Source organism: Paenibacillus sp. P32E (genome assembly GCF_001909085.1).
Classification (GTDB): Bacteria; Bacillota; Bacilli; order Paenibacillales; family Paenibacillaceae; genus Paenibacillus_AQ; species Paenibacillus_AQ helianthi.
Genome location: NZ_LVYY01000001.1, coordinates 403,700 through 585,451 on the forward strand (window position 1 = coordinate 403,700; position 181,752 = coordinate 585,451).

Consider the following 181,752-nt stretch of genomic DNA (forward strand, 5'->3'; position numbering starts at 1 on the left):
CGAAATGGCTGTGAACGGAGCTTTTGTCTGAAGATATTGGCAAAGCCGGTTGCCTGGAGGTTTGTGGGATGAAAAGAACTACGAATCCGGATTACCGGCAGCCATTATCTGGTTTTGACCACCAGCGCATTGCTGATCAGCCGTCCTGGGGTAGTCAAATATTTGCCGCCATAATATAGGCCGCTGGAGGCGCCGCCATCCAGATTCATCGCCTGGTATGCCCCAGCCTGCTTCATGATATGGGCCAGCTGGGGGATGGTTGCCCCGCCGGAGGTCAGCAGAATCAGCTTATGGTCTTTGGTCAGTCCCAGTGCGCTGCGGGAGCCGCCGCCCGTTAATATTTTTGGATCCCGGAAGCCTTCCCCGGCCACATTCAGGGCCACTTTGCCATCTATAAGCAACCTTGGACCGGCCTGGATCGCACCTGTAACAGCTCCGGAATTAAAGTGATCCATGAATTCGCTGCCCGGGATCAGCTCTGCCAGAAGGTTGTTGTCATAAGCGAATACGGTCCGCTTGTCTGCCGGGCTGTTCTTGAGCATTTTCCCGCCGCTGATAATATATCCATAAGGAACTTTGTAGGCCCCGTCTGTATAGGCATTAAAATACGTGCCGTTAATAGCGGCAACTGCTCCGCTGCGCTTGGCAATGCTGCCTAGCGCTTCTGTTCTGCCTATGGTGTTGCCCGCAAGGACAACATCGAGTTTGAGAGCAGGATGCAGCAGGGACACGGTTACCATTTGTACGGTAAAGGATCTCCCGCCTACCTTGTAAGTGTGTTTAGAACTTACAACTGCCGGAGAGCCTGCTGAAATCAGCGCGCCGGATAATACAGGCAGCGTGGCAGTGTCATCGCCTGCAGCTAATGTAAGGGAAGCGGCGGTTTTGCTCCACGCCAGCTGAATACCCAGGGTTTGGCTGATGAGGGACAAAGGCACATAGGTTGTCCCATTACTGCTGAAAGGCCGCTCACTCAGCGTAACGGACTTGCCATTAACAGAGGCTGCTGTCTGGCCGGATGCCAGAACTACGGAGTTCCCGTCTCTAGAAACGGTAATTTGCTTCCCGGTTTGGCCGCCGACTCCTGCCTGAATACCGGCAAAACCGTTCAGGAACCGTAGCGGGATGTAGGAGTGGTTATCCTTGTCGACATAGATGGTGGTTTTGGGCGCCGCAGCAGCGGCAGCGCTGGCGGGTACAGAGGTTAGTGCAGAGAGCATGAAGATGAGAGCGAGCGATAGAACGGACAACTTTTTCATTGTAAACAGTAATCTCCTTTTGAATTATAGGGTACGGATGCTGGAATGTGGTAAACAGACCCATAATATCATATATCCGGGTAGCGGTTCCGTCAATTATTTCCACTCGCTATATTCAATGTTACCTACCATATTCTGGGGGCGCCAATATGCATCTGCCGGAGCGATGGTTTATAATCTACAGATGGCATTCGACCATTCATATTGAATAAAGGCGGTAAGTATAATGACAACTATTGGCTTGATTCGGCATGGCAGCACACTGTGGAATAAAGAAGGCCGGATTCAGGGTCATACCGATAATCCGCTCGATGAGGAAGGACTGCGCCAGGCAGCGGCCATAGCTGAGCGTCTTCGCGGAGAAGAGTGGGATTACCTCTATTCAAGCGACCTGCTCAGAGCGGTGCAGACAGCAGAGGTGATCTCGGAGCGGCTCGGTATTCCGGTCACAGGGCTGGTCCCGGGCATTCGGGAGATGAACGGCGGTCTGATTGAGGGCACTACAGAGGACGAACGAGTGGAGCGGTGGGGCAGCGGATGGAAGAGCATCGATATGGAGCTGGAGAGCGACGAGTCCGGCCAGGAGAGAGGCAGCAGGGCCATCGAAGACATTGCGGCACGGCATCCCGGCAACAAGATCCTCGTGGTCAGCCACGGTGCTATTTTGCGCAGCACGCTGAGAAGACTGGTTCCCGGACTTGATGTAACCGTATTGCTAAAGAACACCTCAATCACTCATGTCGTCAAGGACGGCAACGGTTGGACTTGTGCCTTGTACAACTGTGTTTCGCATATTGATGCTGAGCGGTCATAGTAGTTGATCCTGCGGGGGCACCCGTCCTGTCGATCCGTCCTGTCGGGGACGGATTTTTTAATGCGCCAGTCTGCAGCACAGGCTTCCAAATGATCCCATGCAGGAAGAAGTTCTTCCTGCCGATAATAAATATATCATGCATATCGCCTGCTTTATTTCAGAATGATTCATGGTGGTGTTCCGTTCATCTTCAGTGTATTATTGTACTGTAAAGCTTCAAAGTGCGAAATTATTCACATGCAAAAGGAGTGCAATTGGACCATGGAAGCCCGAAATTATATGCTGGCCGTATCCTCGGTGCTCATAGCAGCATTGTCTGTCTATAGCATGTTCTATCTGTCCCGGAAATTCAGCGGCAGAAATCAAAAAAACCGCGCAGTCCGCGCGGTCTTAATAATCTTTATTGCGGGTGCCGGAATGAGCGCCATGCACCTGCTGGGCTTGAAGTCCCTCCAGGGCGCTGGATTCGCTTCCGGTAAAGACGGATTCGTTCTTCCGCTTACACTGTATGTTCTGACGCTGACGGGAATGCTCTACCTGTTCTCCCGGCTGCGTATGCTGCTTGCTGAGCGGGAACAGCTGAAGGAACTGGCTTACCGCGATTCATTGACCAGTCTCCTGAACAAGAACGGCATGGATCACTTCTGGGATCATTGCAAACCTAATGAACAGCTCGCGGTACTGTTTCTGGATCTCAACCGTTTCAAATCCATCAACGATACGCTGGGGCATCATGTGGGCGATTTACTGCTTCAGGCGGTCGGTACCACACTGAGCCAATTCTCAAGCAAAGGCAAACGGCATATTTTCCGCATCGGCGGGGATGAATTTGTGATTATCGCCAAGCGCTGCGGCCGCAAAGAAGCGGAGCAGCTGGCGTTACGGATTCTGGAGAAGACGACCCGGAATTATAGACTGGAGAAACATGAGCTGTTTGTTTCAGCCAGCATCGGCATCACCATGAGCCATGGGAAGATCGACCGCCAGAAGCTGCTAAAAGAGGCCGATTCGGCCATGTATAATGCCAAGCAGCTCGGGAGTGGCCGCTACTCCGTGTATAAGGAAGAGAATACCAATCCTGCCAAACCGGCTGGCCAATCGGTGAGCCTGCTCCACAGCGGTGTAACCAGTCCCAATGGGCTTGATCATAAGCGAAGCTCCATGCGGGCGTAAGCTGGTGTTACCTGCCGGGTTTGTTTTCTGATTACGCTTGATTAGAGCGAACAGCGTTCACTGCTTTTACACGCCCCTTCATCATCAGCAGGCACACCAGGGCGAATGCCATACTAACGGTGGCAGCATAGAACAGGATGGAGTAATCCGTAAGATCAATCAGCAGCCCCAGCAGGGGCGGAGATGTAATGGCGGCGAGTGATGAGACCAAATAGTAGATTCCCGTCCGCGTGCCGATACTTTCTTCGTCTCCTGTAGCGACCACATAGGGGTAGGAATTGATATTGATACAAGCCCAGAACATCCCGCCTAGCAGCAGCAGACCACGCAGCAGCAGCACATTTTCCGCAAACCCCACGAGAGCAAATACCGCCATCAGTCCGCATACACCCAGAATAATGATGTTTTTCTTCCCGAACCGTCCGCCCAGCCAGCCGCTGGGAATCGCAAAGATCACAAAAGCAAGCGAAAAGAACGTGAGCGAGAACGAAGCGGCTTGCTCACTAAGCCCCAGATGATGTTTGCCATACAAGGTAAACAACGTCTCGACCCCCTGATAAGCCACGAACCAGAAAAAAATCGCCGCCAGCAGCCAGAACGTTGTCCGGTCCAGCTGTTTGGTGAGGGAGATGCGTGCTGGCCTGTCCATAGGGCCGCTTCTGCCTGTCACTTGGGAATTACGCTCAGCGCCTGGATTGGCCGCGGCATTCACTGCGGGTCCAATGACCCCATCCCGATCCTCCCGAATAAACCTCGACACGATGTACAGACACATCAGCGTGATCAGACCGGCCACCACAAATGGCAGCACAGGGCTTACATCATAGAGAAAGGACCCTGCGCCAAAAGCCAGAATGGACCCTACTCCGCCCATGAAGTTGATCAGCCCGTTGGCCTTGGTGCGCTGAGGCTCCGGCGTAATATCCGGCATCAGCGCGACGGTCGGCGAACGATACAGGCTCATGGCCAGATTCATCATCATCATGAACAGCAGGAGAGTGAACAGTCCGGTGTGGAACGGAATCAGCATGGTCAGCACGGCAGCCAGCGGCATGCCGAACATCAAATAGGGCATTCTCCGCCCGAAACGGGACGTCGTCCGGTCACTGCGGTTACCGATCCACGGCTGCAGAAACAGCGCAAAATAGTTATCGATGGTCATCATGAAGCTGATCAGGGCGACGCTATGCACATATTTCTCCAGGAAAAAAGGGACAAACGCGTTGTATAAGCTCCATGTGATGCTGATGCTGAAGAAACCGAAGCCAAGCAGCCAGACTTTTTTCACGGTCACACTCCCTTGGACGCCATCAGTCCTGCGAGGACATCGGGAACATCGGTAATAATCCCCGCGACACCGGCATCGATCAGGTACTTCATCCGCTCCGGATCATTTACAGTCCATGGATGATAGACAATTCCATGCTCCGACGCCTCCGCAACAAACTCAGGCAGTACAGCAAAGTGATAGGCATGCAGCGCATCCGCCTGCAGGGAAGCCGCATAATCCCAAGGCCGGTATAAGCCTTCTCCATACAAAATACCCGTGCGGATATCGGGTGCCAGCGACTTGCAGTACGCAAGAGAATAGTGGTTGAAGCTGGACAGCACCACGCGCTCACTCACGCCGTATTCCCGCACGGCGGCAATGACCTTTTCCTCCATGCCGGGGTAGAGGAACATGCCGTTTTTCAGCTCAATATTGAGGATTGTGTCACGTCCGTGCACCAAATCCAGCAGCTCTTCAAGAGCGGGAATACGTTCTCCTGCGAATGCAGCTCCAAACCATGAACCAGCGTCCGCCTCAAGTACTTCACTCAAAGTTTTATCCTTCACCAATCCGCTGCGGTTCGTAGTACGGCTTAGATCCTCGTCATGAATGAGGACCAGGCCTCCGTCCAAGGTCATCTGAACATCGGTTTCGATGCCGGTTGCACCCAGCTCCAGTCCCTTGCGGAAAGCCGCCATCGTATTCTCCGGGCAGACCGCGGATGCACCACGGTGTGCAAAATTAATCGTCTTGTTCATGTCGTTCAGTTCCTCCGTCTCATTAGTGTTAGTGTACTTCTGCCGCAGCAGGTGCGGGCTTCCTTATTTCATATTCCACATTACAGCATGAAACCCTGTCCCCGGGTAGCGAAAGGGCGCTGATTTGGAAATTTTAACATTGGGATGACGTTAATGGAACAGAAACAAGTAGTAAGGCTAAATTTATGAAGCTGATTTTTTGGAAAATATCATGAGAATGGAGCACTTGAACCATGCCCGAGTATCATCAGCATGCCTGCTGCCCGCGTTGTTACGGGTCAAAGGACATTTTTTGCATGGTGTGTTCTATTGGAATGGCTTAAAATAAACTTTATGTTCAATAAGCGGGAAGGGGCGGTCTCGGGATGGACAGAGAGAGATTCCACAATGAGCAGTCTGACGCGTTGTCCTAAGGAATGAAGTGGAAAAAGGTACACTAATTCAGCAACCTAGGTGTGAAAATCGGAAATAGGTGGAAAAAGTGAACCTAAATCAAGAAAAAGCGGTGGATTTGGGCAGTTTTCATCAATGTAAGTGGATACATTCCACTTAAGGGTTCTGGGTAGCTGGTTGCTAAGGGTTAAAGTGGAGAAATTCCACCTGGTTCCGCCTGTAATCATTATTCTGTGTGACGAATCTTAAGTTCGATTATGTAATCATAACAATCATAGAAAGAAGAGATGGCTGTGAAATATTGTGTGGAATGCGGAACAGAGCTGGTGATGCAGGAATGCAACGGGGAGGGAGAGGTTCCTTTTTGCGAGGCTTGCGGGGTGTTTCGGTTCCCGGTCTTTAGTACAGCAATGAGTACGGCAGTTCTAAACCGGGGGCTGGACAAAATACTGCTGATTCAGCAGTATAACCGTCCCGTCTTCATCCTGCTGGCAGGTTATGTGAACAAAGGCGAGAACGCGGAAGAAACGCTGATCCGTGAGGTGAAAGAGGAGGCAGGGTTGGACATCATCGCATATGAATATATGCGCAGCGAATATTTTGCCCCTTCCAGTACATTGATGCTCAATTTCATTAGCATTGCGGATACGGAGGATTTGAGCAGAATGAGCGCGGAGCTGGACCACGCCCAGTGGTTCCCGCTGGAGGAGGCCGCCGATGCCATATTGAAGGGCAGCCTCGCGGAGCGTTTTTTGCTGAATATCTTGGATAAGCTGACCAAGGGCCGGACCCTGGAGAGCTTCACACCGGCAGCCCGGTAGTCAAGCCGACAGAATGCCGCGGAGCATTTCATGAACCTGTTGAGCCTCAGAGAAGGCTTGGGAGTATGCGGAATCGGATTTTTTGGCCGGGGACGGTCCCGGAAGGAACGGAATGGAAAGCACCGGAGTATCCGCGCTGTCGAGATAGATTTTTAGAGTGAGTTCATTGATTTCTTCGGCAGTTTCAGTACCAGGATTGGTTTCGATTGTGCTTGAATGGGCGACTATGCCCGGAGTCCGTCTGACCGCACTGGTCGTAATGCGGCTGGTTTTGCTGACTTTGGCGAGTGTTAGTGCATTTTCTACAATTTCCGATCCCAGAATATGTTCATACAGGAACATCGCTGGTGCTGTGCCTTCTGGGCTGAAGGGATCATAGATGCCGACCGCCATATGTCTACCTTCTTCATCCAGAGCGATGATATGGGATTTATCCGGGGTGATATATTGCTCGTGAAATTTGGAATTGAAGGATGCTAAGCCATAGGCCGACATGTTCCGGGTGGACGACGGGTGAGATCGTTTGATTTGCAGCACTGCTGCTGTGAGCAGCAATGAAATACCCAATACGGCGAACATGTACATCAGGAAATAGAGCATTAGGCCGCCTCCTAAAAGTTTTGTGAGCGTTACTCCTGTGAATTCTCTTCGTGCAAAACTTACTTCGGAAGCATATGCCAAGTTTTGTGAGCGTTACTCCCGTGAATCCTCTTCGTGCAAAACTTACTTTGGAAGCGTATGCCTCCAATAGTAATAGATATGCTCAAGGGCCGTGAACAAATACATAGACTGTGCTTCTGCGGATACTATATTATTTTTCTATTCGGCAAGGTGGAACAAACTAGAGATTACAGGGGGATATCGGCGATGATTGTGGATACATTGGGACATTTGCTGGAGAATGAGGCGGCTTACGGAGAGAAGATTCAGAGAGGGCTGCAGTTCCTGCGCGATACCAACTTTGCCGGACAGGCGGCTGGACGCCATGATGTGGACGATGAAATGTTTTATTTCATTAATGAATATGAAACCAAGGATGCCGGGGAGTGCTTCTGGGAAGCGCACAGAGTGAACCTGGACCTGCATTATATTCTGGAAGGCACGGAGCGGATCGGCTACGCCGCTATCGAACACCTTGAGGTGCGGGACGATTACAGCGCAGAAAAGGATGCGATTTTCTTCACAGGTGAAGTGAAATCCACAGTAACCGCAGGACCGGGAGCGCTAGTGGTCTGCTATCCGCAGGACGGGCATATGACGGGGATTGAGGCGGGGAAACGCGAAGCGGTGCGGAAAGTGGTTTTGAAGATTAAGCTTTGATTGCTGGTACTGCACGTATAATTATTAATAGCACAATCTGAGGAGCCGGTAGGCCGATGTCATTAAGATAAGCTCAAAGATAAGACTCGCCATAAAATGGAATCCAAAACGGCATGGGGAAAAGCCCTGTGCCGTTTGTTTTTTGTGCAAACAAGGAAAAAAGCGTACAACAAACAAAGCGATAAAATATCCGCTTATGTTTTTTCGAATCAGTGCTTCGACATCGGGCGGGGGTTCATCGTCCCGTGAGCGCAGGAAATGTCTACAAACATGAACGGCAACCGTGAAGTTGACTTGGTAAGGGTGGCGTTTATCCGTTTGGGAAATGACTACGTGCGAGGTCGTCATTTCAGCGAAATTGTACAGGATCATTTTTGCGAATATCTCTTGGGTGAGAAATCAGGAGGTGCATAACCGTTTCAAAGGGCAGCTTTTTCTTTCGGGTAAAATCGTTTTCTGGGTTTTTAACAAAAGGTGCGGGTTCGGTTGACATTTCTCGTATGAGGGATGTCAGCGTTTCTTTTAGCGCATTCGCGTACTCATTCATTGGCGTACCTTCTCGTTGTTTCAAGGGGCTTCGCCACACATTTTTATTTGCTTTTCAAGTCTTATTCTTCTTTTTTGTGCAAAAAAAGAGCGGGCTATCTTTTCGATAACCTGCTCTTTTTCATGATTTTTGGCTCTACGCTTTAACTTTTAATGACATTGAGCAGGAGGCTCCTTCTTTTTTGCACGGAATTAGAACCATACGTGCAAAAGCACTATCTCAGCCTATACACCCTGGCCTCGTAAGGGCGCAGCGTTAGAGAACGGATATCCTCCTCCGGCTGTACTCCGTAGTTGGCGATAACCAGTGTCTTCTCCTCAAAGATCACACAGGCAGGAAGCTCGAAGGCGGCAGGCCGGCCGAAGAAGTTCAGCATGACGAGCAGCCGCTCTTCTCCAAGTGTCCGGAGATAGGCATATACCTGCTCATGCTCCTCGGCCAGGATCGCATAATCCCCGTACACAAATATGTCATGGCTTTTCCGCAGCTCAATCAGCTTTTTATAGTAATGGAAAATCGAATCGGGGTCAGCCAGAGCCTGCTCGGCGTTAATTTCCGTATAGTTTGGATTCACGGCCAGCCAAGGTGTGCCGGTGGTGAATCCGGCCTGCGGTTCAGCGCTCCACTGCATCGGGGTACGCCCATTGTCGCGGCCTTTGACATAAATGGAGTTCATAATTTCTTCCTCCGCATGCCCCGCAGCCCGGTATTCCTTATACATATTCAGGATTTCAATATCCTTATAGTCGCTGATAGAGTCGAATTTGACGTTGGTCATGCCGATTTCTTCGCCCTGGTAGATGTAAGGCGTGCCTTGGAGTGTGTGCAGCAGCGTAGCCAGCATTTTGGCCGACTCCTTCGGATAGTGCTTATCATCTCCGAAGCGGGACAGCATGCGCGGCTGGTCATGATTGTTCAGGTAAAGGCTATTCCAGCCCTTGCCATGCAGCGCGGTTTGCCATTTGGAGAAGATAGACTTGATGTCCGCCAGCTTCCATGGCTGCACATCCCATTTGCCACCCGGCCCGGAATCAACCTCCATCAGTTCGAAGTGGAACAGCATATGAAGCTCATTCCGGTCTTCGCCGACATATAGCGCCGCTTCCTCGGGGGTGACGCCGATGGCTTCACCGACAGTCATGATGTCGTATTTGGATAGGACCTCCCGGTTCATTTCCTGGATGTATTCATGCACGCTCGGACCGTTTACGAAATATTCACCGCCAAAATGATAGGTCCGTTCGCCGTCCTCCTGGTCTTTCACCACATTGGGAAGCTCTGGAACCTTGGAGATCAGGTTGATTACGTCCATACGGAACCCGTCGATGCCTTTATCGAGCCACCAGGTCATCATATCGTAGATTTCCTGCCGCAGCTTCGGATTGTCCCAATTCAGGTCTGGCTGCTTCCGGGAGAACAGGTGCAGGAAATATTCGCCGGTCTGCGCATCATATTCCCAGGCCGGGCCGCTGAAGAAGGAGCCCCAATTGTTAGGCTCATGCCCGTCCTTGCCCGCGCGCCAGATGTAATAGTCCCGGTAAGGGCTGTCCGGGGATTGGCGTGATTCAGCGAACCAGGCATGCTCATCCGAGGAATGGTTGACCACCAGATCCATAATCAGCTTCATACCGCGGGCATGAAGCCCGGCAAGCAGCTCCTCCCAGTCAGCGAGTGTGCCGAATTCATTCATAATACTCTGATAATTGCTGATATCATAGCCGTTATCGTCATTGGGTGACTGGTATACCGGACACAGCCAGACCACGTTGATGCCTAGTAGCTCCAAATAATCAAGCCGGGATATTATCCCTTGAAGATCACCGATGCCGTCTCCATTGCTGTCTTGAAAGCTGCGGGGGTAAATTTGGTAGACTACACTTTCTTTCCACCATTGCTTGTTCATGGTTCTGCACTCCTGTCTCTATATGAACTTGCGGTACGTAAATTTACTTAATGGAGCCTTGGGTAAGGCCGCCGATAATCCATTTCTGTGCGAACAGATAAATAACTATCATAGGGGATAAAGCCAGCAGATACGAGGCGAAAGCCAGGTTGAAATCGGTGCTGAATTGGCCCTGGAAGACATACTGCACAAGCGGCAGCGTATAGGAATCCTGGTTGCCCAAGAGAATCAGCGGCAGCATGAAGTCATTCCAGGTGGATAGGCAGGCCAAGATGCCGATGGTCGCATTGACAGGAGCCAGCAGCGGGAAAATAATCCGCCAGAAGGTTCCCCAGGTCGAGGCCCCGTCCACTGTAGCCGCTTCCTCCAGCTCATACGGAATGGAGCGGATATAACCGACATACACAAAGACATTAAAAGCAAGGCCATAGACGATGTACAAAATAATCAGCCCGGGAATATTGTTCATATGCAGGTCGGTAGTGACTTTGACCACCGGCAGCATAATGATCTGAAACGGAATGAACATAGCGCTGATGAAATAGAAGTAGAGCGTTTTGAAGAAGCGCTTATTCATATTTCGGGCAATGGCGTAGGCGACCATAGAATTCGTGAGCAGAATAAATACAACCGCTGTCACAGTAATTTTGGCACTGTTGCCCAGGGCGTTGAAAAAATTCGTCGCCTTGATGGCGTTCGCGAAATTCTCGAAATGCAGCCCGGTTGGCAGGGAGAAAATGGAGCGGGCCATTTCCTCGGGATTTTTGAGTGCGATGGCGACCGTCATGTACAGCGGAAAGAGGATCAGCAGGGAACACAGCGCGATAATTACCGTAACCGGCCAATTCGTCGATTTTTTGATCATAGGTCCATCTCCCGTTTCTGCAGGAATTTAAGCTGAAGGGCGGAGATGACGACGATGACGATAAAATAAATCACGGCGTTCGCCGACTGGTATGCGAATTCTCCGCCCTGGAAGCCGCCGGTGTAAATCAAAAGGGCGATGGATTGCGTAGAACGGCCGGGACCCCCGCCTGTTAGGGCGATGATCTGGTCGAAAACCATCAATCCGCCTTTCATCGCCAGCACCATATTGATCGTGAAAAAGGAAGCAAGCAGCGGAAAGGTAATGCTCCAGAATTCCCGCCAGCGGCTGGCGCCGTCCAGATTGGAAGCTTCATAAAGATCGTGGGGAATCGTCTGCAATCCGGCCAGATACAGAATGGTGTTATAAGCGATGCCCTGCCAGACCGCAACAATGACGATTCCAATCCAGGCCCAATCGGAGTTGCCGAGGATGTTCTGCGAGAGAAAATCACTTCCCAGCTTCTGGCCCCACACCGGAAACACATTGGAGAACAGGTAGTTGAAGATAAAGCCGACAATCAGCACGCTGAGGATATTGGGAAGGAAATATACGCCGCGGAAAAAGTTTTTGGCCTTTATCTTGGCATTCAGTCCCAGTGCGATCAGCAGGCTGATAATATTGATGAGAACAGTTGTAGCGATGGCGTATTTGAAGGTGAAAAGATAAGAGTTCAGTACATTCTCGTCTTTGAAAATATTAATGAAATTCTTGAACCCCACATAATCAAAGCTGTTGCTGAAACCATCCCAGTTCGTGAACGCATAATAAATGCCCTGCAGCGCCGGAAACGTATGAAAGGCGAAGAACAGCAGCAGTGCTGGTATAGTCATCAGGTAAAAAGCGACTTGCCGTTTGGCCATCAGTTAATCCTCCTTAGAAAAAAGCGCAGAAGCAGGGGCTTGCCGCCCCTGTTCTCCTGATGCTTGTAGTTCATGCTATGGATTGGCAATCTTATTTCCGGTTAGCTACCTTATCCCATTCTGTATCGAGCTGCTTCAGGTATGCGTCGATGTCTTTTTTGTTAAGGAAGCTTTGAATAATCGTATCGACCTTCATCGCCCCAGGGATGTAATGGTCGGCAAAATCGGCCAGCTTGCCGGAGGTGAATGCTTCCTTGAAGCCGTCCATGGCAGGGTCATCCTGAGTCACACCCTTCACCGCCGGGAATGCTTTTTGCTCGGTGATGTATGCCGTTACGTTCTGTGGCTGAAGGAGGAATTCGACGAATTTCTTCGCTTCTTCCTTATGCTTGCTGTCCTTGGAGATCGTCAGCAGGGTATCCACACCGGAAATGACCTTGTTTTTTGTGGGATCATTGGTGGCCGGGAATGGGAATACGCCCAACTCAAGAGATGGATTAGCCTTCATGATTTCAGGGATTGCCCATACCCCTTGCAGATACATCGCAGATTCACCCTTGGCGAACGCCGTATTGCCGTCATTGTAGCCCTTGCCGAAAATGTCCTTCTGGGCAAATTCTGTCAGCTTCAGCTGCTTCTCGGCGATTTCCCGGAAGCTGTCCGTGAAGGTCACGCTGCCTTCGGTGCGCTTCTTGAAGTAATCAGTGCCGAGAATGCTTGGCTCCAGGGAGTTGAAGGGGGTAAGTGAGGTCCAGGAATCCTTCAGCGTCAGGTAGAAGGCATACTTGCCGCTGTCTTTGAACTTCTGGGCTGCAGCGATGAATTCATCCCAAGTCGTTGGCACGGCAACGCCAGCTTCCTTGAACATCGCTTTGTTATAGATGACACCGCTGGCATTGGCAGAGAACGGAATACCGTTCAGTTCGCTTGACCCCGTAAGGTCATTGAGCATTTTGACATAAGCGGGCTGGATAGAGGAGACCAGCGGATCACCGGTAAAGTCCTCGAATAGTCCGCTGGCGGAGAGGGTCTTGTAAGTGTCGGTGGCGCCAAGGCCGATGACATCGGGAAGATCCTGTTTAGCAGCGCGGGTCTTCAGCACCGTTTCGGCATCCGGCGGGTTGATCTGCGAGACAACGATGTTAGGGTTCGCGGCGTTGAATTGGGCGACCAGCTTGTCGAAGGTGGCTTTGGCTTCCGTCTTGTTCTGGAAGAACTCAATCTTGACCTTGTCACCGGAAGCGGCGTTCCCTCCATCAGCGGTAGCAGCGTTGCTTCCGCTATTATTGCCGCAGGCGCTGAGCAGTGACATAGCCAGCAGGCTTACTGTTACGGGTTTCATTGTTTTTTTCATGGATGGAATCCCCCTGAGTACTAAATTTAGCAGTCTACTGCCATTGGAGTAAACGTTTACTCTACGTCCCAACCAAACTATCCCAAGATTAACTACCTGTGATTACTGGATTTTCCAGTTGTGAATACGGGTGCTTCCGGAAAAATAGTCAATAATCGGGACCTTTAGGGTAAACGTTTACGTTTTATTGATAAAAGACTTAGGTAAGTGTTCTTACCGTTTGTCTTTCCACAATCGAATGAGCAATGATCTTGTTTGTGGCAATGTCCCCGGTTTCGATCATCCGGATCAGCTTCTCGGAGGCGATCTTTCCCATTTCGTACAGCGGCTGCCGGACTGTCGTTAGCGGAGGTGTAACCATCTGCGCCAGTTTGAGATCATCATATCCCATGATCGAGATATCCTCGGGAACGTTCAGACCGTGTTTCAGGGCTGCGGAGAGAGCGCCAATGGCCATCTCATCACTGGCTGCAAAGACTGCGGTAGCCTCTCCCGCTTTGCGTAATATGGATTCCATTGCCCTGCCACCGCTCTCGAATGAAAAGTCTCCATACACAAGACGGCTGCTGTCAAAAGCAATTCCGCTCGCTTCCAGCGCTTTGCGGTAGCCCTGCACTCTGGGAGTCCCGGCGATGGGATCGCTTTTGGTTCCGCTGATCATGGCGATTTTACGGTGGCCTTTGGAGATCAGATATTGAATCGCGTCATAGACCGCCTGGTAATCATCTACCTTCACATAGGGCACCTTGGCAAAATCCGTCTTCGAGGAGACAAGAACAACCGGTATCTTCATGCTCTCCAGCACCTCATAGTACTCTTTATTCAGCACCTCACTGGAAAAAATGATGCCATCTACCTGTTTTTCGCGCAGCAGCTGCAAATACTTCATTGTCCGCTTGCCATCATTATCTGTGTTGCAGACGACTACACTGTAATTGCTGTCATGGGCGAATTCGTCAATCCCGTGGAGCAGATCTGAAGAGAAGGCGCTGGAAACATTAGGAAACATCACACCGATAGTCTGTGTCCGCTTGTTGATGAGACCGCGGGCGATAGCATTGGGCTGGTACCCAAGCTCTTTGATCGCCTGATTCACCTTCTGCTTTGTTTTGTCCGAGTAGCCAGTCAGGTTATTCAGCACACGGGACACTGTGGCAATGGATACATTTGCTTTCTGGGCGACATCTTTGATCGTAGGATTCATAAGGCAGTTCCTCAGTTTTCTGTTTCATTCGGATTTAAGGTATAACGTAAACGCTTACGATTACCTGAAATATAAAGGCAAGATATATTTTTGTCAACGGGAAGATTCTACAAAAAATTTAAAGCAGTCTGGCAGACCCCGGAATCTTTATAGAGAATAGAACAGCGATTGACAAAGAAATAAGAGGAGTCTACGATAAAGTAAACGTTTACTCTAATGTCTGTGAATCATGAATTTTCTTTGGAGGACGATATTAATAATGAACCCTATCCAACTATATAACTATAGATGGTATAAGTATAGATATCATATGTTACCTTCAGTGGATCATACGGACAAGGAGCCGCACTCATGAGTATATATCTGGAACTTCCGGATGTGGATAAGCATTTTCCCTTTCGTAGTCTGATTTGTGGAGGGGATGAACTCTGTTATCCGCATTGGCATAAGGAAATCGAAATCATCTATGTTACTAAAGGAAGACTAAATCTGGGAATTAATGATACCCCAATCCGTATGGAACAGGGCGAAATTCAGTTCATTAACGGCGGGGACGTGCATTATTTTCTCGCTTCGCCCGAAAGTGAGCGGGTGGTGATCCAGTTCGACCTGAATTTGTTTCAGGAAGTTGCTGCCCTGGGAGGCAGCGGCTATTCCCTGCGGGATTTGTTTACGGAGATGGAGCACTCAAGCCAGTCATGGCCGGAGGGGGCGGCTGCCCGGATCATTCCCCTGATTGAGAGCATCTACGAGGAAGATACCCAGCGGCGGGAAGGCTATGCCTATATGATCAAAGCGAGGATGTTCGAGCTGTTGACCGTTATTTTGCGGGAGATTCCGAAAAGCAGAGTCAAGCGGGAGCCTAAGTTCTCCGAGGATACGCTGACACAGTCCCGGGAAACGCTTGAGCGCCTGGAGCGGATTTTTGCCTATGTGGAGCAGCATTATCAAAAGGCGATTTCCCTGAACGAGGTGGCCCGTTACATGGGCTTCAGCCCGTATTATTTCACCAAGCTGTTCAAGCGTAATACAGGGATGACCTTTGTTGCTTTCCTGAATGAATACCGGCTGAACAAAGCGAAGTGGATTCTGTTAAACGAGGACTTGCCCATGTCTGCTGTGGCCGAAGCCGCGGGGTTTGGAAGCGTGAAGACCTTTCATCATTTTTTCAAGGATGCAACCGGAATATCTCCGTTGAAATACCATAAGACAATATTCAGGAATAATTCAGCAAGAATGCAGGAAGAAAGCGCCGGGGTGGATTTGTATGATAGAGATATTAAAACCAGTGGAGGTTAGGCCTGAATGACATTGAAAATAGGAATTATCGGCTGCGGCGGAATCGCGAACGGCAAACATATGCCCGCATTGCAAAAAGTGGAGGGAGCCATGATGGTAGCCTTCTGCGATATCGTGCCTGAACGAGCCGAGAAGGCAAAAGCGGAGTTCGGTAATGAAAGCGCTGCGGTCTACACCGATTATAAAGAGCTGCTTAAGGATGCAAGTATAAATGTGATTCATGTGTGCACACCGAACATTTCCCATGCGGAAATTTCCATCGCTGCCATGGAAGCCGGCAAACATGTGATGTGCGAGAAGCCTATGGCCAAGACAACTGCGGAAGCGCAGGCGATGATTGATGCTTCTAAGCGGACTGGCCAAAAGCTGACGATCGGGTACCAGAACCGCTTTAGACCGGATTCGGCTTACCTGCATACCGTATGTGAGAATAACGGACTTGGAGAAATCTATTATGCCAAAGCCAAGGCGATCCGCCGGCGCGCGGTGCCGACTTGGGGAGTATTTCTGGATGAGGAGGCGCAAGGCGGCGGACCGCTGATCGACATCGGGACCCATGCCCTCGACCTTACCCTGTGGATGATGGACAATTACAAGCCTAAATATGCCGTGGGCAATGCTTATCACAAGCTGTCCGGCCGTAAGAACGCCGCGAATGCCTGGGGGCCATGGGACCCGGAGAAATTCACTGTTGAAGACTCTGCTATCGGGTTCATTACCATGGAGAACGGAGCGACCATTGTCCTTGAAGCCAGTTGGGCGCTGAATACCCTAGATGTGGGTGAAGCCAAAACCGTGCTCTGCGGTACAGAAGGCGGAGCCGATATGGAGAAGGGGCTGCGCATCAACGGAGAAGAATACGGCAAAACATATGAGAAGCATATTGGCCTGGATGCGGCCGGTGTGGATTTCTACGACGGCGCTGGGGATGATCCTGCGGTAGCTGAAGCCAAGCAGTGGATCGACAGCATTGTGAATGACACGGAGCCGGTCGTGAAGCCGGAGCAGGCGCTGGTGGTTACCCGCATTTTGGAGGCCATTTACAAATCGTCGGAGACGGGAATGCCCGTATTTTTCGACTAAACAGAGAAAATCCCGAATACTATCAACGACATGAGAGCCAGGAGTGTGTTCATAGTGACCAGAGTAACCGTATGGAATGAATATCGTCATGAACGTGAGGAAGAGCGCATCCGGCAGGTCTACCCGCAGGGCATTCATGCCCAGTTAGCTTCCTTCCTCAGCGGAGCCGGACTAGATACAGCGACGGCAACGCTGGATGAGCCGGAGCACGGCTTGACAGAGGAAGTGCTGAATAACACCGATGTGCTGGTATGGTGGGGGCATGTGGCCCATCAGGAAGTGAGCGATGAGGTCGTGAACCGTGTTCATCAGCGTGTGCTTCAGGGAATGGGGCTGGTAGTGCTGCATTCAGGGCATATGTCCAAAATCTTCATGAAGCTGATGGGAACTAGCTGTGATCTGAAATGGCGCGAAGCCGGGGAAAAGGAACGCCTGTGGGTCATGGACCCGAGCCATCCGATTGCCGAAGGTATAGGTGAGTATATTGATCTGGAGCAGGAAGAGATGTATGGAGCGCACTTTGATGTTCCGGCACCGGAGTCGCTGATTTTTGTCGGCTGGTTCGAAGGCGGAAACGTATTTCCGAGCGGATCGACGTACCGGCGCGGCAACGGGAAGATTTTTTATTTTCAGCCCGGACATGAATCGTATCCGACCTATTACAACAAAGAGATTCAACAGGTCATTATCAACGGCGTGAACTGGTGTGCGCCAACCAAGCGCGGCTATCCTGTGTACGGACATTCCGAGGCGCTGGAGCCAATCAAAGAAAAGGTGGGAATCTAGATGAAATTAGGAGTATTTGATCCCGTATTTGGAAGTCTGAGCCTGGATGAGATGCTGGATAAAATCGCTGCCGCCGGCCTGAATGCCGTCGAGATCGGTTCCGGGGGCAATCCCGGCAATCCGCATTGTCCTACGGATGAGCTGCTGGCGAGCGAAGCGGCCCGTAAGGCTTATTTGGAAAAGTTCACGAAACGCGGCATTATGATCAGCGCCTTCAGCTGCCATAACAACCCGATCTCACCGGATAAAGAAGAAGCGCGCCAAGGCGATGAAATCCTGCGCAAGTCGATCAAGCTCGCTTCACTGATGGGCGTTGCCGTGGTCAATACCTTCTCGGGCACAGCCGGGGACAGCGACGAGGCCAAAGCACCGAACTGGCCGGTCACCCCTTGGCCTACGGTGTACAGCGATATTCTAACCTGGCAATGGGAGCACAAGCTAATTCCTTACTGGAAAGAGATCGCCCAGCTTGCGGAAGAACATGGTGTAAAGATTGGCATCGAGCTGCACGGCGGCTTCCTGTGCCATACTCCGTATACGATTCTCAAGCTGAGAGAAGCAACGGGACCGGCGATTGGTGCGAATCTGGACCCGAGTCATTTGTGGTGGCAGGGCATTGAGCCAGTGGGTGCGATCAAAATTCTCGGCAAGGCCGGAGCGATTCACCATTTCCATGCCAAGGACACATACCTGGATCAGGACAATATTAATATGTATGGTCTGACAGATATGCAGCCATACGGCGATGTGCAAACCCGGGCATGGACCTTCCGTTCAGTCGGCTGTGGGCACAGCCTGTCCGAATGGTCCGATATCATGAGCGCGCTGCGCACCTATGGCTATGATTATGTGGTAAGCATTGAGCATGAAGATCCGCTGATGTCTGTGGATGAAGGCTTTCACCGCGCAGTGACCAACCTGCAGTCCATCCTGATCCGCGAGCAACCGCTCGATATGTGGTGGGCGTAGGGGAATAAGAGCTGTATAAGTAAAATGTTCAAAAGCCATCACCGGCCTGCTTATTGTGCAGGCAGTGATGGCTTTTTCTTCGCTTGCCCACCCTTGCCCTACTGATGCTTATAATAAATCACCGTGGCGGACATTTCTCCATCACCGGAAATTACATAATCCGGGATTTTGCCTGCTTCCACAAATCCGCGTGATTGGTAGAGCAGGTTGGAAGGATCACCCTCACGTGTGTCCAGCACCAACAATGTCCGGCCATTTGCCGCAGCTGCCTGCTCTGCGGAATCCATCAGCAGGCGGGCAATGCCTTTGCGGCGGTGCTCCGGATGCACCATCAGCTTGGCGATCTCCGCCCGGTGCGGGGCGTTCGGCTTGATGACTGGGTGCAGCTGCACCGTGCCAACAATACTTTCACCCTCCATCGCGACCCAGATCAGAATGCCAGGGGCCAGGACCCCCTGCCAATAGGTTCCTGCCTCCTCTGCCCCAAGCGGAGGCAGGAATCCGATAGAAGCACCATCTTCTACGACATCTATAATCAGTTTGTTCAGTTGCTGCAGGGTCTCCGGTTGTAACTCTTCAAGCTGTGTGATGGTAATTTCATGGTTCATCCGTTGTTCATTCCCTCCGCCTAAAAAATATCGTATGAAATTCATTATAACGATAAGATGGAAGTATTCAATTTTAACTGCTGCTGCAAGGAGAGGATATATAACATGCTACTGGAAGTTATTGCAACGACGGTGAGTGATGCGGTTATAGCTGAAAAGAACGGGGCGGACCGGATAGAGCTGATTACCGGCATCCGGGAGGGCGGGCTGACTCCAAGTCTGGGATTGATTGAAGGTGTGCGGGAAGCCGTCAATCTCCCGGTAAGGGTGATGGTGCGCCCGCATGCACGTTCTTTCCGGTATGATGAGCCCGATGCGCAGACGATGCTGCGGGATATCCGTCACATTGCAGCTATAGGCGGATTATCCCTTGTCATGGGAATGCTCCGTCCTGACCGGACAGTTGACGAAGAACTGCTTAAGCGGCTGCTGCAGGCTGCGGACGGGATGGAAGTTACGTTTCACCGGGCTTTTGACGAGGCAGAGAATCAGCTTGCAGCATTGGAGATATTGTCGCGCTACCCTCAGATTACGGATATTCTGACTTCCGGAGGACGGAATACGGCGCCCGAGGGGAAAGGGCAGATTGCACTTCTTGAGCAGCTATCTTCTGTTTCTTCCGTCTCCATCCTTGCGGGTTGTGGCTTAACCGCCGATGGTCTCAGTGAGTTCATCACACAGACAGGAGTAAGCCGGGTGCATTTTGGCTCTGCAGTAAGGGAAGACGGAGATCCGCTGAAGCCGGTAGACCCGGTGCGGGTTCAGTCGGTACGCAGGATTCTGAATTCACTGAAGGGAGACCGGCCGCTATAATTATGATATTAACAACTTGATAATATCAACTACCTGTGCTAAAATGTTGTTAATAACAAAATGTTAATAACAAAATGTTAATAACAAAAAAGTTAACAGGAGGTAATCCCTATGTTCGGATTCAGATTCGTGAAATTCCAGCCCAGTGACTATGTGCTTAAGGTGAAGAACGGCAAGGTAGTGCGTGAGGGAGTGGGGCTTTCTTTTCATTATTATGCGCCTACGACCTCGGTTGTTGTGGTTCCGGTATCCTCGATTGATGTTCCGTTCATGTTCGAGGAAATTACGAATGATTACCAGACAGTGACCGTACAGGGGCAGCTGACCTACCGGATTGTCGACTACCGCAAGACTACACAGATTCTTAATTACACCTACAATTTGCGTAAAAATACGTATCTCTCGGACGATCCGAGCAAGCTCGCGCAGCGTGTGATCCATATCGCCAAGGTGCTGACGAAGAAGCAGCTGGAGCAGCTGCCGCTGCGCGAAGCGATTAAGTCCAGTGAACGTCTGGCAAAGACCATTACCCAGGAGATTGGACGGAATGAGGAGATTGAGAAGCTGGGCATCGAGCTGATGGGTCTGTCGATTCTGGCCATTGTCCCGAATAAGGAAACGCTGCGCGCTCTGGAAGCACAAGCCCGGGAAGAGATTCTCCGGAGTGCGGACAATGCGCTCTATGAGCGCCGCAATGCTTCCATTGAGCAGGAGCGCCGCGTGAAGGAGAATGAGCTGAATACGGAAATTGCTGTCGAGACGAAGAAAAAACAGATCCGTGAAACCCAGCTGGACGCCGAGCGGTCGGTGAAGCAGAAGCAGAATGCGATGAAGGAGGAGCAGCTCAGCTTCGATACCGCGCTTGAAGAGAAGAAGCAGGAGCTGATCGGGCTGACCGTAGCCAACCAGCGGGCTGAAGCAGATGCCAAAGCCTATGAGCTGTCGGCGGTGATGAATTCGCTGCAGGGCGTAGCGCCTGGTGTACTGCAGGCCCTGACCAATGTAGGCATGAAGCCGGATAAGCTGATTGCAATTGCCTTCCAGGAGCTGGCGGAGAATGCAGGCAAGATTGGGCAGCTGAACATTTCGCCGGATCTGCTTCAGGGACTGATGGGCGGTTCGGCCGGAAACGGCGGGAATGTTGCAAGAGGAGGCGGGGGACGATGAGCGGGACCCGAAGCTCGGAGAACAAGATCATCCTGATCCAGCGAAAAACCCGGCTCGAAGAACTGGTGGTCCGCTACAATACGATTCAGCAGGCGCAGTTCTATATTGAACGCTTGGGAGCGGATTTCAGCGATTATATCAGCGAGGACTTTTATTATCGCAAGGCGGTGGAGACCGCAGTGATCGAGCTGGGCGCGGTGGGCCGGGTGCAGCTGCTGGAACGCCAGCATGTACCGAACTTCATTTTTGGGGAGCAAGATACCGTAGTGGTGCTGGGACAGGATGGACTTGTGGCCAACACGCTAAAATACCTTCACGAGCAGCCGCTGATCGGGGTCAATCCCGATCCGCAGCGCTGGGACGGTGTGTTGCTGCCGTTCACCGTCAAGGATCTCCGGCATTTGGTGCCGGAGGTGTTCCGGGGGCAGCGGCAGGTGCGTGAGGTCACGCTTGCCAAAGCGCAGCTCAACGACGGACAGAGCCTGTACGGCGTCAATGATCTGTTCATTGGCCGCAAGACCCATGTGTCCGCCCGCTATCAGCTGGAGCTGAACGGTGTCACCGAGCAGCAGTCCTCCAGCGGGATTATCGTCTCCACCGGCATGGGCTCCACCGGCTGGCTCAAAAGCGTGCTCGCCGGAGCAGCGGGGATTGTTCACAGCGCGGCGCAGCTGCAAAAGGCAAGCGGAGCACGCACAGCCCCGGCTGCAGGAAGAGGCGGACATCCGGTAACCGGAGCGGATGAGGTATACACCGCGATGGGAGAGCGGCTGCCTTGGGATTACCCGAACCTGTACTTTACGGTTCGGGAGCCTTTTCCCAGCCGAACGACTTCCGCTGACCTGGTCTTCGGAGAGATCGGCAGCCAGGCCCCGCTGAAGATTACCTCACAGATGCCGGAGGACGGGGTCATCTTCAGCGATGGGGTCGAAAATGACTTTCTGGCGTTCAACTCCGGCGTGGAAGCGACGATTACGCTCGCCGAGAAGCGGGGACGGCTGGTGGTATGAATGCAACATTCAGCAGTAACGGGTTCGGTCTGCTTGCCAGCCGGACAACAGAAAGGGTTCCCCGTCAGCCACAGAGAGGCTGCTGAGGAACCCTTTTGAAATTGAAGTGCTGTTGATTACTGGAAGCTGCGGCCCTGATTCATGGATGAACCAAAGGATTGATTTGGAGACATTGGCGAATGCATTTGCTGCGAATTGAAGGAAGGCATCATTGGGATATGTGGCACCTGTGATGGCTGTTGGTTCATGGAAGAATGGAAGACCGGGCTATAAGATGGGTTGAATCCTTGAGCCCCTGTGCCGATTCCAGTGCTGAAGCTGGAAATCTGGGAGTTCTGTTCCATCTGTCTAACCAGTTGGGATACATGCTGCAGCTGTTGTACAGCCGTTTGGTGACCCTGCAGGGCCTGCTGAATCATTTGACTGGCTTTACGTTCACGGTCTGCCAATTCTTCCAGCTTGGCAGCATTTTGCTGTTCCTGTTGAAGAAGCTGTTGATAGTTTTGGCTGGCTTGTTGTGTTTGGGAGACCAGCTGCTGAATAATTTGCTCACATTGGTTGATCTGGCTGGAAATGTTGGAATTCAAAATATTTTGCCTCCTTGGCATTTCGGTTTGGTCATGCGTTCTTATTATCTCTGAGAAAAGTACTGAATATTCATGTGCTTGATTTGCTTGAGCGGACGGCTACAATTCCCTCAATTACTCCTTCGCTGCCGGAAGGACGGGCTCAAAAGAAAGGTACAGGCTGCATAGCAACTTTTGTGGCCTCCTTTCGTCTATCTAGAAAACAGTATCCATAATCACCCATAACCTGGAGGAGGGGCAGCATGAATCTGCATGGTTTATTTGCTAGACCAAAGGCTTTTTGGAAATTTAAGAATTTAGATGCTTCACGTTACAAATTATCCTTCTATTTCTCACTGAAACGGAGTATTACATTACCGCTTGTATTTGTGCTTTTGTTAACATTAAGCTTCCCGGGAGCGTCAACGGCATCGGCTGCATTGTCCTCAGAGCTGATTATTGTGAACAAAAAGACGAATACGCTAGGCTATTTCAGTGGCGGCAAGCTGGTCCGGACGTTTCCGGTTGCCACAGGCAAAAGCAAAAGCCTCACTCCAGAGGGCAGCTTCAAAATTGTCGTCAAGATCAAAAACAGGCCTTATTATAAGGAGCACATTCCCGGAGGAGATCCTGCGAATCCGCTTGGGGACCGCTGGCTGGGACTCGAAGTGAACGGCACAAAGGGAACAACGTACGCCATTCATGGCAATAATAACGAGTCGTCCATCGGCAAATATGTCAGTGCCGGGTGCATCCGTATGCATAATGAAGACATCCACTGGCTGTTTCCGCAAATTGCCAAGAATACAAAAGTGGTGATCATTTCATCATCACTCAGCCTGGACAGCATTGCTGCCAATAACGGCTATTCCCTCGGGGTTACCGCCTTTGCAGGAACCTTCATCATTAATGGTAAACCGCTGAAGCTTAAGGATGACCTTATCCTGGAGAATTCGCGTGTTTTTGTTCCGTTGAGAGAAACAGTGGCCTTGCTGGGAGGTACGCTGAAGCCGCAAGCTGGAACCGGTGCGCTGGAGATCACCATAGGAAAACGTACGGTGACACATAAACCGCTGACCACACAAGCCGTGGTACAGGGCCAAACCCTATCTATGATAGCGTCCAAAAATGTGAATAACCGTCTCTATCTGCCGCTTGGCAGCCTGACAGAGTTGTTCGGTCTTTCGTTCAAGTGGAGCAAGCAGGAAGCCACAGTCACTTTCTAGGACGGATCAGCTTCATAGTATCCCCGGACCGCAGCGGGCAGAGGCCTGCTGTGTTTTTTTGTAACCCACTCTATGTACAGCAGCTTCGAACGGGCAGGAGTTTCAGGATATATATTGAAGTTATAGAGAGAAGAACCTGTATGAGATGCTGTTTGAATGGAACAGGAAATATGAACGGGTGGATATGCCCAGAATGATGGAACGGACCGAAGAATATGCCCACAAGCGGATAATTGTCCAAAATAATCAGGAGATCCTGCGCTGGAGCAGCTCTAATATCCATTTGGCCGAAGCCGCAGGAGGAGTTCCTACTCAAGTGGAGAGGTGATGTATGATGAGTAAGCTGGCAACCTTTGTGCTGGAAATATTGCGGATGTGTCTGTTGCTGCTATTGACTCTAGGGTTACTGGGCGGCTTGGAATATGGCCTCTTTAAGCTGATGTACGGCTGGACGATCTACCCCGGGAGCGCTGCTGCGGGGAATCTCATTTTGTTTTTTGTGCTCTACCGCAATTATTGGCAGTTCAAAGGCTGGTTCAAATCAGACAAAAATCAGAGGCTGGGACGCAATCTGACGTTTAGCCTAACTAGTCTCTCACTGCTGCTGATCCTGCTGCCGTTTGCTGTCCCGCTAATGATGTAATAACAGAATGGGAAACTTTAAATATAAAGGTTCTTGACCTTGTTTATGCTTGTGGAGTTGCATATGCTGTAAGAAGTATCACATTTCGGACAATTACGGAGGTTCACCGAAGCGATGAATAACTAACACGTTTCCTTCTCAAAAGACCATGAACTAGGGATGTGCTTATGCACAAGCCACGGGACACCCTTTGGAATAAAGCAGGTAAGGACGGCGCAGCCGTTGCTGCTCGGGGTGTACGGTCAGGGGATACGTGTGTCGATCGGGGACCTTATGATGCTTGCTACAGATGAACGCAGCTGATAAATATACGGTTCGCCTTGCGATGAAACAAGGGAGCAATATATCTGCAGCGTTGTTTCATGGCATCCTCCTCCTTCATACATGCTCTGCCGCAGGCCGCTGGCTGCGGTTTTTTTGTATTTTTACGGAAGCGGAGGAATGGATATGACCATAATCAAGGTTAAACATATACGTAAAGAATGGAACGGGATTCCCCTGTTCGCAGATGTCTCTTTTGAAATTGCCGAGAGAGAACGTGTGCTGCTCTTCGGACGCAACGGGATCGGCAAGACGACGCTGCTGCAGGGTCTCCTCGGACGTTACACCTTCGAGGAGGGCAACGTTTATCACGGTCTGCCCCCTGAGGAACGGGGAGTACTAGATCAAGAGCTGGAGATTGGGCCAGATGTCAGCGCGCTGGAGTATGTTCTGTCCGGTTCGCCGGAAGTGGATGACCTTAAGCGCAGGCTGGAGCAGATGGGCCGTATGCTCCAAGAGACTGGCGGCAGCGATGAAGCGCTTGTGGCCGAATACGGTGAAGTATATGAACGTTATCTGCAATTGGACGGGTATGGCTGGGAGGCCAAGGCAGAACAAAGCCTTAGCCAGCTGATGCTGAATCATGAGGTGTGGACCCTGCCATACCGCCAGCTCAGCGGGGGGCAGAAGACCAGGGTTCAACTAGCCGCGCTGCTGGCCCGTCAGCCGAAGCTGCTGATCCTGGATGAGCCGACGAACCATCTGGATGAGGAGACCATGGTCTGGCTGGAGGAGTGGGTACGGAATTATCCTGGGACGGTATTCTACGTTTCCCATGACCGCAGATTCATTGACCGGACGGCAACGACAGTGCTGGAGCTGAGCCCGCAGGACTGCCGGCGATATCCGGGAGGATATACGAAGTACCGGGAGCAGAAGGAGATAGAGTCACGAACGCTGGCGGTGCAGTACAAAAAGCAGGAGCTGGAGAGGGAAAAGCTGCTGGCGAGCATCCGCCGTTATGCAGAATGGTTCCAGCAGGCCCACCTTGCCGCCGGCCAGAACGATTTCCGGCGCGCCCAAGCGAAGAAGAACGTCTCCCGGCTCCATGCCAAGGAAGCGAGTCTGGAACGCCTGGAGCAGAACCGGGTGGAACTGCCGCGTGCCATATCCCAGCTAAGCATGAAGCTGGAAGGTGAAGTTTTCCGGGGAGATTCGCTACTTGAGATGAGCGGTATTCATTATGCTTACGGCGGCGTTCCTGCGCTGCTGGAAAATTTCAATCTAACTTTACGGCGCGGGGACCGTCTTGCTGTTCTTGGACCGAACGGTGCCGGCAAATCCACGCTGCTGAAGCTGATTGCTGGTCTGCTGGAGCCTGACGGTGGCGAATTGCGTATGCATCCCCGCACGCGGGTGGGTTATTTTGCCCAGGAACTGGATGATCTGCCCCTGTCATCCACCCTACTGGACAGCTTGCTGGAGCTTCCCGGCATGACGCAGACGGAGGCGCGGACCATTCTGGGCTGCTTCTTGTTCCCCCGGGAGGATGTATTTAAGCGGATCGGTGATCTAAGCCTTGGTGAGAAATGCCGTGTTGCCTTCCTGCGGCTGTATTTTGGCCGTGCCAATCTGCTTGTGCTGGATGAGCCGACCAACTATTTGGATATCGATACCCGGGAGCGGGTGGAAGAAGCACTGGCTTCTTATCCCGGCGGGCTGGTTATCGTCTCGCATGACCGGTATTTGCATGCTAAAGTGGCCAACCGGCTGCTTGTACTGGAGCGTGGAGGGAACCCCCGTCAGTTCACGGGTACCTATGAGGAATATTCGTCCAAGGACCGGAGCCGGGTGCTTACACCGGAAGAGCAATCACAAGAAGGAGAACTGCAACTGATGAAGCTGCGCCTGGCCCAACTGATGCACAGTGAAACCAGAGAGACGGTGGAAGAGGACCGCGAGCTGATGACCGAGATTGTGCAGCTGCGACGGACCATCCATGAGCGGCAATAACTGCCCGTTCCACCCTGCGGTGACGAGATAGCAGAAAAACCAAAAAAATACAGATGCGTTGGAGGGTTATGGCATATTTTGGCGAAATGTATAAATCATACAGCTAAAATATGAGGGAGGCACTCTCAAATGCGTAATAAGGGAATCAGAATCATGGTACTGCTGCTGCTCCTGTTCAGTATGGCCATACCGGTACAGTCCACTTCGGCGGCATCCAAAAGCATCAAGGTTAAAGTAACCTTAGTCAGTGCGGAACTGACTGAAAACAATCATGTGGGTAATGAGTGGTATACCACGGCATATATTAACGATAAAGAGATTAGTGAGGGCTCATCCGTGGTTCTGGACCTGAAATCCACAGAAAGTGTTCAACTGAAGGCGTATGCGGAAGAGCAGGATAAAATTCCGGAATCCGCCACGGCTACCGCTTCTGTCAAAGCCTCAGCAATAACCAAAACCATCAGCAAAGCCATAGAGGTGACCGTTGTCGAAAACCGGGGGCGCTATTCCGGCAACACGGCCACATGGACGTTCACATTTAAAGTTCAGAAGCAATAGACCAGAATAGCAAGCTAGGGGGAACAATGAATAAAAAAGTATGGTTAAGAATGGGGCTGACGCTAATTATACTTGCGCTGCTCTATCTTTGGATGAGGCCGCAGCAGGTGGAGCGGGAATACGGAAGTGTTATTTATTCGAATGAAGCCGGCATGATCAAAAGCACGACTATCCACTTTAAAGGAAAGGTTGCCCGGGGTGTCTTTCTGTTCTCCAAAAGTACATTGAACGGAACTCTTACTGTAGACCAGGACTTGACCTATAAGATAAAGCTGAAGGATAACGGAGGTTATTATCTGGGAGTTATGACGGCATGGGATACCGATCACTCTACACGTACAACCGGGGTGATTTCTGCAGCGAAGAAGCTGGACCGGTTCTGGATTACGCTGACCGATCTCGATAAGCGCTATAACCTTAAGAACGGTGAGGGGAGTATTTCAGGTCCGGCAAGTACACTGGAAGAAGCGAAGCAGGTAGGAAAGGATATTTTGGCTGCGTACAGATCTTAACACTGGAGGTACAACATGGATCGAAGGGTGGAAGAAGAGCTGGTTCCAGGGGACTTCACAGGATTTTGGAAAAGAGTGCTGATCAGTATTGTAGATGTTCTGGTGCTTCTTCTTCCGGCCTATGTTGTGAATAAGTTCTTCGTCTGGGCGACAGAACATTATCATTCGGGGATACCATTGTTTATCCAGTTTGCGCTGCTGTGCGCATTTAATATTTATATGGTGGTCAAATATGGCGGGACGCCCGGAAAGCTGCTCCTGAAGGTCCGAATTATAAATGCGGACGGACAGCTGCCCTCGGTGAAGCAGGCATTGATCCGGGATAGCTTCTATATTCTGAACTCATTTTTGGCGGTCATTGCAAGTTTGAGTGCGTACAAAACCCTGTCGATTTCCACTCATGCCGGGGAATGGCTTCCGCTTGTGATTGGTTTGAATGCATTTTTTGGCTTTGTGATTATAGTGGACTGCCTATGCGTCGCATTCATCAAGAATAACCGGGCCATACATGATCTGATGGCGGGAACGTACGTGGTTGATAAGTCGGCGATGGATAGTCTTAAGCCAGACAAGATAAGTTGATATGTTGCAAAAGGGATAGAACCGGCAGTCCGCTGCTGAGTTCTATCCCTTTACTGTTTTAATCCAATTGCAGCTAGTGTTGCGGAAGAATTCAACAAAATAAAATAAATATTCGTTATTATCATTTTTCAATATAAAAATTAAAGGATTTGTACCACTTGCTGTCGAATTATGGAACCCATAAAGCCTATATGCCCATTCATCTTAGAACGATTAAATTATTGGAGGCAGCGATTATGAAAATAAGGACCAAAAGGTCGAGTTATTCACTATTTGGTGTGCTTTTGCTTGGAATGGCAGTGTTCTTCTGCTTACGCCCGGTACATCTGTATGCTGCGGGTCCGGCGCCAGACAGTTTTACAACCTCCAGCTATACCAGCTTGCCTTCAAATGCAATGACTGGTATGGCCTACGGCAACAATGTGTATATCGCAGTCGGCTACTACGGGGCCATTATCAAATCGACAGATGCGGAAACCTGGGTGAATGTGAAAACCAAAGCTGACATTAACTATGCAGGAGTGGCGGCTCCCGATTCTTTTACTTTTAACGGGGCAGCTTATGGAAACGGATTATTTGTTGTTACGGGAAGTGAAGGGGTTATTCTGACCTCGCCGGACGGCAACAACTGGACCCAGCGCACCTCCAATGTCACATTTGGCATTTCGGGTGTTGAATTTCTCACTTTTAATGGGAACAGTGCTTTCTACGCGACAACACAAGGGAAGCTGCTTACCTCAGCGGACGGGATCAGTTGGACTTCTCTCGTTCCTACAGGGATTGACCCCACGGCATACGTAACCAGAGTGACTGTAGGGAATAGCGGCACCAAATTGGCCGTAGGGGTATCAAACGGAAAAATCTACTCTACGATTAACGGCTCCACCTGGACCTGGACGCAGCCGTCTACCGCGGCAGGAGCATCCTCTGGTACCAACATGCTGTCCTGGATGAACGGCCGTTACTATATTTCAGATCCTAATGCCTATCTCTGGACCTCTACGGATCTCTCCACGTATACGCTGATGGGACTTCCTTTTAAGCAGAATGCCTCACAATACAACAATCAGATGTTTAACGGGTTTTATGATGGTACGAAGGTCTACTTGTTCGGTTATGAATCTCCAAACTATGGAGCAGTGTACACATCGACGAACGGAACCACATGGACCATGCAGCCGTTCAAAAATTATTTTGTTACGCAGAACCCGCGTTTTCTGAACGGGAAATATTTTCGCTTGGGCAATGAAGGAATGATGGTTTCCTCAGATGGGGTGGATTGGCGCTATAAATGGGGAGGCGCTTTTACTGAGATTGTTCATGGCAGCGGATCACAGTATATTGCTGTTGGGAAAATGGGCAGCGACGGGGCGATCTGGAACTCGGCTGACCTTGCGAACTGGAACCAGGTAACACTGTCCTCAAGGGTGGCCGGATTCTCGGCGGCGGCATACGGTAATAACACCTATGTGGCGATTGGCGAGGCCAATCAGACAAGCACTACGCTGGCTACCTCGACGGACGGATCTGCCTGGACGCTGCAAAGCAGCTTGAATGATTCGACAGCTATAACGGACATTGCTTTTGGGAATGGGAAATTCGTTGCGGTCGGTTCAAGTGCGGGAGCTCCCAAAATAAAAACGTCGGCGGACGGTATCACCTGGCATGAGCCTACCCTGCCTGCGCAATCGATAGATGCGGTGTATTCCATTGCATATACGAATAATCAATTTATTGCTTTGGGGTACGGCTATGATAACCAAGGTAATATAGATGCATCCAGCATTTGGACTTCGGCGGATGGGGAGACTTGGACGAATCGTTCAGGAGCTTATCCTAACCAGACGGATGTCCTGAGTAATGTTCTGTATGACGGAAGCAAATATGTTCTGACTGGTTATAACTCTAGCACGTATGAGGTGTTCTCACGTACCAGTGATGATCTCACCTCTTGGAGCTCACCAACAATGACGGGTTTGTCCACCTTTTACTCAACCTCAGCTATGATGGGGCAAAAGGGCAACAACCTCTACATGCTGGCTTATGGCAGTAACAATGTTCCGGTGGTATATTTCACGGATGATCACGGTTCGACCTGGCAGGATGCCGGTGTGGACTTGTCCTCCATTGATCCGAATGCAATCTATTCGCTGATGGAGGCGAATGGCAGAGTGGTTCTCTCCGGGAACTCACAGTTGGTTATGACGACAACGGGAACCATGGCGCAGGTAGGTGCTCCGGCAGCAAGCCCAGTCGGAGGCGCAGTAGCGTCAGGCACGACAGTGGCGCTGAGCACCGCCACCAGCGGAGCAGCGATCCACTACACGCTGGACGGCAGTACGCCGACCAGTGCCAGCGCGGTATATAGCGGCGCGATCCCGGTGACGGGCGCGGTGACGATTAAGGCCATCGCCGTGAAAGCGGGGATGACGGACAGCGCGGTAATGAGCGAAGCTTATACGATTATGGCGCAAGCGGCTGCACCATCCGCCAATCCGGCGGGAGGCGCAGTAGCGTCAGGAACGACAGTGGCGTTGAGCACTGCCACTAGCGGAGCAGCAATCCACTACACGCTGGACGGCAGCACGCCGACCAGTGCCAGCGCGGTATATAGCGGCGCGATCCCGGTGACGGGTGCGGTGACGATTAAGGCCATCGCCGTGAAAGCGGGGATGACAGACAGTGCGGTAATGAGCGAAGCTTACACGATTATGGCGCAAGCGGCTGCACCATCCGCCAATCCGGCGGGAGGCGCAGTAGCGTCAGGAACGACAGTGGCGCTGAGCACCACCACTAGCGGAGCAGCGATCCACTACACGCTGGACGGCAGCACGCCGACCAGTGCCAGTGCGGTATATAGCGGCGCGATCCCGGTGACGGGCGCGGTGACGATTAAGGCCATCGCCGTGAAAGCGGGGATGACAGACAGTGCGGTAATGAGCGAAGCTTACACGATTATGGCGCAAGCGGCTGCACCATCCGCCAATCCGGCGGGAGGCGCAGTAGCGTCAGGAACGACAGTGGCGCTGAGCACCGCCACCAGCGGAGCAGCGATTTACTATACGCTGGATGGCAGCACGCCGACCAGTGCCAGCGCGGTGTATAGCGGCGCGATCCCGGTGACGGGCGCGGTGACGATTAAGGCCATCGCCGTGAAGGCGGGGATGACAGACAGTGCGGTAATGAGCGAAGCTTACACGATTATGGCACAAGCGGCTGCACCATCCGCCAATCCGGCGGGAGGCGCAGTAGCGTCAGGCACGACAGTGGCGCTGAGCACCACAACTAGCGGAGCAGCGATCCACTACACGCTGGACGGCAGCACGCCAACCAGTGCTAGCGCGGTATATAGCGGCGCGATCCCGGTGACGGGCGCGGTGACAATTAAGGCCATCGCCGTGAAGGCGGGGATGACGGACAGCGCGGTAATGAGCGAAGCTTACACGATTATGGCACAAGCGGCTGCACCATCCGCCAATCCGGCGGGAGGCGCAGTAGCGTCAGGCACGACAGTGGCGCTGAGCACCACAACGAGTGGAGCGGCGATCCACTATACGCTGGACGGCAGCACGCCGACCAGTGCCAGCGCGGTATATAGCGGGGCGATCCCGGTGACGGGCGCGGTGACGATTAAGGCCATCGCCGTGAAGGCGGGGATGACGGACAGCGCGGTAATGAGCGAAGCTTACACGATCATGGCGCAAGCGGCTGCACCATCCGCCAGTCCGGCGGGAGGCGCAGTAGCGTCAGGCACGACAGTGGCGTTGAGCACTGCCACTAGCGGAGCAGCAATCCACTACACGCTGGACGGCAGTACGCCGACTAGTGCAAGTGCGGTGTATAGCGGGGCGATCCCGGTGACGGGCGCGGTGACGATTAAGGCCATCGCCGTGAAAGCGGGGATGACGGACAGTGCGGTAATGAGCGAAGCTTACACGATTATGGCACAAGCGGCTGCACCATCCGCCAATCCGGCGGGAGGCGCAGTAGCGTCAGGCACGACAGTGGCGCTGAGCACCACAACTAGCGGAGCAGCGATCCACTACACGCTGGATGGCAGCACGCCGACCAGTGCAAGTGCCGTATATAGCGGCGCGATCCCGGTGACGGGCGCGGTGACGATTAAGGCCATCGCCGTGAAAGCGGGGATGACGGACAGCGCGGTAATGAGCGAAGCGTACACGATCATGGCGCAAGCGGCTGCACCATCCGCCAATCCGGCGGGAGGCGCAGTAGCGTCAGGCACGACAGTGGCGCTGAGCACCGCCACCAGCGGAGCAGCGATCCACTACACGCTGGACGGCAGCACGCCAACCAGTGCCAGCGCGGTATATAGCGGCGCGATCCCGGTGACGGGCGCGGTGACGATTAAGGCCATCGCCGTGAAGGCGGGGATGACGGACAGTGCGGTAATGGGCGAAGCTTACACGATCATGGCGCAAGCGGCTGCACCATCCGCCAATCCGGCGGGAGGCGCAGTAGCGTCAGGCACGACAGTGGCGCTGAGCACCGCCACCAGCGGAGCAGCGATTTACTATACGCTGGATGGCAGCACGCCGACCAGTGCCAGCGCGGTGTATAGCGGCGCGATCCCGGTGACGGGCGCGGTGACGATTAAGGCCATCGCCGTGAAGGCGGGGATGACAGACAGTGCGGTAATGAGCGAAGCTTATACGATCATGGCAGCACCGAACAGCATAATTAGTCCGGTCAGTGCCGCTTTTGACAAAAAACAGACCCAACAGGCCGATCTGGCCGTTGAACTGACTCTGAATGGCAATACGTTCACCGGAATCTCCAACGGGATAGCCAACCTTACTTTGGGAACGGATTACACGCTGTCCGGTAGTACGGTAACGATTGCCAAGGAATACCTTGCTGCTATGGCTACAGGTACAACGAACTTAACCTTCAGATTTAGCGCAGGCGCAGTTCAGAATTTAGAAATTACAGTAACCGATACAACGGTTCCTGTTCCCGGTGTACCTTTACTGCAATCCGCAGTTTTCGGTAATGCTCAGGTGCAGTTGATCTGGACGCCGGTAGAGGGTGCATCAGGGTACAAGATTTTCCAAAGACTGGCTGATTCGGCATATGGCAGTGAAGTCGATACCGTCAGCGGTTCAGTCTACGGCTATAATGCGGTGAATCTATTAAATGGAACGACCTATTATTTTGTGGTCAAAGCAACCAATGCGGAAGGTGATAGTGCGGCCTCCAACGAACGGAGCGCCACTCCAAAAACAGTTCCAGGGGCTCCGGCCAATGTAACAGCAGTATCCGGTAATGGGCAAGCGATCATTTCCTTCACGGCGCCTGAGACAAACGGAGGCAGCCCGATTACAGGGTATGAGATTACCTCCTCGCCGGGGAATATTGTAGCTAATGGAACTGCAAGTCCCATTACAGTCACGGGACTTACCAATGGAACGACTTATACTTTTACGGTAAAAGCGGTCAACAGCGCAGGCAGCAGCACGGCCTCAGCCTTATCGAATGCCGTAATGCCAATCGCTCCATCCAGCGGAGGGGGAGACCCTTCGCCTGCTGTACCAACACCAACACCAACGCCAACACCAACACCAACATCAATGTCAATACCAACAGCGGCACCAGCCCCCACCGGTTTTGACATTCTTGTAAATGGCAAGGTGGAGAGCGCCGGAACAGTATCCACTGCCACAGTAAATGGACAGACGGCCTTGACCGTAGCCATTGATCAGGTCAAGCTGGAAGAGAAACTCGCGGTGGAAGGGCAGGGTGCTGTAATTACAATTCCGGTAAACCTGAAATCGGATATTGTTATTGGCGAGTTGAATGGTCAAATGATTAAGAATATGGAGAATAAGCAAGCGGTATTAGAGTTGAAGAGTGGAACGGCAACCTATACCCTGCCTGCTGGGCAAATCAATATTGATGCAATCTCAAGTCAGCTCGGAACTACAGTTGCTCTTGAGGATATTAAAATCAAAATTGAAATTGCTACTCCTGCAGCGGATACATTAAGAATAGTAGGGAATTCGGCTGTTCAAGGCGGATTCACGTTAGTTGCACCTCCGCTCAATTTTGTGGTGCGGGCAGAGTATGATGGTAAAACCATTGAAATCTCCAAATTTAACGCCTATGTAGAACGGGAAATGGCTCTTCCGGAGGGTGTGGATCCGAAGAAGATTACAACAGCCATCGTGGTTGAGCCGGATGGATCGGTGAGACACGTACCTACTAAGGTCACAACGATTGACCAAAAGTATTTTGCCAAGGTGAACAGCTTAACCAACAGTACCTATTCCATTATCTGGAATCCACTGGAATTCAAGGATATGGCCGGACACTGGGCTAAAGATATCGTCAATAACATGGGTTCACGGAAGATCATTGACGGTACAGAAGAGGGGATATTTACTCCCGATGCGGATATCACACGCGCTGAATTCGCTGCAATCATCGTACGCGGACTTGGACTGAAGCTGGAAAACAGCACAGCTCCATTTACGGATGTGAAGGCAGGGGCTTGGTACAGTAGTGTGGTCCAAACCGCCTATGCATACAATCTAATCACTGGATTCGAAGACGGCAGCTTCCGTCCGGCAGACAAGATTACCCGGGAGCAAGCGATGACCATCATAGCTAAGGCGATGAAGATCACCGCATTGAAAGACAAACTTCCGGCTCAAACCGCAACTGAGCTGTTAAGCCCGTTCAAGGATGCCGGCATTGTCTCGCAGTGGGCAGTGAACAGTGCTGCGGATAGTATTCAGGCAGGTATCGTCTCCGGACGCAGTGCCTCCCAGTTGTCTCCTCAAGCTTATGTTACAAGAGCCGAGGTTGCTGCTATGATCCAAAGATTGCTGCAAAAGTCCAATTTGATCTAGATAAAATCACCTTGCGCCTCCCGAGCTGCCCAGCAGCCGGGAGGCGCTTTTTTTTCCTGAATATATGTTTCTTGCTATAAATCAAGGACGGCAAAGCCGTTTCCACTGGGTCATCCGGCAATACCCACCGCTGCAACCTTTACGGATTGTCACCCGTCAGAATGAACAGATTGATCTCAGAGAGAACAGACAACCCAAGGAGATGATACTGCATGAACACTTCATTCAAAGCAACAGCCGGAATCCTAATACTAACTGGTATATTGGGGCTTTCCGCCTGCAGCTCCTCCAATAATGACGCAGCTAACGCCACCCCGGAAGCTACGGCAATTTCACAACCGGAGGCAAGCAGCTCGCCTGCGCCTTCCACAGAACCGTCGAAAGTACCGTCTGCGGCTTCGCCAAATGCTGCAGGCGGAGGCAGCGAATCAGCCTCTTCACCAGAGGACAGCAGCAAGCTGCTTGAAGAGCTTTTACAGCTGGCACAGCAAGGCAAAGTACCAGGTGTGGAATATGCTGCACACACCGGGTTAATTGACGAGGTGGAAGCGGCCTGGGGCGAGCCCGATACGAAGGAGTCGGCGGGTAAAGGCATCTATTCAACATACAGTAAGAAGCATGTGGTCTTCGGCTTCAATAAGGGCAGCAAGATCTTTGACGTCCGTTCCAGTGCTGCCGATCTGCAGAAGCTGACACTGAAGCAGATTGAAGCAGTGCTCGGCACACCGGATCATACCACGGTCAATGGCAGCGATAAAATCTACATTTACCAGGCAGGCAAGCAATACGATCTCAAGTTCATCATTCCAGACGCTTCCAGCACGGTGGATCATATTTCTGTATTTTCTGAACAGGATTCGATTAACAATATGGCCGGATAAGCTATAATACCTCCATGGACTTATCCTTGGAAAAGAGGTTCGGCTATGCAACTTGAATTAGACGGGAGCGAATACACCGTCACAGCAGGCGGGATTACGATCACGCTGCTGCCCAAGGAATTCGCTCTTCTGCAATTTCTGTACCGCAACCGTGGGCGTACGTTCAGCCGGGAGCAGCTGCTGGATCATGTATGGCCATTGGAGTACCCGGTAGAACGGACAGTGGATGACCATATCTACCGGCTGCGCAAAAAGCTGGCCGTCCTGAGCGGCCTGGGCATTCGGACTGTCCGGGGGTTCGGGTACAGTCTGACTCTGCCGGGAACTCCAGCCGGCGTAATGATCAATCCCACAACGAATGATTTGGAGCTGCGCGAAACCATGCGCGGTGTATTCTCCAAGTTTCATGTATACGGCCAAGGCAAATCCATGCTGACATTGGCGCGCCAGCAGGACATTCTTGGGTTTGAGCTGGACCCGGAATATTCGATGGTCATTCACTTTGTACAGGGAGATTTGGATTGGCTGTTGCACACGGAAGAAGTTCCGCTCAAGGACCGGCTGTTTTATTTGCTGCTGTACCACTTTTTCTCTGGTGATCCCAAGGAGAGACTTGCGTATTGCGAGCAGATCATTGAACGGCAGCTGCTGTACCCTGAATATCAGCTGGAGCTGGAAATCCTCACGATTCTGGACTTGTTCACTCTTGCGGGACAACCGGAGCGGGCCGTGGAGCGTTTGGAACATTCATATCAGGTCATTGCTGAGCTTGGTTATGAAAATTTCATTCCCGTGACCTTGATTACGGAACTTTTTGTGCATCTCGTGGCGGGAACCGGGGATGACAAGCTTAACCGGGTGGACGAAGCGATTGCAGCTGTCCTTCAGGAGAAGCCCTTTCTACGGGAGATTGGTAGCTATAAAGTGGTAAAGGGACTTTGGAGCTTACGGCTGGAACATTGGCAGGAATCTGAGAATCTGCTGGATGAGGGCTTGCAGGTACTGGAGATGTCAGAATTCGTTCCGCTGAGGCTCTACGCATTATACCGGATTGTCCATTTCTGCCGTATGTTCCCGCCCTCCAAAAAACTGCAGCGTAAATATGAAGACTTGTTCGCGCTGGAGCTGGAGCAATCCGGGTTAAACCGGATGGAGAAGCCTTTGGAGCACCTGATGCAGCAATTGCTCAAATCCCTCTGATTATTCTCTGACAATTCCCCGTTACAGTTAGATCATGAATGATCCTGTTCCATGATTCTAAATGTAACCTGGAGGAATGACAGATGGAAACTTCTCTGAAGCAGGGGAACAGCCTGCTGCACAACAAAGTATACATGCGCGTGTACAGCGCTTTCGCCACAGCAACTTTTGGTGACTGGTTCGATACACTGGCGATTCAGGTTCTCGTCGGCTACCGCTGGCAGGCCAGTCCGCTAATGCTGGCACTGATTCCGGTAGCCATGGCGCTGCCAAGCGTTCTGCTCGGCTCTGTGGCCGGGGTCGCTGCCGACCGCCTGAACAAGCTGAAGCTGATGCGCATGTGCGATCTGCTTACCGCGATCCTGACCGTACTGGTGTTGTTCGCACCCGGTATGGTGTGGCTGCTGCCGCTGCTGGTGCTGCGATCTTCGATTTCCACGCTGAACGTTCCGGCTCAGCAGTCCATGACCCGCAGTATTGTCAGAGAGGATCAGCTGCTTCAGGCCACCTCTCTGAACGGTATCGTGAACCAGGGCTCCAAAATCGCCGGTCCCCTGCTTGGCGGTGTTGCGCTTACGCTGCTCAGTCCGCATTGGTGTATTTTGCTGAATGCCGTATTTCGGGTAGGCTCCTATTTGCTTCTCCTCTCGGTCAAAAACATCCCTACAGAAGGTGAACTCCCGGCTGCACAGACGCAGGCGGAGAGAGTTCCAATGGGTATGATGTGGAAAGAGGGCTGGAGCTTTATGCTGCGCAGCCGCCTGCTGCTGCATACGATGTTATTTGGACTTGCCGGCGCTCTGGCGATTCAGATCATTGATTTCCAGTTCACCAGCCTGTTCCGGGTGATCTCACCGGTGAATGAATCCCTGCTGGGCTGGATGGTGGCCGCCTCCGGCGTAGGTGCCGTAGCTGTCATTCTGCTTCTGGGTAAGTTGAAACCGGGAACACGTTATGGTCTGAGACTGGGTACGGGTTATGTGCTGATCGGCGGATCGGTTGGGGGTCTCGGACTACTACAGCCGGGCGCTTCTGCGCTTTGGGTGTTGTTGTTCGGCTTCGTACTGGGGATTGGGAATGGAACCTTTTTCGTGACCTTCAATTACTGCCTGCAAAAAGAAACCCCGCCCCACATGACCGGCCGTATCTTCGGCATTCAGAGCACCATCCTCGGGGTGGTGATGATTGCGGCGCCTCTGCTGGGAGGGCTACTGGTCCAAATGGCCGGGCCTGGCCGTATCTTCTTGGATTTTGGCGTCGTTCAAGTGCTGCTCGGGCTCGCCGGTATCCTCTTTGGCCGGTTACTTTGGCCTGAGGCCAAGCCGGAGCGGGGACAGACAGCAGTGGAGCATAGTTCTTAACATATCTCATTTACAGGAGGGTCCAATGACAACTTACATTTATATGGTTCGGCATGGAGATTCGCTCAAAACCTCGGGCAATGAAAGATCTCGCGTATTGTCCCCTCAGGGTGAGAAGGATGCGCGTAGAGTAACGGAACGGTTGCTGAACGAAGGCATACATACGCTATACAGCAGTCCCTATGTCAGAGCAGTGGATACAATTGCCGGACTGGCTAAGGTACTAGGCCAAGAAGTCCATAGGATTGAGGATTTAAAAGAAAAATGCTGGACGGTTGACGACCGTACGCTGCAGGACCCGGAACTATATCCATATCTGGAGCGGATGTTCGAGGAGCCGGATTTTGTATTGGAGGGTGGCGGAGAGTCCAATCGGGTCTGTAAAGACCGGGCCGTAAAGGCGCTGAAGGCGATTCTGCGGAATCACCCGGACGAGCGGATTGTTATCGGTACTCACGGCATGGTGATGACGCTGATGATGAATGAGTTTGCCGGAGAATATGGGTTGGATTTTTTGATGCAGACCACCAAGCCGGATATTTACTGTATGGAAATTATAGACGGACTACTGACTCATGTGGAGAGACTGCCCCTTAACGACTGAAGTGCAGTTCCCTGAATTTGTGAAGCCGTTCAACGAATATCAGCAGCAACCACTACCTTGCCCCGGACGCTGGTTTATGTCTAAATGAAGCGGGAGCAGCGGCTGCTGAATGAAGACTTTATTTTGTCATGAATCTTGTTGACGGTTTGATGAGAACGTCGAAGGGGGGCCATTGAGCCGCCAAGGCTACAGCTGATAAAAGCGTGCCGTATTGGCGGTCAGCATCGCCTTCGCCTGATCGGCGGAATATCCATGGAGCGTTGCCCAGGCTGCTGCAACGTCATGAACCATTGCCGGATGGGTAGGATGTCCGGCAAAAGGGCCTTCGAACAACCAAGGACCATCCGTCTCGGCCATGACCAGCCCCGGCGGATAGCGCCGTGCGAGTGCCTGAATCTCCGGCTCATATACAATATCCGGTGTGAAGGAGATGTGGTAACCCCGTTCAATCATGCGAAGAACCGCTTCTTCCGGACCCTTGAACCAATGAAAATGAGCTCTCGTGATGCCGTGCTTCTCCAGCAAATCACAGGCGGTCACGGCATCCTCATAGACGGCATGCAGGATTACCGGCTTGTCCAGCCGGGCAGCCAGAGCAAGCTGCTCATCCAGAAGCCGCATATAAGGCTCCACTTCGAAAGCTTCACCGCGCTCCAGCGCTTCCGCTCTTGAATAGTAGGGAAGCCCGATCTCGCCTATAGCCACCATATTTTCCGCGTGCTGACTGATCCACAGTATTAGCGCGGCTAGCTCTTCTTCCGCCGGTACCGGCTGCTCGGGATGGAAACCGTAGGCCGGTTTCACCCGGCCCGGATACCGCGTAGCGATATCCTGTGTGCGGATGCAGGAGTCCAGATTCATTGAGACGGCAACCAGCGAGTGGAGGTTATGCTCCGGAAGCCCATGCAGCATGGTTTCCAGTTCTGAATCTGTATATTGCTCAAGGTGAATATGGGCATCAATCATTGGTTCACTGCTCCTTTTCCACATACTGCTTCGTAGTATCGTAGGGTTCAAAACGGATCGAGTCCAGGTTCAATCCTCCACTGCCTGCTTTGTAATCCAGCATCAATGTCCCCATACTCTCCTCAATTCCAGCATTTACACTGGTTTCTGCCTTCAGCTTACCATTTGCCACTTGATAATGAGTAACTGCCCCGATCCCAACCTGTGTGCCAAAATGGTTCAGACCGCCATCCCCGGCACGGCCGGGAAGCCTCAAGGTCACCTTCGATGGAGCAGGGCCGGCAAGCTCAAGCCGGACCACAACATCGCCATTGTCGAGCAAGATCTTGGAGGTGACAGCTGCCGAAGCAACCTTTTCTGCTGCCGGTACCGCAAGCTCCTTCCACTCTTCCGGCTTGACCACATGGACCCCCTCCAGGGAAATTCCGGTTCCTGTGCCAAGGCTGAATACCACTGTAGCTTCCGGTTTTCCGTCGTTATCCACATCGGCATAGTAAAGCACCGGAGGGTAAGACCCAAGTCTGGGAGCTTCCCATTTGAAACTGTGCTTTCTGCCATTCACCTCGAGGATAAACCCTTTATAGGTACTGCCATCCTTCCGGGCCGCATACAGCTTGACCTTGCCGGAAGTGCCAGCTGCGACCGCCAATGGTTCAGCGGGAACCCGCACGGATGTACTGACATCTCCAGACGTAATGGATACTGCACTACCAGAGGCTGTTAGCTTGGCTTCGGCCCCAGTTAATGAAGACACCGCACCAGCAGAAATATACACATGCCCCTCCTTCAGAAGGACAGGCCCTTCAAGGCTGTCTTCATAACCGCCGTCAGTCTGCGTATATTGAACCTGCATGGCTGAACGGCCGGGTGAAAGAATCGTACGGGAGCTGTTATCGGTTAGGGTGAGCTTTTTACGTGTATTATCCCATTTCAATTCAACCGGATAATATTCCAGCAGCACTCTTGCGGGAACATACAGGATCTCCCCGGAATGAAACGGATGAAGCTTGGGCAGAACAGGTTGGCCGTCTACAGACAGGGTGAGTGGTGCGGCGGCGGATATTGAATCTATAGTTGGAGCTGCCGCACATCCGGCAATTAGCAGGGCGAGGGCGGAAGCGGTCAGTATTTTTTTCACAGAATAACCTCCAGAGTCTAAAAGTTCCAATCTATTCAATTATACTGTAAATGATCCGCCCGGGGGCCACGATCCGTTAACAATAAGAAGTCAGGACTGTTACGTTTGGGCGGTGGGCAGCAAAGGATACGATGGATTCGCGCTTGGGTGTGCCGGATACAGGAGGGGCTTGACACTTTTTTTGTATAAACTTACCATGGGAGAATGAATGAGAATAATATCTTGGCGGCCATCGGCCGAATTCACCGGCGCGGGAACAAGTTCATTGAACGGGAGCTCAAAAAACATAATATTCATGGAATTGCCCCTTCACACGGGGATATTTTGTTTCAGCTGTTTGCCCGGGAAAACATTACGATGAACCAGTTATCCTGCTCAATCGACAAGGACAAGTCTACGATAACGGCATTGGTTGACAAATTAGTACGGTTTGATTATGTGAAACGGGAACAAGACCCGTTGGATGGACGGATACATCGCCTGTCGCTTACACCTAAAGGCCGGGAGCTCCAGCCCATCTTCGAAGAAATATCAGTAACGCTTCTTGATGCAGTCTATACGGAGTTTGTACCGGAGGAGAAACAGCAGCTGCTTGCTTTACTGGAGAAGATTAAGCTGTGATAACTTCCGAATGGATCACCTGAAAATAGGCATACACGAGAGCAGTCGGGCCTTCCATTTATGGAGGGTCCTATTTGTTTTCAGTTGTGGTCCCGTATAATGAATCCTAAAAATAAATCGAACGATCTGAGCGTTTCCTTCCAATACATAGTGTAAGCCTGAAGGAGGGGAAGACAGATGGAAGAGCAAACCGAATACTCGCAGCTCATAGCGCGCACGCTGGCCGGCAGCCGTGAAGCCTATGGGGAGTTGTATGAAGCGACTGTTCGCGATGTCTACCGGACTGTGCGTTTCCTCGTTTCCGAGCCTTCCGATGCGGACGATGTGGTGCAGGATATCTATCTCGAGCTGCACCGCTCGCTGGAGCAGTATGATGGGACCCGGGCGTTTAAGCCTTGGCTGATGGGACTGGTGATGCGGCAGGTTCAAGCTTATCGGAGGAAAGGCTGGAGACAGCTCCGGATCACAAAGAAAGCGGAGCACACTGCCTCAATCCCGGATGCTGATTTTGCCGGTGAAGTCATAGACAGGCTGTCCAGCCATATGCTCATGGATAAGGTGAACAGTCTGCCATACAAGCTGAGGCAGGTCATTGTTCTGCACTATTTGCAGGAATATTCCCAGGAAGAGGCCGCAGCAATCCTCGGCATTCCGCTGGGGACTGTCAAATCCCGCATTCATGCTGCATTGCAGAAGCTGCGCCGGAAACAAAAGGCTGACACCATTAGAATAGGGAAGGTGGAGGAGATGCATGAGTCTTGAAGAGAACCTGCGGCGGACGCTGCAAGCAGAAACCGAAGGCTGGAGCGCCCCACCGGAACTGAAGGGGAAGATTCTGAATGGGATTTCACCCGGACAAGGGGGCAGACGCATGAAGAAATGGCTCGTAGCTACGATAATAGCGGCATCGCTGATCATCCCGACCGGAGTCTATGCCGGATACAATTACTTGGCTGATTCCGTATATGGTTCACAGGACAACTATATTCAAAACGGCGGCACCCTTGAGCAGTATGACCAGCTTGAAGCCAAGCTCCAGCAGGCGAAGCAGAGCCTGAGTAAGGAGGATTTCCAAAGTCTGACCCGTTTGCTGCATGAGATTGGCGGCTTCAATCTGCAGATTACCGATGCGGCAGGAGTACTTCATCCCGAGAAGCTGAGTGCTGCGGATCAGGAGCGGTATCACAAGCTGGCGGCAGAGCTTGAGCCCTATTTCAGCAAATTGGTAAATACCGGGGCACCGCAGCAACCGCTGAAGCAGATGGACTCCGATACGTTCTGGGAACAGCAGCTTGCCAAGGCGAAGCAGACCTTCAGCGGTAAAGAGCTGGCCAAGTTCCAGCAATTAATCAGTGAATTTAACCTCCTTAATGCCAAAGCAACGGACCCGGATGGCAGTACTCATCCGGAACGGTTTACCAAGGCTGACCTGAACAATCAGTCCCGGTTGACCGAGGAGCTGAACCCTTATCTGAAGAAGCTGGGTATCATGCTCAAGCCAATCCAGTAATAGGCTTAAGGCTGCCCGGCTAGAGGCGGCACCCTCGCCGTAAATCCATAGCACAGCAAAAACCGCCGGAAGGTATAACCTTGCATTCCGGCGGTTTTTCATTCAATGCTGCATTTTGCCTTACATCCTATAATTTCACATAACCCTCTAAAATACCTAAGGGAGGTTATGTATATGAAGAAGCTGGAAGCCATTCAGCAGCGCATCGAAGCGGAGCGCAGGAAGCTGAATGAGATCGAAACAACCTATGGACTGCTGCATCCGAAAGTAATTAAGCAATCCATGAAGCTGGATGAATTAATTAATGAATATACAAGAGAAGACAAAGAATCACTACGCGCGAATCCCCTCGAAGGCTAACGCCAGCAGCTTTTCTACAAATTCCCCATTCAGCATGTCCCCTGTAATCAGCAGACGGTAGAATATCGGTCCATACATAAGATCAATACTGTAATTCACATCCAAATCCTTTTTAAGTTCACCCCGGGCTACTCCACGCTCCAGCAGCTCCCTGGCTTCCTGGCGGCGTGGTGCAAAGAATCTGGTTCGGTTAGCCTCAGCCAGGCCTGCATCGAATTGCGCCTCTCCAATCAACTCGGTAATAACCCTTCCCTCACGGCTGCATAGAAAAACAGCCAGATTCGTCGCATGAATTCGAATATCCTCCTGTACGGAGCCCGTGTCCGGCACGGGAAGCCTGGCAGATGCCGCGGACAGATATCCATCAAGCACCACGGCCGCTTTATTGGGCCACCATTTATAGATTGTCGCTTTGCTGACTTTCGCCCGTTCCGCAATTTTCTCAACAGTTACCGCGCCAAACCCCGCCTCCAGCAGCAAATCATAGGATGCGGCAAGAATGGAAGCCTCAGCCTCGTTGTTGCGCGGCCGTCCTCTTTTTTTATCCATAATCCAATCCTCCTGATTTCAATATACCCTAGCCATATTCCGGTTCACTTGGGGAAACTATACGTTCATTATACAAAAGGATACATGAAGTTAGCCAGCCCGACTAAGGATGAATCAAATGAATAAGTTTACAGACAAAACTTTTAATTGCCTATTTACAAAACTATACGTTCAGTATATTATAAAAACATAATTAATGAACTATACGTTTAGTATTTAAATGGAGGGTGGTATTCACATGAACCAGGTAAAGCAGGCAACTCGAGCGTTGAACGTGAAACATGCACAAGAAGGACAGGGAAGTAAGGCAGTCCCCGGTTGGATCACTTTTCTGCTGGCGGCATCCTGCGGGCTGATTGTAGCCAATCTGTATTATGCCCAAACGCTGGTCGGACCGATCAGCGAAGCTACTCATCTCTCATCAGGAGCTGCTGGTCTGATTGTGACACTAACCCAGATTGGTTATGTTATTGGTCTGCTGTTCGTAGTGCCTCTTAGCGATATTATTGAAAACCGCCGTCTAACCGTGATCTCCCTTACCGTAGTGGTGGTTGCTCTGGTTGCGGCCGCCTTCGCTTCGAATGCATCTTTGTTTCTGGGCGCCTCACTATTTATTGGCCTCGGCTCTGTAGCTGCTCAAATTCTGGTACCGTATGCTTCCTATCTGGCAACTGAAGAACACCGCGGCCGGGTCGTGGGAAATGTGATGAGCGGGCTGCTGCTGGGGATTATGTTTGCCCGTCCGCTGGCCAGCTTCATCTCCGGCCTCTGGGGCTGGCATGCGATCTTTGCCATATCTGCTGTAGTGATCACTCTATTGACGATTCTGTTATCCCGTGTTCTTCCAGAGCGCCAGCCTGTACCTTCAATGAACTACGGCGGACTGATCCGTTCCCTGGGTACGCTTTTGAAGAATACACCTGTGCTGCGGCGCCGGGCGATGTATCAAGCCAGTCTTTTCGGAACCTTCAGCCTCTTCTGGACGACCGTTTCATTGCGGCTGGCTGATACCTATCACCTGACTCAACAAGGGATCGCTTTGTTTGCTCTGGCGGGTGTGGCGGGTGCGGTTGCTGCTCCAATTGCAGGAAGATGGGCTGACAGGGGATGGACAAGGCCGTTGACTGGTCTTGCTTTTGGACTTGCGGCCGCTGCCTTTCTGCTGGCTTACCTGTTTCAGGGTGATTCCAAAGTAACGCTGGGACTGCTGGTGGTTGGAGCGATTATATTGGATATGGGGGTATCGGGGAATCTGGTGCTTGGGCAGCGGGCGATATATTCCCTTGGCAGCGAAGCGAGAGGACGCTTGAACGGATTGTTTATGGCGATTTTCTTCATAGGCGGAGCTATTGGCTCCTCGCTCGGGGGCTGGTCCTATGCCTATGGCGGCTGGGGATTAACCACACTGATCGGGCTGGCGCTGCCGGTCCTGGCCTTCTTGTACTACTTGACGGAAAAAAAACAAGCATAAGTTAACAAGGACAATACAGGTGTTGTTATAAAGGACTGCTCTCTAAGCTGGATCAAGCCAGTGCTAGAGATCAGTCTCTTTTTTATGGAGAGCGCCAAATAGACAGCTATCTCGTCAATGGAGACGAGAATAACGTCTATGTGGTTGATGTATCGACGGTCATAAGTACCTTAGGCGAAAGCTCCAAAGAAATCGGAGAAAATCAACGAACAGATCAAGAGTGTCTCGGCTTCTGCTGGGGAACAATTAGCCAGCGTGGAAGAAATTACAGCGGCTTCCAGACTACGTCCTTCCAACAAAAGACCCACAAGAAGATCACCTTGTTCAAAGGGGCCTTCTTGTGGGTCTCTGATTTAGAGAAGCTCTGCTTGCCCGGGTTTACTCTACCCGGAATTTAGAGGCTGCTTCTGCCAGGTTCTTTGTGAGCTGGTCAATCGTTCCCACCATCTCTGCCAGCTGTTCAACGGTATGGGATTGTTCCATCATAGTAGCTGTAACTTCCTGTACCGATGCCGAGACTTCTTCTCCGGTAGCTGAGAGACTTTGAGCCGAATCGAGAACGTCATCCTTGTCCTTTTGCATTTGAGTCATTTCATCAGCCATGGTTTTAATTTGAACCGTTATGTCTGTGACTTTCTCCAGAATGGTCTGGAATGCTTTTTGGGTTTGCCCTACAAGCTCATCCTGCTCAGAGGAAATATTGTTGATTTCAATCACGCTATGATTGTTTTCTGCTACGAAGGCAAGGTTTTGTTGGATGATCTCATAGATATCGTTCGATTGCTTCGAGCTCTGCTCAGCGAGCTTGCGGATCTCGGAAGCCACTACTGCAAAGCCTCTGCCATGCTCTCCGGCTCTTGCGGCTTCAATCGATGCATTTAGCGCGAGCAGATTGGTTTGAGTGGCAATCTGGTTGATGGCTCCTGTGATATTGCTGATGCTGTTGGAGCTGTCCTGAAGCTTAACGGTGATGGCAGAGATTTTCTGGACCTCCTGCTCATTCTTGTCACTGATCTGGATCAGACCCTCGACAACCTGATTGCTAATATGGAAGACTTCGACGATTTCTTCAGCTCTCTGTCTGACCGATTGCGCATTATCGTTCATCACAGCCACTTTCTTGCTGAATCCAGAGAACTTATCGACGATATGTTCAGTGTCATTGGACTGAAGCTCCATCGCCTGGGCAATTCCCATTGAGGTTACGGAGGTTTCATTAATCGAACGAGCAGTCTGCTTGGAGGTCTCCTCAAGCTCATTGGTGCTTGTATTGAGTACTGCAATCGAATGGTTCATATTGGTGATGAGCTCTTTATTTTGCCGGACCATGCCATTGAAGCTATCTGCCAAGTCCTTGAACTCACTGTCATACCGGCCGTTAGCTGCCACGGTTAAGTCGCCTGTAGCCAACTGTTTGAACAGTCTGGACAATGTGATAATGGGTTTGGTTATCCAGCGGGATAATATTAATCCGAAACCAATGGCTATGATCAGGGCTAAAACAGTTACGATCAACATTTTGAGGAACATATCGCGTATAGGCTGTTGAATGTCGTCGAGGGGATCGGATACAGTAATCATCAGATCCGCCCCCGGAATTTTGCTCAATCGGATATAACTATCTTCCGTTTCGGTAGAACTAGCCTTTATCTCTCCGGCTGCCCGATCCTCCAGGAAGGCTTTGGTCCCGGGGTTATCGCCAATGCTTTGCCCGGTTTGGGAGGGATTCTTTGAGTTGTACAGGATAATTCCGCTCCGGCTCGAAATAACTATAGTCCCTTGGTCATTAATTCTGATTTTACCCAATTTATCGGTGAAGAAGCTGCTGTCCTCGGTCATGGCGAACACACCTAATACCTTGCCGTCCAAGTCTTTGATAGGCTGGGCAAAAGCTATGATTAGCTTTTTACTGCTTTTAGACGTAATCGCATCACTGATGAATGGGGCTCCTTTTAGCGCTTCAGTAAAGTATTCCCGGTCGGATCTGGACTGGCTAATCGTGTCAGGTTTTGTGCCGGCAACAATAGTTCCATTAGTATCCAGAACCAGCATGGCATCTGTTCCCCGTGTTCCTTTTATACTATCCATCAGTATTGTATTAGCTTTGTCAAAATACGGGTTTTTCGATGAAAAGAACTCTTTGTCTGGAATAGAGCCTTCTGCTCTAAGCTTCAATAGTTCTTTAAAAGTATTATGAACAGAAATGACATAAGAAGTCTGCTCCTGCAACTGCATGGCCGTCCACAATCCCTCCCCTATACGATCGCCGTTTGCGTTGATTTCATCCTTACTTTTCCGGAGCAGCAAATCCGATGAGAATAGATATACTGTTACCGAAGTCGCCAAGAGAACGACCGCCACCAGCAGGCTTAATAAGAAGGGAAGCTTTACCTTTAAAGAAATGTTCCCTATTTTTTTGGTTGCTTTGTTTACGTTCCCCATATGTTCATTCTCCTCTGTTTTTAAAGTAATCTGTAAATGGCTACGTTACATTATCGGTAATAAAATCGCGTTAATTGAATGAGAAAATCTTACATTCTCCCTTTCTGCTTTTCTGGATAAATCGTTGGTTACTGTAACCTAGTTGTAGCAAGTATTTGTGTAAAAAAAATGATAGAAATATAAGAATATTTGGTTCTCCGCATAGAGGATAATATGAAACCAGCTCTGTGGTCTTCAGGGTAAGATATCTAATATTGCTATAGTTTTTCATGTGCTATAATAATCAAAAATGTTATCGTAGGAGCTGTTACAGGCATGGAAAACCAAAGTGAAACAGACATCGGGCAATTGCTAGAATCTTTGAAAATATCATTACCGCTGGTGCAGCAACTATTTCCACTTGATGTAATGTTCGCGTTGGCGGATGTGGAAAAGTTCATCTATTATCTTCCAGGGAAGGAGCTGGATATCCGGATACAAGAAGGCACTCCGGTTCCGCAAAGCGGAGGATTACGGTTAGCGCTGGAAACAGGGGAAGCCGCCAGTGCAAACATACCGAAGGAAATCTACGGATGGCCTTTCAAATCCTCCTCCATCCCGATTAAGGACAAGAACGGGGCGGTTGCGGGCGTGTTCACGATAGGAATCAGCCTCAGCAATCAGGAGACCCTGAGCTATGCGGCGAACTCACTGGCGGTGACTTCGGAAGAGATCAGTTCCACTTCGGAGGAGATTGCCGGGACAGCCTCTGAATTAGCCAACACCGTAAGCGATCTGAAGGTGCTGGGCCAGAGGGTTGTAGAGGAGCTTCACAAGACAGATGAGATTCTGGATTTCATCCGGAAAGTGGCGGATAACTCCAACCTGCTGGGCCTTAATGCCGCTATCGAGGCTGCACATGCGGCTGAGCATGGGCGTGGATTCGGCATTGTCGCGCAGGAGATCCGGAAGATGTCCGTATCCAGCGCATCGTCTGCGAAGGATATCGCCGGCATCCTGCAGATGATCAAGAAGAACATTAACGAGATGGATGCAACGCTGATGGATTGTATGGCTCAAAGCGAACGTCAGGCGGCAGCGACGGAGGAAATTACCGCCTCCATGCAGCAAATGGCCGCATCTGCCGTAGAGATTGAGAAGATCGCGCGGCTGATCTGAGGAGAGTAGTTATGAAAAGGATTCCAAGTCTACTAATTATGCTGATGTCTGTACTTGTATTGCTGAGTCCTATGCCTGCTGCTGCAGAAGCAGTGAATCCCGGTACCGGTACGGAGCCGCAACTAGAGCAGCAAGACCCGATTAACTTCCCTGTTTCTACTTATGGATATAAGTACTTGGGAACGGCGAACGGACTCTTGTACTTCAAGGAGCCGCTTTTGAGCAAGAATCCGCGTAATACCAAGGGGCAGATGCTTCAGGAGTATGTCGTGACAATCAATCCCAAGACGAATAAGGTGGAGTGGGAGCTTCCGATTTATGGGGGATTCAAGTTCGGTGATCGTGCTTTTTTTGACAAGGCAGGTAATTTGTATAGTCTAGTTGGCGCGGGGCTGAAGCAATTCTCTAATGAAACATTTCTCTATTCCATTAGTCCCAAGGGGACAATGAATTGGGAGGTTATCTTTCCCAGACCGCTTGAGATTGACAGTCTGATCAACAATAAATTGTTTGTGCATGACAACTCCTCGGTCTACGCAGTGAATCTGAACGGTACAGTGGCCTGGAGTAAAAGTTTCGAAAGGGAAAAAATGCAGCCTTCCCATTTTCTTAGCGGGGTCGCCTTGAATGAAATATTGACGCTCAAATATAATTCGCAGCATATCGAGGCATCTTTTGACGTCCTGGACTGGAATCTCAAGAAAAAAATAAGCTATCCGCTAAACGCGAACAGTACAGTAGAGCAAGCGCTCAAGCTTAACAATGATATATATATCCTCAAAATAAAGAAATCCGAGAGCTTGACGCTGCTGGCTGCTATAGGAACAGACGGAAAAGTGAAATGGACAAAGGGAATTGATCCGACAACAAACAGACTATATGTCGTGGACGGCAAACTCTTATTCGCCAATAATAAAGGGTTCTATGTACTGAATGGCAGCGGCGAACAGCTGAATCATACCCCGCTTGCTCCCATACCTGTCAAAGGAATAGCCTACAGATTACGGCTGGATGACAAGTACATCTCTATTACGTCCGATAGCAGAATTGAGACGAAAACTGCGCTTACCGTGCTGGACCGGAAAAGCTACAAAACGCTGTATTCATTCGCTTACCCGCTCAAAGTTGGAGAACAGCCGGCAATCTATTGTGATGATATTTTCTTCAGCCAGGGCAGGTTTTTCACCGTCTATAACGATCAGCTCATTCCGTTCAAATGACACATCAGTTCAGCAAGTCCGTGCACCTGCACGGGCTTTTTGGTGCGGCCGGGCGGCCACCCGTGAATATCCTTCCTGCTTGTCATGCCCGTCTGCATATTGCAGGCAAGTCCCTCATAGACATGTACTAATCAATGCTTTTCAAAACAGGTTAAGGGGATGATGTCATGCGCCGGATAACATGGGTACTCGCTATCATTATGAGCGTGACCCTGGTGCTTGCGGGGTGCGGGAAGAAGGATGCCGCTTCCGTGGTCAAGGATTTGAACAATGTGTCTGATAAATTGGAGAGCAAGCAGGGGGCTTACCAGGGTTCAGGCACAATGACGCTGTACACCGGCGAGCAGCCACAGGAGTATAAGGTGGAGGTCTGGTACAAGAATCCTTCCTACTACCGGATCAGCCTGTCGAACGTCCAGAAGGATGTGACGCAAATCGTGCTGCGCAATGATGAGGGCGTATTCGTACTGACACCTAGCCTTGGCAAAAGCTTCCGCTTCCAGAGCGACTGGCCGGACAATCAAGGTCAGGTCTATCTGTATCAAACACTGGTCCGGGGAATTGTCTCCGATAACAACCGCCAGTTTGTGGAGGACGGAGACAACTACGTGTTCGAGGTAGCGGCCAATTATCAGAGCAGCGCACTGGTCCGCCAGAAGATCTGGCTAGCCAAGAAGACCTATGAGCCTAAGCAGGTGCAGGTCTCTGACTCCGAAGCCAAGGTTGTGGTGAATGTGAAGTTCGACAGCTTCAAGTTCGATCCGGAATTCACGAAGGATTCTTTTGATATGCAAAAGAATATGGCCACCGGCAAAGCATCCGAAAGCACGCTGGCGGAAGTTGACGAGAACGGCAACCCGGTGACTGCACCGGAGAACAGTAAACCGTCAGAGAAGCCGGTAACCGCTGAGCTCGGTGATTTCGGAATCATTGAACCAGGCTATATTCCTGCCGGTGTGAAGCTTAAGGACTCCAACAAAATTGAGGACAGTAAAGATCATTCTGTACTGATCCGTTATGACGGGACCTACCAGTATACGATTATGGAATCGCGTCCGCTGGACCGTGCCGTCTCGCTCGCTCCGGGTAGTGTGATTGATTTGGGCTTCACGGTAGGTCTCCTCAGCGGTGACGAACAGCAGACACTTACCTGGATGAGTGATGGTGTGGAGTACCGGATTACCAGCGCAAATCTCCCGGTTAACGAAATGATGCAAATCGCCGCTTCTATGGAGGAACAAACGGGTAAGTAAATATCAGTAGGCGGATACTGCGTATTGTGGGAGTCATTCCTCTACATGCAGTGTCCGTTTTTTTTATCTTCTTGACGAGGACAGGCCCGGTGGTAGTTCTGCAAAAAGATAGTTCCCGCTTACATTGACAGCCGCCTTCCATTAGCATTACCATTGACAGTAAGACTTAAATCAATGAGATGCTGCAGGAGATGTTTTACTACAATGTTAGAAGGTGACCCTGAAGTGCAAGCAAGCTATCGACCTACAGTAGCCGAGATTAATCTCGATGATCTGCGTACCAATTATGAGGCCTTCCGTAAGGTTCTTCCAGTGGAGACCAAATTCATGGGATGCGTCAAAGGTAATGCGTACGGCCATGGGGCTGTGGAAGTGACCCGGGAGCTGGAACGGCTCGGAGCGGACTATGTAAGTGTAGCTTTTCTGGATGAGGCATTGGAGCTGCGTGAAGCGGGAATACTACTTCCTATTCTCGTACTCGGCTACACCTCACCGGAAGGAATAGCCGTTGCCTGGAAGAACCATGTAACCGTAACACTGTTCACACCGGAGGTGCTTGAGGCGGTAAGACAGCTTCCTGACCTACCGGAGCACCGGCTGAAGGTGCACATCAAGATTGACAGCGGGATGGGAAGGCTGGGGCTTTTACCGGCTGACGCGCCTGAGTTCATCGCTGAAGTGCATTCTGTAGCGCAGGCGGAGCTGGAGGGAATGTTCACACATTTTGCCAAAGCAGACGAAGAAGACAAAAGCTATACACTGTTGCAGCACCGACGGTTCATGAGCGTGGCCGAAACGCTTCGGGACAGAAACATTCACATCCCGATCATACATACGGGCAATAGCGCTACGGCCATTGATACACCTCTTCTATCCCGAAACATGGTGCGTGTAGGCATAAGCTTGTACGGTCTCTATCCCTCCACAGAGGTGAACCACGAGCTTGTGGCTTTACACCCGGTAATGACGCTGAAAACGCAGGCGGTATATGTAAAGACCTTGCCGCCGGATTGGGGAATCAGCTACGGCACCCGGTATTTCACAGACAGCGAAGAGATCATTGCAACGCTTCCTGTGGGGTACGCTGACGGATATTCCCGCATGCTAACAGGCAAAGCGGAGGTGCTAATACGAGGACGCCGCGTTCCTGTCGTCGGAACGATCTGCATGGACCAGTGTATGGTAACGCTCAAATCTTTCGCTGAAGAAGCGGAACAAATCAAAGCTGGCGAAGAGGTTGTTCTCATCGGCCGCCAGGGCGCCGTGTCCATTACGGCGGATGAACTGGCACTCCATCTTGGAACGATTCACTACGAGGTAATCTGTATGCTGGCCCACCGGGTGCCGCGTGTGTATGTACGCGAAGGCACTGCTCCGAACCTGGTCAACCCCTTGCTGCAGACCTAATGTCATTGCCGTGCTACTCATGCAGGAACTGAATAGAAGGATTATGCCGTGTAGACTAGTATGACTTATGGTCTATACGAACCGCCAATTGTAGTTTATAATGGAATGCAGCATACTTGATATACTGGCGGCATATATTCCTTGTATAAAATTCCTTGTATATTGTAACACTGGAACACAAGGGCAGAAGGTTTGTGGGGGTGGAAGAGAAGGTGGCCAATTTGCAGAACACCAAAAGAATCATGATCAGCTTGCCCGATCATCTCTTGCAGGAAGTGGATGGGATCGTCCAATTGGAGAACTCCAACCGGAGTGAATTGATCAGGCAGGCCATGAAGCTGTATCTAAGCGAACGGAGGAAACGGACCATACGCGATTCGATGCAGCGTGGCTATATGGAAATGGCTAAAATCAATTTGACCATGGCGTGCGAGGCGTTTCTCGCGGAGGAAGATGCAGACAGTACTCTTGGCCGCTTAGTAAGCGGGGTGTAGATATTGATCGTTAAACGCGGCGACGTTTTTTTTGCCGACCTTTCGCCGGTGGTGGGTTCAGAACAAGGCGGAGTACGGCCGGTACTGGTCATTCAGAACGATATTGGCAATCGCTTCAGCCCGACAGTCATAGTGGCAGCCATCACTGCCCAGATTCAGAAGGCTAAACTGCCGACGCATGTAGAAATTGATGCGGCTGCTCACGGCTTTGACCGGGATTCCGTCATATTGCTGGAGCAGGTTCGGACAATTGACAAACAACGCTTAACCGATAAGATCACCCACCTGGATGATGAAACGATGAAACTGGTGGACGATTCGCTGCAAATCAGCCTGGGACTGATTGATTTTTGAATCAGGCAGACTATAGATCGCACGATAATGTATGGAAAGGCGCACTCGGGATAACCCGGTGCGTCTTTTTTAACTCTATATGAACGCTATGCCGGGCAGACGGTGTCTATTTCACTTTGAGAAAACCCTGTGCTATAATTAGACCGTACGGTCGGTCTAGAAGGAGGTGGTCAGGATTAAAGGACGTTCTGACGGAGAAGAGACAAAGAAACGCATAGTGCAGAAGGCAGCACAGCTGTTTGTGCAAAAAGGATACGGAGCGGTAACCATGAACGAGGTGTGTTCAGCGGCCAAGGTCAGCAAAGGGAGCCTGTATCATCATTTTCCCAGCAAGGATGAGCTGTTCCTGTACATTGTGGAAGATGATACAGAGCAATGGCTGCTCCAGTGGACACAGAAGAAGAGCAGCATCAGCGGTTTCGAAGAGCGGTTCTATGCACTTGGTGAGCATTATGCGAACGATTACCAGAACCCGCTGATCCGGGCACTTGAGGAATATGCCAGATCCCGTGCCCTTTCCAATGAGGTTCAAGAGCGTCTTGCACGGCTCTACGAGTCCGGCTCAGAAGCCTGCCGCAATCTTCTGCAAGAGGGGATGGACTCTGGATATCTGGTCAAAGGCGATCTGGACAATTATGTAATCGTTGTGAGCGGACTGCTGGAGGGTGTCGGCAGAGTTAGCGAGATCATGGCCGTTGTCCATGCGCCGAATGATATCATGAAATTTTACCGGGAAGCGATAGCGCTGCTGCTGCAGGGTATACGTGCGCGGTAAGGGAACGTGGCAAATTTCCAATATGGCAAGATTAGAGGTACATGTACCTTTGAAATCGCCGCGAACGGGCAATATGGCGGAAAGAGTTAAATTACCACGCGGTATGTACCCGTTGGGTGATTTTCTTATCATGTGTAATTAGACCGGGTGGTCGGTCTTGTGCGGAATATATTAATAACTAACGGGAACACCGAAGATATGAACATTGTGTTCTGGGAATACGGAGGTTACTTCAAATGAAATTATTACTTAGAAACCGGGGCGCGATGCTGCTCCTGATGCTGAATATATTCCTGGCCTTTACAGGGATTGGTCTGGTTGTTCCAATTATGCCTACTTACATGAATGAGCTGCACATTGGAGGCAGTGTAGTTGGATTGCTGGTGGCCGCCTTCTCACTGACCCAGCTGATTCTCTCCCCTTGGGCCGGCGGACTGTCCGATAGAGTGGGGCGCAAAAAAATCATTGTCTGCGGATTGGTTGTCTTTGCAGTGTCGGAGCTGTTGTTTGGTCTTGCCGAATCAAGCTGGCTGCTGTTTGTGTCGAGAATGCTGGGAGGTGCCGGAGCAGCCCTGATTATGCCTGCGGTCATGGCCTATGTAGCGGATACGACCTCTATGGAGGAACGGGCTAAAGGCATGGGACTGATTAATGCTGCCATTACTACCGGGTTTATCATTGGACCGGGTCTGGGGGGCTATCTGGCTGAGCTTGGCATTCGTGTGCCTTTCTTCGCGGCTGCGGGTGCTGCAGCATTCGTTGGCGTGGTGACCTTCTTTGTACTGCCGGAGTCCCGTTCCCGGGAGCAGCTTGCCGCAGCCGGGTCCAAGGAGGGGAGTAAAGACCGCCTTATCTCCCAACTGGTGCGTTCCTACCGGGAACCCTACTTTTTCGGCTTGCTGATCGTTTTCGTGCTTTCCTTCGGGCTTGCTAATTATGAGACGGTATTCGGATTGTTTGTGGATCACAAATTTGGGTTCACGCCCAAGGATATCGCCTTTGTCCTGACCTTTGGCTCGATTTCGGGAGCTGTGATTCAGGTTACGGCATTCAGCTGGATTTTGAACCGTTTTGGCGAAAATAAGGTCATTTCGGCCTCTCTGCTTGCTGCTGGATTATTTATCCTTTTGACCTTATTTGTAAAGGGCTATTGGGCGATCGTCGCTGTGACCTTCATTGTGTTTCTTGCCATGGATATTCTGCGTCCTGCTGTCGGCACACAGCTCTCCAAAATGGCCGTGGAATCACAGCAGGGCTTCGTGATGGGCATGAATTCTGCCTATACAAGTCTCGGGAATATTGCCGGACCTATTGTCGCAGGCGTCCTGTTTGACCTGGATATTAACTTTCCATACGCTGTGGCTGCGCTTGTACTCGTGCTCTGTTTTGTGCTGTCGCTCGGTTCACGAAAACGGATGAGCCGCCCCGGCCGGCAAGTGAAGTAATGGTCTGCTGCTGCTCCCGGATTTTGGCGCGGAGCTAATCTGTGATACTATTTCAGGTAGAGATCATATGAACACAGACCGTGTACGGAAAGAGGGATTTCATTGACAGTGGATACAAATCAAGGGGGTCTGGCGGCTGAAGAAGCGCTGGCCCGCCAGGAGCAGGAAACGATCACACAGGCGATTGCCAAGGAGCTTGGCATCAGTGTGAAGCAGGTGCGGACGACGGTAGGGCTGCTGGATGAGGGGAATACGATTCCTTTTATCGCCCGCTACCGTAAGGAAATGACCGGCGAGCTGGACGAGAACGTGCTGCGTGATATTGAAGAGCGGCTGGGCTATCTGCGCAATCTGGGGGACCGCAAGAAGGATGTACTCCGCAGCATCGAGGAGCAGGGTAAGCTGACACCAGAGCTGCATCAGCAGATTATGAAGGCGGTCAAGCTGCAGGAAGTGGAGGATTTGTACCGTCCGTTCAAGCAGAAGCGTAAGACAAGAGCAAGTGTGGCTAAGGAAAAAGGGCTGGAACCGCTGGCAGACTGGGTCATGGAGCAGCACCGTCAGGGCAACCCGCTGGAGGAAGCCGCGAAATATATAGATGTGGACAAAGGTGTGGAAAGCGCCGAGCTGGCGCTTCAAGGTGCGATGGACATCATCGCGGAGAACATTGCCGACGATCCCGCGATCCGTTCCTGGGTCCGCCAGTATACAGCCAGCCAAGGTGTGCTGGTCTCGGAAGCGAAGGATGCAGAGCAGGAGAGTGTCTACGAGAATTACTATAATTACCGTGAACCGGTACATAAAATGCCGCCGCACCGCATTCTCGCCATCAACCGCGGCGAGCGGGAGAACGTGCTGAAAGTCGGCATCGAGGTGACTGCCGACAAGATTCATGCTTTTATCCAGCGGAAGCTGATTAAGGGGCCGTCCCCGGTCAAAGACCTGCTGGAAGCCGTGACCGAGGACGCCTACAAGCGGCTGATTGCACCTTCCGTGGAGCGCGAGGTGCGCGGGGAGATGACGGAAAAAGGTGAAACGCAAGCGATTTCCATCTTCTCCGGAAATCTGCGCAGCCTGCTGCTGCAGCCGCCGGTGAAGGGTCGAAGCGTTCTTGGCGTCGACCCGGCCTACCGCACCGGCTGCAAGCTGGCCGTGGTGGACGACACCGGCAAGCTGCTGGAGGTGGCGGTCACCTATCCAACGCCGCCGAACAACAAGAAGAAAGAGGCGGCGGCGAAGTTCAAAGAGCTGATTGCCAAATATGGCATACAGCTTATAGTGATCGGCAACGGCACCGGCTCGCGGGAGACGGAGCAGTTCACCGCCGAGGTCATCGCAGAGATCGGCGATCCTGGGCTGGCGTACCTCATTGTCAATGAGGCCGGAGCCAGTGTGTATTCTGCCTCCAAGCTGGCGCAGGAGGAGTTCCCTGATCTGGATGTGGCGGAGCGCAGCGCCGCCTCCATCGCCCGCCGCGTGCAGGACCCGCTCGCGGAACTGGTGAAGATCGATCCGAAGGCGATCGGTGTTGGGCAGTACCAGCATGACGTTTCCCAGAAGCATCTGGAGGAGAGTCTTAAAGGTGTTGTAGAATCGGCGGTTAACCATGTCGGTGTTGACGTGAACACGGCCTCCGCTTCCCTGCTGTCCTATGTCGCCGGGGTCAATGCGACCATTGCCAAGAATATTGTGAAGTTCCGCGAGGAGAACGGCAAGTTCACCACGCGCAAGCAGCTGCAGAAGGTCCCGCGCCTGGGGGCCAAATCCTACGAGCAGTGCATCGGTTTCCTGCGCATTCCCGGCGGCGACAACACGCTGGACCGGACGCCTATCCACCCGGAATCCTATCCGGTGGTGGACCGTCTGTTCCGGGAGCTGGGGCTGGATGTATCCTCGCTCGGCAGCAAGGAAGTCGCCTCACAGCTTGAGGCACAGGATGCCGCTGAGCTGGCCGTGAAGCTGGAAGTCGGCGTGCCTACACTGCGTGACATCCTGGAAAGCCTGCAGCGTCCGGGCCGCGATCCGCGTGAGGAGCTGCCGCTGCCGATCTTCCGCACGGATGTGCTGAAGATCGAGGACCTGGTTCCCGGTATGGAGATGCAGGGAACGGTACGCAACGTAATTGATTTCGGCGCCTTTGTCGATATCGGCATCAAGAACGACGGGCTGGTGCATATTTCCCAGCTAAGCGGGAGCTTTGTGAAGCATCCGATGGACGTGGTCTCCGTGGGAGACAACGTTACCGTATGGGTGATGGGTGTCGACCTGAAGAAAGGCCGTGTCAGCCTGACTATGCGCCCGCCGCGTGATAATGCCGGAGGCGCGAAGTAAAATATTAAGCCAGCCATCTGCATCGGAAGTCGAAGCAGATGGCTTTTTTGTTGTAGAGGAAATTATACTGTGAAAAAAATGGTGGATCACTCCGATTGAAAAGTGAGAGGGATAAACGTGAAGAAACAGACCGGAGGAAACGAAATAGAATAAACAACCAAGTCGATAAAGTGATTCAATATTATTTTTGATGGCCTAAGAGGAAATACCTCTGATCCCGCCGTAAACGGGCTAGCCGGCAAAATGAGAGGTAGGAATACCCTTGATTGGGGAGCAATGCCGTTACCTGCGGCAATGAGATGCTGGATTCACCCGTTAGGGGAGTGGATTCCTTGTCAAAACGGAAGCGTTCCTTCGGGAACTACTACAATAATATAAGCTGCACATTGTAACTCTTATTGGCTTAAGGTACTGAATAGTACTGAATAGATATATTCATTTATTAGCTAGCCGCACTATTTTCCATCATGATATTATTTGGAATAATATAGGAAAAGGTGGAGACATTATTGAATGAACTCGTGATTCGGAATTTTAAGCAGGAGGACATGCCGGGACTGGGTGAATTTTATCAGGCGGTGACCGCAGGTGATCCTGTGATTTTTTGGTGGGTAGGCGAAGAAGAGAACTATTCGAATGTGTTTTGCGCTTTTGAAGGACAACAGATGGTCGCCAAAGGGCAGGTTGCCGTATTCAATATCATTGCACCTGAATGTGAGACGGAGAGCAAGCACAAGATTTTCCTTAATCTGAAGGCTTTCCCGGGTAGGGAAGAGGATGTGGAACTGCTGAATTCTGTGTATAAGCGCCTGCTGGCTCGGGCCCGTGAGATCAAAGCGACGCTGCCGGACAGTCATGGAACTATACTGTGTGTGGGGAACTACTTGGCGGAAGAGAGCTACCACCGTTATTTTCAGCAGCAGCAGGGGTATCAGTATTTACACAGCTTATATAGTCTGAAACGTGACTTGAATGAGCCTGTTGCGGAGCTGCCGCTCCCTGAAAGTGTGGACTTCATACAATGGCATATGGAGACCCCTGAGGAGCAGGAACAGTATATGCAGCTGGAAGCTGAAGTGTGGCCGGATGCTCCAATTGGAGCAAAACGGCTTGGCGAATATCGCAGTCATCCGCTGTGGACCGCCATCATTGCACGCGAAGCAGGAACGATTGTTGGCAGTGTAATGGTCTGGCAAGAAGACGAGGGTGGCGTTGTTGAGGATGTGTTTGTCAGGGAGACCTGGAGAAGACGCGGTATAGCCCGATTTTTATTGAGCGAAGCCTTGATATATTTGCAGGGGCATGGGCTTGAAACCGCCTCACTAGTTACCGGAACGGACAACCATTCCGCCCAGGCTCTTTATCATTCTGTTGGTTTTCATACGGAGAGCGAAGAAACCAGATATTACATAGAGCTATAAGGATCACCGGCTGGCAGCAGTATATAGCGCGATATATTTCACTATGGATCAGAACCTCCTGTAATCACAGCTATTGACTGTGACTTACTAGAGGTTTTCTTTTGGTCAACTGCACAATACATTTGTCCGATCATCAATATTTTTTTATATAGGGCAGCCTGTACTTGTAAGCGGTATACAAAGTGCGATGGGTACAATACTTCGCGTGCTTGCTGGTGGGGTGCTGGCAGGGGGGATGATGGAATCTGGGGCGGCAGAGATGATAGCGCAGGCCATCGTGAAAAAATTTGGCGGCAGCAAGGCCATTCTTGCTCTTGCCTTGGCGACGATGATCATTACAGCGGCGGGTGTATTTATACCTGTAGCTGAACTGATAGTGGCACCGATTGCTTTGTCGGTAGGGAACATCCTCTCGCCCAATCCCAATACGATTGCCGCTGCACGGGGGTTCGGCCTGGATCTGAGCCATGTGCTGCTGGCTGGCTTCATTCCGGCAGTCTGCGGCCTGATCGTAACCGTTATTGTAGCATCGCTTCTGAAAAATAAAGGTGTAAAGGTGCTGGATGAGGAAGCAGTGTACAACGAAGCAGACAACTCCAAATATCCGCCTCTTCGTAAGGCTGTCGTGGCACCGCTCGTTGCGGTCATCCTGCTGATGATCTCCTATCGGTTCGATTACGGGTATTGACGTGCTGTCCAGCATTAAGGTTGCTGCGCTGTACATTCTGCCGATTGCCGGAATCATTGGTCTGCTGGCCATGGGTCAGGGGACCGAATTCTGGTGTACACCTCCTCCGGTCTGAATAAAATGACAGCGACGGTGCTGATCCTGATCGGTGCCGGCGGGATTGCCGGACTGATTGCCGCTTCCGACTTGTCCGTCCAGATCGTCAGCCTGATTCAGACGGCGGGTATGTGGCAACGTTATTATCCGTTTCTTTTTAAAAGGCACAGATTTTAATATATGGCATGAGGTGAGGATATGGGAGAGAAAGAGAAAACATTTGTACTGGCACCGGACTCCTTCAAAGAGAGCATGAGCGCCAAGGAAGTATGTGTCGCAATGGAAAAGGGGCTCCGGAAGATCTATCCGGCTGCTCATTACATTCATGTGCCGATGGCTGACGGCGGGGAAGGTACCGTACAGTCACTGGTCGATGCTTCGGGCGGGGAAATCCATTATAAAGAGGTCACTGGACCTCTCGGCCAGAAGGTTATCGCCCAATATGGAATTCTTGGCGGAGGACAGACTGCGGCGATTGAAATGGCCTCCGCGAGTGGTATACATCTGGTGTCGCAGGAAACCCGGAATCCTATGATCACCACTACTTACGGTACCGGGGAGTTGATCCGGGAGTGTCTGGACCGGGGCATCCGCAAAATCATTATCGGTATCGGAGGCAGTGCGACGAATGACGGCGGTACAGGCATGGCTGAGGCGCTCGGGGCCAGATTCCTGGATGAGTCGGGAGCAGAGCTTCCCCGCGGGGGTGGCAGTCTGGGAAGACTGGCAAGTATAGATATTACAGCGCTGGACGAACGCCTGCAGCACGTACAATTGATTGTAGCGTGTGATGTGACGAATCCGCTCTGCGGGGAGCAGGGCGCTTCCCGGGTATTTGGCCCGCAAAAGGGAGCTGACCCGGAGAGGGTACAGAAGCTGGACGCGAATCTGGCCCATTATGCTGCGATTGTGAAGCGACAGCTTCACAAGGATGTATGTGATCTGCCGGGAGCAGGTGCTGCCGGAGGATTGGGGGCGGGGCTGATGATCTTTACCCAAGCGGTACTCCAAAAGGGGATCGAAATTGTTATAGAATATACCGGTTTGAAGGACAAGCTGGCGGGTGCCGATATTGTGTTCACAGGGGAAGGGGGCATTGACTTCCAGACGAAGTTTGGAAAGACACCCTACGGTGTCGCCCGCACTGCCAAAGCCAGAGGCATACAAGTCATTGCTATTGCCGGTTACATTGGCGAGGGCATTGAGTCCCTGTATGAGGAGGGTTTTACCGCGATCTTCGGCATTGTTCCCGGGGCCAGCGGGCTGGAGAAGCTGCTGGCCGCGGGGCCGCAGAACGTAGAGCGGACCTGTGAGAATATTGCGAGAATTCTGAAACTAAGCGAATAGCATAAGCAGAGGCTCTGGAGAATTTATTTTCTTCAGGGAAAGTATAGCTGACTTTTTCTGCATTTGTCAGGGGCACTTGATCATACGGACAGACCTGCCACTTGCAACATAATCCATCTGCGTACGTCTTAATAAAAAGAAGGGGAATAACATTAGGAGGGATTTCATGAATACTATGAAAATAGTTGGGCGTTCAGCGCTGGCCGCTGTTCTGCTGGTTCTAGCAGGGTGCAATGCAGCGCCTGAAGCCGAGCCGAAAGCTACACTGGCACCGGAGCAGACTCAGGTATCCCCATCGCCGACTGCATCACCGACTGCATCACCGACCGTATCGCCGACCGCATCACCGCTCCCTTCGGAACCGGCAGAAAGTCAGCAGCCACAGGCTTCGGCTGCTCCGGAGGAAGGAATGCCGCCAACCGCTGAGGAAGCAGCCACTACGGTACTAAGAGCATTAAAGGCAGGCGATATGGAGACCCTTGCGTCCTGGGCACACCCGGACAAAGGTGTCCGTTTCTCACCTTACGCTTATGTCGATACAGCAACTGATCTGGTATTTACCCGGGATAAGCTGAAGGGTCTGATGAAGGACCCCAAGCCGTATGTATGGCGTGAATTCGCCGGGTCCGGGGAGATTATGAAGCTGACCTTCGCGGAATACTTCAAGCGGTTTGTATATGACGCCGACTTCCTGAATGATGCCAAAACCGCGCTCAACAAAGGGTTGGGGCAGGGAACGACACTGAATAATATTAACGAAGTTTATCCTAAGGATAAATACGACTTCGTCGAATATTACATTGCCGGCGTTGATCCGGCAAATGAAGGGATGGACTGGCGCAGCCTGCGCCTGGTCTTCGAGAAGATCGGACAGGATCACGCGCTGGTAGGCATTGTCCATGATCAATGGACACCCTGAAGGGAAGAAGGCAGAATACGTCTGTGAAAATGGAGGGAATTATACCAGCTCATCGGAAGTAAGCCCGCAGGAATAATTCCCCACGAGTGTAATATAAAAAGTCCGCATTTCCCTGATGAAGGGAATGCGGACTTTTGAAGCTTATTCAGCCTACTGCTGTCGAGCCAGCGAACCGGGCATATGTTCTGAGTAACAGCTTACCTTGCGCTGGAGCCGGAGGAGAAAGGATTAGCGGTCAGCGACTGGGCAGTTGCAGTATAGCCTTCCGGCAGATAGGTTACTGCAGTGCCCTTCGAGATAACCATCGGGTACATTCTGCCTGGTGCCGGTTTGGTGATGCTGAAATAGATGACAGCCGTTTTGTCCTTGCCGAATTCAATCCGGTTAATGGTCAGCCCATACCCAGGGTTGGGCAGATCGCTCACGGTTATCGTGGCCTTGTTCACGCCATCACCGGCTTTTTCCAGGGTTACCGAGCCTTCATACATCATCTGGGAAGGAGCCGCAGTACCGTCATCCGGAGCAATTACCGTTCGGGCAAACTCAGCAGCGTCATAGATCCAGACAGCGGCTTCCGAACGGGTCACGGCATCGTTGGGACGGAAAGTATTGTTCTTATCTAATGTCACCAGATGGGTATTCACCAGAATCTGCAGGCTATTCATTTCTGCATTAGACAGCTTGCCGCCATCTGAGATATCGGCATACATCATTGTGACCGGAAAATTCCCTTTGCTCTGCAAAGCCTGAGTCAGCAAATGGGCGAACTGGACGCGGGTCATCGCGGCGTTCGGATCAACCGTGGGGTCCAGGGTTAGGCCGTTTTGCTTCGCAATCAGAAAAGCTGAGGCATACCAAGCCTTATCTTTTACTTTGTCAAAGTAAGTACTAGCCGTAACTGTACTGCTGCCGGTTTGCGGGGACAACTGCAGGCCATTTACGATAAACTGGATGCCTTGGGCAAAGGTAACCTTCGATTTTGGCGCAAATCTGTCCGTTGTCACTCCATTCACAACTCCTTTGTGATGCAGTGCGTTGATTTTGGATTCAGCGGGATCTCCTTTTAAATCGGAAAAAGCAAAAGCAGATGCTCCAAAAGACACGCTTGCCGCCAGGATGCCGCACGCAATAGTCATTTTTTTCGCGCTCATCTGGAAAGTTTGTTTGTTCATTATGCCTCACCTCTTATCCTCTTAGATGGCAGAAATGCGAGAAATGTTGCAGGCACACTCCAAATAAATGAAATTCATCCTCCTGATCTGCCGTAGCGTGGATCTTACTTTCTCCCAATCAATCACTTTTACCGATATGATCTCCAGGTATTGCATCTTCAATGATTGCTAGCATGCTTCAGTAACTAATACCCTATGCCTCCGGTATGAACCAGCCTGTTGAATCGAAAGTGGACCCGCCGGTTCAGGATTGAACAAAAGCGCCACTTCGCTGTACACTTAGGGATGATAGCGTTATATCAGAGGAACTTGAGAATGGAGAACATAGATGATTCAGCAGCAGGGGATCGAACGGATTAATGTGGGGGTTTTTGCCCATGTCGATGCGGGGAAGACAACAACTACCGAGCATATGCTCTATGAGAGCGGCCGCATTAAGGCGGTGGGGAGTGTAGATAGCGGAACAGCTGTAACCGATTCCATGGAGGTAGAGCGCCAGCGGGGGATTTCCGTGCGTGCAGCCTTGGCGTCGTTCGAATGGCGGGGTGTGCAGGTGAATCTGGTCGACACACCGGGGCATGTCGATTTCCTGTCCGAGGTGGAGCGAAGCCTGCGGGTGATGGACTGTGCAGTGCTTATTCTGTCTGCGGTTGAAGGCGTACAGGCCCAGAGCGAGATGATCTGGAATGCGCTGCGCAAGCTGGGGATTCCGACGCTGATTTTCATGAACAAAATGGACCGGGTCGGCGCAGATCCCGAAGCTGTGCTGGCCCAGGCGCGAACGTATCTATCCGGTGATATCCTTCCGGTTCAGCAGGCTCTCGGTCAAGAGCAGGATTATGCCGGAGCTGTGGACTTATGGGCAGATGGGGCCGGCCCTGCGGCGCGGACGGAGCTGCTGGAAGCACTGGCTGAGCGGGACGAGGCGTTGCTGGAGGTATATATGTCGGGTGCTCCGCTTGCTATGGAAGACTGGAAAAAACAGCTGATCGCCAAAACAGCTTCGGGTACGATGTTCCCGCTCGTCTACGGTGTAGCTGCCAAAGGTCTTGGCATTACGCAGCTGCTGGACGCGATGACCGATTATTTTCCCCGTGCCGGGGGAAATCCGGAATTGCCGGTGTCCGGCATTGTGTACAACATTCAGCGTGACAAAAGCATGGGCCGTATGGCCTTCGTCCGTCTCTACCAAGGCACCATCCGCAACCGGGACACAGTGATGAATTACTCGCAGGAGGTTCAGGGCAAGGTGACGCAGATCCGTAAGGTGGAGGGCGGACGGACGGAGGATGTCGGCACGCTGGAGGCCGGGGATATCGCCGTAGTCTACGGGCTGACCGGGGTCAGAATCGGCGATGTGCTGGGTCTCCCGGATGCTATTCCGCAGGAAGCGAAGCTGGCGGTACCGCTGCTGACGGTGCGGGTGCACTGGGAGGCCGATATAGATGAGCATCAAGTCATCGGGGCATTTCAGGAGCTGGCTGATGAAGATCCGCTGCTCGATACCCAGTGGCTGCAGGATGAGCGGGAGCTGCACATCAAGGTTATGGGTCCGATTCAACTGGAAATTCTGGACAGTGTGCTGGAAAGCCGTTACGGCCTGAAGGTCACCTTCGGCCAGCCGTCCGTCATCTACAAGGAAACTCCAAGCCAGGCGGGTGAAGGTTATGTCGCCTACCTGATGCCGAAGCCGTGCTGGGCTATCCTGCGGTTCAAGATTGAACCGGGGCTGCCGGGCAGCGGTCTTCAATATGAATCGCTTGTCCGCAGCTCCGATCTGCTGCCGCAGTATCAGAATGAAACGGCCCGCCGTGTCCCGGAGGCGCTGATGCAGGGACTCTACGGCTGGGAGGTTACCGACCTGAAGGTGACGCTGACCGAGGGGCAGCATCATGTGTGGCATACCCATCCGCTGGATTTTGCGGTGGCAACGCCCATGGCTATTATGGATGGGCTGAACCGGACCGGCACCAGGCTGCTGGAACCGGTTCTCCAGGTCCGCATCGTCGTTCCCGAAGAGAACGGTGGCCGCGTCATGAACGATCTCGTGCAGATGCGCGGCACGTTTGAGCCTCCGGTTCTCCAGGGTGAACGGATGATTATCGAAGGACGGCTGCCGCTGGCAACGTCGCTCGAATATCCCGTCAGCCTAAGCTCCTACACGAAGGGGCGGAGTACGTTCACTTCTTTTTTTGCCGGCTACGAGGAATGCCCCCCGGATGTTAGGGCCGAGCGCATCCGCCGGGGCGTGAACCCGCTTGACCAGGCCAGATATATTCTGAGCGTGCGCAAAGCACTGCAAGGGTAGGTGTTAGTGGGAAAGAGATTGTTTGCATGTGGCAGGATGGCGTAGAATGAAATGTATACCAGCATATGATCGTGATGTGGGATTTTTCTAGCCTGGGTATAGTAGATGAGCCTATGTTTTTGGTGCGAGTGTATAGCGCCCATGAAATCCCCGGGTTCTTCGCACCAAGTTTATTTGCATTATTTGTGTGGATTTTGAATGCATTAGCCTTATCATTTAAGTAGTTTTCTGACTTGTAAAAAGGGATCTCATCCTTCTTTTGGTCGAAAATCGCTATCGCTCCCTATTTTGTAGCGTGAATTGAAATTTCTTATATTAGTGTTATGCATTAATTTCATGTCGCTCCCCGTGCGGAGCGTGAATTAAAATCACAAAGTCTTAAATCTTTACATAGGTTAATGTAATGCCTTGGTTTCTTTATACCGAAGCTGAATTTATGGTTTGGGATAAAACGGTTATGCTACTCATGGGGGAAGTAATAAGAACAATATCATCTCTCAATAAAGCCTCGCGAACTTTTTGTTTTTGAAGGAATGCCTTGGATTTGCTTTCACTATGAATTTGAGACGGAGAATACGATCCAGATGAGCCCTTCGACAATCCGCCTTGTCCATGAAATAGGATACATACCCAACATGATTTTTATAATTGAAGGCGAACATAGCCATCTTATAAAGCAACACAACCAATTTTTAGGGTTCACATACAAAGAGATTGTACAGGTTTATAGTCAAAGCATTTCATTCAAAATTACTGTTAAATCTTTTGGTAATGTTGTGGTGAACTCTTCAGTTTGGTTGGATATGAAAAAATTTATGGATTTTCTTAGTGCTACAAGCAACTTGGAACAAGGAAATCAAGAAACAGTAAGTAAACTTGAGGCTATGTCACCCGGGGAGTTCGAATTATACGTACATAAAGACAAATTAGGACGATGTAAGGTTAAATATAAATTGCATAGAATCAATGGGAGTAGTGAGTACCGTGCTGAAATCGTTGCTAAACAAAGTATTGAATCGGAGGATATTAAAAGGCTTCTAAGGTATTTTAAAAAAAATGGCAAGTATGGACATCTAATAAGTGCGGTTAATGGGATACAAAAATTAAATAGGAAGGAACTTAGTGTAATTACCGTGACTACTCATCGAACAAAAGTTTATTGAGATGAATACCATCTTTTAAACCTTGCTTATACATTAATGTTTCTGCAATACCTTGAAGCAATGTGGTGCTTGTATCATAATTTTGGAGAAGCTGTTTATAATCTTGGGGGAGAAAAGAAATTAACTCATTAAATAGCTGGTTACATTCTACTATTAATTGCTTGTACTCATTTGAATTTGATAATATTGAATGAGCTGTATACTCCATTCGTATTGAAAGAAACTGTTCAAAGGCTTGCTCCAGATTTACCATGGATGTTCCCCCGATGAGAAAAATAAAATTAATGTATAAATCAAATTATATAGTGACATCACTTAGATGTCAATGTGAATCTATAAGCTTGTATTCCACAATGATACAATAATGACATCACTTTTAGGGAGTACAAAACATATGGCAACTGATAAAAGAGTGTTTACATTACGCTTGAAGGATGACAATTTCAACAAAATTAAATATATCGCAGATAAGAATAAGCGGTCTATTGCTATGCAGATCGAATATTTGATTGAACAACACATAGAACAATTTGAAAAGGAGAAGGGGATTATTGGGACGGGAGAATAGAATAACATTTTTATATAAAAGAATGATCTCTATAGCAACCTGAGGTCATTCTTTTTGTATTTAGCTTGTAAGTTTGATAATCTAGCGCGAACCGGAAGCTCACACGAAATCCTTAGGAGGTTCGCACCATTTACTGTAGAGGGGATTTGAAGACTTTTAGAGAATGTATCATTAAAATAATCTTTGGTTTTAAGAGGTTCGCACTTTTACCGCTTTGAGCCCTTACGAAATAAGGGATTGCGGGCTACCTGTCGCTGTCGCTCCCCGTGCGGGAGCGTGGATTGAAACTGTTCTTCCGTGGGCGTAGCTCTCTTGTAGCACCGTCGCTGTCGCTCCCCGTGCGGGAGCGTGGATTGAAACAGTTGTATCCGTTTCATTTTCAGTTGGTTTATCGTCGCTCCCCGTGCGGGAGCGTGGATTGAAACAAGCACTGTCCAAAGTTGTTGTACGTCCAGTGCTTGTCGCTCCCCGTGCGGGAGCGTGGATTGAAACTTACATGCCCGGCTTGTGGAGACAGCGGCAGCATAGTCGCTCCCCGTGCGGGAGCGTGGATTGAAACACGGTCAACTGGCTTGTCAGCGGCGATGTTTACCGTCGCTCCCCGTGCGGGAGCGTGGATTGAAACTCTTGTAACTGGCGGTCCAACCACTGCTGATGTCTCGTCGCTCCCCGTGCGGGAGCGTGGATTGAAACTCCGGAGAAAGCTGCGTATTTCGAGAGAACGCCAGTGTCGCTCCCCGTGCGGGAGCGTGGATTGAAACATCGCGTCCGCCACATCATGCGGAATTGTTACCGTCGCTCCCCGTGCGGGAGCGTGGATTGAAACATGCGCAAGTTAACGTCAATTAAGCGGCTGCCTGGTCGCTCCCCGTGCGGGAGCGTGGATTGAAACCATATACCCCTTATCTTCTCACCATGGTATGTTTTGTCGCTCCCCCTGCGGGAGCGTGGATTGAAACGCAAACGCAATCTCCGTTACCTCGCGCTTGCTCAGGTCGCTCCCCGTGCGGGAGCGTGGATTGAAACTATGTACTGTTCGTGCAGCTGCTTCTCCACAGATAGTCGCTCCCCGTGCGGGAGCGTGGATTGAAACTTATAACGACTTTAACTGAACTCCATAACGAGCTAGTCGCTCCCCGTGCGGGAGCGTGGATTGAAACTCTGCGTTATTGTAGATCGACGTTAAACTCGTATTTGTCGCTCCCCGTGCGGGAGCGTGGATTGAAACTTTCATCTCCTCGTCTGAAGGTAACGATGGTTTAGGGTCGCTCCCCGTGCGGGAGCGTGGATTGAAACGTGTATTTGCGGACGTTATCCGCGATCATCATCGCGTCGCTCCCCGTGCGGGAGCGTGGATTGAAACGAGCAATGCGCCAGTAACACCACCATCTAGTCCAGTCGCTCCCCGTGCGGGAGCGTGGATTGAAACTTACGAACTACGATACCTAAACCAAATTATAAAAGTCGCTCCCTGTGCGGGAGCGTGGATTGAAACAGACTTACAAAGATGGAAAAAGATATCGCTATGACGTCGCTCCCCGTGCGGGAGCGTGGATTGAAACTCTCGAAAACTGCTAGTGGTCGAATCAAGGGGCAGTCGCTCCCCGTGCGGGAGCGTGGATTGAAACACGTAAATTAATAGATATGATAGATCAGGAACTAACGTCGCTCCCCGTGCGGGAGCGTGGATTGAAACATTGTTCGCGTAATACTCATTGACTTTACGCCAAGTCGCTCCCCGTGCGGGAGCGTGGATTGAAACGACTGTAGTGGAGCTAATGCACCAGACAAATAGCGTCGCTCCCCGTGCGGGAGCGTGGATTGAAACGACTGTAGTGGAGCTAATGCACCAGACAAATAGCGTCGCTCCCCGTGCGGGAGCGTGGATTGAAACTATGAGTACGGGAGTAGCCATCAACCGCCGCGCCCGTCGCTCCCCGAGCGGGAGCGTGGATTGAAACAGCGTATTAACTGGTCAGTCAAAAGTACTTGTCGAAGTCGCTTCCCGTGCGGGAGCGTGGATTGAAACTATACCAAGGAATCAAAGAAAACTTACCTGACATCGTCACTCCCCGTGCGGGAGTGTGGATTGAAACAATGTTGCGATTTCCGCTCTGCGGTCCTCTATGGCGTCACTCCCCGTACGGGAGCGTGGATTGAAACTGATCTGCGATCTGACCGATCGTGTGCCGATGGTGTCACTCCCCGTACGGGAGTATAGATTGAAACCCTATTTAGCTGTTAAACTTGGCTGTTTTACGATGTCACTCCCCGTACAGGAGTGTGGATTGATACGTAGAGGCACAGCAGACCATAGCCCGGCAACGGTCACACCCTGTTCGGAGTGTGGATTACTACCGTAATAACTGAATCACATTTTCGTCATTATCCCTTAGCCCATCCTTCGACCACTGTAGAGCAGAAAGATTAAGCACTAGAAATAAAATAAGAAGCTGTCCTAAGGTTTAGTGCCAAAGGACAGCTTCTTCTTTTATGGCCAACATCAAATCACAAATTTCAATCCACGCGCCCATGCAAAGAGCGACGAACTTACTTCTCCAATAGAATATGCAGTGCTGGATGGTTGCAAGCTGAGTGAATCAATAAAAAAACTAGAAAAACCATAATTGTGATTTATTTTACATTTTTTTGAAGAGTAAAGCTTAAAGTGAGTTTATATTTATTTAACTTCAAATCACAAGAAATTAAATATAAGGGGGTTAGCCATTGAAAGATCCGAAAATTCTGCTAATCAAGGCCCAACTGATCAACTCAATTTGAAACTTTTGCATTGAACATCTTGATCAGCCGTATGAGAAAATAGCGATTGATATGACAGAAACACTCAGCCGAAAAAGGAGAGTCCCTTTTACAACAGGCAGATTAAAGAATTGGAGCGGTGCCATTGTTCATGCGTTAGCGACTATTAATAATCTATTTGATGAACAATGTTCTCCTTGTATTGACGTACATCAAATTTGCCATCACTTTAATGTCTTGCAAACAACAATCACTAAAAAATCCAAAGATATTTGTACTATGCTACAGTCTCAAATTCGTAGAGGTCAGTTCTCTAAACCTCCCCTCCTTAAATCAACCATACCTAGTTCATTAACGACCATACACCTCTCAGTTACAACCATAAAAATACACCCCCTTTTGATTAGCTTCGAACCGGTAAGCCTGCGATGTTTTGGACACCATTTTACAAAATATTCAGCAAAACGATTATAATTTTGGGAAATAAAGCAAGGATATTGGAGATTATTGGAGTATTTATAAAGAGAGTAGTTCCTCGTACTTAGAAAGGAGTGAAAAATGTACTACGCGCATAGCACAGAATCTGCGGATAAGAAGGATTGGCAGTTATTGTTGACGCACTTAAAAGAGGTCGCAGAATTAACAGCGGAGTTCTCCTTGCAATTCAGAATGGAAAAATGGGGCTATATCGCAGGGTTCATGCATGACCTTGGGAAATACGCAGAGGAATTTCAGCACCGGTTGGAAGGTTCAACGAAACGTGTAGATCATGCTACAGCGGGTGCCAGGGAACTCATGAAGGCATGGCCCAGACATCCAATGGCTACTATTTTGGCATATGTTATTGCCGGACATCACAGCGGATTGCCTGATTACGGAACGAAATCCGGGGCGGATTCGTGTCTCACACGCAGACTGAGTAAAGATCCCTTGGATTATAAGGCTGCTTTCAACGAAATGAAAATACCGGAAATTCCTACACAGTTCGCATTACAGCCTGGCATTTCTCCATCTTTTCAAATGTCTTTTCTTGCACGCATGCTCTTTTCATGCTTGGTCGATGCAGATTCGCTAAATACTGAGGTCTTTTCTAACCAGAGTCAAGCGAGTTTGAGAGGTGTGAAGGCTGACTTCGCTGTGCTGCTTCAACGTTTTCACGCTTATATGAAGGCACGCTTCTCTACACCCCGTGAACCAGTAGATTATAACCGCGCAGAAATATTTAGAGAGTGTATGGAAAGGGCAGGACTCACACAGGGTCTATTCTCGCTAACCCTCCCTACCGGCAGCGGTAAGACTTTGGTCTCTCTGGGTTTTGCTTTGAAACACGCGGTTCAGCATGCAACTCTGCGGCGCATTGTGTATGTAATTCCGTACACTTCAATAATCGAACAAAATGCTGCGATTTTTCGTGAGGTGTTGGGAGAAGAAGTTGTGCTTGAGCATCATTCTAACGTACAGCAGGAGGTAGAAGAGGCAGAGGAAGAGATAGACAAAGCGAAGAAACTGCGCAAGCTCCGTGATTTGAGAAGACTGTCTGAAGAAAATTGGGATATGCCGGTCATTGTGACGACCAATGTTCAATTTTTTGAATCGCTTTTTTCCAACAAACGCTCCAAGACCCGAAAGATACATAATTTGGCGAACAGCATTATCGTTTTGGACGAGGCGCAGATGATGAACGGTGGATTTTTCGGGCCTTGTATGTATGCGCTTGAGGAGCTAGTGCGAAATTATGGCTGCACGGTGGTCATGTGTACTGCAACACAACCCCCGGCCGCAACGATACTTAATACAGGACAAGCTACATCGAAAGTTGCTATTCGTGAAATTGTGACTCAACCGGAACTACGCTTTAAGCAGTTTGAGCGGGTAGAAGTATCTAACCGGGGGATCATGAGTCTCGAAATGCTGGCCGGAGAAATAAATGGCCTGTCTCAGGCATTATGTATTGTGAATACTCGAAAAACAGCTCGTAATCTGTTCGAGGTACTGCAGCAATCGAAAAACCATTCATCAGAGGATTCCACGGAAGGGCTGTACCATCTAAGCGCGAGAATGTGTCCAATGCATAGAATGGATATTTTGAGGGTGGTCCGTACACGTCTTGAATCAACAATGCCTTGTCTGCTTGTAAGCACGCAATTAATTGAAGCGGGAGTCGATGTGGATTTTCCTGAAATCTACCGCGAATTAGCAGGGCTCGATTCAATTGCTCAAGCTGCTGGGCGCTGTAATCGAAACGGAAGACTGCTGCGAGGGAAGGTACATGTGTTTGAGACGGAAAGAGGATTACCTGACGGTTGGATGAACTTAACAGGTACTCTGGCTAGAACCATCTTGACGAGCAGCATGGAAAAAGGAATTGATCCGTTATCCTTAACAGCAGTTGAGAATTACTTTGTTGAACTGTCATATTACCAGCATATCAGCAGCACAGATTCCACGGACAGCAAGGAGATTATAGCGAAGATTGAAAGTGAGGGCAGGAAGCTTGAATTTCCCTTTGCTGAGATTGGCCGGGAGTTTCGCATGATTGATGAGCAGATGGAGCCAGTCATAGTTCCTTATAAGACCGACGAAGAACAGGCGAAGGGAGTAGACGATGATAAAACAGCGTTCTCGCTCCTTCTAGAGCGTATACGTCATGCTCCCCAGTTGAGCAGAGAACTGCTGCGTCAGCTCCAGCCATACACGGTGCAGCTCTATATTTATGAGTACTCGGCTTATCAACGTGCCGGGGAACTGCGAGAGATTCGTGAAGGGATCAGAGTACTGGAACGATCTGGAACATGGTATAGTTCGCACACGGGGATCAAGCCTTATTCTGCGGAGTGTGCAGCAAAGGAGATTTATATTTTTTAATTAAACGCAAGGGGGTGTGGAGTATATGGGTTATGGTGTGAAGCTGCATGTCTGGGGAGATTATGCGTGTTTTACGCGTCCGGAAATGAAGGCGGAAAGGGTTAGTTATGATGTCATTACGCCTTCTGCGGCACGAGGTATTCTGGAATCGATCCACTGGAAACCGGCTATTCGCTGGGTGGTGGATCGAATCCATGTGCTGAAAGAAATTAAATTCGAATCCATCCGCCGGAATGAGACGGAGTCTAAATTATCTGCGGCAACTGTGAAATCAGCGATGGCTGGCAAGACCAGCACTATACGCCAGATTGTCACAGAGGAACGGCAGCAGCGTATGACTTTAATGCTGAAGAACGTCGGTTACATTATTGAAGCCCACTTTGAGATGACTTCGGAAGCAGGCGCTGCAGACTCACCGGAGAAGCACTACAATATTTTTCTTCGGCGGGCCCGTTTGGGACAGATGTTTCAGCAACCTTATTTCGGCTGTCGGGAGTTTCCGGCACATTTTAAGCTGGTTGAGAGCGTGGGAACGTTGCCGTCTTCTGACTATGTAATGACGGGGGAACGCGATCTGCAGTGGATGCTCTGGGATCTCGATTACAAGGCAAATATGGAGGCGAAGTTTTTCCGCGCCATTATGAACGATGGAGTTATTGAAGTGCCGGATTTAAGCAAGGGGGAACATTGAGATGATTACTCAATCACTTTACGGGCGTTATTTAAAGCTCTCCCAAGACCCCAATTCAGGAATTGCACCACCTGGCTATAGCACGGACAAGGTATCGTTCGTACTGGAGCTTTCAGAAGAGGGACAACCTCTCCGTATTCTGGATATCCGTGATGCTACAGGCAAACGTCCGGTGCCTGTACCGATGAACGTTCCTGAGCATGGTGCACGATCCAGTGGAGTGAAACCGTACTTTCTGTCCGATAAGGCTGAATATGTACTTGGCCTTATAGATAAGAGTGGTATACGTACATCATCGCTGAGGAAATTTGAAGCCAGTCGGGAGTTGCACCGAACACTGCTTCAGAACTGTGAAAGTCCAGACGGTAAGGCGGTACTCCGCTTTTTTGAACGCTGGAATCCCGAAGAACCTGAAGGAGATGAATCCTTCCAGGTCATGGTAAACAACGTACTGTCCGGTACAGATAATAATTTCGTATTCAAACTACAGGGAAGCTCATACAGTGTACACCAGTCCGAAGAGGTCATGCGTATCTGGGCTGATTCCCGGAGGGAAGACAAGGAGGGGGCGGTTTATGGAACCTGCCTGATCTCCGGTGAAGCCAATCGTCCGATTGCCCGTACACATGAGATCAAAATTAAGGGTGTAGCCGATGCACAGTCCGTCGGAGCCAATCTGGTCTCCTTTAATTTTCCGGCTCTCCTGTCTTACGGCAAAGAGCAAAGTTATAACGCGCCAGTGAGCGAGGAAGCTTCAGCGGGATATGCCAAGGCGCTCAACCACCTTCTTGCTTCCCGAGAGAACCGAATGCGGGGCGTAGGAGATATGACAGTTGTATTCTGGGCGGATCGCAAGCCGGGCCAGGATATGGATTGGGCAGTACAGGAGGGGATGTTCGGTGGATTCTTTGACGATGCTCCAGGGGATCAAATTAAAGAAGACTCTGGGGTGACTCGGCAAATTCAGGATTTACTTCTCCGTGTACGTAGTGGAATGACAGTTACGGAAGATATGCTGCCTGCAGCGCAAACACCGTTCACCGTACTAGGACTCTCGCCAAATGTGGCGAGACTGGCGGTCCGCTATTATTGGCAGGGGAGTTTCGGCTCGCTATTCATTCAATTGGCTCAACATACTGCAGACATGGCTATGAGCCGTCCGGGTGACAAGCTGCCGGCTTTGCCAAGTCTATTCAGAGTAATGCGGGAGACGGTTCATGCTAATATGGATTCTTCCAAAATGAAAACCGCCACTGCAGCAATGGCCGGAGCCTGGTTCCGTTCTGTGCTACAGGGCAATGCTTATCCGTATTCAGTTTATGCGGCAATTATCGGACGAGTCCGAGTAGACGGGAGAATATCTCCTTACGGCGAAAGTGCTGGCAGTGCTTGGATTCGGTCTTCAGTCATTAAAGCTTACTTACTGCGCTATGCGCGGATTAATAACAATGATGCTTTGAAAGGAGCATTGACGATGGAACTCAATGAGAATGAAGAGGCACAGCCTGTAGCCTATCGGCTTGGAAGACTATTTGCAGTACTCGAACGTGCGCAGATCGAAGCTTCAGGCGGCTATGGCAAATTAAATACGACTATAAAAGACCGTTACTTCTCTTCGGCATCCACTACACCGCTAGCGGTATTCCCTAATTTAATTCGTTTAGCTCAAGCGCATATTTCTAATCCTAAAGCTAAATTCGGAAAGTACAGAGATCGGGAGATCGGAGAGGTGCTTTCCGGGGTTCCAAAGTTTCCTACTCATTTAAATCTACAAGAACAAGGATTGTTTATTCTTGGTTATTACCATCAGGCACAGCATACCGTCACCTCTAGACAAGGAAGTTCTGAGGCGGATTCCGTAAGCACATCAGTTCAGGAAGAGAAAGGTGAGGATGAATAATGAGTAAGCCTATTAACCGCTGTGAATTTACGATCTTTTTTGATGTGAAGAATGGTAATCCCAATGGAGACCCAGATGCTGGGAATATGCCGAGAATTGATCCGGAGACAGGGCATGGTATTGTTACGGATGTATGCCTGAAGCGTAAGATCCGTAATTATGTAGAGGTCGTAAAAGGCGGCCAGGAAGGCCATCATATTTATGTATCTGAAGGAGCTGTACTGAACGAGCAGCATCGTCAGGCTTACCGCGCTTTGCGTGAAGAGGATACGGATAAGCTTAAAGAATTGAAACCTGCAGATAAAGCAGAAAGCTATAAATTGACCCGCTGGATGTGCGATAACTTTTTCGACGTACGAACATTTGGAGCTGTTATGACTACTAAAATCAATTGTGGACAAGTTCGTGGACCCGTTCAGTTTACGTTTGCACGTAGCATTGACCCTGTATTTTCCCAGGAGTTAACAATCACTCGTCAAGCCGTTACTCAAGAGGGGGCGGATAAGGATCGGGAAATGGGACGTAAGCATATTATCCCCTATGCACTTTATCGTATGGATGGATATGTGTCAGGTCATCTGGCTCAGCAAACGAATTTCACCTCAGAAGACCTGGAATTACTGTGGACTGCCATTGAGAATATGTTCGAGTATGATCGCTCCGCTTCTCGGGGACAGATGGCGCTCCGTAAACTGATTGTTTTTGAACACAACTCAGTGCTGGGAAATGCTCCTGCCCATAAACTCTTTGAACGTATTCATGTAGAGAGTGTGCCAGGTGTACCTGCGAGAGAATATACAGACTACCACATTACGATAGACGGAGGCCAGTTGCCCGAAGGTGTGACTTTGATTGAAAAATAATGGAGATAGCGCTGAGTCCTTATCATGAAGATGAGTATTTAATGTTGTCAGGTATTCAGCATTTTGCCTTTTGTCCGCGTCAGTGGGCACTTATCCATATGGAGCAGCAGTGGCTGGACAATGTGCGCACTTATGAGGGGGATCTTTTACATCGCAAAGCAGATAATCCGGCGCTTCGTGAAACTAGAGGGAAGATTCTAATCTCACGGGCAATGCCTCTGGTATCTCATCATCTTGGAATTAGCGGTATATCCGACGTTGTTGAATTTCATGCCGAAGAGGAAGTGGATCGTCCCGGTCTTGCCACTAATTTACCTGGAAGGAAAGGTCGCTGGAAACCTTATCCGGTGGAATATAAACGCGGTAAACCTAAGAGTGATGACTGGGATGAAGTGCAATTGTGTGCACAAGCGATGTGTCTTGAAGAGATGCTGGAGGTTGAAGTTGAAGAGGGCTCTCTTTTTTATGGTCAACAGGAAAGGAGACAGGAAGTTGTTTTTACCGGGCAGTTGAGGGAACGTGTGGGATTTTATCTCAGGGAAATGCGAGCCTGTTTTGCTAACGGCATCACTCCAGCACCTCAGTATTCCAAAGCTTGTTTATCCTGTTCACTCTACGACATCTGCTTGCCAAAGATGAAAAGAACCAATGTTGAACGTTACATGGATACATTTCTAGAGGAGTAGGTGATACAGTGAGAAAACTATTGAATACGCTATATATCACTTCTCCTGATAGTTACTTAGCCAGAGACGGAGAAAATGTGGTGGTTCAAACCAGTCAAAAAGAGAAGTTTCGTATTCCTGTTCATAATCTTGAAGGAATCGTGACTTTTGGTTATACCGGTGCAAGCCCAGGACTACTTCATTTATGCGCGGAGCGGGGAGTTGGATTATCCTTTTTAAATGAACATGGGGGATTCAAAGCTCGAATTCAGGGGAAAACTTCTGGAAATGTACTGCTCCGCCGCAAGCAGTATCGTTATGCTGACGGACAGGAAGCCGTTCATGTGGCCAAACGATTCATCCAGGCAAAAATCATAAATTCCAGAAGTGTTATCAATCGGGCGCTCAGGGATCACGGAGAAAAGGTAGATAACGAGTTGTTAATGAGTATCTCAGCTGCGCTGAAACGATTGGCAGCAAGTACATCAAGGGTTAGTAACGGTGATCAACTCCGAGGTGTGGAAGGGGAAGCGGCCAAGCTGTATTTTAGTGCGATGAATGAGTTGATTCTGATCGAAAAAAAAGCTTTTCATATGGCTACACGCAATCGTCGTCCTCCCCGGGACAGGATTAATGCGCTCCTCTCCTTCCTATACACATTGTTGCGTGTTGATGTGCAATCGGCACTGGAGACTGTGGGGCTAGATCCTGCTGTAGGATTCCTTCACCGTGACCGTCCCGGCCGCCCTGGACTGGCACTTGATTTGATGGAGGAATTGCGGGCATATATGGCGGACCGTCTAGCTTTGTCACTAATCAATCGTAAACAAATAACGTCGAAAGCATTCATAATCAAAGAGAATGGTGCAGTTCTGCTGTCAGAGGATGGGCGAAAGGAAGTGCTGACCGCCTGGCAGAAAAGAAAGCAGGATGAAATCAAACACCCCTATCTGAATGAAAATATATCATTGGGATTGCTTCCCTACGTTCAATCTTTGCTCCTGGCGAGGTATATCAGGGGGGATCTTAACGATTATCCACCATATTTATTTAAGTAGGAAGGGGAGCAGAATTGTATGATGGTATTAATCACTTATGATGTTGAAACTACGACTCCAGAGGGGCGCAGAAGGCTGCGCCGGATCGCCAAACACTGTCAAAATTACGGTCAGCGAGTGCAGAATTCTGTGTTTGAATGCGTTGTAGATCCGGTGCAATATAAACAGCTCAAGCAAAAATTAGAAACAGAAATGGATAAGAATAAAGACAGTATACGCTATTATGCCCTCGGAGCCAATTGGAAAAGAAAAGTAGAACACATCGGAGCCAAAGAGAGTTATGATCCGGAAGGGTTTCTCTTAATCTAGTGAACAAGCAAAAGTGCGAACCCCAAGTGCACATGAAAACCCTGGGAGGTTCGCGCTTCTTGCGGGATAAGTAGTTTACCTCATTGTATGTGATTTCAGAAAAGAAAAAATGATCTTTATTAAGAGGTTCGCACTTTTTGGGATCTTATCCCTTATGGGACAAGGGATTTTTGAGTACCTGTCGCTCCCCGTGCGGGAGCGTGGATTGAAACATACATCTTTATCCCACCTTTAGCCGATTGAATGTCGCTCCCCGTGCGGGAGCGTGGATTGAAACTGATCTATGCATTGAAGGATCTCAAGCTCTCTTCCTGTCGCTCCCCGTGCGGGAGCGTGGATTGAAACCATTATCTAGAGATACTATTAATTTCAAGGCCAGTCGCTCCCCGTGCGGGAGCGTGGATTGAAACATTTGTAGTGTTGCAGTAGTCAAGTAAATTCCAGTGTCGCTCCCCGTGCGGGAGCGTGGATTGAAACGCTGTTACTGATCTATATGGTACATCCTTCGGCCTGTCGCTCCCCGTGCGGGAGCGTGGATTGAAACCCTTGTGAGTGTCATTGGTTATCTCCTTTCTCAAACGTCGCTCCCCGTGCGGGAGCGTGGATTGAAACTTAGGAACGCTCACGGTGGCCTTGACCATCTGCAGGTCGCTCCCCGTGCGGGAGCGTGGATTGAAACGATTGATCCTTTTGTGACGCTGCTGACAAGCTCCTGGTCGCTCCCCGTGCGGGAGCGTGGATTGAAACGCTTAGTATTTCGGTCGTCTCGATGCAGAGATAAAACGTCGCTCCCCGTGCGGGAGCGTGGATTGAAACCTTTACTTGTGTCATGGCCGGTCACCTCCCCTGTTGTCGCTCCCCGTGCGGGAGCGTGGATTGAAACCACTGACTGACCAGGCACATAATATTGCACATTGGTCGCTCCCCGTGCGGGAGCGTGGATTGAAACAATAACGTTGTGGGTAGCCTGGGGCCGTACCAACGTCGCTCCCCGTGCGGGAGCGTGGATTGAAACACTCCGGCATTCTTTTGGACATGATCTTCTTTCAGTCGCTCCCCGTGCGGGAGCGTGGATTGAAACAGTTTTGCCGTCGATAGAATCCACCGATTCAAGGGGGTCGCTCCCCGTGCGGGAGCGTGGATTGAAACTCCGGCTGATTGCGGATCACTCGCAAATTATGTGTCGCTCCCCGTGCGGGAGCGTGGATTGAAACACCTCTCCGAAGAAAAAGGCATCATCTATGCAGGTCGCTCCCCGTGCGGGAGCGTGGATTGAAACTGCCATTTGTTCAAACTGTTTTTTATCTTCTGCTGGTCGCTCCCCGTGCGGGAGCGTGGATTGAAACTGAAGACGGGAACATTCAGCACGAACCGAATCGCGTCGCTCCCCGTGCGGGAGCGTGGATTGAAACGTATACGTTCACGGCGCGGATCGGCGGTGGCCGGTGTCGCTCCCCGTGCGGGAGCGTGGATTGAAACGTGCCATGAGACGTTTTAAATGACATAGCTCGTCCGTCGCTCCCCGTGCGGGAGCGTGGATTGAAACCGCTCCGTGCCGGACCACTTCACTACGCCGGGAAAGGTCGCTCCCCGTGCGGGAGCGTGGATTGAAACCCTGCGCGCAAGTCGCCCGGAGTTAAATTACCCAGTCGCTCCCCGTGCGGGAGCGTGGATTGAAACTCGCAACCGTTGAGAGTGTCGCTCCTTGGGAAGGTCGCTCCCCGTGCGGGAGCGTGGATTGAAACATACGTAAAACCTCCGTTATGATAAATTTACGATTGGTCGCTCCCCGTGCGGGAGCGTGGATTGAAACTGGCGAATGCGGGTATCTATATTGTTATAGCTTGTCGCTCCCCGTGCGGGAGCGTGGATTGAAACGTTACCCCGACTGCATCCGCGAGCACGGAGTTACCGTCGCTCCCCGTGCGGGAGCGTGGATTGAAACGCTACGGTCTGCTGTCCGCTGACAAGCGCTGGCGTCGCTCCCCGTGCGGGAGCGTGGATTGAAACGGTCTTACCGTGCAGAGCCGCGATCAGCGCGTTACCCGTCGCTCCCCGTGCGGGAGCGTGGATTGAAACGGTCTTACCGTGCAGAGCCGCGATCAGCGCGTTACCCGTCGCTCCCCGTGCGGGAGCGTGGATTGAAACCTTCAGAAGGCACGCCAATAGATATCAGTGATGAGTGTCGCTCCCCGTGCGGGAGCGTGGATTGAAACTCAATACTATCAACCTTACAAACCTCTACAATCAAGTCGCTCCCCGTGCGGGAGCGTGGATTGAAACACCGGCTCTGCGCCGTGTCTCCGCTTCGAGCACGTCGCTCCCCGTGCGGGAGCGTGGATTGAAACCTCCGTGAGCGTGCGCTGCTTATCGCATGTTGCGGTCGCTCCCCGTGCGGGAGCGTGGATTGAAACAGCGGTATGATCGCCATTACATCGTCACCCACTTAGTCGCTCCCCGTGCGGGAGCGTGGATTGAAACGGCGTTAAAGCCAAGTGAGAACGATACAAGGATGTCGCTCCCCGTGCGGGAGCGTGGATTGAAACCTTCTCCAAAGGAACGTAGGTACGAGTCAGATTTAGTCGCTCCCCGTGCGGGAGCGTGGATTGAAACCGATCTTAAGACAATCCAGGAACGGCTCCGCCAGGTCGCTCCCCGTGCGGGAGCGTGGATTGAAACACCCATGCAACGGCTGAACAGCGCTGTAAGGCTGCGTCGCTCCCCGTGCGGGAGCGTGGATTGAAACTTCGAGAAACACCTGATTCCATAGAACTGGCTGACTGTCGCTCCCCGTGCGGGAGCGTGGATTGAAACGCCAACCCGGAGCTACTCCCATGAACCACGTGAACGTCGCTCCCCGTGCGGGAGCGTGGATTGAAACTCTCCTTGCGTGCCTCCATACTGCGGCTGAAATACGTCGCTCCCCGTGCGGGAGCGTGGATTGAAACCCCATGTACATGACGCTCTCGAACTCCGTCAGAGTCGCTCCCCGTGCGGGAGCGTGGATTGAAACCAATCTATGATCTACATTGGGACGAAGACACCAAACGTCGCTCCCCGTGCGGGAGCGTGGATTGAAACCTCCTGTATTACGCTGTAACCATCGGAGCGTGGATTGAAACCCCATAGCGCTGGCCTGTCACCGGACTTTCTGAGGTCGCTCCCCGTGCGGGAGCGTGGATTGAAACCCGTTATCAACCGGCGAGTACACGTACTGCTTTGTGTCGCTCCCCGTGCGGGAGCGTGGATTGAAACTTTGTAGAGTCCTAAACGTTTTAGAGCCAAATCATGTCGCTCCCCGTGCGGGAGCGTGGATTGAAACGTCTTCTGCTGCAACATAATGCTTGATGCGGCCTATGTCGCTCCCCGTGCGGGAGCGTGGATTGAAACATCCACTACAGATCAATCAAAGGGTGCATGGCCTAGTCGCTCCCCGTGCGGGAGCGTGGATTGAAACGTATACCTCACTGATAAGGTTCCAATTGCAATATGTCGCTCCCCGTGCGGGAGCGTGGATTGAAACAGCAGTATGCTGCCGTCTGCTTAGGTAAACCCAGGTCGCTCCCCGTGCGGGAGCGTGGATTGAAACATATCCGGTTGGCCCCAATGAAATAAAAGAAGTTGTCGCTCCCCGTGCGGGAGCGTGGATTGAAACTCCTGGATATTGCTCTATTAAGTACTTAGCTAATGTCGCTCCCCGTGCGGGAGCGTGGATTGAAACGTCCGACATAACGTCCATTCCGTCAAGTATTTCGTTGCTCCCCGTGCGGGAGCGTGGATTGAAACATCTCGCCTTTGTAGTCAGTCTGGAATTTAAGCGTCGCTCCCCGTGCGGGAGCGTGGATTGAAACTCCATGTCCGTAGAGCGGGCGCCAAGTTCTTCGCGTCGCTCCCCGTGCGGGAGCGTGGATTGAAACTCGGTAAGCTTGTTTTTTTATCCGCAGTTAGATGTCACCCCTCATGCAGCAGGGTGTTTTAAAATTCCGATCGTTTCAGAAGGCAGATTCGTTTCTGTCTCCCTAAACCAGAGTATTAATGAAATCGTACGCTAGTCCCTTTTTCATACAGCCTCATAATTTCTTCTCAAACGAACAAGTATCAAAAGCATCGCACATCATGGTAAAATACTATGACTAGTACAGCAACAGTCCAATCTGAATTAGCAGGTGACCGTGTTGAGATTACGAGAATTCATGAACCCTTCCGATTCCTCGGCCTATCGGCAGGCGAAGTGGATCAAACGTTTTTTGCAGACTTATTGGCTTGTGATTTCCCTGCATTTTTTGGCCCAGCTAGGGGCATTTTGGTTTCTGCCGTATGAGAGAGGGGCGCATGAGTTTTATTTTGAGGTGCTTCTGTATCCGACTCTGCTGATGGCAGCGGTGGTGATCATAGCCCAATTGATTGATTACAGCGCCTCTAAGTATTCGTTCTACTCTCTTTTTATGGCTGGCACGATTATTGCCATGATCATCATCCATCTGAACATGGATATCCGTATAATTGGAGCACTTATGCTGCTGCCTATTTTTGCTTCGGCGATTTTTTACAGGCTTGACTTAACATTATTTACATCAGCACTTCAGGCCGTTGCCTTTTTTGTGCTCTATCGATGGGATTTTTGGTTTAAGTATTTTCTAAGTTCGTTTGATCTGATTGCGATCCCGATTTTTCTCATGGTGGGTACCCTGGTAGCTATTATCATGATTATTAACGGACGTGAGCTGGCTAGCGATCTGGAGGCAACGTTGACGGCGAAGCAGGATCTGTTAATCGAGAATGCGATCATGCGCAAGCTGTCGACAACGGATGCGTTAACGGATCTGTACAATCATATTTCTTTCCATGAGTTCTATGACAAGGCACTGGAGTACGGAGATCAGGGTGCACCCTTTCATCTGGCCCTGATTGATATCGATGATTTCAAAATGGTCAATGACAAATACGGACACCGTACAGGGGACATTATTCTGGCGAGAGTTGCCAAAGTCATCCGGGAGCTTATCTCACCGGCGGATATTGCCTCCCGTTATGGCGGAGAGGAGTTTGCCATACTTCTTTTTGAGAAGTCCTTTGAACAGGCAGCGGAGGTCGCGGAGAAGATTCGCCTGCGGCTCTCTGATACTCCGCATGAAGAGATGGACGGGGCGGTGGTCACCGTAAGTATCGGACTTGAGAGCTACATGCAAGGAACCACCAAGGAGAAGCTGTTTGAGGAAGTGGACACACTGCTCTATGCGGCGAAACACTCGGGCAAAAACAAAGTGATGACCCCAGGTTCATCCATGGTATTTACATAACGCCAATTCCCGGAGAAATGATCTGGGACGGCACAGTTTTAAGAGTTCAAATGATACGTCATTCGGTGTCCGCCTTCTTGCGCGCCCGGAAACGCCGGACCTTCATCAGATTGCCGCACATTTTATCGTCGCAATAACGTTTCGAGCGGTTGCGGGTATCATCGTAATAGACCCATAGGCAGTCCGGATTCTCGCATATGCGGAAGCGTGAGGTGTCCTTCTCCACAAGCGCAGCGGCAAAAGAAGACGCAATCTCCGCCATCACCTGTGTCCAATCAGCGCGCTGCGGCAAAAGGGAGATTTCCGCCAGGCCAGCGTCATTCCAGACGATCTGCCGAATGGCCGGCCCTTTGTCCATATATCTGTTCAGCTGTTCCAGCGTACCCCGGTTTACTGTATGTACCTGGACTAGCATCTGCACCTCTGCCCACATCAAGCTCCGGAGCTGCTGCAATTGATCCAGTTCTGCGGGCTTAAGCGGCAATTCTGCTTGAAGCGAATGACGCTCCAGCCAAGAGGCCAGCCATTCCGGATCCATCAGTTTGTCCTTGTCACCGCCACGGTTGCTTGTCCGCCAATCCCGCCAATAACTGTTCAAGAAATCGTCCCATAGCACCGTACATCCCTCCTTCCAGGCCCACATCTTTTCAATGATTGTAACAGTTAAAATATAAATTTGCTAGTTACTTGAACCGTGGCAGAGAATATGCTACATTTTCTAAAAAGATAAGAATTTATATGTTTCACGTTACAAATTATCTTTCTCTTTCTCGCTGAAACGGATGCCGCCCTCATAAGGACGGCGTAGCCGTTTCCACTTGGTAACTATTACCCATGTCTTTAAGTCGTTACCGATTTTCGGATGATGCTCAGGAAAGCCATGTTCTACAAAAACTATACGGATGCTCTAGGAGGTAAAACATGCAGAATAAGATCAGTGATGTTTTGCTGGAAAACTGGGATTATGTTATGGATATCGAGGATTGGGCACCGCCGCTTAGCGCAGCACTGGAAGGTGTAACCAGCGAGCAGGCAATCTGGAAGCCGCAAGGAGTAGCAGGTAATTCCATCTGGGAGACGGTCAACCATTTAACCTATTACAAGGAACGTCTGCTGAACAAGCTCAAAGGATTGCCGAAGCTGCCTGACGTGGAGAGCAATGATGCTACTTTTAGTGTAACAGGCAGCGGGGAAGAAGCTTGGGAGCAAGCGGTGGCCAAACTGAAGAACATCCATGCTTCGCTGCGGGAAGTAATTGAGGCGCTGGAGGAAGGCGCATATGACTGGGGGGGTTCCGGGCATGCTCCAGGTGAAGAAGTGATGAGTCTGATTCTGCATGATTCCTATCACACCGGTCAGATTGTGCTGGTCCGCAAGCTGCAGGGCTCCTGGCCTACGAACCGCAGTTTTAACTAAACCTGTCAGGTGCTTTTATGAGCCGCAACTCCGGCTCTCCGTTGCTATGGAGAGAGAACCGGGGGTGCGGCTGTTTGTTTCAAGCAGGAAAGGGGCGGGGTAATGGATGCTATCAACAAGAGATTCGAAAGGAGAGATTGATGATGGAGCCGAATACCAAGGACAGAAGTGTTGAAGTGGAGCGTATACGTCTTCCCGATGTTCCAGGTGATTTCAGTGAGCAGTCAAAAATGCAAAAACCCATCCTGGATTCCTCGGGATGGGTTTTGTTTGAAATATAAGAACTCATATGTTTTACGCTAGAAATGATCCTTATATTCCACGCTGAATGGAGTCACGGGATTCGGCGGAATTGCGGTAAAAAAACCAGCATTCGTTCAGCAGCTTAATCTGACGCCGGTCTTTTTTATAATAAGCCTTCATGAGCTGATGGCAGAGCCACTGCGGCAAGAGTACCCCTCCTCTGCATGCTAACGTAAGATAGCATATGGGAGAAGTCGCCCAAAGGTGCAGCGGCATGCCGGATTTCACCGGCTCCTAGTGTACGCCTTCTTCTTCCTCTTCGTACCACTGCTCAAGCTGGGCTTGAAGCGCGCGGATTTCGGTCAACAGCGAGATCAGCGGATAGTTGCTCTCCTGAATGGATGAAAAAGCGCTCTCCAGCCGGTTGATATAGGCCAGCCCGGATTCCAGTGAGTGCTCCTCGCGCAGCAGCTCCAGGGAATCACACTCCGCAATAGCAAGCGGCAGATCCGGGACATTAACCGCGGTCAGCTTGTCGATCTCTTTATTGAGGCGAAGATTGAGGGCGCTCAGCTGATACGCATACTCCTCCGGCATCTCCACGAACTGCAATTCCTGCTTCTGCTGCAACATTACATACCGCATTTTCGGCATAAGTCATTCTCCCTCCGAACTTGTCTTCCTTCTTGACAGTGTAGCCTATGGGCAAGTTACAATTCAAGTAGAGATCGTAATTTTCCTGTGGAGAGGACTTGTGAGAGAAACGATGACTAGAATGACCAATGAAGAGTTGCAGCAGTGGATCGAGCAGGTGTCACAGGACAGCTTTGGTGTCCCTTTCCGGCACTCGGCCAGCTTTAACAGCCGGCTGAGCACAACGGGAGGAAGATATTTTACCAAGAGCCATAATATTGAGATTAACCCGATGCAGCTGGAAATGTTCGGGCGTGAAGAGACCGAGCGCATTATCAAGCATGAGCTGTGCCATTATCATCTTCACCTGGCAAAACGGGGATATATGCACCGGGACGCCGATTTCAAAAAACTGCTCGCCATGGTCGGCGGAAGCCGGTTTTGCCAGACCCTGCCTGGAGCCAAGGGGCGTAAGGTGCTGCCTTACCGGTATAAGCTTGTCTGCACTGCCTGTTCGACTGAATACCCGCGCAAACGCAAGGCTGATCCGAAGCGCTACCGCTGCGGCAATTGTGCCGGCAAGCTCAAGCTGATTGCCCTGGAAGAAGGCCAAGGGAGAGCTAAATAGGGAAATTTTAGAGTTCGGGGTCGGTCTTGATGATCAGGCCCATAAGTCCAACAAAAGAAGCTGCCTGTTCTGCGGAAATGATACAGCCTGCAAGATCTTCAATGTCGACATTCAGACCGGAGAAGCTGCAATCGCTAAGATCGATTTCTTTTAATTTACAGCCCGCCAGGGTGGCCTGATCGATTTCGCATTCCGAGAATTCTACATGATTCAGGTTCGCCTGGTAATAATCGCTGCTGACCAACCGGCAGTTCGCAAAAGCCGTCCCCTTAAATTTACCGAAGCGAAAGCTGGCGAAATCCCCGATACAATCCGCCATCCGGACATTCTGAAACCGTCCCCTGCTGAAATCGGTTCCGGTCAGTTTACAATTCCGAAACTCTGTCCGGTGCACAAAAGCGTCACTGAAATTCACATTCGATAGATCACAATTTTCAAATATAACATCCGTCAGTTCAATGGCGTTCAGTGTAGATTCAGCAATCGTTACATTCCGGAAAATCACTTTATCGAACGAGACCCTGGCCGCTTCCTGATCTTCAATCAGACAGTCGCTGATGAGGCATTGGCTGATTTCTTCCTTTGATGTGAGAGTATGTATTTGCTGTGACTGTAGGGAATCTCGGTCGTTAATTTGGGGTGGATCAATCTTGTTTTTCATCTTTGCCTCCATGTAATTATTATATGATGTGCTACTTCAGCTTGCCCATTCCCAGATTAACCCGATAGTTGCCGAACTCCAGCAGCAGGTCCAGAAAAGTTGACAGTTCCTCTTGATCTTTGGCGTATACTCGCATCCAGTAGCAGCCTTCACCGCTAACCCGGTGCAGCTCGGCCACATTTCCATGTTCATGGGCGAATTTTTGAAAAGGCGGATGCGCTTTGTTGGAGCTGAGGAACACAGTTATAAAAGCATGGATGTTCTGTCCAAGCTTCTGCGGATTCCATCGCACCGTATAGCCCTCGATAATCTCCAGCTCCCGCATTCTGCGGATTCGGGCGCCAACAGCCTGCCCGGTCATGTGAATTTTCTCCCCAATTTCCTTCTGAGTTAACCGGGAATCTTCTATTATATACTGTAGGATTCTGTAGTCTATATCATCTATTGAGTAGTTATCCATTTATACGAGAATCCTTTCCGGGTGAAAGCAGATCTGGTGAATCTCTTTCGCCGCACAATGTATTCTGATCGAAGTCGCGTCTATACTTAGATTGTAGCAGAAGACAGGATGGATGAAAGAGGGTTTATGATGAAAATACAGCTTATCCGCAACGCAGCATTATGGTTGGAATACGGCGGGATTTCTTTTCTGGTTGATCCTATGCTTAGTGAAAAAGAGGCGAATCCGCCTATTCCGAATACCGCAAATCCACGCAATAATCCCTTGGTGCCTTTGCCGGGGCCGGTTCAGCAGTGGCTTACACCTGATGCTGTGCTGGTCACACATCTGCACCGGGATCATTGGGACGGAGCCGCAGTGTCTCTATTGCCACACGAGCTTCCGGTTCTGTGCCAGGATGGGGATGGAGAGACTTTCGCGGAGCAGGGTTTTGAACATGTATCTGTGATTGGGGACAATGAGGGGATGAACTTTCAGAACGTGACGCTGATGCGGACCGGAGGCCGGCATGGCATAGGAGAAATTGGTGAGCTTATGGGTAAGGTATCAGGTTTTGTGTTCCGAGCCGAAGGCGAGCCAGTCTTATATGTAGCCGGTGACACGATTTGGTGCGATGAAGTAAAACAGGCTCTGGATGAACATAAACCGGAGGTGATTGTCGTCAATGGGGGAGGGGCGCAATTTCTGACCGGAGGTCATATTACGATGAATGAGCAGGATATTGTGGAACTATGCAACTATTCGCCTGCAGCATCTGTGATTGCTGTACATATGGAGGCCATCAACCATTGCCTGGTTACCCGTGAACAACTTACAGCCCGGCTGGAGCAGGAGGGACTGCTGGATCGAGTCAAGATTCCGGGAGATGGAGAGTGGTGTTGATCCCGCTCCTGAAAACGATATCAAAATTGTGCGATAAGCTTGACTAGACTACAAAATCATGATAAATTATTTCTTGTTCATGTGAATGTTCCCTGATAGCTCAGTTGGTAGAGCACTCGACTGTTAATCGAGTTGTCACAGGTTCGAGTCCTGTTCGGGGAGCCATTTTCTTGGAGAGATACCCAAGTGGCTATAAGGGGACCCTCTGCTAAGGGGTTAGACTGCGTAAGCGGTGCGAGGGTTCGAATCCCTCTCTCTCCGTTCTGAATACATTTCATGCAAAAGAACTTCCCGGCGGAGGTTCTTTTTTTTGTCTTTAGCCTTCTGACAGAATTCTTCGCATTTTCCTCTCCTCCGATAAATAACCTGTTGATGCAATCCATCGGATATAACGATTGAACGGCTGGACTACAAGCCGCTGCGTGGCTTCCCGGACATTATGGAGAAAAAACAGTACACACATTACGCTGAACGAACCACATGATCCGGTAAAAGCAGCAGTTGTTCTGAAATTCGTTGACGGTAAGCAAACATTTGAAACGAAGGTTAATCCTTAAACTGACCTTGCGCATATGATAAAATAAACCTGACTGCTGAAAAGAAAGGCTCATAAGTGGGCCTTTCTTTTCGCATCCTAATACACTGTAGGCTTATACTCTCATAACATCTAAGGAGGCTATAAAATGATTGTCGGCGTACCCAAAGAAATCAAGAACAACGAGAATCGTGTTGCTATCACTCCGGCTGGAGTTGATGCTCTCCGCAGAGCAGGCCATGAGGTGTTCGTTGAGCAATGTGCGGGATCGGGCAGTGGCTTTGAAGACAGTGAGTATCTGGATAAGGGCGCAAGAATTGTGGAATCCGCGGCTGAAGTGTGGAGCAAGGCAGATATGATTATAAAAGTGAAGGAACCGCTCCCCGAAGAGTACGGTTATTTCCGTAAGGGGTTGATCCTGTTCACCTATCTGCATCTGGCTCCGGAAGCCGGATTGACTGCTGCCCTTGTGGAGAGTGGCATAACAGCGGTTGGGTATGAGACGGTCCAACTGGAGGATGGCTCCTTGCCGCTGCTCATTCCCATGAGCGAAGTAGCCGGACGGATGGCGGTTCAGATTGGAGCGGGGTTGCTGGAGAAGCCGCATGGCGGCAAAGGTGTGCTGCTTGGCGGCGTTCCAGGTGTTCAGCCTGGTGAGGTGGTGATTGTAGGTGGAGGCATTGTGGGTACCAATGCAGCCAAGGTTGCGCTCGGCTTGGGAGCAAGAGTTACCGTGCTGGATGTGAATGCGACCCGGCTCCGGGTTCTCGATGATATTTTTGGCGGTCGTCTGGTTACCCTCATGTCTGATTCTTATCACATTGAACAAGCTGTCCGCAAAGCGGACCTGCTTATTGGGGCTGTGCTCATTCCGGGTGCCCGGGCACCCAAGCTGGTGAAGGAGTACATGGTGCAGCGAATGGCGGAAGGTTCTGTCATTGTGGATGTTGCAGTCGATCAGGGCGGTTCAATAGAAACGATTGACCGGATCACAACCCATGAGAATCCGACCTATGTGAAGCACGGAGTTGTCCATTATGCTGTGGCTAATATGCCGGGTGCTGTGGCACGGACCTCGACACTGGCGCTTACGAATGTGACGATCCCCTATGCCTTGCAGATCGCTAATCTGGACGTTCATGTTGCTGCATTGAACAATGCTGCCTTGGCCCGTGGAATTAACGTGGCTGCCGGGTATGTGACCAATCTGGCCGTAGCGCAAAGTCTGGGCTATGAAGCCGCTAATGGCATAGAGGTGTTGGCCGCTGCCGGAGGTCAAAACTAAGTGCGAACGCTCAGGTCGATATCTTTTTGGCGGGAAGTGAAAGTAGCGGGGAGGACAGATTTCAGACGGATGCAGCTCCCCGCTATTTGATTCAAAAAAACTTCTTGTCAAAATCCGCAGTATTTGATATACTCATTTTTGTTGTGACAAACACATAAGTTATCAATCATGGCTCGTTGGTCAAGGGGTTAAGACACCTCCCTTTCACGGAGGTAACATGGGTTCGAATCCCATACGAGTCACCATATGCGGTAGTGGTGGAATGGCAGACACGCTATCTTGAGGGGGTAGTGGGTGTATACCCGTGGAGGTTCGAGTCCTCTCTACCGCATACAGTCACAATAGACCGCTCCTGAATCAGATATTACGTCTGATAGGAGCGGTCTTTTTTGTATAGAAACAGGCTGGTCCCACGGCAGGAAAAAGCTAAGATGGGGGTAAACCCAAAAGCTCCGAAATCTGGCGCCGGTAACGTTCCGCTCTGCGAGTGCCATGGATCAGGTTGGACAGGCGATAAGGTGGGATATCATAAATCTCACAGAATTTTTTCTGGTCCAGATGCAGCTCTGTTAGCCGCTGTTTGATTGCCCAGCCGTAGGGGGTTATGGGACGTTTGCTGTTCAAAAGGGGCTCACCTCTTATCGACTATCCAGCCGTATGATATAATGGGATAAGACATAATAATAGTTAATTATATACTTTTTTACGTCATTTTACAATAATAATTACGCAATTAAGTGTGTCTAAATATAGTGGAAGGCGGTTGGCATATGCAGTCCATATACGAACGAATTGAATACTTGATTAAGCAGAAGGGGATCACCAAGAAATCGTTCTGCGAACAGTTGAATATAAGTACAGGAAATATGGGAGACTGGAAGAGGGGCAAGTCAACGCCCGGGACGCATAAGCTGATCGAAATCGGGGCTTTTTTTCATGTGAGCCTGGATTGGCTAATCTTAGGCAAAAAATCACCTGAAATGGTGCGTGAAGGTTCGGAAGAATATTTTTTTGGACAAATTCGGCAATTGAATTGCCAAAGCAATGAACTGTTGCCTGAAGAGCAGAATTTCATTAAGGAATATATCGCCTTCACCCAATACCGCAAGCAAAAAGGAACGGAAGAAAATTCTTAATCACGGTAGCTTTACTTTTCGTAAGAATCAATTTATAATATTGAGTGTTGGCCTCAAACAATGCTTTAGTTAAAGTACACACCGCGCGGTAGTGGTGGAATGGCAGACACGCTATCTTGAGGGGGTAGTGGGTGTATACCCGTGGAGGTTCGAGTCCTCTCTACCGCATAACATTCAAAAAAGCAAAAAAACCTTGATGATTCAAGGTTTTTTTTGCTTTTTTTGTTTTCATTAAAGAAACTGATGTTAAAGATATTTTTTGACTTTGTTGACGATATGTTGACGAAATTTTTATTAAAATAACGAAGAAACGATAATCATTATTAATAATGTTACCGCTTTCACTGCCGGCTATAAATGAAATGCTTCCAACATTCGCATTATCTATCCTTGGGTTGCATCCATCATTTCATAACTGGAAGAATTCTAATTTTATACAAGTATTTTATGATATAAAGAATTTGCAACGGGATTACTTAAAAACTCTGAACATATATATTACTTTGATATAAAGAGTGTTTTGACACTCCTGAATAAAATTCAAATATTCGATTAATCTTATAGACAGCACCCCACGGTAAGACCTCCGGTTTTTCTTCAATTGATTCAATTAACACAATTTACATAAGACCGTAAGAACAGAGATTAAGAAGAAAGAAGCTATTTTTGTGGGTCTTTGGTCTTTTATTTGAAAAAGGAAATATAATCTGCTCTTAAATATCCACAGTGTTCAAAAGGAACTGTTACGTTTACTTAAAATGAATATTTGTGATTTTGTAATAGAGGCCATATACAATGATAGCTACATTTACGTGCTTATAAATAAGAGGTTTATACCTAATTACAAAACAATTGAAAACTTGATGCATGATTTGCTGATATTTGGATATGACAAGGAAGTTATTGCGCAACACAGGCTACTTTTGAAGAAGTAGAAAGAGCTGTAAGTGAAGAAATAGATTATACTCTTGATCTCTGGGTATTTGGCATTCAACTTATATCATTTAATAACTGGAAGTCCTATGCTTTTAATTTCGATTACTTTAGGAATACTCTAGGTTATTATATGAATTCGACAAATACAGCTAAGAGATACGAAGTGATTGAAGGAATACCTGCTGAAGAACAATGCTTGCATGGTAGTCGAGAACCTATCTTTGGTATGGGGATTTATAGGAAATTAATTGAATTAGCTGATTTAGACTTTCAATATTTGAGAGCTGCACATATGCTATATGAGCATAAGGTCTTAATGACAAAACGAATTAGATACTTGAGTGATTTAGGATATATAAATGGAATGTTATTTGAAGACCCTTTTAAAGAAATAGAATTGAAAGCTAATGTTATTAGAAATAGAAACTACATTCTTAAAAATATGATAAATCAAGGGGAGAACTTCAACACATTGAGACTTATATCCATGATTGACGATCTATCACAAACTGAAATGGAGCATCTTGAAAAATTCTTCCGTGCCATAAAGTAACTGTTACTGAAGTTGTTCATCCCTTTTGGTTCATGGGTTGTTCCGTCTTGAACTTGTTGTTTTTTGATATTAATGATAGGATAGTAATAATATGTTTCAAAATTACAAATATGCGATAATATATAAATCATTTGCAGGTTAATCGATGTTTCGACACGTTAGCTGACGAATGAGGATAAAGGTCGGTTCTGTAGTGTATTGTTTAAATACATGAAAGGGCGAAGCTATGCGTTCTAATCACTTGAATAAAGCATATTTTTTAGGAGGCATGAATAATGAGTTTCCCGGTATATTACGGATTAACCCATGCTCAAAAAAGAATATGGTATGAGGAGCAACTTTCCCCTTCCACATCAATATATAACATTGGTGGAGCAGTATTCCTCAGAGGAGAGATAGACTTAGTCGCGTTAGAAAAAGCCATACAATTGGCGGTTCGTATGAATGAAGGTTTAAGATTACGATTCGAGTTACATAATGGGGAAGTCAGGCAGTATGTTGAGGAGCACCGGGAAGAGGCATTGCCATACTTTCATTTTGAGAAGTTAGAAGATGACAAGAAAAGTATTGAGCAATTTATGGTTAATGAATCGGCAAAGCCGTTCTCTATTTTGGAGGATAGGCTTTTTTATTTTACCCTATTCACAATCGAAGGCGGTACGGGTGGTTACTTTATTAAAATGCATCATATAATTGCGGATGGTTGGTCATGTGAAATTCTAACCAATCAAATAGCGGAACTATATTTGGCGCTTCTTAATGGGCAACCTGCGCATGAGATGTTCGAAAACCGTTACACGGTTTACATTAATCAGGAACAGAATTATCTGCAATCAGACAGATTTCAACGGGATAAAAGGTTCTGGAATACTAAATATGCTGATCTACCGTCCAAACTTCCGTTTAGATCTATGGATGATCCTAAGGGCAGGCGTATGACCTTCTTTATGGATCAGCCCCAATTTATGAAAGTAAAAAAAATGGCTTCGGATACCAATTGTTCTATTAATTCTATATACATTGCACTTTTAATGATCTATTTATACAAAACGACGTTCGAAAGAGATGTAATAATCGGATCTCCTGCATTAAACAGGATGAGCCGGATTGAAAAGGGTATTTTCGGAATGTTTACGAATACTTTACCGATCCGAATTAGAAACATCGATGGCATTTTATCAGCCTATGAGTTTTTCAAACTCGTATACACTGAAGCGGTTAGTTGCTACAAACATCAAAAGTATCCATTCGACTTATTGATGAAGGATATTAACTTCGCACGTGAACACGGGGACAATCGGCTGTTTGACATATGCGTCAATTATTATAATACAAAGTTTAGGCGAGAGCTTGGACATTTGGAAGTCGACAACGTGGAGTTTTATAACGGCCGACAATCTTATTCTTTGCAAATGATCATCCGGGAATGGGGGGATGAGAATACTGCGACAATAGAATACGATTATAAAGAAAAGAACTATTCCGGATCGGATATTGCAGCCCTGCACGATCAACTGAACAGTCTTATCGATCAAATTACGGAAAATCCGTACGAATTAGTTGGTAAACTGACGCTATTGTCTAAAACTAAGATGGACAAGCTATTTGATTCCAGTCATCGTGCTCAAGATGCAAAGCTGCCCAATACGAACGTAATACAGTTGTTCGAGAAACAGGCAGCGGAGACACCTGACCGGATTGCTGTCATTTTAAATAACCGATGGTTAACTTACAAAGAGTTGAATGAAGAAGTAGACCGCTTGGCTGGGTATTTAATGAAATGTAATATCGCTCATGGTGATTTGGTTGGGTTAGTTACGGTCCATTCAATCGAATCAATAGTCGGTATATTAGGCGTAATGAAAGCAGGTGCAGCGTATGTCCCAATCGATACGGATTCACCAAGGGAAAGAATAGAATTGATTTTGGCTGATTCTGATATTTCGGTTGTGCTTGTTAATGAGGATCGATATAAGATAAATCCAATGAAGGTGGATATTACCGTCGATTTGCGTGAAGCAGATACGTGGTCCAAAGAAAATACGTGCGATCCGGACATTGCTGAACATATGTTAGACGGAACCGCCTATGTAATCTATACGTCGGGCTCTACGGGAAAGCCAAAAGGTGTAGTGATCGATCATAAAGCGCTGTTGAACTATATTCTATGGGCGAAAAATACTTATGTGAAGAGTGAGATTGAAGTTTTTTCACTATTCACTTCGCTGGCATTCGATCTGACAGTTACATCGATTTTCACGCCTCTTGTTAGCGGAGGGCAAATTATCGTATACCCTCCGGTCGCAGAAGAACATGTACTGTATAAGATATTGAGGGAGAATAAATCGACTGTAATCAAGCTTACCCCATCGCATCTCTCTTTGATTGCGCATCAAAATTATATTGCGGCAGGTGTGAAGAGATTTATTGTGGGTGGCGAGGACTTGAAAGTAAGTCTGGCACAAACCATCATGAGTTCATTCGGACATGACGTTGAGATTTATAACGAGTACGGTCCTACTGAAGCTACGGTGGGCTGCATGATTCATAAATTTGATCCTGCTTGTTCTGAAGAGGTTTCGGTTCCAATCGGTATGTCTATTGATAATATTCGAGTGTATGTATTAGACCCTGATCTGATGCCTGTTCCTCAAGGGGTTACAGGGGAGATCTATATTGCCGGGAGCGGACTTGCGAAGGAATACTTGAACCTGCCGGATGTAACATTTAAGTCTTTCATTCATCACCCTCACTTGAATGAAAGATTGTACAAGACAGGCGACTTGGCTCATACCTCACCAAACGGGATTCTCTTCTACGAGGGCAGAGCGGATCAGGTTGTGAAGATTAGGGGGAACCGGGTTGACCTTAATGAAATCGAATATCATCTCTTGAACCATCCCGCCATTCGGGAGGCGATCGTAACCGAGATTAAAAGCCCGACAGGAAATTCACACTTGTGTGCATATTTGGTTGCGGAAACATCCATTCAGGATAACGACCTGGCATCATACCTGGCAATGAAACTTCCTGCATATATGGTTCCGGACTATTTTATGCCTCTTCGACAGATTCCATTGACTATCAATGGAAAGGTAGATATTCGTGACTTGCCAAAGCCGGTAATGAAAGGTGATCAGCAGAATCACGTCGATGGACGCAATGAAATCGAAGTCGCTCTGGTTGAAACAATACAAGAGACGTTGAACCTTGTCCGCATCGGAATAAACGACAATTTCTTTCATCTGGGTGGAGACTCTATCAGTGCGATTCAGATATCATCACGGATGAAAAGTTTGGGGTTCACAATAACTGCGGCGGAAATATTGAAAAGTCCTATCATAGGAGAAATGAGCTTATCTGTCCGAAGAGCGTACAAGGTTATTGGATCGCGTGATGAAATAAGCGGAATACTGCCGCAAACGCCTCCAATTATGTGGTTTAAGTCCTTGCAGTTGAATCACGAGGAGCATTATCATCAGTCCATTATGATCTCGATCTCGCCGACCGTAACGCTACATGAACTGATACTATGCTGGAACGTAATTATAAGACACCACGATGCGCTTAGACTCAACTACGATTCAAACAACGGATTGTTTTTTAATAAAGATCATTTAATTCATCAGCAGAGTATTGAACGGTATGATTTATCTAGTCTTGCGCCGGACCGGCAAGCTGAATATGTGATCGAAATGGCAACGAAGATGAAGAGTGAAACGCAGCTTAACCGGGATCTGCTAGTGCAAGCATGTTTGTTTGAGCTTGGTGAGCAAGGCAACCATCTGCTACTGACCGCTCACCATCTGGTGATGGATTCAGTATCATGGCGGATTATTTTATCGCATTTGTATATGCTATTGAAGCAGCTTCGGGAAGGAAGAGAGTTGGAACTGCCATTTAAAACATCTTCGTACAAGGCATGGGCCGAGGATTTATATTTACAAAGTCAGGTAATGCCGGATAACGAGCTGGACTATTGGTTGGACTCGGCGGGACGTCTATTCAAGTATCCATACGCAATTGAGGCGGAGAGCTCGACAGATGAGGCTTATACCCTTTATACCGAAGTACCGGAGGGCATCACGAGCAATCTATTAACCAACGCGAACATCGCCTATAATACGCAGACAAAAGAGCTGCTGCTGTTGGCGTTAATGCGCACGATCAGAGAACTGACATCTATGCAGGCTATAACGCTAGAGCTTGAAGGGCATGGTAGGGAGGGTGTCCCGCAGTTGGATTTAACCGAGACCGTCGGATGGTTCACAAGCTTCTATCCTCTTCATGCTGATCTGACAAGCAATGAGCTTGACGAGCAGATCAAGGAGGTAAAGGAACTAGTCAGACGGATTCCTCATAATGGAAGAAATTACGGCATATATAAGTACATTTGCGGCATGGTACAGGAAAGCGAGTCTGATGTCATTCGTTTCAATTATTTAGGAGAGTTCTCTAAGGCAGTAGACAATGAATACTTCCAAATTGTATTTGAAGAGACCGGCGTTGAATCGAGTCGCGCGAATAAGCTTAGCAGTTTAATAGAATTGAACTGCCTGGTAGTTTCCGATAAGCTAAAAATACAAATTACTTACAATCAAAACAGATTAACTACTGAGCATATGGAACGGTTTATGGAAGCATTTCTAGAGCATATCAAGTCAATAGCCGAGCATTGTAGAACTACAGAAGAACTGGAGTTCACGTCCTCCGACTTCGAACTGGCCGGCTTATCGACAGAAGAGCTTAATCAGCTATTCCAACTATGATAAAAGGGTGAGAAGATGCTAATTCTCGGCATATCGGGTGGCATAGATAGTATTCATGACACAATCATTGAGTTTCCTTACGGCAAGGCCCATGATTCTGCAGCCGTATTAATTGAGGATGGTCATGTAGTTGCTGCTATAGAAGAAGAAAGATTGAATCGCATTAAGCATACAAATCGTTTACCTATAGCCGCAATTGAATTTTGTCTAACTGAGAGACAGGTCACCCTGCAGGATATTGATTATATAGCGGTATACGGTACAGAGCATTACATCGATCAACTGTTGAAATTACATACGTGGAATCACCCGGACAAGCCATTGATTCATTCGGTGAGAAATTATATGGCCTCGAAGTTACAAAAGTATTTGGGAAGTGAATTTTCTGCTGAGAAAATTATTTTCGTCCCTCATCACATTTGCCATACGATGAGCGCTTACTATGCATCGGGATACGACGAAAGTCTCATCATGTCGTTGGACGGTACTGGAGACGGCCTGTCAGGATTAATTCAATCTACTGTGGATGGCCAGACAATAAACACTTTGCATACTATTCCGGAGGACAACTCCTTAGGCCTATTTTATTTGGAAGTCATCAAGTTTCTTGGTTACCAGCTGTTCGATGAGTATAAGGTGATGGGGCTTGCTCCATATGGTGACGCTTCGGTATATCGCAGTGTATTCAGAAAATTTTATACATTACATCCAGATGGTACGTATACCCTGCATACGAAAAGAATAGGATTGCTCTATGAATACTTGACGCCTCGCCGGAAGGGGGAGACGTTCACTCAAGTGCATCAAAATATATCAGCGAGTCTGCAGGAAATGCTGGAGACAATCGTACTGCATATGTTGACTTTCTTCAAAAAAGAAACATCGATCCGGAAGCTCTGCATGGCAGGCGGGGTTGCGCACAATTGCTCAATGAACGGAAAAATCTACTATTCCGGCTTATTCGACGAGATATTTGTACAACCGGCAGCTCATGATGCGGGCTGCTCTCTCGGGGCTGCCCTTCATGTATATTATACGAATAAGCCTGAGCGGAAGCGGGAGCAAATAACCGATGTATACTGGGGTACTGATTTACCACCGGATGAATCTGTTGGAAGAGAGCTTGCTAAGTGGAATGGATTGGTAGAATTTGTGCAGGTAGACAATATTACCGAAGCAGCAGCGGAAATGCTGGCGGAGGGTAAAGTAATCGGATGGGTTCAGGGACGCTCTGAATTCGGTCCTAGAGCCCTTGGCAATCGCAGCATTATTGCCGATCCCCGCCCTAGCGAGAACAAGACAATTATAAATTCAATGGTAAAGAAACGTGAAGGTTACCGGCCATTCGCACCGGCTGTATTAGCATCGGAAGCACCTACCTATTTCGACGTCATAGATGGGTGCAGCTCACTTGATTATATGGTGTTCGTATTGAATGTGAAAGAGCAGTGGCGCTCCGAACTTGGCGCCATTACTCACGTCGATGGTACGGCTCGGGTACAGACGGTAAGGAAAGATACCAATCCATTATTCTATCAGTTAATAAGAAATTTTCAGCAGAGAACAGGTATCCCGATCGTTCTGAATACTTCTTTCAATAACAATGCGGAACCTATTGTAAATTCGGTTCACGATGCGTTGGCCTGCTATTTGACAACAGAGCTTAATGGATTATGCATCGGGAATTATGTTATCCGCAAGAAGGCCGCGGAATATCAAGATTGGGCTTCGTACGAGGCTGTGCTTATGCCATATGCTGAGATTGTTTGTAGTGGCACTCATCATACAGGGGGAATTGGCTATGGGATTCGACATCGTTATTCGGGAAGCGAATCTGCGATTACTGAGGAATTATATGAAGCCGTCGTAAAAAATACGGATTTAAGTGAATTGTCAGCACCAGTGATTGAGAGTCTAACAGAGCTGTGGACAAATCGACTTATATCGATCCAACCGAAGCGTTGATCCCATTTTGTAAACTATGAAAGTGAGGAGTTAGTATTGAATAAGGTTAACGTTCATTTAGAAGAAATTACAGAGCACAACTGGTATGAGGCGACGCAACTTCGCGTAAGTGAGGAGCAGCTTAGCCTGTATCCATGCCCGATCGTTTACTGGATTGCAGAATCCAAGTATGCCACTCATTTTTGTCTGAAGGCAATTTATGCCGACGAAGTTATGGTAGGTTTTCTAATCTACAATTTAGATCCGGATGATGGCGAGTATTGGATAACGACGTTCATGATTGATGAAAGGTTTCAAAGAAAAGGCTATGCCTTGCAAGCGCTTACTGAGTTCATCCATTATTTCAAGAATAAGTACGATACGGACAAAATAAAACTTGGACATCGGGCCAATAATGTTGCTGCGGCTAACTTATATGAGATGATGGGATTTCATATTAATGGAGAGATTATTGGTGATGAAATTGTCCGATGCTACTCACTAAAATAAATTGATGTATGGAAGAAAGTTTTTTTATACCAATATTATCTTGCGAACGCGAATATTATTCTCTAGTACATTAATATTTGGAGTGGTTAAATGAATCTTGACTTGTTAGGATGGAGGCAAGAATTCGATCCTTATTTTTATTCGTATCAACAACAAGGATTCCAGGTCGGAAGAGTAATCGAAGAACAGCGGAATCTATATACAATCATGATGGGCACAGATACAAAGGTTCATGTAAACGTATCCGGAAGGTTCCGTTATGAAGCTGCCAATAAACGTGATTTTCCCGTTGTGGGAGACTGGGTCATCTATCGGCAGGTTAATCAAGAGGAGAAAGGTGTTATTCATTCGATATTGCCTAGGTTCAGTAAGTTCTCTCGGAAATCGGCTGGTAACACCACTGAAGAACAAGTGCTGGCTGCGAATATCGATACGGTGTTTCTGGTCAATTCTTTAATCAATGACTTTAATCTACGCCGGCTGGAAAGGTATCTGGTTATGGCAAGAGAGAGCGGTGCAAATCCAGTCATAGTGCTGAGCAAAGCCGATCTATGCGATGATGTTGAACATAAAATTAGTCTCGTGCAGCAATTTGCACCCGCTATACCAACGCATGTCATTAGTGTGGTGAACCGACAAGGGATTGAAGCGCTAGACGTGTACTGTCAACCCGGTCAGACGATCGCAATGCTGGGTTCTTCAGGTGTTGGCAAGTCGACCTTAATGAACTGTTTAAGTGAGCAAGACATAATGGCTGTAGGCGCTGTGCGGGCACATGACGGGTTGGGCAAACATACAACGACGCATCGGCAATTAGTAATGCTCCCTAGAGGCGGAATGATTATCGATACGCCTGGTATGCGCGAATTGCAGTTGTGGACGAATAAGCAGGTAGATTATAACTTTCAAGATGTACAATCATTCGCTGTTAGGTGCAAGTATCGAGACTGTCTTCACCAAGGAGAAGCGGGGTGTGAGGTTGAAAGAGCGATTCAATCAGGCCAGCTTAGCGCCGAGCGATTCAAGAGCTACATGAAGCTCCAAAAAGAATCGCAGCATCTAGAGCGTAAAGAAAATGAGCGGGAACAATTGAAACAGAAGGTGAAAATGAAGAAGCTGTTTCAATCGATCGATCGAAAACGAAAAAGATTCTAGGATGAGGTCGATATGTCGAACGTATTACTTATAGGATTTCCTCTTTTTGGTCATATGAGGCCGTTACTCGGATTAAGCCGCCTTTTGGTTCAACACGGTGAGACCGTATATTTTTTTGGCAATGAAAACTTCCGGGAAGCCATTGAAAATAGCGGAGCGTTATTCCTGGAGTCAGAAGAAGAATATTCACCATCCGGGTCAGAAACAGCTGGAACAGATAAGCTTTCGGAATTCGCTGGCTTGCTTCTGGAGCTATTACAAGCCCGGGAACGGCTGGTACCGGGCTTGAATGCGTTGATTTCAAGCAGTAATATTGATTACATTATCCATGACTCTTTTTGCAGCTGGGGTAAAATGACGGCGCGTATCAATCGACTTCCGGCCGTATCATCAATCACGACATTCGGGTATAACCAGGATATTTATGATAAGTACCCGGAGCAGTTCATCCAGAACGTATTATTAATGCCGACTGACAGTCCGAATGCTTTGTTTCCGAAGCAGGGACGTGCGGTACAGAGAATGCTGAAGCTTATGTTTGCAGCAATGCGAGACTTAACAGAGGAAAGCGACGATTTGATCGATCTGCTTGTTAATAAACAGGAATTGAATTTTGTATATACGTCTTCATTGTTTCAGATTCATATGGATTCATTTGACTCCTCTTTTCGGTTTGTAGGACCGCTTATAAAGCAAACATCATTCTCGGATCATACAATAACGGAGCAAGCGGATGCCGATAAACGGCTTCCGCTTATTTATATTTCATTTGGTACCGTATTTAACCATAAACCGCAATTTTATGCAATGTGTATTGAAGCATTCAGGGACTTTAATGGACGTGTAGTGATTTCTACCGGTAACGTCGAACTGGATTTGCACACTGAACTGCCGGGTCATATTGAGCTTATGCCTTGGGTTTCACAACAAGAGCTACTGAGGCTGACAACTTTATTTATTACTCACGGCGGGTTCAATAGTATTAACGAGGCGTTATTTCATGCCGTGCCGGTCATCGTCATACCTAGAGCAGTAGATCAATTTCTAGTAGCCGAAAGAGTAGAACAATTAGGCGTGGGAATGAAACTCGAACTCGATACAATTACCCCTCATTCGCTGGCAAGTACAGTTAAGGAAGTGCTGGAGAGTGAAGAAATAAAGTCGAACTGTAGACTCGTCGGTGAATCCTTGCGTTTATCTGGCGGGCTTGATGAGGTGTGGGTACAAATGAAGCGCTTCAAGCAGATCCATGAGATTCGTTAAGCAATTAGGTAGGAGGAGAGAGAAATCGAGCGTTTAGCGTGTTTATTTCCAGGTCAAGGGTCGCAATATTCCGGGATGGGTCGGCGTTGGTATAAGGAGTATTCAATAGTGAGACGAGTATTCGAGGAAGCAAGCGAAGTATTGAAATATGACTTGAAGCGTATATGCTTCGAAGGGGAAACAGAACAACTCGCTGATACCCGCATTACACAGCCCGCCATTGTCACCCTAAGCGTAGCAGCGTATCAGATTTTCGTGAATGAGGTTGGTATAACGCCCGCTTATTATGCCGGTCACAGTCTGGGAGAATACAGCGCGCTATGCTGTGCCGGCGTCATTCGATTCGACGACATGCTTCGGTTGGTACAGGTACGTGGCCAACTGATGTATGAAGCGGTTGAAGCTGGAACGGGATTGATGCAGGCCATACGAGGCGTGGGCATTACCTCGATTTACGAGGCTTGCGAAGAGGTATCCGACGAGAGTGGTTTAGTCACAGTAGCGAACGTGAATAGCAATAATCAAGTCGTTATTTCAGGTCATCGTTCGGCTGTTATTAAAGTTTCCGAGCGGCTGCAGCAACAATTCGCTCGGGCGTCCGCGATCTCTCTTCAAGTAGGGGCGCCCTTTCATTCCCCCTTAATGGTGAGAGCGGCACAAACGTTCAGGAAAGAGTTTGATAAATACACGCTGTATTCAACGGATAAATTAGTTATTTCTAATTTAACCGGATTACCCTACAGAAGAAGTTCCGAGCTAAAGACTGCTCTTGCTTCACAAATATCGGCCACCGTTCAGTGGAAGGCATCGATGGATTTTTTTACTCGGCAAGGTATTGACCGGTTCGTTGAATTAGGGCCTGGCACCACACTGCGAAATTTATTAAAGAACACGGACAATGATTTGCGCTGTTATGCGTTCGATGATCCGGGCGATCTAGCTGAACTGAAACGTATGAAGTGGGCGCCGCTCATGCCTTCTCAGGTAATATCTTGGTGTCTTGCCACTGCGGTAGCGACTCCAAATCGGGGGCAACAGTCAGAGCAGAGCCTGACCGCAATTACAAATATGTATAAGCGTCTGCAGACGCTGAAAAAGCGTTCGGAGAAAATAGAGAATGCTCAGGAAGAAATGATAGAAGCCATTACAGTTATTAAACAAATGATGATGGAGAAGGGACTTGCTGCTTCCGTTCAATGTGATATATTCGACAAACTGATGCAAGAGACAACGGATCCCGGATGGGTGTAGGGTGCGTTAGATCTCAATTATTGTTGAGATGGAGGCTATGACGAATGAGCTCTGATGGGACATCGAATCGTAATGATGATATTGCAATAATAGGAATTTCCTGCCGATTTCCAAATGCGGATAATACGGATGAGCTATGGGATGTGTTGTATAATGGCTGGAATTGCATAAGGGAGCTTCCACTCCAGCGAAGACAAGACGTCAAGAGAATATTCCAGGATCCGCACAAAGCCTACTTCTTTCTCGGAGATTCATCAGCCGATGTGGATGAAGGCATTTTTTCGCTAGGTGGTTATTTGGAACGAATTGACCACTTTGATTACGCTTATTTCAACATATCTCCTAGAGAAGCGAAGTATATGGAGCCTGCTCAACGGCTCATGATGGAAGTGACATCCGAAGCGCTTGAAGATGCCGGATACGGTGGGAATAAATTAAAGGGAAGCAGAACAGGGGTTTTTATCGGTCGGGATCATTCGGATCTACCTATCTATAAAATGGTAATGGAGCCGGACCCATCGCATCTTACCGGATCGTATACAGGTATTTTATCCGGACGAATTTCACATCACTTTGATTTCAAGGGTCCGTCTGCTGTAATTGATACCGCATGCTCGTCGGGACTTGTTGCAGTGCATCAAGCGAAACAAAGCTTGCTAAATGGAGATTGCGACGTTGCCGTTGCAGGAGCGGTGAATATACAGCTTGTACCGCTTAAAGATAATGGTATGAATATTGTGTCGTCTGCAAGCAATCAAGTGTCTACCTTCGATCAGACAGCGGATGGAGCTGTATTAGGGGAAGGCGTCATTGCACTCATCTTGAAACCGCTACAACGAGCGAAGGCTGATGGAGACGATATTTATGCTCTTATAAAAGGCAGCTCGATCAACTGTGATGGAGCCTCCAAGGGATTAACTTCTCCGAATGCCGACGCTCAGGAACAGTTATATCTTGATGCATGGGAAGATGCTGGGATTAACCCGGCATCGCTATCTTATATAGAAGCGCATGGAACCGGGACTGTACTTGGAGATCCCGTAGAATTCAAAGGATTGACTAGAGCGTTCAGACGTTACACGGCAGGCAGACAATTTTGCGGAATAGGCTCAATCAAAACGAATATGGGACATACGGTCGCAGCTTCGGGCCTTGCCGGGATTGTTAAAGTTGTGTTATCCATGAAGTATCGGACGATGCCGGCCAGTTTACATTTCAATGAGCCCAATTCACTTATTAACTTTATAGATTCTCCATTCTATGTAGTTAAACAGCGTAAAGAGTGGGAGCAGCACGGAACGCAGCCGAGAAGGGCCGGCGTGAGTTCATTTGGGTTTAGTGGTACAAATTGCCATATTATGTTGGAGGAGGCACCAGCACCGCTGCAGGATACCGGCTGTCAGCAGCAACAGGAAGGGCTCGATATGTTCACGCTTTCGGCGAACTCGCAAGAGACGCTGCGTGAGCTGGCGGAAAAATACATTACACATATAGAGCATCATCGACCTCGCTTTCATGATATATGCTTCACAGTCAATACAGGACGGAAGCATGCCTTTCATCGGCTTGCCATCGTTGCTGCGAGTACCGGTGAATTAGTACACATGCTGAAGTGTTGGGTCCGCAGCGAGAGGGTAGCAGAAGGAGAACAGCGTGTATTATATGGTAGTCATAGAATAGTAGCTGATGATAAAAAGGTGCTGGACGCGGGAGAACTGACTTCATTCGATCTGCAACAGCTTAATCACGAACTCTCATTGCTGCTTATATCCGGCGATGTTCGGTCCAGTGAACAATCGTTACTGAACGCCTGCCAGCTATATATTCGCGGGGGCAGCCTGAATTGGCAGGCATTGTATGAAGGCGAACGGAGACGAATCCTGCATTTGCCGACCTATCCGTTTTCGAAAGTGAGATGTTGGGCAGACGCTTTGCGAGTGACTCCGATTACACAGCACCGACTATCCAACCATTCTCTGCTCGGAGAACTAGCGCTTGTATCCAATAATCAAACGATATATAGGAATGTTATGTCGCCTGATTTGCATTGGGAGCTGAGTGAGCACAAACTGGGGAGTCAGTCGATTTTACCCGGTACGGCTGTGATGGAGCTAATGAGTCAGGCAGGGCAACTGGCGATAAATGGTCCTAGTATAGAGTTTGAGCAGTTTCTGTTGATCAATCCATTAATATGTCGGGAAGGAGAGGCAAGAGAGGTTCATACCACCGTCTTGGAAGAGCGGGAGGGCTACAATATCACGGTAGCGAGCAAGCCTGCCTCGCAATCGACGGACTGGGAACTGCATGCGAAGGCTAGAGTAAAGAGCTGGACGGGGAGTCTGGGTGTAATCGATTTGGAGCAATTACGGTTGGCAGTCAAGCCGTATTTGCAGCGGCCTGATTCAGAGCAAACGGCAGGCCGTGTGTTCGAATTCGGTCCTCGTTGGTCTAATGTACAAGAAATTAGATTTGGTGACCGGGAGCTATTGGTGCACATTCGATTACCTGAGGCGTATCAATCGGATATGGTGCACTATAATTTACATCCTGCGCTACTGGATACAGCGTTAAATATAGCGAGCCAAGATGTTGGACGAGGTACCTACTTGCCCTTATCAGCCTCTTCGTTTTTATTTGATGGAGGAAAACGGTCACAATTCTACAGCTATATTAAAATACATGAAACACCGGATATGCAAGATCCTGAAGCGATATCATTTGATATCCAATTAATCGATATGAGCGGGCAAGTATTCGGAGTCCTGGATAATTATGTGATAAAACGGATTTCTGAGCCGTCACTCCAAGTGGAATCGAAGCCGGTTAGCTCTTCCTATTACAATGTGCAGTGGAAGCCTATGGAGGAAGTGGACCGAAGCGTCATAAGCCCTTCGCGCATTGCGGTTATTAAGGACCAGAAAGGAGTAAGCGAGAGTATCATCGATTCGTTGAAGCGTCAAGGCAATGAGGTCTTCGAGATTGAAATTGGCCTCGCAGGCGGTATCGATGGCAAACGATTGGATAGACAAAGCTATATTGTGGATCCCTCTATGCAAGGGATGAAATCGATCGCCGATATTTGTGCAGAAGCTCAAATTAGTAGATTGATTCATTGCAGCTCTCTTGATTTAACCGACCCGGTGGAGTCGTTCGGAGATCTTCAAGATCATGTGCAAAGAGGCGTTTACGATCTGTTCCATTTGATGAAGCAGTTGACTACCATTCAGCTTGATCATTCGTTAGAGGTTTCCTTAATTACGCGCAATGCATATGCTATCTCCGGAGACGATACGCGGCTGAATCCTCATCTTGCAGCAGCTATAGGGTTGCTGAGAGGGGCATCGCAGGAGCTGCGGAATTGGACGTTCCGCTGCATAGACATAGACGAACACACCACTGTAGAAGCGCTTATGAGAGAACTTGCCTTACGGAGCACCCGTTTCACAATGTCATTCAGGAAAGGAACTGCCTATGAGCCGGAGTTGGCACCGAGTCTTCCGTCTGTCGATGCCCAAAGTTTGGATATTACCGAGAATGGCGTCTACGTTATTACGGGCGGGTTGGGTGGTATTGGGCTGGCGATCGCCAAGCATTGGGCAGCGAAGAAGGCTGTGCATCTCATTTTAATCAATCGCAACATTGATATCGAACCCAAGTCAAACCGCCCGGATATCGATGAAAAAATCTCAGCTATCCGGTACATTGAGGATACAGGATCTACGGTTAAGTTATATCAGGGAGATACTGCCGACCCGATTCGAATGGAACAAATCGTTATCGATATTCTACAGCAATACGGGCAAATAAATGGCATTATTCATAATGCGGGAGTTGCCGGTAAAGGTCTGCTCTATACTAAAAAACATACCGATATGCAGAAAGTATTTGCAACCAAGGCGTATGGGGCGTGGCTGCTTGATAATCTTACTAGTCACTTGGAAATTGATTTTTTCCTCGTCAGCTCCTCAGCGATGTCATTCATAGGCGAAGCGGGGCAATCGGACTATACTGCGGCCAATTGCTATTTGGACACGTTCTGCGATAGCCGAAATCAGCGAGGTAAACCGACGATTGCAATCAATTGGCCACCGTGGTCCCAGACTGGTATGTCAGTTGCGAACCAATCTGATATTGAAAACTATTTCATCATACCGCTAGGAACAAGTGAAGCGTTGGAAGTGATGGATACGGCATTATTGGAGCAAAGGCGAAACGTTCTATATGGCCAATTGAATGACAAGCTGTTCGATGCAAAGATGAAGCACAACTATTACTTCGGGATACATACCAGCATCGCAGGTAAAGTGTCTACGGGTAGCAAAAGCAACAGAACGGATCAAACTTCTCAACCGGTAACTGCACGCAAACAGGTTCAGGTATCGGCAGGTAAGGGTGAAAAGGTTACTGAAACGATGCGGATTGTAGCTCATGCATGGGCGGAAGTGCTCGGACTTGAGTCTATTTATATCTATGACGACTTTTATGCTCTGGGCGGAGATTCCATACTTGCACTGCAAATATACGAGAAATTGTTCAAGCAATACGGTAGTGTTCTCGATGTGTCTACCATTTTCAACTATCCGAGCATAGGTGGATTGTCAGGTTTTATTGACAGCGTCGGCGAACGCAGACTTACGGATCACGTTCCTGATTCTGATTACAAAGGGAACCTTGGAGAGGAAAGTTATCCGGTTTCGTACGCTCAGCGGAGCATTTTATTGGCTGAGCGGGGAGGTCTGATTAATACAGCCTATAACTTGCCTTCCTTCTATATTTTCACCGGCGAAATTCGCTTGGACCGACTTGAATTTGCAGTTCAAAAATTAATAGAGCGCCATGATGTACTCCGTACCGGATTTAAACAGATAAATAACGAGTATATACAGTTTCTTGAATCGGATGATATACGGCTTAAAGTTGTCTACGGAAAAGTCGATGAAGAGAATGTTCAGGAGCATATTCGCGGATTTGTAAGGCCATTTGAGCTGGCCATTCCGCCATTAATGCGGATTGAATACGCCGAGCTTGCTACGGATAAACATTTGTTAATGTTTGATATGCATCATTTAATTGCTGATGGTACTTCGATCGAAATTATGATTCGGGATTTTCAATCGTTCTATAAAGGGCTGGAGCTTGAGCCTCTGCCATATCAGTATAAAGATTTCATTCATTGGCAGCGACAGTTCGAGCGAAGTCAATCGTTTGAGGAGCAGGAGCGTTTTTGGCTTGCCCTGTATGAGCAACAGGCACCAAGAAGCGAACTCCCAATTGATTACCCAAGAACGGTTCATCCTACCTGGGAAGGCCATTCTCTCACGTTTGAGCTGGACCCGACGATTTCCGTGCGAACGTTAGAACTGTGTAGGGAAACGGGAACGACGCTTTACATGGTGCTGCTGTCTGTCTACAGCATCTTGTTAACAAAAATAACCGGCGATCGTGAAGTTGTAATCGGGTTTCCTATTGAAGGACGAAGTGAGAGGAAATTCAAAGAGATTATCGGCTGCTTGATTAATACGCTTACGATCAAAACGACAGTGAAGGACGATGAGCGGTATGTAGACTTTTTGATGAGGGTTAAATCGGATCTTATTCAATCCTACAAGTATCAGCAATATCCGTTCAACGAACTTCTGAGCAAAATTCGTCTGAAAAATGAACCGGGAAGGCATCCTTTATTTGACACGATGTTTATTCTGCAAAACGCTGCGGTTTATGAATCCGGTTTGGAGCAGTTTGTAATACAAGAAATCAATACGGCGTACTCAAATGGAACGGCCAAATTCGATATGACATGGGAAGCAATGGAATCAAACGGAGTAATACGTTTCCGTATTGAGTATCGTACACAGCTGTTCAAAGCCAAGACGATTTCGAAGATGATGGAGCATTATCGCAAAATATTGCTGGCCATCCTGAATGACCGGCAAGTGAAGTATCAACAGATAAGGCTGGTAGGAAGTGATATAGCCGACGCGAATCACAAGGAGTCGATCGTATTTGATTTTTAGAGGGCAGCCATTGCTACTCTAGGGAGGTATCCTATGGAGACACTGGATTATGAGGCTAAAGTGCTCGAACTGGGTTTTTCTGCAGAGAAGAAATATTGGACGGAAAGATTGAGAGATCACGATCAACTGACCGGCTTACCGCCGGACAAGGTGGGCTATGAGAAGCAAGAATCATGCTACGCCTTATACCGGAGTGAATTATCGAATGAAGTCTCGCAGCTACTCCTCAAGATTGGGAATCGATCGGAGCAGGGGATATTCGCTATTTTTCTGGCTGCTTCCAGTTATTTGCTTTCTCGCTATAATAACATAGAAGATGCGATGATTATGATTCCGTCAGAGCATGGCGAAGCTGGCTTAACGGCACTGCTTCCGTTAAGTACAGTTATAACGGGCCCAGAGCAGACATTCAGGCAGTACTTATATGAGGTGCGAGAGCAGTATCAAGAAGCACATAAGTACAGTTCGTACCCATTTACTGGCTTCCAAGCGATGTTGAATTTACAGAAGCAACGTCCAAGTATGCCGTTTGTCATTACTTATAATGTATGGGCTGATACACCTTTAGATGAATTGGCTACTGTGGATTTGATCTTTTCGTTCAAACTGCATGAAGACCAGATAACAATTGAGAGCAGATATGATGAAACCTTGTATACGCTGGAGATGATCGAGCTTTGGCATGAACGTGTGAAGCAAGTATTGCCGAGCCTGCTGCTGCAGCCGGATAAACCGCTGGCGGAAGCAAATATTGTGACGGCACGTGAGAAACAGTTGCTGGCCAACATGAACAAGACTGACAAGATAGCTATCGAGCAACTTACACTTGTTGAACGTTTCGAAAGGCAAGTCGCGCAGGATCCGGACAGAATTGCCATATTGTTCGAGCAAAGCCGGGTAACCTTCGGGGAGCTTAATGCGAAGGCGAATCAAATGGCACGAAAGCTGCGGACAAAGAACATTGGACGGGATACAATTATTGGTCTATATATGCAGCGTTCCATGGAAATGATCGTCGGGATGCTAGCTGTTATGAAGGCAGGAGCGGCTTACGTCCCCATCGACCCATCTTATCCAATCAGCCGGGTATCTTATATGCTTCAAGATAGCAGCTGCAACATCGTTCTGACACAGTCGGCGATTAGGCATGATTTAGAGGAACAGCCTGTTGAATTAATCTTAATGGATGAGGAAGCAGGATATACGGGGGATTCAGATAATCTGCAGATAGCCTGCTGCTATGGAGATTTGGCTTATCTAATCTACACGTCTGGCTCTACAGGCACGCCGAAGGGTGTCATGATTGAACACGGATCGCTTGCAAATTTGTTCGAAGGCATTTGCGACCAAATTGAGTATTGCGAGAACAAGAGTATGATTTCATTAACGTCATACTCCTTTGATATTTTTATCCTGGAAAGCCTCATCCCGTTAGGATGCGGCATGCGAATCGTAATGGCTAACGATCGGCAGAGCAAAAATTCGAAAGAAATTGGCGCCTTGATAACGACTCATAATGTAGAGATGCTTCAATTGACACCATCTCTGCTAACATTCTTATTGTCTTTCGAGGAGAGCCCTGATTATTGGAGTAAGCTCACGTCGATAATGGTTGGCGGCGAAGTGTTCCCGGCGAAGCTCGCAGCGAAATTGAGAAGCAGGACGAATGCATCGATATATAATATGTACGGTCCGACTGAGACGTCGGTATGGTCATTAATTCACCCAATTACTGCTACCGATACCGTGCAATTGGGACGGCCGATCCATAATACGAAAATATATGTATTAAACCGACATTATCAACTCCAGCCTCTTGGAGCCTCGGGTGAATTGTATATCTCGGGTCTGGGAGTGGCTCGGGGTTATTGGCGTTTGCCAGAGTTGACCAGCAGCAAGTTTATTCCTAATCCGTTCGATGACGGTCAACTGCTATATCATACCGGGGACATGGTTAGCCTCATGCCGGACGGTATACTCCGCTATATCGGAAGAGCGGACGATATGGTGAAAATTCGAGGTGTCCGGATTGAGCTCAGTGAAGTAGAGATGAGCCTTAGACGCCATCCAAATGTTGAGAACGCTGCCGTTACGGTAAATAGCGATGGAAACGATCAGCTATCAATCACCGCTTATATTTTGCCGTCTGATTCGAGTGAGATGGAGAGCATTATACATGATCTGGTGAACGAAATGCCGTTCGCGATGGTACCCCGGACATGGATTACTGTCGATCATATTCCATTGACGCCCAATGGCAAGACGGACCGAAAAGCGCTACAGTCTCTACATGCTTGCAAGAAGGAGGAAGCAGCGGTACCGGAGCAAGCATTGACGGAGACAGAAATGTTTCTGATTGAGACTTGGGAGGAAATCCTTCAGACTAATTCGGTATCTGTTCTGGATAACTTTTTCGAATTAGGCGGGTACTCTTTACACGCGGTGCAGCTAGAGATAGCTGTAGAAAACAAGTTTACAATGCCGGTTGATGACATGGTCTCCATAAAAATAAAAACATTAAGCACGATTCGAGAGCTGGCGGCCTGGATTGACCAGGTTGCCGAACAATAAGAGAGGAAGGTTGCATTATGATGGATACAACAGCTGTTAAGCATACGGTACTACAAATCGCGCGTGAAATTTCCCAGGGCAAAGAACTGAACGACAGTATATGGGAGCAAAATTTGTTCGAGTTGGGTGTTACATCTATTCAATATTTGAAACTCATCGTCGCGGTAGAAGAGCATTACGACATTGAATTTAATGAAGATACATTCGATTTCAACGATTATCCAACATTGGAGTCGATCGCTAGCTTTATTCTACTGAAAGCCAGTCATGCATCACTCAATTAGTTCAATACAAATAATTCCGAGAGGATGATAGGTTGTGAAATTTGAATTGCTCGTTGGCAAAAAAGGCTTCGAGGAGTTTTCGGTCATTGTTGGGATGAGCGAAGCTGAAAAAGAAGAGAGACGCACACTGTTGGAACAATCTTATATGCCATTTAAAGTTACACTTTATTATGCCCAACTAATTGCTGAACAGACTGAGCCTTACCGCACTCAAATGATCAATATTGTGCTTCCTCCACCGGGCAGTAAGCCTTTTAAGGGTAGATTTGATCCGTATGGTAATCGGTCATATCGTCAGGATGATACTTCGTTTCTTCAGCATAAATATAAAAAGACGCTGCTTCTGCATATTGATGATTATTGTATCGCCAATTGCCAGTTCTGCTACAAAGTAAACGAAATTCGGCATGAAGAGCAAGAGCATAAAAAAATAAACGATAAACTGAATGCAGCACTTGAATATTTGGAGAAAAACCCATATGTCGATAATATCCTTCTGACTGGTGGCGACCCTGCTTCTTTCCGCAAGACAGCCGAGTTAACTGAACTCATTGGTTCGTTGCTTGCGGCACCGAATGTCCGTTTAGTTCGGTTTGCGACGAAGGGGTTAGCTTATTACCCAGAGAGATTCCTTGATGAGGAGTTATTGGAGTTTTTCAGACAAATCAGTCGTGTGGAAGGTAAGCAAGTTAGTGTCATATCACAATTCAATCATCCGGGTGAGTTCGGCCCACTGGCAATCAAAGCAACGCGGGCACTGCAAGAAGTCGGTGTGCAGGTTAGAGGACAGCCTGCAATCATTCGTGGAGTGAATGAATCGGTCAAAACTCTGATTGATTTGCAGCGCAAGTTTCTGGACAATCAAATCATTTCCTATTATATGACGGTATTTATGCCGGTTCGCGGCGTAGAGCAGTATGCATTGACCTTGGATGAAGCATTCCAAAACGTGGCAGAGTCTAAACGGAATCTTGGTGGATTAGAAAAGAAAGGTGTCCTGCTGACGTCCCACGATTTCGGCAAATTCGAGATTTGCGGATTCTATCCAAGTATTAAGCAACCGGAGAAGATCGTGTTGAAGTGGCATCAGGCGGTTGCTCCGCAGTACTTGCCTGAACGTCTGAAACAGCTTGTTCCGACCTTGCCGGAAGAAATTCTGCTGCTCGATTACAAACAAGGCGAAATGTATTGCCTTGACCATGTGCTTAAGTATAATGGGCTCCCTTACGTAAATGAGTCGGGAGAAGCGGTAGATGATGGAACAAATGAGTATCTTCTGTCGCTTTAATATAATAACCGATTGGGAGTGAATCTATGAAAAAGGCGGATGTAGCTGATATACTCCCGTTAAGTCCGACCCAAGAGAGCATGCTGTATCATTATCGCCTAGAGCCTGCTTCGACGAAATACCATGGACAGCATATTCTCTATCTTCGTGGGGAACTTGATCCCATCTGCTTTAACAAGGCAGTAGATATGGTCGTTGATACTAACGAAATGCTGCGTGCCGTGTTCCGTTGGGAGAATATTCAATCTCCGGTTCAGATTATTATGAAATACAAAGCTATGTGTATTCCGTATTATGATTGGTCGGCATGTCGGGAGGACAATCAGCGGGAACGATTGAACCAACTACTGAAGAAGGATCAAAAGGAACATTTTCAGCTGGAGTCTGGCGACACGATGCGAATTCGCACGATCAGGATGGGGCGAGATCAGTATGTTCTCGTGTGGTCGTTCCATCATATTATCATGGATGGATGGAGTTCCGGGGTGTTGTTAAACGAAATATTTACTAATTACGGCAGCCTGATAAAAGAACAACGAGTTGCACAGCGCCCGAAAATGAAATATAAGCAGTATCTGCGCCACCTAAAGGATACGAAGTCGAACACCCAAACAGCGTTCTATTGGAAGAGTTATCTTAAAGACTTTACCACACCGACAGAGCTTCCGTTTCATCGGCAGGAAGGATTCCCTCTAGGCCATCGCTCGCTGCGTATCTGTCTCGATGCAGAGTTGACGGAAGGCCTGGAACAATTGTCCAGAGATTATGAGGTGACACTGAGCACATTGTTGCAGGTAGGCTGGGCCGTGGTATTAGGCAGATATAGTGGAACGAAGGATGTACTGTTCGAGGTGGCGCATACGGGTAGAAGCATACCACTTGCCGGTATAGAAGAGATGGTGGGCTTATTCGTTTCTACCTGCCCTCAGCGAGTAAAATGGGATGCAACGAGTACGGTTGACAGTTTACTTGCTGTAATGAGCAGGGAGCAGCATGAAAGAGCCCCTTATCTTAACGTATCAGTTGCAGAGCTGAAGGGGTATTCGGGAATCGATGTACACAGCGTGCTTACATACAGCTTGTTTCTATTTCAGAATTATCCAATCAATAAGTCGCTGCGAAGTTTGAATCTTGGCATAGAAATCGAGGAAATACAATCGTTTGAGACGGCTAACTATGCGTTGGTAGTGGAAATAAAACATGATGATGGTTTGGAAATCCATTTCAACTACGATACCTCTTTATTACAGGAAGCAGTAGTGGAACGGATTGCAAAGCATTACAGCAATGTACTGAAAGGAATGATCTTTCAGCCGGATAGTCAGATCGTCAACACCCCTATATTTGATGTCGAGGAACAGTTGAGATTGCTTTCGGCCCCTATGGACGTTGTCAGTATTCCGGCTGACCAATGCGTTCATGAGTTGTTTGATCAAGTGGCGGATAAATTTCCAGATGCCACGGCACTGATAGACAGCGATAAGCAGATGTCGTATTCCCAGTTACAGCAAATAACGAACCAATTAGCACGGGCTATTTCATCGAAGGTCACAGGTAACCATCGGCCGGTCGCAGTATTATGCGGCCGCTCGACAGAAATGATTGTCACGCTACTAGGAATTTTAAAAAGTGGTTCATTCTATGTGCCGCTTGATCCGCTCATACCGACCGTAAGAATAAAGCAAATTATCGATCGGATTCAACCGGCGCTATTAATTACAGATAACTCGAACATGGAATTAGCTTGCGAATTGGAACTAGAGTTGCTTAATGTACAGGATTGTAGCAACTGGGAGGGACAATATGCATTAACAATCGAACAGACTGCCCTTGCGTCAACATCTCCTGCATATGCAATGTTCACCTCCGGATCTACGGGGAAGCCGAAAGGGGTTATAGTCAATCACTCCCAATTGATCAATTCGTTGTGGTGGCACAATGAATTTGTTGGCATCAATACCGAAACAAGAACATTACAAATCGCAACCTTAACGTTCGATGCTTCTGTTGTAGAAATTTTTTGTACGCTGCTAACAGGCGGAACACTTCATCTGCTTCAAGAAAACGATAATAAATCGCCGAAGAGGCTGATAGATCTGATTCAGCTTCATCAAATTAATTTCATTCTGGTAGTACCGACGATGTATCGCGCGCTGCTGGATTATGCGGAGCATGCACCGGAAGGGGCGCTCTCTTCTGTCAAGAGAGTGATTTGCACAGGTGAAATGATGACGGCTAGCTTGGCGAAGCATCATTATACCCTACTACCGCAATCGTCGCTGTATAACTTATACGGTCCTACAGAGAATAGTATTTCAGCTTCGGGATACCTTGTACCGGAGCAAGTGGTACATGATGGCCCTATACCGATAGGTAAGCCCAGTTATAACGTAAGCGTGTATATACTGGACGAGGACATGCAGCTGCTGCCGAAAGGCAGTACTGGAGAAATATATTTAGGTGGGATGGGGGTTACGGCAGGCTACATAGGAGATGAAGCCAGAACGGCAGCCTCCTATCTAGAGACTGTATACGGCCGTCTTTATCGTACGGGTGATTTAGCACGCTGGCTGGAGGACGGCAGCCTTCAGTACTTCGGGCGCAAAGACTTTCAAGTTAAAATACGCGGGAACCGCGTTGAAATTGAAGAGATAGAAGCTGTAGTAAGAAGTCATGCGGCTATTAAAGAAGCTGCCGTAGTAGCCGTGCGGGTTAGAGACGATCAAATGCTGGCTTTGTGCTATGTTGATGACTGCATGATCGACCGTGATGACCTGAGAAATTATATCTCGTCACAATTGCCGGAATATATGGTTCCATCATTGTATAAAAGGATGGATGCGCTACCGTATACGGCAAGCGGCAAACTGAATAAGTTAGCCCTGCAGCAGTTGGAGTATGTAGTCACGGAAACCGGTCGCACTGGATACTTCAATAATCAATTGGAGGTTGAATTATCGAGTATTTGGTGCAGGATTCTTAATGTGAAAAAGGTTGATATAGATGATCATTTTTATTCCATTGGTGGACATTCCCTGAAGGCTGCAGAACTTGCCACGCGAATACAGATTCAACTGTCGGTAGTTATTGCCCTGCAAGATGTTGCCCGATATCCGACTATTCGTCAAATGGCGGCTTATATTGCAGAACGAGGCGGACAACACCAAACGACACTAGCTCCAATACCGAAAGCTGAGCTTCAGCCGTATTATCGTGCTTCTTCCGCGCAGAAGAAAATATTTATACTGCGGCATCTAGAAGAAGAGAGTACTAGTTATAACATGTCCGGAATCTTGTCAATCACGGGCACTCTGAATCGTAGCAGAGCGTTCAATACTTTTCAACGAATTATTAACCGTCATGAAGTATTTCGTACTTCATTCTTTCTCCAGGATGGAGAAGTGTATCAACGCATTCTGAATGAGGTTGCGTTCGATATTGATAGCGAGGTTATGAATGGGAGGACGATTGAACAAGTCTTACAGGGTTATATTCGTCCGTTCGATCTGTCCCAGGCGCCTCTGCTGCGGGTAGCCCTTGTTGACACAGAAAATGAAGGACAGTATTTGCTGTTCGATTCTCATCATATTGTGTTGGACGGTACTTCACTTAACCTCCTGATGAATGAATTTATTCAGTTGTATCATGGGAGTATGCTGCCGGCAGCTAACTTGCAGTATAAGGATTACACATGCTGGTTCTGGGCTAAGGCTGATGGAGAAGGCTGGAACAATCAACGGTCGTTCTGGATAAATCAATTCAAGGATAAGCTGTCCGTCATGCATTTTCCTTCAGACTATACAAGGCCGCTAGTGAAGAAGTTTGAAGGTAGTCATCACCTCTTTACAATTGAGAGTGATTTATTCAATCGGCTAAATCATTTTGTAAGTGAAAGCGGCAGTACGGTGAATATAGTCTTATTGTCAGCTTATTATGTATTACTTCATAAATATACAACACAAGAGGATTTAGTCGTTGGTTCTCTGGTTAGTGGTAGAGACCATCCGGATCTGAACAATATAGTAGGAGTATTCGTAAATTTTTTACCGATCCGCTGTTATCCGAAAAGATCGGTCAAGTATGTTGATTTTCTCAAAGAAGTACAAGAGACGGTATGGCAAGCCTATGACAATCAGACCTTCCCGCTTGAAGAGATAGTTTCGCATTTCGGCAAAGCGATTCAACCGGGTAGAAATCCATTGTTTGATACGATGCTCATCTATCACAATCAGCGTGAGCAAGAACTTGAGAGTATGTCGGAAGAGTTACAGCTTAAACAAATTTCGTATGAGTCTAGTACATCTAAACTGGATTTCAAGATCGATGTTACACCTACACCGAGCTCATACCAGTGCGTTTTGGAGTATGACACGCAATTGTTCAGACAGGATACTATGAAGGTTTTCTCAGACAACTTCTTGCTGGTGCTCGACGCTCTGCTAACTGATCCCGGACAGCGGCTCGCTGACATATTGATCATGAAAGGAGCCTCGGGTCAAGCAGAACACCAGGAACCTCATGTGCGGCTGCACCATATCGGCGTTGCGGTAGCTGACATCGAAGCTTCACACCGTCAGTACGGCGAACTAGGGATTGGTATGGGGCCTGTTCTTCATGATCCTCTACAGAATGTATTGCTTTCGATTGGTAGGATTGAACCAGGCATACTCTTTGAGTTGGTTGCACCTGTCGATTCGGCGTCCCCTGTGTTCAGAATATTGAAAGAACGTGGATCCATTCCGTACCATCTTTGTTTCGCTGTTTCGGATATTGATCGTTTATTGCATAAACTGAATACACACGGTGCTCAATATGAAGCAGTTAGCGAGAAGAAAGCGGCTGTCTTGTTCGACAATGCTATGGTTATCTTCATTTATATGAAGGGGTTAGGTTTAGTAGAACTGGTTGAGACAGGAAGCACAATATCAGCAGAGATGAACGATACGGCAGGTCCCGTCCCGACGGTCCGTTTATTAACGGAATCGATCGAAAGTTCGGTGCACTGTTTACACCAGTTCGGCTATAAGTTAGCGGATCAATATGTATGTATGCAGACCCATCATTTCGTGGCTGTGCTGCATCAGGATGGGGGCTCAATCATAGAATTGACCGCACCCCGAAGCGGCGAATTAAAACAAATGCTTGCGCAGTATGGAAGCGGCATCACGGAAATCGTACATCCGGTTTCAGATATTGTCACATGCATCGACAGGTTTGCCACAGTTGGTATTGCTTATGACTTCGCAGACGTACAAGGTATCTACGTACGGCCTGCAATAGCCAATTATTTACTCTTGGCAGACGGGACAGATGAACACCAACGTCAGCAAGTGATAAACATTGAACAGGACAGCTTGTATTCAACAGAGAGGTCCTTCATTCAAACCCGATGGGTAATGCAGGAGCAAATGGAGGGAACTGCTGCGAACGTTGTTTTCGGTGTCGACTGTATTGAAGAGCTTGATGGTGTATTGCTTGAGAAATCGATTTATCATCTGCTGCGGTTCAATCCGCTGCTGTGGCCTTCAGATCGCATCGAAGAATACCATCTTAAGTTAGTAGATGTGCAGAAAATGAACGAGGAAGAGCGTAATGAATACTTGACTAAGCTGATGAAAGCTGAAATAAGCAGTACTTTAAACGTGGCGGAAGGCAAGATGGTCCGTTTCATGCTGGTTAGGATCGGTATAGGAAGACAGCGTATCATCGGATGTTTGCATGCTTCGGTTTGCGACGGGCACAGTATCAATTTTATTATCGAGCAAATGAAAGCTACTTACACTTCACTGTTGAACGATAGGGCCCCTGAAGTTGCTAATAATCATACTTACGCCTCTTTCGCATATAAGCAGCAGCGAATGGTGAAATATGGTTTATTGGAGCGAGAGCGTAAGAAATGGATTGAACGTACTAAGGCGTTCGAGTATCCATTTGGCGTTGGCGGCAAGGCTGGCGCCTCTGTAATGTATTCGCTGAGCGGAGATAGGTTTGCTATGTTTATGCAGTTCGTCGAGCATACGAAGCGCAGCGTCGAAAAGGTTCTCTTAACTTCGTACGTGCTTCTGCTTCAGCAGATGACGCAGGGTTCTGTTGTTTCCGCAGGAGTCGCTGTTAATGGAAGGCCAGAAGAAGGATACCAAGAGACAATTGGTAATTTCGTCAATTATGTACCATTTATTCTTGATACGCGTGGGGCAGCGTCTTTTGTTCAACTGCTCGATAGGACTAGCCAGGCCTTAGAAGAGGCGGCCGCACTAACTGCTTACCCTGCAACTTGCCTCGAAACTGATTCCATCTTGTCGTGGCCAACATTGTTTGTAGCACAAGCATTCCTTCCGGACCGGCAGTCGACTGTATGGAGCGGAACGTTGACCGACTATTGCGAACCAATGATGACAGGCTGCCCGTTAACTGTAAGCTGCTTCGTATATGGAGGCTCGATGCAATTCATATTCGGCTATGATCAGATCCGAGTAGAAAAGGATATGGTTGAATCGCTAGCCCGGCGATTCATGGTCATTGTAAATAAGCTTGCAGAAGTACCAAAATAATTGACTTGAGGGGAAATAAAAATATGTCAACGATCATTAGATCATCTATTAATTTCCATGACGAAAGATTTTTGATGTTTGTACTTGATCAAATGGCTAACGAATTGGAAAGTAAGGGTGGAAAAGCAATTCGGATGACACTGGGAAAGTCGGAACTCCCGCTACATCCGGATATCATCAGCTCCATGCAGGAGGCTCTTCAGACGTTTGAAAAGTATACGCTTGTTTATCCGGGTGGACTACCTGAGCTGAAAGAAAAATTAGCGGGTCATTATGAACGGAAGTACAATGTAACGATTAAACCAGACAACTTTATAATAAGCGTTGGAACCAGCTCTGTGTTCCGTAATCTGTTTTATTTGCTGTTGAAAGAAGGCGACGAGGTATTACTCCCTTTCCCGTATTATTCGCTGTATCACTTTAGTGCACTGCTAGTCGGAGCAAAAGTCCGGCATTACAAAATTAATCTGGATACTCTCGCGCTTGATGTCGAATCATTTGAGCAAAATTACACCGATAAGACGAAAGTTGTAGTTATTAACACGCCAGGTAACCCGCTGGGAAATATACTTACTCGGGATGAGCTAAATATGATCGACCGAATCGTTGATGGACGAGCTACAATTATTAACGATGAAATTTATGCCAACACATATTTCGACGATAAGTGTGAATCCGTTATGCAGCTGAAGAATACCAAATCTCAATTTGTGACAACGGATGCCTTCTCCAAAGGTTACCGTATGTACAGCAAACGTGTAGGGTATGCGATCGTGCCGGATGAACTTGTTCAGCCACTCACCGTCATTCAGCATCATACATTACTGACGGCAGACCCGATCGTTCAATTCGGTGCCATGGCGGCGCTTGATCATCAGCATGAGGTGGAACATCTGGTCAGCATCTATAAAATGCGCAGGGAGTATACGCTAGAAGCGTTCCGGGATGTTGAGGATGTAAGAACCTTGCCATCCCGAGGCGGATTTTATATCACAATCGATTGCCAGCGCTTTATGGGGCGACATAACATTGCAAATTCGCTAGAACTGGCGACGGAGCTGTTTCAAGCAACGCATGTTGCTACAGTCCCTGGATCAGATTTTGGTCTTCCAAGTATGCTGCGGTTATCTTACTCAACAGCTGACTATGAGGAAGGTATCGATCGGATGGTACAATTTTTTAAGTCGAAACGGTAGGAGACATGGATAAAGGATGGACGATAAGCTAGTATTTGATATCGGACTGAACGAATTCAACTTACAGTCCGATTATGAATCGAAACAATTAGAGAAATTCAATGATACTCGCACTGCATATCGGACCGAGGTTACGATTGCAGATTTATTCGTCGAGCAGGTTAAACTGAATCCGAATCGTATTGCGGTTATTGATGGTGAGCACACGGTGACGTATAAGGATCTGGAGGAGAAGTCCAATCAGATAGCCCGTCTTCTGCTACAAGCTGGTGGTGCTCCAAGGGACCTGGTAGCGGTTATGGCCGATAGAGGTGCCGAATTTGTAGCATCTACGCTGGCTATTTTCAAAAATGGCATGGGATATGTTCCGATAGACCCGCATTATCCGCGACAAAGAATTCAGCTTTTGCTAAAGGATAGCGGCTGTAAGATATTGATTACGCAAACCATTCATTTAGACAAATGGACTATCGATCTGCCGGATAGTATGGAGTCAATCCTATGTCTGGATCAGACTGATCAGACGATGTCGGTATTAAATCATTATTCGGAAGTTGATATTTTAAAGCAGCCGGTTGCGGAGTATGCATCAAGCGGTAAGGAATCTGATACGGCCTACGTCATCTATACATCCGGTTCAACCGGGCAGCCGAAAGGTGTAACGATTACACATAGACAAGTTTTGAATACAATTTTCTGGCTAAACGACAAGTTCCCTCTTGATGAATCAGACGTGATTGCACAGAAAACGTCGATATCGTTTACCGATTCGGTATGGGAACTATTTTGGCCCCTGATTGTAGGGGCGAAGCTCTCCATCTTGAAGGATGAGGAGGGGAAAAGTCCCGAGTCGTTATTCAAGTGGCTCCAAACCGAGAACATTACTATAACTCAATTCGTACCGGCGATGATGAGATTGTTCTTATCATACGTCGAGTTACACAACGAACTCAATCCACTTCCTCGGCTGCGATGGGTATTTAACGGCGGTGAGGCGATTTCGGCTGATTTAGTACAAGACTGGAACCGACTTTTCCAACGAGCGCGTATTGCGAATATTTATGGTATGACCGAATCAGCAATTTATGCTTCGGTTTATTTGTGCATGAATGCCCCATTAAGCAGGCGGAGCAACATTCCGATCGGTGCGCCGATTTCCAATACACACATTTACGTATTAGGCCAGTCGGGGGAGCTTTGCCCGCCAGGTATTAAGGGAGAGATTTGTATCGGTGGATCAGGAATTACGGATGGTTATTTGAACCGGCCTGATCTGACCCAAAAGGAATTCACTTCTCATCCTATAACCGGTGAGCGATTATATCGTACTGGCGATATCGGCTGTTTGGATAAAAACTTCATTCTCGAGTATTGGGGCCGTAAAGATGATCAAGTACAAGTCCGCGGCTATCGGGTGGAGCTCAAAGAAGTAGAGCGTGCCATATTGCAGCACCCGAATGTCCATCAAGCAGCAGTAATTGCTGCATCATCTGAGGGCGAAGTTACCGATCTAGTTTGCTATTATGTATGTCGTGAAAATCAAATTGTGACAGAAAGTATGCGTGCTTATTTAGAGGAAGTGCTGCCGGTTTATATGGTTCCAAGCTATTTTATTCAACTTCCGGAGATGCCATTAACCCCTCACGGTAAGATCGATCGCAAAGCGCTGCCGGACCCACGAGAAGTTTGTACAGCCGGGAGCCAATATGTTTCTCCCCGGAATGAGATGGAGAAACAGCTTGCAACCATTTGGGCAGAAGTGCTGCAGGTATCTTTACCTGGCATCGATGACAACTTTCTAGAGCATGGTGGACATTCATTAAAGGCTATTCAATTCGTATCGGTGTTAGGTCGGCAGTTAGGTGTTAAGTTGAGTGTCCAAGCGTTGTTGGAGCACCAAACGATCCGGGCCATTTCAGAACATATTGCTGTCATATCCGGAAGCGACAATGAAGTTGACATATTGCAGTCAGCTCCGGCGGAGTATTACCCAGTCACGCCGTTCCAAGAGCAAATCTACACATTAAGAGAAATTGAAGGAGATGAGCCGGGCTCCAATTCGCCAGGTGTGCTCCGATTAGAGGGACCTCTCGACAGACAAAAGCTTAATCATACGCTCGCAGAGCTTGTCAAACGGCATGAAGGGCTGAGGACTTCATTCCATAAGATCAAAGGTATAGTAAGTCAGCGAATTCATCGCGATGCTCCGCTGCGGATAGAGAGCGTCAAGCTGGAGGATCAGCAGATCGATGAGGTGATTCGTTCATTTATCCGTCCGTTTGATTTAAGCATTGCTCCGCTAATCCGGATTGGACTTATTGAGATGGAAGAAGGCGTTCATCTGCTTGTTGTTGATATGCATCATATTATTTCTGATGCTATATCAAAGACGATTCTGCTTAGGGATTTCACAGGCCTGTACGATGGTACACAGCTTCCGAATGATTTGATGCAACCGAAGGAGTACGCCGTATGGCTAAGACAGTATGAACGGTCGACCTCATGGAAACGGGAAGAAGACTATTGGTTCCAGGTCTATAAGCAGCATTCGCCGCTGCTGCAGCTGCCGACCGATCACGAACGAACGGGGAAGAGGACCTTCGCAGGCGCTGAGCTTCGAAGCGAAATGTCTCAAGGTTTGTCAGCGAGAGTGCGCCAATTTGGTCTTGATTATAAAAGTACTTTATACATGATGCTTCTGACCGCATATTCAATACTGCTCAGTAAATACGGTAATCAGGAAGAACTGGTCATCGGTTGCGATGTGGATAACCGTAATCGCTCTGAATTCTATGGATCGATTGGAGCCTTCACAAATTTACTTGCACTTTATATGAAGCCACACAAGCAGTTGGCCGTAACCGACTACCTATCTGAGATAAAAACGAATGTAAGTAAGTCCTTGGAACATGGATTATATCCGTTTAACCATCTGCTTCGCCACGTGAAGTATGATCGGCAGATCGCAAGAAGCCCGCTTGTAGAGTCGATGCTTACACTTCACCAGCTTGAGCAACCGACAAGGGGTAGCTCCAGCCTACAGATTACGAGTTATCCATACAAACGGCAGTATTCGATGCTTGATGTGGCACTGGAAGTCATTGATAAGGGGAATGGTCTGCTGCTTAGTTGGCAGTACAATACCGGCTTGTTCGATGAGCGTACGATTGCCAGAATGAATAATGATTTTATCGCAGTTATAGAGCAAATCATCGCCTTACCACAAATGGAGATCGGCAGTATTCAGTTAAATCATGGAGTAGCACTCGCCAATGGTGAATGGGATGCTGGAGAATTTGTCTTCTAGAAGGTTCTGAGGACAGGAGAGAAATCGAATGAACAATTTAGTATCGCGTAATATTTTACAAGCCAGCGGTAAACTAGGGGATGCCGGACAATTCTGGGGAAATAAACTTACCGGAACGTATCATCCGTTAGATTTTCCGACTCGCCGATCCGCTCAGACCCTATCTAATGAAGAGGCTGCAGAGATGACTCTGCAGTTTCCTTCTGTGGTCAGTGATCGAATGCTACAAATAAGTAACGGGTCTGACCAGCGGCTATTCACGGTTCTGATGGCCGGATTTGGATTTGTGCTGCACAAATATACCGGTCATGACGATATTTATATCGGCATACCTGTGATGAAGCAGGAAGCAGGGAAAGAGTACTTGAATTTGGTGCTCCCGATATGCCTGCGGATGTCAAATGCTTACACGCTGCGGACGCTGCTTTCTCATACTCAACAGCAATTGTCCGAAGCAATAAAGCATCAGAATTACGATGTACTGGCATTAATCGACCAGATCTATGGAGAGGGGCGCACGAAGTGCACCCGATTCTTCGAAGCAACCTGCCTATTCCAAAGTCTGCACGATCCCGCATATTTTCAATTCATTGAGAGTGAGCTGAGGTTTTCTTTCAGGAAAGACGGACAGTCACTTTATGTGGATATTAGATTTAATAACCAAAAGTACCAGATGGCGATGATCAAGCGATTTTGTAAGCATGTATTCGCCAGTTATACGCAAATGATGACCAATCCTGACATGTCGCTTTCTGAGATTGAATTAGTATCCAACGAAGAATTTCGTTCCCTTACAAATTTCAATGATAATGTAGTGCCGTTCCCTAGCGAACAACCCTATAGCCGCTTATTCGAACAACAAGCACACCGTAGCCCTGAATGTATTGCCGTTGCAGACCGAACGCGGACGCTGAACTATCGAGAGTTAAACGAACGGGCTAATCAACTGGCCCGATATTTACTGGACCAAGGATTTAAGCCTGGTGAGAAGCTCGGCCTCTATATGAACCGTAGTACGGACACGCTTACAGCAATTATTGCAATCTTCAAGGTGCGCGGAGCTTATGTTCCGATCGATCCGGGTTTTCCGCTACAGCGCATTGATTACATTGTGAAGAAAAGTGAAATATCAGGTGTTATTTCCAACGCATTTGACGAAGATAACAAGCTTCTATTATGCGAGGCCTTAGATTCACTTCAGTATAAATTTTGTTTTGGGATAGATGATCTTAAGCTTCAGAATTATTCTGTGGCTAATCTTGAATTGGCGGGCTGCGGAGCAGATTTAGCATATATAATTTTCACTTCCGGTACGACAGGGCAGCCGAAGGGGGCGATGGTGCACCACCGCGGGATGATAAACCATATATTCTCGAAGATCGATGCACTTCATCTTCATCCCCATGATATCGTCGCCCAAACGGCTTCACTATGTTTCGATATATCAGTATGGCAGTATTTAGCGGTGTTGTTGGTAGGTGGATCTGTACGGATTATTGACATCGATATCGTCATGGATGTGGAATCGTTGTTGCGCACGTTGCTGGAAAGTGGAACGACGATTGTGGAGGCGGTTCCATCTCTGCTAAGAGAGTTATTGAACTATGTGGATACCAGGGCGCAGGAAAGCCGGGCGCTGCCGGCGCTGCGGTGGATGATGGTAACGGGAGAGGCCTTGCCCGTTACGCTTGTCAATCGGTGGTTCAACCATTATCAGATCCCGCTCATTAATGCATACGGACCGACTGAAGTGTCCGACGATATTACGCATCACTTTATCTATCAGCCGGCTGAGGCTAATACAAGCGCCATTCCAATCGGCCGACCTATTCAGAATACGGCTATCTACGTTCTTGATTCCGCGTTGAAAATGTGCCCTATAGGAGTCAAAGGAGAAATATGTGTTGCCGGCCCAGGCGTGGGATATGGATATTATGGCGACAAGGAACGTACAAGCAAATCATTTGTCCCGAATCCTTATGATAAGCTGCATGACGACTTGCATTATAAAGTCATGTATCGGACCGGAGATCTAGGGGGAGTGAATGAAGAAGGGTACCTCGAATACTTCGGGCGGTTGGATGATCAAATAAAAATTCGTGGTTATCGGATCGAATTAGGAGAGATAGAGTGTGCATTGGAAAGCTATCCTTCTATCCGCGAAGCTGTGGTTGCCGTCTTCCAGCACGATAATGGAGAGCAGTACCTATGCTGTTATTTGAAATCGGATCAGGAACTGAGCCGGAACGAAATTCGTCAATATTTATTAGATCAGCTGCCTGAATACATGGTCCCTAGCTATATGGTCCAACTCACAACGTTTCCGCTTAATACGAATGGTAAGCTGGATCGATTTGCATTGCCCACACCACAGCGTAAGGATATTGCGGTTGGCGCCAAGTCCGTGACACCATTGACGCGTACGGAATGGGCATTAACGGAAATATGGGGCAAAGTATTGGGTTTGCAACCGGACCAGATAGGCAATAAGGACCATTTCTTCAGCCTTGGGGGGCACTCCTTAAAGCTAAACCAACTTCAGTTGGAGATCGCCCATCGGTTCGGAGTTGACGTTACGGTTGGGGAGTTGTTTCATAATCCGACTATTGAAGCGCTGGGACGGCTTGTTGAACAGGGAGAGCACGGAAGAGTGGTATTGGAGAAGGCTCCGAACCATACCTATTATCCGGTTGTGCCGGCACAGGAGAAAATGTTCGTGCGCCAACAGTTGAATCCCGAGGATACAAGCTTTCATATTAGCGGTGTACGTATCATTAACGGAGCTTTAGACTGCGACAGGCTTCAGAGTGCTTTTCAGAAGCTGATTGAACGGCATGAGGCATTCCGAACTTCGTTTGCGTTTAAAGAAGACAAGGTCGTTCAACGAATTGCCCCCTCTGCTACGTTTGAGATCGAACGGTTATATGCCGATGAGCATCAATTGGACGATGCGATTCAAGAATTCATTCGGCCTTTTGATCTTGCTCAATGTCCGTTATTAAGGGTTGGTTTAATCGAGCTATCGAAGGAACGCCATGTGTTACTGATCGATATACACCATATCGTTGCGGACGGATTGTCCATGAATATATTGATTGGGGATCTAGCCAGGCTGTATCAAGGTGAAAATCTGCCTGCCCTTTCTGTGCAGCACAAAGATTATTGCGTATGGCAAAATCAGCAATTGCAATCATATGCATTTCAGGAGCAACTCACATATTGGTCGGAACTTTTCCGTTCTCCTGCTCCCGAGCTTGCTATTCCTTGTGATTATCAGTGCACCGAGAAATTGGCGTACCGTGCGGCAACGGTCGATTTCACACTCGATCCCGAGCGGTCACGTAGGCTTGAGGAGCTTGTTGCCGGGCAGAGTACGACACTGTTCGTCGCACTGCTATCCGTTTACTATTTGCTGCTGCATAAGTATAGCGGAAATTCAGATATCGTGATAGGCGCACCTGTTTCTGTTCGCAAATTCAGTGAGCTTCAGCATGTGATCGGGATGTTTATTAATACACTTCCGATTCGTAATCACGTACCGGAAAACAAGGCTTTCAACTTTTACTTGGCGGATGTGGGAAAGCAGGTTATCTCTGCACTTGAAATGGTTGATTTACCAGTTGAGCAGTTGCCGTCTGAACAACCAGCCAGCAACTCGGGTATGTTCAATGCCATGTTTGTATTTCACGATGATAGAAGCCCAGAAGCGGCCGTAGAAATTGGCGGGATGCATTGTAGCAGCTATCTGCTTCAGGCTCAGAAGACTAAAGTAGACTGGCATTTAGAGTCTTATCTTTCTGATGGTTGTCTGAAGTTCAGATTGGATTATAACAGCGACCGATACAAACGAGAAACCACTGTGCAAATGACAGAGGATTATTTGGCGTTAATAATACAAGTGCTAAACGATCGGTATGCAAAGTTAAGCGAATTGCATCTAAATCGTGACATTGTATTCTTACAGAGATCTTCATTGGATTGGGAGTTCGACGTATAGACCGTTGTTGCACATACAAGGAGGCGACATATTCTGTGAAACCGACGTTGAATCATAATATTATACTGAATAGCTATGATTTTCGGGTGGAGGAACAATATTGGAGAGACAAATTGAGCGGAATGGACCATACGTTGTCACTAATCCGGAATTATGGCCCTCCATCGATCACTACGGAAAGTTCTTCATATGAGGAATCCGCGTTCGAGGTGCCGAATCAGACGTTTCAACTCATAAAAAAGCAGTATTCATCTCATCCGGTCAAGCTGTTTCTGTATTTACTGTCCAACTATTTCGTGCTTATCCGCCGGTACAAAAGGATGGAGGATCTAATCATCCTTACTCCGGTTTTTCATCATCCGCTACCCCTGAACTCATTAAACTTTGGGCTGCCGCTTAGAACAACATTCGATGAAAGCTTGAACCTGGCGGCTTTAATGAAATTGCTGAAGGAAGTTATGAAGGAAGCGACAGACCACCACAACTTTCCATTTGCCAAAATAGTCGAGTTTCTGGGTTTGGATCAGGAGAAACTGACATCGGTATTAGATACGGCTTTTATGATGGAAGGCATGCAGGACGAGTCAGCTCTGGTACAACTGCCTGCGGCGTTATCGTTCATAGTTAACGAGTCTAATGTTGGAATAACTGGGCGGGTAAAGTATCGTGCGGGAGCATACACGACCGAATTCATTAATACCATGATCGGCCATTACCTTCGCTTGTTAGAGGAAAGCGCGGAGGATGCGAATAAGACGATTGCCTCAATGGAGATGGTTACAACAATGGAGAGGCATGAACTTCTGTTGGTTCGTAATCAAACCGATCGTCCGTACAGTCTGTCAGATCCGATCTATCGCCGGATTGAACAACAGGCTAAGCAGACGCCATTCAATACGGCAGTTGTATATGGCAATGAGTCATTAACCTACCATGCGTTGAATGAGAAAGCAAATGCTCTTGCATGGAAGCTTCATGATCGCGGAATAGGCAGAGGATCGTATATTCCTGTTCTGATCGGTCATGGACTCAATCTACCCTTGGCTTTATTAGCGGTGATGAAGACTGGAGCTGCATTCGTTCCGCTGGATGGAACCGGTCCTGTTGAACGTTTGCGTACATTGCTTGCAGATTTGGATGCTCACGCCGTGTTAATAAGCGGAGAACAGCCCACAGACATGGAGCTGTCCGACAAGATGATCGTTGTGGATTATACGGAACTGTCCCCGACGCTGCTGGAATTGGCGCATACAGCCGCACCGGAGGATCCAATTTATGTTATTTATACTTCAGGTTCTACAGGCAAGCCCAAAGGGGCGATTATTCCGCATATCGGGATCACGAATCGTTTTCAATGGATGGATGAACATTTTGGCTGCAGCCAACAGGACGCAATTTTACAGACGACGCCGCATATCTACGATAGTGCCGTTTGGCAGCTATTCTGGCCACTTCTCCATGGCGGACGTACCGTTCTGCCGACGCCGGAGTTTCAAATGACGCTAACCGATGTACTGGACATCGTATCTAGCCAAAAAATAACGATTACGGATTTTGTCCCATCTCTTTTTAATTTGCTTGTTGAACAAATGGAGTTCAAGGATAATATATCAAAAGATATGAAAAGCTTGCGGCATCTAATAATAGGTGGGGAAGAGATGACGTCCCGTTCCGTAAAGGCATTCCAGAAGCGGTTCCCTGACATACGTATGACGAATTTGTACGGTCCCACGGAGACTTCGATAGGCGTCATCTATTTTGAAGTCAGTCATGATCATGAAGGCGCTATTCCAATTGGAAGGCCGATAGCAAATGCTAAAATCTTGCTGCTGGATGAACATCGCAACCTTACTCCTCTTGGACAACAGGGGGAGATTTATATAACAGGACACTGTTTGGGGCTTGGATATTTGCATAATCCGGACAAGACAGCAGAGAATTTTGTCGAGAATCCCTATCCTGAAATTGGTTACTCCAAGCTGTATAAGACGGGGGATCTTGGGCGCTATGACATAAATGCTCTGATTCGATTCGAAGGTCGTATCGATCACCAGATTAAAGTCAATGGCCACCGGGTCGAAATTGGCGAAATTGAAGCCGCGTTGCTCGCTAATCCGGAGTTGAAGGAAGCAGCTGTTATTTTTAATGAACAGAAACGTATGTTGGTCGCTTTCTATGTCCCTCGGGACAAAGGAACGACTCCGAATGAATTGAATGCTTACTTACACGAGCGACTTCCGCGGTATATGGTACCTTCATTATTTTTGAAGCTCGAAAAAATGCCTCTAATGAAAAGCGGAAAAATCGACCGTAAAGAGCTAGCTGCTATATCGGACAGGCGTGAACCAGATACCGATTATGAGCCTCCTCGAAATCAGATGGAGCAGCAGCTTGAAGAAATATGGAAAGAAGTACTCGGTTTAAGTCGAGTGAGCATTAACGATAGCTTTCTGCAAATCGGGGGGAACTCGCTTCTCATCCTTAAAGTGCATGCTCAAATTGTCGAACGAATTGATGCCTCTCTCACTGTTGCTCAGCTATTCACATTCCATTCCATTGCTACATTAGCCGACTTTCTGGAACGACAAGGAGCCCCGATAAAGGAGGCGGAACTAGAACTCCAAACGAGTCAGGCAGATATCTTGAGTTTGCTTCGAAAAGTCAAGGAAGGCGTTATTACCGCAGAAGAGGGTGCGCAACAGTTAGAATGATGAGAGGTGAATTGAAATGAAACTTACGAAAACGTACATTCTCGAACAATTTGCTGCTCAGCGTGTGGGCGAGAAGGATGCGCTTGCAATGCTTATGGAGCTTACCAATTTGGGCACAAGTAGCGCCGAAGCGGTCAATTCGGATATTGCAATTATCGGTATGGCTTGTAAATTACCGGATGCGGATAACCTTGAGCAGTTCTGGAGCAACTTATCCGCTGGCAAAGAATCGATCGGAGCTCCGCCGGCAGAACGAGTACCGGACATAGCCGTACTTGCAGACGAATTATTCGGACAAGCGAAGTACAGTTTCGCAAAGATTGGTTATCTCAGGCATGTCGATCGTTTCGACAATGCCTTTTTTAATATTTCTCCTGCTGAGGCCCGCAGTATGGACCCGTATCAGCGGCTGTTTCTGGAGCTCGCATGGGAAGCGATTGAGCATGCGGGATATAGTTCTGCGATGATGAACGGTAGCCGAACTGGCGTCTTCCTTGGGTATTGCGACAATGAATCTCAGTACCAGCGATATATGGAGAAAGTTGACGCGTCGTCACTGGCAGGTAACATTGCGGCTATAATTGCTTCACGCATCTCGCACTATTTGAACTTACTCGGGCCAAGCCAACTCATTAATACGTCATGCTCATCATCCCTAACAGCGCTACACCAGGCCTGTTTAGCTATTCAGAACAATGATTGCGATCGTGCTTTAGTCGGCGGAGTAAATTTATCTCTATTTCCAATTGAGCAGGACACTGACTTCGGCATTTTATCTTCAGGATGCAGAACGAAGGCTTTTGATGATTCGGCCGATGGAACGGTCACCGGAGAGGGGCTCGGAATTGTATACATAAAAGCTTACGATCAGGCGGTTAAAGACGGCGATTTCATCCATGCTGTAATCAAAGGATCCGCTGTCAACTCAGACGGACGGTCTAGCGGTATAACCGCGCCAAATGCAATTGCACAGAGTGATACAATTCGCATGGCTTGGAAGCGGGCCAATATTAACCCAGAGACAATCTCATACATTGAGGCGCACGGTACGGGCACCCGGTTAGGCGATCCTATTGAAATTGAAGGACTCCAGAATGCTTTCCGATTCTATACAGACAAAAAACAATTTTGCGGAATCGGTTCGTTAAAGAGCAACATTGGACACACGGTTGCCGCATCCGGTATAGCGGGTATTATTAAGGTTGTATTAATGATGCAGCATCGCATGATTCCCCCGACGCTACACGTGACGAAGCCGAATTCATTAATACCTTTTATAGATTCGCCCGTTTATATTAACGAGACTTTGCTGCCATGGGATACGTGTGAATGGCAGCCTGTCCGCCGAGCCGGCGTAAGTGCGTTCGGTCTAAGCGGAACGAATGTTCATATTATAGTTGAAGAAACGGACTCAAAGGAACGACACAACCGCTCACTTGAGCCAACACAGGCTGTGCTGGTGCTGTCAGCCAAGACTTTGGCATCTCTGCGGGAGTACGTGCGGCGATTCGCTGAATATATGCCGTCCACCGAGTATGACCTGATTGATATATGTGCCACCTCTACCTGCGGAAGGGATGCACATCGTTATCGTATTGCAATAGCAGCTGCGAGCAAAGAAGAACTAAGAACCAAAGTGACACAGCTTACAGAACAATGGCCGGAAGAAGGATGGCCATCCTTCACAGGAAAAGGCATCTATCTAGGCAATACCGACGAACTTTGTGTTAGTGCCCGGATGATCAAGGAGGATACGAAGGCTGAGGCGATGGGCAGAGCTTTTGCCGGCGGCAGCGACATCGATTGGGTGGCGTACTATCGGGAGGTGGAATGGAGACGAGTACCACTTCCTACATACCCTTTTTCGAAAACACGCCATTGGGCTAATCACCATACTGAACAAGCTGCGATTGGGATCGAGCAAGCTACAGCAATTGAAATTGATGAGACCGATCCAGTCCGTGAACATGCGGACATTCACGACATTGCACGTTCGACATTTCTATTTGGAGAGAGTTTACTTGCACATGCCGGATATAAGCAGCCTGCCGATATGTTCGATGAAGAGGCGCTTTTCGTCGCCAACTATTTCATGCAGTTATTTAGGGGTAAAGGGCTGTTCTGCGAGGCTAAGGGTCATACCTTAGATGAAATATGCGCCGCCGTAAGCTTGGATACGAAGCAGGTACGTCTGTTCCGATACATTCTCAGCCTGCTCGTTGAGACCGGTTACGTGACGCTAAATGGTTCGGAGTATGAGATAAGCGCCAGAGCCGAAACTGCTGACGTGGAGGCTTACTTCGAAGAATGTTTGATTCGGTTCCCCGGTAACCAAGGGACATGGCGTTTGTTGAAGCATTGTCTATCCCACTATGAAGAAGTTTTGTCTGGCGCTATCAACCCGTTGCAGGTATTATACCCTGACGGAACATCGCACTTCTTCAAATCGTTCGAAGATGAAAGCAAGTCTTTCGGGGATCTGTGCGGATTAATGGCCGTTGAGACGATTGCACAATATATAAGATCTTATAGCGGCAAAGTCCGTATTCTCGAAGTAGGCGGCGGTACAGGAAGCTTGACACAGTTGCTGCTTCCTAAGATAAAAGATGCTCAGTACGAATACACGTTTACCGACATCGGAAACTCTCAACTAATCCAAGCCCGGAAGCAGTTCGAAGGCGAATATCCAAATTTGACTTACAAATTACTGGATATAGGGAAGCAGCCAAGCGAGCAGGGCTTCAAGCACCATAGCTATGACATCATAATTGCCTATAATGTGATTCATGCAACGCAAGATATTCGCGTTTCACTGCTAATGCTTCATACATTGCTTGCGAGTAAAGGGATTTTGTGTAGCCTAGAGCTTGTTAAAAACAGAGCGTCCACTAACCTGATATGGGGGCTTGCCGAAGGCTGGTGGGCGTTTAAAGATGTTGAGCTTCGGGTACATACTCCGTTGATTGACCACTTGCGCTGGGAGAAAGCATTGAGGGATACCAATTACGAGGCTGTCGGCTCATATCCTGTAGAGAGAGAGTCCCGAGAATTAGCGGAAACGATGCTCGTTATCGGACAATCTAGCTATTATCCGCAAGCGTATCAAGATTGGACGTATGAGATTTTTTGGAAACAAAGTGAGCTGTCCCCATCTTCTACCCGCTCCTCACTACGAGGAAACTGGCTTGTATTCATTGACGAATATGGGATTGGAGATGCGGTGGTGCAATCCCTCCGATCTAGCGGCAATAGCGTCTATACAATTAGTCGGGGGGAAACGTTTGCTCAAGAGCAAGCCGACTGGTTTGTTATGAACGTTACGACTAATAGTGATTACATGAGATTACTCCATTTGCTGCAAGAGCAAGATGTCAACATTAGTGGTATTGTTCATTTGTGGTCGTTAGATATTCCTTATCAAGACAATTCATATACTCCAGAGCAAATTGAAAGCGCTCAGGAGCTCGGATCGTATAGTTTATTTCACTTGGCAAAAGCACTTATTGCGTTAAATGTAGACCATTCTATTGAAATTCGGATTGTTACTAATCGGTCACAGGCTGTGTCCATAGCCGAAGAGGTTTATCCTGCCCAGGCACCGATTGTCGGCTTAGCCAAAGTGATCCCGCAAGAAAATCCGAGGCTTCAATGCTACGTCACGGATCTGGCGATCGGGCAATTGTCAGCAACACAACTTGCGCAACAGGTAGTACAGGAAATTAGGTTTAATTATGAAGATTCGTTGGTTGCATATCGGGATAAACGGATCGTTCCCGAGATGAGAAGAAGTGATATCGATGTAATTCCCGATATAGTTACACCGATCACCCTGCGTGCCGGTGCCGTTTATATACTCGTAGGCGGAGCAGGTAAGCTTGGACTTCAAATCGGCAAGCATATAGCAAGCAAAGCTAATGTTACACTCATTATCGTAAACCGTACCTCGCTCCCGCCGAAGGAGGAATGGAACGATTGGATTACCCGCCCCGGGTGCAGCTTGGCGGAAGCGGCCAAGATGAAGGCAATGCTCGAGATTGAGGGGATGGGCTCGACGGTGGCCTATTATGCGGCAGATGTATCTGATCCGGATCAGATGGAGACGATCTTACACGAGGTTAAGCATCGCTATGGTCCAATTAACGGCGTAATTCACAGCGCCATGCAGCAGTCGTTCGACCCTATTGCCGTCAAATCGTTTGACAATTTCCGTGATGGAATGAAGGCGAAATTGGCTGGAACAGTAGTCTTAGACGTTCTTGTGGAAACGGAGAACCTGGAGTTCTTTATTATGTTCTCTTCGCTCGCATCCATATGGGGAGGAGCGACGGGAAGTGACTATGTCGCTTCGAATAGCTTTTTGGATGCATATAGTGCGTATCGCCGTTACAAAGGTAAGCATGCGCTTGCAATAAACTGGTATGCATTCGAGGGAATTACAGGGCCCGGCTTTATTGGCTATATGCCGATAGCAGGCGGAATGCAATCTTTTGACGCCATCCTGTCTAAAGATGTCAATCAAATGGTTATCGGACAGTTTGATTTGGAAATCTTGCAGCAGTGGAGGCCTTCCCTAAAGATTAGACTCTCGGATGACGTTTTCGTTGGGGGGGAGGAGCATCCGAATATCCACACACCGAAAGGTTCGGCGATTAACAGGAACGATTCATCCGTGGTTCTAACTGGCAAGGAGGATGGAAGCGCATACAAAGCCGATGAGCTGGCTGTGGGCCAGATTTGGTCTGAAGTGCTCGGCTATGAAACTTTAAGTCTCGACGATGACTTTTTTGCTTTAGGTGGTGATTCTCTACTGGCGATCGGTATTGTGACACGGCTGGCCAAGCATGCTTCGGCTGCGGTTACGATCAACGATATTTTCATCAACCCGACGATTCGTCAGCTTGCAGCAATCATTGGGTCAGTGAGTGTTGAAGAGCAGGTTCTAGCCATCCCGATAGCACAGTGGGCAGAATATTATCCCGCGACCTCTTCCCAGCAGAGGATCTACGTACTGGAACAAATGCAAAATGGTTCGGTAGCCTACAACATTCCGACTGTTCTGCAGCTTGAAGGGGAACTTGATCGGGAACGGTTTGAAGCTTCGTTTCGATTGTTAATTGAACGGCACGAATCATTCCGTACATGCTTTACAATTAACGACGGCGTGCTTGTACAGCGAATTATGGATGAGGCCGATTTCACACTTGAATACGAGGAGCTCTCTGAGGCATCCGTCATCCGAGACGAATTGAATCGGGCTATTAGACCGTTCGATCTGACGAAGGCACCGCTGCTACGCAGCAAATTGTTCCGCATAGAGCCGAATAAACACGTGTTGGTGCTTGATATGCACCACATCATTTCCGATGGTGTATCGATTGGTATTCTTATTAACGAATTTTTCCATTTTTATCGTGCTGAATCTTTACCTGCACTTCGTATTCAGTATAAAGATTTTAGCGTATGGCACAACAATCGGCTGAAGGATGGAAGCTTTAAGAAACAAGAGGAATATTGGTGTTCCGTTATGTCGGGTCAACTGCCCGTACTGAACCTGCCGACCGATTTCCCGCGACCGCTTGTGAAAAGCTATAACGGAAGCGTGCTGACGTTTGAGGTGGGTGCTGATCTGACCGATAGCATTATTAGTTTTGGCCAGCAACGCGGCACGACATTATATATGACACTGCTGACTGCGCTGAATATTATGTTCGCCAAATATAGTGGTGATGAGGATATTATTATTGGTTCACCGGTTGCCGGAAGAAATTATGTGGAGCTGGAAGGGATAGCAGGCCTGTTCCTCAATACGCTTGCAATGCGGAACTTTCCCAGAAGAGACAGTCGGGTAGCCGATTTTATGGAAGAGATTAAACAAAATACGCTGGCTGCGCTTTCGCGTTCGGAATATCCGTTTGAAATGCTAGTTGATCGACTGTCTCTCCAGCGGGATACGTCCCGTAATCCGCTCTTCGACATCATGTTCATTCTGCAGAATACAGGTGATGCTAAAGAAGTGCTGCATGAGCATGATGATAAGCTGAAGATCCATCCATACCCATTCGAACAGCGTTCCTCACAGTTCGATCTGACATTCGATATTATCGAGCGGAATAAGCGGCTTATCGTAGATATTGAGTACTCTGACGAACTGTTCCGGAAGGAAACGATCGAAATTATGGCAGGTCACTTCACTGCGGTTCTGCGAGCGTTAGTAGAGCAGGCGGATCAAAAAATTGGTCAGATATCATTATTGTCCGTCGAAGAGCGATCGCTCCTGATTGACCAATGGAACGTTAACAAAACGCTTCATTCGCGGGAGAAGACGGTTGTTCAATTATTCGAGGAGCGTGCAGGTCTTCATCCGGTTCTTCGCGCGGTACAAGACGGGCAGCGCGAGCTCACATACGGGGAACTGAACAAGAGGGCGAATCGTGTGGCTGCTAGGTTGTTAGAGAATGGGGCTAGACCGGATCGTTTCGTTGCACTACTAATGAACAGATCAGTTGATATGATGATCGGCCTACTAGGTATATTAAAGTCTGGAGCTGCATTGGTTCCGATCGATCCCAATTATCCTGAGGAGCGAATTAATTACGTCTTGGAAGACAGCGGATTAAGCCTGGCTGTAGCTGACCGTTCGTTGACGCACAAGCTGAGCGGCATGTCTGCAATCATTCATGTGGATGAAATGGACGATGGAACTGAGTCCGATACCAACCCGCTTATTCAGTCGACGTCTGAACATCTCGCTTATATGATCTATACTTCGGGATCAACGGGCAGGCCCAAAGGCGTCATGATAGAACACCGGAATCTGACCGCATTTAAAGCGGGAGTTGAAGCTGCAGCCGATTTTATTTACGGTGGGAACTGGCTTGCACTAACGACAATCAGCTTTGATATCTTCATTCTTGAAACCATTCTGCCACTACTTAACGGGTCGTCAGTCATGATTGCCTCGGAGCATGACCAGATTAATCCACATTCGATCAAGCAACTGATCCTTGATCATAACGTGAATATGATTCAGTTGACGCCATCCCGTCTGCAGCTGCTGCTTGAAGATTCTAGTCTGCCAGAGGCCATTCTTCGTTTACAAATGATTTATGTCGGAGGGGAGGCCCTTCCTCTTAAGCTTCTGCAGCGGCTTCAAGCAAAGACCGAAGCGAAAATTTATAATATGTACGGCCCGACCGAAACCACGATCTGGTCTACGGTACAAAATCTGACCTGCGCGAACAAGGTAACGATCGGCCGACCGATTCCGAATATGCAGGTCTATATCCTTGACCGGAACATGCAACCGGTAGGTATTAATATTATCGGTGATCTATATATCACAGGAGAGGCCGTCGCGAGAGGATATTATGGCAGGAACGAACTAACGGCCGACCGATTCATCCCTTGTCACTTCAATCCGGGACAACGAATGTATAGAACCGGAGATTTGGCCAGATGGAGGCCTGACGGAAGCATCGAATATGCTGGACGTGACGATTTTCAGGTGAAAGTGAAGGGTTATCGGATTGAATTGGGAGAGATTGAGCAATCGCTATGTAAACATGACAGCATACAAGAGGCGGTAGTCACTTTGGCAGGGCAGGAAACAGCGAACCCTTATTTGACAGCTTACTATATAGGAGATTACGAGATTGAGACCAAGCAATTGCAGCTTCTCCTTAACAAGACTTTACCCGATTATATGGTGCCGTTGGCTTACACCTATATGAAGAACTGGCCTTTGACACCGAACGGCAAGTTGGATCGGCTAGCGCTCCCGGAGCCTACACGCAATATTATGTCACCTGTGGCGGCAGGCGCCACAAGCACGCTTTCTTCAATTGAACAGCAGTTGTGGGACATTTGGAGTGAGTTACTGCAAACAGACGCTCTCGGAGTCTACCACAACTTCTTTGAGATGGGCAGCAACTCGCTTGCAATTGTTCTGGTGCATGAGAAGCTGGAAGCATTGTATCCTGGTACAGTTCGCATTGTAGATCTGTTTGCCTATCCGACGATTTCGTCACTTGCCCAATTTATTGAAGATCAGTTAATGGGAGCGGAAATTAATTTTAGTGAAGACGATGGCGATTATTGGATGTATGAGATGGAGGGGCCTATATTACGGTTGCCGCGTGAGTATAAGAAGCAGGCTCGCCTGGTTAAGCAAGAGCGGATTATGCTGAGCTCCCATGTTGAAGGCGAGCGGTATGCAAGACTGCAGCGGGCGGCCGATCACGAGAAAGTTGAGGCTATTGATATTCTTCTTGCCCTATACGTGCACCTATTGTCGCAGATTATGGGTAGTGAGGATATTTATTTGGAGCAAGCGGTACAAGGTTCCTACGGTCCGACTATTCGTCCGCTTCGTATTGAGCTGAATCGCTGCAGTAATTTCTCTGAGTTGTTCCTTCTCATTCATCAGAAGCGGCTATTTGCCTCCTTAAGCCAATGGAATGACTCGTTCTGGAGGAAGCAAAAGCAGGAGAACCGGCAAGCAGATGACATAATTCCATTGTTCAGCGAACTGTCCAACTATTCACGCCTAAATAATATGGAGCATGATCTTGTCCACGTTGTGGAACTGATGCCGGATGGCATCGTATTCCGCACAGTATTTAATGGTTCCTGCTTACATCAACGTGGTGTTAGCTCATTACTTGATGATTATGAGCAGCTCTTAATGATGCTGCTTGACGAGTATGCTACTTAATGAAGAGAGGAAGACACACATGGACAACCTGGCGTTGTTATTTCCCGGGCAAGGATCTCAATATGTGGGGATGGGACGAATCTTTTATAATCGGTACGCGATTGCACGAGAGACATTCGAACAAGCGGAGGATACGTTAGGGTATTCGCTTAAAGAGATGTGCTTCTCCGGTAACATGGAACAGCTCTCCATGACAGAATTCGCCCAGCCTGCCATTCTGACAGTTAGTATGGCTGCGTTCCGAGTGTTTCAGCAAGAATTTAATATTCAGCCTGCACTTGCTGCGGGTCATAGCTTAGGAGAAATTACAGCCCTTACTTGTTCGGGGACTATTCGTTATGCAGATGCACTGCAAATCGTGCGGAGCAGAGGGCAGCTGATGCAGCAGGCTGTCTCAGAAAAAGAAGGTGCGATGTCAGCTGTCATCGGCTTGAAGGCCGAAGTTATCGAGCAATTGTGCAAGGAGTATTCTCTAGACGAACGAGTTGTTGTTATTGCAAATTATAATGCGGCCCACCAGATCGTTATTTCAGGTCATGCCGAAGAGGTACGGAAGGTGGGAGAGACATGCCTGGAATTAGGAGCGACTTCCGTAGTTGGCCTTCAAGTCAGTGCACCGTTCCATTCGTCATTAATGCAGCCTGCAGTAAGCCGCATGAGGGAGGTGCTAGGCCAATTCCAGTACCATGACCCTAAGTGGCCGGTATTATCGAGTACGACAGGCCGGCTGTACGAAGCGACTGATGATATTGTAGAGAAGCTGGCTAGCCAACTTATATTACCGGTGAATTGGCAGGCAGTCATGGACTATGTTGCTGTACATGCAGTATCAGCTATCGAGATCGGTCCGCGCAATGTGCTAAAAAATCTAGCACGCAGCGCGCCCTTCCAGGTATTCGGATTCGAGAAGCTGGAAGACATACTCGGCTTTCGGCAAGGAATCGAAGACGAGAAGGAACGTATGCAATCGTCGGTTACACAGTTAGTGGATAGGGCTCTCGCAATCATTGTTTGCACCAAGAATCGGAACCCGCAAGCTGACGAATACGAGCACGGTGTGTTAGGCCCATACGCAGAACTCCTCGCATTGAGAGCAAGTCTGGAAAGCGGGAAAGTACAGGCTACCGCAACGGAAGTAGACATTGCTTATTCATTGCTAATGAGTATGATGATTGCGAAGCAAGCGCCGATGGAGGAACAGGTTATCCGCTATAATCAGCTGTTTCAAGAGACGGGGCATCGAAACCTGGTATCGGAAAAAGTGTTAACTAATGCCTGAACCAAAGGGCAGGTATATAGGAAGGAGAATTAGGTGTGGGTAAGTTTCTGGGACTGGACAGATTTAAGCTGGATCGTAGCCATACATCTTCCCAGCCCGAAAGCCGGGACAACGCAGTGAGCGGAGGTATCGCTGTAATAGGAATGGCGTGCCGGTTCGGCAGGACGAATAGTCCAACTGAATTCTGGAATATTCTGAGGGATGGAGAAGACTGCATCATAGATATGCCAATCGGGAGGCAGCAGGATTTATTGCCGCTAATTCGAAAAAAAGGTATGGATGATGAAAATATTCGCTTTCGAAAAGCGGCATATTTAGAGGAAATTGATAAATTTGATCCGGCATTTTTTCGTTTATCCCCGAAAGAAGCAGGGCTAATGGATCCTAATCAGCGGCTTTTTCTGGAAGCCTGCTGGGAGGCCATAGAGGATGCAGGCTATGGGGGCGACAGTCTTGCAGGCAGCCGCACCGGCGTGTTCGTTGGGTTCAGCAGTGACTTTGGTGAGGAATATAAGCGGATGATTAAGGAGATCGATCCAGAGCTGTTGTCTCTGTCTGCGGTTGGCAATATCAAATCGGTCATTGCCTCGCGCATCTCATATTTATTGAACCTTAAAGGACCAAGCATGTTGGTAGACACCGCATGCTCCTCTTCTCTGATGGCTGTACATTTAGCGTGTCAGTCTATTCGAAGAAGGGAATCCGATATGGCACTTGCCGGCGGTGTAAAAGTCATTTTAATGGCTCTAGATGACGGCAGCAATGAACTCGGCATACTTTCGTCGGATGGTAAAACCAGAGCGTTCGATCATCACTCGGAGGGGACAGGCATTGGTGAGGGCGTCGGTGCTATACTATTAAAACCGTTGGAACAAGCGATCGCGGACGGGGATCCAATCTATGCGGTTATTAAAGGAAGCGCAACGAATCAAGATGGTGCTTCGGCCGGATTGACTGCTCCCAATTCCATCGCTCAACAAGATGTCATTGTTCAGGCATGGAAGGAGGCTCGAATAGATCCGAACACGCTGAGCTATATTGAAGCGCATGGAACGGGGACCAAATTAGGGGACCCCATAGAAATAGACGGATTAGAACGAGCTTTCCGTCATTACACGGATCGTCATCAGTTTTGCGCGATCGGTTCGGTGAAGACTAACATCGGGCATACCGATCATCTTGCTGGAATTGCCGGTATGATAAAAGTCATTTTATCGATGAAGAATAAACAACTGCCGCCACACCTACATTTCAAAAGCTCCAATCGAAATATTCAGTTCGAGTCTTCCCCAGTATATGTAAATGATACGCTGGCTGATTGGAAAGTGGACAAGGGTATCCGACTCTCAGGAATTAGTTCATTTGGTTTAAGTGGCACTAACGTACATCTCGTATTGGAAGAAGCGCCTTCTGATGTAGAAGATAAGCTTTCGTCCGAAGATGAGATGTCATCCTGTTACGAAGGTATTTTTACATTGTCAGGGATGACGGCGAACAGTTTGAAAGATTTACTGAAGCGCTATCGTTCATGGTTCGCGGCGCAAAGTGGACATTTCTCAGACGTGCGTAACATTAGTTATACAGCCAATGTCGGCCGTAGTCATTACAGTTATCGATTATCGATTGTTTATGTCGGCATAGAGGATTTGATATCTAAGATTGACACAGCCTGTGACAGCGATCTGGATACGCTTACCCATTCAGATATTTATTACGGCTGGCATAAACAAGCATCGAACAGGAAACCGGGAGGGCCCGGAACGGAACCTACAGCTGCAAGTAGTACAGACTTCAGTCGTCTCGCGGAGAGCCTAGTGCAGCAGCTTGTTAGAACGTCCGATTCGACCATAGATGGGCTCCGAGAACTAGCAAGATTGTATGCGCAAGGCGCAGATGTTCGTTGGAAAAGCCTATATTCGTTTAAATCAAACCAACGGGTTCATTTACCGGCGTACCCGTTTGAGCGGAAGCGATGCTGGCCGGACTTGAGCGCTGTCCGGGCAGCCAAACCGAGTTCATCCGGCGCAGAGGTTCTCGGTTACGGGGAAGAGTACATACACCCGCTACTGCAAATAAACGTGTGGGAAGCAACCGATCAATCATTATTCATTTCAAATTTTAGTACAGACAGTTGGATATTGTCGCAACATAAACTGTTCGGTCAATTTGTTGTTCCGGGAACTACATATATCGAGATGGCGATGCAGGCAGGCCAAGCCTATAGACGGCTTCCTGTTACGAAACTGTATGACTTCGTATTCCTGGAGCCGATTATTCTGACTGAGAACACATCTTGCAGGGTGCAAAGTATGATTCGCAGAGAAGGCGAGCATATCCATTTCAAAGTAATCAGCAAGCGTGAAGGTGAACATCATTGGCGGGAGCATGCACAAGCTAAGCTCGAATTCGACAGACTTCTGTTACCCGACCCTACCATTGACTTCAGTAACATGCAGAAGGAAGCTCACAATGTGCTTCACGCTACGGACATTTATAATGGGAATATTGACCAGAATTACGGTCCCCGGTTCAAAAATTTAAAGAAGGTATGGGTGAATGGTAATACGGTGCTATGCCACTTGAAGCTGGCCGATACCGAAGATCTGAATCATTATTGTCTGCATCCCGGGCTGCTGGACAGCGCCGTAGGAAGTATGGTGTATTGCGGCTTATTAGGCAACGAGTTGTATCTTCCTTTCACCTACAAAGAAGTTTCTTTTTATCGTGCGCTTCCAAGTGAAATATATTGTGTTTGCACAAGAATTGACGATCCCGGCGTGCAGGGAGAAATTGTGAAATTCAATCTATCTATCATGGATCGATATGGAGAGGTTCTGGCCCAAATTCATGAATACTCGGTCAAACGGGTAAACGAGCTTTCAGCCCAACGTCTTCTTGACTTATCGGATACCTCCGCAAATATAATTTGGCGGTTGGCTTGGCGGCGAGAGGATAAACCTTACAATGAAGATCCGTCGTTTGACGTGCCTATTGCTGTGTTCCGTTATGAAGGGGATAGCTGCAATAGACTTGATCGTGACAAGAATGGCCGACGTCTGAATGTGTTCGATAATATCATGAACGGGCAGCAGGATCAGGCTGAGTTCAATGCAATGGTGTCTGAATTAAGAGCTAAGAGTATTGAAACTGTCATATATATGGCTCCTGCGGAATGGCACAATGATACGCCCGATGAAGAGGTCATAACTGATTTGTTTCGGCTGTTCCGCGCCTTAGTCAGTGAAAAGCTGCATGAACGACTTACGTTGTGTATTGTGACTGAAGGTGCATACCAAGTTACAGTAGAGGATGCGGTAGTAGTACCGAGAAACAGGGGGCTATTGTCTTTGGGCAGCGTCATCAATCAAGAACACCAGACGTTGCACTGTATATGCATAGATGTCGATGGACAAGTCGATATCTTAAGGATGATCAGACAAGAGTCTGCATTAAATACGCAATCTCCGGTCGCTTACCGGAGCGGCAATCGCTATGTTATGGAGTTAGATCGGTCGATTGTGACTCCTGAAACTAACGAGTTATCCATACAGGCAAATGGCGTGTATGTCATTACAGGCGGTCTAGGTGGAATCGGACTGGAAATCGCCTCCTGCCTTGCCGACTTGAATTCGAAAGTGACAATAGCATTAATAAGCAGAACCACATTGCCTCATAGAGATCTATGGGATGATATCACCGCATCGTCGGATGACAATAAGCTGACCTCGCGGATTCAGAAGATCCGCGACCTTGAGGCTACGGGAGCGACAATAATTAGCTTCACGGCAGATGTTGCGGATTCTTCGGCAATTGAATCGTTATTCGTAGGGTTGCGGGAACGCTTTGGTCGTATCAATGGAATTGTTCATGGTGCTGGAATAGCAGGAGACGGCTTCTTATTCAGGAAGGAGGAGTCTGGATTCACTGACGTGTTGCTGCCGAAAGTACGTGGTGCCATCGTACTGGATTCGCACACCGAATCCGACGAGCTCGATTTCTTTATTGTATTCTCATCGATAACCGGCTGGCTTGGCGGGGTAGGACAAGGTGATTACGCGGCGGCAAGTGCTTATCTTGATGCATTCGCACAAGCCCGGACCATGCGCGGTAAGCCTACTCTTGCAATCGCGTGGAGTGCATGGAAGGAGACCGGGATGGCGGTCGATTATAATGCAGTAACGGAAAATTCCATATTTAAGCCCCTTTCTACTGCTATTGCATTGCAAGCATTCAGACGGTTATTAATGGCTTCGAATGGGCAGGTTACGGTTGGCGAGCTCAATTACGACCGTATCAGTACAGTGAAGGACGAGCATCCGATTATGCTTGCCAATGCGGTTCAAATTGAAGTTGATAAGCGAGTATATGAGTCCGACCGACAAGGCTTTGGTTCTGGCACTCAGCTTAAGTGTGTACGTCTGCTAGGTAAGCAGGAAGAGGAGATTTCGCCAACGGAACGGAAGTTGGCTGATATATGGGGAGATATCTTAGGTATCGAGGAGCTTAACGTCTACGACAATTTTTATGATCTGGGCGGAGACTCGATTATTGCGGTTAAATTATCTAGCCATATTGCGCATTATATGAATCGCGAGGTTGACGTTACCGACATTTTTAATTATTTGACAATAGCCGAACTTGCCCGATTTCTAGTTCCGGCTGGCGAAACCGAAACGGATAAGCAAGAAATAGAGGAGCAGGGTCAACCGCAAGTGCCCTCCATAAACCGGACATCTGGTGCTGATGCTGCAAGGGGACAGCAGCAAGGTGAATATAATTATGCCAATCAGCTGTCTTGGCGCCAATTCAATTGCTATGACAGGGGATTAGCACTTATGATGACGGCTGACGAATCGTTGATCCAGCATTTCAAGCTGCTGCTGGGGATGAAGAGGGGGTTTGACTTGCAGGATGAAGGCTACCCTTTCGATTATTATAGTCAAGAGGAAGTGAGTGGGTACCCTTCCGACAACGAGTTACTTCAACAATTCGGTTATCGTGTTCGCACCGAGAAGGTTGACGATATGCAGCAGCTGCACAGGATGATTACTCGTCAACTAGATAATAAAATGCCAGTTATGGTTTCATTTGACGAGTATTATACGTTCTATACGCCATTTTATATGAAAGAGCATACGGATCACCTGACCATACTGACCGAGTACGATGCGGATAAAAAGTTGTATATGATAATTAACCATAATCATCTGGCAAGGACGAGCCATCAGAAAGTTTCGTATGGTCAGTTCATGACAACTTATCAAACGATCGAAGAGATTTATGCATTCCTGCCGGAAGAGTCCAGATGCATTCTAACACTTGAACGGGTGCCGGACAGCGAAGCTCCGCTCCAGTTTGATTATGCGCAGCAATTGAATCGACTGCTGTTGGCATTGCAGGACAAGCAGCAGGTAGGGAGAGAGTTCGAAAATATATATGCTCTAGTGGAACGTCCAGAGCTTGAGGAAAGTGAACTAAAGGAAGCGTTGAATGAAATATATGTAAACCTTGGCGGCAAAGAGCTATGGGTGCAGACCTTGCTTGATTGGTACGTTCCTTCCGATAATCAAGAGCTCCGCCAATTAGGCGATAAGATTATAACGATCTCAAGCCGGTTGGTGAATAACTTTGTGTTAAGCATTTATAGAAAGAAACGTATGAAACCATCCGATATAACTGTTGCGATTGAAGAGCTGCAACCGATAATGGCTGCATTTATTCAGAAGATGATTGACTACACAACGACACATGATACTGACATGAATGTGATAGGGGGAGGCAAGGATGTTGACCGGACAACTCCAATGGAAAGAACGAGCATTAAATAAGCTGTCAGATTTAGCTGGGATTGTAGGCCATACGCCATTAATGAAGCTGGATCATCCACATATCAACTTGTATTGCAAACTTGAGTTTCTGAACATAACCGGTAGTATTAAAGTTAGGCCAGCTTTATACGCGCTCTGCGAAGCGGTAAAGAGAGGTCAAATTACAGAGCATACGGTTGTGATTGAATCTTCTTCAGGTAACTTTGCGATCGCACTTGCAACAATTTGTAAAATGATTGGCACAAAATTTATTGCAGTAATTGATCCCAATATTTCTGCAACATCGGAGAAATTCTTGAAACAAATTGCCTACGATGTCGTCAAAGTGACGGATCGTGATGAAACCGGGGGGTATCTGTTAAACCGAATTCACATGGTCCAGCAACTGCAAAATAAAATAAGCGATAGCTACTGGACCAATCAGTACGGAAACCCGGATTGTTATCGTGCATATTATTACGGTTTAGGTGAAGAATTGGTCAGTAGTTTGGAAAAGATAGACTATGCTTTCATTGGCGTCGGCTCAGGGGGTACGGTTACGGGGCTTTCGAAAATACTGAAAGAGAAGTTAGAAGGTATAAAAATAGTCGGCGTTGATACTCTAGGGTCGGTAATCTTTGATCAGGCACCTCGGAAACGGCATATTCCGGGGATAGGTTCAAGCATTAAGCCGAGCATATTGCGAGAGGCTAGCATTGATGAGGTTATATTTGTATCGGAGGTTGACGCAGTAACCTCTTGCAATCTAATGTTTGAATGTCATGGTCTGTTTGTAGGGGGCTCAACCGGAAGTGTGTATCATGCTATTCAACAATATTTTGATTCAATCGACATAGGCTCACAGCCCAATGTCGTTTTTTTGTGTGCAGATGGCGGTACAGCTTATTTGGATACAGTCTACAACTCCGAATGGTTTGAGTGGTTACATGCGATGGAAAATGCAACAACAGTTCTTTCATAAGAGATATCGAAATGGAAAGCGGAGGCTGAGATATATGTTGTATTTGAACACAGCGGACTTGGTGAAATGTGGATTGAATTGGTGTGAAACAGTAGGTGTTATCGAAGAAACGGTACGATTGCTGCATACAAATGACTACAATCAGCCCATTAAGCCTTATCTGCGTTACTATGATCCAGTTAATCGAATTATTGCTATGCCTGCCTTCGTAGGAGGCGACATATTTGCTGCCGGTATCAAATGGATTGCCAGCTTTCCTGGAAATTTAGCGATAGGGATGAAGAGAGCCCACTCGGTTACTATTTTGAATGACACATCAACAGGTAAAGCTCTAGCAACTATCAATTCAGCGCTGATCAGTGGCATTCGTACGGCTTCTGTATCAGGACTTGTAGTTCAATATTACGATACAATACGTAATTGGAATGATGGCGTCGTAGGCATAATCGGTTTTGGGCCGATAGGCCAACTTCATTTGGAAATGCTACAGGACCTTTTTGGAGACAAGATAAATAAATTCATCCTTTATGATATCGCTGGTGTTAACGTTAATGCTCTTTCCGAGGATATCAGACATAAAGTCGTCATCGCAGCACATTGGGTTGAGGCATATGAAGCTTCGGACATTGTCGTTACTTGCACAGTATCAAAGCATCGGTATATCGATCAACCGCCCAAACCAGGATCCTTGTTGCTCAATGTGTCGCTTAGAGATTATAAACCTGACATCATCAATCACACCTCGTCTATCATCGTTGATGATTGGGATGAAGTATGCAGAGAGAATACAGATATTGAAATGCTGGCAAAGGAGAGGGGATTAACCAAGGATCAAACCAAATCAATTGTAGAAATGGTGTGTGTGGCTGAAAAATGTCGGTTCGCAGAAAGTGATCCCATCTATTTTAATCCTATGGGGATGGCCGTATTCGATATTGCGGTGGCTTCCTACTACTACAAGAAAGCATTATCGACTGGGAACGGAGTCCGATTAGATGATTAATGGCACAAGGGTAGAAAAGGAGAGTAATCAGGCTATTCGATTATGTTGTGTTTCTCATGCGGGGAGTTCAGCATCGATTTACATGAGTTGGCAGAAGTATCACAATGATCATATTAAAATCGAGCCATTGGAGATAGCCGGGAGGGGTAAGAGGTTTGGTGAACCTTTTGCCCAAACGTTAAGTGATTGTGTTGAAGATATATTTCAATCAATGGTAGCCGATTCTGTGTTCAATGGTTCGGCTTACTCCCTGTTTGGCCATTCCATGGGGGCGACAATTGTGTATGAATTATATCGGAAAATTAAACTATTAAACCTTGTTCAGCCCAAACATATTTTTTTATCGGGGCAGAAGCCGCCGCATTTGATGTCAAATGGTATTAAATGCCATCTTATGTCGAATAAACAATTAATTGATAAGCTTAGAGATCTTGGAGGAACTTTAAAAGATCTGTTTGAGGACGTAAAGTTGCAGGATGTTTTTCTGCCCATTATTCGGTCTGACTATAAAATGATTGAAGAGTATCAACATGAAGGCCCGATAGGAAAATTTGGCTGCAATGTTACAGTTATGCACGGAACCAAAGATACATTAAACTTAGAGGAAGTAAAGGAGTGGGACCAATACAGCTCACCCGACACCAATGTTCGCTTTTTATTATACGAGGACGGGCACTTCTTTATTCAATCTCACCAAGCTGAGATTAATAAGGTAATAGCAAAAACGTTGGCAATGAGTTAGTTGCCCTCGTGCTTCTCTCAATAGTCAACTGGTGTGGCCGACTCCAATAGAAGTGAGGTACGCGATGTTTATCCGAATAACGACAATTCTTATTACGATTCTACTGGGCATAAATTTTTTACTATCAGCTCCTGCTGAAGCCAAGAGTGTAACACCACCTAATGACAGTGAAATGCAAAAGCTCGAACAAATTAACACATATGTTAAGAAACAGATGAAGAAAGGTAAGATTCCTGGATTTGCTTTGGTTATTGCTATGGATCATAGTATTATCTACAGCAACGGGTTTGGATACGCAGATAAAGAACATTCCACAAAGGTAACGGCAAGTACATTATTCGAATTGGGATCAAATAGTAAGGCATACACAGCTGCGGGTATATATTTGCTGGAGGAAAAAGGGCTTTTACGGACAAGTGATCCGGTCAGCAAATATATACCGTGGTTGAAATTGAAATATAAAGGCAAATATAAAAATGCCGCTTATGATGATTACGTTGATATTACGTTAGAGCAATTGCTGCACCATACTAGCGGCATATCCTCCCAAATGATCGGGTATATACCGGAAACGACAAAGGATGACGCGTTAGAGCAAACGGTCAGATTATTGTTGGATCACAACCTTGATTTTTATCCAGGACAGAAATTCGAATACGCAACATTGAATTATGATGTGCTAGCGCTTGTAATTGAGAGCGTTACCAAAATGTCGTTTGAACGTTTCATTAAAGATTCACTGCTGGTGCCACTAGGGCTTCATCACACGTATTTCGGGGTCGAAAAACCGCATTTAGACGAAATGGCCACAGGCTACAAAATGAGATTTTTTAGGCCAACTGCATATGATGCACCGATTTATCGAGGAAATACGGCAGCAGGCTATATTATTACAGATGCAGACGACTTGGGTAAGTGGATGCTGGTTCAATTCAGAGGAAACGAATTAGCCAATGAGAGTCCTATTTTAAACGCTATCCATAAGACGCATCTGCCAAACCGCCAAGTGCCTCCTAGTATAGAGGGAGCATCATATGCAGGTGGTTGGGAAATTATACAAAATGGGGGCGGCGAGCTTCAGCACGGGGGGAATAATCCGAACTATTCCTCATATATATTGCTTCGGCCAGAGACGGGGCTAGGTATAGGGGTAATGTCCAATATCAACACTTCCTATATCAAAGGAATAGCACTAGGTATTGAGAGTATATTGGATAATGAGACTGTAGCGAAAATCAGCTCGGATCATCTTGCCGACATAGACAAAATGATGAGCCTTGTCATTCTATTTTTACTGACACTGATTGGGGCGACTACAGTTGCTTTGAGCCGGATGATGTATCAATTGCTTCGCGGCAAGAGAAGATTGATGCATAATGGCCGTAAGAGTGTATACAAGCTCTTCTATTTTGTGCTGGTGCTCGGTGGCTTCATGTATATTATATATCAGATGCCTAATGTCTTCTTTGAACAAATGCCTTGGTCAGCAGTTTCGGTATGGGGACCTGCTACAATAATCCCTGCTGTCATCATGTTACTCGTCGTAGAGGTTTTGTTCTCCGCATATATTCTTTTAACCCATTTTTTCCCTATGGAAGGCGAACGGTTATATTTCCAGCTTACAACAGTCGGGTTACTTACTGGTCTGGGAAATGCCTCTGTCATCTTTATTATCAATGAGAAGTTAAATCAAGCCGATAATCGAAGTAGTTTTGATTGGTTTTTATATTTTATTATGGCAGTAGCGGTATATGTTATCGGTTCAAAGTTCGTACAAGCTAATCTCATCACTCTAACGAATAACGTTGTTTATAAGAAGAGAAGTGTTTTGATCGATAAGTTGCTTCATGCTTCTTATCATAAATTCGAAGAATTAGACCGTGGTGCAATCCATACTGCTTTAAACAACGATACTGCAGCGATAAGTGAATTGCCACGAATGCTTTTGAATGGTGTAACGTGTTTGGTTACAGTGCTATTCTGTTTTATATATTTAGGAGCCAAGAATGTCTTTGGGTTGCTGCTTGCAATCGGTGTCATACTGCTTGCCGCGGGGCTCTATAGATATATTGGGCAGCAAGCCAATGTTTTTTGGAACCGGAATAGAGACACACAAGAAACGTTCTTTGGATTCATTAATGATCTAGTGCATGGTATGAAAGAACTCAATCTGCACCAAAATAAGCGGGAATCCTTTAGGCAAGATATTATGGAAAGCTGTGAAAACAACCGCTCGACCAATGTGCAAGGATCTTTGAAATTCGTAAATGTGTTCGTTATTGGAGAACTGCTATTTACGTTTGTGTTGGGAACAATCGTATTCGGATTTCCGTATATGTTTGCTAATGTGACAAACGATATTCTACAAAACTACGTGTTGGTTATTTTGTATATGGTAGGGCCGGTACATGGCATATTAAACTTTATTCCCAGTATCATGCAGCTACAGGTAATATGGAAACGGTTAGAAAGGTTTGAAGAGCATATTTCCTCTATGGATGCAGAGAAAGCCCATGTTAACATCGGTGTGAATGACGCAATGCCAATTTCTATCGCGTTAAGAAATGTTGAGTACAGTTATACAGATGAGAATGGCGAAACATTTCATTTAGGGCCCATCAACTTCACGTTTAATCAGGGTGAGCTTATTTTTATTACCGGGGGAAACGGAAGCGGAAAATCGACATTGGCAAAAATTATTACGGGCCTGTATGTTCCCACCAAAGGTGAAGTTGTCGTGAATGGACAGCCTGTCTCTCAGGACATGTTAGGAGAGTATTTCTCGGTCATTTTTAGTGACTATCATCTGTTCGATAAACTTTACGGTATCAACGAGGCTGCTATAGACGAGAAGCTTGAGCGCAGCATGAAACTGTTACAGATCGATCATAAGGTGAAAGTAACCGATAGACGGTTTTCGACTACAAAGCTCTCATCTGGACAGAGGAAGCGCTTAGCTATGTTAGTGAGTATGTTGGAAGATAAGCCTGTCTCGCTATTTGATGAGTGGGCTGCCGAGCAGGATCCTGAATTCAGGCAGTTTTTTTATCAAGAAATGCTAATGCGGTTTAAGAATAGCGGGAAATGCATCATTGCGATTACACATGATGATCGTTTTTTTTCCTTAGCAGACAAGATACTAAAATTGGAAAGGGGGGGGATGGTGGCTATAGATGAGTTCGGATTTGTAGCCCATTGTTAACAAGTTGGGCAGTATTCACCTCTACAAAAATAGAGCGGTATGGCAGGTGAATAACAGTAGGTAACTGGTAAATAGCCATAACGTTCACGTGAAGTTTTTGTGAAAAGTTGTCAGAGATTGGGACTGTATTAGCCGGGGGGGCTGTTCTTCAACGAGAAATTGAGTTGAGTGCTGCAAGTTTTGGATCGGAAAAAGATTCACCCCGGCTACTATTTGACTTTGCCGCACCACGTGCCAGCCGAGTTTTGTGGGGGATCGCCACAAGTCAGGGTGTAGACCGGAGCAGACTCAAACGCGCAGGTTTAATTTCACTGTTTGATGTGGTTCTACCTTTGCTGCGATAATTTAGCAAGCTACTTTTTTCGACATATTTAGGAAAAATACTACAAAATATCCTAATGATGGACTTGGGAGGGTGGTATATAATAATAAATGAATGTGAATTAAATATCACTTTAGGGGTGAAATTTATTGCGAAATTTCAAGAAGGAGAAATATTATTCTAGGAGATAATATACCCGAACACTAGAGCTGATCCTTGCTCAAGATTATTGTATGAGAAACAGTTCTATATAAGGATTTGAATTGATTAAAATAGTACATTTCAATATTCTAGTAGGTGGTATTTAGATGAAATGGTACGCGTTATTTGTAAAAAACGGCGAGGAAGAATATGTAAGGTATCGGATTCAAATTGAATTGGGAAATGTAGATTGCAAATGTTTTATCCCCAAAAGAAAGGTTCCTGAAAAGAAAAGTGGCGTAATAGTGCATGTCATTAAAATGATGTTTCCTGGATATGTGTTTTTACAAACTAAAATGGATTTTTCTAAATATAATAAAATCAAAAAAATACACTATATAATATCTTTCCTTAACTACAGAAACAAAAAGGATATTCAGTTTCAAAATGAAGATGTTTTTTTTAAGTGGATCCCTGATGAAGAAATGGAAGTACTCTTTGAGCTAATCGACCCTAAAACTGATACTATAGAATACTCAAAATTTTGGTTGTGCAATAACAAATTGACTATTTTATCCGGTCCATTGGTCGGAATGGAAGACCGTATTAAGAAAATCGATAAGCGACAGCAACGAGCGAAGCTTGCGATTTATATAATGGGTCAAGAAAAGTTAATTGATATCGGTTTCGAAGCTATGGATTCAACAACGAATACTTTGCTGAATCCAATACAGTGTCCTTGGCTTGAAGTAAGGCAACGAGTTGAAAACATGATCAAAGAATTGCTTCAACTTTCAACGTTAACATCACTTAGCAATAAATTTATTAGTAACGGAATTAATTCGATTTATTTCATTAAGCTTATTTATAACGTAGAGTCGGAATTTGGGATTAAAGTATCTGATGACTTTCTATCTATGGAAAAGCTACAAACCATTGATGATTTAGTTCATTATATCCAAACAGAATCTCAGTAATAACAAAAATACATAACCACGAGAGAACGGGGAAGTAAAGCAATAGAATACGAACTAATTTGAAGTGAGATGAAAGCGCTATCTAAGGGAAAGGGGGTCTTCCTCAATAAGTTATTCCTATAAGGAATTCTAAATCCGGTATCACCTCTTGCGTCAGTTCATTCGCACATGAATTTTTCGTTTTTTTAATGAAAAGTTCATCTGTTCTATGGCTCTAGCATGGGAAGGCTCTAGATTTCACCCGTCCGTTTATTTAAAATGATGCTGATTTGGCATCCGCTCGGAACCTGTATTGGTAAAAGAGATCGATATAAACCTGGCCTGGGCGGGTTCCCGCCCATTCCACCATTAGCTGGAACCGGAATAACTGGTTGTGGGAACTTCTGTTTTTCAGGATATCTTTGATGAATTGGTCCGGCTTGCGATCTTCCACCACATAATTACAAAACGTCTACTGATTACCGATTCTATGCTTATCCAGGCCAATGCCAATAAAAACCTCTACACGCTTGAGGTTCTGAGGAAACGCCTCAACCCATCTGCAGGAATTGGAGCAGGAGGTTAAGGAGAGCCGTAAAGCTCACGGAAAAAAGCCTTTGCCTTCTGTGTGCTTATATCCCGGTAATAGTTGTTTTCATGTATTTTTTAAATCATTAACCAACAAATTCAATGCGTGATCTTCTTTACACTTAATTTCTCTTATGATTTGTATGATTTTACTGATTACTTGCTCTTGTCGTATAATCTCGTATTTCAAACTGAGATTTCGAGATATCAAGGCGTTCCTTTCTATATCAAAATATTCTTCTAGGATTAAAGGGTTAAAATGGATGCCCAATTCATCGATTAAAAAACGTATTCTAGAAAACATACATTTCTTATGTTCATAGAATATATGAAAAAAACGTATATCTATTTCATCTTCTATATTCATAAGATATTTGATAATTGAATTATAAGTATCCATACCATAAATGAATTTATTGTTGTTATTTTCGTACATTCTTAATCTATAAGAGGTATCACTTGAAGATAAATAATCTTCTATAAATTCTATGAAAATCTCTAAATCAAAGTTGTATGAATTTTCTGGTTTTAATTGTAATAAGTGCATGCCATCAGCCCATTTAGCTAAGTCTCCTGTTGCTAATGTACTATAAAAAGCTTTTTCGAAATTTAAGAACTCTACTTCGGAAGTTCCAAGAACTCTTTTGTTATTGTATCCAGCAACGTTGAAAATTTTCCTTGTGTTATCATATCCATATATAAGGATGTCGTGTATATAATGATATTTTTGATACGCAACTCTTTCAGGTATATAAAATTCATCAACAAACGTCACTATATAGTGGTTATTCTCCAATGAATCGATTAGAAATTTTATAGGATTAACATATCGTTCAATTAAACTTTTTGGGATGTACATTTCGCCTAGAAATGGTGATTTTGATTTTAGGCTTGGAAAGTCATAAAAGTTAAAATTTAGTCCAGATTCTATATCCTTATTACAGTATATTTGAATATAATTACAATTAAACCATTGAAAAAAATCGGGGTGTAAAGAGCTAATAAGAAGAGGAAAAGCATGATGTTGATATCCATTTATTGGTGAATCACCTAATGGCAACTGTATTGACAAATTAATTCCTCCAATTGGATGAGTGTTCATTTGAAAGGCACAGAGTGACGGACAGCATAAGTATCCCTGTCATCAATTTATTTTTTATTGTAATATAATTCTCCACATTACTTTAAAGGCCTGCTTAGCCTAAGATAAAGACACTGAGGTCTATTAATTATCTTTATTATGTCTAGCGTTGATCCTCCGCCTCTGGTCAAAGTGGCGGCCGAAATACATTGACCGGTGCCCTTATGAATATCTCGTACCAGATTCTTATGGCAAGGGTGATTCTGCCCGGCCACCGCATGTAATATTTTTTGTTGGTTGAATATTAAATATATGGATTTAGTTGCGGTGAAGTACGTTATTAATGGGGGGATTGTTAAATGAGTAACATCAAAATGCTAACAATTAATAGATTATTGTTACTAAATCTATTGGTAATTAAGGAGACAGTATGATTGATTTGAAAACCTCATTAAAACTGTTGTCTGTCGATAACATTAAAATGCATGAAAGCTTCCAGGCAACAAGATTGGAAATAACAATGTCAGCTATATCAAATGAAAAAATATTGATAAACCCTATAGTCACAACCAGAATTAATGAACATGATTATATGATAATCGATGGAGTTCATCGTTTTTTATCTTTAAAGGAGCTGGGCTTTAGAACGGTTGCTTGTCAAATTGTAGAGGAAGATGATGTAGAACTTACAATGTGGTCTCATCTTGTAAAAGCAGGTGCATGGTTAAAAGATTTTACAGATAAAAATGTGATACGAACAAAGAAGGAGCTCGGTAATCAAAGATATGCGTTTAAAATAACAGACTCAAAACAAGAAGTCTTTTATTTTTATTTAATTGACGATCAAAAATTAATGAGCTTTGTGGATGCAATGCATAGTATTATTGCAAAATATAGCAGCAAATATTTTGTAAGAGTTAGTGAGTTAAGCAAGAGTGAGATTATTGGGGACGATGTACTGGTTGAGTTTTATAACATTAGTATGAAAGAGATAAATAATATTGTGTCTAGAAAGGACCAGTTACCAACAGGAGTTACGCACTTTTCTGTAAATAACCGGCTGTTGAACCTGAAAATCCCTTTGGAATACATGGAACCTGCAGCTAGTGGACGTAATTGGCTTGATTTCATTATGCATATTCAACAAAAATTGAGGTATTACCCCGAATCTGTATATATTTGTGAATGATTTTATGAGAGATCTTTCACTGTACGAAGTACAAATAGGAGGAATTGAGATGAAAAAAAGCTATAGTTCATTTATTTCGATTTCTGATACTTCTAAACATGATTGATTACACCTTAACCCGCGAAGAGTTTACTCCGGCTGTTCTTTCTCTGCCTGAAGGTTATGTTTTGGAAATGGTTGATCTGAAGGAGCTTCGGCATAAAAACTACGTGAACGCAGACAAAATTTACGATTGGGTAGAGGCATGGGGGAGCGATGAGCATTTGGATAAAGCAGGTTGCGGCTGCTATATTCGTTATCAGGATACAATCGTCAGTTGGTCCATAAGCGACTGTTATGCCAGAGACAGAATTGCTGTGGGAATTCACACGGATTCCAGCTACAGAAAAATGGGGTTAGCCAGCAAGGCTGCTTCAGCAGTCGTTCAATCCTGTTTTGACAAAGGTTATAACATCGTAGAGTGGTTGTGCGTATCCACCAATGTTGGCTCCAAAGCAATTGCCCATAGAAAACCTGACTGATTTAGACGAGTACGGGTGGTATGAGTGGGGAATTTATTTGGAACAAGCATTACAGGAAGAACCAAGGCTGTACTGGGAATGTCTGAATTGTTTTGTGAAGGCGAACACCGTTGAAAAGACGATAGAAATAATCGGTGAAATGAATCGCACAGGGAATCCATGTAATCTGGAGCAGTTGACTGGAGCGATCTCTTACTACCAAAGTGAAGGGTTATGTTCTGCATTCAAGACTCCGAAGTGGGAGGAATTTAAACATCAGGCATTTTTTTATCAAGGATAATGTGGAGGAAAAGTATATAGTCCGTATCAAAAAGAGACTCTATCCCCCAAGGCACCGGGAGATAGAGTCTCTTTTGTTTACGCGGTGGTTATTTTCCAAGCAGCTTGGCAATATCCGCTTCAATCTGATCCGGTGTAGTCTGCGGGGAGAACCGTTTCAGCACCCGGCCCTCCTGGTCAACCAGGAACTTGGTGAAATTCCATTTGACGCTCTTTGAGCCCAGTACGCCTGGTGCTTCCTTGGAGAGGTATTTGAATAACGGATGAGCTTCGTTGCCTTTTACATCAACTTTCTCGTACATCGGGAAGGTTACGCCGTAATTGATCTCGCAGAACTCTGCAATATCTTCACTCTCACCCGGCTCCTGGCCGGCGAACTGATTGCTTGGGAAACCAAGCACTTCAAAACCGCGGTCCTTAAATTTATCGTACACTTCCTGGAGACCCTTATACTGAGGAGTGAATCCGCACTTACTGGCTGTATTGACGACGAGCAGCACTTTGCCTTTGTACTTGGACAATGATTCTTCCTGGCCTCGCAGTGTGTTTGCTTCAAAATCATAAATACTCATGGATAATTCCTCCCGAACATTGATTTATCACAATTTAATTTTACACTATTTATTAAAAGAAGCAAGCTAAAAGGCTGTAACAATATTGCGTATTCGTTTCAAAATGTGCCAGTGGTTTAAGTTAGAAGTATGCGGAAGTAAAAATTTGGCTTGAAAAGGAGCGAATAGGCGATGACTGCATTGAAAATGAAAGCATTATACACGGCTTCAGCTACGGTACGGGGCGGACGCGAAGGTTCAGTGGAATCCTCGGACGGTGCTCTCAAGCATGATTTGAAAATGCCGAAGGAGCTAGGGGGCCCGGGGGGCATGGGTACAAATCCGGAGCAGCTGTTCGCTGCAGGCTATGGTGCTTGTTATGAAAGTGCGCTGGCGAATATTGCCCGTAAAGAGGGTGTGAAGCTTCAGGATGTCGTCGTGACTTCCAATGTGCTGATCGGCAAGGATGAGAGCGACGGAGGCTTCAAACTGGCCGTAAGACTGGATGTGAGCCTGCCCGGAATTGAACGTGCGAAGGCGGAGGATTTGGCCGAGAAGGCTCATGCCTTCTGCCCTTACTCTAAGGCAACACGCGGCAATATAGAGGTTGAACTTAACGTGCTGTAACAATGGTAAGGAGTGGCTTGCAGACAGTAATTTTTATATCTAATCTAAGCCGGACAGATATGTCCGGTTTTTTGATGTTCTCCCTAAATGGATGGCATATATATAAGGTTTCTGGAAATAATGTCTAAATGGAGTCGGGAAATTCAGGTAAACGCATAAATGCTAGTCCAGAGAGTCTGCTTTGGTTGACATCACCCCTAAAATTCTTTAATATGTCTAAGTATCTGTTAATGTCGCGTGTGCTATTAACTACCAAAAATTTAAATAATGGGTGATGAAGATGTCTTACAGACCGAATATTACGAATGTGACCAAAGCCAGCAGCAACGATAAGGAAGGATTGTACGAGTTCATTATCAAGCTTGCTGACGGAACGGAGTGCCGCGCGTTCTACAATCGGTTTCCGGAATGGAAAATGACGAACATCAGCCGCCTGCTTAAGACACCATGTCCGGTATGCCGCAAAGACTTCATCTGTAAATGCATGGAGGCTTTCACAGCTGATTTCGAAGGGCAAATGCTTGGGGACGAATGGATCGACAAGGCAATCGCAGAATAACTTAAACGGACGGATCATGACGGCGCGGGAGCTTATCCCGCGCTTTTGTTTTTTTCTAAGCATAGTTCTGGATATACTGTGACTAACGGAAGGGGGAGAGGGCAATGAAGGAAGAGCAGAGGGGAATTATGATGAAGGACAAATCTGTTGTGCTGATCGACGGGGTCTGCCATCTGTGTCAAGGTATGGTCCGGTTTATTATTCCGCGCGATCCCAAAGGCAGGTTTCTATTTGCCCCGTTGCAGAGCGAGGTTTCTCATCAACTGTTGAGTGCCAGCGGTATTGTGCCTGGTCAGCTAAGCACGGTAGTTCTGGTTGAGGATGGGGTCTTCTATACGGAGTCAGCTGCGGTGCTGCGGATCATGCGCAGGCTTCGTTTTCCTTGGCCGGCTGCTTATCTGCTCATTGTTGTCCCCCGGCCGCTTCGTAGTGCGTTGTACAGACTTGTAGCCAGGAACCGTTACCGTTGGTTCGGCCGGGATGATCAGTGCCTGGTCCCAACGCCAGAGATCCGACAACGGTTTCTGTGAGGGGTTATGGTTCCAAATAAAAACGCAGCAGATGCTCCCGGCAGGGAGTCTGCTGCGTTTCATTTTATATCAGGAAATTGTCCATTTAGCCTATTTGGTCAGCGGTTCGATATTTAGATTGTAGGTTTGAACCAGCTTCCATTTGCCATCTGCTGATTTCTTGACGGTTGTCACGGTTTCTGCCCGGTAATCGGTGAATTGTGGCCCCTTCAGCTTTTTGGATGTTAATACGGCATAGATGGCGGCCTCGTTATTATTGTAGTAAATGATTTTGGAAGATTCCACAGCGGACTGCAAATCATAAGCGGCGAAAAGCTGCTTATAGGTTTGTTCGCTCTGTGCATAGGCTGGTGAGGATTCGTCTATTGTAGACAGTACGCCGCTCAGGTCTTCTTTGTTGGAAAAATCTGTATTGGCCTGCAGCACAGCCTTGATTTGATCTTCATCAGCCGCGGGAACAGGAGGTTTGGCTTCAAGTGTGCCGTCAGGCAGGGAGTATTTGATGGCTTTAATCTGCACATTGCTGATCAGCCAGTCGGAGCCGCCAGCATTCTTAGTAAGTGAATAAATATACTCCGCGGTGCTGTTAGGTGTAAAGGCTCCGCTGTTTCTAACGGTTGTTTCCACTACGTCCACCGTTGCTTCCTTTGCCTGAACATCGATAATGTCCATTTTTGCAATCGCTGTGGTGGTATCAGATTTTTCCATCTGCTCTTTGAGTGCAGGGGCTGCTGCGGCAAGTGGTGATTTCGGATCAATCAGACCCAGGAATCCGGCGAAATCATTTTTGTTGGAATAGCTGGTGTATTTATCAAAAAGCTCCGAGATTCCCTTGGTCACGGCGCTGCTCTGATTGCTTTTGATTTCTACGGTATTAGCTTTAGCATTCCAGGTGACACTGTTGCCTGTCGCTTCGCTTACGAACCGGAGAGGGACATAGGTAACGTTGTTGATCATTTTGGGTGCGGAAGTGAGCTGCTTCACAGTCCCGTTCACACTTGCTTTTTTGCTGCCAAGCTGCAGGGTGATCGTCAGGCCCTCCTTGGAGGCTGTAATCGTGCTTGTCTTGGCATTCCATACCAGGCTGAGGCCCAGCTTCTCAAAAATAGGACGCATAGGAACGAGGATGGCATCATGGTCTTTGACCGGTGCACTGGTGCTTAGGTTCAGCTTTTGCTGATCGATCGTTACGGTGATAGGTTGGTCTGATGCTGCTGCTGCCGATACGGTGATGGCACCGGATAAGGCTAGAACTGCAAGAAAACCGGGTACGAATTTCATGTGGTGTAAATCCCCTTTGTTATGGTTTTGAGTTAGGTAAATGATGAACGTATGAATTATACAGGGGGATAGGGAACTTGGGAATATCCAGCACTGGATATGGGAGTTCGTGGGATTTTGAGGTAATGGAAAAAAAGCTATTGCTGTACTCTTATATATATGCTACTATTGCTGTAAATTATAGGAATAGTAACGGAAGCACCGTTCAATGACCGTATCCCACGGTTATTGGCGGTGCTTTTTTGCTGTCTTTATGCAGAAAGGAGAGAGGGAGCATGGCGGCAAGAATCGTACTTGCAGTGCGGGAGAGTCAATACATTGAGCCATTGCTGCACTATATTCACCATAGTGAATATGGAGGAATGCTGCGGATCAGCGCTTTCAGCCGGTTGGATACTTTTATGGAATTCATGAAGGGGGAGGAGGTGCCGGATGCTGTGGTAGCAGATCCTTCTTTCATCGAGGCCTGGCTGGTGGAGGGGAAGAGTACCATTCCGTGGGCGGTTCTCAGCGATGCAGGGGACGTCCGCGGCAAACCTTCCGGAAATCTGGCGGGGGGACAAGTGATTGAAAAGTATCAATCGCTTCCTTCTTTGCTGGATGCCATTCTACAGCTGTGCGATGTGAAGAGGAGCAGAATGGCGTCCATCTCCAAGGGGGAGACGCTGCTGATTGGAGTGGTTTCAGCCAGTGGCAGCAGCGGCAAAACCACGCTTGCACTCAACTTGGCCAAGCAGCTTGGAGGGCTGGGACTATCCGTTTTTTATCTGAATCTAGAGAGTGTGGACAGCAGCGGGTTGTTCCTGCGGGTGCCGGAAGGAAACGCCCCCGGTCTGGAGCGGCTGCTCTATGAACTGAAGGCGAATGAAGGGGAAGGGAGCAAAGTAAAGACAGAGCTGGAGCTTGAAAGGTATGTGATCAGACACGAGAGTCTAAGGAGTGAAGCCTTCAGACCGGTAGAGAATCTTAAGGAAAAACTGCAGATGACACGTACGGATACGCTGGATGTTCTGGAGCAGCTGTCCGCAGCAGGACGCTATGATGTTGTCATTGTTGATACGGGAGCCCTTGAGGAGGAGCAAACCCAGGCAGTTCTGCATAGATGTGGACTTCTGCTCTGGGTATTGACAGGTGCTAAGACCAGTCACCATAAGACTGCCGGGTGGCTGGGTCACTGCAGTAATCCGCATTCTGGCATGCTTCAGGAGGTACCCGTCAAAAGCAGGTTTGTCATGAACCTCGCAGCCGATGCACATAACGCGGGGATTCTTCCTGAAGGGATGCAGATGGATGCTGTGCTTCCTTATATCCCATCATGGGCCATACAGCATCATGTGGAGCTGTGCCTGAATTCCCCGCAATTCACGGCCGGAGTGCAGCAGGTGTGCTCGGAAATCATTGAACCGGCGCTGCCGCATGTTTTTACCGGGAATGTATATGAATGAAGAAATGTTCAGGTCGCTGCGCAGTGACATTCGTTCCGGGCTGGATCTGACGTCTGCTGTAGGCAACCGTGAGCTTACCGCGTATATTGAGCGGACGGTTCTTGCACGGGACAACCTGCAGCATCTGACGGCTCAAGAGAAACATGCCTTGGTCAAGAAGCTGTTCGACTCCTTCCGGGGGTTGGATGTATTGCAGCCGCTGGTGGATAATCCGGCCATCACCGAGATTATGATTAATAGTCATGATGAAATCTTCGTAGAGGAGGAGGGGCAGATCCGGCGTCTGCCGCTGGCTTTTGAGTCCAGAAGCCGGCTTGAGGATATTATCCAGTCCGTAGTATCGGGTGTGAACCGGGTGGTTAATGATTCCTCGCCAATCGTTGATGCGCGGCTGAAGGATGGTTCCCGTGTCAATATCGTTCTGCCGCCGGTAGCACTGAAGGGGCCGGCATTGACAATCCGCAAGTTTCCCGAAACCCCGATGACGATGAATGAGCTGATCCGCCGGGAAGCAATAAGCGCGGAAGCAGCGGAAATGCTGCAGATGCTTGTGGTGGCCAAATACAATATTTTCATCAGCGGTGGCACCGGTTCGGGCAAAACCACCTTCCTGAATGCTTTGTCGCAATTCATTCCGCCGCAGGAACGTGTGATCACTGTAGAGGATTCAGCGGAGCTGCAGATCGTGACTGTACCGAATCTCGTCTCCCTGGAAACAAGAAATGCGAATACGGAAGGCCGCGGCGAGATCACCATCCGTGATCTGATTCGCTCCTCACTCCGGATGCGGCCGAACCGCATTGTGGTCGGCGAGGTCCGGGGCGCAGAATGCCTTGATATGCTGCAGGCGATGAACACTGGACATGATGGCTCACTCAGTACTGGCCATTCTAACAGTGCGCAGGATATGCTCAGCCGTCTCGAAACGATGGTACTCAGTGCAGCCGATTTGCCCGTGGCAGTAGTCCGGCAGCAGATTGGCTCCGCAATTGATATTTTTGTGCATCTGTCGCGTCTGCGTGACCGTTCACGCCGGGTGGTGGAAATCTGTGAGGTTACCGGGGTTCAGGAAGGGGAGGTGGTGCTTAATCCGCTGTATGAATTCCGTGAAACAGGTGAGAGGAACGGGCGGGTCCAAGGGGGACTGATCCCCAGCGGGAATCCGATGCTGCATACCGGCAAACTCAGAATGGCCGGAATTGATAAGAAGGAGGAAGTGCTCTGATCTCATTGAGACAAAAGCCGCAAGGACTGCGTGATACCGGAGCGGAGGCACAACTGCCAGATTATACGGTGTACGTCCTAACCTCCTTGCAAAAGATCACGGCGATGCTGACTGGCGGAACGCTGCTATGGGCAATAGGATACCTTTTTTATCACAATGGGCTGCTGTCTTGTCTGCTGGTGCCGGGCGGGGTATATGCTCCACGGCTGTTGCGTGACTACCTGCACCGGCGGCGCCGTACTGCCCTTAATCTGCAATTCAAGCAAATGCTGTTCTCGCTGTCTTCATCGCTGTCGGCCGGCCGCTCTGTTGAGAATGCATTTCGTGAAGCGGTGCAGGATCTGCTTATGCTCGACCCCGAGGGGGGAGGCGATATGATCTTCGAGCTGAATATTATCTGCACGCGAATGGAGTATGGCCAGCCGGTAGAAGAAGCACTGGAGGATTTCAGCAAGCGGGCGGGCATGGAAGATGTCGAACGGTTCGCTGATGTATTCTCCGTGTGCAAGCGGACTGGAGGTGACCTGGTAGAGATCGTGAGGCGTACTTCAACCATTATCGGAGAGAAGCTGGATATTCAACAAGATATAGCGGTCAGCATCGCCCAGAAGAAATTCGAGGCCAAGGCTTTACTGGTTTCCCCGCTCATTATGGTGATGTTCATGAGTCTGACAGCAGGGGATTATATGGAGCCTATGTAGATTCGGGGAGGCGGAACGTTGATATAACAGTATTTCTAAAGTTTGTTACCCACAATCTACCCACAATTAAAGTAATCCATCCATGAGTTGATCTAATTTTTCTACTGCAGCACGCTTTTTAGATTCTGTGACATGCAAATAAACTGCCTCGGTTATACCTCCGTCCTTTTTATGACCTAACAATTTTTTAATTGCAGGAAGTTCGACGCCAGCTTCGGCCATTAAACTTGTATAGGTATGACGCAAGGAATGAGGAGTGAGAGCTGTCGGCAATCCCGCCGCTTCAAGTATCTCTTTCATAAACACCTCAATTGTTCTGCCAGCAGCTGGCCAACCCGGCAATAACAGTTCATTAATAAATACAAATTCTGCACCGTTGTAGTACTCATCTCTCCGTGACATTTTAAATCTATTTCTCCAGATTTCTTGATTTTTCAAAATCTTTATTACAGTCTCAGACACATCGATTTTTCTAATTGAGGATTTTGACTTGGGGGTATTTAAACCAAATGAACTAATTCCGTGTCGTTGATACAAGGTTTTAGTGACTGAGATTTTTTTATTAATCTCATCAATATCTGATATTTTCAGAGCACATAGTTCACCTATTCGCATACCGGTATATGCCAACAAAAATAGTGCATTAAATCCCTGAACGGATCCCGATTCTTTAGCTGTGCGCAATAACAAAGCTAGTTGCTCTTTCTCCAAATACTGAGGTAATTCAGAATTATTCTCAATATCCTCAACCGTTTCCTGAAATGCAGGTATTTCAGCTCCTTTGGTTGGATCATTCTTAATCACTTTCATAGCAACTGCTTTACGAAACATTAGGCAACCTGCGGAATGAATGATAATTAGTGAGTTTTTTGAATAGCCCTCTTCCTTCAATTCATTTAGCATGGTTTGATATATTAGCAAGGTTACTTCGAATAATATAAGACCTCCAATTTTTCTGTTAATGATTTTGAGAGAATCACTTCTAATATCCACAGTTCGGTTTTTAACCTTTCCTGTAGAGGCATATATTACTAAGAATTTTTGACTCCATTCAGAAACTGTAATCTTACTTTCCTCAATATAAGTTCCATTTCTAATTTCTTCTTCAATTTTTATTCCGGCATAATAAGCTTCTTTTGCCGTTGGAAAACTCGGAGTTTCTTTTTGAATTCGTTCACCTGTCTGGGGGTCTGTAATATCGTAACGATACGTGTGTAAACCATTCCTCGATCGTACTTTTGGATACTTTTTCGCCATTAAAATCACCTCTTTAAGAATATATGTTCGGTTTTTGTTGTATATAAAGTTCGAGTTTTAGCAGTAACTGCTTACTCGAACATCATAATCACTCCAAGAGGATCAAAACTAATTATGTAATCATGGTTAAATCTGTGGGAAATCCCGTATCTTTCTAAATAATAAGTGATAGCCTTGTCCAAAAAATGTTCAGTAACACCTAAGTATTCAGCAAATTCAAAGCGATTCCGGATTCCGGCCTTGAATGCTGAGATGAATGAGCTGAAAGGAACAAGTCTTTGATAAGCCCATTTGTTCCCTGATATTTCTTGTTTTAGATGATTGATATTCTTCTGGTCTAAAATGATTCCAAAGGTTTTATGATGGTGACCGATCTCTTCAGCAAGTATGCACTGCTTTTCAGTAATTGTGTGAATAGAAGATGAGTTTAGAGTAATAACCCCGTCTATATATAAACCTTTTAGTTTTGGATTTCTAAAAGTGTGGCTTCTGACCTCAATACCTGCTGATTCTGCCTCGATTAGTAATTCCTCGAACAATGGCCTCACCCTTATTTGCGTTTTGATTTTATGTATTTGGCATATTTTAGTATTTCTTGCATTTCTTCTTCAGTGTAATCATCCCCATCGAAATGCGCGGCAATAGTGTATGGCAATTCTCCGTCGGAGATGACCATTCCATTGTCTTCAATGATGTTGCTTTTCTTTAAATTATACTTCTTGGCTATTTTTTCTATTGCCCCCATACGAGGTTCAGATAGTCCGCTTTCCCAGGCAGAGACTGCCTTGTTGGTCACTCCTGCGATTTCGGCCAATTCTTGTTGTGTCAACCCGTAACGTTCGCGCAGTATTTTGATATTATCACTGATACCCATGATATCACTCCACAACTCTATTTTAAGTAGAAGTATAAGCGTAATAGTGAAAAAAATCAACATCAGAGTCAAAATAAATTAGATTTTATTGTTGACAGTCTATTTTAAATAGACTAATATTCATGTATCGGCACCGAAGGGAGGGAGTCAGATGAAACTCACAGTAAAGCAAGCTAGATTATTTTCTGGCAAAACTCAACAGGAAATAGCTGATGTACTCAGTGTTCATGTTCAAACTTACATGAAATGGGAGAGGAACCCAGATGAAATGAGTGTCGGTACAGCAAAACAGTTTGCCAGAATTGTGGAGCAAGACTTTGAAAGTATTTTTTTTGATGTAGAGTCTAATTTAATTAGACATGATGACGGAGGGAAGGTGGTTTTAATTGAAGTCGCTCGCTGATTATGGTGTGTCTCTTACGATAAAACAGCTCGCCGAAAGCCAGGGGATATGTCAGAAAACGGCACGGAAGTGGTGTTTAAAAGAGGGGCTCGATAGTTACAAAGTAGGAAATACCCGACGGGTTCGTACAGAAGTATTAATCGCTTGGATCCAAAAGAGAGAGGCGGACACTAAACTCTCATCAAAATAGCTACGTTATCATCTTTACCACTCATCCCCAATATATACACATCTTATCCACAATTGTTTGGAAGGGACGATGCTATGAAAAAGAAAAGGTATCCCGAATTTGCTGCATTGATGAAAAACTGCTTTGACCGTGGATGTTCTGTGGAGCAGCTGCAGGACTTCATAGACAGAACTCGCCGGCAGCATATGGATAACCCAGCAATGATCCAAATCATAGATGACTTAGAAGTAAGGTATATAACCTCAATGAATTTACCGGAAGGAGAGAAGACAGTATGAACTGGGTAGATCGGATTTTGATAAGGTTCTTGTTGCGAGGAAGACGAAGCTATTCTTGGATAGTGAAAATGGGGAGCCGAAATGTATCCGTAGATATTGAAGAATACATTCCGGCCGGAGAAGCAATTAGTACTTTTGAGGATAGGTTACATGAGTTCTCTTAATTTTAGTAGTTGAGGATTGTTTTCCTCAAGTTTACCTGTGATAGAGGAGAACAATTCAAGCTCTTCTTTTATGTTATCTGGATGGATCGGGTTACCTGGTGTGGATTGAATAAGTTCCAACTTTTTGATTTTCTTCATGAAATGGCCGTAGATCAAAAGCACATCATGTTCAGAAAAATCTATAAGCGGCATAGCGGTTCCTCCTAAAATATGTTGGTCTGGACAACTACCATATTCGACAGAAGGGGCCAAATACCTACCAGGAAGGAAGTGACAGCATGAATCAACTACAAGAGTTCAATTTCGCAGGAAACAACGTGCGAGTAATTATCAAATCAGAGGTGCCGTGGTGGGTTGCCAAAGACATATGTACCGTTCTTGGGATTAACAAACATCGCGATGCTTTGTCCCGGCTGGATGAAGATGAAAGGGGGTCGGTATTAGTGGACACCCTTGGCGGACCGCAAGAAGTAGGAGCCATAAATGAATTTGGTCTTTATTCTCTAATCATGATGAGCCGGAAGCCGGAAGCAAAAAGCTTTAAACGTTGGATCACCCATTCAGTACTACCGGCCATCCGCAAAACAGGGATGTATGCTGCTGATGAACTTTTAGATAATCCGGACTTGCTTATCCAGGCGGCTACGAAGCTCAAGGAGGAGCGGGCAGCTCGGAAAGCATTAGAAGTAAAGATAGATGAGGACCGTCCCAAGGTGGTGTTTGCGGAGGCCCTGGAGGTATCCAAAGATTCGATACTCATTGCGGATCTGGCAAAACTCCTAAAGCAGAATGGGATAAACATCGGAGAAATTAGGTTGTTCAAGGAGCTTCGTCATCAGGGGTACCTTATCAAGTCAGGCTCTGAGTATAATATGCCGACTCAACGCTCTATGGAGCTTCAGATCATGGAAATAAAGGTTGGGCAGCGCGGAAGTGCCAGCGAAGGTGTGAAGGTTACCCGAACACCGAAAATCACCGGTAAGGGAATCAGTTACTTTATCAACAAATTTAAAGGCTTCGGCTCATAATGGAGGGATTATCTTGAGTATTGAATTGGTTCAGACGCCAATCCGGACGGATTTCCAAGCTAACAAAATCACCATCACGGCCCGGGATAGTGTCACAGGCAGGGTAATTGAACGGGTGGTGCCGGTGATCTACAAGGAAAATCGATTGGGTATTTGGCTGGAAGGTGAGGATGAATTAGGAGATCCCCAGGCAGTCGTAGTATTCACAGCAGCTGGGCGCAGCCGACTTGAGGATTTACTTGCTATAAATTATTCCGAGGAGGGAACGGACGAATGGACCCAAAACTCATTGAAAGAGATTTAAGAGAGGAAATAGCTTTTTGGCTTCAGGTACAGCAGGATGCACATTGGCGGGGCGGGGAAGTAGATTTGAAAATTGCTGAGTATGCTGCCAAACAGCAGCGCCGCCTGCAGGATGATCTGCTGAATCTATGGGATGGCGAATCACGGAAAGCATTTGAACAAGCGGCATTAACCTTTGCCAATGAAAAACAGCCCACCGGGGTAGGAGCCGGAGAGCTGATCACGATTCAAACAAATTTTATTACGAATATTGTAGCACGAAATGGAGGCATATGCAATGGATACGTCTCTTAACAACCAAGAAACAATCTATGAAATCCCAGTAAAGGACGTCGATACAGGAGAAGAGTCCACTAAAGAGTACCGCTCAGCCGATCTAATTGGAGCCGTGGTCGCTCAAATGAGACAGGGTAAAGTGTTAATTGTGATTCGGGATAAACTGCCTCTCACGCCTGAGAATTTACTTGTATTGGAACATGAAGACCTTCTGCAGAGTATTCGGGATAAGATCAACTATCTCTTTATTAATCACAACTTTGGTTTGGGGGCCTATCAAATAAGTCCCGAGCGTACTAAGCAAAGGGAATTGGAACGACTTCTTGAACGGGAGGAACCTGCCTGGACGGCTATTATTCAATCTGTATATTGTGCAGGCTGCGGCACGGTGCTCCCAGGTAGAACCAGGGTGCTGCGAGTCAATGATGGAATATGCTGCAATTACAGCTGCTATGGCATGATGCTGGCAGCCAAACAACCCCATGGATCTTGATAAATATATTCAGGATGTTAAGGCCCTTCAAGCCCGGGCTGAGGAGTTTGACGAAGATGCACCTGGAGCTGTCCAGGAGAAGATTAAGGTATTAACTAAGGCTCACACGCTTGCTGGGCGCGTATCCGCTCAAATGGATGCAGACTATGCAAAGATATATGCCTTTCGTAAAATCACATATGCCCAGGCAAAGGATAAGGCTAAAACCGGCGATAAAGCGAACGCAGCGGAACTTGCTATTATAAATCTTCGAATGGCTGAAGCACAAGCGAAGGGACTCAAGTCGTTCTGGAATAACGAATTCAAATCAATTGCTGAGACGATCTATGAGCTTCGGCTACGGGTTAGGGTGGATATGCACACATTGGGAGGTGGGGATTAGTGGTTAGGTTATCGCAGGAGAAACGAGCAGAGAGACAACGACTCCGGCAAGCTTTGACAGAAACATATCGTAGGCAGGCAAATGTCGTTCGAATGCTGGGTATTCCATCGAATGCGATTTTTGATGAAATAAAACAGCTGCGGAAGGAATTGAAGGTTGTCGATTCGCTCTCTATCGGCAATGAGCCCGATACACAGCCAGTGAAGGTGCCCGCCAAGCGGAAGAAAGCTCCTTGGCGGTGCTCCAATCCAGAGTGCAGGAGAATACTTCCGGAAGCCGATAAGATCATGCATAAAAAGAGACATTATTGTTCCGTATCTTGTCTCCCTAAAGATAAACCTAAATGATAATTTACTACATGACCGGCTTCGGCCGAAAGCGCAGGAAAGGGGATTGACGTCATGGCGCGGCCATTAAAGGAGGGCCTGGACTACTTCCCTTTGGATATCGACTTTGATCAGGATGACAAGCTGGTTGTGCCGATAGCCAAATACGGAATGCAAGGACTCGGGGTAATTGTGAAAATCATGATGAATATTTACCGTAACGGTTACTTTTACCCTTGGGAGGAGCGAGAACATTATGCCCTCTCAAGCAAAGTTAATGTTGACATTAATACGGTTGTTGAAGTGGTTAATGAATGCATTAACTGGGGTTTTTTCAATAGAAATGTCTACGAAAACCACAAAGTGCTGACTTCGCGTGGATTTCAAAAAAGGTATATCGAAGCTGCGAAAAGGCGGAAGGATCTTACTATTTTCGAAGGATTTTTGCTTATAGATCCAGCAGAAGAATGTAAGAAAGTATTCCATTCATTGAGCATTATAGGGCCTGATAATTCAATAGTTAATGTTTACATTAATCCAGAAAGAGCGGGGAAAATCTCGACAGAAAGTACACAAAGTAAAGTAAAGGAAAGTAAAGGAAAGGAAACTAAAGTAAAGGAAATTGATATAGAACCAGAAGAAGTAGTTGTACCGCCTAATCCGTTCCGGATGTTTGAAGCTGAAGGTTTTGGCACAATCAGCTCTGTGATATCAGATCAGATCAAAGATTTCATTGCCGATTATGGTGAACGCTGGGTATGTGAAGCTTTGCGTACGTCGGTTATCGCCGGCAAACGGAATCTCAGTTATGTAAGGGCCATTTTAAAACGCTGGAAGTCAGATGGAATTGACGATCCTTGGACCCAAGAAAAGCCGCCGCCTCCTACAGGTTACAAAGGACCATACGGAGGAAAGAGCGGTAAGCAACAAATAGAAATATATAAACCGCCACTGAACGAGCCTACACCGGAAGAATTGGCTGAGCACGAAAAGGCGATGGCAGCCTTGAAAGCCAAAAAGGAAGCTGCGGAGAGGGAACTTAAGGAGAAACGGGACAGAGGGGAGGACATTAACCGATGAGAAATCGATGTTCTATTCCTAGTTGTTGTAAGCCATCTTCAACCACTTGGGCCACCGTTCCAGTGTGCCGAGACTGCTGGGATGAAATTTGGTACGAACAAACCAGTTATTATGCCGGAAAGTTGCTGCAAAGTGAAAGAGAGACTTTTGTCCGTATCCGGCACCTAACTCCATTTTGGAAATACAACAAACGGGATCTGCTGCTGCAAGCATGATCAGAGGGAGGCAGTTAGTGACACAATACGAGGTCGGAAAGAAGTACAAGAAGATTGTCACCGTAGCAAAAATCCATAATGATGCGCCGAGTGTCCTGGTAATCGACGATAAGCGCTATGTTCTCGAGGCGCAGCGGAATGCTGGAAAGGATGGTAAACATGGGCACAAGAACAAGAAAGAAACAAGCTCCCGTTAATTACGGGAATCGGGGAATGGTGTTTGAGGCCCATCTTGATATCAGTAATCAGATGTACGAGGCTCAAGGGAAGGCGGTAATTAATAAGCGTCCTACGCCAGTCAAAGTCATTGAGAAACGCGGCCAGTACATTACGATGGCTGTTTACGAGAAGCCTTCCACCGTAGACTATGACGGAATATACCGGGGGCGCCGGATAGATTTTGAAGCAAAGGACGTAAATGACCTTGTGAGGTTTGACCTAAGCCGACTTGAGAATCATCAGTACGAACACCTGGAGAAGTCACACAAGCATGGTTCCATGGCGTTTCTTCTGGTCCGGTTCGGCCGGAATAGAAAGGTATACCTGCTGCCGTTCGTGGCTTTGAGGGTCTTCAGGCAGGAATCCATGCGGCCTGGCGGGCGTAAGAGTATTTCGATAGACGATTTTGAAATTGAAGGTTACGAGATTCGAAACGGCCGTGTTCCAATCGATTTCCTGGCAGCAGTAGATAAAATTTGGTTCACAGAACCAGCGTAGGGGCCGGATATGACCCGGGACCGCGCACCGCCGCAGCTATTAATCGAACTGGTGTGCCTATAAAACCAAATTATACAAAATGGAGGATTAGATATGAACAACGAGATCAACCTCAACAACCTCGCTGAAGGAGCAGTAGCTGAACGTTTAGGAATTGAAATGCAGAAGCTGGCTGCGAATGTAATGGACCGGAATACAGATTGGAAGAAGGCGCGTAAGTTAACCCTGACTATCGCGATTAAGCCGAATGAGAAACGTGAAATCGGTTCGGTTGACATCGATGTTAAGACGACTTTAGCTCCAGCCCAAGGCGTCTCGACAACAATTATTTTCGGTATGGATAACGCCGGTAATGCTCATGCAGCTGAGTTAGTATCCGGCCAAAAAGATCAGATGATGATGGATAATGACGGGGAATTAGCTGACGATCGCGGCAACAAAGTTTCGTACCTGGAACGCAAACAATCTCAAGGGGGCAACTAATTCATGATTAAAGAAGCACTGCAATACATCGCCGGACTGGCAAATCAAAAGACACTGGAAATTAACGGCCAGCAGTATTCAAACCAATCTCTACAGCTAATCAAGCAACCAACTCCGGCAGCTATCACAGTGCGCAGCCTTTCGGGATTCGTAGATTACATTAAGTCTGAATATGATGCTCCCGGCGCTCTTATGGTTCACGTAGAAAGCCCTACAAAAGTTTCGGCTTTTACTACATTCAATGATGACTACAACCGGAAGACATTCATTGAAGCGGAAGCGTTGCTTCCAAAAATCAGTTTCTCCAATTGGACTGATGTGGAAGAATTTAATATTCAACTACAATCATTGTTCCACCCAAATGATACCCGTGCCGCACTGCTGAAGTTGGTTGGGAATGTCAGAGAAGACGCAGAGCAATCATATGCTGATGACGGCGTAACACAGAGAGTTACCGCCAAGACGGGTATTGCAACAGTCGGAGAGGTTTCCGTGCCTAATCCGGTTGTGCTCCTTCCATATCGTACCTTTATCGAAGTGAAGCAGCCAGAATCATTGTTTGTGTTCAGACTTCAAAAGGGCCCGCGGGCTGCGCTCTTTGATGCTGACGGCGGCGCATGGAAGGTTGAAGCAATGGACACTATTCACACCTACCTTAAAGAATCACTCAAGGATGAGATTGAAGCTGGCAAAATCGTCATCATCGCCTAACATTATACCGGGGCGGCTACGGCTGCCCCACCCTTAAAGGGGAGTCCTATATGCCCAATGAAAAAGGAAATCTCACGAAAAATGAAATGATGGATACCGGAGCAGCATGTTTTATACCGGACGCGCCGGGGGCTTTAACTGGGAGGTGGTACGGCGAACCTCCATTGGATGGACTCATCCTACCTCGTAGGCGTTGCGCCGCGCTGGGGGCACCAGTGCAAAACCGTGAATATCCAGTCGCATGTATCTACCGCATTGAAATAAAAGATGATTACAGGTACGTACCCTTTTATCATAGACAGCTGGATCAATTGGATCTTAAGAAGACTACTTTTTATGAAGACCGATGGTTAAAACGGCAAAGGCCGGTGATGACAACATGAAGGATTTTAGCTGGAGAGTAGCCACGGCGCCGGAATTATATGCAGTGCTGCATGATCAAGGAGCAAACATCATTTATCGCAGGCAGGCTGCCGAAGAAATAAGCCGGCGCACCGGTCGAAGATATTCAATCGTCAATTTTAAGATCAAGCCAAAATATTAACCTACATCAGGAGGGGATAACTTTGCCCCATCAGACATTTTGGAAACCAGTGAAGCAGGACAGAGTGAAAAAGCCCAGCAGCCTGGGACGGAGTAAACGTGAGAAGAAGCCTGTTCCGGAACATAAGAAAAAGCTCTTTGAAGATCACAATCCAGGTAAAAGTTACACCCAGAGAAAAGAATTTCCGCCTGCTGTAGTTAAAGAGGCTACAGCACGTTCTAAAGGGATTTGTCAATATTGCAAGAAGGCACCGTGTCAAACAACCCACCATGTTTACGGGCGTGGTCGGGCTGGAAAAGGAGTATTAAGCAACGCTTACAGAGTCTGTGGGAATTGCCACATCATTATAGAAGGTGATGATGAAATTAAGAATGAGATTATCGAAGAATACCGAATTCTGTTCGGAGATTACTTTTGGTATGACGAACAGGACTGGGAGGAGCACAATCAGAAGCTGGCCGGCATCGAACGTGCGGAACGGGAACGTGCGGAGCATCGGCAGAAGCTTGCGCCGGTTGTGGATCTGTTATCAACGGCAGCTGGCCGGGCTCTGAAGACCAGGGAGATACGATTTATTGAAATGATGCCGTCAAATGATCTGCAGACCTTTACTGGACTTTTAACGGATGCACTCAACGGCTACGCAGCCCAGGGGGCATTCTGCGGGCATGACCAATTTGATGATTAAAGACATATAACAACGGAGATGAGCGCATATGAAAACAGTCATACGCCTACGGGACGACAACGGCCGGATCATCGGTACGGCGCGGGCAGAACGGCAGCAGGAGGCCATCGAAGTACTTTGGGATTTTAGCCTGGCGCTGTTGCTGCTCGGGTTGGTGCTCTTATGGATGTAACAGCGGCAAACCTACTGGTTTGGAAAAGTCCAGACTGTAAGCATTTCTGCAAGCTTAAGGGCTGGAGGCCCATCAGTGTTCTTGATCTTGATTGGAAAATGGCGAAGGCAGAGAGTGACCGCATTAAAAAGCTGCTTGAGGAGTTGGACACATGACCGAGGCGGTTAAATTCAAGGTCATAATCCCTAAGAAAAAGCGGCTGGACCGCAATGACCGTGCGAAACTGGTCGCTTACTGGCAGGGTGTTTATGACCGAGGCGAGCGTGAACTGGTCATAGACAATTTCGCGGGAGGCGGCGGAGCCAGTACTGGAATAGAGTTTGCTACAGGCGAGAGCGTAGATTATGCGATTAACCATGATCCGGCAGCAATCGCTATGCACCGGGCCAACCACCAAAAGACAGTTCACTTTTGCGAATCGGTATGGGATGTAAACCCCCGGAATATCGCAGCAGGCAGGCCCGTGGGGCTCCTATGGCTTTCACCGGACTGTAAGCATTTTTCCAAGGCAAAAGGTGGCAAGCCGGTAGATAAATTTATCCGGGGCCTTGCCTGGATCGCAGTTCGCTGGGCGGCTACTGTCCGGCCGCGTGTGATAATGCTCGAAAACGTGGAAGAGTTCAAGACCTGGGGGCCGTTGATTCAAGACGAAAACGGGGATTTGATTCCTGATCCAAAGCGTAAGGGAATGACGTTTAAATCATTCGTCAACGCGCTGCGCCGGCAGGGGTACCAAGTTGAATGGCAGGAATTGCGGGCCTGCGATTATGGAGCACCCACCATCCGTAAGCGGCTGTTTCTGGTGGCGCGTTGCGATGGCCGCCCTATAGTCTGGCCGGAGCCGACTCACGGCGCACCGGACAGCTCGGAGGTAGTGGCTGGCAAACGCAAACCATGGCGGACGTCAGCGGAGATTATTGACTGGTCCATTCCTTGCCCGAGCATCTTCGAGCGGAAGAAACCATTGGCGGAAAATACTCAGCGCCGGATCGCCCGAGGCATTCAGCGCTTCGTGATCGACAACAAGAAGCCTTTCGTTATCCGGTATAAGTATTCAAATGAGCCGGAAAGCATGGATAAGCCGTTGAGTACAATCACGACTGTGAATAGCCACTATGTCTGCACACCGTACATCGCCCGGATTGGGCAGACGGGATTCGGCGGAGATCGGTTGCAGTATGAGCTGACTGATCCATTGACTACAGTAACAACCAAGGCAGAACATTTGCTGGTAACTCCGATTCTCGGTGTCAATACCTCTGGTCACCCTGGCAGTTCGCCAGAAGAGCCTCTGCGAACAATTACTACAGGCAATCACCATATGTTGGTTACGCCCTTTCTGACGCAGTATCACACGGAGGGAGCAAACGGCAATGTAAGAGGTCAGGAACTTGAGCGTCCGGTTCTAACAGTAGATTCTTCCAATCGCTATGGGCTGGTCGCTGCGTTCTTGGCGAAGCACTACGGTGGCGGGTACACCGGGGCCGGTAACAACCCAGACGAACCACTCAGCACAGTTACCACCGTTGATCATAATGCACTGGTGACCGCCCATGTTGTCAGGCATTTCGGGGAGTCAGTAGGCAGTTCGATAGATTCCCCCATCGGCACGGTGACGGCCGGAGGCGGCGGGAAAACTGGCCTGGTAACTTCGCACCTGGTCAAGCTGCGCGGAACCAATATAGGGCAGCCGATGAATGCTCCTCTGCAAACGATAACGGCGGGCGGGCTGCACTTCGGTGAGGTCCGGGCGTTCCTGCTCAAGTACTACGGCAGCGCCGACAACGGCCAAGCGCTGGACGGTCCACTGCATACCGTAACCACCAAAGATCGGTTCGGCTTGGTCACTGTAGAGGGCGTGGATTACCAGATAGTCGATATCGGCATGCGCATGTTGGAGCCTCATGAGTTGTTTGCGGCGCAGGGATTCCCGGCCAATTACATCATTGATGTAGACGCAGACGGCCAAAAGTATTCCAAGAGCGCTCAGGTCGCCCGCTGCGGCAACGCCGTACCGCCGCCGTTCGCGGCTGCACTGGTCCGGGCAAACCTCCCGCATATGTGTGTCGGAGCTGGCCGGGCGTTATCCCTGGAGAGATACAAGCCTGCTGCGGGGCAAATGGAATTCAGCCTATAGGATACACCTATAAATCAAAGGGGCTTTTATAGCCCCAGGGAGGGGACGGACATGCAGCATTCAGTAATTCATAAATATTTTGTTGATCCTTCACCGGATGTCCAGACGCTTCAGGTGTCAGCAGGGAGTTCTATCATTTCGGCGGTAAATGAAGGTGGCTACATTGCAGTATACGTGCTGAAACAAAACCCTAATCAACCAATGGTAGAAGATTTGAAATTCCTTGTGGTCGGTACCGGATGGGATATTACATGCAGTGCGAATGCGAAGTTCATATCAACTGTCAAGGTCGGAGAATTTGTATGGCATCTGTTCGCTGTCAGTGAATTGCCATTCTAGCAACGGGGAGGGGCAGTCATGCAACCAGAACAGCTTATGCTCTTCGAGATCGCTCCTGACTTCCGCGACCACAAGAAATACCGTGATGGGATATTCAAAACCAAAGCGCAGCTCAAAGAGGAGCTGCGGCAGCTGGGCCGAGATCGCATATACCATGTTCTCTCCTTCGGGGGAGGTACGCAGTCAGCTCACTTGCTGGAGCAGCACCTTCAAGGACTTATTCATTATGACTACATCATATTTTCTGACACCGGAGCGGAGCCACAGTTCATCCATGAACAGGTTACTTGGTGGCAGCACCGGCAGCGGGCCTGCGGGAATACCACGCCGTTCTTGATTACCCATCACAGCAGCATGGAGCGTGGGCTGGAGGAAATGCTGATGCGCTACATCCATACGGACTATCAGCGGTTCCAGATGCCGGTGTACTGCAGCACGCTGGACCCGGTGACCGGAGAGATTAAGGCGGCGGGAATGATGCCCCGGCAGTGTACGGTAGACTTCAAGATTATTCCCGTCAAGCAGGCGGCGCGCCGGGCGGTGATGGAGCTGAACGGACTGGAGTATCGGCAGCAGATGCCGGAGAACATCGGATTCATCATTGATATCGGCTTCAGCTATGACGAGATACGCCGGATTAACACTTCTCAGTCACCGCAATTCAAATACATGCGCCTGGCTTATCCATTGGCTGAGGAAAATCTGAGCACAGCGGACAGCATCCGGTTTCTGGAGGATAACGGATTTCCGACGCGGCGTTCCCGCTGCTACCTCTGCCCCTTTAACTGTGACGGAGCCCGGGACATTGGGATGGACTGGGACGAAATCATTGAGGCGGAACCTCTGTCATTTCTCAAAGCCTGCTGGTTTGATACGGAGCTGCGGCGGGTGCAGCGGTCCGGCAGTAAGATCATGCGGAGCATCCCATATCTGCATTACAGCCGGCGGCCGCTGGTTGAAGTGTTCGCTGCTGAGTATGCAAGGATAAGCGCAGCGTATCGGGTGGAGCTGGCTGAGTGGGTCAGCAGCTGGGAGGCGGCGATCCAAGAAAAATGGAATCAAGATGAACTATTAATCAGGGCATAGCCCCTATAAGGAGAGATAAACCCATGACCCTAATTCACACTCATAAATCAAAGGCCAGAAAAAAGGGCTGGAGGTTGCTGCAGTACATCACCGGGGTTCACCGGATTCATCATATCTACTGGTCCTACGGCTGGAAGCTTCCATTCATCCGGTTGGGCTACTTTCCCCGGGACGCATTCGGGCAAAAGCACGGATTTAAGAAGCTGCAAGGGCGTGGTAGCCATCATCACGATTGCACAAAGACTGGGGTTTATTAACCAAAGGAGCCATTCCTGTAATGAATTAATTTGAGGTTTGAATGAAAAAAGCGCCAGCTGTATACTGGGAAACGTTCCGTCCAGAGAACAAATTCCAGCGCAGGAGGCACTCAACATGAAGTATAAACAATCGAAGAAACAGAATCAACGGATTATGAGAATTTCCGACAAGACCCTTGTCGTAGGCGCAGACATCGCTAAGGAAACCCATGTGGCCCGAGCCATTGACTTTCGGGGAATTGAACTGGGGAAAGATTGTGTATTCTCCAATACACGAACAGGTCTGGAGCAACTGGTACAG

144 protein-coding genes, 5 tRNA genes, 2 pseudogenes and 2 CRISPR repeat arrays are annotated in these 181,752 nt (G+C 47.9%); of the genes and pseudogenes, 119 read left to right on the forward strand and 32 right to left on the reverse strand.

What is annotated here, in order from left to right; all coding sequences use genetic code 11:
• Nucleotides 1-104 precede the first annotated feature (104 nt).
• Nucleotides 105-1,259 (reverse strand): phosphodiester glycosidase family protein, encoded by a 1,155-nt coding sequence (locus A3848_RS01555; protein WP_074083184.1) that lies wholly within the window; start codon nt 1,257-1,259, stop codon nt 105-107.
• A gap of 226 nt (nt 1,260-1,485) precedes the next feature.
• Here A3848_RS01555 and A3848_RS01560 point away from each other — a divergent pair, with 226 nt between their 5' ends.
• Nucleotides 1,486-2,073, forward strand: a complete 588-nt coding sequence (locus A3848_RS01560) for a histidine phosphatase family protein (protein ID WP_074083185.1) — start codon at nt 1,486-1,488, stop codon at nt 2,071-2,073.
• Between the two features lie 261 nt (nt 2,074-2,334).
• Nucleotides 2,335-3,246: a GGDEF domain-containing protein gene (locus A3848_RS01565; protein ID WP_074083186.1), complete on the forward strand. Its 912-nt coding sequence runs from the start codon at nt 2,335-2,337 to the stop codon at nt 3,244-3,246.
• Nucleotides 3,247-3,277: 31 nt separating this feature from the next.
• Here A3848_RS01565 and A3848_RS01570 read toward each other — a convergent pair whose 3' ends face one another.
• The gene (locus A3848_RS01570) at nt 3,278-4,534 is read right to left on the reverse strand and encodes an SLC45 family MFS transporter (protein WP_074083187.1); all 1,257 of its coding nucleotides are present in this window, start codon (nt 4,532-4,534) and stop codon (nt 3,278-3,280) included.
• 2 nt (nt 4,535-4,536) lie between these two features.
• The gene (locus tag A3848_RS01575; protein WP_074083188.1) at nt 4,537-5,274 is read right to left on the reverse strand and encodes a glycerophosphodiester phosphodiesterase; all 738 of its coding nucleotides are present in this window, start codon (nt 5,272-5,274) and stop codon (nt 4,537-4,539) included.
• Between the two features lie 680 nt (nt 5,275-5,954).
• Here A3848_RS01575 and A3848_RS01580 point away from each other — a divergent pair.
• Nucleotides 5,955-6,488 carry an NAD(+) diphosphatase gene (locus A3848_RS01580; protein WP_256702116.1) on the forward strand — a complete coding sequence of 178 codons (534 nt, stop codon included), beginning with the start codon at nt 5,955-5,957 and terminating at the stop codon, nt 6,486-6,488.
• On the opposite strand, the gene A3848_RS01585 is transcribed toward A3848_RS01580, so the two are convergent.
• Nucleotides 6,489-7,088: a hypothetical protein gene (locus A3848_RS01585; protein WP_074083189.1), complete on the reverse strand. Its 600-nt coding sequence runs from the start codon at nt 7,086-7,088 to the stop codon at nt 6,489-6,491. It abuts the gene before it with no gap.
• Nucleotides 7,089-7,355: 267 nt separating this feature from the next.
• Here A3848_RS01585 and A3848_RS01590 point away from each other — a divergent pair, with 267 nt between their 5' ends.
• A complete protein-coding gene (locus tag A3848_RS01590; protein WP_074083190.1) occupies nt 7,356-7,808 on the forward strand; it encodes a NanQ anomerase/TabA/YiaL family protein in 453 nt (150 codons plus the stop codon).
• A 349-nt stretch (nt 7,809-8,157) separates the two neighbouring features.
• Here the strand turns inward: A3848_RS01590 and A3848_RS01595 are convergent, their stop codons facing one another.
• The 6 genes from A3848_RS01595 to A3848_RS01620 all read right to left on the reverse strand — a co-directional run bounded on the left by A3848_RS01595 (nt 8,158) and on the right by A3848_RS01620 (nt 14,544).
• Nucleotides 8,158-8,355 carry a hypothetical protein gene (locus A3848_RS01595; RefSeq protein ID WP_074083191.1) on the reverse strand — a complete coding sequence of 66 codons (198 nt, stop codon included), beginning with the start codon at nt 8,353-8,355 and terminating at the stop codon, nt 8,158-8,160.
• 214 nt (nt 8,356-8,569) lie between these two features.
• Nucleotides 8,570-10,258: a glycoside hydrolase family 13 protein gene (locus tag A3848_RS01600; protein WP_074083192.1), complete on the reverse strand. Its 1,689-nt coding sequence runs from the start codon at nt 10,256-10,258 to the stop codon at nt 8,570-8,572.
• A gap of 43 nt (nt 10,259-10,301) precedes the next feature.
• Nucleotides 10,302-11,123 carry a carbohydrate ABC transporter permease gene (locus A3848_RS01605; protein WP_178381873.1) on the reverse strand — a complete coding sequence of 274 codons (822 nt, stop codon included), beginning with the start codon at nt 11,121-11,123 and terminating at the stop codon, nt 10,302-10,304.
• Nucleotides 11,120-11,986: a carbohydrate ABC transporter permease gene (locus A3848_RS01610; RefSeq protein WP_074083193.1), complete on the reverse strand. Its 867-nt coding sequence runs from the start codon at nt 11,984-11,986 to the stop codon at nt 11,120-11,122. Before A3848_RS01610 ends, A3848_RS01605 begins: the two co-directional genes overlap by 4 nt.
• A gap of 91 nt (nt 11,987-12,077) precedes the next feature.
• A complete protein-coding gene (locus A3848_RS01615; protein ID WP_143192318.1) occupies nt 12,078-13,340 on the reverse strand; it encodes an ABC transporter substrate-binding protein in 1,263 nt (420 codons plus the stop codon).
• A 199-nt stretch (nt 13,341-13,539) separates the two neighbouring features.
• Entirely contained in the window at nt 13,540-14,544 is a 1,005-nt protein-coding gene (locus tag A3848_RS01620) for a LacI family DNA-binding transcriptional regulator (RefSeq protein ID WP_074083194.1), read from the reverse strand.
• Nucleotides 14,545-14,895: 351 nt separating this feature from the next.
• Between A3848_RS01620 and A3848_RS01625 the strand changes: the two genes are divergently transcribed.
• Genes A3848_RS01625 through A3848_RS01640 form a run of 4 tightly spaced genes read left to right on the forward strand, consistent with a single transcriptional unit; the run spans nt 14,896 to nt 18,681 of the window.
• Nucleotides 14,896-15,843, forward strand: coding sequence for an AraC family transcriptional regulator (locus tag A3848_RS01625; protein WP_074083195.1), 948 nt, complete (start codon nt 14,896-14,898; stop codon nt 15,841-15,843).
• A gap of 6 nt (nt 15,844-15,849) precedes the next feature.
• Complete coding sequence (locus A3848_RS01630) at nt 15,850-16,926, forward strand: Gfo/Idh/MocA family protein (RefSeq protein ID WP_074083196.1); 1,077 nt, start codon at nt 15,850-15,852, stop codon at nt 16,924-16,926.
• Between the two features lie 54 nt (nt 16,927-16,980).
• A complete protein-coding gene (locus tag A3848_RS01635; protein ID WP_074083197.1) occupies nt 16,981-17,712 on the forward strand; it encodes a ThuA domain-containing protein in 732 nt (243 codons plus the stop codon).
• Complete coding sequence (locus A3848_RS01640) at nt 17,713-18,681, forward strand: sugar phosphate isomerase/epimerase family protein (protein WP_074083198.1); 969 nt, start codon at nt 17,713-17,715, stop codon at nt 18,679-18,681.
• Nucleotides 18,682-18,779: 98 nt separating this feature from the next.
• Here the strand turns inward: A3848_RS01640 and A3848_RS01645 are convergent, their stop codons facing one another.
• Complete coding sequence (locus A3848_RS01645; RefSeq protein ID WP_074083199.1) at nt 18,780-19,289, reverse strand: GNAT family N-acetyltransferase; 510 nt, start codon at nt 19,287-19,289, stop codon at nt 18,780-18,782.
• 105 nt (nt 19,290-19,394) lie between these two features.
• Between A3848_RS01645 and A3848_RS01650 the strand changes: the two genes are divergently transcribed.
• The 3 genes from A3848_RS01650 to A3848_RS01660 all read left to right on the forward strand — a co-directional run bounded on the left by A3848_RS01650 (nt 19,395) and on the right by A3848_RS01660 (nt 22,279).
• Nucleotides 19,395-20,102: a copper homeostasis protein CutC gene (locus A3848_RS01650; protein ID WP_074083200.1), complete on the forward strand. Its 708-nt coding sequence runs from the start codon at nt 19,395-19,397 to the stop codon at nt 20,100-20,102.
• A 111-nt stretch (nt 20,103-20,213) separates the two neighbouring features.
• The gene (locus tag A3848_RS01655) at nt 20,214-21,269 is read left to right on the forward strand and encodes an SPFH domain-containing protein (RefSeq protein WP_074083201.1); all 1,056 of its coding nucleotides are present in this window, start codon (nt 20,214-20,216) and stop codon (nt 21,267-21,269) included.
• Complete coding sequence (locus tag A3848_RS01660) at nt 21,266-22,279, forward strand: diacylglycerol kinase catalytic domain-containing protein (RefSeq protein WP_074083202.1); 1,014 nt, start codon at nt 21,266-21,268, stop codon at nt 22,277-22,279. Before A3848_RS01655 ends, A3848_RS01660 begins: the two co-directional genes overlap by 4 nt.
• Nucleotides 22,280-22,395: 116 nt before the next feature.
• On the opposite strand, the gene A3848_RS01665 is transcribed toward A3848_RS01660, so the two are convergent.
• Nucleotides 22,396-22,866: a hypothetical protein gene (locus A3848_RS01665; protein ID WP_244169888.1), complete on the reverse strand. Its 471-nt coding sequence runs from the start codon at nt 22,864-22,866 to the stop codon at nt 22,396-22,398.
• Between the two features lie 242 nt (nt 22,867-23,108).
• On the opposite strand from A3848_RS01665, the gene A3848_RS01670 reads away from it, so the two are divergent.
• The 12 genes from A3848_RS01670 to A3848_RS01725 all read left to right on the forward strand — a co-directional run bounded on the left by A3848_RS01670 (nt 23,109) and on the right by A3848_RS01725 (nt 39,558).
• Complete coding sequence (locus A3848_RS01670; protein WP_074083204.1) at nt 23,109-24,071, forward strand: L,D-transpeptidase family protein; 963 nt, start codon at nt 23,109-23,111, stop codon at nt 24,069-24,071.
• Between the two features lie 184 nt (nt 24,072-24,255).
• Nucleotides 24,256-24,399 (forward strand): hypothetical protein, encoded by a 144-nt coding sequence (locus A3848_RS01675; protein WP_178381874.1) that lies wholly within the window; start codon nt 24,256-24,258, stop codon nt 24,397-24,399.
• A 6-nt stretch (nt 24,400-24,405) separates the two neighbouring features.
• On the forward strand, nt 24,406-24,714 hold the full coding sequence (locus A3848_RS01680) for a hypothetical protein (protein ID WP_074083337.1): 309 nt from the start codon (nt 24,406-24,408) through the stop codon (nt 24,712-24,714).
• A gap of 447 nt (nt 24,715-25,161) precedes the next feature.
• The gene (gene abc-f / locus A3848_RS01685) at nt 25,162-26,988 is read left to right on the forward strand and encodes a ribosomal protection-like ABC-F family protein (protein WP_074083206.1); all 1,827 of its coding nucleotides are present in this window, start codon (nt 25,162-25,164) and stop codon (nt 26,986-26,988) included.
• Nucleotides 26,989-27,117: 129 nt separating this feature from the next.
• Complete coding sequence (locus A3848_RS01690) at nt 27,118-27,546, forward strand: hypothetical protein (RefSeq protein ID WP_074083207.1); 429 nt, start codon at nt 27,118-27,120, stop codon at nt 27,544-27,546.
• A 26-nt stretch (nt 27,547-27,572) separates the two neighbouring features.
• Nucleotides 27,573-28,058: a hypothetical protein gene (locus tag A3848_RS01695; protein ID WP_074083208.1), complete on the forward strand. Its 486-nt coding sequence runs from the start codon at nt 27,573-27,575 to the stop codon at nt 28,056-28,058.
• Nucleotides 28,059-28,073: 15 nt separating this feature from the next.
• Entirely contained in the window at nt 28,074-28,640 is a 567-nt protein-coding gene (locus A3848_RS01700; RefSeq protein WP_074083209.1) for an RDD family protein, read from the forward strand.
• Nucleotides 28,641-28,876: 236 nt separating this feature from the next.
• A complete protein-coding gene (locus A3848_RS01705; RefSeq protein WP_074083210.1) occupies nt 28,877-35,512 on the forward strand; it encodes a chitobiase/beta-hexosaminidase C-terminal domain-containing protein in 6,636 nt (2,211 codons plus the stop codon).
• 212 nt (nt 35,513-35,724) lie between these two features.
• A complete protein-coding gene (locus A3848_RS01710; protein WP_074083211.1) occupies nt 35,725-36,393 on the forward strand; it encodes a YjgB family protein in 669 nt (222 codons plus the stop codon).
• Nucleotides 36,394-36,438: 45 nt separating this feature from the next.
• Nucleotides 36,439-37,593, forward strand: a complete 1,155-nt coding sequence (locus tag A3848_RS01715) for a winged helix-turn-helix domain-containing protein (RefSeq protein WP_074083212.1) — start codon at nt 36,439-36,441, stop codon at nt 37,591-37,593.
• An 83-nt stretch (nt 37,594-37,676) separates the two neighbouring features.
• Nucleotides 37,677-38,954: an MFS transporter gene (locus tag A3848_RS01720; protein ID WP_074083213.1), complete on the forward strand. Its 1,278-nt coding sequence runs from the start codon at nt 37,677-37,679 to the stop codon at nt 38,952-38,954.
• A gap of 25 nt (nt 38,955-38,979) precedes the next feature.
• The gene (locus tag A3848_RS01725) at nt 38,980-39,558 is read left to right on the forward strand and encodes a histidine phosphatase family protein (RefSeq protein WP_074083214.1); all 579 of its coding nucleotides are present in this window, start codon (nt 38,980-38,982) and stop codon (nt 39,556-39,558) included.
• 186 nt (nt 39,559-39,744) lie between these two features.
• Here the strand turns inward: A3848_RS01725 and A3848_RS01730 are convergent, their stop codons facing one another.
• Both A3848_RS01730 and A3848_RS01735 read right to left on the reverse strand, forming a co-directional pair.
• Nucleotides 39,745-40,524, reverse strand: a complete 780-nt coding sequence (locus A3848_RS01730) for a TatD family hydrolase (RefSeq protein ID WP_083606951.1) — start codon at nt 40,522-40,524, stop codon at nt 39,745-39,747.
• 4 nt (nt 40,525-40,528) lie between these two features.
• The gene (locus A3848_RS01735) at nt 40,529-41,662 is read right to left on the reverse strand and encodes a stalk domain-containing protein (protein ID WP_074083216.1); all 1,134 of its coding nucleotides are present in this window, start codon (nt 41,660-41,662) and stop codon (nt 40,529-40,531) included.
• Between the two features lie 204 nt (nt 41,663-41,866).
• Between A3848_RS01735 and A3848_RS01740 the strand changes: the two genes are divergently transcribed.
• From A3848_RS01740 to A3848_RS01755, 4 genes are all read left to right on the forward strand, one after another.
• Nucleotides 41,867-42,283 (forward strand): MarR family winged helix-turn-helix transcriptional regulator, encoded by a 417-nt coding sequence (locus A3848_RS01740; protein ID WP_074083217.1) that lies wholly within the window; start codon nt 41,867-41,869, stop codon nt 42,281-42,283.
• Between the two features lie 177 nt (nt 42,284-42,460).
• Nucleotides 42,461-43,045 carry a sigma-70 family RNA polymerase sigma factor gene (locus A3848_RS01745; protein ID WP_074083218.1) on the forward strand — a complete coding sequence of 195 codons (585 nt, stop codon included), beginning with the start codon at nt 42,461-42,463 and terminating at the stop codon, nt 43,043-43,045.
• Nucleotides 43,035-43,793, forward strand: coding sequence for a DUF3600 domain-containing protein (locus tag A3848_RS01750; RefSeq protein ID WP_074083219.1), 759 nt, complete (start codon nt 43,035-43,037; stop codon nt 43,791-43,793). Before A3848_RS01745 ends, A3848_RS01750 begins: the two co-directional genes overlap by 11 nt.
• 174 nt (nt 43,794-43,967) lie before the next feature.
• Nucleotides 43,968-44,153 (forward strand): aspartyl-phosphate phosphatase Spo0E family protein, encoded by a 186-nt coding sequence (locus A3848_RS01755; protein ID WP_074083220.1) that lies wholly within the window; start codon nt 43,968-43,970, stop codon nt 44,151-44,153.
• On the opposite strand, the gene A3848_RS01760 is transcribed toward A3848_RS01755, so the two are convergent.
• Nucleotides 44,127-44,702, reverse strand: coding sequence for a TetR/AcrR family transcriptional regulator (locus tag A3848_RS01760; RefSeq protein WP_074083221.1), 576 nt, complete (start codon nt 44,700-44,702; stop codon nt 44,127-44,129). The genes A3848_RS01755 and A3848_RS01760 overlap by 27 nt on opposite strands.
• 238 nt (nt 44,703-44,940) lie before the next feature.
• Between A3848_RS01760 and A3848_RS01765 the strand changes: the two genes are divergently transcribed.
• Entirely contained in the window at nt 44,941-46,173 is a 1,233-nt protein-coding gene (locus A3848_RS01765) for an MFS transporter (RefSeq protein ID WP_083606954.1), read from the forward strand.
• A gap of 378 nt (nt 46,174-46,551) precedes the next feature.
• On the opposite strand, the gene A3848_RS01770 is transcribed toward A3848_RS01765, so the two are convergent.
• Entirely contained in the window at nt 46,552-48,615 is a 2,064-nt protein-coding gene (locus A3848_RS01770; protein WP_074083222.1) for a methyl-accepting chemotaxis protein, read from the reverse strand.
• Between the two features lie 315 nt (nt 48,616-48,930).
• Between A3848_RS01770 and A3848_RS01775 the strand changes: the two genes are divergently transcribed.
• From A3848_RS01775 to A3848_RS01835, 13 genes and pseudogenes are all read left to right on the forward strand, one after another.
• Nucleotides 48,931-49,773, forward strand: a complete 843-nt coding sequence (locus A3848_RS01775) for a methyl-accepting chemotaxis protein (protein WP_074083223.1) — start codon at nt 48,931-48,933, stop codon at nt 49,771-49,773.
• Nucleotides 49,774-49,784: 11 nt separating this feature from the next.
• Complete coding sequence (locus tag A3848_RS01780) at nt 49,785-50,993, forward strand: hypothetical protein (RefSeq protein WP_074083224.1); 1,209 nt, start codon at nt 49,785-49,787, stop codon at nt 50,991-50,993.
• Between the two features lie 167 nt (nt 50,994-51,160).
• Nucleotides 51,161-52,246 carry a LolA family protein gene (locus A3848_RS01785; RefSeq protein ID WP_074083225.1) on the forward strand — a complete coding sequence of 362 codons (1,086 nt, stop codon included), beginning with the start codon at nt 51,161-51,163 and terminating at the stop codon, nt 52,244-52,246.
• A gap of 225 nt (nt 52,247-52,471) precedes the next feature.
• On the forward strand, nt 52,472-53,653 hold the full coding sequence (alr, locus tag A3848_RS01790) for an alanine racemase (protein WP_074083339.1): 1,182 nt from the start codon (nt 52,472-52,474) through the stop codon (nt 53,651-53,653).
• 212 nt (nt 53,654-53,865) lie between these two features.
• Nucleotides 53,866-54,147: a CopG family ribbon-helix-helix protein gene (locus A3848_RS01795; protein WP_025708964.1), complete on the forward strand. Its 282-nt coding sequence runs from the start codon at nt 53,866-53,868 to the stop codon at nt 54,145-54,147.
• Nucleotides 54,148-54,150: 3 nt separating this feature from the next.
• Complete coding sequence (locus A3848_RS01800; RefSeq protein ID WP_019913013.1) at nt 54,151-54,501, forward strand: type II toxin-antitoxin system PemK/MazF family toxin; 351 nt, start codon at nt 54,151-54,153, stop codon at nt 54,499-54,501.
• Nucleotides 54,502-54,718: 217 nt separating this feature from the next.
• Complete coding sequence (locus A3848_RS01805) at nt 54,719-55,276, forward strand: TetR/AcrR family transcriptional regulator (protein ID WP_178381875.1); 558 nt, start codon at nt 54,719-54,721, stop codon at nt 55,274-55,276.
• A gap of 236 nt (nt 55,277-55,512) precedes the next feature.
• A complete protein-coding gene (locus A3848_RS01810; RefSeq protein ID WP_074083227.1) occupies nt 55,513-56,721 on the forward strand; it encodes an MFS transporter in 1,209 nt (402 codons plus the stop codon).
• A 129-nt stretch (nt 56,722-56,850) separates the two neighbouring features.
• Nucleotides 56,851-59,052 (forward strand): Tex family protein, encoded by a 2,202-nt coding sequence (locus A3848_RS01815; protein ID WP_178381885.1) that lies wholly within the window; start codon nt 56,851-56,853, stop codon nt 59,050-59,052.
• Between the two features lie 509 nt (nt 59,053-59,561).
• Nucleotides 59,562-60,473 carry a GNAT family N-acetyltransferase gene (locus A3848_RS01820; RefSeq protein ID WP_244169817.1) on the forward strand — a complete coding sequence of 304 codons (912 nt, stop codon included), beginning with the start codon at nt 59,562-59,564 and terminating at the stop codon, nt 60,471-60,473.
• 160 nt (nt 60,474-60,633) lie between these two features.
• A pseudogene (locus A3848_RS01825) lies at nt 60,634-61,389 on the forward strand (GntT/GntP/DsdX family permease); the annotation flags it as partial.
• Nucleotides 61,390-61,455: 66 nt separating this feature from the next.
• Nucleotides 61,456-62,604, forward strand: a complete 1,149-nt coding sequence (locus A3848_RS01830; RefSeq protein WP_074083229.1) for a glycerate kinase family protein — start codon at nt 61,456-61,458, stop codon at nt 62,602-62,604.
• A gap of 166 nt (nt 62,605-62,770) precedes the next feature.
• Nucleotides 62,771-63,523 (forward strand): hypothetical protein, encoded by a 753-nt coding sequence (locus A3848_RS01835; RefSeq protein WP_074083230.1) that lies wholly within the window; start codon nt 62,771-62,773, stop codon nt 63,521-63,523.
• A 197-nt stretch (nt 63,524-63,720) separates the two neighbouring features.
• Here A3848_RS01835 and A3848_RS01840 read toward each other — a convergent pair whose 3' ends face one another.
• Nucleotides 63,721-64,695: an S-layer homology domain-containing protein gene (locus tag A3848_RS01840; protein WP_074083231.1), complete on the reverse strand. Its 975-nt coding sequence runs from the start codon at nt 64,693-64,695 to the stop codon at nt 63,721-63,723.
• Between the two features lie 328 nt (nt 64,696-65,023).
• On the opposite strand from A3848_RS01840, the gene A3848_RS01845 reads away from it, so the two are divergent.
• Both A3848_RS01845 and A3848_RS01850 read left to right on the forward strand, forming a co-directional pair.
• A complete protein-coding gene (locus A3848_RS01845) occupies nt 65,024-67,003 on the forward strand; it encodes a GTP-binding protein (RefSeq protein ID WP_074083232.1) in 1,980 nt (659 codons plus the stop codon).
• Between the two features lie 584 nt (nt 67,004-67,587).
• Nucleotides 67,588-68,166, forward strand: coding sequence for a hypothetical protein (locus tag A3848_RS01850; RefSeq protein ID WP_074083233.1), 579 nt, complete (start codon nt 67,588-67,590; stop codon nt 68,164-68,166).
• On the opposite strand, the gene A3848_RS01855 is transcribed toward A3848_RS01850, so the two are convergent.
• Complete coding sequence (locus A3848_RS01855) at nt 68,141-68,419, reverse strand: hypothetical protein (RefSeq protein WP_074083234.1); 279 nt, start codon at nt 68,417-68,419, stop codon at nt 68,141-68,143. The genes A3848_RS01850 and A3848_RS01855 overlap by 26 nt on opposite strands.
• A 141-nt stretch (nt 68,420-68,560) precedes the next feature.
• On the opposite strand from A3848_RS01855, the gene A3848_RS31555 reads away from it, so the two are divergent.
• From A3848_RS31555 to A3848_RS01895, 10 genes are all read left to right on the forward strand, one after another.
• A complete protein-coding gene (locus A3848_RS31555) occupies nt 68,561-68,734 on the forward strand; it encodes an Arc family DNA-binding protein (protein ID WP_143192319.1) in 174 nt (57 codons plus the stop codon).
• A 256-nt stretch (nt 68,735-68,990) separates the two neighbouring features.
• A CRISPR array of direct repeats spans nt 68,991-70,897; the repeat unit is 32 nt; unit sequence GTCGCTCCCCGTGCGGGAGCGTGGATTGAAAC.
• Between the two features lie 627 nt (nt 70,898-71,524).
• On the forward strand, nt 71,525-71,968 hold the full coding sequence (locus A3848_RS33370) for a DUF6398 domain-containing protein (RefSeq protein ID WP_371916074.1): 444 nt from the start codon (nt 71,525-71,527) through the stop codon (nt 71,966-71,968).
• A gap of 84 nt (nt 71,969-72,052) precedes the next feature.
• Complete coding sequence (locus A3848_RS01860; RefSeq protein ID WP_074083235.1) at nt 72,053-74,359, forward strand: CRISPR-associated helicase/endonuclease Cas3; 2,307 nt, start codon at nt 72,053-72,055, stop codon at nt 74,357-74,359.
• Nucleotides 74,360-74,384: 25 nt separating this feature from the next.
• Nucleotides 74,385-75,050, forward strand: coding sequence for a type I-C CRISPR-associated protein Cas5c (cas5c, locus tag A3848_RS01865; RefSeq protein WP_074083236.1), 666 nt, complete (start codon nt 74,385-74,387; stop codon nt 75,048-75,050).
• A 1-nt stretch (nt 75,051) separates the two neighbouring features.
• A complete protein-coding gene (gene cas8c, locus A3848_RS01870; protein WP_074083237.1) occupies nt 75,052-76,950 on the forward strand; it encodes a type I-C CRISPR-associated protein Cas8c/Csd1 in 1,899 nt (632 codons plus the stop codon).
• On the forward strand, nt 76,950-77,813 hold the full coding sequence (gene cas7c, locus A3848_RS01875) for a type I-C CRISPR-associated protein Cas7/Csd2 (protein ID WP_074083238.1): 864 nt from the start codon (nt 76,950-76,952) through the stop codon (nt 77,811-77,813). The genes cas8c and cas7c overlap by 1 nt, the downstream gene beginning before the upstream one ends.
• On the forward strand, nt 77,813-78,499 hold the full coding sequence (cas4, locus tag A3848_RS01880) for a CRISPR-associated protein Cas4 (RefSeq protein ID WP_256702118.1): 687 nt from the start codon (nt 77,813-77,815) through the stop codon (nt 78,497-78,499). The genes cas7c and cas4 overlap by 1 nt, the downstream gene beginning before the upstream one ends.
• A gap of 8 nt (nt 78,500-78,507) precedes the next feature.
• A complete protein-coding gene (gene cas1c, locus A3848_RS01885) occupies nt 78,508-79,536 on the forward strand; it encodes a type I-C CRISPR-associated endonuclease Cas1c (RefSeq protein ID WP_074083239.1) in 1,029 nt (342 codons plus the stop codon).
• Between the two features lie 18 nt (nt 79,537-79,554).
• Nucleotides 79,555-79,845: a CRISPR-associated endonuclease Cas2 gene (gene cas2 / locus A3848_RS01890; RefSeq protein WP_074083240.1), complete on the forward strand. Its 291-nt coding sequence runs from the start codon at nt 79,555-79,557 to the stop codon at nt 79,843-79,845.
• A gap of 180 nt (nt 79,846-80,025) precedes the next feature.
• A CRISPR array of direct repeats spans nt 80,026-83,762; the repeat unit is 32 nt; unit sequence GTCGCTCCCCGTGCGGGAGCGTGGATTGAAAC.
• A gap of 276 nt (nt 83,763-84,038) precedes the next feature.
• On the forward strand, nt 84,039-85,145 hold the full coding sequence (locus tag A3848_RS01895) for a GGDEF domain-containing protein (protein ID WP_074083241.1): 1,107 nt from the start codon (nt 84,039-84,041) through the stop codon (nt 85,143-85,145).
• A gap of 58 nt (nt 85,146-85,203) precedes the next feature.
• Here the strand turns inward: A3848_RS01895 and A3848_RS01900 are convergent, their stop codons facing one another.
• Nucleotides 85,204-85,761, reverse strand: a complete 558-nt coding sequence (locus tag A3848_RS01900) for a CGNR zinc finger domain-containing protein (protein ID WP_074083242.1) — start codon at nt 85,759-85,761, stop codon at nt 85,204-85,206.
• A 305-nt stretch (nt 85,762-86,066) separates the two neighbouring features.
• Between A3848_RS01900 and A3848_RS01905 the strand changes: the two genes are divergently transcribed.
• Both A3848_RS01905 and A3848_RS32055 read left to right on the forward strand, forming a co-directional pair.
• Complete coding sequence (locus tag A3848_RS01905) at nt 86,067-86,561, forward strand: DinB family protein (RefSeq protein ID WP_074083243.1); 495 nt, start codon at nt 86,067-86,069, stop codon at nt 86,559-86,561.
• A gap of 143 nt (nt 86,562-86,704) precedes the next feature.
• On the forward strand, nt 86,705-86,842 hold the full coding sequence (locus A3848_RS32055) for a hypothetical protein (RefSeq protein ID WP_178381876.1): 138 nt from the start codon (nt 86,705-86,707) through the stop codon (nt 86,840-86,842).
• A 31-nt stretch (nt 86,843-86,873) separates the two neighbouring features.
• Here A3848_RS32055 and cmpA read toward each other — a convergent pair whose 3' ends face one another.
• Nucleotides 86,874-87,011 (reverse strand): cortex morphogenetic protein CmpA, encoded by a 138-nt coding sequence (cmpA, locus tag A3848_RS31560; protein WP_143186262.1) that lies wholly within the window; start codon nt 87,009-87,011, stop codon nt 86,874-86,876.
• Between the two features lie 87 nt (nt 87,012-87,098).
• Nucleotides 87,099-87,458, reverse strand: coding sequence for a hydrolase/acyltransferase (locus A3848_RS01910; RefSeq protein WP_074083244.1), 360 nt, complete (start codon nt 87,456-87,458; stop codon nt 87,099-87,101).
• A 121-nt stretch (nt 87,459-87,579) separates the two neighbouring features.
• Between A3848_RS01910 and A3848_RS01915 the strand changes: the two genes are divergently transcribed.
• Nucleotides 87,580-88,065 (forward strand): SprT family protein, encoded by a 486-nt coding sequence (locus A3848_RS01915; protein ID WP_074083245.1) that lies wholly within the window; start codon nt 87,580-87,582, stop codon nt 88,063-88,065.
• 7 nt (nt 88,066-88,072) lie between these two features.
• Here A3848_RS01915 and A3848_RS01920 read toward each other — a convergent pair whose 3' ends face one another.
• Both A3848_RS01920 and A3848_RS01925 read right to left on the reverse strand, forming a co-directional pair.
• Nucleotides 88,073-88,726 carry a pentapeptide repeat-containing protein gene (locus A3848_RS01920; RefSeq protein ID WP_074083246.1) on the reverse strand — a complete coding sequence of 218 codons (654 nt, stop codon included), beginning with the start codon at nt 88,724-88,726 and terminating at the stop codon, nt 88,073-88,075.
• A gap of 31 nt (nt 88,727-88,757) precedes the next feature.
• Nucleotides 88,758-89,186: an Lrp/AsnC family transcriptional regulator gene (locus tag A3848_RS01925; protein WP_074083247.1), complete on the reverse strand. Its 429-nt coding sequence runs from the start codon at nt 89,184-89,186 to the stop codon at nt 88,758-88,760.
• 129 nt (nt 89,187-89,315) lie between these two features.
• Here A3848_RS01925 and A3848_RS01930 point away from each other — a divergent pair, with 129 nt between their 5' ends.
• The 6 genes from A3848_RS01930 to A3848_RS01955 all read left to right on the forward strand — a co-directional run bounded on the left by A3848_RS01930 (nt 89,316) and on the right by A3848_RS01955 (nt 92,219).
• The gene (locus tag A3848_RS01930; protein WP_074083248.1) at nt 89,316-90,068 is read left to right on the forward strand and encodes an MBL fold metallo-hydrolase; all 753 of its coding nucleotides are present in this window, start codon (nt 89,316-89,318) and stop codon (nt 90,066-90,068) included.
• Between the two features lie 89 nt (nt 90,069-90,157).
• Nucleotides 90,158-90,233, forward strand: a tRNA-Asn gene (locus A3848_RS01935).
• A gap of 7 nt (nt 90,234-90,240) precedes the next feature.
• Nucleotides 90,241-90,329 (forward strand) — tRNA-Ser (locus A3848_RS01940).
• Between the two features lie 422 nt (nt 90,330-90,751).
• Complete coding sequence (ald, locus tag A3848_RS01945; RefSeq protein WP_074083249.1) at nt 90,752-91,888, forward strand: alanine dehydrogenase; 1,137 nt, start codon at nt 90,752-90,754, stop codon at nt 91,886-91,888.
• 170 nt (nt 91,889-92,058) lie between these two features.
• A tRNA-Glu gene (locus A3848_RS01950) sits at nt 92,059-92,133 on the forward strand.
• A gap of 3 nt (nt 92,134-92,136) precedes the next feature.
• Nucleotides 92,137-92,219 (forward strand) — tRNA-Leu (locus A3848_RS01955).
• A 95-nt stretch (nt 92,220-92,314) separates the two neighbouring features.
• Here A3848_RS01955 and A3848_RS01960 read toward each other — a convergent pair.
• Complete coding sequence (locus tag A3848_RS01960) at nt 92,315-92,512, reverse strand: Rha family transcriptional regulator (protein WP_074083250.1); 198 nt, start codon at nt 92,510-92,512, stop codon at nt 92,315-92,317.
• Between the two features lie 146 nt (nt 92,513-92,658).
• Here A3848_RS01960 and A3848_RS01965 point away from each other — a divergent pair, with 146 nt between their 5' ends.
• The 26 genes from A3848_RS01965 (at nt 92,659) to loaP (ending at nt 156,492) form a co-directional block, all read left to right on the forward strand.
• Nucleotides 92,659-93,024, forward strand: coding sequence for a helix-turn-helix domain-containing protein (locus A3848_RS01965; protein ID WP_074083251.1), 366 nt, complete (start codon nt 92,659-92,661; stop codon nt 93,022-93,024).
• An 85-nt stretch (nt 93,025-93,109) separates the two neighbouring features.
• Nucleotides 93,110-93,192, forward strand: a tRNA-Leu gene (locus tag A3848_RS01970).
• Between the two features lie 931 nt (nt 93,193-94,123).
• The gene (locus tag A3848_RS01975; RefSeq protein WP_074083252.1) at nt 94,124-94,513 is read left to right on the forward strand and encodes a hypothetical protein; all 390 of its coding nucleotides are present in this window, start codon (nt 94,124-94,126) and stop codon (nt 94,511-94,513) included.
• 275 nt (nt 94,514-94,788) lie between these two features.
• Nucleotides 94,789-99,282: a non-ribosomal peptide synthetase gene (locus A3848_RS01980; RefSeq protein WP_074083253.1), complete on the forward strand. Its 4,494-nt coding sequence runs from the start codon at nt 94,789-94,791 to the stop codon at nt 99,280-99,282.
• A gap of 15 nt (nt 99,283-99,297) precedes the next feature.
• Entirely contained in the window at nt 99,298-101,247 is a 1,950-nt protein-coding gene (locus A3848_RS01985) for a carbamoyltransferase family protein (RefSeq protein WP_074083254.1), read from the forward strand.
• Nucleotides 101,248-101,283: 36 nt separating this feature from the next.
• Complete coding sequence (locus A3848_RS01990; protein WP_074083255.1) at nt 101,284-101,736, forward strand: GNAT family N-acetyltransferase; 453 nt, start codon at nt 101,284-101,286, stop codon at nt 101,734-101,736.
• A 90-nt stretch (nt 101,737-101,826) separates the two neighbouring features.
• Nucleotides 101,827-102,891, forward strand: coding sequence for a ribosome small subunit-dependent GTPase A (gene rsgA, locus A3848_RS01995; protein WP_074083256.1), 1,065 nt, complete (start codon nt 101,827-101,829; stop codon nt 102,889-102,891).
• A gap of 12 nt (nt 102,892-102,903) precedes the next feature.
• On the forward strand, nt 102,904-104,154 hold the full coding sequence (locus A3848_RS02000; RefSeq protein ID WP_074083257.1) for a macrolide family glycosyltransferase: 1,251 nt from the start codon (nt 102,904-102,906) through the stop codon (nt 104,152-104,154).
• A gap of 24 nt (nt 104,155-104,178) precedes the next feature.
• On the forward strand, nt 104,179-105,405 hold the full coding sequence (gene fabD / locus A3848_RS02005) for an ACP S-malonyltransferase (RefSeq protein ID WP_074083258.1): 1,227 nt from the start codon (nt 104,179-104,181) through the stop codon (nt 105,403-105,405).
• A gap of 44 nt (nt 105,406-105,449) precedes the next feature.
• Entirely contained in the window at nt 105,450-111,419 is a 5,970-nt protein-coding gene (locus tag A3848_RS02010) for an SDR family NAD(P)-dependent oxidoreductase (RefSeq protein ID WP_074083259.1), read from the forward strand.
• Nucleotides 111,420-111,452: 33 nt separating this feature from the next.
• Nucleotides 111,453-113,990 (forward strand): non-ribosomal peptide synthetase, encoded by a 2,538-nt coding sequence (locus A3848_RS02015; protein WP_074083260.1) that lies wholly within the window; start codon nt 111,453-111,455, stop codon nt 113,988-113,990.
• A gap of 17 nt (nt 113,991-114,007) precedes the next feature.
• A complete protein-coding gene (locus A3848_RS02020) occupies nt 114,008-114,274 on the forward strand; it encodes an acyl carrier protein (RefSeq protein ID WP_074083261.1) in 267 nt (88 codons plus the stop codon).
• 34 nt (nt 114,275-114,308) lie between these two features.
• On the forward strand, nt 114,309-115,562 hold the full coding sequence (locus A3848_RS02025; RefSeq protein WP_143192196.1) for a 4Fe-4S cluster-binding domain-containing protein: 1,254 nt from the start codon (nt 114,309-114,311) through the stop codon (nt 115,560-115,562).
• Nucleotides 115,563-115,588: 26 nt separating this feature from the next.
• Nucleotides 115,589-122,113 carry a non-ribosomal peptide synthetase gene (locus A3848_RS02030; protein ID WP_074083262.1) on the forward strand — a complete coding sequence of 2,175 codons (6,525 nt, stop codon included), beginning with the start codon at nt 115,589-115,591 and terminating at the stop codon, nt 122,111-122,113.
• A gap of 23 nt (nt 122,114-122,136) precedes the next feature.
• Nucleotides 122,137-123,309 (forward strand): pyridoxal phosphate-dependent aminotransferase, encoded by a 1,173-nt coding sequence (locus A3848_RS02035; protein ID WP_074083263.1) that lies wholly within the window; start codon nt 122,137-122,139, stop codon nt 123,307-123,309.
• Between the two features lie 16 nt (nt 123,310-123,325).
• Nucleotides 123,326-126,616: a non-ribosomal peptide synthetase gene (locus A3848_RS02040; protein WP_074083264.1), complete on the forward strand. Its 3,291-nt coding sequence runs from the start codon at nt 123,326-123,328 to the stop codon at nt 126,614-126,616.
• 28 nt (nt 126,617-126,644) lie between these two features.
• Nucleotides 126,645-130,613 carry a non-ribosomal peptide synthetase gene (locus tag A3848_RS02045; RefSeq protein WP_074083265.1) on the forward strand — a complete coding sequence of 1,323 codons (3,969 nt, stop codon included), beginning with the start codon at nt 126,645-126,647 and terminating at the stop codon, nt 130,611-130,613.
• Nucleotides 130,614-130,648: 35 nt separating this feature from the next.
• Nucleotides 130,649-133,324 (forward strand): non-ribosomal peptide synthetase, encoded by a 2,676-nt coding sequence (locus tag A3848_RS02050; protein ID WP_074083266.1) that lies wholly within the window; start codon nt 130,649-130,651, stop codon nt 133,322-133,324.
• Between the two features lie 16 nt (nt 133,325-133,340).
• Nucleotides 133,341-142,037: a hybrid non-ribosomal peptide synthetase/type I polyketide synthase gene (locus A3848_RS02055; RefSeq protein ID WP_074083267.1), complete on the forward strand. Its 8,697-nt coding sequence runs from the start codon at nt 133,341-133,343 to the stop codon at nt 142,035-142,037.
• Nucleotides 142,027-143,316, forward strand: a complete 1,290-nt coding sequence (gene fabD / locus A3848_RS02060) for an ACP S-malonyltransferase (protein ID WP_083611847.1) — start codon at nt 142,027-142,029, stop codon at nt 143,314-143,316. Before A3848_RS02055 ends, fabD (A3848_RS02060) begins: the two co-directional genes overlap by 11 nt.
• Nucleotides 143,317-143,351: 35 nt before the next feature.
• On the forward strand, nt 143,352-149,144 hold the full coding sequence (locus A3848_RS02065) for a beta-ketoacyl synthase N-terminal-like domain-containing protein (RefSeq protein WP_074083269.1): 5,793 nt from the start codon (nt 143,352-143,354) through the stop codon (nt 149,142-149,144).
• On the forward strand, nt 149,101-150,105 hold the full coding sequence (sbnA, locus tag A3848_RS02070; protein ID WP_074083270.1) for a 2,3-diaminopropionate biosynthesis protein SbnA: 1,005 nt from the start codon (nt 149,101-149,103) through the stop codon (nt 150,103-150,105). Before A3848_RS02065 ends, sbnA begins: the two co-directional genes overlap by 44 nt.
• Before the next feature lie 34 nt (nt 150,106-150,139).
• Nucleotides 150,140-151,108 (forward strand): 2,3-diaminopropionate biosynthesis protein SbnB, encoded by a 969-nt coding sequence (locus A3848_RS02075; protein ID WP_074083271.1) that lies wholly within the window; start codon nt 150,140-150,142, stop codon nt 151,106-151,108.
• Nucleotides 151,101-151,850, forward strand: a complete 750-nt coding sequence (locus A3848_RS02080) for a thioesterase II family protein (RefSeq protein ID WP_074083272.1) — start codon at nt 151,101-151,103, stop codon at nt 151,848-151,850. The genes A3848_RS02075 and A3848_RS02080 overlap by 8 nt, the downstream gene beginning before the upstream one ends.
• A 172-nt stretch (nt 151,851-152,022) precedes the next feature.
• On the forward strand, nt 152,023-155,052 hold the full coding sequence (locus tag A3848_RS02085) for a cyclic peptide export ABC transporter (protein ID WP_256702121.1): 3,030 nt from the start codon (nt 152,023-152,025) through the stop codon (nt 155,050-155,052).
• A gap of 630 nt (nt 155,053-155,682) precedes the next feature.
• A complete protein-coding gene (gene loaP, locus A3848_RS02090; protein ID WP_074083274.1) occupies nt 155,683-156,492 on the forward strand; it encodes an antiterminator LoaP in 810 nt (269 codons plus the stop codon).
• A gap of 634 nt (nt 156,493-157,126) precedes the next feature.
• On the opposite strand, the gene A3848_RS02100 is transcribed toward loaP, so the two are convergent.
• The gene (locus tag A3848_RS02100; RefSeq protein WP_074083276.1) at nt 157,127-158,131 is read right to left on the reverse strand and encodes a cysteine peptidase family C39 domain-containing protein; all 1,005 of its coding nucleotides are present in this window, start codon (nt 158,129-158,131) and stop codon (nt 157,127-157,129) included.
• Nucleotides 158,132-158,570: 439 nt separating this feature from the next.
• Between A3848_RS02100 and A3848_RS02105 the strand changes: the two genes are divergently transcribed.
• From A3848_RS02105 to A3848_RS02115, 3 genes are all read left to right on the forward strand, one after another.
• Nucleotides 158,571-159,329, forward strand: coding sequence for a ParB N-terminal domain-containing protein (locus A3848_RS02105; protein ID WP_074083277.1), 759 nt, complete (start codon nt 158,571-158,573; stop codon nt 159,327-159,329).
• A 98-nt stretch (nt 159,330-159,427) separates the two neighbouring features.
• On the forward strand, nt 159,428-159,850 hold the full coding sequence (locus tag A3848_RS02110) for a GNAT family N-acetyltransferase (protein WP_074083278.1): 423 nt from the start codon (nt 159,428-159,430) through the stop codon (nt 159,848-159,850).
• 37 nt (nt 159,851-159,887) lie between these two features.
• A complete protein-coding gene (locus tag A3848_RS02115) occupies nt 159,888-160,130 on the forward strand; it encodes a hypothetical protein (protein WP_074083279.1) in 243 nt (80 codons plus the stop codon).
• An 88-nt stretch (nt 160,131-160,218) separates the two neighbouring features.
• On the opposite strand, the gene A3848_RS02120 is transcribed toward A3848_RS02115, so the two are convergent.
• Nucleotides 160,219-160,701, reverse strand: a complete 483-nt coding sequence (locus A3848_RS02120) for a glutathione peroxidase (protein ID WP_074083280.1) — start codon at nt 160,699-160,701, stop codon at nt 160,219-160,221.
• Between the two features lie 186 nt (nt 160,702-160,887).
• On the opposite strand from A3848_RS02120, the gene A3848_RS02125 reads away from it, so the two are divergent.
• The 3 genes from A3848_RS02125 (at nt 160,888) to A3848_RS02135 (ending at nt 162,396) form a co-directional block, all read left to right on the forward strand.
• Nucleotides 160,888-161,307, forward strand: a complete 420-nt coding sequence (locus A3848_RS02125) for an organic hydroperoxide resistance protein (RefSeq protein ID WP_074083343.1) — start codon at nt 160,888-160,890, stop codon at nt 161,305-161,307.
• Between the two features lie 280 nt (nt 161,308-161,587).
• A complete protein-coding gene (locus tag A3848_RS02130) occupies nt 161,588-161,866 on the forward strand; it encodes a hypothetical protein (protein WP_074083281.1) in 279 nt (92 codons plus the stop codon).
• Between the two features lie 104 nt (nt 161,867-161,970).
• Nucleotides 161,971-162,396: a thiol-disulfide oxidoreductase DCC family protein gene (locus A3848_RS02135; protein ID WP_074083282.1), complete on the forward strand. Its 426-nt coding sequence runs from the start codon at nt 161,971-161,973 to the stop codon at nt 162,394-162,396.
• Nucleotides 162,397-162,486: 90 nt separating this feature from the next.
• Here the strand turns inward: A3848_RS02135 and A3848_RS02140 are convergent, their stop codons facing one another.
• Complete coding sequence (locus tag A3848_RS02140; protein WP_074083283.1) at nt 162,487-163,677, reverse strand: copper amine oxidase N-terminal domain-containing protein; 1,191 nt, start codon at nt 163,675-163,677, stop codon at nt 162,487-162,489.
• 275 nt (nt 163,678-163,952) lie between these two features.
• On the opposite strand from A3848_RS02140, the gene A3848_RS02145 reads away from it, so the two are divergent.
• From A3848_RS02145 to A3848_RS02155, 3 genes are read left to right on the forward strand one after another with little or no spacing between them, the layout of a single operon-like run.
• Nucleotides 163,953-165,122: a CpaE/TadZ family protein gene (locus A3848_RS02145; RefSeq protein ID WP_074083284.1), complete on the forward strand. Its 1,170-nt coding sequence runs from the start codon at nt 163,953-163,955 to the stop codon at nt 165,120-165,122.
• Nucleotides 165,115-166,347: a TadA family conjugal transfer-associated ATPase gene (locus A3848_RS02150; RefSeq protein ID WP_074083344.1), complete on the forward strand. Its 1,233-nt coding sequence runs from the start codon at nt 165,115-165,117 to the stop codon at nt 166,345-166,347. The genes A3848_RS02145 and A3848_RS02150 overlap by 8 nt, the downstream gene beginning before the upstream one ends.
• Nucleotides 166,348-166,352: 5 nt before the next feature.
• Complete coding sequence (locus A3848_RS02155; protein WP_256702119.1) at nt 166,353-167,048, forward strand: type II secretion system F family protein; 696 nt, start codon at nt 166,353-166,355, stop codon at nt 167,046-167,048.
• Nucleotides 167,049-167,114: 66 nt separating this feature from the next.
• Here A3848_RS02155 and A3848_RS02160 read toward each other — a convergent pair whose 3' ends face one another.
• The 3 genes from A3848_RS02160 to A3848_RS02170 all read right to left on the reverse strand — a co-directional run bounded on the left by A3848_RS02160 (nt 167,115) and on the right by A3848_RS02170 (nt 169,179).
• A complete protein-coding gene (locus A3848_RS02160) occupies nt 167,115-168,305 on the reverse strand; it encodes a tyrosine-type recombinase/integrase (RefSeq protein WP_074083285.1) in 1,191 nt (396 codons plus the stop codon).
• Between the two features lie 71 nt (nt 168,306-168,376).
• Nucleotides 168,377-168,844 (reverse strand): ImmA/IrrE family metallo-endopeptidase, encoded by a 468-nt coding sequence (locus A3848_RS02165; RefSeq protein ID WP_074083286.1) that lies wholly within the window; start codon nt 168,842-168,844, stop codon nt 168,377-168,379.
• A gap of 11 nt (nt 168,845-168,855) precedes the next feature.
• Nucleotides 168,856-169,179, reverse strand: a complete 324-nt coding sequence (locus A3848_RS02170; protein WP_074083287.1) for a helix-turn-helix transcriptional regulator — start codon at nt 169,177-169,179, stop codon at nt 168,856-168,858.
• A gap of 151 nt (nt 169,180-169,330) precedes the next feature.
• Here A3848_RS02170 and A3848_RS02175 point away from each other — a divergent pair, with 151 nt between their 5' ends.
• The 3 genes from A3848_RS02175 to A3848_RS02185 all read left to right on the forward strand — a co-directional run bounded on the left by A3848_RS02175 (nt 169,331) and on the right by A3848_RS02185 (nt 170,050).
• Nucleotides 169,331-169,582, forward strand: a complete 252-nt coding sequence (locus A3848_RS02175; protein WP_074083288.1) for a helix-turn-helix transcriptional regulator — start codon at nt 169,331-169,333, stop codon at nt 169,580-169,582.
• A gap of 7 nt (nt 169,583-169,589) precedes the next feature.
• Nucleotides 169,590-169,772 (forward strand): helix-turn-helix domain-containing protein, encoded by a 183-nt coding sequence (locus A3848_RS33375; RefSeq protein ID WP_371916075.1) that lies wholly within the window; start codon nt 169,590-169,592, stop codon nt 169,770-169,772.
• Between the two features lie 74 nt (nt 169,773-169,846).
• Entirely contained in the window at nt 169,847-170,050 is a 204-nt protein-coding gene (locus tag A3848_RS02185; protein ID WP_074083290.1) for a hypothetical protein, read from the forward strand.
• 146 nt (nt 170,051-170,196) lie between these two features.
• On the opposite strand, the gene A3848_RS02190 is transcribed toward A3848_RS02185, so the two are convergent.
• On the reverse strand, nt 170,197-170,406 hold the full coding sequence (locus A3848_RS02190) for a hypothetical protein (RefSeq protein ID WP_074083291.1): 210 nt from the start codon (nt 170,404-170,406) through the stop codon (nt 170,197-170,199).
• 86 nt (nt 170,407-170,492) lie between these two features.
• On the opposite strand from A3848_RS02190, the gene A3848_RS02195 reads away from it, so the two are divergent.
• Genes A3848_RS02195 through A3848_RS02225 form a run of 7 tightly spaced genes read left to right on the forward strand, consistent with a single transcriptional unit; the run spans nt 170,493 to nt 174,102 of the window.
• Nucleotides 170,493-171,242, forward strand: a complete 750-nt coding sequence (locus tag A3848_RS02195; protein WP_074083292.1) for a phage antirepressor KilAC domain-containing protein — start codon at nt 170,493-170,495, stop codon at nt 171,240-171,242.
• A gap of 13 nt (nt 171,243-171,255) precedes the next feature.
• A complete protein-coding gene (locus A3848_RS02200; RefSeq protein WP_074083293.1) occupies nt 171,256-171,546 on the forward strand; it encodes a hypothetical protein in 291 nt (96 codons plus the stop codon).
• Entirely contained in the window at nt 171,516-171,839 is a 324-nt protein-coding gene (locus tag A3848_RS02205; protein WP_074083294.1) for a hypothetical protein, read from the forward strand. The genes A3848_RS02200 and A3848_RS02205 overlap by 31 nt, the downstream gene beginning before the upstream one ends.
• Nucleotides 171,823-172,314 carry a hypothetical protein gene (locus A3848_RS02210; protein ID WP_074083295.1) on the forward strand — a complete coding sequence of 164 codons (492 nt, stop codon included), beginning with the start codon at nt 171,823-171,825 and terminating at the stop codon, nt 172,312-172,314. The genes A3848_RS02205 and A3848_RS02210 overlap by 17 nt, the downstream gene beginning before the upstream one ends.
• Nucleotides 172,304-172,696 (forward strand): hypothetical protein, encoded by a 393-nt coding sequence (locus tag A3848_RS02215; RefSeq protein ID WP_074083296.1) that lies wholly within the window; start codon nt 172,304-172,306, stop codon nt 172,694-172,696. The genes A3848_RS02210 and A3848_RS02215 overlap by 11 nt, the downstream gene beginning before the upstream one ends.
• A gap of 53 nt (nt 172,697-172,749) precedes the next feature.
• A complete protein-coding gene (locus tag A3848_RS32060; RefSeq protein ID WP_178381878.1) occupies nt 172,750-173,043 on the forward strand; it encodes a hypothetical protein in 294 nt (97 codons plus the stop codon).
• Between the two features lie 54 nt (nt 173,044-173,097).
• Nucleotides 173,098-174,102 (forward strand): Lin1244/Lin1753 domain-containing protein, encoded by a 1,005-nt coding sequence (locus A3848_RS02225; RefSeq protein ID WP_074083298.1) that lies wholly within the window; start codon nt 173,098-173,100, stop codon nt 174,100-174,102.
• An 18-nt stretch (nt 174,103-174,120) separates the two neighbouring features.
• Here A3848_RS02225 and A3848_RS32065 read toward each other — a convergent pair whose 3' ends face one another.
• On the reverse strand, nt 174,121-174,276 hold the full coding sequence (locus tag A3848_RS32065) for a hypothetical protein (RefSeq protein WP_178381879.1): 156 nt from the start codon (nt 174,274-174,276) through the stop codon (nt 174,121-174,123).
• Nucleotides 174,277-174,334: 58 nt separating this feature from the next.
• Between A3848_RS32065 and A3848_RS02230 the strand changes: the two genes are divergently transcribed.
• The 12 genes and pseudogenes from A3848_RS02230 to A3848_RS02280 all read left to right on the forward strand — a co-directional run.
• Nucleotides 174,335-174,514: a hypothetical protein gene (locus A3848_RS02230; RefSeq protein WP_074083299.1), complete on the forward strand. Its 180-nt coding sequence runs from the start codon at nt 174,335-174,337 to the stop codon at nt 174,512-174,514.
• Entirely contained in the window at nt 174,477-175,034 is a 558-nt protein-coding gene (locus tag A3848_RS02235) for a Holliday junction resolvase RecU (RefSeq protein WP_074083300.1), read from the forward strand. The genes A3848_RS02230 and A3848_RS02235 overlap by 38 nt, the downstream gene beginning before the upstream one ends.
• 93 nt (nt 175,035-175,127) lie before the next feature.
• A complete protein-coding gene (locus A3848_RS02240; RefSeq protein WP_074083301.1) occupies nt 175,128-175,517 on the forward strand; it encodes a hypothetical protein in 390 nt (129 codons plus the stop codon).
• A gap of 3 nt (nt 175,518-175,520) precedes the next feature.
• Nucleotides 175,521-176,228, forward strand: a complete 708-nt coding sequence (locus A3848_RS02245) for a hypothetical protein (RefSeq protein WP_074083302.1) — start codon at nt 175,521-175,523, stop codon at nt 176,226-176,228.
• A 346-nt stretch (nt 176,229-176,574) separates the two neighbouring features.
• Complete coding sequence (locus tag A3848_RS32070; protein WP_178381880.1) at nt 176,575-176,772, forward strand: hypothetical protein; 198 nt, start codon at nt 176,575-176,577, stop codon at nt 176,770-176,772.
• Between the two features lie 22 nt (nt 176,773-176,794).
• Complete coding sequence (locus A3848_RS02255) at nt 176,795-177,460, forward strand: HNH endonuclease (RefSeq protein ID WP_178381881.1); 666 nt, start codon at nt 176,795-176,797, stop codon at nt 177,458-177,460.
• Nucleotides 177,461-177,488: 28 nt separating this feature from the next.
• On the forward strand, nt 177,489-177,632 hold the full coding sequence (locus A3848_RS32075) for a hypothetical protein (RefSeq protein WP_178381882.1): 144 nt from the start codon (nt 177,489-177,491) through the stop codon (nt 177,630-177,632).
• A 151-nt stretch (nt 177,633-177,783) separates the two neighbouring features.
• The gene (locus tag A3848_RS02260) at nt 177,784-179,769 is read left to right on the forward strand and encodes a DNA cytosine methyltransferase (protein WP_083611850.1); all 1,986 of its coding nucleotides are present in this window, start codon (nt 177,784-177,786) and stop codon (nt 179,767-179,769) included.
• A gap of 51 nt (nt 179,770-179,820) precedes the next feature.
• Nucleotides 179,821-180,108: a DUF7352 domain-containing protein gene (locus A3848_RS02265; protein WP_074083304.1), complete on the forward strand. Its 288-nt coding sequence runs from the start codon at nt 179,821-179,823 to the stop codon at nt 180,106-180,108.
• Nucleotides 180,109-180,126: 18 nt separating this feature from the next.
• A complete protein-coding gene (locus tag A3848_RS02270; RefSeq protein WP_074083305.1) occupies nt 180,127-181,194 on the forward strand; it encodes a hypothetical protein in 1,068 nt (355 codons plus the stop codon).
• Between the two features lie 23 nt (nt 181,195-181,217).
• Nucleotides 181,218-181,451: a hypothetical protein gene (locus A3848_RS02275; RefSeq protein WP_074083306.1), complete on the forward strand. Its 234-nt coding sequence runs from the start codon at nt 181,218-181,220 to the stop codon at nt 181,449-181,451.
• Nucleotides 181,452-181,566: 115 nt separating this feature from the next.
• Nucleotides 181,567-181,752 (forward strand): annotated as a pseudogene (locus A3848_RS02280) (IS110 family transposase); the annotation flags it as partial.

Bases quoted from the DNA above. Each gene is read 5' to 3' on its own strand.
- A3848_RS01745 (WP_074083218.1), top strand. From the start codon at position 42,461: ATGGAAGAGCAAACCGAATACTCGCAGCTCATAGCGCGCACGCTGGCC.
- A3848_RS01855 (WP_074083234.1), bottom strand. From the start codon at position 68,419: ATGGTAAATCTGGAGCAAGCCTTTGAACAGTTTCTTTCAATACGAATG.
- loaP (WP_074083274.1), top strand. From the start codon at position 155,683: ATGAAATGGTACGCGTTATTTGTAAAAAACGGCGAGGAAGAATATGTA.
- A3848_RS01615 (WP_143192318.1), bottom strand. From the start codon at position 13,340: ATGAAAAAAACAATGAAACCCGTAACAGTAAGCCTGCTGGCTATGTCA.
- A3848_RS32075 (WP_178381882.1), top strand. From the start codon at position 177,489: ATGAAAACAGTCATACGCCTACGGGACGACAACGGCCGGATCATCGGT.
- fabD (WP_083611847.1), top strand. From the start codon at position 142,027: ATGCTACTTAATGAAGAGAGGAAGACACACATGGACAACCTGGCGTTG.
- A3848_RS01675 (WP_178381874.1), top strand. From the start codon at position 24,256: ATGCCCAGAATGATGGAACGGACCGAAGAATATGCCCACAAGCGGATA.
- A3848_RS02015 (WP_074083260.1), top strand. From the start codon at position 111,453: ATGGAGACACTGGATTATGAGGCTAAAGTGCTCGAACTGGGTTTTTCT.
- A3848_RS01895 (WP_074083241.1), top strand. From the start codon at position 84,039: ATGAACCCTTCCGATTCCTCGGCCTATCGGCAGGCGAAGTGGATCAAA.
- cas4 (WP_256702118.1), top strand. From the start codon at position 77,813: ATGGAGATAGCGCTGAGTCCTTATCATGAAGATGAGTATTTAATGTTG.
- A3848_RS02235 (WP_074083300.1), top strand. From the start codon at position 174,477: ATGGGCACAAGAACAAGAAAGAAACAAGCTCCCGTTAATTACGGGAAT.
- cas2 (WP_074083240.1), top strand. From the start codon at position 79,555: ATGATGGTATTAATCACTTATGATGTTGAAACTACGACTCCAGAGGGG.
- A3848_RS01630 (WP_074083196.1), top strand. From the start codon at position 15,850: ATGACATTGAAAATAGGAATTATCGGCTGCGGCGGAATCGCGAACGGC.
- A3848_RS01765 (WP_083606954.1), top strand. From the start codon at position 44,941: ATGAACCAGGTAAAGCAGGCAACTCGAGCGTTGAACGTGAAACATGCA.
- A3848_RS02130 (WP_074083281.1), top strand. From the start codon at position 161,588: ATGTCTTACAGACCGAATATTACGAATGTGACCAAAGCCAGCAGCAAC.
- A3848_RS02190 (WP_074083291.1), bottom strand. From the start codon at position 170,406: ATGCCGCTTATAGATTTTTCTGAACATGATGTGCTTTTGATCTACGGC.
- A3848_RS01700 (WP_074083209.1), top strand. From the start codon at position 28,074: ATGGATCGAAGGGTGGAAGAAGAGCTGGTTCCAGGGGACTTCACAGGA.
- A3848_RS02210 (WP_074083295.1), top strand. From the start codon at position 171,823: ATGGATACGTCTCTTAACAACCAAGAAACAATCTATGAAATCCCAGTA.
- A3848_RS01610 (WP_074083193.1), bottom strand. From the start codon at position 11,986: ATGGCCAAACGGCAAGTCGCTTTTTACCTGATGACTATACCAGCACTG.
- A3848_RS01720 (WP_074083213.1), top strand. From the start codon at position 37,677: ATGGAAACTTCTCTGAAGCAGGGGAACAGCCTGCTGCACAACAAAGTA.
- A3848_RS02150 (WP_074083344.1), top strand. From the start codon at position 165,115: ATGAATGAAGAAATGTTCAGGTCGCTGCGCAGTGACATTCGTTCCGGG.
- A3848_RS02140 (WP_074083283.1), bottom strand. From the start codon at position 163,677: ATGAAATTCGTACCCGGTTTTCTTGCAGTTCTAGCCTTATCCGGTGCC.
- A3848_RS01775 (WP_074083223.1), top strand. From the start codon at position 48,931: ATGGAAAACCAAAGTGAAACAGACATCGGGCAATTGCTAGAATCTTTG.
- A3848_RS01760 (WP_074083221.1), bottom strand. From the start codon at position 44,702: ATGGATAAAAAAAGAGGACGGCCGCGCAACAACGAGGCTGAGGCTTCC.
- A3848_RS01930 (WP_074083248.1), top strand. From the start codon at position 89,316: ATGAAAATACAGCTTATCCGCAACGCAGCATTATGGTTGGAATACGGC.
- A3848_RS01780 (WP_074083224.1), top strand. From the start codon at position 49,785: ATGAAAAGGATTCCAAGTCTACTAATTATGCTGATGTCTGTACTTGTA.
- A3848_RS02045 (WP_074083265.1), top strand. From the start codon at position 126,645: ATGAACAATTTAGTATCGCGTAATATTTTACAAGCCAGCGGTAAACTA.
- A3848_RS01845 (WP_074083232.1), top strand. From the start codon at position 65,024: ATGATTCAGCAGCAGGGGATCGAACGGATTAATGTGGGGGTTTTTGCC.
- A3848_RS32065 (WP_178381879.1), bottom strand. From the start codon at position 174,276: ATGGAGTTAGGTGCCGGATACGGACAAAAGTCTCTCTTTCACTTTGCA.
- A3848_RS01985 (WP_074083254.1), top strand. From the start codon at position 99,298: ATGCTAATTCTCGGCATATCGGGTGGCATAGATAGTATTCATGACACA.
- A3848_RS01810 (WP_074083227.1), top strand. From the start codon at position 55,513: ATGAAATTATTACTTAGAAACCGGGGCGCGATGCTGCTCCTGATGCTG.
- A3848_RS02030 (WP_074083262.1), top strand. From the start codon at position 115,589: ATGAAAAAGGCGGATGTAGCTGATATACTCCCGTTAAGTCCGACCCAA.
- A3848_RS01850 (WP_074083233.1), top strand. From the start codon at position 67,588: ATGAGCCCTTCGACAATCCGCCTTGTCCATGAAATAGGATACATACCC.
- A3848_RS01860 (WP_074083235.1), top strand. From the start codon at position 72,053: ATGTACTACGCGCATAGCACAGAATCTGCGGATAAGAAGGATTGGCAG.
- cas7c (WP_074083238.1), top strand. From the start codon at position 76,950: ATGAGTAAGCCTATTAACCGCTGTGAATTTACGATCTTTTTTGATGTG.
- A3848_RS02075 (WP_074083271.1), top strand. From the start codon at position 150,140: ATGTTGTATTTGAACACAGCGGACTTGGTGAAATGTGGATTGAATTGG.
- A3848_RS02260 (WP_083611850.1), top strand. From the start codon at position 177,784: ATGACCGAGGCGGTTAAATTCAAGGTCATAATCCCTAAGAAAAAGCGG.
- A3848_RS01905 (WP_074083243.1), top strand. From the start codon at position 86,067: ATGCAGAATAAGATCAGTGATGTTTTGCTGGAAAACTGGGATTATGTT.
- cas8c (WP_074083237.1), top strand. From the start codon at position 75,052: ATGATTACTCAATCACTTTACGGGCGTTATTTAAAGCTCTCCCAAGAC.
- A3848_RS31555 (WP_143192319.1), top strand. From the start codon at position 68,561: ATGGCAACTGATAAAAGAGTGTTTACATTACGCTTGAAGGATGACAAT.
- A3848_RS01785 (WP_074083225.1), top strand. From the start codon at position 51,161: ATGCGCCGGATAACATGGGTACTCGCTATCATTATGAGCGTGACCCTG.
- A3848_RS02145 (WP_074083284.1), top strand. From the start codon at position 163,953: ATGGCGGCAAGAATCGTACTTGCAGTGCGGGAGAGTCAATACATTGAG.
- A3848_RS01830 (WP_074083229.1), top strand. From the start codon at position 61,456: ATGGGAGAGAAAGAGAAAACATTTGTACTGGCACCGGACTCCTTCAAA.
- A3848_RS02000 (WP_074083257.1), top strand. From the start codon at position 102,904: ATGTCGAACGTATTACTTATAGGATTTCCTCTTTTTGGTCATATGAGG.
- A3848_RS01595 (WP_074083191.1), bottom strand. From the start codon at position 8,355: ATGAATGAGTACGCGAATGCGCTAAAAGAAACGCTGACATCCCTCATA.
- A3848_RS01575 (WP_074083188.1), bottom strand. From the start codon at position 5,274: ATGAACAAGACGATTAATTTTGCACACCGTGGTGCATCCGCGGTCTGC.
- A3848_RS01725 (WP_074083214.1), top strand. From the start codon at position 38,980: ATGACAACTTACATTTATATGGTTCGGCATGGAGATTCGCTCAAAACC.
- A3848_RS02175 (WP_074083288.1), top strand. From the start codon at position 169,331: ATGAAACTCACAGTAAAGCAAGCTAGATTATTTTCTGGCAAAACTCAA.
- A3848_RS02040 (WP_074083264.1), top strand. From the start codon at position 123,326: ATGGACGATAAGCTAGTATTTGATATCGGACTGAACGAATTCAACTTA.
- A3848_RS01915 (WP_074083245.1), top strand. From the start codon at position 87,580: ATGACCAATGAAGAGTTGCAGCAGTGGATCGAGCAGGTGTCACAGGAC.
- A3848_RS01600 (WP_074083192.1), bottom strand. From the start codon at position 10,258: ATGAACAAGCAATGGTGGAAAGAAAGTGTAGTCTACCAAATTTACCCC.
- A3848_RS02195 (WP_074083292.1), top strand. From the start codon at position 170,493: ATGAATCAACTACAAGAGTTCAATTTCGCAGGAAACAACGTGCGAGTA.
- A3848_RS02055 (WP_074083267.1), top strand. From the start codon at position 133,341: ATGAAACTTACGAAAACGTACATTCTCGAACAATTTGCTGCTCAGCGT.
- A3848_RS01645 (WP_074083199.1), bottom strand. From the start codon at position 19,289: ATGAACCATGAAATTACCATCACACAGCTTGAAGAGTTACAACCGGAG.
- A3848_RS02240 (WP_074083301.1), top strand. From the start codon at position 175,128: ATGAACAACGAGATCAACCTCAACAACCTCGCTGAAGGAGCAGTAGCT.
- A3848_RS02265 (WP_074083304.1), top strand. From the start codon at position 179,821: ATGCAGCATTCAGTAATTCATAAATATTTTGTTGATCCTTCACCGGAT.
- A3848_RS01750 (WP_074083219.1), top strand. From the start codon at position 43,035: ATGAGTCTTGAAGAGAACCTGCGGCGGACGCTGCAAGCAGAAACCGAA.
- A3848_RS01910 (WP_074083244.1), bottom strand. From the start codon at position 87,458: ATGCCGAAAATGCGGTATGTAATGTTGCAGCAGAAGCAGGAATTGCAG.
- A3848_RS01650 (WP_074083200.1), top strand. From the start codon at position 19,395: ATGCTACTGGAAGTTATTGCAACGACGGTGAGTGATGCGGTTATAGCT.
- rsgA (WP_074083256.1), top strand. From the start codon at position 101,827: ATGAATCTTGACTTGTTAGGATGGAGGCAAGAATTCGATCCTTATTTT.
- ald (WP_074083249.1), top strand. From the start codon at position 90,752: ATGATTGTCGGCGTACCCAAAGAAATCAAGAACAACGAGAATCGTGTT.
- A3848_RS02275 (WP_074083306.1), top strand. From the start codon at position 181,218: ATGACCCTAATTCACACTCATAAATCAAAGGCCAGAAAAAAGGGCTGG.
- A3848_RS01605 (WP_178381873.1), bottom strand. From the start codon at position 11,123: ATGATCAAAAAATCGACGAATTGGCCGGTTACGGTAATTATCGCGCTG.
- A3848_RS02020 (WP_074083261.1), top strand. From the start codon at position 114,008: ATGATGGATACAACAGCTGTTAAGCATACGGTACTACAAATCGCGCGT.
- A3848_RS01560 (WP_074083185.1), top strand. From the start codon at position 1,486: ATGACAACTATTGGCTTGATTCGGCATGGCAGCACACTGTGGAATAAA.
- A3848_RS01660 (WP_074083202.1), top strand. From the start codon at position 21,266: ATGAGCGGGACCCGAAGCTCGGAGAACAAGATCATCCTGATCCAGCGA.
- A3848_RS32070 (WP_178381880.1), top strand. From the start codon at position 176,575: ATGGTTAAAACGGCAAAGGCCGGTGATGACAACATGAAGGATTTTAGC.
- A3848_RS01980 (WP_074083253.1), top strand. From the start codon at position 94,789: ATGAGTTTCCCGGTATATTACGGATTAACCCATGCTCAAAAAAGAATA.
- A3848_RS01590 (WP_074083190.1), top strand. From the start codon at position 7,356: ATGATTGTGGATACATTGGGACATTTGCTGGAGAATGAGGCGGCTTAC.
- A3848_RS01965 (WP_074083251.1), top strand. From the start codon at position 92,659: ATGCAGTCCATATACGAACGAATTGAATACTTGATTAAGCAGAAGGGG.
- A3848_RS01640 (WP_074083198.1), top strand. From the start codon at position 17,713: ATGAAATTAGGAGTATTTGATCCCGTATTTGGAAGTCTGAGCCTGGAT.
- A3848_RS01925 (WP_074083247.1), bottom strand. From the start codon at position 89,186: ATGGATAACTACTCAATAGATGATATAGACTACAGAATCCTACAGTAT.
- A3848_RS01710 (WP_074083211.1), top strand. From the start codon at position 35,725: ATGAACACTTCATTCAAAGCAACAGCCGGAATCCTAATACTAACTGGT.
- A3848_RS01680 (WP_074083337.1), top strand. From the start codon at position 24,406: ATGAGTAAGCTGGCAACCTTTGTGCTGGAAATATTGCGGATGTGTCTG.
- A3848_RS02125 (WP_074083343.1), top strand. From the start codon at position 160,888: ATGAAAGCATTATACACGGCTTCAGCTACGGTACGGGGCGGACGCGAA.
- A3848_RS02160 (WP_074083285.1), bottom strand. From the start codon at position 168,305: ATGGCGAAAAAGTATCCAAAAGTACGATCGAGGAATGGTTTACACACG.
- A3848_RS32055 (WP_178381876.1), top strand. From the start codon at position 86,705: ATGGAGCCGAATACCAAGGACAGAAGTGTTGAAGTGGAGCGTATACGT.
- A3848_RS02035 (WP_074083263.1), top strand. From the start codon at position 122,137: ATGTCAACGATCATTAGATCATCTATTAATTTCCATGACGAAAGATTT.
- A3848_RS02215 (WP_074083296.1), top strand. From the start codon at position 172,304: ATGGATCTTGATAAATATATTCAGGATGTTAAGGCCCTTCAAGCCCGG.
- A3848_RS01625 (WP_074083195.1), top strand. From the start codon at position 14,896: ATGAGTATATATCTGGAACTTCCGGATGTGGATAAGCATTTTCCCTTT.
- A3848_RS01655 (WP_074083201.1), top strand. From the start codon at position 20,214: ATGTTCGGATTCAGATTCGTGAAATTCCAGCCCAGTGACTATGTGCTT.
- A3848_RS02270 (WP_074083305.1), top strand. From the start codon at position 180,127: ATGCAACCAGAACAGCTTATGCTCTTCGAGATCGCTCCTGACTTCCGC.
- A3848_RS01715 (WP_074083212.1), top strand. From the start codon at position 36,439: ATGCAACTTGAATTAGACGGGAGCGAATACACCGTCACAGCAGGCGGG.
- A3848_RS02245 (WP_074083302.1), top strand. From the start codon at position 175,521: ATGATTAAAGAAGCACTGCAATACATCGCCGGACTGGCAAATCAAAAG.
- A3848_RS01555 (WP_074083184.1), bottom strand. From the start codon at position 1,259: ATGAAAAAGTTGTCCGTTCTATCGCTCGCTCTCATCTTCATGCTCTCT.
- A3848_RS02105 (WP_074083277.1), top strand. From the start codon at position 158,571: ATGATTGATTTGAAAACCTCATTAAAACTGTTGTCTGTCGATAACATT.
- A3848_RS01580 (WP_256702116.1), top strand. From the start codon at position 5,955: ATGGCTGTGAAATATTGTGTGGAATGCGGAACAGAGCTGGTGATGCAG.
- A3848_RS02080 (WP_074083272.1), top strand. From the start codon at position 151,101: ATGATTAATGGCACAAGGGTAGAAAAGGAGAGTAATCAGGCTATTCGA.
- A3848_RS01730 (WP_083606951.1), bottom strand. From the start codon at position 40,524: ATGATTGATGCCCATATTCACCTTGAGCAATATACAGATTCAGAACTG.
- A3848_RS01670 (WP_074083204.1), top strand. From the start codon at position 23,109: ATGAATCTGCATGGTTTATTTGCTAGACCAAAGGCTTTTTGGAAATTT.
- A3848_RS01695 (WP_074083208.1), top strand. From the start codon at position 27,573: ATGAATAAAAAAGTATGGTTAAGAATGGGGCTGACGCTAATTATACTT.
- A3848_RS01705 (WP_074083210.1), top strand. From the start codon at position 28,877: ATGAAAATAAGGACCAAAAGGTCGAGTTATTCACTATTTGGTGTGCTT.
- A3848_RS02135 (WP_074083282.1), top strand. From the start codon at position 161,971: ATGAAGGAAGAGCAGAGGGGAATTATGATGAAGGACAAATCTGTTGTG.
- A3848_RS01755 (WP_074083220.1), top strand. From the start codon at position 43,968: ATGAAGAAGCTGGAAGCCATTCAGCAGCGCATCGAAGCGGAGCGCAGG.
- A3848_RS01770 (WP_074083222.1), bottom strand. From the start codon at position 48,615: ATGGGGAACGTAAACAAAGCAACCAAAAAAATAGGGAACATTTCTTTA.
- sbnA (WP_074083270.1), top strand. From the start codon at position 149,101: ATGTTGACCGGACAACTCCAATGGAAAGAACGAGCATTAAATAAGCTG.
- A3848_RS02085 (WP_256702121.1), top strand. From the start codon at position 152,023: ATGCAAAAGCTCGAACAAATTAACACATATGTTAAGAAACAGATGAAG.
- A3848_RS01620 (WP_074083194.1), bottom strand. From the start codon at position 14,544: ATGAATCCTACGATCAAAGATGTCGCCCAGAAAGCAAATGTATCCATT.
- A3848_RS02185 (WP_074083290.1), top strand. From the start codon at position 169,847: ATGAAAAAGAAAAGGTATCCCGAATTTGCTGCATTGATGAAAAACTGC.
- A3848_RS02110 (WP_074083278.1), top strand. From the start codon at position 159,428: ATGATTGATTACACCTTAACCCGCGAAGAGTTTACTCCGGCTGTTCTT.
- A3848_RS01835 (WP_074083230.1), top strand. From the start codon at position 62,771: ATGAATACTATGAAAATAGTTGGGCGTTCAGCGCTGGCCGCTGTTCTG.
- A3848_RS02205 (WP_074083294.1), top strand. From the start codon at position 171,516: ATGGACCCAAAACTCATTGAAAGAGATTTAAGAGAGGAAATAGCTTTT.
- A3848_RS01690 (WP_074083207.1), top strand. From the start codon at position 27,118: ATGCGTAATAAGGGAATCAGAATCATGGTACTGCTGCTGCTCCTGTTC.
- A3848_RS02120 (WP_074083280.1), bottom strand. From the start codon at position 160,701: ATGAGTATTTATGATTTTGAAGCAAACACACTGCGAGGCCAGGAAGAA.
- A3848_RS01840 (WP_074083231.1), bottom strand. From the start codon at position 64,695: ATGAACAAACAAACTTTCCAGATGAGCGCGAAAAAAATGACTATTGCG.
- A3848_RS02010 (WP_074083259.1), top strand. From the start codon at position 105,450: ATGAGCTCTGATGGGACATCGAATCGTAATGATGATATTGCAATAATA.
- A3848_RS01740 (WP_074083217.1), top strand. From the start codon at position 41,867: ATGAATGAGAATAATATCTTGGCGGCCATCGGCCGAATTCACCGGCGC.
- A3848_RS02170 (WP_074083287.1), bottom strand. From the start codon at position 169,179: ATGGGTATCAGTGATAATATCAAAATACTGCGCGAACGTTACGGGTTG.
- A3848_RS01585 (WP_074083189.1), bottom strand. From the start codon at position 7,088: ATGCTCTATTTCCTGATGTACATGTTCGCCGTATTGGGTATTTCATTG.
- abc-f (WP_074083206.1), top strand. From the start codon at position 25,162: ATGACCATAATCAAGGTTAAACATATACGTAAAGAATGGAACGGGATT.
- A3848_RS01920 (WP_074083246.1), bottom strand. From the start codon at position 88,726: ATGAAAAACAAGATTGATCCACCCCAAATTAACGACCGAGATTCCCTA.
- cas5c (WP_074083236.1), top strand. From the start codon at position 74,385: ATGGGTTATGGTGTGAAGCTGCATGTCTGGGGAGATTATGCGTGTTTT.
- A3848_RS02225 (WP_074083298.1), top strand. From the start codon at position 173,098: ATGGCGCGGCCATTAAAGGAGGGCCTGGACTACTTCCCTTTGGATATC.
- A3848_RS01565 (WP_074083186.1), top strand. From the start codon at position 2,335: ATGGAAGCCCGAAATTATATGCTGGCCGTATCCTCGGTGCTCATAGCA.